247 protein-coding genes, 2 tRNA genes, 1 pseudogene and 1 riboswitch (2 of these 251 running past the window's edge) are annotated in these 217,026 nt (G+C 64.4%); of the genes and pseudogenes, 133 read left to right on the top strand and 117 right to left on the bottom strand.

Translation table 11 applies throughout. The features are described 5' to 3' along the window. The 4 genes from ACR64R_RS03145 to ACR64R_RS03160 all read right to left on the bottom strand — a co-directional run. Positions 1-709 carry the 5' portion of a hypothetical protein gene (locus ACR64R_RS03145; RefSeq protein ID WP_487360236.1) on the bottom strand. It extends 71 nt beyond the left edge of the window, so 709 of the gene's 780 nt are visible here — the first part of the coding sequence; its start codon is at positions 707-709; the stop codon falls past the left edge of the window. Between the two features lie 146 nt (positions 710-855). Continuing rightward, positions 856-1,113, bottom strand: a complete 258-nt coding sequence (locus ACR64R_RS03150; RefSeq protein ID WP_487360237.1) for a hypothetical protein — start codon at positions 1,111-1,113, stop codon at positions 856-858. 357 nt (positions 1,114-1,470) lie between these two features. Continuing rightward, positions 1,471-1,848, bottom strand: coding sequence for a TIGR02301 family protein (locus ACR64R_RS03155; protein ID WP_487360238.1), 378 nt, complete (start codon positions 1,846-1,848; stop codon positions 1,471-1,473). A gap of 72 nt (positions 1,849-1,920) precedes the next feature. Next, complete coding sequence (locus ACR64R_RS03160) at positions 1,921-2,346, bottom strand: NUDIX domain-containing protein (RefSeq protein WP_487360239.1); 426 nt, start codon at positions 2,344-2,346, stop codon at positions 1,921-1,923. A 117-nt stretch (positions 2,347-2,463) separates the two neighbouring features. Here ACR64R_RS03160 and ACR64R_RS03165 point away from each other — a divergent pair, with 117 nt between their 5' ends. After that, positions 2,464-3,225 carry an SOS response-associated peptidase gene (locus ACR64R_RS03165; protein ID WP_487360240.1) on the top strand — a complete coding sequence of 254 codons (762 nt, stop codon included), beginning with the start codon at positions 2,464-2,466 and terminating at the stop codon, positions 3,223-3,225. 109 nt (positions 3,226-3,334) lie between these two features. Here ACR64R_RS03165 and ACR64R_RS03170 read toward each other — a convergent pair whose 3' ends face one another. Further along, positions 3,335-3,490, bottom strand: a complete 156-nt coding sequence (locus ACR64R_RS03170) for a hypothetical protein (RefSeq protein ID WP_487360241.1) — start codon at positions 3,488-3,490, stop codon at positions 3,335-3,337. A gap of 392 nt (positions 3,491-3,882) precedes the next feature. On the opposite strand from ACR64R_RS03170, the gene cysS reads away from it, so the two are divergent. The 9 genes and pseudogenes from cysS to ACR64R_RS03215 all read left to right on the top strand — a co-directional run bounded on the left by cysS (position 3,883) and on the right by ACR64R_RS03215 (position 11,363). Further along, positions 3,883-5,325: a cysteine--tRNA ligase gene (cysS, locus tag ACR64R_RS03175; RefSeq protein ID WP_487360242.1), complete on the top strand. Its 1,443-nt coding sequence runs from the start codon at positions 3,883-3,885 to the stop codon at positions 5,323-5,325. After that, positions 5,313-5,519 (top strand): annotated as a pseudogene (locus ACR64R_RS03180) (DUF559 domain-containing protein); the annotation flags it as partial. The gene cysS and the pseudogene ACR64R_RS03180, both read left to right, overlap by 13 nt. Further along, entirely contained in the window at positions 5,516-5,902 is a 387-nt protein-coding gene (locus tag ACR64R_RS03185; protein ID WP_487360243.1) for a VOC family protein, read from the top strand. The pseudogene ACR64R_RS03180 and the gene ACR64R_RS03185, both read left to right, overlap by 4 nt. A gap of 33 nt (positions 5,903-5,935) precedes the next feature. Next, the gene (locus ACR64R_RS03190; RefSeq protein ID WP_487360244.1) at positions 5,936-6,427 is read left to right on the top strand and encodes a GFA family protein; all 492 of its coding nucleotides are present in this window, start codon (positions 5,936-5,938) and stop codon (positions 6,425-6,427) included. Then, positions 6,424-6,900 (top strand): GFA family protein, encoded by a 477-nt coding sequence (locus ACR64R_RS03195; protein WP_487360245.1) that lies wholly within the window; start codon positions 6,424-6,426, stop codon positions 6,898-6,900. The genes ACR64R_RS03190 and ACR64R_RS03195 overlap by 4 nt, the downstream gene beginning before the upstream one ends. Continuing rightward, the gene (gene pip, locus ACR64R_RS03200) at positions 6,897-7,862 is read left to right on the top strand and encodes a prolyl aminopeptidase (protein WP_487360246.1); all 966 of its coding nucleotides are present in this window, start codon (positions 6,897-6,899) and stop codon (positions 7,860-7,862) included. Before ACR64R_RS03195 ends, pip begins: the two co-directional genes overlap by 4 nt. Before the next feature lie 107 nt (positions 7,863-7,969). Beyond that, complete coding sequence (cimA, locus tag ACR64R_RS03205) at positions 7,970-9,586, top strand: citramalate synthase (RefSeq protein ID WP_487360247.1); 1,617 nt, start codon at positions 7,970-7,972, stop codon at positions 9,584-9,586. A 137-nt stretch (positions 9,587-9,723) separates the two neighbouring features. After that, positions 9,724-10,653, top strand: coding sequence for an EamA family transporter RarD (gene rarD / locus ACR64R_RS03210; protein WP_487360248.1), 930 nt, complete (start codon positions 9,724-9,726; stop codon positions 10,651-10,653). Between the two features lie 23 nt (positions 10,654-10,676). Beyond that, entirely contained in the window at positions 10,677-11,363 is a 687-nt protein-coding gene (locus ACR64R_RS03215; RefSeq protein ID WP_487360249.1) for a glutathione S-transferase, read from the top strand. A 3-nt stretch (positions 11,364-11,366) separates the two neighbouring features. On the opposite strand, the gene ACR64R_RS03220 is transcribed toward ACR64R_RS03215, so the two are convergent. Beyond that, a complete protein-coding gene (locus ACR64R_RS03220) occupies positions 11,367-12,362 on the bottom strand; it encodes a transporter (RefSeq protein ID WP_487360250.1) in 996 nt (331 codons plus the stop codon). 212 nt (positions 12,363-12,574) lie between these two features. After that, positions 12,575-15,202, bottom strand: a complete 2,628-nt coding sequence (locus ACR64R_RS03225) for a bifunctional diguanylate cyclase/phosphodiesterase (protein ID WP_487360251.1) — start codon at positions 15,200-15,202, stop codon at positions 12,575-12,577. A gap of 310 nt (positions 15,203-15,512) precedes the next feature. Between ACR64R_RS03225 and ACR64R_RS03230 the strand changes: the two genes are divergently transcribed. The 4 genes from ACR64R_RS03230 to ACR64R_RS03245 all read left to right on the top strand — a co-directional run bounded on the left by ACR64R_RS03230 (position 15,513) and on the right by ACR64R_RS03245 (position 18,140). After that, positions 15,513-15,734 (top strand): DUF680 domain-containing protein, encoded by a 222-nt coding sequence (locus ACR64R_RS03230; protein ID WP_487360252.1) that lies wholly within the window; start codon positions 15,513-15,515, stop codon positions 15,732-15,734. A 281-nt stretch (positions 15,735-16,015) separates the two neighbouring features. Further along, positions 16,016-16,987, top strand: coding sequence for an MBL fold metallo-hydrolase (locus ACR64R_RS03235; RefSeq protein ID WP_487360253.1), 972 nt, complete (start codon positions 16,016-16,018; stop codon positions 16,985-16,987). 31 nt (positions 16,988-17,018) lie between these two features. Next, positions 17,019-17,480, top strand: a complete 462-nt coding sequence (locus ACR64R_RS03240; protein ID WP_487360254.1) for a tetratricopeptide repeat protein — start codon at positions 17,019-17,021, stop codon at positions 17,478-17,480. 177 nt (positions 17,481-17,657) lie between these two features. Then, complete coding sequence (locus ACR64R_RS03245) at positions 17,658-18,140, top strand: DoxX family protein (RefSeq protein ID WP_487360255.1); 483 nt, start codon at positions 17,658-17,660, stop codon at positions 18,138-18,140. An 18-nt stretch (positions 18,141-18,158) separates the two neighbouring features. Here ACR64R_RS03245 and ACR64R_RS03250 read toward each other — a convergent pair whose 3' ends face one another. Further along, a complete protein-coding gene (locus ACR64R_RS03250; protein ID WP_487360256.1) occupies positions 18,159-18,941 on the bottom strand; it encodes a glucose 1-dehydrogenase in 783 nt (260 codons plus the stop codon). A 322-nt stretch (positions 18,942-19,263) separates the two neighbouring features. On the opposite strand from ACR64R_RS03250, the gene ACR64R_RS03255 reads away from it, so the two are divergent. Both ACR64R_RS03255 and ACR64R_RS03260 read left to right on the top strand, forming a co-directional pair. Next, entirely contained in the window at positions 19,264-19,980 is a 717-nt protein-coding gene (locus ACR64R_RS03255; protein WP_487360257.1) for a FadR/GntR family transcriptional regulator, read from the top strand. 230 nt (positions 19,981-20,210) lie between these two features. Continuing rightward, entirely contained in the window at positions 20,211-20,393 is a 183-nt protein-coding gene (locus ACR64R_RS03260) for a hypothetical protein (protein WP_487360258.1), read from the top strand. Between the two features lie 254 nt (positions 20,394-20,647). Here ACR64R_RS03260 and ACR64R_RS03265 read toward each other — a convergent pair whose 3' ends face one another. Then, positions 20,648-20,938, bottom strand: a complete 291-nt coding sequence (locus tag ACR64R_RS03265) for a muconolactone Delta-isomerase family protein (protein ID WP_487360259.1) — start codon at positions 20,936-20,938, stop codon at positions 20,648-20,650. Positions 20,939-21,052: 114 nt separating this feature from the next. Here ACR64R_RS03265 and ACR64R_RS03270 point away from each other — a divergent pair, with 114 nt between their 5' ends. After that, positions 21,053-21,943, top strand: coding sequence for a LysR substrate-binding domain-containing protein (locus ACR64R_RS03270; protein ID WP_487360260.1), 891 nt, complete (start codon positions 21,053-21,055; stop codon positions 21,941-21,943). 23 nt (positions 21,944-21,966) lie between these two features. Here the strand turns inward: ACR64R_RS03270 and ACR64R_RS03275 are convergent, their stop codons facing one another. Continuing rightward, positions 21,967-22,578, bottom strand: a complete 612-nt coding sequence (locus ACR64R_RS03275; protein ID WP_487360261.1) for an LOG family protein — start codon at positions 22,576-22,578, stop codon at positions 21,967-21,969. 119 nt (positions 22,579-22,697) lie between these two features. On the opposite strand from ACR64R_RS03275, the gene ACR64R_RS03280 reads away from it, so the two are divergent. From ACR64R_RS03280 to ACR64R_RS03295, 4 genes are all read left to right on the top strand, one after another. Next, on the top strand, positions 22,698-24,206 hold the full coding sequence (locus tag ACR64R_RS03280; protein ID WP_487360262.1) for a LysM peptidoglycan-binding domain-containing protein: 1,509 nt from the start codon (positions 22,698-22,700) through the stop codon (positions 24,204-24,206). A gap of 136 nt (positions 24,207-24,342) precedes the next feature. After that, the gene (locus ACR64R_RS03285; RefSeq protein WP_487360263.1) at positions 24,343-24,678 is read left to right on the top strand and encodes an ArsR/SmtB family transcription factor; all 336 of its coding nucleotides are present in this window, start codon (positions 24,343-24,345) and stop codon (positions 24,676-24,678) included. Beyond that, entirely contained in the window at positions 24,678-26,561 is a 1,884-nt protein-coding gene (locus ACR64R_RS03290) for an ABCB family ABC transporter ATP-binding protein/permease (protein WP_487360264.1), read from the top strand. The genes ACR64R_RS03285 and ACR64R_RS03290 overlap by 1 nt, the downstream gene beginning before the upstream one ends. Positions 26,562-26,682: 121 nt before the next feature. After that, positions 26,683-27,033 carry an antibiotic biosynthesis monooxygenase gene (locus tag ACR64R_RS03295; protein WP_487362366.1) on the top strand — a complete coding sequence of 117 codons (351 nt, stop codon included), beginning with the start codon at positions 26,683-26,685 and terminating at the stop codon, positions 27,031-27,033. Here the strand turns inward: ACR64R_RS03295 and ACR64R_RS03300 are convergent. Beyond that, complete coding sequence (locus ACR64R_RS03300; protein WP_487360265.1) at positions 27,009-27,902, bottom strand: SMP-30/gluconolactonase/LRE family protein; 894 nt, start codon at positions 27,900-27,902, stop codon at positions 27,009-27,011. The two genes, ACR64R_RS03295 and ACR64R_RS03300, sit on opposite strands and share 25 nt — an antisense overlap. Positions 27,903-28,090: 188 nt before the next feature. Here ACR64R_RS03300 and ACR64R_RS03305 point away from each other — a divergent pair, with 188 nt between their 5' ends. Together ACR64R_RS03305 and ACR64R_RS03310 are read left to right on the top strand one after the other, a co-directional pair. Then, entirely contained in the window at positions 28,091-28,789 is a 699-nt protein-coding gene (locus ACR64R_RS03305) for a phosphatidylserine decarboxylase (RefSeq protein WP_487360266.1), read from the top strand. A 3-nt stretch (positions 28,790-28,792) separates the two neighbouring features. After that, positions 28,793-29,608: a CDP-alcohol phosphatidyltransferase family protein gene (locus tag ACR64R_RS03310; RefSeq protein ID WP_487360267.1), complete on the top strand. Its 816-nt coding sequence runs from the start codon at positions 28,793-28,795 to the stop codon at positions 29,606-29,608. Here ACR64R_RS03310 and ACR64R_RS03315 read toward each other — a convergent pair. From ACR64R_RS03315 to ACR64R_RS03330, 4 genes are all read right to left on the bottom strand, one after another. Next, the gene (locus ACR64R_RS03315; RefSeq protein WP_487360268.1) at positions 29,605-30,198 is read right to left on the bottom strand and encodes a TetR/AcrR family transcriptional regulator; all 594 of its coding nucleotides are present in this window, start codon (positions 30,196-30,198) and stop codon (positions 29,605-29,607) included. The genes ACR64R_RS03310 and ACR64R_RS03315 overlap by 4 nt on opposite strands. Positions 30,199-30,403: 205 nt before the next feature. Then, on the bottom strand, positions 30,404-31,219 hold the full coding sequence (locus tag ACR64R_RS03320) for an SDR family oxidoreductase (protein WP_487360269.1): 816 nt from the start codon (positions 31,217-31,219) through the stop codon (positions 30,404-30,406). Between the two features lie 142 nt (positions 31,220-31,361). Further along, positions 31,362-33,581: an AMP-binding protein gene (locus ACR64R_RS03325; RefSeq protein ID WP_487360270.1), complete on the bottom strand. Its 2,220-nt coding sequence runs from the start codon at positions 33,579-33,581 to the stop codon at positions 31,362-31,364. Positions 33,582-33,722: 141 nt separating this feature from the next. Continuing rightward, entirely contained in the window at positions 33,723-34,130 is a 408-nt protein-coding gene (locus ACR64R_RS03330) for a tautomerase family protein (RefSeq protein ID WP_487360271.1), read from the bottom strand. Positions 34,131-34,241: 111 nt separating this feature from the next. Between ACR64R_RS03330 and ACR64R_RS03335 the strand changes: the two genes are divergently transcribed. After that, positions 34,242-35,093, top strand: coding sequence for a LysR substrate-binding domain-containing protein (locus ACR64R_RS03335; RefSeq protein ID WP_487360272.1), 852 nt, complete (start codon positions 34,242-34,244; stop codon positions 35,091-35,093). A gap of 132 nt (positions 35,094-35,225) precedes the next feature. Here the strand turns inward: ACR64R_RS03335 and ACR64R_RS03340 are convergent, their stop codons facing one another. From ACR64R_RS03340 to ACR64R_RS03350, 3 genes are all read right to left on the bottom strand, one after another. Then, positions 35,226-36,140 carry a DMT family transporter gene (locus tag ACR64R_RS03340; RefSeq protein WP_487360273.1) on the bottom strand — a complete coding sequence of 305 codons (915 nt, stop codon included), beginning with the start codon at positions 36,138-36,140 and terminating at the stop codon, positions 35,226-35,228. A 40-nt stretch (positions 36,141-36,180) separates the two neighbouring features. Then, positions 36,181-37,074 (bottom strand): DMT family transporter, encoded by an 894-nt coding sequence (locus tag ACR64R_RS03345; RefSeq protein WP_487360274.1) that lies wholly within the window; start codon positions 37,072-37,074, stop codon positions 36,181-36,183. Positions 37,075-37,214: 140 nt separating this feature from the next. Next, on the bottom strand, positions 37,215-38,714 hold the full coding sequence (locus ACR64R_RS03350; protein ID WP_487360275.1) for a S10 family peptidase: 1,500 nt from the start codon (positions 38,712-38,714) through the stop codon (positions 37,215-37,217). Positions 38,715-38,979: 265 nt separating this feature from the next. Between ACR64R_RS03350 and ACR64R_RS03355 the strand changes: the two genes are divergently transcribed. After that, a complete protein-coding gene (locus ACR64R_RS03355; RefSeq protein WP_487360276.1) occupies positions 38,980-39,486 on the top strand; it encodes an OsmC family protein in 507 nt (168 codons plus the stop codon). Positions 39,487-39,535: 49 nt separating this feature from the next. On the opposite strand, the gene ACR64R_RS03360 is transcribed toward ACR64R_RS03355, so the two are convergent. The 14 genes from ACR64R_RS03360 to ACR64R_RS03425 form a co-directional block, all read right to left on the bottom strand. Further along, positions 39,536-39,760, bottom strand: a complete 225-nt coding sequence (locus ACR64R_RS03360) for a hypothetical protein (RefSeq protein ID WP_041008353.1) — start codon at positions 39,758-39,760, stop codon at positions 39,536-39,538. Between the two features lie 135 nt (positions 39,761-39,895). Beyond that, positions 39,896-40,537, bottom strand: coding sequence for a hypothetical protein (locus tag ACR64R_RS03365; RefSeq protein ID WP_487360277.1), 642 nt, complete (start codon positions 40,535-40,537; stop codon positions 39,896-39,898). Between the two features lie 87 nt (positions 40,538-40,624). Further along, the gene (locus tag ACR64R_RS03370; RefSeq protein WP_487360278.1) at positions 40,625-41,380 is read right to left on the bottom strand and encodes an SDR family NAD(P)-dependent oxidoreductase; all 756 of its coding nucleotides are present in this window, start codon (positions 41,378-41,380) and stop codon (positions 40,625-40,627) included. Between the two features lie 21 nt (positions 41,381-41,401). Continuing rightward, complete coding sequence (purF, locus tag ACR64R_RS03375) at positions 41,402-42,883, bottom strand: amidophosphoribosyltransferase (RefSeq protein WP_487360279.1); 1,482 nt, start codon at positions 42,881-42,883, stop codon at positions 41,402-41,404. Positions 42,884-42,997: 114 nt separating this feature from the next. Beyond that, on the bottom strand, positions 42,998-43,687 hold the full coding sequence (locus tag ACR64R_RS03380; protein WP_487360280.1) for a CvpA family protein: 690 nt from the start codon (positions 43,685-43,687) through the stop codon (positions 42,998-43,000). A gap of 42 nt (positions 43,688-43,729) precedes the next feature. Continuing rightward, positions 43,730-45,133, bottom strand: a complete 1,404-nt coding sequence (gene radA / locus ACR64R_RS03385) for a DNA repair protein RadA (protein WP_487360281.1) — start codon at positions 45,131-45,133, stop codon at positions 43,730-43,732. A gap of 65 nt (positions 45,134-45,198) precedes the next feature. After that, positions 45,199-46,689, bottom strand: coding sequence for a replicative DNA helicase (locus ACR64R_RS03390; RefSeq protein WP_487360282.1), 1,491 nt, complete (start codon positions 46,687-46,689; stop codon positions 45,199-45,201). Positions 46,690-46,979: 290 nt separating this feature from the next. Then, positions 46,980-47,945, bottom strand: coding sequence for a small ribosomal subunit Rsm22 family protein (locus tag ACR64R_RS03395; RefSeq protein ID WP_487360283.1), 966 nt, complete (start codon positions 47,943-47,945; stop codon positions 46,980-46,982). A 71-nt stretch (positions 47,946-48,016) separates the two neighbouring features. Further along, the gene (locus ACR64R_RS03400; RefSeq protein WP_487360284.1) at positions 48,017-48,337 is read right to left on the bottom strand and encodes a YnfA family protein; all 321 of its coding nucleotides are present in this window, start codon (positions 48,335-48,337) and stop codon (positions 48,017-48,019) included. Between the two features lie 67 nt (positions 48,338-48,404). Next, a complete protein-coding gene (locus ACR64R_RS03405) occupies positions 48,405-49,697 on the bottom strand; it encodes a cyclopropane fatty acid synthase (RefSeq protein ID WP_487360285.1) in 1,293 nt (430 codons plus the stop codon). A 238-nt stretch (positions 49,698-49,935) separates the two neighbouring features. After that, positions 49,936-50,520 (bottom strand): 50S ribosomal protein L9, encoded by a 585-nt coding sequence (gene rplI, locus ACR64R_RS03410; protein WP_487360286.1) that lies wholly within the window; start codon positions 50,518-50,520, stop codon positions 49,936-49,938. Positions 50,521-50,737: 217 nt separating this feature from the next. Next, positions 50,738-50,986, bottom strand: a complete 249-nt coding sequence (gene rpsR, locus ACR64R_RS03415; RefSeq protein WP_006203718.1) for a 30S ribosomal protein S18 — start codon at positions 50,984-50,986, stop codon at positions 50,738-50,740. Next, complete coding sequence (gene rpsF, locus ACR64R_RS03420; protein WP_487360287.1) at positions 50,986-51,480, bottom strand: 30S ribosomal protein S6; 495 nt, start codon at positions 51,478-51,480, stop codon at positions 50,986-50,988. The genes rpsR and rpsF overlap by 1 nt, the downstream gene beginning before the upstream one ends. Positions 51,481-51,755: 275 nt before the next feature. Further along, on the bottom strand, positions 51,756-53,684 hold the full coding sequence (locus ACR64R_RS03425) for an LTA synthase family protein (RefSeq protein WP_487360288.1): 1,929 nt from the start codon (positions 53,682-53,684) through the stop codon (positions 51,756-51,758). 274 nt (positions 53,685-53,958) lie between these two features. Here ACR64R_RS03425 and fabD point away from each other — a divergent pair, with 274 nt between their 5' ends. The 7 genes from fabD (at position 53,959) to gmk (ending at position 60,666) form a co-directional block, all read left to right on the top strand. Then, positions 53,959-54,900 carry an ACP S-malonyltransferase gene (gene fabD / locus ACR64R_RS03430; RefSeq protein ID WP_487360289.1) on the top strand — a complete coding sequence of 314 codons (942 nt, stop codon included), beginning with the start codon at positions 53,959-53,961 and terminating at the stop codon, positions 54,898-54,900. Positions 54,901-54,959: 59 nt separating this feature from the next. After that, positions 54,960-55,697: a 3-oxoacyl-[acyl-carrier-protein] reductase gene (gene fabG / locus ACR64R_RS03435; protein ID WP_487360290.1), complete on the top strand. Its 738-nt coding sequence runs from the start codon at positions 54,960-54,962 to the stop codon at positions 55,695-55,697. Positions 55,698-55,912: 215 nt separating this feature from the next. Next, positions 55,913-56,149 (top strand): acyl carrier protein, encoded by a 237-nt coding sequence (locus ACR64R_RS03440; RefSeq protein WP_006203723.1) that lies wholly within the window; start codon positions 55,913-55,915, stop codon positions 56,147-56,149. Between the two features lie 34 nt (positions 56,150-56,183). Continuing rightward, the gene (gene fabF / locus ACR64R_RS03445; protein WP_487360291.1) at positions 56,184-57,446 is read left to right on the top strand and encodes a beta-ketoacyl-ACP synthase II; all 1,263 of its coding nucleotides are present in this window, start codon (positions 56,184-56,186) and stop codon (positions 57,444-57,446) included. A gap of 166 nt (positions 57,447-57,612) precedes the next feature. Then, positions 57,613-58,860, top strand: a complete 1,248-nt coding sequence (mltG, locus tag ACR64R_RS03450; RefSeq protein WP_487360292.1) for an endolytic transglycosylase MltG — start codon at positions 57,613-57,615, stop codon at positions 58,858-58,860. A gap of 235 nt (positions 58,861-59,095) precedes the next feature. Further along, positions 59,096-59,986, top strand: coding sequence for a YicC/YloC family endoribonuclease (locus ACR64R_RS03455; protein ID WP_487360293.1), 891 nt, complete (start codon positions 59,096-59,098; stop codon positions 59,984-59,986). Positions 59,987-59,991: 5 nt separating this feature from the next. Further along, the gene (gmk, locus tag ACR64R_RS03460; RefSeq protein WP_487360294.1) at positions 59,992-60,666 is read left to right on the top strand and encodes a guanylate kinase; all 675 of its coding nucleotides are present in this window, start codon (positions 59,992-59,994) and stop codon (positions 60,664-60,666) included. 40 nt (positions 60,667-60,706) lie between these two features. On the opposite strand, the gene ACR64R_RS03465 is transcribed toward gmk, so the two are convergent. The 9 genes from ACR64R_RS03465 to lptF form a co-directional block, all read right to left on the bottom strand. Beyond that, complete coding sequence (locus tag ACR64R_RS03465) at positions 60,707-61,000, bottom strand: type II toxin-antitoxin system RelE/ParE family toxin (protein ID WP_487360295.1); 294 nt, start codon at positions 60,998-61,000, stop codon at positions 60,707-60,709. Next, positions 60,997-61,305 (bottom strand): type II toxin-antitoxin system RelB/DinJ family antitoxin, encoded by a 309-nt coding sequence (locus ACR64R_RS03470; protein WP_487360296.1) that lies wholly within the window; start codon positions 61,303-61,305, stop codon positions 60,997-60,999. Before ACR64R_RS03470 ends, ACR64R_RS03465 begins: the two co-directional genes overlap by 4 nt. Positions 61,306-61,355: 50 nt before the next feature. Then, positions 61,356-61,664, bottom strand: coding sequence for a DUF1330 domain-containing protein (locus ACR64R_RS03475; RefSeq protein ID WP_487360297.1), 309 nt, complete (start codon positions 61,662-61,664; stop codon positions 61,356-61,358). Positions 61,665-61,735: 71 nt separating this feature from the next. Next, positions 61,736-62,581: a 16S rRNA (adenine(1518)-N(6)/adenine(1519)-N(6))-dimethyltransferase RsmA gene (gene rsmA, locus ACR64R_RS03480; RefSeq protein WP_487360298.1), complete on the bottom strand. Its 846-nt coding sequence runs from the start codon at positions 62,579-62,581 to the stop codon at positions 61,736-61,738. Between the two features lie 7 nt (positions 62,582-62,588). Continuing rightward, positions 62,589-63,617, bottom strand: coding sequence for a 4-hydroxythreonine-4-phosphate dehydrogenase PdxA (pdxA, locus tag ACR64R_RS03485; protein WP_487362367.1), 1,029 nt, complete (start codon positions 63,615-63,617; stop codon positions 62,589-62,591). Between the two features lie 200 nt (positions 63,618-63,817). Beyond that, entirely contained in the window at positions 63,818-64,741 is a 924-nt protein-coding gene (locus tag ACR64R_RS03490) for a SurA N-terminal domain-containing protein (RefSeq protein WP_487360299.1), read from the bottom strand. Between the two features lie 222 nt (positions 64,742-64,963). Beyond that, the gene (locus ACR64R_RS03495; protein WP_487360300.1) at positions 64,964-67,369 is read right to left on the bottom strand and encodes an LPS-assembly protein LptD; all 2,406 of its coding nucleotides are present in this window, start codon (positions 67,367-67,369) and stop codon (positions 64,964-64,966) included. Beyond that, positions 67,369-68,451 (bottom strand): LPS export ABC transporter permease LptG, encoded by a 1,083-nt coding sequence (gene lptG / locus ACR64R_RS03500; RefSeq protein ID WP_487360301.1) that lies wholly within the window; start codon positions 68,449-68,451, stop codon positions 67,369-67,371. The genes ACR64R_RS03495 and lptG overlap by 1 nt, the downstream gene beginning before the upstream one ends. Before the next feature lie 2 nt (positions 68,452-68,453). After that, entirely contained in the window at positions 68,454-69,653 is a 1,200-nt protein-coding gene (gene lptF / locus ACR64R_RS03505) for an LPS export ABC transporter permease LptF (protein WP_487360302.1), read from the bottom strand. 377 nt (positions 69,654-70,030) lie between these two features. Between lptF and ACR64R_RS03510 the strand changes: the two genes are divergently transcribed. Further along, on the top strand, positions 70,031-71,557 hold the full coding sequence (locus ACR64R_RS03510; RefSeq protein ID WP_487360303.1) for a leucyl aminopeptidase: 1,527 nt from the start codon (positions 70,031-70,033) through the stop codon (positions 71,555-71,557). A 3-nt stretch (positions 71,558-71,560) separates the two neighbouring features. Beyond that, positions 71,561-72,010: a DNA polymerase III subunit chi gene (locus ACR64R_RS03515; protein ID WP_487360304.1), complete on the top strand. Its 450-nt coding sequence runs from the start codon at positions 71,561-71,563 to the stop codon at positions 72,008-72,010. 68 nt (positions 72,011-72,078) lie between these two features. Here the strand turns inward: ACR64R_RS03515 and ACR64R_RS03520 are convergent, their stop codons facing one another. The 3 genes from ACR64R_RS03520 to ACR64R_RS03530 all read right to left on the bottom strand — a co-directional run bounded on the left by ACR64R_RS03520 (position 72,079) and on the right by ACR64R_RS03530 (position 74,722). Continuing rightward, entirely contained in the window at positions 72,079-73,155 is a 1,077-nt protein-coding gene (locus tag ACR64R_RS03520) for a glycosyltransferase family 2 protein (RefSeq protein ID WP_487360305.1), read from the bottom strand. A 5-nt stretch (positions 73,156-73,160) separates the two neighbouring features. Next, positions 73,161-74,078, bottom strand: a complete 918-nt coding sequence (locus ACR64R_RS03525; protein WP_487360306.1) for a lysylphosphatidylglycerol synthase domain-containing protein — start codon at positions 74,076-74,078, stop codon at positions 73,161-73,163. Between the two features lie 170 nt (positions 74,079-74,248). Beyond that, positions 74,249-74,722 carry a carboxymuconolactone decarboxylase family protein gene (locus ACR64R_RS03530; RefSeq protein ID WP_487360307.1) on the bottom strand — a complete coding sequence of 158 codons (474 nt, stop codon included), beginning with the start codon at positions 74,720-74,722 and terminating at the stop codon, positions 74,249-74,251. Between the two features lie 84 nt (positions 74,723-74,806). On the opposite strand from ACR64R_RS03530, the gene ACR64R_RS03535 reads away from it, so the two are divergent. From ACR64R_RS03535 to ACR64R_RS03545, 3 genes are read left to right on the top strand one after another with little or no spacing between them, the layout of a single operon-like run. Next, a complete protein-coding gene (locus ACR64R_RS03535) occupies positions 74,807-75,478 on the top strand; it encodes a TetR/AcrR family transcriptional regulator (protein WP_487360308.1) in 672 nt (223 codons plus the stop codon). A gap of 32 nt (positions 75,479-75,510) precedes the next feature. Continuing rightward, entirely contained in the window at positions 75,511-76,140 is a 630-nt protein-coding gene (locus tag ACR64R_RS03540; RefSeq protein WP_487360309.1) for a hypothetical protein, read from the top strand. 58 nt (positions 76,141-76,198) lie between these two features. Next, positions 76,199-77,047 carry a 23S rRNA (adenine(2030)-N(6))-methyltransferase RlmJ gene (locus ACR64R_RS03545; protein ID WP_487360310.1) on the top strand — a complete coding sequence of 283 codons (849 nt, stop codon included), beginning with the start codon at positions 76,199-76,201 and terminating at the stop codon, positions 77,045-77,047. A gap of 15 nt (positions 77,048-77,062) precedes the next feature. Here the strand turns inward: ACR64R_RS03545 and ACR64R_RS03550 are convergent, their stop codons facing one another. Beyond that, positions 77,063-77,896 carry a helix-turn-helix domain-containing protein gene (locus tag ACR64R_RS03550; RefSeq protein WP_487360311.1) on the bottom strand — a complete coding sequence of 278 codons (834 nt, stop codon included), beginning with the start codon at positions 77,894-77,896 and terminating at the stop codon, positions 77,063-77,065. A gap of 90 nt (positions 77,897-77,986) precedes the next feature. On the opposite strand from ACR64R_RS03550, the gene ACR64R_RS03555 reads away from it, so the two are divergent. The 3 genes from ACR64R_RS03555 to ACR64R_RS03565 all read left to right on the top strand — a co-directional run bounded on the left by ACR64R_RS03555 (position 77,987) and on the right by ACR64R_RS03565 (position 79,372). Then, positions 77,987-78,409, top strand: coding sequence for a VOC family protein (locus tag ACR64R_RS03555; protein WP_487360312.1), 423 nt, complete (start codon positions 77,987-77,989; stop codon positions 78,407-78,409). A 36-nt stretch (positions 78,410-78,445) separates the two neighbouring features. Then, positions 78,446-78,808, top strand: a complete 363-nt coding sequence (locus ACR64R_RS03560) for a DoxX family protein (RefSeq protein WP_487360313.1) — start codon at positions 78,446-78,448, stop codon at positions 78,806-78,808. 111 nt (positions 78,809-78,919) lie between these two features. Next, on the top strand, positions 78,920-79,372 hold the full coding sequence (locus tag ACR64R_RS03565) for a hypothetical protein (protein WP_487360314.1): 453 nt from the start codon (positions 78,920-78,922) through the stop codon (positions 79,370-79,372). A gap of 99 nt (positions 79,373-79,471) precedes the next feature. Here the strand turns inward: ACR64R_RS03565 and ACR64R_RS03570 are convergent, their stop codons facing one another. From ACR64R_RS03570 to ACR64R_RS03580, 3 genes are all read right to left on the bottom strand, one after another. Next, positions 79,472-80,719, bottom strand: a complete 1,248-nt coding sequence (locus tag ACR64R_RS03570) for an RNA polymerase sigma factor (RefSeq protein ID WP_487360315.1) — start codon at positions 80,717-80,719, stop codon at positions 79,472-79,474. A 3-nt stretch (positions 80,720-80,722) separates the two neighbouring features. Beyond that, positions 80,723-81,121, bottom strand: coding sequence for a YciI family protein (locus ACR64R_RS03575; RefSeq protein ID WP_487360316.1), 399 nt, complete (start codon positions 81,119-81,121; stop codon positions 80,723-80,725). Between the two features lie 162 nt (positions 81,122-81,283). Next, complete coding sequence (locus tag ACR64R_RS03580; RefSeq protein WP_487362368.1) at positions 81,284-81,874, bottom strand: TetR/AcrR family transcriptional regulator; 591 nt, start codon at positions 81,872-81,874, stop codon at positions 81,284-81,286. Positions 81,875-82,502: 628 nt separating this feature from the next. Here ACR64R_RS03580 and ACR64R_RS03585 point away from each other — a divergent pair. From ACR64R_RS03585 to ACR64R_RS03600, 4 genes are all read left to right on the top strand, one after another. Further along, the gene (locus ACR64R_RS03585) at positions 82,503-82,886 is read left to right on the top strand and encodes a hypothetical protein (RefSeq protein ID WP_487360317.1); all 384 of its coding nucleotides are present in this window, start codon (positions 82,503-82,505) and stop codon (positions 82,884-82,886) included. A gap of 269 nt (positions 82,887-83,155) precedes the next feature. Beyond that, the gene (locus ACR64R_RS03590) at positions 83,156-83,752 is read left to right on the top strand and encodes a glutathione S-transferase (protein ID WP_487360318.1); all 597 of its coding nucleotides are present in this window, start codon (positions 83,156-83,158) and stop codon (positions 83,750-83,752) included. 109 nt (positions 83,753-83,861) lie between these two features. Beyond that, positions 83,862-84,245 (top strand): TfoX/Sxy family protein, encoded by a 384-nt coding sequence (locus ACR64R_RS03595; protein ID WP_487360319.1) that lies wholly within the window; start codon positions 83,862-83,864, stop codon positions 84,243-84,245. An 85-nt stretch (positions 84,246-84,330) separates the two neighbouring features. Further along, a complete protein-coding gene (locus tag ACR64R_RS03600; RefSeq protein ID WP_487360320.1) occupies positions 84,331-84,747 on the top strand; it encodes a GFA family protein in 417 nt (138 codons plus the stop codon). A gap of 71 nt (positions 84,748-84,818) precedes the next feature. Here the strand turns inward: ACR64R_RS03600 and ACR64R_RS03605 are convergent, their stop codons facing one another. After that, entirely contained in the window at positions 84,819-85,472 is a 654-nt protein-coding gene (locus ACR64R_RS03605) for an outer membrane protein (protein WP_487360321.1), read from the bottom strand. A gap of 411 nt (positions 85,473-85,883) precedes the next feature. Here ACR64R_RS03605 and ACR64R_RS03610 point away from each other — a divergent pair, with 411 nt between their 5' ends. The 6 genes from ACR64R_RS03610 (at position 85,884) to ACR64R_RS03635 (ending at position 90,722) form a co-directional block, all read left to right on the top strand. Continuing rightward, entirely contained in the window at positions 85,884-86,648 is a 765-nt protein-coding gene (locus ACR64R_RS03610; RefSeq protein ID WP_487360322.1) for an SDR family oxidoreductase, read from the top strand. Continuing rightward, positions 86,645-88,744, top strand: a complete 2,100-nt coding sequence (gene uvrC, locus ACR64R_RS03615; protein ID WP_487360323.1) for an excinuclease ABC subunit UvrC — start codon at positions 86,645-86,647, stop codon at positions 88,742-88,744. The genes ACR64R_RS03610 and uvrC overlap by 4 nt, the downstream gene beginning before the upstream one ends. 145 nt (positions 88,745-88,889) lie before the next feature. Next, positions 88,890-89,486, top strand: a complete 597-nt coding sequence (pgsA, locus tag ACR64R_RS03620; protein ID WP_487360324.1) for a CDP-diacylglycerol--glycerol-3-phosphate 3-phosphatidyltransferase — start codon at positions 88,890-88,892, stop codon at positions 89,484-89,486. Positions 89,487-89,491: 5 nt separating this feature from the next. Further along, positions 89,492-89,749: a molybdopterin converting factor subunit 1 gene (gene moaD, locus ACR64R_RS03625; protein ID WP_476113149.1), complete on the top strand. Its 258-nt coding sequence runs from the start codon at positions 89,492-89,494 to the stop codon at positions 89,747-89,749. Between the two features lies 1 nt (position 89,750). Then, positions 89,751-90,230, top strand: a complete 480-nt coding sequence (locus ACR64R_RS03630) for a molybdenum cofactor biosynthesis protein MoaE (RefSeq protein ID WP_487360325.1) — start codon at positions 89,751-89,753, stop codon at positions 90,228-90,230. Between the two features lie 78 nt (positions 90,231-90,308). Then, positions 90,309-90,722 carry a YbaY family lipoprotein gene (locus ACR64R_RS03635; protein ID WP_487360326.1) on the top strand — a complete coding sequence of 138 codons (414 nt, stop codon included), beginning with the start codon at positions 90,309-90,311 and terminating at the stop codon, positions 90,720-90,722. 34 nt (positions 90,723-90,756) lie between these two features. Here ACR64R_RS03635 and ACR64R_RS03640 read toward each other — a convergent pair whose 3' ends face one another. Then, positions 90,757-91,239: a cupin domain-containing protein gene (locus tag ACR64R_RS03640; protein WP_487360327.1), complete on the bottom strand. Its 483-nt coding sequence runs from the start codon at positions 91,237-91,239 to the stop codon at positions 90,757-90,759. 64 nt (positions 91,240-91,303) lie between these two features. Here ACR64R_RS03640 and ACR64R_RS03645 point away from each other — a divergent pair, with 64 nt between their 5' ends. From ACR64R_RS03645 to ACR64R_RS03690, 10 genes are all read left to right on the top strand, one after another. Further along, positions 91,304-91,759, top strand: coding sequence for a MarR family winged helix-turn-helix transcriptional regulator (locus ACR64R_RS03645; RefSeq protein ID WP_487360328.1), 456 nt, complete (start codon positions 91,304-91,306; stop codon positions 91,757-91,759). Between the two features lie 99 nt (positions 91,760-91,858). Further along, the gene (locus ACR64R_RS03650) at positions 91,859-92,731 is read left to right on the top strand and encodes an amino acid ABC transporter permease (RefSeq protein WP_487360329.1); all 873 of its coding nucleotides are present in this window, start codon (positions 91,859-91,861) and stop codon (positions 92,729-92,731) included. Continuing rightward, a complete protein-coding gene (locus tag ACR64R_RS03655; RefSeq protein ID WP_487360330.1) occupies positions 92,728-93,531 on the top strand; it encodes an amino acid ABC transporter ATP-binding protein in 804 nt (267 codons plus the stop codon). Before ACR64R_RS03650 ends, ACR64R_RS03655 begins: the two co-directional genes overlap by 4 nt. A 31-nt stretch (positions 93,532-93,562) precedes the next feature. Beyond that, complete coding sequence (gene solA / locus ACR64R_RS03660; RefSeq protein WP_487360331.1) at positions 93,563-94,705, top strand: N-methyl-L-tryptophan oxidase; 1,143 nt, start codon at positions 93,563-93,565, stop codon at positions 94,703-94,705. A gap of 71 nt (positions 94,706-94,776) precedes the next feature. Continuing rightward, on the top strand, positions 94,777-95,697 hold the full coding sequence (locus tag ACR64R_RS03665; protein ID WP_487360332.1) for an ABC transporter substrate-binding protein: 921 nt from the start codon (positions 94,777-94,779) through the stop codon (positions 95,695-95,697). A gap of 32 nt (positions 95,698-95,729) precedes the next feature. Then, entirely contained in the window at positions 95,730-96,491 is a 762-nt protein-coding gene (locus tag ACR64R_RS03670; RefSeq protein ID WP_487360333.1) for a glutamine amidotransferase, read from the top strand. A gap of 164 nt (positions 96,492-96,655) precedes the next feature. After that, positions 96,656-97,672: a LacI family DNA-binding transcriptional regulator gene (locus ACR64R_RS03675; RefSeq protein WP_487360334.1), complete on the top strand. Its 1,017-nt coding sequence runs from the start codon at positions 96,656-96,658 to the stop codon at positions 97,670-97,672. 46 nt (positions 97,673-97,718) lie between these two features. Next, positions 97,719-97,781: riboswitch (Fluoride riboswitch) on the top strand. Positions 97,782-97,881: 100 nt separating this feature from the next. Beyond that, on the top strand, positions 97,882-98,274 hold the full coding sequence (gene crcB, locus ACR64R_RS03680) for a fluoride efflux transporter CrcB (protein WP_487360335.1): 393 nt from the start codon (positions 97,882-97,884) through the stop codon (positions 98,272-98,274). A gap of 3 nt (positions 98,275-98,277) precedes the next feature. Continuing rightward, the gene (gene crcB / locus ACR64R_RS03685; protein WP_487360336.1) at positions 98,278-98,700 is read left to right on the top strand and encodes a fluoride efflux transporter CrcB; all 423 of its coding nucleotides are present in this window, start codon (positions 98,278-98,280) and stop codon (positions 98,698-98,700) included. A gap of 14 nt (positions 98,701-98,714) precedes the next feature. After that, positions 98,715-99,059, top strand: coding sequence for a DUF190 domain-containing protein (locus ACR64R_RS03690; RefSeq protein WP_487360337.1), 345 nt, complete (start codon positions 98,715-98,717; stop codon positions 99,057-99,059). 57 nt (positions 99,060-99,116) lie between these two features. Here the strand turns inward: ACR64R_RS03690 and ndk are convergent, their stop codons facing one another. Continuing rightward, positions 99,117-99,539, bottom strand: a complete 423-nt coding sequence (gene ndk, locus ACR64R_RS03695) for a nucleoside-diphosphate kinase (RefSeq protein ID WP_487360338.1) — start codon at positions 99,537-99,539, stop codon at positions 99,117-99,119. Positions 99,540-99,715: 176 nt separating this feature from the next. On the opposite strand from ndk, the gene ACR64R_RS03700 reads away from it, so the two are divergent. Next, the gene (locus tag ACR64R_RS03700; protein ID WP_487360339.1) at positions 99,716-99,949 is read left to right on the top strand and encodes a hypothetical protein; all 234 of its coding nucleotides are present in this window, start codon (positions 99,716-99,718) and stop codon (positions 99,947-99,949) included. 3 nt (positions 99,950-99,952) lie between these two features. On the opposite strand, the gene ACR64R_RS03705 is transcribed toward ACR64R_RS03700, so the two are convergent. Next, complete coding sequence (locus tag ACR64R_RS03705; protein WP_487360340.1) at positions 99,953-100,273, bottom strand: DUF1905 domain-containing protein; 321 nt, start codon at positions 100,271-100,273, stop codon at positions 99,953-99,955. Beyond that, a complete protein-coding gene (locus ACR64R_RS03710; RefSeq protein WP_487360341.1) occupies positions 100,273-100,965 on the bottom strand; it encodes a glutathione S-transferase family protein in 693 nt (230 codons plus the stop codon). Before ACR64R_RS03710 ends, ACR64R_RS03705 begins: the two co-directional genes overlap by 1 nt. Positions 100,966-101,026: 61 nt before the next feature. Here ACR64R_RS03710 and ACR64R_RS03715 point away from each other — a divergent pair, with 61 nt between their 5' ends. The 3 genes from ACR64R_RS03715 to ACR64R_RS03725 all read left to right on the top strand — a co-directional run bounded on the left by ACR64R_RS03715 (position 101,027) and on the right by ACR64R_RS03725 (position 103,519). After that, a complete protein-coding gene (locus ACR64R_RS03715; protein WP_487360342.1) occupies positions 101,027-101,536 on the top strand; it encodes a DinB family protein in 510 nt (169 codons plus the stop codon). Positions 101,537-101,858: 322 nt separating this feature from the next. Beyond that, positions 101,859-102,443, top strand: coding sequence for a hypothetical protein (locus ACR64R_RS03720; protein WP_487360343.1), 585 nt, complete (start codon positions 101,859-101,861; stop codon positions 102,441-102,443). Between the two features lie 290 nt (positions 102,444-102,733). Further along, a complete protein-coding gene (locus ACR64R_RS03725) occupies positions 102,734-103,519 on the top strand; it encodes a GGDEF domain-containing protein (protein ID WP_487360344.1) in 786 nt (261 codons plus the stop codon). Between the two features lie 172 nt (positions 103,520-103,691). Here ACR64R_RS03725 and ACR64R_RS03730 read toward each other — a convergent pair whose 3' ends face one another. From ACR64R_RS03730 to ACR64R_RS03750, 5 genes are all read right to left on the bottom strand, one after another. Beyond that, positions 103,692-103,994 carry a DUF982 domain-containing protein gene (locus ACR64R_RS03730; protein WP_487360345.1) on the bottom strand — a complete coding sequence of 101 codons (303 nt, stop codon included), beginning with the start codon at positions 103,992-103,994 and terminating at the stop codon, positions 103,692-103,694. A gap of 239 nt (positions 103,995-104,233) precedes the next feature. Continuing rightward, the gene (locus ACR64R_RS03735) at positions 104,234-104,506 is read right to left on the bottom strand and encodes a hypothetical protein (RefSeq protein WP_487360346.1); all 273 of its coding nucleotides are present in this window, start codon (positions 104,504-104,506) and stop codon (positions 104,234-104,236) included. A gap of 149 nt (positions 104,507-104,655) precedes the next feature. Next, on the bottom strand, positions 104,656-104,940 hold the full coding sequence (locus ACR64R_RS03740) for a hypothetical protein (RefSeq protein ID WP_487360347.1): 285 nt from the start codon (positions 104,938-104,940) through the stop codon (positions 104,656-104,658). Between the two features lie 98 nt (positions 104,941-105,038). Next, on the bottom strand, positions 105,039-107,120 hold the full coding sequence (locus tag ACR64R_RS03745) for an ATP-dependent helicase (RefSeq protein ID WP_487360348.1): 2,082 nt from the start codon (positions 107,118-107,120) through the stop codon (positions 105,039-105,041). 107 nt (positions 107,121-107,227) lie between these two features. Then, positions 107,228-107,395 (bottom strand): hypothetical protein, encoded by a 168-nt coding sequence (locus tag ACR64R_RS03750; RefSeq protein WP_487360349.1) that lies wholly within the window; start codon positions 107,393-107,395, stop codon positions 107,228-107,230. 127 nt (positions 107,396-107,522) lie between these two features. Between ACR64R_RS03750 and ACR64R_RS03755 the strand changes: the two genes are divergently transcribed. After that, entirely contained in the window at positions 107,523-107,699 is a 177-nt protein-coding gene (locus tag ACR64R_RS03755; protein ID WP_487360350.1) for a hypothetical protein, read from the top strand. A 242-nt stretch (positions 107,700-107,941) separates the two neighbouring features. Here the strand turns inward: ACR64R_RS03755 and ACR64R_RS03760 are convergent, their stop codons facing one another. Further along, positions 107,942-108,910: a LysR substrate-binding domain-containing protein gene (locus ACR64R_RS03760; RefSeq protein WP_487360351.1), complete on the bottom strand. Its 969-nt coding sequence runs from the start codon at positions 108,908-108,910 to the stop codon at positions 107,942-107,944. A 110-nt stretch (positions 108,911-109,020) separates the two neighbouring features. Here ACR64R_RS03760 and ACR64R_RS03765 point away from each other — a divergent pair, with 110 nt between their 5' ends. The 4 genes from ACR64R_RS03765 to ACR64R_RS03780 all read left to right on the top strand — a co-directional run bounded on the left by ACR64R_RS03765 (position 109,021) and on the right by ACR64R_RS03780 (position 111,831). After that, positions 109,021-109,854, top strand: coding sequence for a hypothetical protein (locus ACR64R_RS03765; protein ID WP_487360352.1), 834 nt, complete (start codon positions 109,021-109,023; stop codon positions 109,852-109,854). 86 nt (positions 109,855-109,940) lie between these two features. Beyond that, complete coding sequence (locus ACR64R_RS03770) at positions 109,941-110,822, top strand: DMT family transporter (protein ID WP_487362369.1); 882 nt, start codon at positions 109,941-109,943, stop codon at positions 110,820-110,822. Between the two features lies 1 nt (position 110,823). Continuing rightward, positions 110,824-111,036 (top strand): hypothetical protein, encoded by a 213-nt coding sequence (locus ACR64R_RS03775; RefSeq protein ID WP_487360353.1) that lies wholly within the window; start codon positions 110,824-110,826, stop codon positions 111,034-111,036. Between the two features lie 354 nt (positions 111,037-111,390). Beyond that, complete coding sequence (locus tag ACR64R_RS03780) at positions 111,391-111,831, top strand: Ros/MucR family transcriptional regulator (RefSeq protein WP_487360354.1); 441 nt, start codon at positions 111,391-111,393, stop codon at positions 111,829-111,831. A gap of 464 nt (positions 111,832-112,295) precedes the next feature. Here ACR64R_RS03780 and ACR64R_RS03785 read toward each other — a convergent pair whose 3' ends face one another. Then, positions 112,296-112,445: a hypothetical protein gene (locus ACR64R_RS03785; protein WP_487360355.1), complete on the bottom strand. Its 150-nt coding sequence runs from the start codon at positions 112,443-112,445 to the stop codon at positions 112,296-112,298. Positions 112,446-112,533: 88 nt separating this feature from the next. Between ACR64R_RS03785 and ACR64R_RS03790 the strand changes: the two genes are divergently transcribed. The 6 genes from ACR64R_RS03790 to ACR64R_RS03815 all read left to right on the top strand — a co-directional run bounded on the left by ACR64R_RS03790 (position 112,534) and on the right by ACR64R_RS03815 (position 120,537). Then, complete coding sequence (locus ACR64R_RS03790; RefSeq protein ID WP_487360356.1) at positions 112,534-114,411, top strand: ABC-F family ATP-binding cassette domain-containing protein; 1,878 nt, start codon at positions 112,534-112,536, stop codon at positions 114,409-114,411. 90 nt (positions 114,412-114,501) lie between these two features. Next, positions 114,502-116,610, top strand: coding sequence for a molybdopterin oxidoreductase family protein (locus tag ACR64R_RS03795; protein WP_487360357.1), 2,109 nt, complete (start codon positions 114,502-114,504; stop codon positions 116,608-116,610). 186 nt (positions 116,611-116,796) lie between these two features. Next, positions 116,797-117,573, top strand: coding sequence for a 4-hydroxy-tetrahydrodipicolinate reductase (dapB, locus tag ACR64R_RS03800; protein ID WP_487360358.1), 777 nt, complete (start codon positions 116,797-116,799; stop codon positions 117,571-117,573). Between the two features lie 190 nt (positions 117,574-117,763). Beyond that, on the top strand, positions 117,764-118,723 hold the full coding sequence (locus ACR64R_RS03805; protein ID WP_487362370.1) for an ABC transporter substrate-binding protein: 960 nt from the start codon (positions 117,764-117,766) through the stop codon (positions 118,721-118,723). A 112-nt stretch (positions 118,724-118,835) separates the two neighbouring features. Then, positions 118,836-119,645, top strand: coding sequence for an ABC transporter ATP-binding protein (locus ACR64R_RS03810; protein ID WP_487360359.1), 810 nt, complete (start codon positions 118,836-118,838; stop codon positions 119,643-119,645). Between the two features lie 13 nt (positions 119,646-119,658). Continuing rightward, the gene (locus ACR64R_RS03815; RefSeq protein WP_487360360.1) at positions 119,659-120,537 is read left to right on the top strand and encodes an ABC transporter permease; all 879 of its coding nucleotides are present in this window, start codon (positions 119,659-119,661) and stop codon (positions 120,535-120,537) included. Between the two features lie 28 nt (positions 120,538-120,565). On the opposite strand, the gene ACR64R_RS03820 is transcribed toward ACR64R_RS03815, so the two are convergent. Both ACR64R_RS03820 and ACR64R_RS03825 read right to left on the bottom strand, forming a co-directional pair. Then, positions 120,566-121,939, bottom strand: coding sequence for a sensor histidine kinase (locus tag ACR64R_RS03820; RefSeq protein WP_487360361.1), 1,374 nt, complete (start codon positions 121,937-121,939; stop codon positions 120,566-120,568). After that, a complete protein-coding gene (locus tag ACR64R_RS03825; protein ID WP_126061760.1) occupies positions 121,936-122,613 on the bottom strand; it encodes a response regulator in 678 nt (225 codons plus the stop codon). Before ACR64R_RS03825 ends, ACR64R_RS03820 begins: the two co-directional genes overlap by 4 nt. Before the next feature lie 228 nt (positions 122,614-122,841). Between ACR64R_RS03825 and ACR64R_RS03830 the strand changes: the two genes are divergently transcribed. The 5 genes from ACR64R_RS03830 (at position 122,842) to ACR64R_RS03850 (ending at position 124,419) form a co-directional block, all read left to right on the top strand. Next, the gene (locus ACR64R_RS03830; RefSeq protein WP_487360362.1) at positions 122,842-123,099 is read left to right on the top strand and encodes a hypothetical protein; all 258 of its coding nucleotides are present in this window, start codon (positions 122,842-122,844) and stop codon (positions 123,097-123,099) included. Next, complete coding sequence (locus tag ACR64R_RS03835; RefSeq protein ID WP_487360363.1) at positions 123,096-123,335, top strand: DUF680 domain-containing protein; 240 nt, start codon at positions 123,096-123,098, stop codon at positions 123,333-123,335. The genes ACR64R_RS03830 and ACR64R_RS03835 overlap by 4 nt, the downstream gene beginning before the upstream one ends. A 56-nt stretch (positions 123,336-123,391) precedes the next feature. Next, positions 123,392-123,631, top strand: a complete 240-nt coding sequence (locus tag ACR64R_RS03840) for a DUF680 domain-containing protein (RefSeq protein WP_487360364.1) — start codon at positions 123,392-123,394, stop codon at positions 123,629-123,631. A 56-nt stretch (positions 123,632-123,687) separates the two neighbouring features. Beyond that, positions 123,688-123,894 (top strand): DUF680 domain-containing protein, encoded by a 207-nt coding sequence (locus tag ACR64R_RS03845; protein WP_487360365.1) that lies wholly within the window; start codon positions 123,688-123,690, stop codon positions 123,892-123,894. A 279-nt stretch (positions 123,895-124,173) separates the two neighbouring features. Next, entirely contained in the window at positions 124,174-124,419 is a 246-nt protein-coding gene (locus tag ACR64R_RS03850; RefSeq protein WP_487360366.1) for a DUF680 domain-containing protein, read from the top strand. A 73-nt stretch (positions 124,420-124,492) separates the two neighbouring features. Here the strand turns inward: ACR64R_RS03850 and ACR64R_RS03855 are convergent, their stop codons facing one another. The 3 genes from ACR64R_RS03855 to purM are packed head-to-tail and all read right to left on the bottom strand — an operon-like array spanning position 124,493 to position 126,800. Further along, positions 124,493-125,008: a SixA phosphatase family protein gene (locus tag ACR64R_RS03855; RefSeq protein WP_487360367.1), complete on the bottom strand. Its 516-nt coding sequence runs from the start codon at positions 125,006-125,008 to the stop codon at positions 124,493-124,495. Between the two features lie 8 nt (positions 125,009-125,016). Continuing rightward, a complete protein-coding gene (purN, locus tag ACR64R_RS03860) occupies positions 125,017-125,724 on the bottom strand; it encodes a phosphoribosylglycinamide formyltransferase (RefSeq protein ID WP_487360368.1) in 708 nt (235 codons plus the stop codon). Then, entirely contained in the window at positions 125,721-126,800 is a 1,080-nt protein-coding gene (gene purM, locus ACR64R_RS03865; RefSeq protein WP_487362371.1) for a phosphoribosylformylglycinamidine cyclo-ligase, read from the bottom strand. Before purM ends, purN begins: the two co-directional genes overlap by 4 nt. Before the next feature lie 215 nt (positions 126,801-127,015). Here purM and ACR64R_RS03870 point away from each other — a divergent pair, with 215 nt between their 5' ends. Genes ACR64R_RS03870 through hdaA form a run of 3 tightly spaced genes read left to right on the top strand, consistent with a single transcriptional unit; the run spans position 127,016 to position 129,516 of the window. Continuing rightward, positions 127,016-127,648: a CDP-alcohol phosphatidyltransferase family protein gene (locus tag ACR64R_RS03870; protein ID WP_487360369.1), complete on the top strand. Its 633-nt coding sequence runs from the start codon at positions 127,016-127,018 to the stop codon at positions 127,646-127,648. A 22-nt stretch (positions 127,649-127,670) separates the two neighbouring features. After that, entirely contained in the window at positions 127,671-128,810 is a 1,140-nt protein-coding gene (locus tag ACR64R_RS03875) for an AI-2E family transporter (protein ID WP_487360370.1), read from the top strand. 1 nt (position 128,811) lies between these two features. Then, the gene (hdaA, locus tag ACR64R_RS03880; protein WP_487360371.1) at positions 128,812-129,516 is read left to right on the top strand and encodes a DnaA regulatory inactivator HdaA; all 705 of its coding nucleotides are present in this window, start codon (positions 128,812-128,814) and stop codon (positions 129,514-129,516) included. Positions 129,517-129,804: 288 nt separating this feature from the next. Here the strand turns inward: hdaA and ACR64R_RS03885 are convergent, their stop codons facing one another. The 3 genes from ACR64R_RS03885 to ACR64R_RS03895 form a co-directional block, all read right to left on the bottom strand. Next, positions 129,805-130,527 carry an LCP family protein gene (locus ACR64R_RS03885; RefSeq protein ID WP_487360372.1) on the bottom strand — a complete coding sequence of 241 codons (723 nt, stop codon included), beginning with the start codon at positions 130,525-130,527 and terminating at the stop codon, positions 129,805-129,807. Positions 130,528-130,593: 66 nt separating this feature from the next. Then, positions 130,594-130,670, bottom strand: a tRNA-Pro gene (locus ACR64R_RS03890). A 575-nt stretch (positions 130,671-131,245) separates the two neighbouring features. After that, complete coding sequence (locus ACR64R_RS03895; RefSeq protein ID WP_487360373.1) at positions 131,246-131,944, bottom strand: outer membrane protein; 699 nt, start codon at positions 131,942-131,944, stop codon at positions 131,246-131,248. Positions 131,945-132,299: 355 nt separating this feature from the next. Between ACR64R_RS03895 and ACR64R_RS03900 the strand changes: the two genes are divergently transcribed. Beyond that, positions 132,300-132,803, top strand: coding sequence for a YbjN domain-containing protein (locus ACR64R_RS03900; protein WP_487360374.1), 504 nt, complete (start codon positions 132,300-132,302; stop codon positions 132,801-132,803). Positions 132,804-132,827: 24 nt separating this feature from the next. Here the strand turns inward: ACR64R_RS03900 and ACR64R_RS03905 are convergent, their stop codons facing one another. The 3 genes from ACR64R_RS03905 to ACR64R_RS03915 all read right to left on the bottom strand — a co-directional run bounded on the left by ACR64R_RS03905 (position 132,828) and on the right by ACR64R_RS03915 (position 135,664). Further along, a complete protein-coding gene (locus ACR64R_RS03905; protein ID WP_487360375.1) occupies positions 132,828-133,325 on the bottom strand; it encodes a pyridoxamine 5'-phosphate oxidase family protein in 498 nt (165 codons plus the stop codon). A 53-nt stretch (positions 133,326-133,378) separates the two neighbouring features. Continuing rightward, a complete protein-coding gene (locus ACR64R_RS03910) occupies positions 133,379-134,560 on the bottom strand; it encodes a flavin-containing monooxygenase (RefSeq protein ID WP_487362372.1) in 1,182 nt (393 codons plus the stop codon). Positions 134,561-134,695: 135 nt separating this feature from the next. Then, entirely contained in the window at positions 134,696-135,664 is a 969-nt protein-coding gene (locus ACR64R_RS03915) for an NAD(P)H-dependent oxidoreductase (RefSeq protein ID WP_487360376.1), read from the bottom strand. Positions 135,665-135,897: 233 nt separating this feature from the next. Here ACR64R_RS03915 and ACR64R_RS03920 point away from each other — a divergent pair, with 233 nt between their 5' ends. Together ACR64R_RS03920 and ACR64R_RS03925 are read left to right on the top strand one after the other, a co-directional pair. Continuing rightward, positions 135,898-136,203 (top strand): ETC complex I subunit, encoded by a 306-nt coding sequence (locus ACR64R_RS03920; protein ID WP_112101520.1) that lies wholly within the window; start codon positions 135,898-135,900, stop codon positions 136,201-136,203. A gap of 49 nt (positions 136,204-136,252) precedes the next feature. Next, positions 136,253-136,329 (top strand) — tRNA-Arg (locus ACR64R_RS03925). 234 nt (positions 136,330-136,563) lie between these two features. On the opposite strand, the gene ACR64R_RS03930 is transcribed toward ACR64R_RS03925, so the two are convergent. Together ACR64R_RS03930 and ACR64R_RS03935 are read right to left on the bottom strand one after the other, a co-directional pair. Further along, positions 136,564-137,085, bottom strand: coding sequence for a DUF1036 domain-containing protein (locus tag ACR64R_RS03930; RefSeq protein ID WP_487360377.1), 522 nt, complete (start codon positions 137,083-137,085; stop codon positions 136,564-136,566). Between the two features lie 79 nt (positions 137,086-137,164). After that, on the bottom strand, positions 137,165-138,034 hold the full coding sequence (locus ACR64R_RS03935; RefSeq protein WP_487360378.1) for a hypothetical protein: 870 nt from the start codon (positions 138,032-138,034) through the stop codon (positions 137,165-137,167). Positions 138,035-138,150: 116 nt separating this feature from the next. Between ACR64R_RS03935 and ACR64R_RS03940 the strand changes: the two genes are divergently transcribed. After that, complete coding sequence (locus tag ACR64R_RS03940; RefSeq protein ID WP_487360379.1) at positions 138,151-138,756, top strand: CatB-related O-acetyltransferase; 606 nt, start codon at positions 138,151-138,153, stop codon at positions 138,754-138,756. After that, positions 138,753-139,718, top strand: coding sequence for a glycosyltransferase family 8 protein (locus tag ACR64R_RS03945; RefSeq protein ID WP_487360380.1), 966 nt, complete (start codon positions 138,753-138,755; stop codon positions 139,716-139,718). The genes ACR64R_RS03940 and ACR64R_RS03945 overlap by 4 nt, the downstream gene beginning before the upstream one ends. A 285-nt stretch (positions 139,719-140,003) precedes the next feature. Here the strand turns inward: ACR64R_RS03945 and ACR64R_RS03950 are convergent, their stop codons facing one another. The 4 genes from ACR64R_RS03950 to ACR64R_RS03965 all read right to left on the bottom strand — a co-directional run bounded on the left by ACR64R_RS03950 (position 140,004) and on the right by ACR64R_RS03965 (position 144,267). Continuing rightward, positions 140,004-140,246: a DUF982 domain-containing protein gene (locus ACR64R_RS03950; protein WP_487360381.1), complete on the bottom strand. Its 243-nt coding sequence runs from the start codon at positions 140,244-140,246 to the stop codon at positions 140,004-140,006. A gap of 332 nt (positions 140,247-140,578) precedes the next feature. Further along, on the bottom strand, positions 140,579-140,824 hold the full coding sequence (locus ACR64R_RS03955; RefSeq protein ID WP_487360382.1) for a DUF982 domain-containing protein: 246 nt from the start codon (positions 140,822-140,824) through the stop codon (positions 140,579-140,581). Between the two features lie 106 nt (positions 140,825-140,930). Continuing rightward, the gene (locus ACR64R_RS03960) at positions 140,931-141,134 is read right to left on the bottom strand and encodes a hypothetical protein (protein ID WP_487360383.1); all 204 of its coding nucleotides are present in this window, start codon (positions 141,132-141,134) and stop codon (positions 140,931-140,933) included. A gap of 94 nt (positions 141,135-141,228) precedes the next feature. After that, positions 141,229-144,267 (bottom strand): PAS domain-containing hybrid sensor histidine kinase/response regulator, encoded by a 3,039-nt coding sequence (locus ACR64R_RS03965; protein ID WP_487360384.1) that lies wholly within the window; start codon positions 144,265-144,267, stop codon positions 141,229-141,231. Positions 144,268-144,676: 409 nt separating this feature from the next. Here ACR64R_RS03965 and ACR64R_RS03970 point away from each other — a divergent pair, with 409 nt between their 5' ends. Next, positions 144,677-145,036, top strand: coding sequence for an ArsR/SmtB family transcription factor (locus ACR64R_RS03970; protein WP_487360385.1), 360 nt, complete (start codon positions 144,677-144,679; stop codon positions 145,034-145,036). Between the two features lie 476 nt (positions 145,037-145,512). Here the strand turns inward: ACR64R_RS03970 and ACR64R_RS03975 are convergent, their stop codons facing one another. From ACR64R_RS03975 to ACR64R_RS03995, 5 genes are all read right to left on the bottom strand, one after another. Beyond that, positions 145,513-146,319 (bottom strand): ABC transporter permease, encoded by an 807-nt coding sequence (locus ACR64R_RS03975; RefSeq protein WP_487360386.1) that lies wholly within the window; start codon positions 146,317-146,319, stop codon positions 145,513-145,515. 5 nt (positions 146,320-146,324) lie between these two features. After that, the gene (locus ACR64R_RS03980; RefSeq protein ID WP_487360387.1) at positions 146,325-147,158 is read right to left on the bottom strand and encodes an ABC transporter permease; all 834 of its coding nucleotides are present in this window, start codon (positions 147,156-147,158) and stop codon (positions 146,325-146,327) included. Positions 147,159-147,180: 22 nt separating this feature from the next. After that, a complete protein-coding gene (locus ACR64R_RS03985; protein ID WP_487360388.1) occupies positions 147,181-148,293 on the bottom strand; it encodes an ABC transporter substrate-binding protein in 1,113 nt (370 codons plus the stop codon). A 71-nt stretch (positions 148,294-148,364) separates the two neighbouring features. Next, positions 148,365-149,459 carry an ABC transporter ATP-binding protein gene (locus ACR64R_RS03990; RefSeq protein WP_487360389.1) on the bottom strand — a complete coding sequence of 365 codons (1,095 nt, stop codon included), beginning with the start codon at positions 149,457-149,459 and terminating at the stop codon, positions 148,365-148,367. 166 nt (positions 149,460-149,625) lie between these two features. Further along, positions 149,626-150,522: a LysR substrate-binding domain-containing protein gene (locus tag ACR64R_RS03995; protein ID WP_487360390.1), complete on the bottom strand. Its 897-nt coding sequence runs from the start codon at positions 150,520-150,522 to the stop codon at positions 149,626-149,628. A gap of 83 nt (positions 150,523-150,605) precedes the next feature. On the opposite strand from ACR64R_RS03995, the gene ACR64R_RS04000 reads away from it, so the two are divergent. The 3 genes from ACR64R_RS04000 (at position 150,606) to ACR64R_RS04010 (ending at position 154,059) form a co-directional block, all read left to right on the top strand. Further along, positions 150,606-152,201 (top strand): zinc-binding metallopeptidase family protein, encoded by a 1,596-nt coding sequence (locus ACR64R_RS04000; protein ID WP_487360391.1) that lies wholly within the window; start codon positions 150,606-150,608, stop codon positions 152,199-152,201. Between the two features lie 33 nt (positions 152,202-152,234). Beyond that, complete coding sequence (locus ACR64R_RS04005; protein WP_487360392.1) at positions 152,235-153,167, top strand: dimethylarginine dimethylaminohydrolase family protein; 933 nt, start codon at positions 152,235-152,237, stop codon at positions 153,165-153,167. A gap of 169 nt (positions 153,168-153,336) precedes the next feature. Next, complete coding sequence (locus tag ACR64R_RS04010) at positions 153,337-154,059, top strand: 3-keto-5-aminohexanoate cleavage protein (RefSeq protein ID WP_487360393.1); 723 nt, start codon at positions 153,337-153,339, stop codon at positions 154,057-154,059. A 40-nt stretch (positions 154,060-154,099) separates the two neighbouring features. Here the strand turns inward: ACR64R_RS04010 and ACR64R_RS04015 are convergent, their stop codons facing one another. From ACR64R_RS04015 to ACR64R_RS04025, 3 genes are all read right to left on the bottom strand, one after another. Continuing rightward, entirely contained in the window at positions 154,100-154,504 is a 405-nt protein-coding gene (locus ACR64R_RS04015; RefSeq protein WP_487360394.1) for a GFA family protein, read from the bottom strand. A 23-nt stretch (positions 154,505-154,527) separates the two neighbouring features. Further along, positions 154,528-155,586, bottom strand: a complete 1,059-nt coding sequence (locus ACR64R_RS04020; RefSeq protein WP_487360395.1) for a Gfo/Idh/MocA family protein — start codon at positions 155,584-155,586, stop codon at positions 154,528-154,530. A 103-nt stretch (positions 155,587-155,689) separates the two neighbouring features. Further along, positions 155,690-156,475: a ThuA domain-containing protein gene (locus ACR64R_RS04025; RefSeq protein WP_487360396.1), complete on the bottom strand. Its 786-nt coding sequence runs from the start codon at positions 156,473-156,475 to the stop codon at positions 155,690-155,692. A 142-nt stretch (positions 156,476-156,617) separates the two neighbouring features. Here ACR64R_RS04025 and ACR64R_RS04030 point away from each other — a divergent pair, with 142 nt between their 5' ends. After that, the gene (locus ACR64R_RS04030; RefSeq protein WP_487360397.1) at positions 156,618-157,373 is read left to right on the top strand and encodes a bestrophin-like domain; all 756 of its coding nucleotides are present in this window, start codon (positions 156,618-156,620) and stop codon (positions 157,371-157,373) included. A 2-nt stretch (positions 157,374-157,375) separates the two neighbouring features. On the opposite strand, the gene ACR64R_RS04035 is transcribed toward ACR64R_RS04030, so the two are convergent. Then, positions 157,376-158,617, bottom strand: coding sequence for a glycosyltransferase (locus ACR64R_RS04035; protein ID WP_487360398.1), 1,242 nt, complete (start codon positions 158,615-158,617; stop codon positions 157,376-157,378). Positions 158,618-158,852: 235 nt separating this feature from the next. Further along, the gene (locus ACR64R_RS04040; protein WP_487360399.1) at positions 158,853-160,379 is read right to left on the bottom strand and encodes a DUF2778 domain-containing protein; all 1,527 of its coding nucleotides are present in this window, start codon (positions 160,377-160,379) and stop codon (positions 158,853-158,855) included. Between the two features lie 577 nt (positions 160,380-160,956). Between ACR64R_RS04040 and ACR64R_RS04045 the strand changes: the two genes are divergently transcribed. Further along, positions 160,957-162,477: a multicopper oxidase family protein gene (locus ACR64R_RS04045; RefSeq protein ID WP_487360400.1), complete on the top strand. Its 1,521-nt coding sequence runs from the start codon at positions 160,957-160,959 to the stop codon at positions 162,475-162,477. Between the two features lie 81 nt (positions 162,478-162,558). On the opposite strand, the gene ACR64R_RS04050 is transcribed toward ACR64R_RS04045, so the two are convergent. Both ACR64R_RS04050 and ACR64R_RS04055 read right to left on the bottom strand, forming a co-directional pair. Beyond that, a complete protein-coding gene (locus ACR64R_RS04050; RefSeq protein WP_487360401.1) occupies positions 162,559-163,059 on the bottom strand; it encodes a hypothetical protein in 501 nt (166 codons plus the stop codon). Between the two features lie 269 nt (positions 163,060-163,328). Then, positions 163,329-163,811, bottom strand: coding sequence for a DUF2127 domain-containing protein (locus tag ACR64R_RS04055; protein WP_487360402.1), 483 nt, complete (start codon positions 163,809-163,811; stop codon positions 163,329-163,331). A 38-nt stretch (positions 163,812-163,849) separates the two neighbouring features. Here ACR64R_RS04055 and ACR64R_RS04060 point away from each other — a divergent pair, with 38 nt between their 5' ends. Continuing rightward, positions 163,850-164,392 (top strand): phosphatase PAP2 family protein, encoded by a 543-nt coding sequence (locus ACR64R_RS04060; protein ID WP_487360403.1) that lies wholly within the window; start codon positions 163,850-163,852, stop codon positions 164,390-164,392. Here ACR64R_RS04060 and ACR64R_RS04065 read toward each other — a convergent pair. Continuing rightward, positions 164,389-164,826, bottom strand: coding sequence for a YqaA family protein (locus ACR64R_RS04065; RefSeq protein ID WP_487360404.1), 438 nt, complete (start codon positions 164,824-164,826; stop codon positions 164,389-164,391). The genes ACR64R_RS04060 and ACR64R_RS04065 overlap by 4 nt on opposite strands. A 182-nt stretch (positions 164,827-165,008) precedes the next feature. On the opposite strand from ACR64R_RS04065, the gene ACR64R_RS04070 reads away from it, so the two are divergent. The 3 genes from ACR64R_RS04070 (at position 165,009) to ACR64R_RS04080 (ending at position 166,134) form a co-directional block, all read left to right on the top strand. Further along, positions 165,009-165,227 (top strand): hypothetical protein, encoded by a 219-nt coding sequence (locus tag ACR64R_RS04070; protein WP_487360405.1) that lies wholly within the window; start codon positions 165,009-165,011, stop codon positions 165,225-165,227. A gap of 98 nt (positions 165,228-165,325) precedes the next feature. Continuing rightward, positions 165,326-165,472 (top strand): hypothetical protein, encoded by a 147-nt coding sequence (locus ACR64R_RS04075; protein WP_487360406.1) that lies wholly within the window; start codon positions 165,326-165,328, stop codon positions 165,470-165,472. A 443-nt stretch (positions 165,473-165,915) separates the two neighbouring features. Next, on the top strand, positions 165,916-166,134 hold the full coding sequence (locus ACR64R_RS04080) for a hypothetical protein (protein ID WP_487360407.1): 219 nt from the start codon (positions 165,916-165,918) through the stop codon (positions 166,132-166,134). 110 nt (positions 166,135-166,244) lie between these two features. Here ACR64R_RS04080 and ACR64R_RS04085 read toward each other — a convergent pair whose 3' ends face one another. Continuing rightward, on the bottom strand, positions 166,245-166,661 hold the full coding sequence (locus tag ACR64R_RS04085; RefSeq protein WP_487360408.1) for a winged helix-turn-helix transcriptional regulator: 417 nt from the start codon (positions 166,659-166,661) through the stop codon (positions 166,245-166,247). A gap of 99 nt (positions 166,662-166,760) precedes the next feature. On the opposite strand from ACR64R_RS04085, the gene ACR64R_RS04090 reads away from it, so the two are divergent. The 7 genes from ACR64R_RS04090 (at position 166,761) to ACR64R_RS04120 (ending at position 172,148) form a co-directional block, all read left to right on the top strand. Then, on the top strand, positions 166,761-167,624 hold the full coding sequence (locus ACR64R_RS04090; RefSeq protein ID WP_487360409.1) for an NmrA family NAD(P)-binding protein: 864 nt from the start codon (positions 166,761-166,763) through the stop codon (positions 167,622-167,624). Positions 167,625-167,647: 23 nt separating this feature from the next. Beyond that, complete coding sequence (locus ACR64R_RS04095) at positions 167,648-168,235, top strand: dihydrofolate reductase family protein (RefSeq protein ID WP_487362373.1); 588 nt, start codon at positions 167,648-167,650, stop codon at positions 168,233-168,235. 26 nt (positions 168,236-168,261) lie between these two features. Next, positions 168,262-168,411 carry a hypothetical protein gene (locus tag ACR64R_RS04100; protein ID WP_487362593.1) on the top strand — a complete coding sequence of 50 codons (150 nt, stop codon included), beginning with the start codon at positions 168,262-168,264 and terminating at the stop codon, positions 168,409-168,411. 147 nt (positions 168,412-168,558) lie between these two features. Next, positions 168,559-170,091 (top strand): acid phosphatase, encoded by a 1,533-nt coding sequence (locus ACR64R_RS04105; protein ID WP_487360410.1) that lies wholly within the window; start codon positions 168,559-168,561, stop codon positions 170,089-170,091. Positions 170,092-170,316: 225 nt separating this feature from the next. Further along, positions 170,317-170,739 carry an OsmC family protein gene (locus ACR64R_RS04110; protein ID WP_487360411.1) on the top strand — a complete coding sequence of 141 codons (423 nt, stop codon included), beginning with the start codon at positions 170,317-170,319 and terminating at the stop codon, positions 170,737-170,739. A gap of 5 nt (positions 170,740-170,744) precedes the next feature. After that, the gene (locus ACR64R_RS04115; protein ID WP_487360412.1) at positions 170,745-171,278 is read left to right on the top strand and encodes a carboxymuconolactone decarboxylase family protein; all 534 of its coding nucleotides are present in this window, start codon (positions 170,745-170,747) and stop codon (positions 171,276-171,278) included. A 126-nt stretch (positions 171,279-171,404) separates the two neighbouring features. Continuing rightward, positions 171,405-172,148: a 2OG-Fe(II) oxygenase gene (locus tag ACR64R_RS04120; protein WP_487360413.1), complete on the top strand. Its 744-nt coding sequence runs from the start codon at positions 171,405-171,407 to the stop codon at positions 172,146-172,148. A 57-nt stretch (positions 172,149-172,205) separates the two neighbouring features. Here the strand turns inward: ACR64R_RS04120 and ACR64R_RS04125 are convergent, their stop codons facing one another. Next, complete coding sequence (locus ACR64R_RS04125; RefSeq protein ID WP_487360414.1) at positions 172,206-172,520, bottom strand: EthD family reductase; 315 nt, start codon at positions 172,518-172,520, stop codon at positions 172,206-172,208. Positions 172,521-172,749: 229 nt separating this feature from the next. Here ACR64R_RS04125 and ACR64R_RS04130 point away from each other — a divergent pair, with 229 nt between their 5' ends. Then, positions 172,750-174,372 (top strand): ABC-F family ATP-binding cassette domain-containing protein, encoded by a 1,623-nt coding sequence (locus ACR64R_RS04130; RefSeq protein WP_487360415.1) that lies wholly within the window; start codon positions 172,750-172,752, stop codon positions 174,370-174,372. Between the two features lie 6 nt (positions 174,373-174,378). On the opposite strand, the gene ACR64R_RS04135 is transcribed toward ACR64R_RS04130, so the two are convergent. The 7 genes from ACR64R_RS04135 to groES all read right to left on the bottom strand — a co-directional run bounded on the left by ACR64R_RS04135 (position 174,379) and on the right by groES (position 181,252). Then, a complete protein-coding gene (locus ACR64R_RS04135) occupies positions 174,379-175,506 on the bottom strand; it encodes a serine hydrolase domain-containing protein (protein WP_487360416.1) in 1,128 nt (375 codons plus the stop codon). 24 nt (positions 175,507-175,530) lie between these two features. Further along, a complete protein-coding gene (locus tag ACR64R_RS04140; RefSeq protein WP_487360417.1) occupies positions 175,531-176,211 on the bottom strand; it encodes a type 1 glutamine amidotransferase in 681 nt (226 codons plus the stop codon). A gap of 121 nt (positions 176,212-176,332) precedes the next feature. Further along, positions 176,333-178,225: a molecular chaperone HtpG gene (htpG, locus tag ACR64R_RS04145; RefSeq protein ID WP_487360418.1), complete on the bottom strand. Its 1,893-nt coding sequence runs from the start codon at positions 178,223-178,225 to the stop codon at positions 176,333-176,335. 272 nt (positions 178,226-178,497) lie between these two features. Further along, the gene (locus tag ACR64R_RS04150) at positions 178,498-178,887 is read right to left on the bottom strand and encodes a hypothetical protein (protein ID WP_487360419.1); all 390 of its coding nucleotides are present in this window, start codon (positions 178,885-178,887) and stop codon (positions 178,498-178,500) included. Positions 178,888-178,967: 80 nt separating this feature from the next. Next, positions 178,968-179,177, bottom strand: a complete 210-nt coding sequence (locus ACR64R_RS04155; RefSeq protein ID WP_487360420.1) for a hypothetical protein — start codon at positions 179,175-179,177, stop codon at positions 178,968-178,970. A 70-nt stretch (positions 179,178-179,247) separates the two neighbouring features. Next, positions 179,248-180,876 carry a chaperonin GroEL gene (gene groL / locus ACR64R_RS04160; protein ID WP_487360421.1) on the bottom strand — a complete coding sequence of 543 codons (1,629 nt, stop codon included), beginning with the start codon at positions 180,874-180,876 and terminating at the stop codon, positions 179,248-179,250. A 61-nt stretch (positions 180,877-180,937) separates the two neighbouring features. Beyond that, a complete protein-coding gene (groES, locus tag ACR64R_RS04165) occupies positions 180,938-181,252 on the bottom strand; it encodes a co-chaperone GroES (RefSeq protein ID WP_487360422.1) in 315 nt (104 codons plus the stop codon). A gap of 328 nt (positions 181,253-181,580) precedes the next feature. Here groES and ACR64R_RS04170 point away from each other — a divergent pair, with 328 nt between their 5' ends. The 5 genes from ACR64R_RS04170 to ACR64R_RS04190 all read left to right on the top strand — a co-directional run bounded on the left by ACR64R_RS04170 (position 181,581) and on the right by ACR64R_RS04190 (position 185,289). Further along, positions 181,581-181,925 (top strand): hypothetical protein, encoded by a 345-nt coding sequence (locus tag ACR64R_RS04170; protein ID WP_487360423.1) that lies wholly within the window; start codon positions 181,581-181,583, stop codon positions 181,923-181,925. Between the two features lie 11 nt (positions 181,926-181,936). Continuing rightward, positions 181,937-182,215 (top strand): usg protein, encoded by a 279-nt coding sequence (locus ACR64R_RS04175; protein WP_487360424.1) that lies wholly within the window; start codon positions 181,937-181,939, stop codon positions 182,213-182,215. Between the two features lie 175 nt (positions 182,216-182,390). Further along, entirely contained in the window at positions 182,391-182,861 is a 471-nt protein-coding gene (locus ACR64R_RS04180) for an Hsp20 family protein (RefSeq protein WP_487360425.1), read from the top strand. 92 nt (positions 182,862-182,953) lie between these two features. Then, positions 182,954-183,463, top strand: a complete 510-nt coding sequence (locus tag ACR64R_RS04185; protein WP_487360426.1) for an Hsp20/alpha crystallin family protein — start codon at positions 182,954-182,956, stop codon at positions 183,461-183,463. A 404-nt stretch (positions 183,464-183,867) separates the two neighbouring features. Further along, positions 183,868-185,289: a coiled-coil domain-containing protein gene (locus ACR64R_RS04190; RefSeq protein ID WP_487360427.1), complete on the top strand. Its 1,422-nt coding sequence runs from the start codon at positions 183,868-183,870 to the stop codon at positions 185,287-185,289. A 36-nt stretch (positions 185,290-185,325) separates the two neighbouring features. Here the strand turns inward: ACR64R_RS04190 and ACR64R_RS04195 are convergent, their stop codons facing one another. The 3 genes from ACR64R_RS04195 to ACR64R_RS04205 form a co-directional block, all read right to left on the bottom strand. Next, entirely contained in the window at positions 185,326-186,219 is an 894-nt protein-coding gene (locus ACR64R_RS04195) for a hypothetical protein (protein ID WP_487360428.1), read from the bottom strand. 93 nt (positions 186,220-186,312) lie between these two features. Continuing rightward, entirely contained in the window at positions 186,313-187,974 is a 1,662-nt protein-coding gene (locus tag ACR64R_RS04200) for an acyl-CoA synthetase (RefSeq protein WP_487360429.1), read from the bottom strand. A gap of 197 nt (positions 187,975-188,171) precedes the next feature. Then, on the bottom strand, positions 188,172-188,978 hold the full coding sequence (locus ACR64R_RS04205; RefSeq protein ID WP_487360430.1) for a helix-turn-helix transcriptional regulator: 807 nt from the start codon (positions 188,976-188,978) through the stop codon (positions 188,172-188,174). Positions 188,979-189,114: 136 nt separating this feature from the next. Between ACR64R_RS04205 and ACR64R_RS04210 the strand changes: the two genes are divergently transcribed. After that, complete coding sequence (locus ACR64R_RS04210; protein WP_487360431.1) at positions 189,115-189,504, top strand: VOC family protein; 390 nt, start codon at positions 189,115-189,117, stop codon at positions 189,502-189,504. Here the strand turns inward: ACR64R_RS04210 and ACR64R_RS04215 are convergent. Beyond that, positions 189,501-190,205 (bottom strand): helix-turn-helix transcriptional regulator, encoded by a 705-nt coding sequence (locus tag ACR64R_RS04215; protein WP_487360432.1) that lies wholly within the window; start codon positions 190,203-190,205, stop codon positions 189,501-189,503. The genes ACR64R_RS04210 and ACR64R_RS04215 overlap by 4 nt on opposite strands. A gap of 122 nt (positions 190,206-190,327) precedes the next feature. On the opposite strand from ACR64R_RS04215, the gene ACR64R_RS04220 reads away from it, so the two are divergent. The 4 genes from ACR64R_RS04220 to ACR64R_RS04235 all read left to right on the top strand — a co-directional run bounded on the left by ACR64R_RS04220 (position 190,328) and on the right by ACR64R_RS04235 (position 193,478). Next, positions 190,328-190,732: a VOC family protein gene (locus ACR64R_RS04220; RefSeq protein WP_487360433.1), complete on the top strand. Its 405-nt coding sequence runs from the start codon at positions 190,328-190,330 to the stop codon at positions 190,730-190,732. A 99-nt stretch (positions 190,733-190,831) separates the two neighbouring features. After that, positions 190,832-191,944, top strand: a complete 1,113-nt coding sequence (locus ACR64R_RS04225; RefSeq protein WP_487360434.1) for a KamA family radical SAM protein — start codon at positions 190,832-190,834, stop codon at positions 191,942-191,944. A gap of 63 nt (positions 191,945-192,007) precedes the next feature. Then, positions 192,008-192,820 (top strand): BA14K family protein, encoded by an 813-nt coding sequence (locus ACR64R_RS04230; protein WP_487360435.1) that lies wholly within the window; start codon positions 192,008-192,010, stop codon positions 192,818-192,820. Positions 192,821-193,052: 232 nt separating this feature from the next. Next, complete coding sequence (locus ACR64R_RS04235; RefSeq protein WP_487360436.1) at positions 193,053-193,478, top strand: globin family protein; 426 nt, start codon at positions 193,053-193,055, stop codon at positions 193,476-193,478. Between the two features lie 31 nt (positions 193,479-193,509). Here the strand turns inward: ACR64R_RS04235 and ACR64R_RS04240 are convergent, their stop codons facing one another. Further along, positions 193,510-194,256, bottom strand: coding sequence for a hypothetical protein (locus tag ACR64R_RS04240; RefSeq protein WP_487360437.1), 747 nt, complete (start codon positions 194,254-194,256; stop codon positions 193,510-193,512). Here ACR64R_RS04240 and ACR64R_RS04245 point away from each other — a divergent pair. Continuing rightward, positions 194,237-195,145 carry a helix-turn-helix transcriptional regulator gene (locus ACR64R_RS04245; protein WP_487360438.1) on the top strand — a complete coding sequence of 303 codons (909 nt, stop codon included), beginning with the start codon at positions 194,237-194,239 and terminating at the stop codon, positions 195,143-195,145. The two genes, ACR64R_RS04240 and ACR64R_RS04245, sit on opposite strands and share 20 nt — an antisense overlap. A gap of 58 nt (positions 195,146-195,203) precedes the next feature. Here ACR64R_RS04245 and ACR64R_RS04250 read toward each other — a convergent pair whose 3' ends face one another. From ACR64R_RS04250 to ACR64R_RS04260, 3 genes are all read right to left on the bottom strand, one after another. Continuing rightward, entirely contained in the window at positions 195,204-196,595 is a 1,392-nt protein-coding gene (locus tag ACR64R_RS04250; RefSeq protein WP_487360439.1) for an FAD-binding oxidoreductase, read from the bottom strand. Positions 196,596-196,769: 174 nt separating this feature from the next. Beyond that, positions 196,770-196,961, bottom strand: coding sequence for a hypothetical protein (locus tag ACR64R_RS04255; protein ID WP_487360440.1), 192 nt, complete (start codon positions 196,959-196,961; stop codon positions 196,770-196,772). Between the two features lie 45 nt (positions 196,962-197,006). Next, positions 197,007-197,219: a hypothetical protein gene (locus ACR64R_RS04260; protein WP_487360441.1), complete on the bottom strand. Its 213-nt coding sequence runs from the start codon at positions 197,217-197,219 to the stop codon at positions 197,007-197,009. A gap of 548 nt (positions 197,220-197,767) precedes the next feature. On the opposite strand from ACR64R_RS04260, the gene ACR64R_RS04265 reads away from it, so the two are divergent. The 7 genes from ACR64R_RS04265 to ACR64R_RS04295 all read left to right on the top strand — a co-directional run bounded on the left by ACR64R_RS04265 (position 197,768) and on the right by ACR64R_RS04295 (position 199,815). Continuing rightward, entirely contained in the window at positions 197,768-198,031 is a 264-nt protein-coding gene (locus tag ACR64R_RS04265; RefSeq protein ID WP_487360442.1) for a hypothetical protein, read from the top strand. 285 nt (positions 198,032-198,316) lie between these two features. Beyond that, entirely contained in the window at positions 198,317-198,451 is a 135-nt protein-coding gene (locus ACR64R_RS04270; RefSeq protein ID WP_487360443.1) for a hypothetical protein, read from the top strand. Positions 198,452-198,470: 19 nt separating this feature from the next. Continuing rightward, the gene (locus tag ACR64R_RS04275; protein ID WP_487360444.1) at positions 198,471-198,707 is read left to right on the top strand and encodes a hypothetical protein; all 237 of its coding nucleotides are present in this window, start codon (positions 198,471-198,473) and stop codon (positions 198,705-198,707) included. Next, complete coding sequence (locus tag ACR64R_RS04280; protein WP_487360445.1) at positions 198,704-199,030, top strand: hypothetical protein; 327 nt, start codon at positions 198,704-198,706, stop codon at positions 199,028-199,030. Before ACR64R_RS04275 ends, ACR64R_RS04280 begins: the two co-directional genes overlap by 4 nt. Next, the gene (locus tag ACR64R_RS04285; protein ID WP_487360446.1) at positions 199,027-199,302 is read left to right on the top strand and encodes a DUF1488 family protein; all 276 of its coding nucleotides are present in this window, start codon (positions 199,027-199,029) and stop codon (positions 199,300-199,302) included. The genes ACR64R_RS04280 and ACR64R_RS04285 overlap by 4 nt, the downstream gene beginning before the upstream one ends. Positions 199,303-199,388: 86 nt before the next feature. Next, a complete protein-coding gene (locus ACR64R_RS04290) occupies positions 199,389-199,571 on the top strand; it encodes a hypothetical protein (protein WP_487360447.1) in 183 nt (60 codons plus the stop codon). Between the two features lie 94 nt (positions 199,572-199,665). Further along, positions 199,666-199,815, top strand: a complete 150-nt coding sequence (locus tag ACR64R_RS04295; RefSeq protein ID WP_487360448.1) for a hypothetical protein — start codon at positions 199,666-199,668, stop codon at positions 199,813-199,815. Positions 199,816-200,015: 200 nt separating this feature from the next. On the opposite strand, the gene ACR64R_RS04300 is transcribed toward ACR64R_RS04295, so the two are convergent. Beyond that, the gene (locus ACR64R_RS04300) at positions 200,016-200,264 is read right to left on the bottom strand and encodes a DUF982 domain-containing protein (RefSeq protein ID WP_487360449.1); all 249 of its coding nucleotides are present in this window, start codon (positions 200,262-200,264) and stop codon (positions 200,016-200,018) included. Positions 200,265-200,599: 335 nt separating this feature from the next. Here ACR64R_RS04300 and minC point away from each other — a divergent pair, with 335 nt between their 5' ends. From minC to minE, 3 genes are all read left to right on the top strand, one after another. After that, positions 200,600-201,523 (top strand): septum site-determining protein MinC, encoded by a 924-nt coding sequence (minC, locus tag ACR64R_RS04305; RefSeq protein ID WP_487360450.1) that lies wholly within the window; start codon positions 200,600-200,602, stop codon positions 201,521-201,523. Positions 201,524-201,640: 117 nt separating this feature from the next. Further along, positions 201,641-202,456 (top strand): septum site-determining protein MinD, encoded by an 816-nt coding sequence (minD, locus tag ACR64R_RS04310; protein ID WP_487362374.1) that lies wholly within the window; start codon positions 201,641-201,643, stop codon positions 202,454-202,456. After that, the gene (minE, locus tag ACR64R_RS04315; RefSeq protein ID WP_140644955.1) at positions 202,453-202,725 is read left to right on the top strand and encodes a cell division topological specificity factor MinE; all 273 of its coding nucleotides are present in this window, start codon (positions 202,453-202,455) and stop codon (positions 202,723-202,725) included. The genes minD and minE overlap by 4 nt, the downstream gene beginning before the upstream one ends. 166 nt (positions 202,726-202,891) lie before the next feature. Here minE and ACR64R_RS04320 read toward each other — a convergent pair whose 3' ends face one another. From ACR64R_RS04320 to ACR64R_RS04335, 4 genes are read right to left on the bottom strand one after another with little or no spacing between them, the layout of a single operon-like run. Next, positions 202,892-204,664, bottom strand: coding sequence for an ABC transporter ATP-binding protein (locus ACR64R_RS04320; RefSeq protein ID WP_487360451.1), 1,773 nt, complete (start codon positions 204,662-204,664; stop codon positions 202,892-202,894). After that, entirely contained in the window at positions 204,661-205,692 is a 1,032-nt protein-coding gene (locus ACR64R_RS04325) for a glycosyltransferase family 2 protein (protein WP_487360452.1), read from the bottom strand. Before ACR64R_RS04325 ends, ACR64R_RS04320 begins: the two co-directional genes overlap by 4 nt. After that, positions 205,689-206,798 (bottom strand): glycosyltransferase family 2 protein, encoded by a 1,110-nt coding sequence (locus ACR64R_RS04330; protein WP_487360453.1) that lies wholly within the window; start codon positions 206,796-206,798, stop codon positions 205,689-205,691. The genes ACR64R_RS04325 and ACR64R_RS04330 overlap by 4 nt, the downstream gene beginning before the upstream one ends. Next, the gene (locus tag ACR64R_RS04335; protein WP_487360454.1) at positions 206,795-207,937 is read right to left on the bottom strand and encodes an acyltransferase family protein; all 1,143 of its coding nucleotides are present in this window, start codon (positions 207,935-207,937) and stop codon (positions 206,795-206,797) included. Before ACR64R_RS04335 ends, ACR64R_RS04330 begins: the two co-directional genes overlap by 4 nt. Before the next feature lie 595 nt (positions 207,938-208,532). On the opposite strand from ACR64R_RS04335, the gene ACR64R_RS04340 reads away from it, so the two are divergent. From ACR64R_RS04340 to ACR64R_RS04350, 3 genes are all read left to right on the top strand, one after another. Then, a complete protein-coding gene (locus ACR64R_RS04340; protein WP_487360455.1) occupies positions 208,533-209,420 on the top strand; it encodes an EamA family transporter in 888 nt (295 codons plus the stop codon). 210 nt (positions 209,421-209,630) lie between these two features. Further along, complete coding sequence (locus tag ACR64R_RS04345; protein WP_487360456.1) at positions 209,631-210,221, top strand: hypothetical protein; 591 nt, start codon at positions 209,631-209,633, stop codon at positions 210,219-210,221. Between the two features lie 374 nt (positions 210,222-210,595). After that, complete coding sequence (locus tag ACR64R_RS04350; RefSeq protein WP_487360457.1) at positions 210,596-211,126, top strand: hypothetical protein; 531 nt, start codon at positions 210,596-210,598, stop codon at positions 211,124-211,126. 131 nt (positions 211,127-211,257) lie between these two features. On the opposite strand, the gene ACR64R_RS04355 is transcribed toward ACR64R_RS04350, so the two are convergent. From ACR64R_RS04355 to ACR64R_RS04375, 5 genes are all read right to left on the bottom strand, one after another. Further along, positions 211,258-211,902, bottom strand: a complete 645-nt coding sequence (locus ACR64R_RS04355) for a response regulator (protein WP_487360458.1) — start codon at positions 211,900-211,902, stop codon at positions 211,258-211,260. Beyond that, on the bottom strand, positions 211,899-213,296 hold the full coding sequence (locus ACR64R_RS04360; protein ID WP_487360459.1) for a sensor histidine kinase: 1,398 nt from the start codon (positions 213,294-213,296) through the stop codon (positions 211,899-211,901). The genes ACR64R_RS04355 and ACR64R_RS04360 overlap by 4 nt, the downstream gene beginning before the upstream one ends. Positions 213,297-214,337: 1,041 nt before the next feature. Then, on the bottom strand, positions 214,338-214,571 hold the full coding sequence (locus ACR64R_RS04365; RefSeq protein WP_487360460.1) for a hypothetical protein: 234 nt from the start codon (positions 214,569-214,571) through the stop codon (positions 214,338-214,340). Positions 214,572-214,633: 62 nt separating this feature from the next. Further along, positions 214,634-215,014, bottom strand: coding sequence for a YkvA family protein (locus ACR64R_RS04370; RefSeq protein ID WP_487360461.1), 381 nt, complete (start codon positions 215,012-215,014; stop codon positions 214,634-214,636). A gap of 60 nt (positions 215,015-215,074) precedes the next feature. Then, positions 215,075-215,257: a hypothetical protein gene (locus tag ACR64R_RS04375; RefSeq protein ID WP_176480002.1), complete on the bottom strand. Its 183-nt coding sequence runs from the start codon at positions 215,255-215,257 to the stop codon at positions 215,075-215,077. Positions 215,258-215,499: 242 nt separating this feature from the next. On the opposite strand from ACR64R_RS04375, the gene ACR64R_RS04380 reads away from it, so the two are divergent. From ACR64R_RS04380 to ACR64R_RS04390, 3 genes are all read left to right on the top strand, one after another. After that, positions 215,500-215,649: a hypothetical protein gene (locus ACR64R_RS04380; RefSeq protein ID WP_095816402.1), complete on the top strand. Its 150-nt coding sequence runs from the start codon at positions 215,500-215,502 to the stop codon at positions 215,647-215,649. Positions 215,650-215,823: 174 nt separating this feature from the next. Beyond that, entirely contained in the window at positions 215,824-216,081 is a 258-nt protein-coding gene (locus tag ACR64R_RS04385; RefSeq protein ID WP_487362375.1) for a metal-sensing transcriptional repressor, read from the top strand. Between the two features lie 8 nt (positions 216,082-216,089). Continuing rightward, positions 216,090-217,026: the 5' portion of a cation diffusion facilitator family transporter gene (locus ACR64R_RS04390; RefSeq protein WP_487360462.1), read on the top strand. 407 nt of this gene lie beyond the right edge of the window; the window shows 937 of its 1,344 coding nt (coding positions 1-937); its start codon is at positions 216,090-216,092; the stop codon falls past the right edge of the window.

Raw genomic sequence — 217,026 nt, forward strand, 5'->3', positions numbered from 1 at the left:
CGAACCGCTTCATGTCGTCATAGTCGCTTGCGGTGACCAACTTAAACAGTTCGACACGTTGCCTGGGATCGAGCTTGTCGAGCGGCAGCGCGAAGAAATAGGGCCAGACATAGAGTTCCTGCGGCGTGCCGGTGTCGACATGGACGTAGCCCGCCGACAGCACCTCTTCGAGGATGGCAAGGATTTCCTGGCCGTCGCTGTCGCCTGAAAGGCCCTTGAGGAAGGTGATCGGGTCGCCGTCTATATCGCCCAGCGACAATTGCGTCATGGAATCGCCCTTGCCGATAAGCGACCTCAGCTTCTCGATGTCGCCGGTCCGACAGGCCTCGATGATCAGCCCGTGCATGCGCCTGACCGGTTCGGGAAGCGTGTTGAGGTCGTAGACCACCGCCGGCGGCGGCGCGTCCGGATCGGCGCGCGGGCTGGTGACGCCGCCATTGGCGGGAGGCGTTTGCGGCTTCGACTTGTCCGTGTCGTCGGCCGGCTGGCCGCTGTCCGGGGGCTTGGAGCCGGGCGTCTCCGGCATCGGCACGACACTGCCGGGCAGGGCGCTGTCGCCATTGGCGGGCGGGGCGACAGGGGAAGGCAGATCCTCGCGCTGGATCTCGCTCAGCGCGAGTGAAGGCGTACTGGCGAGGCACAGAGGCAGCGCCAGGCAGGAGGCGGCGACCAGGATGTTGAGGGTCAGCCCGCGTGGCCGGCCTGACATCGAAAATCTCACCGCTTGCCTCTCCGTTGTTCCCGGGGGTCGCCCGTCGGCCGGCGCTCAACATGTGCGAGCGCTTGGGCATTTTGCCCAAATGGCGTGTCGCCGTCAAAAAATCGTGGTCGAAAATTCGCTGTCGAAATGGGCGGCTAGTGCTTCAGCCGTTCCGGCTCGAAGGCGCCGGCTACCACCTTTTCCCGCATGCGGTCGAGGAGGGCCAGCGCGGAGGTTTCGCCATTGGCGCGCAACATTTCGCCGAAGGCGGTCTCCAGCGCCGCCTCAGCGATGATTTCCGGCTCTATGCCAGCCGACAGGCCCTCCGCCCAGGCTTCGCTGTGGCTCTCGACCGCAGTCAGGCGCTTTTCTTCCCTGACCAACGCATCGATGTCGCTGACACCATGTTCCATTGCGATGTCCACCTTACTGCAAGCGGCGATCCGATGACGGATCCGGCTTGGCTCTCAGTTTGTCCGCAGTCTCAAATAAGTCTTTGTAAATACGACATTTTTAGGGTCGAAATCTACTTTGCCGGCAAGACTGCGCTCAATCGATGTCAAGCTTAGCCGATTAGACCGGCTTGCGGGATCAAAACCTTCAGTTTGAGTTAATTCCACAATTATGCGCTAACGTTTCGTTAGTACTGTTGCGAAACTGCAACACATGATTGCACCAGAGCGGGACAGGAGACAAGAAGGCAGCTCACATTGGCGCCGATTGGGGCAGGAAAAACCGCCAAAAAACGCGAAGCAGCCGCTGATCCGACCTCAATTGCCGTAGCGGGAAGCGATGTCGCGCGACAACGTCTCGCCTTCTTTCATGTAGCGGGCGATGGCCTCGGTCGCGGAAGGCGTGCATCGTGTATAGGTGCCGCTGAAGGAGCGGTAGCCGCGGTTGAAGGATGCGATGAAGCGGGCGCGCCGTTCAGGATCGGGATTTTCCGATTCGAGCAGCTTCTCCATCTCGACTCGCCACTGGTCGCCCTTCTCGCCGCACAGATTGCGCAAGAAATGCAGCGATCCCAGCACCTCGGCGAGCCGAATCAACCCGGGCTCGAAAGGCGCTTCCACGGCGCGCGCCGGAGACGCCGCGACGGCGATGCCGATGGCGAGGCAAGCGGCGAGGACGAGAGAGGCGCGCATCATCAGGGCCTTGGCGAGAGAGAGCCAAGGCTTTTTGGCGAAACATTTTGTCGCCTGCAAGGCCATTCTGGATGCTTACCGCTCGGCCTCTGGAGTGCACCCGAGCAATTCCTCGGCGACGGAAAGAACGTCGCCGGCAAGCGGCATATCGGCCATCTCTGCCAGCGAGTAGAACGCCGCGGTCTCGGCGTCGTCGCTGGCCACCGGTTCGCCGCCGGCATAGGCGGCGCCGAACACCGTCAGCAGGTAGTCGACCGCGTGGTTTTCACCGCTCCCGTCGATATGGATGTCGCGCAGCGGGCGGTAGCCCGTCGCCTCGAGCCCGGTCTCTTCCAGCAATTCGCGCGCCGCAGCGGCGGCGAGCGCTTCGCCCGGCTCGACCTTGCCGCCGGGATAGGCATACAGCCCTTGCGATGGCGCCCGCCCGCGCTTGACCAGAAGCACGGTGCCGCCGCGCACGACGGCGACGGAGACGGCCGGTATGATCTTGCGCTGTTCCATGGATCGCCGTTTTCCCGCAGCCTGTTGTGGACCGATCGGCCCGACCGGTTATTACCCGTTGCGGCGCAGCGGTTCCACCGCCACTTTCCATAGCTATCGATTGACGAGCCCAGATCCATGTGCGGACGCTTTGCCCTGACCGCCACGCCGGACAAGACCGCGGCCTTTCTCGGCCTTGCCGAACTGGAGGACTTTCCGGCGCGCTACAACATCGCGCCGACGCAGCCGGTGCTCATGGCGCTCGCCGGCCCGCAGCGGGAACACGGCTCGAACCTGCCGGACCGCCAGGCGATGCTGGTGCGCTGGGGCCTGATTCCAGCCTGGGTGAAGGACACCAGTGAATTCCCGCTGCTGATCAACGCGCGCTCGGAAGGGGTGTTGGAAAAGGCGTCGTTCAAGACCGCGATGCGCCATCGCCGCGCATTGGTGCCGGCATCTGGCTTCTACGAGTGGCGGCAGTCGGGCGGAGCCAAGGGCCAGCCTTACTGGATCCGGCCGAAGCAAGGCGGGTTGATCGCCTTCGCAGGGCTGATCGAGACCTATGCCGAGCCGGGCGGCTCCGAGATGGACACCGGCGCCATCCTGACGACGCGGGCCAATGCCGCCATCGCCAACATCCATGACCGCATGCCGGTGGTGATCGAGGAACGCGATTTCAGCCGCTGGCTCGATTGCCGCACGCAGGAGCCGCGTGACGTGCTCGATCTGCTCGAGCCAGCCGAGCCCGACTTCTTCGAGGCGATTCCGGTTTCCGACCTTGTCAACAAGGTCGCCAACATCGGGCCGGAAATCCAGGAGCGCGGCATCGTTTCGCCACAGGCTGAAAGGCCCAGGCGACAGAAGCCTGGCGCGGACGAAAACCAGCTGACTTTACTTTAGCGAAGGCTGCTTGCCTCGAAAGGCAGCTTTGGGACCTTCATCTCCAGGACGCCATGGCGTCCTCTTCGCCGGTGTCCCCATCGCCGGGGGCCCTGCCGGTTGCGCCGTTTCAGGCAGCGCGCGGCGAAACGATCTTCTGCGCCGGCTTCTTCTTCTTCGCGGTATGAAGGAGGGCCGCGACAATTGCGGCCGGGCCGATCGCGCGGTATTGGCTGGCCAGCGCGGGCTGCGTTTGTCGGTTCTGTTCCTGCTTGCTGCGAGCCATGGTTCTCTTCCCTGGTAACGGTTTCGTGTTCGGCGTTTGCCGGTTGATTCGGACCAAATCGTGACGTTCGATGCGTCTAGCCGGCGAATGTTTCATCACTGTGCCGACATGTTTAATAAAATGTTTCGGGTCCCATTTACCTGTGATGCAGCGACATCTTTCCTGAGTGGAGCGACTTGACGGCAACAGCTGCCAGCGCGATAAAGCCGCCCATGAAAACGTCTTTCGCCATTTGTGGCATTTGCATTATTGGCTAGCCTCGCGCTGGTCCGGACGTTTTCGCCTCATCTTCCCCCAGATTGGACAAACGCCCCGGCCAGCAGGCTGGAGCCCGATTGCGCCCCGGCGCAAGGAAGGTTCCATCCAAGTTCTAAGGGATCGGAAGGGCACGCATGTCTGACGCATCGAAGGGCCTCAGCCTCTACAACACGCTGACGCGGACGAAGGAAGCTTTCCTTCCGATCGATCCGCGAAACGTGCGCATGTATGTCTGCGGCCCGACGGTCTACGACTTTGCCCATATCGGCAATGCGCGTCCGGCGATCGTCTTCGACGTGCTTTTCCGTCTGCTGCGCCATCTCTACGGCGAAACGCACGTCACGTATGTGCGCAACATCACGGATGTCGACGACAAGATCAACGCGCGCGCGCTTCGCGATTTCGGCGGCGAGATCGCGGCCGGAACGCTCTCGCTCAACGACGCGATCCGCAAGGTCACCGAGAAGACCGCCGACCAGTACCACAAGGATGTGGCTGCGCTCGGGTGCCTGCCGCCGACCTACGAGCCGCGCGCGACCGAGTTCGTCGCGCCCCGCGCCGACGGCAAGGCCGACATGCTGTCGCTGATCGGGCAGCTGATCTCGCGCGGCCACGCCTATGTCGCTGGCGGCGAGGTGCTGTTCGACACCGCTTCGATGCCGGATTACGGCGAATTGTCGAAGCGCAATCTCGACGAACAGCAGGCGGGCGCCCGCATCGCGGTCGACGCGCACAAGAAGAATCCTGGCGATTTCGTGCTGTGGAAATTGTCGAGCCCCGAAGAGCCGGGCTGGGAGAGCCCGTGGGGCAGGGGCCGGCCCGGCTGGCACATCGAGTGCTCGGCCATGTCGGCCGCCTATCTCGGCGAGGTCTTCGACATCCATGGCGGCGGGCTGGACCTGATCTTCCCGCATCATGAGAACGAGATAGCCCAGTCGCGCTGCGCCCATGGCACCAAGGTCATGGCCAATGTGTGGATGCACAACGGCTTCCTGCAGGTCGAAGGCCAGAAGATGTCGAAGAGCCTCGGCAATTTCTTCTCCATCCGTGAACTGCTGGAGACGGACACCTTTGGCGGCAGGAAATGGCCGGGCGAGGTGCTCAGGCTGGCGATGCTGATGACGCATTATCGCGAGCCGATCGACTTCTCCGTGCGCAAGCTGGAAGAAGCGGAAAACACGCTGCGCAAGTGGAAGCGCGCCGCCGACCTGGCGCCCATGGCCGCGAAGGAACTGCCGGCCGAGGTGGTGGAAGCGCTTTCGGACGATCTCGCCACCTACACCGCCTTCCAGCGGCTGACGCAGCTTGCCGGCGAGTTGAACGATGCCGGCGGCGAGAAAGCCGCCGCTTCCTTGAAGGCGGCGCTGGCCTTCCTCGGCTTCGACGTCGGCGCCGCCAAGGTGGATGAAGCGGCGATCGCGAAGGCGATCGCGGATCGGCTCGCGCTGATCGCTGCCAGGAACTGGGCTGACGCCGATCGCGTGCGTGACGAACTGCTGGCGCAGGGCGTGCAATTGAAGGACGGTAAGGACCCCGCCACCGGCCAACGCGTGACGACCTGGGAGATCAAACGGTGAGGGTGGATGCCGGCAACGTTAAAATAGAGAGATTGGCGCGAGGCGCGCCCCTCTTGGAGGCGCTGGGCTGGACCAGCTTGCGCTTCTGGAACGACGACGTGATCCGCGATATCGACAATGTCTGCCGGCACATCGTCATCGTGGCCGGCCTGGCCGTCGCGCCCGCGACACCAACGGAGGAGCTCGTCATATGATCGATCATCTCGGCATAAACATTGCCGATTTCGACGCTTCCAAGACCTTCTACGACAAGGCGATGGCGCCGCTGGGCGCCTCGCTGCTTTACATGGTGCCGCAGGAATATACCGGCGGCGCCAAAGTCGGCGGTTATGGCCGCGACCGGCCGGTGTTCTGGCTGAGCGACAGCACGGACAAGCCCAGATCAACCCAGCATGTCGCCTTCACCGCGCGCAGCCGTGCCGAGGTCGATGCCTTCCATGCGGCGGCACTTGCCGCCGGCGGCAGGGATAATGGCGGTCCGGGCCTGCGCCCGCACTATCACCCCAACTATTACGGCGCCTTCGTCCTCGATCCCGATGGTAACAACGTCGAGGCGGTCTGCCATGACCCGGAATGAGCCCCAGAAGCAGTCCATGATCGGGAGCGCGCCATGAGCCTCGACAACCGGCCGATCTACACCGGCGGCTGCCAGTGCGGCGCCGTGCGTTTCCGCGTCGAGGGGGCGCTGGGCGACGCCTCGGTATGCCATTGTCGCATGTGCCAGAAGGCGAGCGGCAATTTCTATATGCCATTGGTCTCGGTACGCGGCGCCACGCTGGACTGGACGCGCGGCGAACCGAAACGCTTCCGCTCGTCGAACGCCGCCTTGCGCGGCTTCTGCCCCGAATGCGGCACGCCGCTTACCTTTGAGGCGTCCGACGGCGTGGCGCTGGCGATCGCCGCCTTTGACGATCCGAGTGGCATCGCGCCGACGATCCAGTGGGGCGTCGAGGCAAAACTTCCTTATGTCGACGGCATCCCAACACTGCCGTCAGAGGACACGATGGCCGATATCACCTCGGCCCCTTATCTCGCCGAGCTCGTCTCCTATCAGCATCCCGATCACGACACCGACCAATGGCCGCCGGAGGAAAGACCATGACCGATGAAGTTCGAACCGGCGGCTGCCAGTGCGGTGCCGTGCGCTTCCGCGTGCACGGCAAGCTCGGACGCCCGTCCATCTGCCATTGCCGCATGTGCCAGAAGCAGTTCGGCTCCTTCTTCGGCGCGCTGGTGACGGTGCCCAGGGACGGCGTCGAATGGACCCACGAGGAGCCGAGCTACTTCCAATCCTCGGTCAATATCGATCGCGGCTTCTGCGCCCGCTGCGGCACGCCGCTGACTTATCGCCAGCCCGGCGGGCTGGAGATCGCCATCGGCGCCTTCGACGACCGCTCCGACCTCGCGCCGCAGATCCAGGTGAACTATGCCGCGCGGCTGCCTTGGGTGGAGAAGATCTTCGACGCGCCGGTGCATGACGACCCCGACTATTATCGACGGCAGGAGCAGATCATCTCCTTCCAGCATCCCGACCACGAGACGGCCAACTGGCCGCAGCAGGGCTTGAAACTATGACCATCCAGGGCAGTTCCTTGCGCACGCTCTACCCGGAGATCGAGCCGTTCGATTCCGGCATGCTCGACGTCGGCGACGGCCACACCGTCTACTGGGAGCGCTGCGGCACCCGGGGCGCCAAGCCCGCCGTGTTCCTGCATGGCGGTCCGGGCGGCACAATCTCGCCAAAACACCGGCGCCTGTTCGACCCGAAGCTCTACGACGTCATCCTGTTCGACCAGCGCGGCTGCGGCAAGTCGACGCCGAACGCCTCGCTCGAAGCCAACACCACCTGGCACCTTGTCGCCGACATCGAGCGCCTGCGTGAGATGGCGGGCTTCGACAAGTGGCTTGTCTTCGGCGGCTCCTGGGGCTCGACGCTGGCGCTCGCCTATTCCGAGACGCATCCGGAACGGGTCAGCGAACTGGTCGTGCGCGGCATCTACACGCTGACCCGCGCCGAGCTCGAATGGTATTATCAGTTCGGCGTCTCCGAGATGTTCCCCGACAAGTGGGAGCGCTTCCTGGCGCCGATCCCTGAGGCAGAGCGCGGCGACATGATGGCGGCTTACCGCAAGCGGCTTGTCGGTTCCGACCGCGCGCGCCAGGTGGAGGCGGCCCGCGCGTGGAGCATCTGGGAAGGCGAGACGATCACGCTGCTGCCCGAGCCCGAGACCAGCGACCCGTTTGGCCAGGACGATTACGCCGTCGCCTTCGCGCGCATCGAGAACCACTATTTCGTCCATGCCGGCTGGCTGGAGGAAGGTCAGCTTTTGCGCGATGCCTGGAAGCTCAAGGACATTCCCGGCACCATCGTCCATGGTCGCTATGACATGCCTTGTCCGGCAAGATACGCCTGGGCGCTGCACAAGGCCTGGCCGAAGGCGGATTTCCACCTCATCGAGGGCGCCGGCCACGCTTATTCGGAGCCGGGGATTCTGGATCGGCTGATCCGGGCGACGGATCGGTTCGCGGGGAAATAAACCATGCAGCTTTGTGCTCTACGGCGCCCCCCTCTGGCCTGGCGGCCATCTGCCCCACAAGGGGGGAGATTGGCGCGCGAAGGATCGCGGCCTTTCGAGCTACAGCCATGACAAAGCAACGCCTCTATCTCTTCGACACGACGCTGCGCGACGGCCAGCAGACGCCGGGCATCGACTTTTCCGTCGAGGACAAGATCGCGATCGCAAAACTCCTCGACAAGTTCGGCATCGATTATGTCGAGGGCGGCTATCCTGGCGCCAACCCGACCGATACGGCCTTCTTCCAGAAGAAGCGGACCGAAAGCGCGAAGTTCGTCGCCTTCGGCATGACCAAGCGGGCAGGGGTGTCGGCTTCGAACGATCCAGGGCTGGCCGCGCTTGTGCAGTCGAAATCGGACGCCATCTGCTTCGTTGCCAAGAGCTGGGACTACCATGTGCGCGTGGCGCTCGGCTGCACCAACGAGGAGAACCTGGAGTCGATCAAGACCTCGGTGGAAGCCGCGGTCGCGGCCGGCAAGGAGGCGATGGTCGACTGCGAGCATTTCTTCGACGGCTTCAAGGCCAATCCGGACTACGCATTGGCCTGTGCCAAGACCGCTTACGATGCCGGCGCGCGCTGGGTGGTGCTGTGCGACACCAATGGCGGGACGCAGCCTTCCGAAGTGCGCGCCATCATCGAGAAGGTGGTCGCAGCCGGCATCCCGGGCAGCCACCTCGGCATCCATGCCCATGACGACACCGGCCAGGCTGTGGCGAATTCCCTCGCCGCGGTCGAAGCCGGCGTGCGCCAGATCCAGGGCACGCTGAACGGCATCGGCGAACGCTGCGGCAACGCCAACCTGATCACCATCGTCCCGACGCTTTCGCTGAAGCCGGCCTTCTCCGACCGTTTCGAAACAGGCGTATCGGCTGAGGATCTGGCTGGAATATCCAGGCTCTCCCGCGCCTTCGACGAGTTGCTCAACCGCGCCCCGGAAGCGCAGGCGCCCTATGTCGGCTCCTCCGCCTTCGCCACCAAGGCCGGCATCCATGCCTCCGCTTTGGCCAAGGAGCCGGCGACCTATGAGCACGTCCCTCCCGAGGCCGTCGGCAACCGCCGCCGCGTCATGGTTTCCGACCAGGGCGGCAAGGCCAATTTTCTGGCCGAGCTCAATCGGCGCGGCATCGAGGTGCCGAAGGACGATCACCGGCTCGACTCCCTGATCGCCGTGGTCAAGGAGCGCGAGGCCGAAGGTTATGCCTATGAAGGCGCCGACGCCTCGTTCGAGCTGCTGGCGCGCAAGATGCTGCACGGCCTGCCCGAATTCTTCAACGTCACCTCCTTCCGCTGCATGGTCGAGCGCCGCTTCGACGCCAACGGCAACCTGAAGACCGTCTCCGAGGCGATCGTGAAGGTCGAGGTCGACGGCGAGGAGAAGATGTCGGTGGCTGAAGGCCATGGCCCGGTCAACGCGCTCGACATCGCGCTGCGCAAGGACCTGGGCAAATATCAGAGCGAGATCGTCGACCTGGAGCTCGCCGACTTCAAGGTGCGTATCCTCAACGGCGGCACCGAGGCCATCACCCGCGTCCTGATCGAATCGCACGATTCCACCGGCGCCCGCTGGTGGACGGTCGGCGTCTCGGAAAATATCATCGACGCGTCCTTCCAAGCGCTAATGGACTCGATCGTCTACAAGCTGATGAAGAACCGCGAGATGGCCGGGCTGGTGGCGGCGGAGTGAGCTATGGGCAGCTTTCCTCCCCCCTGCGTGGGGCGAGGAAAGGGCGCCCGACTGGCTTGAACCATCACAAAAAGTCCATTGATCCATCATAATTTTGTGATGGTCTTGGACGGTCCGCTGGGCCATAGCGTTGGGCCATGGTCACCGCAACAGCCGATCTCGATCAAGACGCCAAGGGTCGCCGCGGCTTCCTTCTGGCGCTTGGCGCCTACTTCCTCTGGGGATTGCTCCCCTTCTACATGAAGGCGGTGGCGCATTTGCCGCTTGCCGAGGTGATCGCCAACCGCGTCGTCTGGTCGGTGCCGATCGCGGCGGCGGTGCTCGTCTGGGCCGGCCGCACCGCCGATTTCAAGGCGGCGATCCGTTCGCCCAAAAGCCTCGCCATGGCGGCGCTGACGGCGGTGCTGATCTCGGTCAACTGGGGCATCTATGTCTGGGCGATCGCGGTCGACCGCACCGTCGAGACCGCTCTCGGCTATTACATCAACCCGTTGGTCAACGTCGTCGTGGGCGCCGTGCTGCTCGGCGAGAAGCTCGACCGGCTGCAGATCGCCGCGGTTGCGCTGGCTGCGGTCGCGGTCACGGTGCTCACAGTCGAGGCCGGCATGCTGCCCTGGGTGTCGCTGGCGCTCGCCTTCTCCTTCGCCGCCTACGGATTCTTCCGCAAGACGCTGCCGATCGGCCCGAGCCAGGGTTTCCTGCTCGAAGTGCTGCTGCTGTCGGTGCCGGCGCTCTGCTACATCCTTTACCTGATCGCTACCGGCCAGGATCATCTGATCTCCAGCACCGGCACCGACACCGTGTTGCTCATCGGCTGCGGCCCGATCACCGCTGTGCCGCTGTTGCTGTTTGCCTTCGGCGCCCGGCTGCTGCGCCTCTCCACCATCGGCATCATGCAATATATCGCGCCGACCATGGTGTTCCTGATCGCGGTGCTCGTCTTCCACGAGCCGTTCGGAACCACACAGGCCATCGCCTTCGCGCTCATCTGGATCGCGCTCGCGATGTACAGCTGGTCGATGTTCAGGGGCCGTGAAGCGCGCACGGCGACGCCTGCGACGAGGTAAGCAACTCCAGGAAGAGACTCCCCATGTACGTGCTGCATATCGGCAACAAGAACTACTCGTCCTGGTCGCTGCGGCCATGGGTGCTGATGCGAACGCTCGGCATTCCTTTCGAGGAGGTGCTGACGCCATTCCCGGCCGGACCGAGCTTCAGCCTCTTCCGCTCGTTTTCGCCCAACGGCCGCGTGCCGTGCCTGGTCGACGAAGGCTGGGCGGTCTGGGATTCGCTGGCCATCGTCGAATACCTGGCCGAGCGTCATCAGGCCGTCTGGCCCGCGGATGCAAAGGCGCGGGCCTGGGCGCGTTCGGCCGCGGCCGAGATGCATTCCAGCTTCACCGCCCTGCGCAATGACTGCCCCATGAGCTGCGGCATGCGCGTCGAGCCGGCACCGATGTCCGATGCGCTGAAGCACGATCTTTTCCGTATGGGAGACTTGTGGAACGACGGGCTTGCGCGCTTCGGAGGCCCGTTCCTTGCCGACGACCATTTCACCGCGGTCGATGCCTTCTTCGCTCCGATCGCCTTCCGGGCGCAGTCTTATGGCCTGAAGTTCGAAGGTGTAGCGGGCAAGTATCCGCAGCGGCTGCTGGACCTGCCGGCCATGCGTGAATGGTACGCGGCCGGCCTCGCCGAAACCTGGCGCGAACCCGGCCATGAAGCCGAGGTCCAGGCCGCCGGCACCATCGTCGATGATCTGCGGGCCAAAGCCTGAAGGTTAGACCTTTCCCAACCGCCGCACGAACATATAGACGATGCCGGCGATGACGATCGAGATCGCCGTCACCACCCAGAAGCCGAAAGGTGTGTCGACCAACGGCAACCCGCCGACATTCATGCCGAACAGGCCGGAGATGATCGTCATCGGCAACAGCACCGCCGTCATGACGGACAGGATGTAGAGCAACTGGTTCGACCGCTCGGTCAGCTTGGCCATCAGCTCGTCCTGCAGCAGCCTTGTGCGCGCCTGCAATTGCTCGCCGTCGTGATGCAGCGTTTGCGCCCGGTGCGACAGCCGAGCGGCCATCTCGTTGATCGGGTCCGGCAGGTCGTCGCGATGCGAGTGGTCGAGGTGGCGAAAGAGGCTGGTGAGCGTCGCCATCTGCCGGTGGATGATTACCAGCTGCCGGCGTGCGTCGACCAACGCCTGCCGCTCGCTATGCCATGCGTCGACGACGATGCGGTCCTCGATGCCGTCCAGTGTGTCGCCCATCTTGTTGAGCTCGGCCGCCATGCCGTCTAGCGAATGGCCTATCACTGCTTCGATCAGTTCTGCGGGCGTGCGGAATTTTCGCGAGCCGTTCTCCACCAGCTTGCGGATCTTGTCGATCGATTCCAGCGGCTGCTTGCGCGCGCCGACCAGCATCGTGTCGTTGAAGGCGAAGCGGAAATGGGTAAGCCCGCGCGCCTCGGCGAAGTCGTGCCTGAGGTCGGGCAGGTCGCCATAGAGGAAGTCGTCCTCGAAATCGATCTGGCAGCCATGGCTGGGCGACAGGAAAGCCTCACGCACCGGCGCCGGCAGGGCATGATCGGCGCCGATCTCCTGGCGGGCGCGGATGTCGGTGATCTGGTAGCTGCGCCAGGTCCAGTACGCCTCGGCCGGGTCCCTGGTGCGGGAGCCGTCGGCCTTGAAATGATAGATGAAGAACAGCCCGTGCTCGTCCGGCATGTAGGGCGAAAGGTCGGTGCCTTCGGAGGGGAGGGCAATGTTCATGGCGGCTTCGCCGGCTCTTGATTCGGTCGTGGCCGCAGAGGAGGCCGTGGCAACCTACCATGGCGATTGCCGCCTGGTGTGACAGTTCGGTGACCGTGTTTCCGGTGGCTGTTCTCTCGGCACCGCCGACCTATTCTTGCCCGCTTGCCGAACAGGCGCAGTCGGCTGCGGCGCGGTCACCGGCTGTTCGTACGGCGGCATCGCCCGTCTGGCTATCCGGCTGCCAGCCATTTGCGCGACTGCGCAAAGGTCCTGAACGATTTCTCGTCCATCGGGCGTCCGAATGCGTAACCCTGCAGGATGTCGCATCCGAGCTCTTTCAGGATGCTGGCGTGTTCCATGGTCTCGACGCCTTCGGCCACGACGCCGATGCCGAGGGATTTGCCGATCTCGATGATGGACGATACCAGCCGCCGCTGCGACGCCGAGCCGGTTATCGGAGTGACGAGCTGCCGGTCGATCTTGAGACGGCGCGGCTGCAGCTTGAGCAGGCTGACGACGGACGCGTGGCCCGTGCCGAAATCGTCGATCTCGATATCGATTCCAAGTTCCTTGATGTGCTCGATGTTCCAGGTGACGAGGTCGTCATTCTCATCCAGGAAAATGGACTCAACGAGCTCGAACGAGACGGTTCCCTTTTCGATCGCCAGCTTGCGCAAGCCGTTGATCAGATCCTTGTCCTCCAGCCTTCTTGCCGAGACATTGACCGAAACTCGCGGGATGTTCATCCCACTGAGCGACCAGCGCCGGAAATTCTCGAGCGTCTGTTCGAGGATCGCGCGGTCGATCAGCGAGACCACATTCAATTCCTCGGCCACTTTGAGGAAGACATCGGGGGCGAGGATGCCGCGCCGTGGATGACGCCAGCGCGACAGCGCCTCGACCCCGACGATCTCAAGCGTCTTGGCATCGAACTGGGGCTGGTAGTAGGCGATGAACTCGTTACGCTCCAGTCCGCCGAGGATTTCGTCCGCGGTCTGCTTGGTCTTGACGATCTCGCTTTGCAGCTCTTCGTTGAAGAACTCAAAACGGTTGCGGCCGCGGCTCTTGGCCCGATAGAGGGCAAGATCGGCGTTGACCAGCAACTGCTTCGCATCGATGCCGCCGAGGGCTGCAATCCCGATGCTGACCCCAAACCGGCATTGGTGGCCCCTGTAGTCGACAGGCTGGCGCATTTCCTCGATGATCCGGTCCGCCAGGGCGGCAAGTTCCTTGTTGTCGCGTCCCTGGCACACCACAACGAACTCGTCGCCGCCGATGCGCGCCACGAAGTCGTCCGCGCGGGCGTTTGCCTTGATGATCCTCGAGGCATGCATGAGCATGGCGTCGCCCGCCGCATGGCCGAGCGTGTCGTTGATGTCCTTGAAGCGGTCGAGATCGAGATGCAGCAGCGCAGTGTGATCCTCTGGCGAACTGGCCAGCATCTCGTCCAGGTAACGGCGATTGGGCAGGCCGGTCAGCGAATCGTGTAGCGCAACATGCTCGATGCGCGCCTTGGCGGCCTCGAGTTCCGCATTCTTCGATTCCGACAATTGCCGTTCACGCATCAGATTCTCGTTGAGCAGAACGTCCCCGGTCACATCCCATTCGGCGCCTATCAACTTGGGTGTGTCGCCGGCGTCCTGGAGGAAGTTTGCCCTCGTGCGTACGTGGCGAACGGTGCCGTCAGGCAAGACAAGACGGTACTGCGAGGAATATCGGCCTCGGCTAGCCACCGCCGCGTCGAAATCCTCCTTTGCGCGCTGCAGATCGTCGGGATGGATAGCCAGGGCCCAGTCGTCGTATCCGCGAGGCTTGCCGTCCGCTACCCGACCGTAGATCTCGTTGACGCGTTCGTCCCACAGGAGCTGCGAGGTGGCGAGGTCATGCTCCCATACGCCGATGCCCGAGGCGTCGAGTGCAAGCTCCAGCCGCTGCGACAGTCTTCGCAACTCCGCGTAGTTCTTCTGTCGCTCGCCGAATAGCCAACCGGCTACGAGGATAGGCAGTACCACCAGTGCGCCAGCCAACGCCATCGTGGCGCGTAGGGCAGTCTCGTTCTTCGGCGTAGCCGGCCAGCCGTGCTTCGGCGTCGCTGACAGTTGCCAGGATCCCAACGGTAGCTCCACCTCGGTCGTCACCGGGTTGCCATTGATTACGCTCTCGCTCCCGAAGAAACGTTGGCCACCGCCACCCAACGCGTCCTTGCCCGTCAGAGCGACGTCGATGTCGAGGCCCGGATCGGTCAGGCCGCTTGCGGCGTAGAGCCTGTCGACATCGATTACAGCGGAAAGGATGCCCCAAAACCGATCACCGCCGCCCACTGTCGGTACGAAGATCGGAATCCTGCCGATGAAGCCTCTGCCGCCCTGGGCAAGGTCTACGGGGCCGGCGAGGACGAGGGCGCGTTGGTCGCGCGCGCGAAGCGCCGCCATGCGCTGCCCTTCGTTCTTGCGGTAGTCGAGCCCGAGCGCCTTTTCGTTGCCCTTCATCGGATACATCAAGGAGATCACGAGATCAGGCGCGCCGGCGATATTGCGCAGCTGCGACTTCTCCTTGAACAGGTTCGCGGCAAGCGATGCGAACCTCTGCTGTCCCATATACGGCTCGGTCACCACCGCCGATGCAAGACCCTGCACCAGCTGCAAATTGCCATTTATGTTGCCTTCGAGCTTGGCGCGGATGATGTTGACCTTGGCGAGCACATCGGCGCGCGCCAGTTGGTCGGACACTCTTCTATTCTGCTCATCGACAAAGATAGCGCAGATCGCAAGCACAAAAACAGCGATCGCCGCCGGCAGATTGGCGGTAGAAAAGACGGCCTGCCTGATGCGGCCGATATTGAAGCGCGTCCCGGTCATTCAACCCGAATAGCTGTTCGGACCGAGGTCCATCGACTGAATATAGAAGAAACTGCTTAAGCTAAAACTTCCGTTTCGGTCTCAAGTTGCGTCATCGGCGGCCTGGAAGCTTGTTTTCTGGCTGCAAGCGTAAGCCATGATTAATGCGGGCTAACTGACCGCGGATTCCGAATTGTCCAAAAATCTCGATTCTCGCTTTCCCAAAAGATTCTTCCGCGTCCCGGGAATAAAGCCCGGGCCTTCCGGGTCTTGGCTGTAGCGAGGCCATCCTCCCAAGGCACGCATCAACCAACCCGGAAGGAATACGCATATGAACAAGCTCATCTTCGCCTCAGTCGCCATTCTCGTCGCCAGCGGAAGCGCCTTTGCCGGCAGCGACCACTTCTCCGCATCGACCCCCGGCCAGCAGGCTGTCGTCGTAGACACGGCTACCACCGCTTCGATCGCGAAGCCCGACATGGACCGCCACGAGATGCGGCCGGCGGCCAGGATTGCTGCGGAAGAGCCCGGCCAGGGCATCTGGGGTCGCTGAGCAGGAGTCGGGACCAGGAGTCCCGAACCTGGGCAAGGAAGGCACGCCTCGTCCCGGCTCGGCGACCCGAATCCCGATTTCCCCGGAGCCGGTCGGTCCTTCAGTCGGATCGGCCGGCCCCGGTTACCGCAGCCGGCGGAGGGCAGCACCGGCCCTCCGCCATTCTCTCTGCATGTCGCCCAAAAGTGCGCAGCGGCTTTGAGACGACGACATGCGGCAAAACCAACTGACTACCGCCTGAAACTGAAGCAAACGCGCAAGCCATCAAGAGGAGATTTCCGATGTTCAATATGACACGCCGCATGGTGCTTGGATCCGCCGCGGCGGCGGCCGCCTTCGGCATCGCCGGCAAGCTGGAATTCGCGCCGGCGGCTTACGCCGAAACGCCGGTCGAGCCGTCGGTCGGCTTCTACAAATACAAGGTGGGCTCGCTCGAGGTCACCGCCGTCTATGACGGCATCTGGCGCAAGCCGCACGACCCTGCCTTTATCAAGGGCGTGTCGGTCGAAGACACCAAGGCGGCGCTCGCCAAGGCGGGGCTGACTACCGAGTTCATGCCGATCCCGCTCACCGTCGTCGTTCTCAAGATGAACGGCCGCACCATAATGATGGACGCCGGCTCCGGCGTCGGCCAATGGCAGGCCAACGCCACGCATCTGCCGGCCAACATGAAGGCCGCCGGGATCGACTACAAGGCGATCGACACCATCATGATCTCGCATTTCCACCCCGACCATGTGTGGGGCCTGATGGAGAAGGGCACCAACGATCCGGTGTTCCCGAATGCCGAGCTGATCGTCAACGCCACCGAGTACAACTGGTGGACGGATCCGAGCCGGCTCGCCAAGCTGCCCGAGGGCCGCAAGCCGGCGGGCAAGCGCATCGCCGAGAACTTCCCGAAATGGAAGAACTGGAAACTGGTCGACGACGGCGCGGAAGTGGTGCCCGGCATCCGCCTCATGGCGGCGCCCGGTCACACGCCCGGCCATTCCGTCTACCATGTCGATGCCGGCTCAGAGCAGTTCCTGGTCTCGGCAGACACCATGTACGTGCCGGCGCTGCTCGCCCCGCATCCCGAATGGCAGGGCAGCTACGACCAGGACGGACCGATGGCGATCACCACGCGCCACAAGATCATCGACCAGGTGATTGCCGACAATGTCCGCATCTGCGGCTCGCACTTCCCGTTCCCGGGCACAGGCAGCTTCGTCAAGGACGGCAACGCCTACGCCTTCACCCCAACGCAGATCTGAATCGGATCCTGAACAGAAAGCGACAACTCCCATGAAACACGCACTTTTCGCGGTGCTCGGCGCCATTGCGGTGCTGACCGCGGCGCCGATCGCCATCGCCGTTCCTGCCTATGCGGTGGACGACATCGAAGGCGCCGATGCGCCCGACCTGACGGCGGTTAAGGCCAAGATCGAGGCCAAGGACTACAAGGGCGCGCTTGCCGCCCTGCGCGACCTCGCGCAGGATAACCAGCAAGCCGATGTCTACAATCTGCTCGGCTTCACGCTGCGTAAGACCGGCGACTACCAGACCTCGCTGACTTACTACACCAAGGCGCTGGAGCTTCAGCCCGACCATAAGGCCGCGCATGAATATCTGGGCGAACTCTATGTCGAGACCGGCGACATGGCCAAGGCCAACGAACAGCTCGCCTCGCTGCAGAAGCTTTGCCCGGCGGGCTGCGAGGAGCTTTCCGACCTCAAGCAGGCGATCGACACCAAGGTGACGAAGTAGGGACCCGCAAGGGCCAGCCATCCTTTTGGGCGCCACGGCGGTAGCGCCCGAAAACCGGAGCCGGCGTCCTCTCCCTCGCGCCGGCTCCGACCCTTCAACCTCGAGCGCGCGGGCGCGTGTCCAAACGGACGCATGGCGCCCCGGCTCATTCGCAGATACCAAAGATTGGAGCCGACGATGACACCGATCGAACTTGCCGAAAAACTTCACGCCAGGGATGTCGTCCTGCTTGCCGGCCGACTGCTCCTGTCCCTGCTCTTCGTGCACGAGGGACTGGAACTTGCGACCCATTTCGAAGGAGCCCAGAAGGCGATGGCGGCGCTCGGCGTCGGCACGCCCCTGCTTGTCGCCACCATCGCGCTGCAGCTCGGTGCTGGCCTGTCGGTGGCGCTCGGTATCCTGGCGCGTCTGGGCGCCCTCGGTCTCGGCCTGTTCTGCCTGATGACGGCCAGCCTCTTCCACACCAATTTCGCCAGCCAGAACGAGTTGCTGCATTTCGAGAAGGACCTCGCCATTGCCGGCGGCATGTTCATCCTGGCGCTGAGCGGGGCGGGGAGGCTGTCGGTAGATCGGTTGCTGGCGGGTGTCGCCAAGGGTGACAGGATTGATCCGGCCGTCGAGCGACATCTGTCGGTGGGTGAGACGAGCTTGCCGGTTTGACGATACGTCGGCCGCGCGTCACAACACGCTCGTGATCCCGCCATCCACCAGCAGTGTCTGCCCGGTGACAAAACTCGCGGCGTCCGAGGCCAGGAACACCGCCGCGCCGGCCAGTTCCTCAACATCGCCCCAGCGCCGCATCGGCGTGCGGCCGGTGAGCCAGGTGGAGAATGTCTCGTCGGCGACGAGCGCCGCGTTGAGCTCGGTCTTGAAATAGCCGGGCGCGATGGCGTTGACGCGTATGCCGTGCTGGCCCCATTCGCCGGCCATCGACTTCGTCAGCATGGTGATGGCGCCCTTGCTCGCCGCGTAGGGTGCGATCGAGGGACGGGCGAGCACGCTCTGCACCGACGAGACGTTGATGATCGAGCCCCTGCGGCGCGAGATCATGCCTTGCACCGCGGCGCGGCTCACCTTGAAAACACCGTCGAGATTGGTCGCCATCAGCGCATCCCAGTCGGCGTCGGAAAAAGTCTCAAGCGGCGCGCGGCGCTGGATGCCGGCATTGTTGACGAGTATGTGGATCGGTCCGGTGCCGGCTTCCGCCGTCGCGATCGCCGCGTCGACCGATTGCGTGTCGGTGACGTCGATCACCGCTTCCGCCACCGTGTAGCCATTGCCGCGCAAACGGTCGCCGGCAGCCTTGAGCTCGTCGGCCTTGCGGCCGCCTATGGTGACGCGCGCTCCGGCGGCGGCCAGCGCTTCGGCGAAGGCGAGGCCCAGCCCGCGGCTGGCGCCGGTGACGAAGGCATGCCTGCCTTCGAGGCCGAAGAGACGGCCGAGATAATCAGTCGAACGCAATTTTGAACCTTCATCGATTGCGATTTGTTGCTGGCCAGCCTGAAGGCCTTTCGGCAGCACCGCTGCTTCGCCTGGATTCGGATCCCGTGCCTAGAGCATGATCGCGAAAAGCGAAAGCCTGCTTTCGGGAAAGATCATGTTCCAACAAAGAGTTAGCTTAGAACGACAACGCAACGAAGCATCATTATACGACTAGCAGGAAAACAGTGACGGCTTCAACCATTTATCTGACAAATCAGATGATATGGACAGCCGCGGGTTCGGTGCGGTATCAACCTGACCGTTCATCACTTGGCTGGCAGACTCGAATGGGCCGGGACAAATGGCAGGCGACCAGACCTCGTCGGTGACCGACGAGATAACCAATAGTCTTGGCCGCGAGATTCTCGGCGGGCTGTTTCCGCCCGGCTCGACCTTGCTTGGCGAGGAGGAGATTTGCGCTCGCTTCGGCGCCAGCCGCAGCGCCGCCCGCGAAGCGGTGAAGATCCTGTGGGCCAAGGGCCTGCTGGTCACCCGCCCACGACGTGGATCGCGCATTCGTCCGCTGAAGGACTGGAATTTTCTCGACCCGTCGGTGCTGGGCTGGCTGCGCGAGAGCGCCACGCCGCGCCACTTCATCGCCGAACTCCTGGAGGTGCGGCTGGCTTTCGAATGCGAGGCGGCGGCGCTGGCCGCAAGCCGCAACGACACAGACGAAATCGCCGCCATCCGAGAGGCTTTCGAGGCCATGCGTGCGGCATCCTTGGGCCAGGGTGATCCGGTACTATCGGATGCCGCTTTCCATGAAGCGGTGCTTGCCGCCACCGGCAACCGCTTCTTCCTGCCGCTCACGGCGCTGATCCACACCGCCCTGCAATACAGCGTGCCGACCACCAATGCGCTGTTCGGCCATCCGGTAGGAGACCTAGACGCGCATGGAAAGGTGCTGAAAGCGATCGAGGCTGGCGACTCCGCCGGGGCGCGCAAGGCGATGCACGAGATGCTCAGCGAAGTGCTAGCCCGCGTGCGCACCGCTGTCGAATTGACCGGCGCGGCCTGAGCCTGCAAAGGCCGGAATAACCACCCCGGTCTGCCTCGTCGTGCTAGTGCAGGTAGCCGAGCAGCCAGAGAACAAGGATGACGGGCAAAGGAATCCCGATAAGCCAAAGCAATCCGCCTCGCAGCATGACGATCTCCAAAGATTGTTGTCGTGTCTGACGCAACGCTAATGCAGTAGCTTGGTTCCGATGCGGGAATCTGTTGAAGTTGCTGCAGCGGACGGAGGGGCCGATGCTTAAGTGGGGTGGCATTCTGGGTGCGTTCGGCTTTCTCGCCGGCTTCGTCGGCCCGGTCATCTTCACCCCGGAGGCAAATCAAGGTCCGTTGCTTGGCATCTTCATCACCGGCCCGCTCGGCTTCATGCTCGGGCTGGTCGTCGGTTTTGTCCTGCGGATCTTGCCGGAGCGCCGCTAGCCGCTTCGCGGCCCTTCTCGGCGCGCTGCCGCTGGCGATCGAGACCGGCCCCGTCGCGGAACTCCTTCAGCTGCTCGGCGCGGCGATCGTCTGCGGCTTTGTCGGCTCGCAGTTTTGACGCTCTACACCGCGCCGATCATCTATCTCTATTTCGACCCTTTGAGCGCAAGACGGTCAGCGCTGGGGGTCGCTCCGGCCGGCGAGAGAACGCGGGTCTTGAGACTGCCGTCTGGGAGCCTCAAGACCAAGCTTGCTCACCGCTTCGGCCCGAAGCCGGGATAGGGATTGAGCGGCACGATCGCCGTGACGTCCATCATGCCGGCCTCCACCAGCGGCAGCGTGCCGAGATAGCTGCGGACTTCCTTTTCGTCGGCCGCCTCGAACATCATGCCGCTGCCGGGGATGTCGCCCCGATTCCAGATCTGGCGCACGGCGCCTTGGGCATAAAGCATCTTCCGCTGCTCGGATTCGGGCGGCAGCAGCGGCGCGAAATCCGCGTCGCTGAATTTTTCGGTGTTGCGGGTGAGCAAGGCAAAGAACTGCATGGCGGCCTCCTTCGTGGCTGGTTGACGGGGGAGATATCGCGCCGGTTGCCCAGACTGTCCAAGACTGATTAGGATAAAGTTCAGACCTGTAAGGACTGAATTTGGAGCGAAAGAATGCTCGACCTGCGCCAGGTAAGATATTTCGTCGCCGTCGCCGAGGCCGGCAATGTCGGTCGCGCCGCCGAGCAATTGCATATCTCGCAATCGCCCTTGAGCCGGCAGATCATGCAACTCGAGGAGCAGCTGGGCGTCGCCTTGTTCGAGCGGGCGAAGCAGCGCGTCCACCTCAACGCCGAGGGCAGGGCCTTCCTTGCCGAGGCCCGCGCATTGCTGGCCAATGCGGCGCGGCTGGAGGAGTTCGGCCGTAACCTCGGCAGCGGCGCCACGGGCAGCCTGGCCATCGGCTATGTCGAGGGCGCCGTGCATGCCGGGCTGGTCGCCGCGATGCTGAAGGATTTCCGCCGCAACCGTCCGGATTTCCATGTTCAACTGCGCAGCCGGCGATCGGCCGCGCAGTTAGAGGACCTGAGGCAGCGCGTGCTCGACCTCGGTTTCGTCTATTCGCCCGCGCCGGATGGCGACCCCGATCTTGAAAGCATGCTTGTGCGGCGCGAGCCGCTGGTGCTCGCGATGGCGGAGAGCGATCCGCTCGCCGAGGTCGCCGCCATCGCGCCCGGCCATCTCGACGGGCGCGTCTGGATCACCGTGGTGCGCCAGCCTGGCGACACCAACCGCGCGCAGTTCCTGGCGGCCTGTGTCGAATCCGGCTTCGTGCCCGACATCGCCTATGAGACGGCCGATCCCTTGACCTCGCTCGGCCTGGTCAGTGCCGGCCTTGGCCTCGCCACGGTCCAGGAAAGTCTGCGAAGCGCGGCACCCCCTGGCGTCGTCTTTCGCGATCTGCCGTGGTTCAAACGCACCGTGTCGATCTACCTTGCCTGGCGGCGGCAGGATCTAAGGGCGGTGATCGGGGATTTGAGGAACGCAGTAAGAAGTACGCAGTAAGTGTAATGCCCAGTCCCTGCTGCCTACATTTTATCTATCACCGACTGCACTCCTTCCGTCGGTGCGTCGACGGACGAGCCCGCCACCATGATGGCGGCGACGATCGCGTCCGGGTCATTGACCACCAGCGGCTTGACCCTGTGCGCGGTGTGGATGAAGCCTTCTTCCGACATGTGCTCGATCAGCGCCAGCATCGGGTCCCAGAAACCCTTGACGTTGGCGAAGACGATCGGCTTGCGGTGGTGGCCGAGCTGCGCCCAGGTCATGATCTCGACGATTTCCTCCACCGTGCCGATCCCGCCCGGCAGCGCCACAAACGCGTCGGATTTTTCGAACATGCTGTGCTTGCGCTCGTGCATGTTGTCGGTGATCAGAAGCTCGTCGAGCTTGTCGAGGGCGGTTTCGGTCGCCTCCTTGTTGATCAGGAAGCGCGGGATGATGCCGGTGACCTTGCCGCCGGCCTTGAGCGCGCCGTCGGCGACAGCGCCCATGATGCCCTTGGTGCCGCCGCCATAGATGAGGCGCAACCCGGATCTGGCAAGCGAGCGGCCAAGCGTGTGGCCGGCCTTGATATAGGCCTCGTCGCGGCCCGGAGACGAGCCGCAATAGACGCAGACGGATCGAATCGTGTTCATGGCGATGATTGGTGATGGGGACGGTTGGCGCGGTCAAGCCCGCGGACGGGCTTTTTCTTGTGAGCTTGGAGAAAACACGCTAGACCGGCGTTAGGTGGCTAAGGGGGCAGTATAAAGTTATGGCTATCAATCCTTCTAAGGCGTTTTTGTTCGCGGCGGGTGGCGTGGCCGTCGTCGCGGCGGTCGCCTACGGGTCGGGTGCGCTCGATCCCTACATCAAAAGTCAGAAACCGGCGCAGGTCGCGGCGCTTCCGCAGACCGAGGCAAAGCCGGCTGAATCCTCAAGCACGACAACCGAGGGGCGCGTGCCCCAGGCTCCGGCGAACACGATGGCTCCGGCCAACACGATGGCCCCGGCCAACAAGATGGCGCCGGCGAACAACGCCATGGCGCCGGCCGACAAGAACAACGCGACGGCGCCTGCCGCGCAGGCTCCCGCCGCCGCGACCGGCCCGACACTGCCGACTTTCGACGTCGTGCGCGTTGAAAGCAATGGCTCGATCGTCGTGGCCGGCAGCGCCGCGCCCAACGCCAAAATCGAGATACTCAATGGCGGCACGGTGCTCGGCTCGACCAACTCCGGCCCAGACGGCGCCTTCGCCATCGTGCTCGACGACCCGCTGAAGCCGGGCGACTATACGATCACGCTGCGTCAGACGGTCGGCGGCACTGCCGTCGCGTCGGCCCAGACCGCCGTCGTCTCGGTGCCGCAGAGCCCGACCGGCCAGGTGCTTGCGATGGTCGAGGAGCCCGGCAAGGCCTCGCAACTGATCACCGTTCCGCAGGCCGAGACCAAGGCGGGGCCGGCGGCCCAAGCTCCAGCAACGACAGCCCCGGCAACGACCGCTCCGGCCGCGTCCAGCGAGACCCCGGCACCCGCGGCGACCGGGCCCGCCGCTACGGCGCCGGCTGCCCCGGCGCCCTCCGCGACCGAGCCCAAGATCGCCGTCGAAGCGGTCGAGATCGACGGCAGCAAAATTTTCGTAGCCGGCACCGCCGATCCCGGCCGCAAGGTGCGCGCCTATGCCGACGCCATGCTGCTCGGCGACGCACAGACCTCCGCCGACGGCCATTTCCTGATCGAAGCCAAGCGCGACATTCCGGTCGGCAACTACACCATCCATGTCGATGGCCTGGATAGCGACGGCGTCAAGGTCGTCGCGCGCGCCGCAGTGCCGTTCGAGCGCGAGCCCGGCGAGTCGGTCGCCGCTGTCGCGCCAAGCGAGACGAAGGATGGTGGGACAAAGACCGGCGAGGCCAAGCCGGCCGAAACCTCCACCCCTGCCGCGACGACCGCAGATGCGGCAAAGCCGACGGCGCCCGCAGCCGCCAAGGTTGCCGAGGCGACGCCTTCGACCGATGTCCCCGAGACCATGGCGCCGAAGCTCGAACATGCCGACGGCGCCGTCATCATCCGCCGCAACGACACGCTCTGGCGCATCTCGCGCCGTGTCTATGGCCATGGCGTGCGCTATTCCACCATCTATCTCGCCAACCAGGACCAGATCCGCGATCCCGACCGCATCTGGCCGGGCCAGGTGTTCAAGGTGCCATCCAAGTCCAAGGAAGGCGAGGATGCCGACATGAAGGCGATGGGCGAGCAGATGACCACGCCGAAGACGGAATGATGCCGGCGATCGGCTGATCTTTCCCTTGCGGGGGAGATGCCCGGGAGAACAGCGCCGGCGCTGTCCCGCCGGCGTCTCAATCTGCCCATCCGCCTAGCTTGCCCTCTTGCCGGTCATCGTCTATCGCCGATGAACGATGACCGAATCCTCCGAAAGCCGCTGCGCTGACAGCCGCGCCATCGCGCTGCGCCTGGCGGCGCTGTCGCATCCGGCGCGCATCGAGATACTGAAACATCTCTCGGTCAGTTCCTGCTGCTCCTGCCGCGAGGTGGTCAACCATCTCAATCTCGCCCAATCGACCGTTTCGCAGCACCTGAAGGTCCTGGTCGAGGCCGGGCTCGTCCGCTTCGAGACAGACCGCCAGCGCTCGCGCTACGCGGTCGATCACAAAGCGCTCGCTTGCGTCTGCGCCTCGCTCGCCGAACTCGTCGACTCCTGCTGCTCCAGCTTCTCACCCAAAAGGCAAGACTAGTGGCCGAAAAGACCGTATCCGCCGAAGCCGGCACCCTCACGACCCTGCGCAACCTTTGGCCCTATATGTGGCCGGCCGAGCGCGCCGATCTCAGAGCCCGCGTCACCTGGGCGACGCTGCTCCTGGTCGTGGCCAAGGTAACCCTGGTCGCCGGTCCGTATTTCTTCAAATGGGCGACGGACGCGCTGGCCCACGCCGCGAAGACGCCGCCGCCGCTGCCGGCTTTCCTGCTCGCGCCGGTCATGCTGGTCATCGCCTACAACGTGCTGCGCCTGATCCAGCTCGGCTTCAACCAGTTGCGCGATGCACTGTTCGCCCGCGTCGGCCAGTACGCGGTTCGCCAGCTCGCCTTCCGCACTTTCGTCCACATGCATCAGCTGTCGCTGCGGTTCCATCTCGAGCGCCGCACCGGCGGCCTGTCGCGCATCATCGAGCGCGGCACCAAGGGCATCGAAACGATCGTGCGCTTCATCATGTTGAACACGGCGCCGACCATGCTCGAATTCGCGCTGACGGCCGGCATTTTCGCCTTCACCTATGGCTGGAAATACGTCGCCGTGGTCGCCGTCACCGTCTGTCTCTATGTCTGGTTCACGGTCAAGGCGAGCGACTGGCGCATCTCGATCCGCCGCGACATGAACGACAGCGACACCGACGCCAACACCAAGGCGATCGACTCGCTGCTCAATTTCGAGACGGTCAAATATTTCACCAATGAGCGCATGGAGGCCGAGCGCTTCGACCGCTCGATGGCGCGCTACGAGATCGCCGCGACCAAGACCTGGACATCGCTCGGCTGGCTGAATTTCGGCCAGGGCCTCATCTTTGGCCTGGGCACCGTCATCGTCATGTGCATGTCGGCGCTGGAGGTGCAGGCGGGCACCCAGACGGTCGGCGACTTCGTCTTCATCAACGCCATGCTGATCCAGCTCTCCGTGCCGCTCAACTTCATCGGTTTCATTTACCGCGAAATAAGGCAGGGGCTGACCGACATCGAGCATATGTTCGACCTGCTCGACGTGCCGCAGGAGATCGTCGACAAGCCCGATGCGAAGCCTTTGAAGGTCGGCGCCGGCAAGGTCGAGTTCCGCGACGTACACTTCTCCTACGATCCGAACCGCAAGATCCTGAAGGGCGTCTCCTTCGAAGTGCCGGCCGGCAAGACGGTGGCGATCGTCGGCCCCTCCGGCGCCGGCAAGTCGACCATCTCCAGGCTTCTGTTTCGTTTCTACGACGTGCAGGGCGGCCAGGTGCTGATCGACGGCCAGGATATACGCGACGTCACCCAGGAGAGCCTGCGCGCCGTGCTCGGCATGGTGCCGCAGGATACCGTGCTGTTCAACGACACCATTGCCTACAACATCCGCTACGGCCGCGTCGGCGCCAGCGAGGAGGAGGTGCGCAAAGCGGCCGAGCTTGCCCAGATCGGCCCGTTCATCGAAAAGCTGCCCGAAGGCTACAAGTCGATGGTCGGCGAGCGCGGGCTGAAGCTTTCCGGCGGCGAGAAGCAGCGCGTGGCGATCGCCCGCACCATCCTCAAGGCGCCGCCGATCCTGATGCTCGACGAGGCGACCTCGGCGCTGGACAGCCACACCGAGCAGGAAATCCAGGCAGCGCTCGATCAGGTAAGCAAAGGCCGCACCACCATCGTCATCGCCCACCGGCTGTCGACTGTGGTCTCGGCCGACGAGATCATCGTTTTGAAGGACGGCCAGATCGCCGAGCGCGGCACCCACGCCGCGCTGCTCGCCAAACACGGCCTCTACGCCTCGATGTGGGACCGCCAGCGCGAGGCGACCGAAGCCGAGGAGCGCCTGCGCATCGCCCGCGAAAGCGACGAACTTGGGGTGATCGTGCGCAGGAGAACCTCGGAGGTCAGCTAGCGCCTCTTCGGCGCCTGGCGCCGAGACGGAAAATCGGCGCGAAAATTCCCCTTGACCTCAACATAGCTTGAGCTTGCAAACCCGTCTCCGAGCCTCCTGCCAAGCAAACTTCCAGATGGAGATGAACAAAGTGAGCACCAAGAATCATCACAATGGCAGCGTGTTCCGGGTCGACAAGTTCGTCGTCCCGGCGGAAGCCCGGGACGAAATTCTGGGCAAGGTCCGCATGACGCACGAACTGCTTCGTCAGCAGGAGGGCTTTGTGCAGGATTTCCTGCTGGAGCAGTTCTCCGGCCCGGGCGAATTCAACATCGTCACCATGGTCGAATGGGAAAGCCAGGCGGCCGTCGACAAGGTGGTGCCGATCGTCAAGGCGGCGCACGAGCGCATCGCCTTCAGCGCGCAGGAAACGATCGAGCGCCTGGGCGTCAAGGCCGACATCGCCAACTACCAGCGCGTGCCGGAATTGTAGGAAGGCCATCCGGCTCCGGGCACGGAAACAGCGGCGCTCAGCACCTGGCCGGTGCGGGCGTCGCTCACCATGTTTTCGAAACCGCGCCATTCGGCCGCGAGAATGAACAGCGTCTCGCCGTCGGCTCCGCCCAGCATGCAGGCAAAGCAGCCGCGATCGACTTGAACCCGGTCGATTTTCGCGCCGCCTTCGCGCACTCGGACACAGTGCCGGTTCGGAACGTCGGCATACCAGACGCAGCCTTCGTCATCGATGCAGATGCCGTCGGGATAGTCGTTGCCGAGATCGGCCCAGACGCGCCGGTTGGAAAGGCCACCGTCTGCGCCGATGTCGAAGGCTGTGAGCCGCCTGGCATGGGACTCGGCGACGATCAGCGTCCGGCTGTCCGGCATCACCGCCATGCCGTTGGCGAAGGCAATGTTGTCGGCCACTTGCCGCACCGCGCCGTCCGGTGTGATCAGCACGATGGTGCCCGGTCCGAAATGCTCGCCTGGCGCCGGTGCCGGCCCGCCGCCATTGACGTAGATATTGCCGCGCCCATCGACGACGATTTCGTTCCAGGGGTTTTTCGAGAGCTCGCGCAGATCGGCGTGGCTGACGAGCGTTCCGTCCGGTTCACGCCGCAGCAAAAGACCTTCCCGGCCGGAAACGACAAGCAATCGTCCATCCGGCAGCCAATCGATCGAATAGGGCAGGAGGGCCGGCACCGTGAGCACGACCTCGCTTTTGCCGTCCTCGGCCAGGGCGACGATCTCGCCCGTGCCCCAGTTGCAGAGCCAGAGCCGGACGTCATGCCAGCGCGGTGACTCGCCGAAGGCGAGACCCTCGGTGATGATATTGGCTTTCCTTGCGCTATTCGACGACGACATTGGCTGGTTCCCCGGGCGCGTTATCCAGCCTAGGACGGATGAGATAGCCAGGTTCCTACAGTCGACGCTTGAAGTCATGACCATTGGCGACGACACCCGCCTTGCCCATCCTTCCATTGTTGCGTTGCGGGCAGGGGGGCTTTCCGCTATTGAGGCGCAACCTGAAACAGGGACCGCCCCCAAGCCCTATGACGCTTCTCGACTCGGTCAAGAATACGTTCGTTCCGATCCATCGTGAAGGTTATCCCTTCATCGCGGCCTTCGCCGCGGCAACGCTGTTTCTCGGCTATTTCTCCTCGATCCTGTTCTGGATCGGGCTGATTCTCACCGCATGGTGCGTCTATTTCTACCGCGACCCGGAGCGCGTCACGCCGGTCGACGACCGGCTGGTGGTGAGCCCGGCCGATGGCGTGATTTCGGCGGTCGGACCGGCCGTGCCGCCGGGCGAGCTTGGCTTGGGCTCTGGCGAGATGACCCGGATCTCGGTGTTCATGAATGTGTTTTCCTGCCACATCAACCGCGCTCCGGTGCGCGGCCGGATCACGCGCATCGAGCATAAGCCCGGAAAATTCCTCAATGCCGAACTTGACAAGGCGAGCGCCGAGAACGAGCGCAACGGCCTGGTCATCGACAGCCCGAACGGCACGATCGCTGCCGTCCAGATCGCCGGCCTGGTGGCGCGGCGCATCGTGTGCTGGGCCGAGGCAGGCGGGTCGATCGCGATCGGCGAACGCTTCGGCCTGATCCGCTTCGGCTCGCGCGTCGATGTCTTCCTGCCGCCGAATGCCGTGCCGCGCGTCGCCGTCGGCCAGACGGCGGTGGGTGGCGAGACCGTGCTTGCCGAGTTCGGCGGCGCAGCGGCAACGCCCCTGGTCAGGATTTCCTGAGCGTTGGGCGCGCCGTTCAAAAAATTCGAAGCCCATGCCAGCGGCGGTCCGCGCATCCGCGAGATCCCGATGCGCATGGTGCTGCCCAACCTGGTTACGGTGCTTGCGATCTGCGCCGGACTATCGGGCATCCGCTTCGCCTTCGAGAACCGTTTCGAGATCGCGGTGGTCATGGTGCTGCTTGCGGCCTTCCTCGACGGCATCGACGGGCGGCTGGCGCGCATGCTGAAAGCCACATCGAAATTCGGCGCGCAGATGGATTCGCTGGCCGACATCGTCAATTTCGGCGTGGCGCCGGCCCTGGTGCTCTACGCCTTCCTGCTCGACCGCGCCGGCTCGCCGGGCTGGATAGCAGCACTTCTCTTCACCATCGCTTGCGGTATGCGGCTTGCCCGTTTCAACGTGCTTGCCGAAGACCACGACCAGCCGGCATGGCAGACCGAGTATTTCGTCGGTGTGCCGGCCCCGGCCGGAGCGGTGCTGGTCATGCTGCCGCTCTATCTCTATTTCCTGCGGCTCGGGCTGGAGCCATCCCGCGCGGCCGCCTTCATAGCCACCGGGTTCACGGTGCTCGTAGCCTTCCTGCTGGTCAGCCGCCTGCCGGTCTATTCGGGAAAAAGCGTCAAGGTGCCGGGCGACAGGGTGCTGCCGGTCATTCTGGGCGTGGTGCTCTACATCCTGCTCCTGATGACCTACCCCTGGTACACGCTGACTGCCTCGGTCGCGGGCTACCTGCTCTTCCTGCCGTTCTCGGTGCGCGCCTATTCGAAGCGGGCCAGGCTTGAAGGGGAAAAGGTGCCGCCTTCTGATATCGGCTAGATCTGAAGGCCACGGATAAGTAAATCGCTCCATGCCGACACGAAGCGTTCATCGCTTACATCGATCGCGCGCTCGCCCCAGATCGCTTCGAAGACGCGGAACATGGCGACGCTGCCGACGATGACGGCGGCCACCGCCTCGCTGTCGTGCTGACGGAGTTCGCCGCGTCGCTGGTGCTCCCGCAGCCATTCGGCCACTGCGAGATATGTCTTTCTCATGATCTCGTCGCATGCTGTAGCCTTCAGATCCGGAAAATGCTCGAGATCGCGCCACAGAATTCTCAGCACCTCGCGGTTGGCGGCTAGCCTCTCGAGCATGCCTTCAGCGAGGTGCCGGGCTTTCTGGTCGATAGGATGCGTTGTCTCGGCAAGCTCCGAGCGACCCTCTCGCGCGGTTTCGACGAACTTGTCGATCGCCGCGCCCAGCAGCGCTTCCTTCGAGGCGAAGTGCTTGTAGAGGGCGCCGGAACCGCGTGACAGGCCAGCGGCGGCTTGAATTTCAGGGATGCTCGTACGGTCGTAGCCACGATCGGCGAACAGGCGGATGGCTTCACGCAGAATGCGCTCTCGTCCGGTTGATGGCGATTTCATCGTGGTTCCTGTTTCGCTCGGCTTTGTCTCGGGATTCGAGAGGGAGGATAACATCGCTGGGTGATATCCAAGACTGTCCAACTAAAGCATGTCTCCCGAAGGTGGGCCCGGTTTCGGGACAAAGGCATGCTTAAAATCAAAAACTGAAAGCAGGCCGCGTGATCCTTTTTCACGCAACCTGCTTTAAGCGACGCAGCGGTCGCCATCAGGGAGCAATCTGCGCGGAGTGCGCCGGGTGCCTACGTTCCGAAAGCCAGTCCGTCCAGCTTCTCTGGCCAAGCCGTTCGGTTGTTTCGACCAGCCCCATGGCGCGGCTCATCTTCCTGCTGAACGGCAGCGGTATGACGAGGCGCCGGAACCCGGCTGCATCGTGGTATTGCCGGGCGAAGGTCGAAAACGGCATCACTTCGGGACCACCGATCTCCGGCCGCATGCCGCGTTGGCCATCACTGACCGCTTCGGCGAGATAGGTGGCGACATCGCGTGTATCGACAGGGTTTGACGGCGACGCGGGCAGCAGCCAGACCGGCAACCATTTCAGCCCGGCAAGCATCTGCGCCAGAAGGTAGTAGAACGGTGTCGCGCGGACGACAGACCACGAAAGCGGCGACTCTCGCACTAGGCGCTCGGCTGCCAGCTTTACGCGGCTATACGGAAGGGCACAGCCTTCGAGGCCGACAATCGACACGAAGATGAAATGCGAAACACCGGCGCGCTGCGAGGCCGCCAGCAGCCTTCGCGTGCCGTCTATATCGACATCGGACGGGCTGGAAACGAAGTCGATCGGCCTCATTCCTCGCTTGGCGATCGGCGACAGAGTCGCGGCATGGATGACCGTGTCGACGCCGCTCAACGCGTCGTCCAGTCCGGCTCCGGTTGCAAGATCGCCGAGCGCCCATTCCACGGGGCTGTCAGGGCGTTTGCGGGTCAACAGTTTGACATCGTGACCCGACACAATCAGGGCCGGCACCAGATCGCGGCCAAGATGTCCGGTACCGCCGGTGACAAGGATCTTTGCCATTACAATTCTCCCTTGTTTCAAGCCAAAGGTGAGTAAATACTCACTCACCAATGATTGTCCACCCGAGAGAGTGCGGCATACGGCGCGGCCGGGGCCGCGTCGCGGACGGAATTTATTCAGAGTATCGCCGGTGGAGGCGCAACTAGGCCGCCGCGCTCAGTCCAAGCCTGTCGATCGCCAGCTTGCGGGCCGAGTTGTAATCCGTCTTGCCCGAGCCCAGCACCGGGATTTCTTCCACCTTGATGATGTCGTGCGGCACCATCAATTCGGCCGCGCCCGCCTTCTTGCCGAACTGGCGCAGTTCTTCGGCATTGGCGTCGGCGGTGGTGACCAGTACGATCCGCTCGCCGCGCCGTTTGTCGGGCACGGCCACCGCCGCGTGGCGCTCTTCCGGCCAAAGCGACTGCACCAGCATCTCGACCGCGCCCAGCGACACCATCTCGCCGGCGATCTTGGCGAAGCGCTTTGCCCTCCCGCGGATGGTGATGAAGCCGTCGCGGTCGATCGAAACGATGTCGCCGGTGTCGTGCCAGCCTTCCAGCGGCTGCAATTCGCCGGGGCGGTCGGCGCTGATGTAGCCCATCATCATGTTGGGTCCGTCGAGCCAAAGCCGGCCGCCCTCGGTGATGCCTTCGACGGGCTCCAACTTCATGCGGATGGCCGGCAGCGGTCGCCCGACCGTGCCCTCGCGGCCATGGATGGCCGTGTTCACCGCCACCACGGGCGCGGCCTCGGTCAGGCCGTAGCCTTCGACGATCGAGGCCTGGAAGCGGTCGCGGTAGGTGCGCCGCGTTTCCGCCTTCACCGCCTCGGCGCCGGCCACGACGAAGCGCAGGCTGGAGAAGTCGCCGTCCTTGGCGGTGCGGGCATAATTGGCGAGGAAGGTGTCGGTGCCGAACATGACGGTCGGCTTCACCTTGCGGGCGATCTCGGGGATGATCTTGTAGTGCAGCGGCGAGGGGTAGAGGAACAGCTTTATGCCGAGCACCAGCGGCAGAATGGTGCCTCCGGTAAGCCCGAAGGAATGGAAAGCCGGCAGCACGTTGAGCAGGGTGTCGGCCGGCGAGACCGAGACGCGCGCCTCGGCCTGCATGATATTGGCAAGCAGGTTGCGGTTCGACAGCACCACCGCCTTGGGCATGCCTTCCGAGCCGGAGGTGAACAGGATAACCGCGGGTTTGCCCGCCTGCTGCCGCTGCAAAGGCCGGCGCCAAAGAAGCGCGGCGGCGAGCTTGTCCAGGGTCGTCACGCCGGCGCGCACATCCTCCAGCCAAAGCATCCTCGCTCCGCCCGCCTCGACCGCGGCGACGATGTCGTCGATGCCGGCCTTCTCGATGAAGGCGCGGGAGGAAACCACGGTGCGGATGACGGCGGTGCGGATCGCAGCGGTCACGCTCGCCGGGCCGGCGGTGTAGTTGATCATCGCCGCCACGCGCCCTGCCGAGATCAGGCCGACGAAGGTGAGCGCCATGCCATTGGCGTTGGGCAAGAGCACGCCGACCGCCTCGCCGGGCGCCGTCACCGCCTCGAAACGGCGGCCGAGCACGCGCGCGCCGATGAACACCCTGCGATAGGAAAGCGAGCCCGAGATCACGTCCTCGACGATCGGGCGCGAAGGGCCGATGCGGTCGGCGGCGTCGCGCATGGCAAGGAACAGGCCGCGATCGAGATTGGTGCCGTAGAGCCGCGCTTCGGCGAAACGGTCGAACAGCGCGTTGGTGTTCGAGGCCATGTCGGGATTGCGCGCCACGAGTTCGGCGATGGTCATCGGCTCCAGCACGCTCATCGAAAGCCGCGGGAACCAGTGCCTGGGCGCTTTCTCCTTCGGCGTCAGCGACACCGGCAAGTCGCGCGCTCCGGCGACGAAGATCGGCACGATGCGGGCGTCGGCCTGCATGGCGATGCGGGTGATGGCGCGAAACAGCCGGAAGGATTTGACATCCGGCTCGACATAGTCCGGCAAATAGACGGCGAGCCTCCCATTGCCCTTCAGCACGCGCACCAGCCGGCGGCTGACGAAGACATGCTCGGCGTTGAAGGCGATCGTGCGGGCAAGCTCGCGCCACGGCTCGAGCCAGGGCGAGCGCGCCGAAGCCTCATCCAGGATATGCAGCGTGTCGTCGGGAAGCAGAGACAGCATCAGCGCCGGCTCGATGCGCGACTGGTGGGAGATCACATAGATGACCGGCGTCTTGGCGGCGCGGGCAATGCGGATGCGGTTGTCGGCGATACGGTAGGCGAGCTTGAACGGCACATAGAGCAGCGCCTGGGTGAAGCGCAGGTCGAGCCGGAACCTTTCGATCATCGCGATCAGCAGCCAGGCCACAACAAGGCCCGCCAGCAGCGCCAGGGTCAGGATCATGCCGCTCTCTCCCCGCTGTCTCCTCGGCGCGGCTCTTGAGCGGCCGCTTGCGGGGGCAGAGGGTAGCGGAAGTCGGGGGAAGGTCAATGCGGGAAGGTGCGGTCGTCCTCGTCTCTGACAAGAGAGAAGGGGACGACCGCGTCACGCTGCCTTCAGCCTGCCGCTGATGAAGCGGAATTCTTGCGTCTTGCCGCCATAGCCATAGGCCGCGGCCGGCACCTCATGCACGAAGGCGTAGCTTTCCTCATGCACGCCGCCGAGCAGCCGGCCGAAAGCCTCGAAGATGGCCCTGAGATAGGCTTCCAGCTCAAGCTTGGTGTTGGTGCCGTCGACCACCTTGATGTCCAGCCAGAACGTGTGGCTGCCCTGCTCGGCCAGCGACTTGCCGCCGGCGAACCAGTGCCGCGGATCGACATAGGTGACGGCGACCGCGGTGATTGTCGGGTCCTTGCGCAGCTCCTTGGCGGTAATGTCGGTGGCCTCCCTGGCAATGGCGGCGGACAGTTCGGCGTCGGGCTTGCCGGTGACGCTGATATTGATGATGGGCATTTGTCTCTCCTCGGGTTGAGCGCCTGGCGGCTTCGATGAGAGAACCATGTCACTACGCTGGAATCAAAAAAATCGAATTGTTTTTGATAAACACTTCGATAATTTCGAAGTATGGAAACGCTCGATCCCGACCTGCTGAAAACCTTCCTCGCCTTCGTCGACGGCGGTTCGCTTGCCAAGGCTGCGTCCACTGTCGGCCGAACACCGTCGGCGGTGACCGCGCAGATGCAGCGGCTGGAAGAGATCGTCGGCGAGCCGCTGCTGATCCCGCAGGGCAGGGGGCGCGGGCTGAGCCCGGCCGGCGAGGACCTTGTCGGCCACGCGCGGCGCATCCTCGCCGTCCACACCGAGGCATGGCTGGCCCTGAAAGGCGCGCGCGCCGGCGGCCGCATCGCCATCGGCACGACGCAGGATTTCGCCGATCAGGGCCTGCCGGACCTGTTGCGCGCCTTCGCCGCCAGCCATCCGCGCGTCAGGATCGAGCTGCGGGTCGGCCGCTCACTGGAACTCGGATCGGCCCTGCAGGCTGGCCAGCTCGACCTCGCTATCACCATGCGCCATGCCCCGTCGCCGGACGAAGCAGCGGTGATCAGCGAATCGATGCTGTGGCTTTGCTCGGAAAAGGGGCTGGCGGCGCGGCAGGAAGCGGTGCCTCTGGCGCTGCTCGACCCTTACTGCGGTTTCCGCGAAGCAGCGCTCAACGCGCTAGATGCTGCCGGCCGCCGCTATCGCATCGCCGCAGGCAGCGCCAGCCTCGCCGGTTTGCGCGCCGCGGTCGATGCCGGCATCGCACTGACGCCGCGCACACGACGTTTCGCCCATTCGGGCATAATCGAAGCGCCTGCCGATTTCGATCTGCCGACCCTGCCCGCTGCCGATTTCGCCATCCGGCTCGGCCGTGAGGCTCCACGACCGGCTCTGGATCTGGCTGAGCTTCTCGGCAATGGCCTCGCCTTGCCTTGAAAAGAAAAAGCCGACCTTTTGCGGGTCGGCTTCTAGTCGGACGGGTCGAGGGGTTTGGGGGGACTTGGGGGGTGACCCGTCGCACCGATAATGCCTGGATCGCGCGATGGTTCCGTGAACGGAGAAGATTTTTTATCGAGCGGCCGATCTCGCCTTCAGCCAGTCTCGTCCGGCATGGGCGAAAACCGCGCAAAGCACGATGACGCCGCCGATGACGCTGGCCAGCGGTGGGACTTCGCCGAGGAAGACGAGGGCAAACAGGATGGCGAACGGCACTTCGGCGGAACCCAGCAGCCCGGCTTCCGCCGACGGGATCAGCCGCGAGCCTTCCGTCCACAGGATCGAGGCCAGCGCGAAAGAGCAGCCGAAGGCGGCAAGCAGCACCATGTCGCGGGCGGAAACCGCCAGCGGCTCGGTGACGAACCAGCCGAGCACGAAAAGCAGGAAAGCGGAGACCGCTCCGGCCCACACGACCGGTGAGTCGCGGAAAGTGCGAACCATGATCATGTAGAGAGCGCTGCCGGCGGTCATCAAAAGCGCCAGGGCGTCGCCGAACAGATGCCCCTTGCCGAGGCCGGCGCCCACCATGATGGCGACGCCGCAGAGCGATACGGACGCCGCAACCATCGTCTGCAACCGGATTTTCTCCCGCACCAGAAGGAAGGCAAGGAGTGCCGCGATGAAGGGCGATGTCGCGTAGATCACCGCGACATTGGCGACATAGGTGAATTTGAACGCAGAGATGAAGGCGATGCTGGCCGCGGCGCCCTCCAGCGCCAGCAGCCAGCCGCGCCAACCCAATCTCAGGCTTTCGCGCCCGCCCGAGCGCCGGCGGCGCCACAGCACATAGAACGCGATCAGGATCGAGCCGAAAAAACCGCGCCAGCAGGTGATGGTCAGCGGGTCGGCATGGATAGACTTGGTCAGCACGCCGGTTAGCGCGAAGGCTACGGCCGATGCGGACACCAGGATGATGCCGAGCGTTCGCTCGGTCGCTACGTCGGCGGCGGGCGCGAGTTTTTCCGGCATGTCGAGCGCATCCGTCATGGCGTCAGCCTACCTGGCTGCTGCTGACAGCCCTCTGTCATCAGGCCTCCTCCCGCTTGCGGAAATGCTCGTTGCCTACGATCAGCAGGCCGGCGCCGACGATAAGCGCCGCCCCCATGAACACTTCCGTGCGCGGCAGGTCGCCCCAGATGGCGTAGCCCAGCGCGAAGGCCCAGACCAGAGAAGTGTATTCGAAGGGAGCAACGATCGAAACCGGCGCGCGCTTCATGCCTTCGAACAGCACGTACTGCGCCACCCCGCCGAGCGCCCCGACGCTGATGAGAAGAAGGAGCTGCCGCCAGTCGGGCATGTGCCACCAGATGAGCGCAGGTACGGCCGAAAAGAGCAGGAAGTAGAAATTGTTGAGCACGAGTTGGATGATCGTGCGCTCCTGCAGCGCCGTCTTGCGCAAAAGCACCACGGCGATGCCCCAAAGCACGGCCGCCGCCAGCACCAGAAGCACCGGCACGGAGAGGCCGAGCCGCGTCGGATCGCAGGCGATGAAGACGCCGACGAAACCGATGAACACGGCCAGCCAGCGCAGCAGCGGCACCTTCTCGCCAAGGAGCAGCACTGACAGCACGGTGACGATGATGGGTGCTGCGTAATAGATGGTGGTGAGCTCGGCGAGCTGCAGCGATCGCGCGGCGTTGTAGTAGCAAAGCCAGGCGGCAAGCGTGAAGGCGCTGCGCACCAGCATCGGCCTGACGATCGGCGAGTCGAGCGTGTCGGCGAACAGGCGCTTGCCACCGATCGCGGCGCAGGCGACGAGCACACTGATCGAGCGGGCGAACATGATCTGCCACACCGTCATGCCGGCCACGAGGAGCTTGATCGAGGCATCCTGCGCCGAAAACAGGAAATAGGCGGCGGCCGTGAACAGGATGCCGGCCAGCACCCTTTCGCGGCTTTCGAGGACGACGACATCGGCCATTTGGGTTCAGCGTGCTTGCGTGAGGCGGTTCCGCCCCAGTCGGAGCCGTTGCTCCAGCTATACGGGCGAAAGCCTGCAAGGCGCTGCTCCAGCCGGGCGCTTGCGTTGGCGCAGGGCGTTCGTCGCGGGCCGGTCGGGGACTACTGCGTCGCCTGATAGAGCTCCGAGGCAGCGTCCTTCAGCGCGCGCCGTCCATCCGGCCGCAGATACATCATGTGGCCTCCCTCGACGACATCGAGCCGGATCGGCTTGGCGTCGGCCAGCGAGGGAACCTGGTTCACCAGATAGCGCGAGGCGAGATAGGGCGTGACGAGGTCGGTATAGCCGTTGACGATCAAGACGCTCAGCGCCGGGTTGAGCGAGCGGGCGCGCTGCAGGTCGTTCATCACGCCGGCATAGCCCTGGCCTGACGTGCCGTAGTCCCAGTTGCGGCTGATCTCGCCATTGAGCAGCCGGTAGCTGACGTCGGTGCGGTAGTTGAGTTCGTCGCGGGCATAGGCCACGAAGGCGGAGGTCAGCACCGGGACGCTGCGGTCGAGCACCGGATCGGGGGTCCCGTCGCGGGCGCTTTGCGGCGCGATGTCGGCGGTGCCGATGGTGGCGTCGTAAGGGCTGAGCACCTTGCCGGTGGCGCGCTGGAATTCCTTGGCGAAAAGCCCGGTGGGGATGCGGGCGAAATTGCGCTGGACAAGGTCGAGCGGGAGGCCGGTGATTTCCGAAACGCGAGTGCTGGCGAGCTTTCCGCCTTGTTCCAGCCCGCTGTTCAACGCCGTCAGGTAGTCGCCGAGCGCGTAATGCTCGACCTCGGCCAGCCTGTCGCGCAGGGCGTCGCCGGTCACTCCGTCGCCTTTCAGCCGCGTCGCCGCCAGGGAAGGAAGTTCGAGCGCCCAGTGCAACTGATCGAATTGGTCGGGGCGCACCAGCATGAACTCCAGGGCCGGCGAGATCAGCACGACGCCGCTGGGGCTCAGGCCGACGTCTTCCTGCAGCGTTCGAGCGAGCAGGGCCGCGCGAAAACCGCCGTAGCTCTCGCCGGCGAGGAACAGCGGCGATCCCGTGCGGCCGTTCTGCGCCAGGTAGAGCCGGATGAAGGCGCCGACCGAGCTTGCATCCGCGTCGACGCTCCAGAATTCCTTTGGCTCGTGGCCCGGCGCCTCGCGGCTGTAGCCGGTACCGACCGGGTCGACGAAGACGAGATCGCTCATGTCGAGCCAGCTGTCGGGATTGTCGATGAGCTTCTGCGGCGGCCGCAGGAACTCTCCATCCGCGGCCGTCTCGACGATGCGCGGCCCGATCGCGCCGAGATGCAGATAGGCCGAGGCAGCACCGGGCCCACCATTGAAGATGAAGGTGACCGGCCGATCCTTCGCTGGCGCCGGCGATTGCTGCGTATAGGCGACGTAGAAGATCTCGGCCGTGACCTCGCCCTTGGCCGACAGCAGCGACAGCGTGCCGGCCTTGGCCTGGTAATCAAGCTTGCGCCCGCCAAGCGTGATCGAATGCTCGGTCACTTGCGGCGCCGGCAACAGCGACAGCACGCCGCCGGATGGGGCCTGGCGTTCGGGTGTCTCGGCGGCGAGGACTGGCTGGGCGAGGGCGGCGAGCGCCAGTATCGCGAGGGAGATGAGCTTGGATCGCATGAAGGCTCCGATGGAACGAACTCCGCAAACCTATGGCCGGAGCGGGCGAAGTCAAAGGGGCGTCTCAAGACTTGGGTTGCTTGCTCTCCCCAGGGGCGGGGCAGAGATGTCCGGGGCGCGGACGGAGAGAGGTCTTCGCAGGGGGCTACCCTTCTCGTTTTCGTCTTCGGCGAGCCACTTCTGCCGCACCTTCCGTAGGGGCGTGGAACCCACGCCGGAATTATGTGCTATCAACTTCCAACACCCGTTGAAAGGAAAGTGACCTATGGACGCAACCGCGCTCAAAGCCATGCAGGCGCCGCTGAAGGACGCTTATCGCGAGGATGCGGCCAAGGCATTGATCACACTCAGAGCCCGCGGCACGCTCGACGACCAGTCGATCGCCTGCAAGGTGGAGACTGGCCGGGCTCTTGCCGTTGCCGGGCTTCATCCGGCCACCGGCGGTTCGGGCCTCGAACTATGCTCGGGCGATATGTTGCTCGAGGCGCTGGTCGCCTGCGCCGGCGTGACGCTGAAAGCGGTGGCGACGGCGCTGGAGTTCAAGCTCGGCAACGCCGCTGTCGAGGCCGAGGGCGACCTCGATTTTCGCGGCACGCTTGGAGTCGCCCGGGACGCGCCGGTCGGTTTTCGCGAGATAAGGCTGAAGTTCAACCTCGACACAGACGAGCCGCAGGAACGCATCGATTCGCTGATGAAGCTCACCGAGCGCTACTGCGTGGTGTTCCAGACGATCAATAACAAGCCGGCGCTGACGGTGAGCGCACAGCGTTGAAGCTGCCGATCCCCCGAGGGGTAGGATTGGCCGTTTTCAGCGCCTGGCGCTACTGCGCTGACGGCGTCTCCGCATCACCTTCATCCGTGAACGGCGAGGCACTCGGCACGCATTGCACGGCCCAGCCCTGCGGCGTCGGCTGCTTCTGATATTCGGTGATGGCGTTGGTGCACTGTTCGCGGGTGTCGAAGGTGCTGGGCAGCACCACCATCCCGCCTTGCGGGCCGGCGATCACCAGATACCAGACCAACGCTACGCTGGGAGTAGCAGCCATGGGAATTCCTCGCTTTGCTGAAATGTGGGAGTCGAACCGATCCTAGCAACTCCCTTGGTGCGGCGAAAGCGGGGCGGCGACACACGCTTTCGCCGCCCGTTCACAGACCCGTGAACGGGCGGTCGGGTTTCAGGCTCACTCGACCGCGAAGCAGTAGAACAGGCCGCCGCCGCCGGTGCCCCTGAGGGCTTCCTGGCTGCAGCCGCCGCGCGAGGCATGCGAGGAATTCCAGGACTTCGCGGCCGCCGAATCATCGAGCCCGGTGCGGTCGTGATGGCCCATCATGGCGGCGCCCTCGGCGCCGCTCATCGTCCAGTCGCCGCAGGTCTGATCGGCGATCCTGGTGCCGTCGGCCTTGGAGCCGGTCAGCATGTCGTGGCGGTTCGGCTTGTCGCCGCGGCCGTTGATCATCTCGCCCTTCTCGGTCAGTGCGGTCTGCTTTGTGATGCCGTTGGCGTCGCTGTGCAGCGAGGCCACGTCATCGGCGATCTTCTCGCCCTTGGCGTTGAACCAGGGACCTTTGCCGATGCGGTCGCGCGCGTCTTCGGTGCTGGAAGAGAGATAGGCGTGCCAGGTCTTGCCGGTGACGCCGGCCGCTTCCGCCAGCGAGGCGCAATGGGCATCGGCGCCTTTCAGGCCGCCGAGATCAGCGCCCTTGCCGGAGCCGACGCTTGTGACGAAGAAACTCATGGTCTTGCCTTGCGAAAGAGCAACGCCGGCCGTGGCCGCCAGTGCGGCGGCAATGACGGCGGCGGCAAGAAGAGTGGGTCTGCGCATGTCGGTCCTCCGGTTTCGAATGTTCTACATTCGAACAACGTTGCCGGCGGCCTGTTTCATCCGCGTCGCGCTCAGTTTTGTTCGAGACTATTCCGGCTGCCGGTAGGCGACGAAGCGGTTGTGCTTGGCCTGGAAGATCAGGCCCGTCTCCTTCAACTCCGGACTGGCCAGAGGCACGATGCGCTTGGCGATCTCGGACGGATGCGGCAGCGTCTCCGGGTCTTCACCGGGCATGGCCTGGGCACGCAACGCCGTGCGGGTCGCGCCCGGATCGGCGGCGTTGACCCTTAGCGCCAGGCTTTCGGTCTCATGCGCCCAGGAGCGCATCATCGTCTCGACCGCCGCCTTGGAAGCCGCGTAGGGCCCCCAGAAGGCGCGCGCCGAATGCGCCACGTTGGACGACATGATGATGGCCCGGCCGGCATCGGAGAGCCTCAGCAGCGGGTCGACCGAACGGATCAGCCGCCAGGTCGAGGTGACGTTGATGGTCATCACCTTCTCGAATGTCTTGGCCTCGACATGGCCGATCGGCGAGATCACGCCGAGCACGCTTGCATTGGCAACCAGGATATCGAGCTTGCCCCAGCGCTCATGGATCGCGCCGCCGAGCCTGTCGATGCCCGCCATGTCGGTGAGGTCTAGCGGCACCAGCGTCGCCTGGCCGCGCCCGGTCCTGGCGGCTTCGGCCTTGATCTGGTCGTCCAGCTCTTCCAGTCCGCCGACCGTGCGCGCCACCGCGATCACATGCGCGCCGGCCGCCGCCAACTCCCTGGCGATGAAATAGCCGATGCCGCGCGAGGCGCCGGTAACGACCGCCACGCGGCCGGAAAGGTCGAGGGTCATGCCGAAGCTTCCGTGAAGTGCCTAAGACCCGTTCGACGCCAGCAGCGACAGCGTGCGCACATTGTCGTGGCCTTCGAAGTCGAGCAGGCGGGTTGGGTACTGTCCGGTGAAGCAGGCGTCGCAGAATTGCGGCTGGTCGTTGTCGCGCCTCGCCTCGCCGACGGCGCGGTAAAGCCCGTCGATCGACAGGAAGCCCAGCGAATCCACACGGATGAATTCCGCCATCTCCTCGACCGACATGCGCGATGCCAGCAGCTTCGACTTCTCCGGGGTGTCGACGCCGTAGAAGCACGACGCGCTGGTCGGCGGCGAGGCGATGCGCATATGCACTTCCCTCGCGCCGGCGTCGCGCACCATCTGCACGATCTTCTGGCTGGTGGTGCCGCGCACGATCGAATCGTCGACCAGCACCACGCGCTTGCCCTCGATCATGCGGCGGTTGGCGTTGTGCTTGAGCTTCACGCCCATGTGGCGGATCGAATCGCCCGGCTGGATGAAGGTGCGCCCGACATAGTGGTTGCGGATGATGCCGAGTTCGAAGGGGATGCCGGCGGCCTGGGAAAAGCCGATGGCGGCCGGCGTGCCGGAATCCGGCACGGGCACGACGATGTCGGCCTCGACCGGGTTCTCCTGCGCCAGCTCGGCGCCAATCCGCTTGCGCACCTCATAGACGTTGCGGCCTTCGACAGAGGAATCCGGCCGCGCGAAATAGACATATTCGAAGACGCAGAAGCGGGTCTTCTGCGGCTCGAACGGGAAGAGGCTCTCGATGCCCTTGGAGGTGACGACCACCATCTCGCCAGGCTTGATGTCGCGCACGAAGCGGGCGCCGATGATGTCGAGCGCGCAGGTCTCGGAAGCGAGGATCCAGGCGCCGTCGAGGTCGCCCAGCACCAGCGGCCGGATGCCCAGCGGGTCGCGGCAGCCGATCATCTTCTTGGCAGTCATCGCCACCAGCGAGAAGGCGCCTTCGACCTGGCGCACCGCGTCGATGAAGCGCGAGTTCAAATCGCGCTCCTTGCTGGTCGCGACAAGGTGCAGCAGCGTCTCGGTGTCGGACGTCGAGGAGAAGATCGAGCCCTGCTTCTGCAGCGCGCGCTGCACGGTGAGCGCGTTGGTGAGGTTGCCGTTGTGGGCGACGGCGAGGCCGCCTTCGGCGAGCTCGGCGAAGAAGGGCTGGATGTTGCGCAGGCCGGCGCCGCCGGTCGTGGCGTAGCGCGTATGACCGATGGCGCGATTGCCCTGCAGGCTGTCGATGACACGCTGCTTGGTGAAGGTGTCGCCGATCAGGCCGACATGGCGTTCGACATGGAATTGGGTGCCGTCATAGGAGACGATGCCGGCGGCTTCCTGGCCGCGATGCTGCAAGGCATGCAGGCCGAGCGTGACGATGGCCGCCGCGTCCTGCCGGCCGAAAATGCCGAACACGCCGCATTCGTCGTGGAAATGGTCGTCGGCCTCGGCGGAAAGGACACTGCCTGCATCTGCCGTTGAGTTTGCCATCTGGTGCTCAAGCTCCGCTAAAGCCGCCATATAGGGCGATCGCTCGCCGAACGCAACGCACCTTGTCAGGCATTGGCAAATTGCCTCAGGCCAGCACCATGGCTGGCCCGGATTTCAGTTTGCCGGCGCTGGGGCGGGAGCCGGAGCAGGCGCCGGGGTGGGCGCCGGAGCCGGCTCGTTGTCGGCAGGCGCCTCGCCCTCGCTGTCGTCGGGTGCCGTCGCGTTGTTGTCGTCGCCCGCCGGCGGCTCGGCCGCGGGCTGGTCGGTGGTGGCCGGCGCCCCGGCCTGCGGGGTGCCCTTATGCGTGTATTTGTTGACCAGTTCCTCGGTGTTTTCCGGCAGCACGCTTTCCAGCTTGGCGCCGATCGTCTCGAGCAAGGGCCGCGACTTGGCGTTCGCGATCCAGGCAGGCGCCTTGGCGCCGGCCAGCCAGTTGAAGAACAGCAGCGCCACCGCTACCACCAGGACGCCGCGCGCGGCGCCGTAGAGGAAACCGAGCGTACGGTCGAGCGCGCCGATGCGCGAATCGATGATCCAGTCGGCCAGCTTCATGGTGATGACGGAAACAACGATCAGCGCGATGAGGAAAACCACGCCCGCGGAAGCCGCCATCGCGATCTTGTCGTTCTCGATATAGGGCTGAACATAGGGCAGGACCGGCTTGTAGAAGAAGAATGCCGCCGCCGCCGCTGCTGCCCAGGAAACCACCGACAGGACTTCGCGGGAGAAGCCGCGCACCATCGCGAGCATCGCCGAGACCAGTGTGAAGCCAACGAGGATTCCGTCAAGCAGCGTAATCGGCATGGTTCTCGCCCCACTTCCTGTCTTACGGCCCGACGAGCCGTGTCACTCCTCGTCGTCGGCGCGGCCGCGCCGTGAGCCGGCTATGCGCGCCACAAGGTCGGCAAGCTCGGTGGGCTGGAAAGCGCCGGCCCCGATCCCTCCGGCAAGTTCCTCGCTGCCGAGCGGCAGCACCGCGCTTCCAAAACCCAGCTTTTCGGCTTCCTTGAGGCGCTGCTGCGCATGCGCGACCGGCCTCACGGCACCCGATAGGCTGATTTCGCCGAAATAGACGCAATCGGCGGGAAGGGCAATACCGGTGAGCGACGAAACCAGCGCCGCCGCGACCGCGAGATCTGCCGCGGGTTCCGAGATCCGGTAACCGCCAGCGACGTTGAGATAGACGTCTTGCTGGCCGAAGCGCACGCCGCAATGGGCTTCGAGCACAGCGAGCACCATGGAAAGCCGCGCGCCGTCCCAGCCGACGACGGCGCGGCGCGGCGTGCCGAGCGAGGAGGGCGCGACGAGCGCCTGGATCTCGACCAGGACCGGCCTTGTGCCTTCCATGCCCGCGAAAACCGCGGCGCCCGGCGACTTGGCGTGGCGTTCGCCGAGGAAAAGCTCGGATGGATTGGAGACCTCGCGCAGGCCCTTGTCCGACATTTCGAACACGCCGATCTCGTCGGTCGGCCCGAAGCGGTTCTTCACCGTGCGCAGGATGCGGAAGTGGTGATTGCCTTCGCCTTCGAAGTAGAGCACGCCGTCGACCATGTGCTCGACCACGCGCGGGCCCGCGATCTGGCCCTCCTTGGTGACATGGCCGACGAGCACGATCGCGGCGCCTGTGGATTTCGCGTAGCGGATCATCGCCTGTGCGGCTGCGCGCACCTGGGTGACGGTGCCCGGCGCCGAATCGGCAAGGTCGGTCCAGAGCGTCTGGATGGAATCGAGGATGACGAGGTCCGGCCGCTTGCCGTCGGCGATGGTCGCCAGAATGTCCTCGACATTGGTCTCGGCGGCAAGCTCGACCGGTGTGTTCGCGACGCCGAGCCGCTGCGCCCGCAACCTGATCTGCGCGACGGCCTCTTCGCCCGAGACATAGACGATGCGATGGCCCTTCGAGGCGAGCGCGGCCGCGGCCTGTGTCAGCAGCGTCGACTTGCCGATGCCGGGATCGCCGCCGACCAGAAGTGCGGACCCGCGCACGAAACCACCGCCGGTGGCGCGGTCGAGTTCCCCGATTCCGGAAACGATGCGCGGCGCGTCCTCGATGTCGCCGGCGAGACTGGTGAGCACAACGGCGCGGCCCTTGCGGGCGTTGCGCGTATTCGCCGGCCCCGAGCCGATGCCGCCTGACGTGCCTTCCTCGACCAGCGTGTTCCACTCGCCGCACGCATCGCATTTGCCGGCCCAGCGCTGGTGCACCGAGCCGCAATTCTGGCAGATGAACTGAACACGCGATTTCGCCATCAGGCGCGGCCCGACACTGGATAGGCTGGCGGGACAGCGTGAGAGAACGAGGCCTTTGCCAAGAGCTACTCGAATCTCTCAGGCAGATGGTGCTCTTCCGCCAGGTCCGAGAACCGCGTGAATTCGCCGTGGAAGGCGAGGCTGACGGAGCCGGTCGGTCCGTGACGTTGCTTGGCCACGATCACCTCGGCCTTGCCGCGCGCCTCGTTCATTTCGTTTTCCCACTTGACGTATTCCTCGGTGCCGAGCTTCGGCTCGCGGTTCTTGAGGTAATACTCCTCGCGATAGACGAACAGCACCACGTCGGCGTCCTGCTCGATCGAGCCGGATTCGCGCAGGTCCGAGAGCTGCGGGCGCTTGTCGTCGCGGCTTTCCACCTGGCGCGACAGCTGCGACAGCGCGATGATCGGCACGCCGAGCTCCTTGGCCAGCGCTTTCAGGCCCGTGGTGATCTCGGTGATTTCCTGCACGCGGTTCTGCGAGGCGCGCGCGCTCGATCCCTGCATCAGCTGGATATAGTCGATGACGATGAGGTCGAGGCCGCGTTGGCGCTTCAGGCGCCGCGCCCGGGCGGAGAGCTGCGCGATCGAGATGCCGCCGGTCTGGTCGATGAACAGCGGAATCTTCTGCATCGTCTGCGAGCAGGCGACCAGCTTCTCGAAATCCATCTCGGTGATCTCGCCGCGGCGGATCTTCGACGACGAGATCTCGGTCTGCTCGGAGATGATGCGGGTGGCGAGCTGCTCCGACGACATTTCCAGCGAGAAGAACCCGACGACGCCGCCATTGGCGGCCTTGAAGCTGCCGTCGGCCTGCTGCGCAGGGACGTAAGCCTCGGCGATGTTGAAGGCGATGTTTGTGGCCAAGGAGGTCTTGCCCATGCCTGGGCGTCCGGCGAGCACGATCAGGTCGGAAGGCTGCAGGCCGCCCATGCGGCGGTCGAGGTCGCGCAAGCCGGTCGCGATGCCTGACAGGTGGCCGTCGCGCATATAGGCGGCATTGGCCATGTCGACGGCGGTCTTCACGGCGTCGTTGAAGCTCTCGAAGCCGCCGTCATAACGCCCGGTTTCCGCCAGCTCGAACAGCCGCCGCTCGGCGTCCTCGATCTGGTCGGAGGGCGACATGTCCACCGGCGCGTCATAGGCGATGTTGACCATGTCCTCGCCGACGGTGATCAGCGCGCGGCGCGTCGCCAGGTCGTATATGGCGCGGCCATAGTCGGTCGCATTGACGATGGTGACGGCTTCGACGGCAAGCCGCACGACATATTGCGCCACTGTCATGTCGCCGACCTTTTCGTCGGCCGGCAGGAAGGTCTTCAGCGTGATCGGAGTCGCGATCTTGCCCATGCGGATGAGCTCGGCCGCGACCTCGAAGATGCGGCGGTGCAGCGGCTCGTAGAAATGCCCCGGCTTGAGGAAATCAGAAACGCGGTAGAAGGCGTCGTTGTTGACGAGGATGGCGCCGAGCAGCGCCTGCTCGGCCTCGATGTTGTTCGGAGCCTCGCGATAAAGCGGCGTTTCCGCCACGCCGAATTTCAGTGCCGCCTCTGCCATGATGTCCCCGATCTCGATCCCGCTTCCTCGATACCAGAACGGTGAGATTCGATGCTGACCTTTCTGCAACAGTACGTGTCGCCGAGGGCGTGATTCCCGTTGTTCACAGGATTCGCAAAGCCATCCACAGGACAGTATTCCGGTGGCCCGATTCCAGTTGACTCGGCAAGGGGTGATTCTTACGCGCGGGTTCGGAACGAAGCAAGAACAATTTTAGCGGCTGATTGCGCCTGGGCCGCTCGCGACCGGCGTGCTACCGCGGCTTCTCCCCATGTCATGAAGCCCACAGGTCAATCCAGTGTGTCGCCCCAATCGGCGCGCCGCGCCACCTTGAAGACATCCCCGTCGCGCTTGCTGAACAGGCGATCGCCGGCGCTGCCGTCCGGCCGGCAGAGTTTCAGCACCACCTTGCCGGAGCCGCCTTTCGGCGGCGCGATCACCCGCTCCCCGCGTGCCGGCGCGGGCTGCCTGGAAGCCGCGAGATACATGAACTTCTCGTCTTCCCACGGCACCTCGGCTTCCTTGACCAGGCGATGCAGGCGCGAACGGGCGACGCGGCGCGCAAAATGGCACCAGTCGGGCGGCGTGAGAGGGCAGGGCGCCTCGTGCGGGCAGGGCGCCAGGACATGCGCTCCAGCTCCGATCAATTGTTGCCGGGCGGCAAGGATGCGCTGCCAGCCGGCGGGCGTGCCGGGCTCGACGAGGAGCAGCGTGTCGGCCGTGAGTCGCCAGAGGCGGTCGATGAGCTTCGCCAGTGAGGCGGGCGCGATCTCGTCCAGGACATAGGCGGCGCTGACCAGGTCGGCGCGCTCGATGCCGTCGAGGTCGACGGTTGCGTCGCCGGCGATCCAGTCGGCGCGGGCCGCGAGTGCCCCTTCAGCAAGGGACTGCCCGGCCTTGCGCACCGCGGCGCTCGCCTCGACCAGAACCGCCCGTTCGAGCTTGGGCCATGCGTCGGTCGTGGCCCAGAGCATGGTGCCAGGTCCGGCGCCGATGTCGAGCAGGCTTGCCGGTTGGAAGTCGGGGCGGGCCTCGCTCAGCGCTTCGAGGTTTGCACGTATGGCGGCATAGGTGGCGGGCAGCCGCGTCGCCAGATAGGCCTTGACCGCCACGTCCTCGCCCATATGCAGGCGACCGTCGCGCAGCTCGGCGCGGTAGCGCTCGGAGAGCGTCTTGGCGGCCTGCTTCAGCGTCGGCAGGGGCACCTTCTCCAGGAGGATGTCGACGCCTTGCCGCAACCGGGCGGGAAGCTCCATCGCTCAGGCCCCCTTGGAAACGCAATGATCAGACATCATGTCGTCCGCAAGCAGATCCACGCTCTCCGGCATCATGCCCTCGGCGCAAGCAGGATGACGGAAGCGCCGACGATGCAGAGCGCCGCGCCGGCCAGATCCCAGCGGTCGGGGCGAACGCCTTCGACCAGCCAAAGCCCGGCGAGCGAGGCGGCGATATAGATGCCTCCATAGGTGGCGTACGCTCGGCCCGCCGCGTCCGTGTCGACCAGCGACAGCAGGAAGGCGAACAGCGCCAGCGAGACAAGACCGGGGAGTAGCCACAGCGGCGACTTCTCAAGCCGCCACCAGGCCCAGAACGAGAAGCAGCCGGCGATCTCGGCAAGCGCTGCGGCGATGTAGATGAGATAGGTCATTAAAAAGGTCTCGCGAACGAGACCTTTTTCGTAGCGTCAGGCCGCAATGGCAAGCGGCAATGCGTCTCTACTCCACCGCCTTGCGGCGGCGGGTCGGCTTGGGCGCGGAGGCGGGCGCCGCCGGCTCCCGGTGGCCTCCGTCGCGCAGCTCCAGCGCCTTCTCGCATTTGGCCATGTAGTCGCGCGTCATCGGCAGCGTGTCGTTCTTCTTGGCGATCTGGAACTGGAAGATCACCAGGTCCTGCCAGCGGAAGGCGGCCTCCGAAGCGGCGAGGTAGAACTCCCACATCCGGCAGAAGCGCTCGTCATAGATCGCTTTCGCCTTGTCGCGGTTGGCAGCGAAGCGTTGGCCCCAATGCTTGAGCGTGTCGGCGTAGTGCAGCCGCAGGATTTCGATGTCGGTGACGACGAGGCCGGATTTTTCGATCGCCGGCATCACCTCCGAAAGAGCCGGGATGTAGCCGCCCGGGAAGATGTATTTGCGGATGAAGGCGCTGGTCGCCCACGGCACGCCGGAACGACCGATCGTGTGGAGCAGCATCACGCCGTCCGGCTTGAGCAGTGTCGCCGCCTTGTCGAAGAATGTGCGGAAATGGTTGAGGCCGACATGCTCGAACATGCCGACCGAGACGATGCGGTCGAAGCGCTCGTTGAGCGCCCGGTAGTCCTTGAGATCGAAATGCACGCGGTCCTGCAACCCCTGCGCATGCGCGCGGTCGGTTGCGACGCCATGCTGCTCGGTCGACAGCGTGACGCCCTGCACGTCGACGTCGAAGGCCTTGGCGAGATAGAGGCCCAACCCGCCCCAGCCGGAGCCGATGTCGAGCACCGTCTGGCCGGCCTTGAGCCGCAGCTTGGCGGCGATGTGCCGCTTCTTGGCAAGCTGCGCTTCGTCCAGCGTCATGTCAGGCTGCTCGAAATAGGCGCAGGAATACTGCATGTCGTCGTCGAGGAAGAGCTTGTAGAGCTCGCCTGACAGGTCGTAGTGGCGCTGAACGTTGCGGCGCGAGCGCGAGGCGGTGTTGATCTGCTGCAGGCGCCGGAAGGCATGGCGCAGCCCCTCGATCGCCTTCGACCAGGTCACGTCGATGCCGCTCGCGCCCATGTTCTGGAACGCGATGCGCATCAGCCCCAGAACGCCGCCCTCGAGCACGTCGAGCTCGCCGTCCATGTAGGCTTCGGGCACCGCCAGCATCGGATCGAAGGTGATGGCGCGCTCGGCATGCGTTGTCTTGATATGGATATGCACCGGCTCGCCGCCGCCGTCGCCGAACTTGTGCGTCGTGCCCTTCGGCCCGGTCACCTTGAGGTCGCCGACCCGCACCAGGCGTTCGAGAACGTGTTTCAACAGGATGTTCATGACCAAATGTCCCCTCAGTCGGATCACCCGGTAATCGGACTGGAATGCCAGATCGAAGATGCCACGGCGCGACGCCCGCGTCCAATCGACGCGCCACGCTGTAATGTGCACAAGATATGGGGTGTCGGAAAGTTCCGTTTGGCACAAAAAAGCCCGGGTCTGAGACCCGGGCGTTGGTCCAGAATCCTGGACGTATAAGAGCTGAAGTGGTGCTTCGGGAGCCTGCTGGGCCCTTGGATCAGGCGCTCTCTTCGCCGTCTTCGAACTCGGCGTTCGGGTCGAAGAAGTTGTCCGGCCGGGCGTTGTCGTTGATGTCGTCGCCATAGATGGCTTCAGCGGTGGTCAGCGTCTCGCCCTTGGCCTGGCGCTCCGCCTCTTCGGCCGAACGGGCGACGTTGAGCGTCACCGTGACCTCGACTTCCGGGTGCAGCGCGATCACCACATTGGACAGGCCGATGGTCTTGATCGGCTGGTTGAGCTCGATCTGGTTCCGGTTGACGGTGAAGCCTTCGGCGATGATCAGCTCGGCGATGTCGCGGGTCGACACCGAGCCGTAGAGCTGGCCGGTCTCGCCGGCCGAGCGCACCACGATGAAGCTCTTGCCGTCGAGCTTCTCGGCGACCTGCGTGGCTTCCGACTTGCGCTCGAGGTTACGGGCTTCGAGCTGGGCGCGCTGGCCTTCGAACTTCTTCTTGTTGGCTTCGTTGGCGCGCAGCGCCTTGCCCTGCGGCAGCAGGAAATTGCGGGCGAACCCGTCCTTGACCTTCACGGTCTCGCCCATCTGGCCGAGGCGGGAAATACGCTCGAGGAGAATGACTTCCATGGTTTCGTTCCTTTCGTCTGCGCGTCGATCGACGATCGATGCTGAATTGGAACAGGTCAGGAAGCTTGGCGCGGTGCTGCCGCCTTGTCGCTGTCCTGCCTGTCTGGGCAGTTAGAGGCAATTGGCCTCAACTCGGGATTTGACTTCAGACCGTCGCGGCGCCCGTCGCCGTGAGGGGAGGCGGGCGGCGAACCGCCCGCTTGAACTTCATCGGGCCTCAGCGGACGACGTAGGGCAGCAGGCCGAGGAAGCGGGCGCGCTTGATCGCCTTGGCGAGTTCGCGCTGCTTCTTCTGGCTGACGGCGGTGATGCGCGAGGGCACGATCTTGCCGCGCTCGGAGATGTAGCGCTGCAAGAGGCGCACGTCCTTGTAGTCGATCTTCGGAGCGTTGGCGCCCGAGAACGGGCAGGTCTTGCGGCGGCGATGGAAAGGACGCCGGGTCGGGATCTGATTGATGTCGACCATTATTCTGCACCCCCTTCAAAGCCTTCGCGCGGACGGCGCGGGCCACGATCGCCGCCTTCGCGGTCGCCGAACGAACGCGGACCACGGTCGCCGCGGTCGCGGTCGCCGAAGGAACGCGGGCCGCGATCGCCACGATCGCGGTCGCCGAAGCTGCCGCGCTCGGAGCGCTCTTCGCGCTTCTGCATCATCGCCGAGGCGCCTTCCTCATGCGCGTCGACCTTGACGGTGAGGAAGCGAAGGACGTCTTCCGACAGGCCCATCTGGCGCTCCATTTCGTTGAGCGCGGCCGGCGGGCAGGTGATGTCCATCAGCGTGTAGTAAGCCTTCCGGTTCTTCTTGACCCGGTAGGTGAGAGACTTCAGTCCCCAGTTCTCGATCCGGCCGACGGAGCCGCCATTCGCGGTGATGACGCCCTTGTACTGTTCGACAAGCGCGTCAACCTGCTGCTGCGACAGGTCCTGCCGGGCAAGAAACACATGTTCGTAAAGAGCCATTATGTCTTTCTGCCTTTCTTCGTTTCTCTGGACCGGCCCTCGCGGCTAAGCCTCTGCAACTTGTCTGACCCGAAAGCACGGGGAAGAAAGGAGCATCGCGAGACGGTCGAGAGCGGAGACACGGGAGGCTGGAAGCGCTTCTGGCTTCGTGTCGTGGCGCCTTTGACGGCCACGGCCCTCCGTTCAGCCCCCAGCAAGGACCGGCAGATTGCGTGCGTCTATACAGCAATTTCGAGGGAAGGCAAGGCCGGAAGACACCGCCTCCTCGCAAGAGCCTAGCTCGTGTGCGCGACGAGCTTGTCCACCGTTTCGGGGAAGAAGTCCGGCGCCGAGCGCCGCTTGCCGAACATCATGTCGTACTGGATCAGCCGGAAATCGTTGATCTTCGGATCGATCTGCTTCTGCCGCGACCAATCCGGCGTCGCGTCGCCCGAAGGCGACAGGAGCAGGTTGCGGTCGACAACGCGGTAGTGTTCGCGCAGCGCGCCGAGGAAGCCTGTGTAATACGGGTGGGTGATGCCCGCCTTGGTCAGGATATGGTAGGGCAGAAAGGCCGGGCTCACCGCGCCGAGATTCTCCACCGGGCCGGAGCGGTTCGACCAGATGACCAAAGGCGTGTTGTGGTGCTCGAGCGCGGCGTCGGCGCTAGGCTCCTTGCGCGGCGCGACATTGTCCTTGAGGAAGCCAGTCTCGACATAGACCGGTCCGAGCGGCGGCAGGTGGTCGCCGAAGAAGGCGACGATGGTCGGCCGCTGGCGGGCCTTCGCCCAGTCGATCAGCCGCTGCAGGCCGCGGTCGGCGTCGGCCGAGCCCTCGGCATAGGAAAGCAGCGATTCCCGCGCCCAGGAACTGATCGGCGCGTCGACCGAATGCGTCGGATTATAGTAGCGGTAGGGCTCGTAGGGTCCATGGTTCTGCAGGCTGACGGCGAACAGGAACACCGGGTCGTCGCTGGCGTCGGCCTCGCGGATGATCTCGTCGGTCATCGCCGCGTCGGAAGCCAGCGGCCCGCGCTTTTCCATCGGCGGCAGCGTTTCCTCGGACCGGAAGTCGCTGAAGCCGAAATCGGCATAGACGGCGCCGCGGTTCCAGAACCAGTTGGTGCCGGGATGGATGGCGCGCGCCCGGTACCCCTCGCTCTTCAGGAAGGTCGCCAGCGACGGAGTGGGGGAGCGCACATATTGCTGGTAGGGAATGGAGCCGGCCGGCAGGAAGGCGTTGGAAAAGCCGGTCAGCGCCTCGAACTCGATATTGGCGGTCATGCCGCCGAATTCGGGCGAGAACATCGAGCCGGAGCGCAAGGCGCGCACCGTCGGGATCGGGTCGGGCTTTATCGTCACCCCCGGCAATCGAGTCGGATCCCAGAAGGATTCGCTCATCACCACCACGATGTCCGGCTTCTCGTCGGGCACCGAAGCGGCGACGTCGGGACGCTGGATCGCGTCCATCGTCTTGTCCGTATAGCCGGGCGGCGCCGAGACATGTGCCATCGGCACATTCATCGCGAAGGCCAGGGCGAAGCCGTTGGAGGCGTAGTTTTCCTTCTGGTCCCACATGATCGGGATGATCTGCAGCCGGTCGCGCGTCCACGAGAAGGTGGCGTAGTCCATGATCGAGACGAAGAAGGCGAGCAACGGCACGGCAAGCGCCAGCCGCGCCAGCCGGCCCTTGCGGCTGAGGATCGGCACCCGCCGGCGCCAGGTCCGCCACCCATGGACCAGCAGCGCCAGGCCGCCGACGATGCCTACAGCCAGCATGACGGCTGTCCATGGGCGCTCGCGCACCAGAAGCGGCAACAGCGCCACGATCTGGCGGGCAAACAGGAAGTCCGTCGGATAGAGCGGATCGCCGAGATAATGCGATTTCTGGTGACCGACGAAGGCGAGCGCCAGCGTCAGCGGCGCCACGATCATCAGGCTCTGGTGACTGCGCCCGAGCACCGCGTCGAGCCCGACCAGCATCAAGGCGAAGACAATGATGGTTGTCCAGCCCGGCTTGAACGGCTGCAAGAAGAAATCGACCGTGCCGAACAAATCGCCGCGCACGATCCATTCGATCGAGAATACCAGAAGAGCGGAGACGAGAAGCGTGGTCAGGCCGTAGCGTATAGTCGGCCAGGCGCGTCCCGGCAGGTAGCCGGTGGACGGGTCGTCTTCTAAAAACTGCGGCACGCGCTTAGCCGCGCGGTTCCTGATCCTTGCCACGTTACATCCCCCGGCCCACGCGACACGCCTTCCACGCCCGTCACGCTTCTGTCATCGAACTGTCACGCGAAGCTAGCGCCTGTGGCGGAAATAAGAAGAGCCAGCAAACTAAACGTGAGCGGTTTTCATCAGGTGTGATCGCCAAAAAGCCTTTTGGAACAGGGAGGCAGCCGGTTTTTCCAGCTGAAATGAGGATCGTGGGGGCGCCCGCGGGCTTGACTTGGCCGTCCGCCTTGCGCCAGAGGCAGACAAAACCAGCGCTGGAGAGACCAAAATGGCCGTCGCATTCACCTTTCCGGGGCAAGGCAGCCAGGCCGTCGGCATGGGCAAGGACCTTGCCGATGCCTTCCCGGAAGCGCGCCGCGTCTTCGAGGAAGTCGATGCCGCGCTCGGCGAAAAACTGTCGAAACTCATCTGGGAAGGGCCGGAAGAGACGCTGACGCTGACCGCCAACGCCCAGCCGGCGCTGATGGCGGTGTCGCTGGCGGCCATGCGGGCGCTGGAGGCGCGCGGTTTTTCTCTGACGGACAAGGTAGCCTATGTGGCGGGTCATTCGCTGGGCGAATATTCCGCGCTTGCCGCGGCGGGCTTCGTTTCTGTCGGCGACGCGGCGCGGCTGCTCAGGACCCGCGGTAACGCCATGCAGGCGGCGGTCCCCGCGGGCGAGGGCGCCATGGCGGCGATCATCGGACTGGAGCAGGCCGATGTCGAAGCGGCCTGCGCGGAAGCGTCCAGCGGCTCCGTCTGCCAGGTCGCCAACGACAATGGCGGCGGCCAGCTGGTGATTTCGGGCGCCAAGGCTGCGGTCGAGCTGGCGGCGAAGCTCTGCACCGAAAAAGGCGCCAAGCGGGCGCTGATGCTGCAGGTTTCCGCCCCCTTCCATTCGGCGCTGATGGCGCCGGCGGCCGACATCATGCGCGAGGCGCTGGCGGGTGTTGCGAAATCCTCGCCGGCAGTGCCGGTCGTCTCCAACGTGACGGTGACGCCGACCAGCGATCCGGATGAAATCGCCCGCCGCCTGGTCCAGCAGGTGACCGGCCGCGTGCGCTGGCGCGAGACGGTGGAATGGTTCGGCGCCAACGGCGTCGCGACGCTCTACGAGGTCGGCGCCGGCAAGGTGCTGTCGGGTCTGGCGCGCCGCATCAACCGCGACATCGCCACCGGCGCCATCGGCACGGCGGCGGAAGTCGAGGCTGCGCTGGCCGCGCTCGCCTGACAGGCTGGCGATTTGACCGCACCTGTGCCAAGGGTGCGCCCTTAGATCAGGAGACAACAATGTTCGAACTGACCGGCCGTAAGGCGCTCGTCACCGGAGCATCGGGAGGCATCGGCGAAGCGATCGCCAGGGTGCTGCATAGCCAGGGCGCGATCGTCGGCCTGCACGGCACCCGGGTTGAGAAGCTGGAGGCTTTGGCGGGCGAATTGGGCGAGCGCGTAAAACTGTTTCCGGCCGACCTGACGAACCGCGACGCGGTCAAGGCGCTGGGACAGAAGGCGGAAGCCGATCTCGAGGGCGTCGATATCCTGGTCAACAATGCCGGCATCACCAAGGACGGCCTGTTCGTGCGCATGTCGGACGCCGACTGGGACAGTGTGATCGAGGTGAACCTGACCGCCGTGTTCAGGCTGACCCGCGAGCTGACCCATCCGATGATGCGCCGCCGCCACGGCCGCATCATCAACATTACCTCGGTGGTCGGCGTCACCGGCAATCCCGGCCAGACCAATTACTGCGCCTCCAAGGCCGGCATGATCGGCTTTTCCAAATCGCTGGCGCAGGAGATCGCAACCCGCAACATCACCGTCAATTGCGTCGCCCCGGGCTTCATCGAATCGGCCATGACCGACAAGCTCAACGACAAGCAGAAAGAGACGATCATGGCCGCGATCCCGACAAGGCGCATGGGCACCAGCGCCGAGGTTGCCTCGGCTGTCGCCTATCTCGCTTCCAACGAGGCGGCTTACGTCACCGGCCAGACCATTCATGTGAATGGCGGCATGGCGATGATCTGACGGGGACGATGATTGGAAGGGGCGTCAGACGGCTGTGAAAACAGCCATTTCGGCTTGGACGCTCGCCATTTTTCGTGTAATGCGGCCCGCAACCCGGCGGTTCGGGCAAAAACCGGTCCTGCGCTTTGCGTAGCCCGCAAGACCATCTTTCAGCTTGATTAGCGGCATTCCGCCCGCTAACGAAGACAGACAACATAAGACGAGGATTGCCCCAAATGAGTGACACCGCAGAGCGCGTCAAGAAGATCGTCATCGAGCATCTGGGCGTCGATGCCGACAAGGTGACGGAGCAGGCCAGCTTCATCGACGATCTGGGCGCGGACAGCCTCGACACGGTCGAACTCGTCATGGCGTTCGAAGAAGAGTTCGGCGTCGAGATTCCGGACGATGCCGCTGAGACCATCCTCACCGTCGGCGATGCCGTGAAGTATATCGACAAGGCCTCGGCCTGAGTTCTTTCGCAGGCATCACCGGGGAGGACCTGCGATGAGGCGTGTCGTCGTCACGGGCCTTGGCCTGCTTTCGCCGTTTGGCATGGGCTTCGAGCACAGCTGGCGGGAATTGCTCTCCGGCCGCAGCGCTTGCCGCAGCGTCACCGAGTTCGAGGTGGACGATCTTGCCTGCAAGATCGCCCACATCATCCCGCGCGGCGACGGCTCGAACGGCACCTTCAATCCGGAGGCCGTGCTCGAGCCCAAGGAACTGCGCAAGATCGGCGAGTTCATTCTTTACGGCATCGCGGCCGCCGACGAGGCGCTGGCCGATTCCGGCTGGAAGCCCGAGACATATAAGGACCAGTGTGCCACCGGTGTCCTGATCGGCTCGGGCATCGGCGGCATCGACGGCATTGCCGAAAACGCGATGATCCTGAAGGAACGCGGCCCACGCCGCATCAGCCCGTTCTTCATCCCTGGACAGATCATCAACCTGGTCTCGGGTCAGGTCTCCATCCGCCACGGCCTGAAGGGGCCGAACCATGCGGTTGTCACCGCCTGCTCGACCGGCGCGCACGCCATTGGCGACGCTGCCCGGCTGATCATGTGGGGCGATGCCGACGTGATGCTGGCCGGCGGCGCCGAGGCGCCGATCACCAGGCTGTCGATTGCCGGCTTCGCCGCCTGTCGCGCGCTGTCCACCGAGCGCAATGACAGCCCCGAAACGGCTTCACGCCCGTATGACCGCGACCGCGATGGCTTCGTCATGGGTGAGGGCGCGGGCGTGGTCGTGCTGGAAGAGCTGGAGCATGCCAAGGCGCGCGGCGCCAAGATCTACGCCGAGGTCACCGGCTATGGCTTGACCGGCGATGCCCACCATATCACCGCGCCGGCCGAAGACGGCGATGGCGCATACCGTTGCATGACGGCGGCGCTGAACCGGGCGAGGCTTTCGCCGGCCGACGTCGATTACATCAATGCCCACGGTACCTCGACCATGGCCGACACGATCGAGCTCGGCGCGGTCGAGCGGCTGGTCGGCAACGCCGCCTCGAAGATTTCGATGTCGTCGACAAAGTCGTCGATCGGCCATCTGCTGGGAGCCGCCGGCGCCGCGGAAGCGATCTTCTCGATCCTTGCCATCCGCGACAACGTCGCCCCCGCAACCATCAATCTCGACAATCCCGAACGCGAGACGGCCATCGATCTCGTGCCGAACAAGCCGCGCCAGCGCCAGATCGACGTAGCGCTGTCGAACTCGTTCGGTTTCGGCGGCACCAACGCCTCGCTCGTGTTCCAGCGGTATGGTGGCTGAAAAGCCGGCCGGAGCGATTCCAGGAAAGTGCGCATCGATTTTCCGTCCAGGATTGCTCAGAGACAGACAGCATAATCGGCAGTCCCGCCACCTGCCGTCATTTTTGCCAAATTCTCCCCTAGCCTTCGGCCGGGGGATTCGTTGCGAGATGAGACGGTAGGGCGCTATGAATACAAATCCGGGCGGCGGGGAATTCGGACAGCGTCAGACGCAAGGACCGATCGTGCCCAAGACAGCCGCCGAAGCCCTGCGACCCGAAGCGGGGACACCGCCGCCGTCGAAGCGTTCGCGCGCCTCGCGCAGCCAGGTCGTGGTGTTCCTGAATTTCTTCCTCTCCGTGGCGATCCTTGTCGTGCTCGCCTCGGGCGCTGCGCTCTATTTCGGCATGCAGGCCTTCGTCGAGCCCGGCCCGTCCGCCAATGGCGATACCTTCATGATCAAGCCGAACACCGGCGTGCAAGAGATCGCCGATCAGCTGGAGCGGCGCAGCCTGATCAGCGACGCCCGCATCTTCCGGCTCGGCGTGCGCGCCACCGGCAATGAATCGGCCCTGAAGGCGGGTGAATACGCAATCAAGCCGCGCGCTTCGATGCGCGACATCATGGAGCTCTTCAAGAGCGGCAAATCGGTGATGTACTCGCTCACCATTCCCGAAGGGCTGACGGTAGAGCAGGCGCTCCAGCGCGTTGCCGACCAGGAGGCGCTGACCGGCGACATGCCGAAGACCTTGCCGCCGGAGGGCAGCATTGCCACCGACACGCTGCGTTTCACCCGCGGCGCCACCCGCCAGCAGATGGTCGACAAGCTTGTCGCCGACCAGAAGAAGCTGGTCGAGGACGTCTGGTCGCATCGCGCGCCCGACCTGCCGATCGCCAACATCGATGATTTCATCACGCTGGCCTCGATCGTCGAGAAGGAAACGGGCAGGAGTGACGAGCGCTCGCGCGTTGCCGCCGTCTTCCTGAACCGCCTGGCCAAGGGCATGCGGCTGCAGTCCGATCCGACCATCATCTACGGCCTGTTCGGCGGCAAGGGGAAGCCGGCAGACCGGCCGATCTACCAGTCCGACCTCGACAAGCAGACGCCTTACAACACCTACCTGATCAAGGGCTTGCCGCCGACGCCGATCGCCAATCCGGGGCGCGCGGCGCTCGAAGCGGTCGCCAATCCGTCGAAGACCGACGATCTCTATTTCGTCGCCGACGGCAATGGCGGACACGTCTTTGCCGCGACGCTGGAGGAGCACAACCAGAACGTCGCCCGCTATCGGGCGCTGCAGAAGAAGCAGGCCGACGCCGCCGCCAAGGCTTCCGGCCAGACGACGGCGCCGGCCATCCCCGACAGCAGCGCCGACGGCAATGCCGCCGCTGATGGCGGCGAGAACGGCGATGCCGGAGGCGACGCCGCGCAGTAGGCTCGAACAATGCCGCACCGTAAGCGCGGCGGTGTCGGGACAATGACATTCCTTGGATAAGGCCATGCAGCGCCTCGCCTGGATCCGTTCGGCGGGATGCGTTGGTCTCGCCGCGTGCGTCCTTTGACGCGACGCCATATTCATGTTTTGAGGGGGCACCGGCTTCGACCGGCTTTTTGAGGCGCATAGCGCCGGGCCATGTACGCTGGCCCGCCACAGGGGGATGACAGGCACGATGAACCTGCAAAGCATGACCGGTTTCGCGCGGTCCACCGCCGAAAGCGACGGCACCTCGATTGCCTGGGAGGTGAAATCGGTGAACGGCAAGAGCGCCGAGGTGAGGCTGAGGCTGCCGCAAGGTTTCGACCGGCTGGAGACTGCCGTTCGGCAGACCGTTCAGAAGCGTTTCGCGCGCGGCAACTTCCAGGCGACGCTGACCGTCGGCCGCGCCGCGGCCAGGCAGGCCCAGCCGGTGGTCAACGAGGCATTCCTCAAGGACCTGGCAGGGTTGGCGAAACGCTTGCAGGAACAGTTCGGCACCGAACCCGCGACGGCAGACGGCCTGCTCTCCCTGCGCGGCGTGCTCGACATCCCCGAAGCAGTCGAGACCGAGGAGGAGCGCGCCGTTCTCGATGCATCGATCCTGTCGGCGCTCGAGGCGGCGCTTGCCGGCCTTGAACAGGCCCGCCACAGCGAAGGCGTGGCGCTGGGCGCGCTGCTTTCAGCGCATATCGACGCCATCGAGACGCTGACGCTGAAAGCCGAAGCCGACCCGTCGCGCGAGCCCGCCGCAATCCGCGAGCGCATCGCAGAGCAGGTGCGTGTCCTGATGGATGCCTCGGCCAATCTCGATGCTGTCCGCCTGCATCAGGAGGCAGCCTTCCTCGCCACCAAGGCCGACATACGCGAGGAGATCGACCGGCTGAAGACGCATGTCGCTTCAGCGCGATCGCTGCTCAAAAGCGGTGGCGCCATTGGCCGCAAGCTCGATTTTCTTGCTCAGGAATTCAACCGCGAATCGAATACCTTATGCTCCAAGTCGAACGCCGCCGCGGTCACCGCGATCGGGCTGGAGCTCAAGGCGGTGGTCGACCAGTTTCGCGAACAGGTCCAGAATCTGGAGTGACGGGTATGGTTGCCAAGGAGCCGACGGCTGCCAGGGATCTGGGGTCCCGCATCCGCCGCCGCGGATTGATGCTGGTGCTGTCGTCGCCGTCGGGCGCCGGCAAGTCGACGATCGCGCGCAATCTTCTGGAAAGCGATCCAAGCCTCGAGCTTTCGGTGTCCGTCACCACGAGGCCGCGACGCGGTTCGGAGATCGAAGGCGTCCACTATCATTTCCGCACCATGCGAGAATTCGAGCGGTTGCGCGATTCCGACGCGCTGCTCGAATGGGCGGAGGTTCACGGCAATTGCTATGCGACGCCGCGCGAACCGGCGGAGGTCGCGCTGGCCGAAGGCCGCGACATGCTGTTCGACATCGACTGGCAGGGCGCCCAGCAGCTCAAGGAGAAGATGCGCGCCGACATCGTCTCGATCTTCATCCTGCCGCCGTCGATGAAGGAATTGAAGGCGCGCCTGAAGCGTCGCGCCGAGGACCAGGAATCCGTCATCGAGACGAGGCTGAAGAACGCCCGCCTCGAAATCGAGCATTGGAAGGAATACGACTTCGTCATCGTCAACGATGATCTCGATCGCGCCTTCGCCGAGGTCCGGGCCATCGTCGCCGCCGAGCGCCTGCGCCGCGACAGGCGGCCCGGGCTGTTCGATTTCATTTCCGCGTTGCTGGACGAGAAGACGGGGTGAGGCAGGCGCCGCTGCGTTGCCAAGCCGATAAGAAATCGGATCAACTGGCCGGCAGATCGTCTGGCCACTGCTGTGCCCCGTGAAGCACACGCAGGATTCGAACCCTGCCCTGGGTCAGTTGATAGGCTGCGACATATGGCGTGCCAACGATGACAAGCTCTCGTGTGCCTGGAAGTCTGCCGGTCCGGCCACTCTCGGGAAAGTCTTGAAGGTGGCTGACGGCGGTGACAATCCGCTCATCGACCGCGATCGCGGCGACAGGGTTGTCAGCCTCGATATGTGTGAATATCTCATCGCGATCGGAAAGCGCGAAGGCCGACCATACGATCTTCAAGACTTGGGCTCGTCGGCCTTGTGACGCGCCGCAGCGCGTCTTTCAGCGAAATGCGCCTCGACCTGATCATCAGGAATGTCAGGCCGGGTGTCGCCAAGTGCCTCGCGCACTTTGGCGCGAAACCACGCATCGTAAGCCTCGCTGTTTGCGACGAGATCAATCGGCAGCGCACCTTCGTTGGCGGTTCGGGTGAGCAGTATCCGTACCGCATCCGAGACTGTCAGCCCCATGTTTTCGAGCACTGCGGAAGCCCGATCCCGAATATCGGCGTCGATACGCGTCTGAACAAGTGCGTTCGCTGGCATGGCAATCTCCTTTGCCATGAATGTAATGCGTTTGAATGACGAGCGCTACCCTACCTATCATGCGCGTCACAACCCAACCCATCGACCAGGATGAGGTTGCGGCTGAGCGCGGCATCGCGAACCTCCAGCGCCGCCGCATACTCGTCGGAGCGATACCAGCGGCGCGCGGTCTCGATGTCGGGAAATTCAACGACGATCAGTGGTCTGGGTTGCCAGTCGCCTTCCAGCGTCTCCACGTCGCCGCCCCGGGCCAGATAGCGGCCGCCATGCGTGGCGATGGAGGCTGCGGCGCGGGTTCGATAGGCTTCGAACGCTTCCCGGTCGCGGATCGTAACGTCGGAAATGATATAGGCAGGCATTGCAGGCTCCAGGCGGTTTCGCCCGGCTATCTATGGCGCCGTTTTGTGGGTTCCAGTGGTGGCGCCGGCGGTCAAACCGCGTTGGTCAGCCGGACAAACTCTTCTACGCTGAGAGTTTCCGCCCGCCGCGTCGGGTCGATGCCGGCGCGTGTCAGCAACGCCTCGCCGCCCAGGCTCTTCACGCTTTGCCTGAGCATCTTCCGGCGCTGGCCGAAGGCCGCCTCGGTGACGCGGCCGAGCTTTCTGCCGTCGACGGGCAGGGGAGACGGGCGCGGCACCAGATGCACCACTGAGGAGGTGACCTTCGGCGGCGGCGTGAAAGCCTGTGGCGGCACGTCGAAAGCGATCCTCGCCTCGGTCCGCCAGCCGGCCAGAACGCCGAGCCGGCCATAGGCGTCGCTGCCCGGATCCGCCGTGATGCGCTCCGCCACCTCGCGCTGGAACATCAGCGTCATCGACCGGTAGAAGGGCGGCCAGTCAGCCACCGTCAGCCAGCGGATCAGAAGCTCGGTGCCGATATTGTAGGGCAGATTGGCGACGATCTTCACCGCCCCGCCATTCGCCTTGCCGGCAAGTGCTGCAAAATCGGTCTTGAGCGCGTCGCCGGCAATGACCTCCAGACGGTCGGGATAATGGTTGGAAACCTCGGCCAACGCTTCAAGGCAGCGCTCGTCGCGCTCGATGGCGATCACGCGTCGCGCCCCGTTGAACAGCAACGCCCGCGTCAGCCCGCCAGGGCCAGGGCCGACCTCGATCACCGTCGCTTCGCCAAGATCGCCGGCCGCGCGGGCGATCTTGCCAGTCAGGTTGAGGTCGAGCAGGAAATTCTGCCCGAGCGCCTTCTTGGCCTGCAGCCCATGCCGCTCGATCACCTCGCGTAGCGGCGGCAATCCGTCGATCGTGACGCGCCCGTTCAACGGAGCCTCACGCGGCCGCGGCTTGGCGGTCGCTATCGGCCAGCCGGCGCGCCAGCTTCAGCGCCGCGATCAGGCTGTCGGCGCGCGCGATGCCCTTTCCGGCTATGTCGAAGGCGGTACCGTGGTCGGGAGAGGTGCGCACGAAGGGCAGCCCCAGCGTCACGTTGACCGCTTCGTCGAAAGCGAGCGTCTTTGCCGGGATCAGCGCCTGGTCGTGATACATGCACAGCGCCGCGTCATAGGAGGCGCGGGCGCGCGGATGGAACATCGTATCGGCCGGCAGCGGTCCGACCGCGTCGATGCCCTCGGCCTGGAGCGCCTTCACGGCCGGGAGAACGATCGACAGATCCTCCAGACCGATCGCGCCGCCTTCGCCGGCATGCGGGTTGAGCCCGGCGATGGCGAGCCTCGGCCGCGCGATGCCGAAGCGGCACTTGAGATCATTGGCGGTGACGCGCGCCGTGGCGACGATCAGTTCCGTGGTGAGCACCTTCGGCACTTCGGCCAGGGGAATGTGGATGGTGACCGGCACGGCGCGCAATTCGGGTCCGGCCAGCAGCATCACCGGCGTCACCGCCCTGCCGGTGTGGCGCGAGGCCAGGTGCGCCAGATACTCGGTGTGGCCCGGAAAGCCGAAGCCCGCGTCGTAGAGCGGCTTCTTGGCGATCGGGCAGGTGACCACAGCGGCGGCGCGGCCGGCGAGACAGTCGTCGACAGCGCGGTCGATGGCTTCGATGGTGCCGGCGGCATTGGCCGGGTCCGGCTTTCCAGGGAGGTCGACATGGCGCGCATGGAGCGGCACGATGGGAAGCGCGCGGGCAAAACGATGCGCCGCCTGCTCCGGCAACGTCTCGGCAATCGTCACGTTTGCGCCGATACGGCGGGCGCGGGATTCGACCAGGGCGGGGTCGGCGATGAGATAGAAAGGCGGCACGCCGGCGCTGTCGCCCGCCTGCCAGGCGGCGATGGCTATCTCGGGTCCGATGCCCGAAGGGTCGCCGACACTGAGCGCCAGCGGCGCGTCGGGCTTCTTCATACTCATGCGAGTCCGCGGACCAGGCGGTTCATGCCGCGACGGAAGGCGGACTTTCTGCGGTGTCGAGGCACGCGTCGGACCCTGCCGCTCCATCCTTTGTTCTGACGCAATCCCGGAGGGAAAGAACCGCGCCACTCCTTTCCGGAATTGCTCATCAGCGTGATGCCGAAAGGCTCTATCCGACCGGAAGTCACCCGGCTCTAGCGTTCGACGATCTTGGCCTTCTGGCGCAGCTCGTCGACATATTTCTTGCTGAGCGCGTCGGCGTCCTTGTCGTTGCCGCCCTCGGCCTGGAACACCATCTGCGCGGCTTTGTCGTCGGAAACCTCGCGCGACGAGCAGATGCCGATGAATTCCACGCCGCGCTCGGTCTCGCGGGTCGGCGTCGCGCCGCCGACCTTGGTCGCCTTGATCTGCTCGGCCCAGTCCGACGGCAATTGCGGTGCCAGCACGCGGCCAAGATCGCGCACCGTGACGTCGAGCAGGCCCTTGGCGAATTCGCGCGTGGTGGTGCAGCCGCTGAAGCGGGCGCGCATTGCGTCGGCCTCGCGCTTGCGCTTGGCGAGCGTGGCGGCGCGCTCCGATGCCGGCACCACGAAGATCACCTGTTGCAACATGTATTCGGTGGCGGTCGGCTTGGCGCCGCCCTTGTCGAGCATGCGCCGCACGGCGTCCTGCTCGGTCACCGAGCCGCCTTCGCCGGAGCGGTAGCGCGCGCCGAGCGCCTGGTTCCAGGCCATCTGGGCGCGGATGAATTCCTTGAAATGCTCCTTGGTGACGCCCGACTGCGTCATGATCGCGTCGAGCTTCGCCAGCGGCATCTTGTTGCCCGAGGCGAAGCGCTGGTAGGCGGCTTCGACCTGCTGGTCGGTGATGCGGATGCCGAGCCGCTTGGCCTCGGCCAGCCGCAGCGTCTGGTCGATCATCTCTTGCTTGGCGTCGCCCTTCTTGTGCTGCAGCTTGAAGAAGGCCGCACGGTGGGCGATGTCGCCGGAGGTGATCGGAATGCCATTGACGACGTACTTGATCTCCGCGGCGAAAGCAGGCTGCACGACAGCCGAGACCGAAACCGAAGCCGCCGCCACCAGAAGCGCCAATCCTGCCGAAAACAGGTATTTCCTCATCTTATCTTCCCAGTTTTTCCGCCCCAATTTCGTCGGCGCGACATCGCCGCACATCCTCCAAACGCCTGCGCGATGCAGTCGCCCCCCATGCCCATCCTATGCGGCGAAACGATGTCGCCAGCGCATGGCCCCGAGAATCCAGTGCATTTTCGGGGGCTCACGCTCCAAATCAAGTCCAAGGCACCATCGGCGCCCGGCTCGCAGGCCACGCGCCGGCCTCGGTTACTGGATGGTATCGACCGCGCTGGTCGACGAGCCGAAATCGCCCAGCGTGCGGAACGACAGGTTGAAGCCGATATTCTGCGACACTTCCTTGGTGATGGTATCGCGTGTCTGCGAATAGGTCATGATGTAGGTGAAGCAGGAATCGTTGTATGCGAAGCCTACCCCGTCCTTGACCAGCACGTTGCTCCGGATGTCGTAGGTCCCGGTGCCGAAGAGCCGCCAATTCTGCGCCAGATGCGTCGAGGCGCCAAGCGTGACTTCATGGCGGTCGGTGGTGAAGCCGTAAAGAGGCTGCGCCTCGATGAAGGCGTATTTGGCGCTGAGCGATATCGGCAGGCTGGAATAGGCCGCCTTCACTTCGGCGCGCCTGACCTCGAAGGTCTGTTCGTCGAAACGCCCACTCAGCGAGCCGGAGAAACCGCTCGGGCTGTTGAAGCCGACCAGGCCGACATAGTCCGAGGTCTGCTTGTCCAGGCCGGATTGGGCTCCGACATTGACGAGATCGGGAGCGGCGAAAGAGTTCAGGCCCGCGAGCTGATAGGATTGGCCGAAGATGGCGTTGGTGGCCCAGCCATTGTCATAGGCACCCGAATAGCGGAAGCCGACATTGGCGCGCGTGCCGCCTTCTATACGATCATAGCCCGAGAATTTGTCGCGCTCGAACAGCGTGGTGGCGTCGAAGACGAAGCTCTGCGCGTCCTCGTTGGGGACGGCCAGCCCGCCGACATATTGTTCGTTCGGACGCACGAAGACCTGCGCGGTCGGCTCCAATATATGGCTGGAGCTCGGCATCGAGAACAGCAGCGGCCAACGCGCCTCGAGGCCGAGAGTGGCCATGTAGCGGGCAAGCGAGGAACGCATGTCGACGTTTTCGCCGAGATTCGCGCCCATCTGGTTCACCGCGGCGAGCGAAGCCGAATTGGCGTTGACGTAGCCGGCGTCGCCACGGAAGGCGAGCAGCGGCGTCAGTTGCAGGCCGCCGTCGGTGGTGAAGGTGCGTTTCCATTCGGCCTCGGCGGTGAACCGGCTGGATTGGCCTTCGAGGCCCGGAACACGCAAAACTTTCGAGTTTTCGTCAAATGTTTCATCCAACCGGTCGCGGCTGATGACGCGCGTATTGACGTTGAACGACAACTGGCCGCCCGCCACCGGCATATCGGGGATGTAGGCGTAGTCGAGCGACGGCAGCACCCAAGGCTGCTTGGCCGCGCGCGCCGTCGGATCGCTGGAGAGCGTGTCCTCCTGAACCTCGAATCGCATGGCGCGAACGTCGAAATAGTTGCGGTCGCTCAAGCCCGTCAAATAGATCGACGACTGATGGGCGAGGTCGTTGTACCCGTCGATGTTATAGGTGCGCGAGAAATTCTTGTCGGTCTGCAGCAGCACGTCCCAGCCGAAGTTCCAGCGCTCGTTGATGGCGAACTGGCCCTTGGTGCCCATCATGCCGCGGAATTTGTTCGGGTCGCCGGGCTCGCCCGAATCGACGACGTACCGGTTGCCGGTGCCGATGAACGCGTTCGGATCCTGCTGGTTGATGCCGGCGATCTTCAGCGAGTACTCGCCGTTGTTGAAGCGCTGGCGCCACTCGGCCTCGCCGAGGAAGCCCTGCTTGGTATAGCCGCTGCCGGTGACGGTGAGGTCATAGGTCGGCGAAAGGGCAAAATAATAGGGGACTTTGATGCCGACGCCGAGATGGTTGTTGTAGACGACGCCGGGGATCAGGAAGCCGCTCTTGCGCTTCACGGTCGGGTCGGCGATCTCGAAGGCCGGCAAATAAGCGAGCGGGAAGCCGAAGAACTCGAAATTGGAGTTTTCGAAGCGGACCGTCTTCTTCTCTCCGTTCCAGATGATCTTCCGCGCCTTGATGCGCCAGGTCGGCGCTTTGTCCGGCTTGTCCTCGCAAGGCTCGCAGGCGGTGTAAACGCCATTGTGGAACGTGGTCAGAACGCCGCCCATGCGCTCGGCGCTCTCGGCGGCGAAATAGGCCTTGTCGGTCGTCTCGACGCGCAGAGCGTTGGTGAAGCCGTCGGCGAAGTCGTCGGTGATGTCGATATGTTCGGAATTGACCTTGGTGCCGTCGCTGTTGATCAGCTCGACGGCGCCGCTGGCCACGAGGCGCTTGGTGTCGCGGTTGTACACCACGCGCTGTGCCACGAGCTTGTTTCCGCCATAGTCGATCTGCACACCGCCAACGGCTGTCACCGTATGCTTGTCGTTGTCATAGACAAGCGTATCGGCGGCCAGCAGCATCTGCGTGCCGGAAGGGACCGGCTTGGCAGTCACAGTCTGCGCCAGCGCGGGTGCCAGCGGCACCGCACAGGCGAACAGACATGCCAAGGCGGTCGCCCCATAGAGGCGTGCCAAACCGGCCTGCCTATGGCTGCGCAAAACCGCCTCCCTCACTAGCCGTCTTCCTTGTATAGCAGAAATGTCACCCCAAAGAACATAGCCACGACGACCGGAACCCATGCTGCCACTACCGTAGGCACGAATCCAGCCACACCGAATGCCTTGACCAGTACCGAAACGACATAAAGCAGAAAGCCGGCCACGACGCCACCCAGAATCATCGTTGCCGACTGCCCCATTCGCGCAAATCGCATTGAAACCGTTGCAGCAATCAGCGTCATGGCGACGAGCAGGAAAGGCAGCGCCACCAGCGAATCAAACTGCATGGCGAAGGCATTTGCCTTCAGCCCGAAGGAGCGGGCAACCTCGATCTTGCGCGGCAGCTCGTAGAAGGGGATGGTTTCCGGGCGCGCCAGCCGCTCCTGCACGAATTCCGGCTTGAGGTTGGTCGCCACCTTGTCGGTCGCCAGCGCCTGGATATTGCCCCCCTTGAAGACCTTGACGTCCTGCAGTTCCCAGTAACCGTCGCGCAGGAAGGCCTTGGCCGCATCCTTGCGCTCGGTGATGTTGCCCTGCTGGTCGAGGATGAAGAACACTGCGTCCGCCATCTCCAGGCCCTGATTGAGGATGGCGCGGGCGCCGATGATGGTGTCGCCTGATTCGGTCTTCTGCCTGAGCCACGGCGTGACGTTGGTGGTCACGGCGTTGGACTTGCCGGCCCGCAGGTCGTTCTCCATCTGCTCGGACCAGGAAAAGCCATGCGCGGCGATCGGGTTCATCACTGCCACCGACAACACGCCGAACATCAGCGCGCCGACGCAGCACGGGAACAGGAACTGCCAGGCCGAAACGCCGGCCGAGCGCGCGATCACCAGCTCGTAGCGGCGGTTGAGCGACACCAGCGTCGCCATTGCCGAGAACAGCCCGACGAACGGCACCGTCTGCAGCATGATCATCGGCATCCTGAGCGCCGAAATGGCGAAGGCCGTGCCGTAGGTGAAGCCCGGCAGCCCGGTCGTGCGGCCGGAAAGCTCGGTAAAGTCGATCAGGAACACCAGGGCCAGCAGGCCGAGGAAGAACCAGACGGTGATGGTGACATAGCGGAAGAAGAAATAGCGGCCCAGCGTCCAGCCCATCGTCAGGCTCCCTGGCCGGAAGTGCTGCGCCGGGCAAGCCAGAGCTTCAACGCCGCCCAGCTTTCGCTGACGCGGCTGCCGAGATTTGTCAGCCAGTCGGCCCAGGCGGCGGGCAGTTCCATGCTGCGCGAGGAAACGATGAACCAGATGGAAATCGCCGAGGCGACGATCGGAATGCCATAGAGCAGATAGACATAATACCAGACCTTGTCGGCCTTGCCGGCGGCGAAGAAGCCCAGCCAGCGCACGAATAGCGCAATCGCGATTGCCGTGATCAGCGGATGGATGCGCGCCTCGCGATGCGAGCGGGCATCGCCCGCGACGGCAAGCGCGATCAGCGCGAACACCAGCGAATAGCTCCATTCCGCAAAACGCTGGTTCAACTCGGCCCGGTAGCTGCCCGGCTCGCGCTGGAAGAGCCTGTCGTTGGAATCCGGATTGAGGAGATACGTCGTCGTGCGGTCCTTGGGCAAAAGCGTGATGTCGTTCGCCGCCGACATGAAAGCCGACAGGTCGAAGGCGTAGGACGTGAAGCGGATGACCGAGAGGTCGCCAGTCACCGATTTACGGTTGATGACGCCGTCGTTCATCATCAGCACCTTCTCGTCGCCCTTTTCGACGACGCTGCCGGTCTTGGCGTAATAGGTAAGGCTTGCCCCTTCCTCGCGCGAATCGGCCACGAATATGCCGCCCAGCCGGTTGCCGGGAAGCCGTTCGCCAACCTGCAGGTAGAGGCCCTCGTCGATCTTGCGGAACGTGCCTTCCTGGATGATCAGCGACACGAGGTCGGCGCGCGAGGCCGCGACCAACTGGCGGTTCTTCTGCCTGGCATAGGGGTCGATGGCGTTGTCGACGATGAAGGAAAAGGCGCAGGCAAAAGCCGCGAGCAACAGGATCGGCCTGGCGATCGTCCAGCGCGAGGCGCCGGCGGCGCTTAGCACGGCCAGTTCCGAATCGGTGTTCATCGCGCTCAGCGTCTGCGCCACCGCCACCACCAGGGCGAACGGCACCACGATCGGGATGATCGAGGGGATGATGAGTGCGGCGACTTCGAAGAAGGTCAGTGCCGACTGGCCGTTGTCGGTGACGAGGTCGATCTTGGCCAGCACCTGCGTCGTCCACACGATCGCAAGCGTCCAGATCAGGGCCGCCAGGAACATTCCCACGGCGCGGCGCATGATGTAGCGTTCAACGACCTTCATGAAGGCTTTTCTCGATTTTGCCGAACGGCATCATGCCCGCCGACAAGGTAATCATCCGGCGTCGCGCGCACAACTGGGTCATGGGGCGGCTTGCTCCGGTTTGTCGCCCACACCGCGTTCCCAGGCGCGGCGGAGTGTCCGCGTCAATGGATAAGAAATGCAAAACATCTATGGTTAACAGCAGGTTGCGGCAGCAAGCTAAGATAGTGCCGAGGCGAATCCCTCGTCCATGGTAGCGCTGATATAGACAGCGATTTCGGCCAAAGTCTTGCTAAATGGCTGAAAACGACCAAATGTCGCGCACGCTTGCCGAACCTATCGCTCGCTGAAAATAATCTTTGCCGGCACCTAGCGGCCACCTCCGAAAGCAGGACCTGATGACGTCGAGACCATCCATTTCTTTCGCCAAATTCGCTGCTCCGAAAAAGGGCAGCGTCTTCGTGTTCGCGGCCGACGGCGGCGGACTTGGCGAGGCGGCGAAGGCCTGCGATCCGGCCGGCGCGCTTGCCCGTGCCTTTCCGGTCGCCGATTTCTCCGGCAAATTTGCAAGTTCGGCCGAGGTGCTGGCGCCGGAAGGAACGTCGGTCGATCGGCTGGTGGCGGTCGGCGCCGGCAAGGTTTCAGCCCTCGACGACAATGCCTGGCTGAAGCTCGGTGGCGCGGTTGCCGCATCGCTGCGCAAGGCGACCGAGGTGGCCGTCATCCTCGATCTGCCGGAACTGCAGGCCGATGGCCGCCAGGCGGCGGGCCTTGCCGCCGGCATCCTGCTGCGGAGCTACGCCTTCGACAAATACAAGACCAGGAAAGACAAGGAGGACGGCCAATTTGATCCAAAGGGGGCCGACGCCAGGAAGGCCGAGGCCGCGAAGCCGGCCAGGATAACCATCCATTGCGCCGACCCCGCGGCTGCGAAGAAGGCATTCGTCGGTGAGGAGGCTGTGGTCGACGGCGTCCTGCTTGCGCGCGATCTCGTCAACGAGCCGGCGAACGTGCTGGGGCCGGTCGATTTCGCCGAACGGGTCAAGGAGCTGGAGCAACTCGGCGTCGAGGTCGAGATCCTCGCTGAAAAAGAGATGAGGAAGCTCAGCATGGGCTCGCTGCTCGGCGTCGCGCAAGGCTCGCCGCGCGGCGCCCGCCTTGTGGTGATGCGCTGGAACGGCGGCAAGGCCAAGGAGGCGCCGCTTGCCTTCATCGGCAAGGGTGTCACCTTCGACACCGGCGGTAATTCGATGAAGCCGGCCTCCGGCATGGAAGACATGAAGGGCGACATGGGCGGTGCGGCCGCCGTCACCGGGCTGATGCATGCGCTTGCCGCGCGCAAGGCCAAGGCCAATGTGGTCGGCGTCATCGGCCTGGTCGAGAACGCCGTCGACGGCCACGCGCAGCGCCCGGGCGACATCGTCACCTCGATGTCTGGCCAGACCATCGAGGTGCTCAACACCGATGCCGAAGGCCGCCTCGTGCTCGCCGACGCGCTCTGGTATACGAACGACCGTTTCAAGCCGAAATTCATGGTCAATCTGGCGACGCTCACCGGCGCCATCATGGTGGCGCTCGGCCAGCACTATGCCGGCCTGTTCTCCAACAATGACGAGCTTGCCGGCCGGCTTTTCGGCGCCGGCCAGGCCAGCCAGGAGCGATTGTGGCGTATGCCGCTCGGACCCGAATATGACAAGCTGATCGATTCCAAGAACGCCGATATGAAGAACATCGGCGGCCGCTATGGCGGCGCCATCATCGCCGCGCAGTTCCTGCAGCGCTTCGTCAAGGACACGCCCTGGGCGCATCTCGACATCGCCGGCACCGCGATGGGCGCGCCGTCGAGCGAGATCAACCAGTCATGGGGCTCGGGCTTCGGCGTCAGGCTTCTCGATAGGCTGGTGCGCGATCACTACGAAGGGTAGGGGATGGCCGACATCCTGTTCTACCATTTGACGGAATCGACGCTGGAGGAGGCGCTGCCGGGCCTGCTCGAGCGCAGCGTCGAACGTGGCTGGCGCGCCGTGGTGCAGACCGGAACCGAGGAGCGGCGCGACGCGCTAGACCAGCATCTGTGGGTTTTTCGCGACGATTCCTTCCTCGCGCATGCCACCGACCGCGAGGCCTATCCGGCCGAGCAGCCGATCCTGCTCACCACGGACGAGGGCAACCCGAACGCCGCGCAGATCCGCTTCCTTGTCGACGGCGCCAGCCCACCCGAGCTTTCCGGCTACGAGCGCGCCGTCTTTTTGTTCGACGGCCATGACGCCGCGCAGCTCGAAGCCGCCCGTGGCCATTGGAAGACAATGAAGGAAGCCGGCCACGCCGTGACCTACTGGCAGCAAACGCCCGACCGGCGCTGGGAGCGCAAGGCGTGAACGTCAGTGCCGTACGGTTTGAGGCAGACTCTTATCGAGTTCATCGCCGATGCAGCTGAGCGACAGAATCACCTGCGTCGCGGCTTCGCCTTTTCAATCGCCGGCTTGCTCGGCCATTGCCATCCGTCGCCTTCGCCATGCGCGGGCTGCGGCCGCGCCACATAGGCCAGCGCGCCATTGGCCTCGAGATAGATGCGCGACAGCATCTCGGCCAGCACGCCCGATGTCACCGCCTGCAGCCCGGCGATCACCAGGAAGAAGCCGGTGATGAGCATCGGCCTTGTGCCGATGTCCTGGCCCCAGAAAACCTTGATCGCGAACAGATAGGCCAGGATCAGCGAGCCGATGACGCCGAGCACGATGCCGATGCCGCCGAAGAAGTGGCCGGGACGGGTGCGATAGCGCATGAAGAAGAACATGAAGACGAGGTCGAGCACGACGCGGAAGGTGCGCGAGATGCCGTATTTCGAGTGGCCGTGGATGCGCGCGTGGTGCGTCACCACCTCCTCGGCGATGCGGCGCGGCGTCGTCACCGTCGCCAGCCATGCCGGGATGAAGCGGTGCATCTCGCCATAGAGGCGCACGCTGCGGATCACGCTGCCGCGGAACACTTTCAGGCTGCAGCCATAATCGTTCAGCCGCACGCCGGTGACGCGCGCGATCAGCCTGTTGGCTATGCGCGAGGGCAGGCGCCGCATCCAGAAACCTTCCTGGCGGTTCTTGCGCCAGCCGGCGACGAGGTCGAGATCCTCGGTCAAAAGACGGTAGACCATGCGCGGAATGTCGAAGGGGTCGTTCTGCAGGTCGCCGTCGAGCGTCGCTATGACGTCGCCGCGCGCGGCGTCGAGGCCGGCCTGCATGGCGGCGGTCTGCTTGTAGTTGCGCACCAGCTCCACGCCGTGCACATGCGGCCCGTAATGAGCCGCCAGCCGCCGGATTTCGGCGGGCGTGGCATCGGTGCTGCCGTCGTCGACCAGCACCACTTCCCAGGGCTGGCTGTAATTTTCCATCGCCTGGTGGATGCGCGCGAGCAGCGGCTCGACGTTGTCGGCCTCGTTATACATCGGGATGACGATGGAGAGCTTGTGTTCGGGCATGACGGCGCCCTCGGGCAACCCGGATGCCGGAATGGGAAGCACGTTCATGGCGGTCATTTCCTTGCCGGTCCCGCCGCCGGGGTCTCCGGCAGGGTCGATTTCGAGGGGAACAGCCAGGCGATCGCACCGGTTGCGACCGCCGAGCAGAGGATGAAGAGATGCAGCGCCAGCGCTGCCTGCAGCCCGTCCTTCATGGCGATGCCGGAATAGAGCAATGCCGCGGCGGCGCCCGCCTCATAGGTGCCGAAGCCGGCCACGCCCTGCACCGGCAGGATGGCAGCTGCCTCAGCGCCGACTGCGCCGGGAAAGGCGGCCTGGAACGTGGTGCCAAGCAGCATGGCGAGCAGCCAGCCCTGCACGCCGAGCTTCAACGCCCAGTTCGCGATGGTCCACCACCAGCCATAGCGCGAACGCCCGGTCGCTTCGGTGAAGATGTCTCGCAATTTGCCGAGCTTCGAGACGATCCTCCCTCCCGTCGCCCAGTTGTGCGGCGCGCGCGCCCAGCGCGGCAGGTACCAGGCGGCGGCGATCAGCGCCGCGATGCCGGCAGCCCTGAGCGCCGGGTGCAGGCCCGGCCAGACCAGGCAGGCCAGCACGCCGACGACGAAAGCGTCCTGCAGCCTGAACCACAGCAGCGAAGCGCTGGCGCGCACGATCGAGACGCCGAACACCCGGCGCAGGAGGATCGGGAAGGCCGTCTCGCCGCCGCGAAATGGCACGACGTTGATCATCGCATTGTGGATCAGGATGATGCGCAGCGTGGCGCCGAATCGGCCGTTCACGTCGTCGCGGAACTCGTCGCAGACACGCAGCGCCCGAAGCACATAGGTGACGAACAGCGCCGCCGCCACCGCCACGAAGGCGCCGGGCGTGATGGAGGCGAACGCATCGCCCACCATCTTCCAGCGCTGGTCGCTGGCAAGCCATGCCAGCAGCGCCAGGGTGACGACTATCGATATCGCTCGCTTCAACCAGATCTCCAAAGGCTTCGCCCGCTCGGCGAAGGCTGTTCCTATAGAGCAGCGGCCCCGGCGAATCCACCTGCTCCGTTGAAGCGTCGGCCGGCAGGGAAGACCCCAATGGCTGCAATGAATGGGCGGGCCAACCGCCCGCCCATTCATCGGGCAATAAGCTTTGGGCCTCACTGTCCGCCCATCTCTTTCTTGAACTGGTCGAGATCGACCTGCATGCCGTTGAAGATGGTGCTCCAATGACGCGTCAGCGCCGCCATGGCGACCGCTTCCTGGATCTCCTCGTCGGTGGCGCCGGCATGCCTGGCGTTCTCTGTGTCCGACCAGATGCAGTAGCTGCAGGGGATCTGCGCCGCGACCGCCAGCGAGATCAGCGACTTCTCCTTCGGCGTCAGCGCCGTCTTGTCGCTGAGCTCGATGGCCTTGACCTCGGCCCAGGCGCCGGGCAGACCGGCTTTCGGGAATTGTTTGACGAAGCTCGGCACGCCGCCCATCGTCGCCTGGATGTCCTTGAGGGCGGCGTCGTAGTCGTCGGCCCGGGCAGACGCGGAAGCGAGCGCTGCGGCAAAGGCGACCGCGGCGGCGATGAGCGAGGCGGAACGAAGGCAGGAATGCACGCATGACACGATGCGAATGACTGACATGATGTTCTCCTCTGGTTTTTGCTAGCCTTACGATGTAAGGTATGCGGAAGATGAACCTTACAGTGTAAGTTGTCAAGCACGGACATGGACGCATCGAGCAAGAAAAAGCGAACCCGCGGCAAACTCTCCCGCGAGATGATCGAGGCTGCCGCATTCGAGGTGATCGAGAAGGAAGGGCTGTCCGGTTTTTCGATGCGCAAGCTCGCCGCCAGGCTCGGCTGCGAGGCGATGAGCATCTATCACCACTTTCCCTCGCAGGCGCATCTTTACGAGGCGCTGGTCGACCGGCAGATGAGCGGGCTCGTCATTCCCGACGACAGCCTGCCCTGGCGCGAGCGGGCGCGCATCGGCATGCAGGAGTTCCGTCGTGTCGCCACCGAGCACCCGGCCTTCGCGCCGTTCATCGTCGTCTATCGCATGAACTCGCCGCCCTGCCTGGCAAAGCTCAACGCTATCATCGGCATGTTCGAGGATGGCGGCTTCGGCCCCGAGCTAAGCGCCCGCCTGTTCCGCGCCGCCGGCTACTATCTGATGGGCGCGATCCTCGACGAGACCGCCGGCTACGCCAAGGGGCCTTCGGCGGTCACCACCGTCAGCAGCGAGGAACTGGCGCGCGACTATCCGAGCGTCATGGCGGCCGGCGCCTATTTCGGCGCCGGCAGCTTCGACAAGACGTTCGATCTTGGCCTGGAAATGTTCCTGGACGAGATGGAGCGGCTCCGCGAAGCTGCCCGAAACGAAACCGCCAGAAAGTAGCGGCGATCCCGCCCGAAACGCCAAGGCTTTGAATGCGCTTTCTCTGTATCCTTCTCCTCGTCGCCGGCGCCGCCATCGGCATCTTCTATCCGTGGGCGATGGGCAATTTTTCCGGCCATGCGATCGGCACCTACCGCGTCTATGAGGGCGGTCGCTTCCGGCCGGTTACCGTGCAACTCGCTGCAAGCGATGCGCCGGTGAGGGTACTGGTGGATTTGACCGCGCGGGCCGAGCGGGTCGCCGGCCAGCAGCGCACGGTGCTCACGCTGACCGCGGCGAGCGGCGGCCGCACGGCGCTGGCGTCGGCGCTCTCCTTCAACCACACCGACAATCCGCGCCAGGCGAGCCCGCAACTGCCCGACAAGATCTTCCGCGACGAGGCCGGCGTCATCGAGGCCGTCACGCCCGGAGCATACGTTTTCACCGTCGGCCCGGGCGATGCCGACGGCATCGACATGCGTGCGGTCGATCTCATCCTGCGCGCCGGCACAGGCTCGATAGACGAGCGTGCGCGGCCGGCCGGCTATACGCTGATGGGCGTGGGCCTCGCCGGATTGGTGCTGTCGCTGATCTTCGGCCGCCGCGGCGGAGGCCATCCGCAGAACCCCAATTCGCAGCCGCCTCCGCCGCGGTGGGGCCGCAACGGTTCGCCACCAGCATGATGCCGAAAAATGGGACGCGGTTTTCGGTCGACATCATGGCCTCTGGAGGTAGGAACGCATGAACTATCGTCACGCCTACCACGCCGGCAACTTCGCCGATGTCGTCAAGCATGCCGTGCTCGCGCGCCTCGTGGAATATCTCAAGCAGAAGGATAAGGCCTTCCGCGTCATCGACACCCATGCCGGCATCGGCCGCTATGACCTCGCTTCGGTCGAGGCCGGCAAGACCGGTGAGTGGCAGGGCGGCATCGGCCGGCTGGCCGGGGCCGTGCTCGAGCCAGAAGCGGCGGCGCTTCTGCACCCTTATCTCGAGGCGGTGCGCGCGCAAAATCCCGACGGCGGCCTCAAGCACTATCCCGGTTCGCCGCTGATCGTCCGCCATCTGCTGCGACATCAGGATCGGCTGACCGCGATCGAACTGCATCCGAAAGATGCCGCGCGGCTGAAATCCGTCTTCGCAGGGGACTTTCAGACAAGGGTAATCGAACTCGATGGCTGGCTGGCTCTGGGGGCGCAGCTGCCGCCGAAGGAAAAGCGCGGCCTCGTCCTCATCGATCCGCCCTTCGAGGAGGAGGGCGAGTTCTCCCGCCTCGTCGAAGGGCTGCTGAAGGCGCATCGGCGCTGGCCGGGCGGGATATACGCGCTCTGGTATCCGATCAAGGATCGCAAGGCGGTGACCGCTTTCCGCACCGCGCTGAAAGAGGCCGGCATTCAGAAGCTGCTCGACATTGCCTTCGAGGTCCGGCCCGCCTCGGACGAGCCCAGTCTCGACGGCAGCGGGCTGGTGGTGGTCAATCCGCCCTACACGCTGGAAGGTGAATTGAAGATCCTCTTGCCCGCCCTCCACAAGGCGCTCGCCGTCCGGCAGCCGTCGCGCTGGACGCTCGACTGGCTGGCGGGCGAGTAGGGCGCCGGCGTTGCCTTACGCCAGCGCCGAGGGCGTCACGCCGGTCAGCCGCCGGCTTTCGCGGATCAGATGCGCCTGGTCGGCATAGCCGGCCTCGATGGCGAGCTGCGCGGCCGAGGCATCGCGCTGTTGGCGCCGCAGGCGGCGGAAGCGTTGGAAACGCAGGATGCGGTCGAGCGTTTTGGGGCCGTAGCCGAAAGCGTCCTCGAAACGCCGGCGCAGCGTCCGTTCGCTCATATGCAGGTGACGCTGCAGGAACGGAACCAGCGGCGTTTCCGGCGGCGGGCCGTCATCGACGATCTCGAAGGCCCGGCTCATCTGCCAATCGAGCGCGTCGCGCCCTTCCGTATGCTTGCCGACCGTTTCCTCCAGTTGCCGCACCAGGTCGTCAAGGTCAGGCGCGGCCTTGAGGCGATCGGTCAGCGCACGGACACAGGTGCCCCACAATTCGTCGATATCCAGCCGCGCGCCGACGATTTCGCTGGCCGGCACGCCGAGCCAGCCGGCGGCCGCACCCGGCCGGAAGCGGAAGCCGACGATCACCGCGCCGGGGGACAGCGTCTCGATCTGAGGCTCCTTGTCCGGCCCGGCTACGCGGAAGCGGCCGTCGATCCATTGCAGGTCGATTGTCGCGTCCGGCGTGATGACGATGGGTGGAACGGCGCGTTCGTCCAAGCGGTGGACCCAGACGGCGCAGAATGCATCGGCCAGACCGCCAGCGGCGGGCCGCTCGCGAAAGAAGCCGGTTGTCTGCGCCAGGACCGGTCCCATTCCATCTCCGATCTGCTCCAGCCGGTTGCCGGGTTGGCGCGACGGCTGTTTATGGCCGGAATCTTCAAGGCCGGCCATGTCTTCCATGGCAAAACGGGTGGAGCTTCACGCGCACCCGACGGCATTCGTTTGCGACCGTGGTCAGGAATATAGAAAGGAGTGAGAGAAATGAAAGCTCGCATCACCGTATTGACGCTCGGCGTCGATGATCTGGAGGCCTCGCTCAAATTCTATCGCGACGGTCTCGGCCTGCCGACCGAAGGCATCATCGGCCGCGAATTCGAGCATGGCGCGGTCGCCTTCTTCGATCTCGCCGGCGGCCTGAAATTCGCCATCTACGAGCGTGCCAACATCGCCTGGGACGCCACGGTGCCGCGGAGCGGCCGCAGCCCGACCGAGTTCACCATCGGCCACAATGTCGGCAGCGAGGCCGAGGTCGACGCCGTGATGGCCGAGGCCGTCAAGGCCGGCGCTCGCGTGGTCAAGCCGGCGCAGACAACGTTCTGGGGCGGCTATGCGGGCTACTTCCAGGATCCCGACGATCACCTGTGGGAGGTCGTCCACAACCCGGCCTTCGTTCCCGCGGACTGAACGCAGCGACGCACGTCGTCGACAGAGGAGGCCGCCATGTCTGTTCAAACCGTTCAAGCGCTTGGCACTCTCCTCATCGGCGGCGTGTTCGTCTTTGCCGGCATCGAGCATTTCCTGAAATTCGGGGCGATGCGCGACTATCTGGCAGCGCGGAAATTTCCGGCGCCGGCCTTCATGCTGGCGGCCGGTTCGGCGGTGCAGATCGTTGCGGGCTTTCTGCTTGCTGTCGGGATTGCCTGGTCCGTCGCCGCCGGCGCGCTGATCGTCTTCACGCTGGCGACGAACCTCATTCTGCTGCGTTTCTGGGCGAGCGTGGAGCCAGAGCGCCAGGTGCAGCGCAACGCATTCCTGATCAACATCGCGGTCATCGGCGGGCTGCTGCTTGCCGGCAGCCGCTGATTGGCGGCCGACTTTCGGAACGAAGTCTTGCGGAAACCATTGTTTCGCCACCCGCTTGACCGCCGCCGAGCGAATCCGCACAGTGCGCGCAACCGAGATTAAGAGGCTGTCATGACTCGCTTCGCCCGTTCCGCCCTTGCCGCGCTGGTTGCGCTGTCCACTCCGTTCGCCGCTCCGCTGGGCTTCAGCCAGGCGGCGCACGCCGCCGACCTGTCCACATACACCGAGGATGACGGAAGCGTCTGCGGGGAGGCATGGGTGCTGAACAGGATCACCGACCGCTTTTCCTATCAGGTGCATCATGTGCCGCATCTGCCGGACGTGGCGATCACCGATTTCCGCAACATTCGCCAGCACCGCTATGAGCCGGCAAGTGAACAATGGCCGATCGGCCGCCACTATTGCCGCGCCACCGTCAACCTGTCGGACGGCCGCGACCGCTCGATCTTCTACCTGATCGAGGAGGGCCAGGGCTTCGCCTCGATCGGCGACAATGTCGAGTTCTGCGTCTCGGGCTTCGACCGGTGGATGGTCTATAACGGCCGTTGCCGCGTGCTGCGATAAGAGAGACGCGGCCGCCAGGGATCGGCGATCGTTCATATCCGCTCTTTGTCCTGTGGGACGCCTCCTCGCAAGGCTGGAGATAGGATAATCGTGCTGGTCTCAGCCAAGCGTGCCAGCCCGCGCCAGCAACAGCGCTCGTTCCCGCTCGTTTCCGGTTAGCTCGGCGGCGCGGCGGAACTCTGCTGCGGCTTCCTGCATCCGTCCGAGTTTTGCCAGAAGGTCGCCGCGCACCGTGGGCAACAGATGCGTATCCTTCAGGCGCGGTTCGTCCCTGAGCGCATCGGCAATCGCCAGCCCTTGCGCCGGTCCGAACGCCATGCCGGCGGCAACGGCCCGGTTTACCTCGACGATGGGCGAAGGCGCTGCCAGCGCGAGCGCCTGGTAATAGGCGGCGATGGCGATCCAGTCGGTATCGGCCACGCTCACCGCACGGGCATGACAGGCGGCTATCATCGCCTGCAACTGGTAGGGGCCGGGTGTCGGCGTGAGCGCCATCGCGCGGTTCAGCCTGTCGAGGCCGCGCCGGATCAGCGACCAGTCCCAGCGGCCTCGGTCCTGGTCGAGAAGCAGGATCGGGTTGCCTGCGCCGTCGGTGCGCGCGCCAAAGCGCGAGGCGCTGAGTTCCATCAGCGACAGCAGAGCGATCGCCTCTGGCTGCTCCGGCATCAGCGTCGCGAGCAGGCGGCCCAGACGCATAGCCTCGTTGCCGAGATCGGCGCGCAACCAGTCCGGTCCGGAGGAAGCGACATAGCCTTCGTTGAAGATCAGATAGATCACCTCCAGCACGGCGCCCAGGCGTTCGCGCCGCTCTTGCCCGCGCGGCGTCTCGAAGGCGATGTCGGCATCGCGCAATGTCCGTTTGGCGCGAACGATGCGTTGGGCGACGGCGGCTTCCGCCACCAGGAAGGCGCGCGCGATTTCCGTCGTCGAAAGTCCACCGAGCATGCGCAGCGCAAGCGCCGCGCGCTGCTCGGCCGGCAGCACCGGATGGCAAGAGATGAAGATCAGCCGCAGCAGATCGTCGTCGATATCCTCGTCGAGCGCGGCCTCGATATCGGGCATCGCGCGCTCCAGCGCGGCGAGATCGACAGCCAACTGGCGATGCTTGCCGTCGATCAGCACGGTGCGGCGCAGCCGGTCGAGCGCCCGGTTGGTGGCGACCCTGGTCAGCCAGGCGGCCGGATTGTGCGGAATGCCGTCGCGGGGCCAGCGCTCCAGCGCCTCCACGAAGGCATCCTGCACCACCTCCTCGGCCAGCCCCACATCGCGCAGGGTGCGGGTGAGCCTGGCGGCGAGCGTCGGCTGCTCGATCCGCCAGACTGCTTCGACGGTCCCGATCGCGGCCAAACCCTACAGCCCGCTGAAACCTTCCGTCGCCTTCTGGACGTCTTCCGGAAAATCGCTGAGTTCCTGGACGCGGCGGACCTCGATCACGTCGTTGCCTGACGCGGGACAGCGGCGCGCCCATTCGATGGCCTCGTCGCGCGAGCGCACATCGATCATCCAATAGCCGCCCAGCACTTCCTTGACCTCCGGGAAGGGACCGTCGATGACCGTCGGCTTGCCGCCCTTGAAGCTGACGCGCGCGCCCGTTGACGGCGGGTGCAGCCCGTCGAGTGCCAGGAGCACGCCGGCCCGCTTCAGTTCTTCATTGTATTTCATCATCGCTTCTACAGCCTCGGCGCTAGGCATGGCGTCGGGCGCCGCGTTCTCGTAGCCCCCGGGGATCATCAGCATCATGAACCGCATGGTATCTTCCTCTGGTTGGGTTGTTTGCGATGATACGACGAATGGGGATGGGCGGAATCGACAAAGGCGCAGAAAAAGAGTCAGCGCCCGATGCCCGGAGCCTTTCTTCTCAAGAATGGAAGCAGAAGCGCTGACCCGGCGCGATCCCGGCCCTCCGGGAAGTCATGCGGGCTTGCCGCCCGACAGGTAGGCCGAGATCAGCTCGACGAGCTGCTTCTGCAACTCCGGCGCTTCGAGCATGTTGCGGCGCGCAGCATTATGGATCACGCCTTCGATCGCCGAGGACAGCACGCGCGCCATCGTCTCGGTGTCCTTGCGGCGTTTGCGGTACTGCGCGACAGCCGCCGTATAATATTCCAGGTAGCGCGCCTGGAACGAGGCATGCGCGGCGCGCGAGCCGCGATCGCCGGGCGCCTCGTCGAGCAGCACCTGGTGCAGCGTCGGATGGATCGAGTGCGCGCCGATCATGCCGCGCACCAGCTCGCGCGCGAACTGCCTCAACGGCTTCTCGTCGGCCGACGCTTCACGAATCACCGACAGCACATGGTCGAAGTGGCGGCGGCGTATTGCTTCGACCAGAACGAGCTTGTCGGGGAAATACTGGTACAGCGAACCGATGCTGACGCCAGCGGCCTCCGCCACCTTGTTGGTGGAGAAGCCCGCCCAGCCGAGCTCGCTCAGAACATGAGCACCGGCTTCGATGATCGCCTCGACGGTGGCGATCGAACGCGCCTGGCGCGGCTGCTTGCGCATGCGCGCGGCCGGCTTTGCAATGCGAGTAGACATGCTGGCCCGTCTCCCGAGAATATAAACAGGATACTCACATTCATTTCACCAACGCAAATGAACCCCGCCGCATGCCGGTTCGGTTCGCGGTCTCGCTGCTCTGGGACACCTTAACCGTCTGTGCATCGGCCGGAGCCGGAGCGTCGCCGGCAAGGCAACCGCTCGTCAGCGGGGGTCTGATGAAGGTTGGCGAGCGAATATGAGCTAGAAGCTCGCATTTCGAGGCGCAAGCTTTGGCCGGTGGGTGCGATCCGATCATCTGTAGATTTTTCTCCTGGACAAGATGAAACCCTGGTTCCGGGCCTCGTTCTTTATTGTGAGCGCATTACTCACATTCCTATGTAGTGCATTGCTTCGGGTGGATGGATGATCCGGCGATAGAAAGCGCTCGAACGTCTGTGCGGCGGGGCGTCATTTGGAAAGTGACAGATTCGCTCACAATTTCTCGCTGAGACGCATCTTCGCGCGCTTCGCGTAACCAAAATTCAATAACTGAAAATCATTGTGTTGCTTCGCTGGCTAGACAGTCGCGAGTCAGATATGCATGAGCACGCCGGGTCACTCACGACCTTAGGCAAAACGCAAGGGGCATCGCATGGCAAAGACCACAACCAAGGCGCCGGCCGCGAAAGCGCCGGCAAAGAAGCCGGCAGCTAAGGCTGCCGCGAAACCTGCAGCAGTGAAGAAGGCAGCGGCACCGAAGGCAGCCGCCAAGGCTCCGGCCAAGGCAGCAGCGAAGCCGGCCGCGAAGGCAGCGGCCAAGCCGGCGGCGAAGGCCGCGGCAAAGCCCGCAGCGAAGCCTGCAGCCAAGGCCGCGGCAAAGCCCGCCGCCAAGGCAGCAGCCAAGCCGGCGGCAAAGCCCGCCGCCAAGGCAGCGGCCAAGCCCGCCGCCAAGGCTCCGATGAAAGCCGCCGCCGCCAAGGCTCCGGCAGCCGTGAAGAAGGCAGCTCCGGCGAAGAAGCCGGCCGCCAAGAAGTAATCGCGTAGCTTCGCTCAGCGAACAGCGGCAGGTGAGGGCGGGTGCCACCCATGCACCCCTCTCGCCAATTCGGTGCGGGAGCTGAGCGGAGTCGGAGCGGACGCTCCTCTTAAGGCTCCCGGAAGTTTTGCTGCCAGCAAAACTTCCGGGAGCTTTTTTGTTGCCGCATCCGGGCCGGCACGACTTGGCTAATCCGGATAGGCTTTGCTGGGCCGTTGCCTGAACGTCTCATTCGGTCAACAGTGCGGCGAACAACCGGGAAATCGATCATGCCGAAATTGCTCTATGCTTCCACGTCCCCCTACAGTTCCAAAGTCCGCATGGCGGCCGCCTACGCCGGCATCGCCATCGACCTCGTGCCGGTCAAGACGGAGGACAAGCCCGCCGAACTGATCTCGGCCAATCCGCTCGGCAAGATCCCCGTTCTGGTGCTGGATGACGGCCGCTCGGTCTATGACAGCCGCGCCATCACTCAGCATCTCAATCGGCTGTCGAAGAACGCGCTCTTCCCGCGTAATCCCGACAAGCGGCTCGATGCGGAAGTTCTCGAGGCGCTGGCCGACGGCATTTGCGACTGCGCGCTGTCGATGGTCTATGAGCGGCGCACGCGCCCGGAAGCGATGGTCTACCAGCCTTGGCTCGACCGCCAGTGGAGCAAGATCGCCGCCGCGCTCGATCTCATCAACGCCAACCCCCCGAAGCTTCCGAAGAAGATCACCGCCGGCCACCTGGCGCTGCGCTCCACCCTTGGATATCTGGCGCTGCGTTTTTCCGGCCAGTGGGAGAAGGGCCGTGGCAGGCTTGTCCGCTGGGCCGCGCGCTTCGACGAGAAGTTCCCGCAATTGAAGGGATGTGTGCCCGCGTGAATACAGCCAAACTCCAATTTGCGGGAGAGTGGAAGTTCGCGCGCTCCACCTTGAATCTTCTCTTGCTTCCATGCTTGCCTGACGTCATCCAGATCGCGGAGTGGTGAACATGGCAAAGTCCGGCACCCAGACCAGCGTCGCGCCGGACCCGATGGTTCCACGCCTGCGCGCCGCCCTTGGCCGGCACGCCTTCACCGAGCGTAAGATGTTCGGCGGCACCTGTTTCATGATCGACGGCAACTTGTTGATCGGCACCTCGAAGCGCGGGCTTCTGGTGCGCGTCGGCAAGGACGCGCACGCGGTGGCCGCCGCCCGTCCCCATGCGCGGCCGATGGAAATGGGCGGGCGCTCGATGGAAGGTTACCTCCACGTTGCGCCGGAGGGCACGGCGAGCGAAGCCGATCTGGCTTTCTGGCTGGGTCTCGCCTTGGCCTTCGTCGGGACGTTGCCGCCGAAATCGAAGGCGGCCAAGGTCGCGAAGAAGCGCGCGTAAGCCGCTGACCCGCCACTTTGCGACCGGAGGTGTGTCAATATCGGCTGCGCTCGCGCGGACGAACATATCGGTCAGGGAGGAAGCGATGGCACTCAGTGGACATTGCATGTGTGGGGCGGTCACCTGGAAATATTCCGGCGACATCATCCGCAATCTGGTCTGTCACTGCGCCGATTGCCAGCGCGCCACCTCGTCTCCCTTCACGGCCTTCGTGGGGCTGAGGCTCGATGACCTGAACTGGGCCGGCGACATCAGGCACTATGAAAGCAGCCCGGGCACGTTTCGCGGCTTCTGCCCGTCCTGCGGCACGAGGCTCTATTTCCGCTCGGACCGATGGCCTCGCGAGATTCATGTTCACGCCGGCACCATGACCAATCCCGAGGACTACCGGCCTGATGCGCAGGTCCTCATACGTTCGCGCTTGAAATGGCTGGATCTGCTGCCGTCGACCCCTGTGCACGACGGTTTCCAGCGCCAGCCGGCGCATCGATCGGGCGCCTGAAGCCTTCGTGGGGATCAACAAAAAAAGCCGGGCGCAAGGCCCGGCTTTTTCGTGTCGTGGCTTTCGACGACTTAGAACTTCATACCGACGCCGAAGGTGACGCGGTTGTCCTTCGACTTGACGTTGCCGAGGGCGCCGAAGTCCTTGTTGCCGTAGTCGGTATAGCGATACTCGACACGGCCGAACACGTTGTCCGTGATCTTGATGTCGGTGCCGACGCCGGCCGTCCAGCCGAGCATTCCCTTGCTCTCGTCGGTGGCGGTGACGCTATCCGTGATCTTCTGGTTCTTGGCGGCGAGACCGCCGGTGCCATAGAGCAGGATTTCCGGGGTCACGGCATAGCCAAGGCGAGCGCGCAGCGAGCCTTCGAGGCCGCCCTTGGCGCTGATGCCAGAGCTGTCGCCCTTGACGCCGTTGTAGCCGAGATCGGCTTCAGCGCCGTAGACGAAGTTCTCCTGCTGCCACTGGTAGCCGCCGAAGACGCCCCCGATGAAGCCCTTGGTCTTCACGTTGACGCCGGCGTCACGAGCATCGGCATGGCCGCTGAAGCCGTAGCCGAGATTGATGCCGGCATAGGGGCCGGCCCAGGAAGCGACCGGAAGCTCGGCGACCGGGGCGGGAGCCGGCGGCTCCTCGGAAACGACGTCAGCCGCAAAAGCGGTACCACCGAGGGCAAACAGCCCGAGCGCAGCGGCGAGCGGCGCGAATTTGAGATTGGTCTTCATTGTTATACTCCTTAAGCCACAAGACACTTAGGCTTGCTTGTTCATGAAACGCCCCAGCCCGTCCGGGGGGATAAACGAGCCTGGCGCTTAACGGTTCCAAATGTCGTGCTGAAATGCGGCTGAAGCGAACCTGAACTTGGGTCATTCCCGGGCGCGAATGAGGCCGAAAGTTGACGTTGCATCTTCGCAACAGCGAATGTCAGCATGCTAATCATGTTGCGCTGCACACCGCTTGGTTCAAGGGGTCCAGCGACCTATATTCGCGTGAACGGTGCCCCGAATCCGGCGGGGCGGACGCGCGCCCTGGCCTCTTCGCCACATTCCTGCCCCAGGTGGAAATGGCATTTAACACTTGGCCCGTCATATTGTGCCGGCTTCCCGGAATCGTGAAGCCGATTGAGGATTGACAGCATGAGACAAGCCGCGGCCGTCGCGCTGGTGACGGGTGGAGCAAGGCGGATAGGCAAGGCGATCGTCGAGGATCTGGCCGCCAACGGCTTCGCCGTCGCCATCCACGCCAACCGCTCGGGTGACGAGGCCGAGGCGCTGGCCCGCGGGATCACAGGCGAGGGCGGCCGTGCCGCCGTAGTCGCCGCCGACCTCACCGACATGGCTGCGGTGGGCGACCTCGTCGGGCGCGCGCAAGCGGCACTTGGGCCTGTGACGCTCTTGGTCAACAACGCTTCCCTGTTCGTCGACGATCGTGTCGAGGATTTCGACTGGCAGGCCTGGGACCGCCATTTCGCCATCCATGTGAAGACGCCGGCGCTTCTGGCACGGGAGTTCGCCCGCGCCTTGCCAGAAGGCGAGGAGGGGATGATCGTCAACATCATCGACCAGCGCGTCTGGCGGCCGACGCCGCGCTATTTCTCCTATGCGCTGTCGAAATCAGCGCTGTGGACGCAGACGCAGATGCTGGCGCAGGCGCTCGGGCCGCGCATCCGCGTCAACGCCATCGGCCCTGGCCCGACGCTGAAGAACAAGCGGCAGGACGACGAGGATTTCGCAAGCCAAGTCGACGGCCTGATCCTGAAGCGCGGCCCGCAATTGCCCGAATTCGGCGCCACGATCCGCTATCTGTGGCAAGCACGCTCGGTGACCGGCCAGATGATCGCGCTCGACGGCGGCCAGCATCTTGCATGGCAGACGCCCGATGTGACAGGCATGGTGGAATGAGTCCGGCACAAACACACAAACGAAACGGCGGCGCCGACGACCTGCCGCCCGACATCGACACCGATGTCGACATCGAGGACGAGGCGGTGGAGGAGATCGTCGAGCCGGAGACCGTGCCGACCGGCCCCGACGTCGCCTTTACCGCGATAGACTGGACGCCGCATGCCGGCGACGCCGACGGCATGGTCGGCGCCGAGGTGATCCAGACCTTGGTCAAGCGGCTGCCCAACCAGCCCGGCGTCTACCGCATGATGAACGCCGCCGGCGACGTGCTCTATGTCGGCAAGGCGCGCAGCCTGAAGAAGCGCGTCACCAATTATGCGCAGGGGCGTTTCCACACCGCCCGCATCGGCCGCATGGTGCGCGAGACGGCGACGATGGAGTTCGTCGTCACCCGCACCGAGATCGAGGCGCTGCTGCTGGAGGCGAACCTCATCAAGCGGTTGCGCCCCCGCTTCAACGTGCTGATGCGGGACGACAAGTCGTTCCCCTACATCCTCTTGACCGGCGACCATGTCTCGCCCGGCATCTACAAGCATCGCGGCGCGCGCTCGCGAAAAGGAGACTATTTCGGCCCCTTCGCCTCTGCCGGCGCGGTCGGCCGCACCATCAATTCGCTGCAGCGCGCCTTCCTGCTTCGAAGCTGCACCAATTCGTTCTACGAAAACCGCACAAGGCCGTGCCTGCTCTATCAGATCAAGCGCTGCGCCGGCCCCTGCACCGGCGAGATCTCGCATGAGGGCTATGCCGAACTGGTCGCCGAGGCCAAGGATTTCCTCTCCGGCCGCAGCCAGAAGGTGAAGACCGAGATCTCGGCCGCCATGCAGCAGGCTTCCGAGGAGCTCGATTTCGAGCGCGCCGCCATCTATCGCGATCGCCTCGCCGCGCTCTCGCATGTGCAGGCGCATCAGGGCATCAACCCGCAGACGGTCGAGGAGGCCGACGTCTTCGCCATCCACCAGGAAGGCGGCCAGACCTGCATCCAGGTGTTCTTCTTCCGCACCGGCCAGAACTGGGGCAACCGCGCCTATTTCCCCAAGGCCGATCCGGCGCTGGAACCGGCCGAAGTGCTGGGTTCGTTCCTGGCGCAATTCTATGACGACAAGCTGCCGGCGCGCACGCTGCTTCTATCGCAGGCCGCGCAGGAACAGGAACTGCTCGCCGAGGCGCTGTCGACCCATGCCGGCCGAAAGATAACGATCTCGGTGCCGCAGCGCGGCGAGAAGAAGGATCTGACCGACCACGCGCTGCAGAACGCGCGCGAGGCGCTCGGCCGCAGGCTGGCCGAGACCTCGACACAGGCGCGGCTGCTCAAGGGCTTTGCCGAGACCTTCGGCCTGGGAAAACCGCCGGTGCGCATCGAGGTCTACGACAACTCGCACATCATGGGCACGAACGCGGTCGGCGCCATGGTGGTCGCCGGACCGGAAGGTTTCGTGAAGAACCAGTACCGGAAATTCAACATCCGCTCGACCGAGATCACGCCGGGCGACGATTTCGGCATGATGCGCGAGGTGATGCAGCGGCGTTTCTCGCGGCTGCTAAAGGAGCATGGCGACGAGAGATCGTCGGTGTCCGAAGGCCCGGCCGGCGAGGATGACGCCGGCGAGGAGGATCTGGTCGCCGGCAATGGCGGTTTCCCCGCCTGGCCCGACGTCATCCTGATCGACGGCGGCCAGGGCCAGATGACGGCGGTGCGCCAGATCCTTGCCGACCTCGGCATCGAGGACCGTGTGGTGGCCATCGGCATCGCCAAGGGCCAGGACCGCGATGCCGGCCGCGAACGCTTCTTCGTCAAGGGCAGGGACTCCTTCATGCTGCCCGTGCGCGATCCCGTGCTTTATTTCGTTCAGCGCCTGCGCGACGAGGTGCATCGCTTCGCCATCGGCTCGCACCGCGCCCGCCGCAAGAAGGAAATGGTCAAGAGCCCGCTCGATGAGATCGCCGGCATCGGCCCCGGCCGCAAGCGCGCCCTGCTTCACGCGTTCGGCACCGCCAAGGCCGTCAGCCGCGCCGCGGTCGAGGACCTGGTCAAGGTCGACGGCATTTCGGAGCATGTGGCAAAGCTGGTCTACAATCACTTCCACGAGAACTGAGGCGGTCGCGTGCAGGGTTGGCCCGAGGGGGTACTTCAAGATGCCCCGCACGCCATTTTTCGCTGTCCAATCGAATCTCGGCTGTTGACCCCCTACATTGGCTTCTGATTTGAGTACGTCTGGCGAGGAGATTACCCGAGACGACATGGCACAGCGCGCGTTCAACCTCCCGAACATCCTCACCTATGCCCGCATCGTCGCGGTGCCGCTGGTCGTGCTGTGCTTTTTCCTCGAGGGCCATCTGAAATCGTCCGACTTCGCGCGCTGGTCCGCGCTGGTCATTTTCCTGCTCGCCTCGATCACCGATTACTTTGACGGCTATCTGGCGCGCGCCTGGCAGCAGACCTCCAACATCGGCAAGATGCTGGATCCGATCGCCGACAAATTGCTGGTCGCCACTTGTTTGCTGCTGCTTGCGGCGGACACCGACCGCCATGCCGGCATCGCCGGCTGGTCGCTCTGGGCGGCAATCATCATCCTGTGCCGCGAGATCCTGGTGTCCGGCCTGCGCGAATATCTGGCCGCCTTGAAAGTCTCGGTGCCGGTGACCCAGCTCGCCAAATGGAAGACCACCATCCAGATGGTCGCCATCGCCTTTCTGCTGGTCGGCCCGGCCGGCGACAAGATCTTTCCGCTGACCACACAGATCGGGCTAGTGCTTTTGTGGGTCGCGGCGCTCGTCACGCTCTACACCGGCTATGATTACTTCCGAGCCGGCCTCAAGCATATCATGGACGAGTGAAGACAATGTCCACGAAGCTCATCTATTTCGCCTGGGTTCGCGAGCGGATCGGCAAGCCGGAAGAAGACGTCGAACTGCCTTCCGGCATCGAGACGGTCGCCGATCTGCTGCGCTGGCTGAAGTCGCGCGGCGAGGAGTATGAGAACGCGCTGCAATATCCCGAAGTCATCCGCGTCGCCATCAACCAAGAACATGTCGGGCACCGCGAGAAGATCGCGGGCGCGCGCGAGATCGCGCTGTTTCCGCCGATGACCGGGGGCTGAGATGGCCGGCGCGGTCGTGCCCGCCATCCGCATCCAGCGCGAGGATTTCGACGTCGCCGCCGAGATCGCCGCGCTGACCAGGGGCCGGGCCGACATCGGCGCCGTCGTCACCTTCTCCGGCCTTTGCCGCGACGAGCAGGGCGCGCTGTCGGCGCTCGAGCTCGAACATTATCCCGGCATGGCCCAAGCCGAGATCGGCCGCATCGCCGCGGAGGCCCTCGCGCGCTGGCCGCTGCAGGGGCTCACCGTCATCCATCGCCATGGCAAGATCGCGCCGGGCGAGAACATCGTTCTGGTCGCCGCGGCCTCGTCGCATCGCCAGGCGGCCTTCGAGGCGGCGAATTTCCTGATGGATTACCTGAAGTCGCGCGCGCCCTTCTGGAAGAAGGAACATCACGCCGACGGTTCGCAGGGCGGCTGGGTCGAAGCCAGGGAAGCCGACGATCGCGCCGCGGACCGCTGGACGAAACCGGGCGGATAAAATCCCCTTGCCATCGAACGACCGCAATCCTTCCCGAGCCTGCCAGCCGGTTTGATTTGCTTTGTGCGGAGCAGGGCCATGCTGGACCGCGTCGCGGAATTCTTCGTCTTCGGGCTGGTGCCGCTGGTCGTCGGCGTGCTCGCCGTGCCGGAAATGACCAGTGCTGCCGAAAGGACGGTGGCGGGCGAAGTGGTCTATCGCGAGCGCATCGCCTTTCCGCTGGATGCCTTGCTGGTGGTCGAACTCGCCGACGTCTCGCTTGTCGACGCCCCGATCGTAATCGCCAAGCGCCGGATAGCGCCTGCCGGCAATGTGCCGATCAAATTCGAGATCGGCTTCGACCCGAAGGCGATCCAGCAGGGTCGGACCTACGCGCTGCAGGCGCGCATCACGGTCGGCGAACGGCTGATGTTCACCACCGACACAAGCCACCGGCTCGATCCGCTGGCCGGCAAGCCACAGACGGTCGTGCTGAAGACAGCGGCCAGCTGAGTTTCACTATGGGAACTCAGGCATGCGCGGAAAATCAGGCCTGCGGTGGCGGCGCTGCCGGCGTCAGGCCGTGGCGGAGCATGATCTCCATCATCTTGGCGCGATCGGGCATTCCTCCTGTGGCCGCGTTCAGCAACGCAAAGGCCTCGCGGAAATATTCAGGGCCGATCGCCGCCGGCGTCACAACGCACAGCACTTTGGCGGTCTCGCTGCCATAATTGTCGAAGCGATGGACTGCCCCGCGCGGGATGCACAACGCCTGTCCCGGGCCGACGTCGTGCCGCTGACCGTCAACGGTCCAGGTCAGAGTCCCCTCGACCCCGTAGATGCTCTCCTCGTAATGGTCGTGGCTGTGGGCCGGGGCCAGGAGGCGCTTGGAACCGGTCACGGTCACCTCGAAGGCCGCGATGCTGCCATTAGACTGTTCGCCGCTAATCAGGAAATGCACGGTGACGCCGTCGTGGCTGAATGCCTCGTCCGCCGGATTAATGTGAATCTGGTTTAGTTGGTCTAGCATTGCATCCTCCCTGCATGGTAAATTGAATTTACTATTCGAGTAAACTCAATTTACTGATCTGTCAATGTCCCAATCCCCAGATGAAACGCCCGAGAAGCCGCCACTGATCGGCGCGCTGCTGCGCGTGCCGGCCATGGCCATCCACCGCAAGCTGATCCGCGAGCTCAGGGCTTCCGGATTTGAAGATCTCAGCCCGCCGCATATGGCGGTGATCCAGTACCCAGGCCCGGATGGGATGCGGCCGAGCGCGCTTGCCGAGCGCGCAGCCATGAGCAAGCAGGCGATGAACCAGCTTTTGAAGACGATGGAGGGGATGGGCTACATTACGCGTGCCGCTGCCTCCGATGAGCGTGGCGGAACGGTCGTGAACTTCACTGATCGCGGCCGTGCGGCGTATCAGAAAATGACTGATGTGCTCATGGATGTGGAGCACGAATGGGCCAAGGAACTCGGCGAGAAGCGCTTTCAGGAATTGAAAACGCTGCTGGGTGATTTGTGGGACACGCCGCTGATCCGGTAAAGCGCACGCACTGCAGTTGGCGCGGGGAAGAAACTCGAAACCCGGTTGACAAGATATCGATTTCTAATACTCTGAAATCGATATCTGAGCGAGGTTGGCGTGAAAAGCACGATTTCACAGGGTATTCGCGACCAGGCTTTTCTCTCGGGCAAGCCGAAGCCTCTGGGGCGCGGCAAACGCGCCATCGTGACCGCAATCGTGGTCGCGCTCGTGTCGGCCCTGGCGCTGCGCGTCATCGCCAGCGGAGCCATCAACTGGTCGATCACCTTCGGATTTTTCTTGCATCCGGCGATCCTCGACGGCCTGGTCATGACGCTCGAATTGACGGCGCTCGCGATGATCGTCGGCGTGCTGCTCGGCATCGCGCTGGCCGTGATGGCGATCTCGCGCTATCCGGCGGTGTCCGCCGCGTCGGCGCTTTACGTCTGGCTCTTCCGGGGCACGCCGCTGCTCGTGCAGCTGATCTTCTGGTTCAACATCGCGCTGGTGTTCCCGGTGGTCGGCATCGGCCCCTGGCAGGTCTCGATCAACAGCCTCGTCACGCCGTTCGCGGCGGCCTTGCTGGGATTGGGCCTCAACGAGGCCGCCTACATGGCCGAGATCGTGCGCGCCGGCATCAAATCGGTCGATAGCGGGCAAAGCGAGGCCGCCGTCAGCGTGGGTCTCAACAGGCGCCAGGTCATGAACAGCGTTATCCTGCCGCAGGCGCTCAAGGTCATCATTCCGCCGACGGCCAACCAGACGATCGGCATGCTGAAGAACACCTCGCTGGTTTCGGTCATCGGCGCGCAGGAACTGCTCACCAAGACCGAGGACATCTATGCCCGCAACTTCCAGGTCATCGAGCTCCTGATCGTGGCTTCGCTCTGGTATCTCGTGCTGACGACGGTCGCCTCCGCCTTCCAGTTCTGGCTTGAGCGCCGCTTTGGCGACAGCCGCGCCATCGAGGTCATCGCGGGTGTCCAGCCATGACCGTCCCCATGCCGATGCGTTCGAAGGAAACCGGCGTGCCGAGGCCCACGCTCAGCGCGCGCCACATCGGCAAGGCCTTCGGCTCCCATGTCGTGCTCAAGGACGTTTCGCTCGATGTCGAGCGCGGCGAGGTCGTGTGCATCATCGGTCCTTCGGGTTCGGGCAAGAGCACATTCCTGCGCTGCATCAATTTCCTCGAAGTGCCCGATGCCGGCGGCGTCTGGGTCGATGGCGAGCGCGTCGGCTGCCAGGAGGTGGACGGCGCGCTGTGGGAGGTTCCGTCGGCGGTCCTTGCCCGCCAGCGCGCTGCCATGGGCATGGTCTTCCAGCGCTTCAACCTCTTCGGCCACCTGACGGCGGTGGACAACGTCGCGCTCGCGCTGCGGCTGGTCAAGCGCATGTCGCGGCCAGCGGCGCGCCAAAGGGCCCTCTCCGTGCTCGCCTCCGTTGGGATGGAGCGCTTCGCCGGCCACCGTCCGGCCCAGCTTTCCGGCGGCCAGCAGCAGCGCGTGGCCATCGCGCGGGCCGTGGCGATGGACCCCAAGGTGCTTCTGTTCGACGAGCCGACCTCCGCCCTCGATCCGGAACTGGTCCACGAGGTGCTCTCGGTTATGGGCAGCCTGGCCGGGCAGGGGATGACGATGATCGTCGTCACCCACGAGATCGGCTTCGCCCGGGAGGTCAGCAACCGCACCGTCTTCATGGATGGCGGCGCGATCGTCGAGCAGGGGCCGTCAGCTGACGTTCTGGGCCAGCCGTCGGAACCGCGCACCAGGGCATTTCTGTCGAAGATCAAATGAGGAGCAGCCTGCGTCGTGGGCTGAGCAGGGAATGAAGGCCAGGAAGAAGATCGCGGTTGTCGGTGTCGGCGCCATGGGGAGCATGGCGCTGTGGCAACTGGCCAGGCGAGGGCACGAGGTCGTCGGCTTCGACCGCATGGGAGTGCCGCACGACACCAGTGCGCACGGCGCCGAATCACGCATCTTTCGGCTCGCCTATCGCGAGGGCAAGGAATACATCCCCCTGCTCAAGCGCTCGCTGGAACTCTGGCGGGAATTGCAATCGACCTCCGCCCGCAAGTTCCACTATCCGATAGGCTGCCTCTATATCGGCGAGCGCGGCGCGGACTGGCTCACCGGCACCATCGAAGGTGCGCGCGAGCACGATGTCCGCCACGAGGTGCTCGACGATCAGGCGCTTCGCCGTCGCTTTCCCCAGCACCGGCTTGACGGCGGCGAGTTCGCCCTTCTCGACACCGACGGCGCGCTTCTGCGCCCCGAACTCGGCGTGAGGGCCGCGGTCAAGGCGGGGCAGGCGGCGGGCGCCGCCTTGCACCAGGGCTGCGCGGTCGAGCGCATCGTCCCCGAGGCCGGTGGCGTGGCGATCACCATCGGCGGCAATACCCAGCATTTCGACGCCGCGGTCGTCACCTGCGGCGCCTGGGGCACGCGGGCGATCGAAGGACCGTCGCCACAATTCATCGCCCGGCGCCTCGTCGGCACCTGGTTCGGCGTCGACGATGTTGCTGCCTATCTCCCGGAACGCTTCCCGGTCTGTATCCGGCGCACATCAGAAATCGATTACTCGGGCTTCCCGTCCATGGATGGCTGGACGATCAAAATCATGCCGCCGGTCAATTTCCTCAGCAACATCGATCCCTCCCGCGTCGAGCGGACGGTCTCCTACGAAGATACCGCGATCATGCGCCGCGTGGCGCAAACCCTGCTCGAAGGGGTCGATCCCGAGCCGGTGCGCTCCGGCGTCTATCTCGATGGCTTCACCACCGACAATCATCCGATCATCGACCACCACCCCGCAAGCGAGCGGATCGTGATCGCGGCCGGATTTTCGGGCCATGGCTACAAGATGGCGCCCGCGGTCGGCGTCGCCGTGGCCGACCTCATCGACAGCGGCGGCGACAACTACATCCGCCACCATTTCTCGGCCCGCCGGCCAAGCCTCCAGGTGGCTTGAACAGGCATTTCAAAACCGGCCGCTAGGCCGGGCAACCGACCGCGTCAAGCGGCAAACAGAGGAGAACGGAAATGAGCATTCTTACAACGGCCGGCCGAGCGATCGCCCTTGCCTCCGCGCTTCTGGGCGGCACCTATGCGGCAGTTGCCGCGGACCTGAAGATCGGTCCCAACGGCACGCCGCTTTCCATCAGCGCCTCGACCGATCTCGCGGGCAAGGTTCCGGACGTCTTCAAAGGCGGCACGCTGAAGATCGCAACGGATCCGAGCTCACCGCCCTACACATACTATCAGGCGGACGGCCAGACGCTCGTCGGCGCCGATATCGATCTCGGCAATGCCGTGGCCGCCAATCTCGGCCTCAAGGCCGAATGGTCGGCTGTGAAATTCCCCGGCATCATCGCCGCCATCGAGGCCAAGCGCTTCGACACCGCGCTCACCGGCATGGGCGACACGCCCGCCCGCGAGCAGAAGCTGGACTTCGTCGATTACTCCACCGACGGCAACGCCATCGTCGTCCTGAAGGGCAATCCGTTGGCCATCAAGACCATCGCCGACCTGTGCGGCAAGCATGTCGCCGTGCTGCAGGGCTCGGTCATGCAGGGGCTCGTCGAGAAGCAGGACGGCAAATGCGCCGACAAGAAGATCGACATCCAGGTCTTCCAGGACATCAACCAGGCGCTGCTCCAGGTCCGCACCAAGCGCGCCGACGCCACGATGTACCAGTATGGCGTCGCGGCCTACGTGATCCAGACCTCGCCGGATGCCGCCGGTCTCGAGGTGCTCGCCTTCGAGCAGTACGGCACCGGCTACAACGCCATGCCCTTCCGCAAATCCGACAGCGCCTTGCGTGACGCCGTGCAGGCCGCGCTGAGCGAGATGAAGGCGGACGGCAGCTACGAAAAGATCCTCACCGCATGGGGCATGCAGGCCAACGGCCTCGAGAAGATCACCGTCAATGACGGGCTGCGCTTCAACCAGCCGAGCAATTGAAGGCTCGCCGAGTACCGCAAGGAGAAAGTAAAATGGCAGTTCGAGTTCTATATTGTGGGGACACCCAGGCCGAAACGCTGATCACGGCGAAAGGCATGGACACGTTCATCCACAATTACTACCGGGATTCGGCGCGCGTGCTACGGGAGGCGCTGAGCCCACGGCCCGGCATCGAACTCACCCATATGCCCGCTGACAAGATACGCGCCGAGTTTCCAATGACGCCCGAGCAGTTCGCCCAGTGGGACGTCATCATCCTCAGCGACGTAGGCTACAACAACTTCGCGCTGCTGCCGGGCAATCGCGAGCGCCTCGTGCCGATGGGGCCGGACCGTATCGGCAATTTCCGCAAATGGGTGGAGGGCGGTGGCGGCCTCATCATGGCCGGTGGCTACACCACTTTCTCCGGCATCGAAGGCAAGGGCATCTGGGGCGGCACGCCGATCGAGGCGGTGCTTCCGGTCAACATCATGCGCGGCATCGATGACCGCATCGAGGTTCCGGAGGGCGCCACCCTGGATGTGGCGGTGGCGGATCATCCGATCCTGAAGGGCGTCGCGTTCGACAAGGATCGCATCATCCTCGGTTACAATCAGGTGACCGCCAAGTCCGATGCCAAGGTGCTGATGAAAGTGCGCGGCGACGTCTTCATGGCGGTGGCCGAAGTCGGCAAGGGGCGTTCGATTGCTTACACGACGGACCCTGTATATCACTGGTGCGGCAATCTTCACGAATGGGAAGCTTATGGCTTGATGTGGGAGCGCATGGCCAAGTGGGCGGCACGCGAAATCTAGGATTTGACTTGTCGGCGCAATCGCATTGCCGCTGTTTCGAGCTTTGTTGCAAGCACGGCAGCAACAATCGAACTACATTTTGTGCCGTGAAGGTTTCATAATTATGCCTCGGCCGGCTATTGCCGGTCGGCCGAGGCTCAACATCACCGACTTTGGAAAACGAGTTGACCGCAACGATCTACGATGTAGCCCGTCACGCCGGGGTTTCGGCAGCCACGGTCTCGCGCGTCGTCAACGGCCTCAAAGTGCGCGAGGACCTCGCGGAGCGGGTGAAGGCGTCGGTGGCGCAACTGGGATACAGGCCGAGCCGCACAGCGCAGCGCATGCGCACCTCGGCTTCGCATCTGTGGGCGTTGATCGTTCCCGACTTCGAGAACACGTTTTTCACGCGCCTGGCGCGTGGCCTCGAGCAGGTTTGTCGGCCGCGCGATACCTGCGTTTTTATCGGCAGCTCTGATGACGATCCTCAGAAGGAGAGGCACTACCTCGATGTCGCCCTCGCCGAGAGGGTAGGCGGTGTCGTGATCGCGCCGTCGTCGGACGCGACCGACTTGACAAAGGTGGCCGAGGCTGGAATTCCGCTGGTCATCGTCGACCGCGCCCTGCCGGGCAACGCTTACGACACAATCTTGACCAACAATCTATCGGGCGGCGCGCTCGCGGCCGGGCATCTCGACGGGCTGGGCTTCCGCAAGGCCGTTTGCATTGCCGGCCCTCTGAATCCCACCAGCGACGCGCGCCTGCAAGGCTTTGTCGAGGCGGCGACGCAGAAGCGGGACCTGGATATCGTCCGCATCGAGCACGCGAACAACCGCATCGACGGCGGCTACCTCGCGATGCGGCGCATCCTGGAGGAGCGGACCGCCTTCGATTCCCTTTTCGTCACCAACAATTTGATGGCCGTCGGCTCGATCAAGGCGCTCGAGGACGCCGCCCCTGGGCGCAAGGACGACATCGGCATCATCGGCTTCGATCTCAAGGAGATTCCGCTGCTAAGCGGCAGGCACATAGCCTCGATCGATCAGGATCCGCACGAGATAGGCCGCATCGCCGGCGAGCGGATCCTGAAGCAGAGGCAGGATGGACCGGGTCCCGGCTGCTGGATCGAGCTGCCGCCGACGCTCGCGACATTCGATGCCAATCCGCCCCTGGTCATGCCCCGATATTCCTCCGGCGCATGAACGCTCCGTACCAATTGACGCCATCGCGACAACCGCCTAGGCTCGCACGAAAAATGGGGATGGGGTTCCCCCAAAACCGCCCTTCCGGGCTGATGACTCCTGCCAGGCGTGCTCTCTCGCGCGGCAGGATTTGTTTTTCCCGCTCGCATCATGCCTGATCTCGCGAAGTGATTCCGGTGCGGAATCGCGTTAGGAAAGGCATTGAAGCGATGACCCTTGCGGCTTGCGCCCTGGTCCTGATCGGCGGTTTCCTCGGCGGCGTCTCCCGCTTCTTCCTCTCCGGCGTGGTCGGCCGTGGCGTCGGCGAGACCTTTCCCTGGGGCACGCTGGCGGTCAACGTTTCCGGCGCCCTTGCCATCGGTGCCTTCGCGGGCGCGGCGCGGTCGGTCGGCGGCGTCTTCGCCAGCGATCTCGTGCGCGACCTGGTCGTCGTCGGCCTGTTCGGCGGCTACACCACGGTGTCGTCCTTCTGCCTGCAGACGCTCAACCTGGCGCTTGACGGCGAGGGGCGGCTCGCCGCCTTCAACGTCGTCGCCTCGTCGGTCTTGTGTGTGTTGTTCGTTGCTCTCGGCTTCCGTTGGGCCGTCTGGGTGGCGGGCTGAGCGATGACGGACAGGCAGGCGGCAACGCGGCTTTATCTGGCGGTCGGCTGCGGCGCGGCGATCGGCTCGCTTGCCCGCTTCCTGTCGGGCTATGTCATCGTCTCGCTGCTCGGCCTGGACGCGCTCTATTCGACCGCGTTCGTCAATGTCGTCGGCTCTTGGATCATCACGGCCTTCGCCACGCTGACCGGACCGGACGGGCGCATGATGATCGGTCCGGCCAGCCGCAATTTCGTCATGGCGGGCTTCTGCGGCGGACTCACCACGTTTTCGGCGATGAGCCTCGATACGTTCATCCTGCTGTTCGAGGGCGACTTGCCGCTGGCCGCGACCTATCTCGTCAGTGTGGTCGGGCTTTCGCTCGCCGCCGCCTGGCTGGGCTATCTCATGGCGTCCAGGCTCAACCGCTTGCCGGCCGGCAGGTAACAAGGGAGGAAAACATGGAACTTCCCGCGCAATGCGCGCTGCTCAGGATCTTCTTCGGCGAGGACGACAGGGCAGCCGACGGCAAGCCCTTGCACGAAGCTATCGTCATCAAGGCGCGCGAGACCGGCATGGCCGGCGCCACGGTGCTGAGGGGCCCGCTCGGCTTCGGCCGATCGAGCGTGCTGCACACCGCCAAGATCCTGCGCCTGTCGCAGGACCTCCCCATCGTGGTCGAGATCGTCGACGCCCCGGAGAAGATCGACGCGCTGATCCCCGAGATCAAGGCGTTGACCAAGGCGAAGAGCTGCCTGATAACCCGGGAGAAGGTCGAGGTCATCCGCTACGGCGACGGCGACTGAGTTCAAAAAACAAAGGGCCGGCAAAGCGCCGGCCCTTTTTGGTTCCGACCGATTGGCTCAGCCGACGATCTCGGTATCCGAGAACCAGTACTTGATTTCCTGCGCGGCGGTTTCCGGAGCATCCGAGCCGTGCACCGAGTTCTCGCCGATCGACAGCGCGTGCACCTTGCGGATGGTGCCCTCGGCGGCATTGGCCGGGTTGGTGGCGCCCATCACTTCGCGGTTCCTGGCGATGGCGTTCTCGCCTTCCAGCACCTGCACGACGGTCGGCGCCGACGACATGAATTCCACCAGTTCGCCGAAGAACGGGCGATCCTTGTGAACGGCGTAGAAACCCTCGGCCTCGCGGCGGCTCATCCACACGCGGCGCGATGCGACGACGCGCAGGCCGGCGTCTTCCAGCATCTTGGTGATGGCGCCGGTCAGGTTGCGCCTGGTCGCGTCCGGCTTGATCATGGAGAAGGTGCGTTCGATCGCCATAGGGTCGTCCTTGTTCTGGGAATGGAAATTGGAGTGGCGGGCTCTATACAAGCCGCCCAGCGGCTTGCCAAGGGGAGGCGCCTTCTGGTCAAGACGAGGCCTTTGCGGGATAATTGGGCGCTGCGAACGCGCTTCGCATCGAACCCAGGCGCGTTGCGGCAGCGGAGCCTGAGGCGATGAACCGGCGCTATTTCACGCGCGGCGACATGGCCGGTCTTCTTGTCGTGGCCGTGTTTTGCGCCGCAGTCGTTCTTGCCCTGCTTTTCTTTGAGCAGCGCGCCGACCAGAACTTCGGCTTCGGGCCGGAGTGGCAATGCGCGCGCATGGGGCAAGGCGATCCGATCTGCGTCAGGCTGGCCATCCGCAATGCGCCGAATGGGGAGGCGCGTGACAAGGGCGCCCCGAAGTAGACGCTATAGCGCGATCTCGATGGTCAGCGTCGGCGCGTCGCCGGCCTTGAGGCCCTCTCGCTGGCGCACCGAGGCCTTGATCGGCAGCAGCAGGCCGCAGGACGCCTTGTCGGGAAAGAGCGACGTTTGCCATCTGGTCTTGCCGATCACCGCCGTGATGCCGAGCGAGCCCCATGGGCGCGCAAGTCCCGCCATCGCGGCCTTGATCGGTGCCGCGACTTCGGTCGGCACCGTTATGAAATGCCAGCCGCCCTTGCCGGGATAGACCCAGATCTCGGCCTGCGTCTCGTATCGCAAAATGGCGGTCCCGACGCTCGCGCCCATCACGCCGCCGCCGGGACCTGCCGCCCGATCCCGCCATGCAGGTCGAGGCAGCGCTCGAACCATTGCCCGACACTGTCGGTGTCGTCGAGCAACCGGTAGGGCGAGGCGATGCGCGCCCACTGCAGCGCTCCGAACACGATGTAGTCGGCAAAAAGCGGCGATGCCCCGCCGATGAAGGGTTGGTAGGTCAGCATCGAGCGCAGCGGCTCCAGCGAGGCGCGGAAGCCCGCGAGCCCGGCGTCGCGGCCGGCCACCACCTCTTCCAGCCGCTTGCCCAGCCGCTGCTCGCGGTTCTCGCGGAAATAGGCGGCGTTCGGTCCGTCCTGCATGCCGTGCAGGTCAAGAAGCGCCACGCTGGTGATATAGGGGTGAATGGTGAGTTGCGACCAGCGCTCGATGAAGCGCGCCATCGCCTTGCCGCCCTCGCCGGAAAACAGCGTCGGCAGCTCCGGATAGGCCTCGTCGAGATAGAGCGCGATCGCGAAGGAATCGGCCACCACGCGCTCGCCGTCGCGGATCACCGGCACCGTCTTCGACGCGCCACCCTCGACTGCAGGCACTTCGAGGAAGCGCGTCGGCACCTTGGTGACGGCGAGCCCCTTATGCGCCAATGCCATCCTGATCTTCCAGCAATGCGGGCTGAACGGGCGGGCGGCGTCGCGGCCGACGAGGTCGTAGAGCAGAATGGTCATTGGCGGGTCCGTCGCTGCGGGTTACGAAGAGCCCGGATTCGCGATGAGCCGGGTGGGAAGAATGAAGCAGCATTTCATGATGTTTGCGGCCTACAATCAATGGGCCAACGGACGCCTCTACGATGCCGCCGCCGATCTTGACGAGGACCAGCTCGGTCGTAACGTCGGCGCCGTCTTCGGCTCGCTGCTTGGCACGCTCAATCATTTGCTTGCCGTCGATCGCGTCTGGATGAAGCGCTTCACCGGTGAGGGCGACGCGCCATCCAGCACCGCCGCTATCCTCTACGGCGCCTTGCCGGCCCTGAGATTGGCGCGCGAGGCCGAGGACAGGAGGATTGTCGACTGGATGCGCGGCATGAGCGACAAGGCGCTTGCCGGCCGTTTCTCCTACATGACGGTCGACATGCGCACCGTCTCGCAGCGGCTTCCGCCCGCGCTCAGCCACTTCTTCAATCATCAGACCCATCATCGCGGCCAGGCGCATATGGTGCTGACGGTGCTCGGCCGGCCTTCGGTGCCGCTCGACCTGATGCTGTTCCAGCGCTCCGAGGAAGGCCGCGCTTACGCCTGAGGTTGTCACGGCAAACTCTTGCATCCGTGGAAGCGGTTTCAATCGAGCGTTGAGCCGAATGCCAATGGCTTAGCCGGTATTCCTGTTCCGTAACGCCGTCTGAAGCCGGCTTATTGGCAGGATTCAGAAGGTAAGATTTGAACTAAATTATCGTATATTTTTAGCTCTGATATATATCATCGGAAAACTACAACCTATTCTTGCAATAAGGCGGTGAAACCTTGAGGGGGGTTCAACGTAGGTATTTATGCTCGGGGCCGCGCCGGTGCTCAAGCCGGTGCAGTCCAATGCAGCAGGTAGTGAGATCAATGAGGAGACTGTCATGTCAAGTATTGTAATGACTATCGCCAGAACCCTTTCCTACGGTTCGATTGTCGCTATTTTGGCCATGCCCGCGAACGCGGCTGGTCTCGGCGTGGGCGCCTCGGTCGGCGGTGCCGGCGGCGTCAATGCCGGCGTTGGCGCCTCTGTCGGAGGCTCGGGCGGCGTCAATGCCGGCGTTGGCGCCTCGGTAGGCGGCTCGGGAGGAATCAATGCCGGCGCCGGTGCATCCATAGGCGGTTCGGGTGGCGTCAATGCAGGCCTCGGCGCCTCTGTCGGCGGCTCGCAAGGCGTAAACGCCGGCCTCGGCGCCAATATCGGGAACGGCGTCAATGCCGGCGTCGGCGCCAGTGTCGGCAATGGGGTCGATGTCGGCCTGGGCGTTGGCATCGGCAATGACCCGACCAACCCAAGCAACCCGTCCAATCCCAGCAATCCAACCAAACCGGGGCTGCCTGGGGCCATCGCCAATATGTCGGGCACTCAGCTCGCGCGCATGAAGAAGCGCTGCGCCGACGTGCTTTCCAGCGAAGGCACGTATGACAGCGACCTCAGGGCTCTCTGCCTGATGATCGCGCGCCGATGATGAATGGTCCGAGCCGAAGTTCGGCGGGATTTTGCGTCAGGTCCAGGCGCCATACACTGTCCTGATGCGCCGCCGGCCGCGGTCCGCGACGCTGACGAAAACCTCCGGCCGGAAGCCCGCCGCATCCGTGGCGGGCTCCTGCTTGTGCATCGGGTGCGGAGCCGGTCTGCGTGGCCGCTCCGCATGGCGCCGCTGGATGAGAATTAACCAAGTTCGCAGTCAGGCGCATATGTTAGCAGTTCGTTTGCCTTGCTCGCTGCATCATGGCCTGACGTTACGGGAGCAACGGCATGCGCATCGATTTGTCCCCGACAAGCTGGGGCAGGGTACTGGTGGCCACCGCCGCCGGCACCGCGTTTTTCATTGCCGTCGCCTTCTTCGTCGATTCCTTCAATTTTCCCTCGCTATCACCGCAGGCCCTGCTCTGGGCGCAACTCACGGATCTCTTCCTGCCGCTCTTGCTCGGCGGTTCGTTTTTGTTCTTCCTGATGTGGAAGATGCGCCAGCTGGCGATCACGCAGAAAGAGCTCGGCGTCATCGCAGCGACCGACAGCCTGACCGCCGTCTTCAACCGTGGCGCCTTCTCGATGCTGGTCGAGGCTTATCTCGAGCAGGCGCGCAGCCAGGCCGTCGCCGATACCGGTGCGCTGCTGATCGTCGATGCCGACCACTTCAAGTCGATCAACGACCGACTGGGTCACGATTGCGGCGACCAGGCGCTGAGATTGATCGCCCAGACCATCAAGGGGCAATTGCACGGCGCCGACATTGTCGGGCGCATCGGCGGTGAGGAATTCGCGGTCTTTCTGCCCGGCGCCGACGCCACGCGCTCCTTCCTCGTCGCCGAATCGATCAGGCGTCGCATCCGCGAGGCCGAGTTTGCGCCCGAGGGTCGGCCGTGGCCGCTTTCCGTCAGCATCGGCGGCATCGCGTTCAGCGGTCCAACCACCTATCACGATATGTTCCAGGTGGCCGACCGCCATCTCTACAAGGCCAAGTCCAACGGTCGTGACCAGGTGAGCTTCGAAAGCCAGCGCGGCGTGCTTGCCGGCGATGGCGGCGGCACTATGCACTAGCACCTGCCGGTTTCGCAAAGATTGGCGGTGGGCCGAAGCGCCCATCGCATTTCGCGGCAGCCAACTGCCGGAGCGCTGTCACTCACCGGCAGTCGGTCTACATCAAGTCCAGCACGCGCATGGAAGGCACGCCGTTTGCCGGCGGGTTGTCGCGGAAGTCCTTGCCGTAGGTTCAGGCGGCAAAACCGCCATAGCCCCGCGCCACGGGCTTGACCGAGACAGCAGGCTGCTCCGAAGGCCACAATATGCCGGCGGTCGCCCCGAAGGTGATCAGCGCGTCGCGCGCGGCTTCGACCGGGATCTCTCCGTTCCGCGCAGCCTCGCAAGCCTTCACCGCGATGCCGTAGCTGAGGCGCCGGCGCGACGGTGGGAACTCGGTGAGGAAGTCATGCATGTCGAACAACGAGGCGATCATGCGCTTGTGGCCGGCGCCCACGCTGACGGCGACCGGGGTGAAGAACATCCTGTCGTACATTCGGACCTCACGAAATGGCGCGGAAGGCGGCGGGCATCTTCCGATCTTGGGGTAGGACGGCTCGACAACGCGCCTCGTGCTACAAGGTTCCGCTACGCCGAATGCAAAGGCCATCTGTTCATTGCAGCGTCCGCGCCGGACTGACTATCCCGACAGGATGGCGTCCCTCTCATAAAGCAGCGCGCGGGCCGCCGTCATGGCATCGGGAGCCCGCACGCGCCCGCCCTTGTCGGGCGGCACTACCAGTTGTTACGGGTCTTGCAGACCGTCACTTTGCGGACGACCATTTGGCCGTGGCGCCAGTGCCGCTCAACCTTCACGCGGCACTTGCGGGCATTCTTCCAATGACGCCAGTGCTCGCGGTCGCGGTGATGGTGCCGCCAATCGCGGTGACGCATATTGTCGTTATCCGTCTTGATGACCACGCTGGCCGCCTGTGACGGCACCGAGGTTACGGCAAGGGTGGAAAACGAAATCGCAGCCGCCATCGCGGCCAGTATAAGTGTCTTCATAATGAGCTCCTCGAATAAGATTTGCGTATAGAAATGACAAGGACGGCTTAATGTTCCGAAATGTCATGTGTTGACGCAAAATTATTGTAAGGAGATACGGGGATTACAGATCTATTGAAAGTTAGATTTAAATACCGCAACATATAGGGCTAATGGCTGCCGGCCTCATCGAGGCGTTGCACCAGATAGTCGGACGACACTGTGCGCGAGCCGCTCCCTCTGACGACGCGCACCAAGGCAACCCCGTTGCCCGGGGCAACCCCCGCCACCGGCTGGCATCTGCCGACCATCCCCGTGCCTTCGAGGCGGACGGAAAGAGCTGCGGCGCACTGCTCCATGCCCGCATAGATTGCCGGGCGCGTATCGGCCACATGGCAGGTCTGCATTCCGGTGCCGCAGGAAAGCAGGATCATAGCCACAGCGGTCGGGTCCATCGTCAAGTTCCGTTTGGTGCCAGCACAATAGCGGCCACTCAGGCCGGTCGCCTTGAAGAACGCCGATCCTGACCTTTGGTTGCCGCTCAGCCGGCGTCCTATTTCCACATGCCGCGCATGCGGGCGCCGAGGTCGACCTTGACGCCCGGCTTCTGGCGCGGATCGTCCTTGAGCGCAGCGCTTGCCCAGGACGATTGCTCGAAGGCCGAGAGCATCGAGGCCGGGATGAAGCGGGTGCGCGAGGCATAGACATGGCGGTCCCCGCGCGCCGGCTGGTTGTGCGGATAGAAGCGTTGCGGCACGACGAGATGCAGGCTGTCCTTGGCCCTCGTCATCGCCACATAGAGCAGGCGCCGCTCCTCCTCGATGTCCTCCTTGGTGCCGACGCCGAGATCGGCCGGGATGCAGCCGTCGACCGTGTTGAGCACGAACACGTTCTTCCACTCCTGGCCCTTGGCCGAATGGATGGTCGACAGGATGAGATAATCCTCGTCGCGATGGGGCGGCCCGGCCTGGTCGCTGGTGGCGTCGGGCGGGTCGAGGGTGAGCTCGGTCAGGAAGCGTTCGCGCGACGGATAGGTCGAGGCGATCTGTTCGAGCTGGAGGAGATCGGCCCGACGCGTGATCGCGTCCTCATGGATGCGCTCCAGATGCGGCTCGTACCAGAGCCTGATCCGTTCGAGGTCGGCGGGCCAGTTGGCGCCGGCGCGCAGCCCGCCATAGATGTCGAGGAACGCCGGCCAGGCTTCAGCGGCGCGCTGCGGCGGCCGGAAGCGGGCGAGGCCCAGCGTCTCGTCGAGCGACGTCGCCATGGTGTCCACGATCTGCGAGGCGGCGGACGGCCCGATGCCCGGCATCAGCTGCAGCACCCGAAAACCGGCGACGCGGTCGCGCGGGTTCTCGGCGAAGCGCAGCATCGCCAGCATGTCCTTCACATGGGCGGCGTCGAGGAATTTCAGCCCGCCGAATTTGACGAAGGGGATGTTGCGTCGCGTCAGCTCCACCTCCAGCGGCCCGCTATGGCTCGATGTGCGAAACAGCACCGCCTGCGCCTTCAGCGCCGTGCCTGCCTCGCGTTCGGCCAGGATCGCCTGGCAGACATAGTTCGCCTGTTCGACCTCGTCGCGCACGCTTACCAGTTGCGGCTTGTGCGACGACCGGCGCTCGGTCCACAGATTCTTGGTGAAGCGCTCGCTTGCCTCGCCGATGACCTTGTTGGCGGCGGCCAGGATCGTCTCGGTCGAGCGGTAGTTGCGCTCGAGCATGACGATCTCCGCGCCTTGCGCGAACTGCTTCGGGAAATCGAGGATGTTGCGCACTTCCGCCGCGCGGAAGGAATAGATCGACTGCGCGTCGTCGCCCACCACGGTCAGGCCCGCGCCGTCCGGCTTCAGCGCCAGGAGGATCGAGGCCTGCAGCCGGTTGGTGTCCTGGTACTCGTCGACCAGCACGTGGTCGAAGCGGGAACCGAGGTGAGCGGCGATCTCCGGCTCGGCCGCCATCTGCGCCCAGTAGAGCAGGAGGTCGTCGTAGTCGAGCACGTTCTGCGCCTGCTTGGCCTCGACATAGGCAGCGAAAAGCTCCTTCAGTTGATCCGCCCACGCCGCGCACCATGGGAAGGCCGAGCCCAGCACTTCGCCGAGCGGCGCCTGCGCGTTCACCGCCCGCGAATAGATCTGCAGGCAGGTGCCTTTGGTCGGAAAGCGGCTTTCGGTTTTCGACAATCCCAGCTCGTGCCGGGCAAGGTTCATCAGGTCGGCGGAATCCTCGCGGTCATGGATGGTGAAGGCCGGGTCGAGGCCGATCTGCTCGGCATAGTCGCGCAAGAGCCTTGCACCGATGCCGTGGAAGGTGCCGGCCCAGGCGAGGGCGTCGGCGATGATCGCGGCATCGCGCCCCAGCACTTCGCCGGCGATGCGCTCGACGCGCTTGGCCATCTCGGCGGCTGCCCGGCGGGAAAATGTCATCAGCAGGATGCGGCGCGGATCGGCGCCCTTGACAATGAGATGGGCGACGCGATGCGCCAGTGTGTTGGTCTTGCCGGAGCCGGCGCCCGCGATCACCAGCAGCGGCGCGGCCACCTTGCCGTCGCCATGCACCACCGCCACCCGCTGCTCGTCATTCAGCCGGGCAAGATAGGCGGGCGTCTCGAAGGACGAATCATGGGCGGCGATGTTCATCGCCCATCAAGCATCGTTTCTGCTTTGTTCGCAATATAGCTGATCTCGCCTCTGGCGCTCGTGACCGGTAAGAGCCGGCGAGACAGGTAACCTGCCCGCGGCTAAAACTACCGCCTCGGCGCCACTCCCATCGCTGCCGACTGCCGCCTCAGATTGCGCCTCTCGTCGCCTGGCATGTCCAGCGGCGCGACATTGCCGGGCACCTCATCAATCATCCTCACGGCAACGCGATAAGCGGTATAGGCGAAAAGGCCGGTAAGCAGCAGGCGGATCATCATCGTCTCCTCGTGCGGTTAGTTTGGCTTTCAACCGGGGGCGGGCCGGTTGGTTCCCCCCACGCGCAACCAATCCGCCACCGCCTCGTTTGCCAATCATGCAAGGGGCGAAGGAGAGGAGGTCGTCATGACGAAGGTTCCTGTGCTGCTGGCTCTTGCGGCAGGGCTCGCGCTCGCCGCCTGCGACAACAGCGTGCAGCCCACCAAGGCGCCCGGCGATGAAGTCAACCAGAACCCTCAGGTGGACAAGAACCCGGTGCCGAAATCCACCACGGGCGGCGACCAGCAGGGTACGAAGCAATAGGGCAGGGCGGGTTGATTTGTCGGCCTTGAACGAAGAAGGCCGGCGCTGCTTGGGAGGAAGCTCGATAGCGCCGGCCAAGCGGGAAATCAGGCCCGCCGCGCAAATCAAGATAGCTGAGTCTCGACCTTGCGTCATGGTGCGATCGCGGTAGCGCTACGCACCTGCGAGGAAATCACCGGGAAATCCTTAAATTCCGGCGCGGTCCGTCTTCTCGGGCCCTCGGCGGCCAGCGATGTCGGGCTTCACCCCATCGCCGATCGTCCCGGCTGTCCGCCTGCGATCTCCATGTCCAACTGGCGCTGCGTCAGCGCCGCTTCGGCCATGATCCAATGCTTGAAGAGTTCCACCTTGCGCGCGCCAAGCGCCTTGATGGGGCTTACGAAATACCATCCGGCCGTGTTGGGATGATGGACCGCGAAGGGGGCCACCAGCCTTTCGGCTCGGATGTCGCTTGCCATATAGGCGCGGTTGGCGACGGCGAACCCCATGCCGGCATTGGCCGCCTCGTAGGACATCATGCAGGAATCGAAATAGACGCTCCTGGTCTCGCCAAGCACGAAGCTGGCGCCGGCAAACCCCAGCCACGACTGCCAGTTCTGGGTGCAGGTGTCGGAGTGAAGCAGCGTGAAAAAGCGCAGATCTTCCGGCGTCACCTTGGACAGCGGCTTGTCGCCTAGAACCTGGTGAAACAGTTTGCGGCTGCAAACCGGCGTCAGGTCTTCCTTGAAAAGCAAGTCCGAGATGAGGCCAGGGAAATTGCCGTCGCCATAGCGGATCTCGAGATCGTATTCCGAGGTCGAGAATTCGTGCGTGGCGTAGGAAGTCGACACCCGCATCTCGATTTCGGGATGTTGTTGCTGGAAGGTGGACAGCCTTGGAAACAGCCAGCGCGCCGCGAAGGTCGGCAGCACGCAGATGCGAAGCACATGCGCCTGCGACTGGCCGGTGGCCTCCATGCTGGCCGCAACGATCCGCTCGAGCGCCTCGCGCACGCGCGCCACATATGTCTCGCCCTCCGGCGTCAGCGACACCGCGTTGCCGCCGCGCTCGAAGATCTTGAAGCGCAGTTGATCCTCCAGGCTCTTCACGCGCTGGCTCACGGCGGACGCGGTGATGAACTGCTCCTCGCCGGCGCGCGTGAAATTCCTGTGCCTCGCGGCGCTTTCCACGATTTTCAGCGAGTTGAGATTGACCTGACTGAGCAGACGCACGTGGCTCGGACCTTAAGCTGGGCTTACGCTAGCACCAGCATTCCTAATTTTACAGGGTGGGCGTTTAAATGACTGTTTACCAAGTGTTGCCCCCATCTTGGAGAAACAGAATGAACGCCCACACAATTCCCGAACTGCGTTGTGCAATGAGCCGCGAGGCCATCATTGGTCATGAGACCGCTTGGAAAGTGTCGACTTTCGGTGTTGCCCAGTATCGTCACGGCTATGATCTCGATTTGCTTGCCGCCATTGAGGAGGCTGCTTTGAAACTGAAGGCCAGCCATGCCGTGCACAAGCATCTCGACCTGACCTTCATAACCGGTGCCGACCGCTACATTCCGGAGATCAGGGAGCTATTGCACGACAAGCTGCGCCTGGAAAGGCTGTCTGACATGATGGGCACCAAGCTCGAGCCGTATCCGCTGTCGATCGTCGGTTCGACCGTCACCTTCATGAACCCCAGGGATGGCGCGGTCGAATGGCATTGTGACGGTGTTCCTGTGACGGAGCTCATACCGCTGTCGATCAGCGAGCCGCTCATTGGCGGCCATCTTGAAATCTATTGTGACGATTCCGAGACCGGCCGCTCGATCCTGGAATCCGGCCATGACCTGCCACGCAACAAGATCATGCGCATTGACCACAGGATGAACTACGCCACGCTCGGCCAGTTCCTGGGCGTGCTCCACCGCACCGCGCCGATCCAACTCGGCGAACGCGTCACCCTGGTGCTCAACCAGCGCTCGGCGACCAAACCCTATGTCGACGACAACCGCATGTTCTACCTTGCCGCCGACAACGACCATGACCGTGCCTGGGTGGACGAGCTGGCCGAGGATGTCTGGACCAACCAGCTGCCCGCCTATCGGCGCTTTGCCGAGGAGCATCCGGCGCCGAAGCCTGCCAGCGAAACCATTTCAGGCGGGGCGAGGGAGTCGTGGTAGCGAACCATGATTCAACCGGGGGGCGGCCTCAGGCGTCGCTCGGCCCGGTCGAGCAGGAACGTCGAAGCTGCTCCGCCGCTCGCTGGGTGGGGCTTGCCTTCGCCCTCGGTGCCGTGGCGCTGTGGGCGACCAACGCCCTGGTCGGCAAGGCACTGCTTGCCTTCTATCCGGTGCCGCAAGTGCAGTTCCTGCAGTTTTGCGGCGCAGCCCTGGTCTTCGCACTGATAAGGCTGAAAAGAACTTCTCCTTCTCCCCTTCTGGCACAACAAAAGGAGAAGGGGAGAGCCGCGCTCGCCTACGTCGTCGGCTTCATCGGTCTCGTCGGCACGATGATCCTGCAATACATCGCCTTTGCCTCGATGCCGGTTATCGAGGCGAACCTCGTAGCATACACATGGCCGCTGATGACCGCCGCGGCGGTCATCCTGCTCGGCCGGCCGCGCCGGCCGCTGCTGCTCGCTCTGGCCGCGGCCCTTGGCTTCGTCGGCGTGGCGCTGGTGATTTCCGGAGGGCGGGCGCAGGCCTGGTTCGAAGGCGGCAGCGCCGCCGGCTATCTCGCCGCTTCCGGCTCGGCGCTCTGCATGGCCTTCTACTCGCTCACCGTCGGCCATCTTGACGTGCCGCCGGAGCGCCTGCTTTTGCCTTCGGCGCTGATCGGCGTCGCGCTCGCATTTGCATGGTGTCTGCACGCTGGCATTGTGCGCCTGACCGGCGCGCACTGTCTGCTTGGCCTCTGTCTCGGCGCCGGCCCGATGGGGCTCGGATACTATTTCTGGTCGCGTGCGGCAAAGCTCGATCAGGGTGGCAGGATAGCGGTCCTGTCCTATCTGACGCCGATCGCCTCCACGTTTCTGCTGACGCTCTCGGGCGAACGCCTGTCGATGGAGGCGGTTGTCGGCGCTGTCCTCGTCATTGGCAGCGGCCTTGCGGTCGGCATCGAAGGTATGGAGACCAGGCACGATGTCTAGAATGCCCGATGACGATGACGAACGCCGAGCCAGGCAGGAAGCCCATTGGCTGGTCAGGGAATTCGGCGCGGAAGCGCCGCTCTATGCCGCCATGAAGGCGGAAAAGGCCATCGAACAAAAGGATTTCGCCCGCTGTGCGCGCTGGAAACGGGTGTTGGATATCCTTGCGGACAGGCCGCCGGCGGATGTCAGGCGCGGCGTCGCCGGCAAATGAGCGGTTTGCCACGCCGCCGCCGATTCGCGCACTCTCGACTGTTCGGCGTGCCGATTAGCCTTGCCGTGCCGGAACTTGGGTTGAACTTCGATTATCCAGCAACCCCAGGTAAAATCGAAATGCTATAGCGCATTTTGCGCGTGCAAGCTGACCGCTGGTGCTATAAAATGCCAGCTATAGCTATTAGAATTCCTAACTTGCGCGTTTGCAGGTCGCGTAGAAACCTCACCTGGTATTGAGTCTAGTAGCTTTACTGACTGTGGACGGTCCGTTGGGGGACAGGTCCATTTCGATACACCGACCAAAGTCTTAAAGAACGCCTGGCGATTTGAAGGCCAGCAGAAGGTGAAAAAATTGTCCAATATCGACGACAAGACTGCAATTGAACTGACCGCCGACATTGTCTCGGCCTATGTGGGCAACAATCCGCTCCCGGCCTCTGGCCTGCCTGACCTGATCGCCAGCGTCAGCGCCTCGGTGCGCAAGCTCGCCAGCGGCAGCGTCGTCAAGGAGGCTGTGACGCTGACGCCGGCCGTCAACCCGAAGCGCTCGGTCTTCCCCGATCACATCGTCTGCCTGGAGGATGGAAAGAAATTCAAGTCGTTGAAGCGCCACCTTGCAACCGACCACGGCCTGACGCCGGATGAATACCGCGCCAAATGGAGCCTGCCGGCCGACTATCCGATGGTGGCGCCAAGCTATTCGGCCACCCGCTCGGCGCTGGCCAAATCGTCCGGCCTCGGCCGCAAGCCCGCCGGCGATGCACCGAAGGGCAAGCGCAAAGGCAAGGGCTGAGGCCGGACCGAAGTACTGCCCTGGGCAGCGGGTCGCCGCGCCATCGTCATGGCGCGGCTATCGGAACTCCCTCGACCCGTTGCGAAGGCTGAACGCCACGCCATCCTGAACCGCAGGGGCGACCCCAGGAAAAGGGCGCCTGACGCAGCCGCCCGCTGGCGATTTTCTCACCCCTTGTAGGCGGAACAGAAGGCCGGCGGATTGTCCTTGCCGATCATGGCGCAGCCGCGCTTGATCTCATCGATCATCATGCTGCAGGCATTTTGGCCGTTGCAGGCCGGCAAAACCCGGACGCATTGCGAGACATGTTTGAATCGGCTCCGCAAACTTGCGCCTGCATAGGTTGAGAAGATGACGGCATCAAAGCCAGATCCGCGATGCAACGAGGCAAGTCCGACCAGCGACGATCGGGTAGGGGAATGATCTTGCCTCGCTAAGAGGAGGTCGGCAATGGCCGCGCGTCCTCAGTTGGGAAGCACGTCGACCGCCCCGCTCTCGAACAAAACCACTTGCGTCGCCAGCGCGGCCGTCGTGGCGACCTGGAAGAAAATGAAGGCGAGGGCGAGATAGCGGATCACGGGCGTAAAAACGCTCTGGCCGTCAACTGGTTCCAATCCGGCGGGCTTTTCCCGGCCGGTTCGCGCGGGGCTGATCCGGTTGCTGGCTCTTGCGAAGCGCCGATCTCCCGTGCAAAAGCCGCTTATGCTTATCATCAACGACCTTACGCTGCGCATGGCGGGGCGGCTGCTTCTCGATCATGCCTCACTGACCCTGCCGGCCGGCACCAAGGCCGGTCTCGTCGGCCGCAACGGCACCGGCAAGACCACGCTGTTCAAGGCGATCACCGGCGATTTCCCGTCCGAGACCGGCTCGATCAGCCTGCCGAAGAACACCCGCATCGGCCAGGTGGCGCAAGAAGCGCCCGGCACCGAGGAGCCCCTGATCGAGATCGTGCTCAAGGCCGATGTCGAGCGCCAGGCGCTGCTCGAGGAGGAGAAGACCGCCACCGATCCGCACCGCATCGCGGAGATCCACACGCGGCTGGCCGACATCGACGCCCATTCGGCCGAATCCCGCGCCGCAACCATCCTGGCCGGCCTCGGCTTCGACGATGCAGCGCAAAGACGTCCGGCTTCGTCCTTCTCCGGCGGTTGGCGCATGCGCGTGGCTTTGGCCGCCGTGCTCTTCTCCCAGCCCGACCTGCTGTTGCTCGACGAGCCGACGAACTATCTCGATCTCGAAGGTACGCTTTGGCTGGAGAACTACGTCTCCAGATATCCGCACACGGTCCTGCTGATCTCGCACGACCGCGACCTGCTCAACCGCGCCGTCAACTCGATCGTCCATCTCGACCAGAAGAAGCTCACCTTCTGGCGCGGCGGCTATGACCAGTTCGAGCGGCAACTGACCGAGCAGCGCGAACTGCAGGAGAAGAGCCGCGTGAAGCAGGAAGCCCAGCGCAAGCACATGGAGTCCTTCGTCGAGCGTTTCCGCGCCAAGGCTTCGAAGGCAAGGCAGGCGCAGTCGCGCCTGAAGGCGCTGGAGAAGCTCAAGCCGATCGCCGCGGTGGTGAATGACACGGTGCGCCCGTTCTCCTTCCCCGAGCCGGTCAAGACGGTGGCCTCGCCGATCGTGGCGCTGAACGGCGTCGATGTCGGCTACGCGCCCGGCCATCCGATCCTGAGGAAGATGACGCTGCGCATCGATGCCGACGACCGCATCGCTCTGCTCGGCGCCAACGGCAACGGCAAGTCGACCTTCGCTAAGCTGCTCGCCGGCCGCCTCAAGCCGGAGACCGGCTCGATGACGATCGCGCCGGGCCTGAAGGTGGCGATCTTCGCCCAGCATCAGCTCGACGATCTACGCCCTGAGGAAAATGCCTATGAGCATGTGCGCCGGCTGATGCCGGACGCGCCCGAGGCCAAGGTGCGCGCCCGCGTCGCCCAGTTCGGCCTGGCGACCGAAAAGATGAACACCGCCGCCAAGGACCTGTCCGGCGGCGAGAAGGCGCGCCTGTTGATGGGCCTGTCGGCCTTCGAGGGTCCGAACCTCTTCATCCTCGACGAACCGACCAATCACCTCGACATCGACAGCCGTGAATCGCTGATCCATGCGTTGAACGAGTTTCCGGGCGCCGTGATCCTGATCTCGCACGACCGCCATCTGCTCGAAGCGACGGCCGACCGCCTGTGGCTGGTCAAGGACGGCGCGGTCAGTCCCTATGACGGCGATCTCGAGGACTACAAAACCCTGGTGACAGGGGTCTCGTCCAACCGCCGCGAGCAGAAGGAGGCGGACAAGGCCTCCAAGGCCGACCGGCGCCGCGAGGCGGCCCAGCGCCGCGCGGCACTTGAGCCCTTGGCCAAGGAAATCCGCGCCACCGAGGCGCTGATGGACCGGCTCCGCAAGCGCATCGACCTGATCGAGGACGAGCTCGCCAACCCGGCCGTCTATGAGAAGGATCCCTCGACCGCGACACGGCTGGCCAAGGAGCGCTCGCAGCTGGCGCAGACGCTGGCGTTGAACGAGGACAAGTGGCTGACAATGTCGGCGGAGTATGAGGAAGGGATCGCGGAGTAGGGCGTTGTCCACCTTCTTCCGCAAAAAGAGGAGAGGGATGGCGCCTACCTGGCCCTACACCTCTCCGCCAAAACCCGCTAAACACCCCGCATGAACCAGCACGCCAAGCTCCGGATTGGCCATTCTGCCTGTCCGCATGATTGCCCCTCCACCTGCGCTCTCGAAGTCGAGTTGCTGGACGACAACCGCATCGGCCGCGTCCATGGCGCCAAGGCGAACAGCTATACGGCGGGCGTCGTCTGCGCGAAGGTCGCGCGCTATGCCGACCGCATCCACCATCCCGACCGTCTGCTGAAGCCTCTGGTGCGCGCCGGCGCCAAGGGCGAAGGCGCCTGGAAGGAAGCGAGCTGGGAAGCAGCGCTCGATCTCGTGGCGGAGAAATTCATCGCAGCCGAAGCGAAATACGGCTCGGAAACCGTCTGGCCTTATTTCTATGCCGGCACGATGGGGCTGGTGCAGCGCGACGGCATCGAGCGGCTGCGGCACGCCAAGAGATATTCGGGCTTCTTCGGCTCGATCTGCACCAATCTCGCCTGGACCGGCTGGATGATGGGTGCGGGGGCGCTGCGCGGCCCCGATCCGCGCGAAATGGCGAAGGCCGATTGCGTGGTGATCTGGGGCACCAACGCCGTGGTCACACAGGTCAATGTCATGACCCATGCGATGCGGGCGCGCAAGGAACGCGGCGCGAAGGTCGTCGTCATCGACATCTACGACAACGCCACGATGAAGCAGGCCGATCTCGGCCTTGTGCTGAGGCCCGGCACCGACGGCGCGCTCGCCTGCGCGGTCATGCATGTGCTGTTTCGCGATGGCATGGCCGATCGCGCCTATCTCGAAAAATACACCGACGACCCGCGCGGGCTGGAACAGCACCTGCGCACCCGCACGCCCGAATGGGCGGCCGCCATTACGGGCTTGAGCGTCACCGAGATCGAGGCTTTGGCGCATCTCGTCGGGACTACCAAGAAGACCTATTTCCGTCTTGGCTACGGCTTTGCGCGCCAGCGCAACGGCTCGGTCAACATGCACGCCGCTTCCTCCATCGCCGCCGTCACCGGCGCCTGGCAATATGAGGGCGGCGGCGCCTTCCATTCCAACTCTGGGATCTTCAAGCTGAACCTGGATGTGCTGGAAGGCACCGCGATGCGCGACCCAAAGGTGCGATATCTCGACCATTCGCGCATCGGCCCGGTGCTCACCGGAGCCGAAGACGCGCTCTATGGCGGCCCACCGGTCACCGCCATGCTGATCCAGAACACCAATCCGGCGAATGTCGCGCCCGAGCAGCGGCTTGTGAAACAGGGCTTTCTGCGCGAGGACCTGTTCACCTGCGTGCACGAGCAGTTCATGACCGATACCGCCAGGCTCGCCGACGTCGTGCTGCCGGCGACGATGTTCCTGGAGCATGACGATATCTACAAGGGCGGCGGCAACCAGCACATCACGCTCGGCCCCAAGCTGATCGAGCCGCCGGAAGGCCCGCGCACCAACCACTATGTCAATGAAGAACTCGGCAAGCGCCTTGGCGTCGGCGACCGTCCGGGCTTCGGCCTGACCGAGCGCGAGCATATCGACATCATTCTAGGCAAGCGCGGGCTTGGCAGCTTCGACAGCCTGAAGGAACGGAAGTGGGTCGACCTGCAGCCAGGCTTCGACGACGCGCATTTCATCAACGGCTTCGGCCATGCCGACAAGAAATTCCACTTCCGGCCCAACTGGACAGGGCAGTCGGCGCCCAACCGGCCGCCGAAAAGCATGGGCCTGTTCGGCCCGGTCGAGCGGCTGCCGGAATTCCCCGACCACGTCGAGCTCATCGAGGAAGCGGATGAGGAGCATCCGTTCCGGCTGGCGACCTCGCCGGCACGCAACTTCCTCAATTCCAGCTTCGCCGAGACGCCGGTGTCGAAGGCCAAGGAAGGCAGGCCCGAGTTGCTCATCCACCGCGAAGATGCGGCTGCGCTCGGCATCGAGGATGGCAGCCGGGTCGAAGTCGGCAACCGGCGCGGCGACCTGGTGCTGCATGCCAGGTTCTTCGACGGCGTGAAGCGCGGCGTGGTGATCGCGGAAGGCATCTGGCCGAACAGCGCGCACGAGCGCGGCGAGGGCATCAATGTGCTGACCGGCGCCGATGCCCCGGCACCCTATGGCGGCGCCGCGGTCCACGACAACAAGGTGTGGCTCAGGGCGCTTGATTAGTCAGTCCGAAGTAGCGGCTGGCTTTCGTGCGCATCGCCCATCTTGCCGAAGCCGTCATTGTCAGGGACGATAGGGTCAGGTTGTCGAAACTGTCGCCTTCACCCTTGGCTGGCATCGGCTTTGAATCAATTTGGCAGGGCGGCGTGCTAGGGCTTTGTTCCGACTCGCCTTTCGACAGGAATCGCCATGCTGCAACCGCTCAGGATAGCCATCGCCGGTGCGCTCGGCCGCATGGGGCGGCAGATGGCGCAGGCCGTCCTTGCCGATCCGCGACTGGAGCTCGTCGCCCGCTTTCATCGGCCCGGCGGAGCAGGCGAGGGCCTTGTCGAGCGCGACGCGGCGCTTTCGCTTGCAGATGTGGTCATCGACTTCACCACGCCGTCGGCGTCCGCCGAATTGGCGAGGGCCTGCGCCGCGCGCGGCGGTCCGCCGCTGGTGATAGGCTCAACTGGTTTCGAAGGCGCTGAACTGGAAGCGATTGCCGAGGCGGCGAAGAAGATCGCCATCGTGCGCTCGGGCAGCTATTCGCTCGGGCTCAACATGCTGACCGGCCTGGTCGAGCAGGCGGCGCGGGCGCTGGGCGCAGGCGACTGCGACATCGAAATCCTCGAAGCGCATCACCGCATGAAGGTCGACGCGCCGTCCGGTACCGCGCTGATGCTGGGCGAGGCGGCCGCGCGCGGACGCGGCGTCGAACTCGACGATGTGGCGAAGCGCGCCCGCGACGGCCTCGTCGGCCCGCGCCCCGCTGGCGAAATCGGTCTTGCCGTGCTGCGCGGCGGCGGCATCGTCGGCGAGCATAGTGTGAGCTTGCTTGCCGAAGGCGAGACGCTCACGCTCTCGCATGCCGCCGGCGACCGTTCGATGTTCGCGCGCGGCGCCATTGCGGCCGCGCTTTGGGTCGCCGGACGGCGGCCGGGCGAATACGACATGCATGATGTGCTGGGTCTTCAATGTTGCTAGAAAGGCTGAAAGCCAGCTGAAAGCTTGGCCATGTCATGACAACCTGGCGGCGCTTGCCGTGACCGGTCCAGGAGGGGCCGGCAAGGAGGAACGCGGCGCAGCCTGCACGGCGCGTCGCCCACGTGGAGGAAGTTACGTGACCGGTTTAATCTCTAAACGCACCCTGCGTTCGGCGGCGTTGACGCTTGGCATGGTTGCCGCGGGCGTCACGACGGCATCGGCTGCCGACAAGATCTCAATCATGGTAGGCGGCTACGAGAAGCAGATTTACCTCCCCGCCAAGCTCGCCGAGGCGCTCGGTTATTTCAAGGACGAGGGCCTCGACGTCGAACTGCTCAACGAGCCGGCCGGTGTCGACGCCGAAAACGAGATGCTGGCGGGCGCCGTCCAGGGCGTGGTGGGATTCTACGACCACTGCATCGACCTGCAGGCCAAGGGCAAGTTCGTCGAATCCGTCGTGCAGTTCAGCCAGGCGCCCGGCGAGGTCGAGCTCGTCTCGTCCAAGCATCCCGAGATCAAGTCGCCTGCCGATTTCAAGGGCATGAGCCTCGGCGTGACCGGCCTAGGCTCCTCGACCAACTTCCTGACCGAATATCTGGCGGTCAAAAATGGCCTTAAGCTCGGCGAATTCACCTCGGTTCCGGTCGGCGCCGGCAATACCTTCATCGCCGCCATGCAGCAGGACAAGATCCAGGCAGGCATGACGACCGAACCGACGATCACCCGGCTGCTCAAGACCGGCGAGGCGAAGGTTCTCATCGACATGCGTACGATGGAAGGCACCAAGGCCGCGCTCGGCGGCACCTATCCGGCAGCTTCCCTCTACATGCAGACCGAATGGGCCGACGCGCACAAGGACACTGTGCAAAAGCTCGCCAACGCCTTCGTCAAGACGTTGAAATTCATCAACACGCATAGCGGCGCGGAGATCGCCGCAAAGATGCCGAAGGACTACTATGTCGGCGACGAGCAAGGCTACGTGAAGGCGCTCGACGCCGGCAAGGCCATGTTCACCGCCGACGGCGTGATGCCGGAAGGCGGTCCGGAAACGGTGCTGACCGTTCTCTCGGCCTTCAAGAAGGAACTGCAGGGCAAGCAGATCGACCTGTCGAAGACCTACACCACGGAATTCGTCAAGAACGTGAAATAGCCGATACCGCCGGCGCGATGTCCAAGCCGGACATCGCGCCCCGTATCCTCACTGTCTCTGTGTCCGGCGATGCGCCTGCGTGGCGATCGCGCGGCCCTTGGAGTATTTCACCATGCCAGTCGAAAGACCCGCTCCGGCGATCGAGCTGATCAATGTCAGCCGCCGCTTCCTCTCCCCCACCGGCAAGTCGCTGACGGCGATCCGCGATTTCACCATGACGGTGCAGCGCGGCGAATTCGTCGCCGTTGTCGGCCCGACCGGTTGCGGCAAGTCGACGACGCTCAACCTCGTCACCGGGCTCGCCAGCCCGAGCGCCGGAGAGGTCCGCGTCATGGGCGCTCCGGTCAAGGGCATTGACCCGCGCATCGGTTTCGTGTTCCAGACCGACGCGCTGTTTCCTTGGCGTACCGTGATCGAGAACGTCATGGCCGGGCCGCTGTTTCGCGGCAGGTCGAAGGCTGCGGCACAGGCTTCGGCTCGCGACTGGCTGGCTCGGGTCGGCCTCGCGCGCTTCGAGCACCACTATCCGCACCAGCTCTCCGGCGGCATGCGCAAGCGCGTGGCGCTTGCGCAGACCTTCATCAACGGCCCCGAGATCCTGCTGATGGACGAGCCGTTCTCGGCGCTCGACGTGCAGACCCGCGTGCTCATGCATGAGGAACTGCTGCGGCTTTGGTCCGAGGCGAAGGCGTCAGTGGTCTTCGTCACCCACGATCTCGAGGAAGCGATCGCGCTGGCCGACAAGGTCTATGTGCTGACGGCCGGGCCGGCGACGGTGAAGTCCGTCTATACGATCGACCTGCCGCGCCCGCGCGTCGTCGCCGACATCCGCTACGAGCAGAGCTTCATCGACTATTCGCGAACCATCTGGGCCGACCTCAAGGAAGAGGTCGAGACCAGCTACGCCCGCGCGGCCGCGTGAGGGGGAGGCTGAGATGACCGACGCCACTATCAACATCGCGAACGCCAGCTTCAGGCCCGGGACCTCCGACGCAGAGATCGAGGCAGCCGCCGCCCGGGCGGCCACGCACCGCCGCCGCACCGTCATCTTCTGGCGCTTCGCCATCCTCATCGCCTTCCTCGGCTTGTGGGAGATTGCCGCTCGCATGGCCTGGATCGATCCCTTCTTCTACGCCATGCCGAGCTCGATCGCCGGGCGGCTCTATGAATGGATCACGGAGGGAACGTCGGAAGGGCCGCTCTGGTACCACCTCTATGTCACCATGGAGGAATCGGTGCTCGGCTTCGTCACCGGTTCGGTTGCCGGCATCGTCATCGGCGTCGCGCTCGGCCGCAACCGCATGGCCGCCGACATCTTCTCCATCTACATCAAGGTGATCAATTCCATTCCGCGCGTCGTGCTGGCGCCGATCTTCATCATGATCCTCGGCCTCGGCCTTGCCTCCAAGGTGGCGCTTGCTTTCGTGATGGTGTTCTTCGTCGTCTTCCACAACGCCTTCCAGGGCGTGCGCGAGGCCGACAGGGCGATGATCGCCAATGCCCGCATCCTTGGCGCTTCCGACTGGCAATTGACCCGTTCGGTGATCGTGCCCTCGGCGATGAGCTGGATCTTCGCCAGCCTGCATGTCAGCTTCGGCTTCGCCATCATCGGGGCCATCGTCGGTGAGTTCGTCGGCTCGCGCTTCGGCATCGGCCTTTTGATCAACATCGCCAAGGGCTCGTTCGACGCGGCCGGCATGTATGCGGCGATCGTCATCGTCATGGTGGTGGCGCTCGGCGCAGAGTATCTGATGACGCTGGTCGAAAGCAGGCTTGCGAAATGGAGGCCGCAGCCGTTGCACGAGACACAGTGACGGCCGCCACGCTTCGCTCGGAGTTATTCTAAACGTCGGCCAGCGGCAGCCGCACGTCGACGATCAGCCCGCCGGTCGCGCCATCCCCAAGGGAGACGCGGCCGCCGGCATTTTCGACGACCTCGCGCACGATTGCGAGCCCCAGCCCGCTGCCTTCCTCGGTCGTTCCGGCAACGCGGTAGAAGCGCTCGAACACATGCTCGCGCTCGTCCAGGGGAATGCCGGGTCCATCGTCGGCGACCGTCAGCCGTGCCTCGCCGTCGATGACCGCCAGCTTCACCGTGACGCTGCCCCCGGACGCCGAGAACCGCAGCGCATTGTCGACGAGGTTGACGATCATCTCGCGCAGCATGGTGCCGTCGCCGATGACCGGCACAGGCCCCGTCTCCTCCAGGCCGAGATCGATGTTGCGGCCAACGGCGATCGGCGCGTGGGTTTCGAGCACCTGCCGCGCCGCTTCGGTCAGGTCGATGCGGTCGGAACGCGGCCGTCTGCTCCCCGGCTCCGCTCTCGACAGGGTGAGCAGCTGTTCGGCCAGACGCGCCAGGCGGCCGGAACTTGCCTGCAGGGCCACAAGCGCTTCATGGCGGGCATCGGAAGCAGTCTCCCGCAACGCGTAGCTGGCCTGCGTCGACAAGAGCGCCAGCGGGGTGCGCAACTGATGCGCGGCGTTGGCGATGAAGCGCCGCTGCGCCGCCATCTGTGCCCGCACGCGCGCCATATAGGCGTTGAGCGCGTCGATCAGGGGCCGGATTTCACTTTGCGCGTCGGGAACTTCCACGGGCTCGAGTTCGCTGCGGTTCGGCGAACGCACCGCGTCGCGCAGCCGGAGCAGCGGCGCCAGTCCGCGGCGCAGCCCAAGCAGCACGAACAGGCCCGCAATCGCCACCAGTGCCAACTGTTGCGCGAAGGCGCTGAACCAGAGCCGCCGCACCATTGCGTCGTGCCCGCCAAGCGTTACGCCGACGGTAACCGTTATCGGCGAGTCATCGCCGGCGCCGACCACCGATTGGCCGAAAGTCAGCAGCCGCAGCCGGCGGCCCCGATAGGTCACCTCGGTGCCCGGCGGCCTGGATGTCTCCGGGAGATCGGGATAGCCGGTCAGCAGCCGCCCTCTGGCGGTCTTGACCTGATAGTAGACGCTGTCGCGGTCGCCGGTGTCGAACATCTCGATCGCCGCCGGGGGAATCGTGGCCACGAGCACGCCTTCGGTCATGGCAGCCTGCTCCGCAATTGTTCTTGCCGAGCCAACCAGCATGCGGTCGGTGACGAGGTCCGCGGTGGCGAGTGCATTGCGCTGGCTCGTCCACAAATTGATGGCAGACAAACCTGCGAGCGGCAGCACAACCCAGGCCAGCAATTGCAGGCGAAGGCTGCCTATCCGAAGGCTGCGGATCCTCATGGCGCCGGATCGTCATGGCGCAAGAGGTAACCCAGGCCGCGCAAGGTCGCTATCTGGACGCGCGACCCCTCGAGCTTCTTGCGAAGGCGATGGACGTAGATCTCGATGGCGCTGGGGTCGGCGTCGGTGTCGAAGTCGTAGATCGCCGCCGAGAGCGCCGCCTTGCTCACCGTGCGCCCGGCCTTGACGACCAGTTGTTCCAGAACCGCGTGTTCGCGCGGCGTCAGCGACAGCGTCGCGCCGGCAAGCGAGAAAAGCCGGGTGTTGGTGTCGAAGACCAGGTCACCGCAGGAAATGACGGGGGCGGTGCGGTCATTGGCGCGGCGCAGTTGCACCCGGATGCGCGCCTCCAGCTCCTCGATCTGGAAGGGTTTCGCCAGATAGTCGTCGGCGCCTTCGTTGAGCCCCTTGACCCGGCCGTCCAGGCTGGCATTGGCCGTGAGCACGATAACCGGCACGGGGTTGCCGCGCGCCCGCAGCCTTTTCAGCACCTCCATGCCGCCCATGCGGGGCAGGGCAAGGTCGAGGATGATCAAGGCATGATCGCCGGCGGCCAAAGCATGCTCGACATCCTCGCCGTCATGCACGACGTCGACGACATAACTGGCCTGGCGCAGCGTCTTGCTCAGCCAATCCGCCAATTCGCGATTGTCCTCGACAAGCAGCAGCCGCATCGTTCGTCGCTATTTCCTCCCAACGGCGCCGACCTTCGCCAGAAGGGGCAGGCGGCGTCCGGACTGGTCCGTGAGGCCAACCGATAGTATCGATCCGCGCGCAAGGCAACGCCGGCCTCCGGGCGGTCACGACCGCGGCCCGGCGCTTCTCGAGCCTCCTCATCGGCCGGACAAGGGATAAAACCGAACCGTTCGGTTCAATTTATGTTGACGGTTCGTGTAGTCACGGTGAACGCCGAAACGCCGAACCAGCGCGCCGCACCCTGCAACGATCGCTATAACTACCTGATATTAAACGATAAAAATGTTGACCTGCCATCGCTCACAAAATTTCAAGATCGAACCGAACGGTTCGGTTCACAACTTTTCGTGATTGGAAATGGCAGCAAGGCCGACCCATTTCGGGGTGGTCCGAGCGACGCGAATTTCCATCAAGGCACGCCACTAGACGGACACGACTTTGAAAATCCGGAGTACTTAAAATGACCAAGATTGCTCTCGCCGCTGCTGCCCTCCTCGTCGCCACGAGCGGCGCTTTTGCCGGCAGCGACCATTATGGTTCCGACAACGTCAATCAGCCGGCCGTCACCGCTCCCGCGGGCAACGTCGACAACACCATCACCGGATCGATCCGCAAGCTCGACAAGCTCGAACAGCGCGACCTCCATGTCACGCCTGATCAGAACCAGCCGCAGTCGGGCCAGGGAATCTGGGGCCGCTAAGCGGCTCCTGTCCCCCGCCGGTCCCAACCTCAATTCTTGAAACTGGAGTAACTCAAATGACCAAGATCGCTCTTACCGCCGCTGCCCTTCTGGTTGCCACCGGGGCCGCTTTCGCCGGCTCTGACAATTACGGCTCGGCCAACGCCAACCAGCCGGCCGTCACCGCTCCCGCGGGCCAGGTCGACAACACCATCACCGGATCGATCCGCAAGCTCGACAAGCTCGAACAGCGCGACCTCCACGTCTCGCCGGATCAGAACCAGCCGCAGTCGGGACAGGGGATCTGGGGCCGCTAAGCGGCTCCTGTCCCCCGCCCATGCCAACCTCAATTCTTGAAACTGGAGTAACTCAAATGACCAAGATCGCTCTTACCGCCGCCGCCCTTCTGGTTGCCACCGGGGCCGCTTTCGCCAGCTCTGACAATTACGGCTCGGCCAACGCCAACCAGCCGGCCGCTTCGGTCGACACTTCGTATACCGCTTCGATCAAGAAGTCGGATGCCGACGTCCAGAAGCCGGTCGTCCAGGGCGCCAACCACGACCTGTTCGGCAACCACTAACGGTTCTGTCGTCGACAGATCTCAAAGCGGCGGGCTTGTCCCGCCGCTCTGCATTTGTGAAGCCGGGCGTCGGCAATCTGAACCCGCTTCACAAGTTATTGTATCACAAGCATTTGTAATCGTTTGTCTTTTTCTGAGCGAAGTCCGGATCGACGCTGTTGCGGTCGCTGAAAGGCGAACGCGCCGGGAATAAATCCCGGCCGCCGAGGGTCTTGTCGGCAGCGGGGGCATCCTCCCAAGGCCGCCGCCGATAGAACCACAGGAACAAGGAAATTGAACATGACCAGGATAGCTCTCACCACCGCCGCAATGCTTCTCGCGATGGGCTCCGCCTTCGCCGGCAGCGACCACTTCGACGCCAGTAATGCCAACCAGCCGGCCGTCGGCGTCGACAGCACCTACACCGGCGCGGTCCGCAAGCACGACGTTGCCAAGCCGGCCCCCAAGGTCGATACCGGGATGAAGACGGGAGCGAGCGGCGCCGCGAATTGGCCGGGTCCGCCCGCGGACAATTGGGGCAATTGATCCACCTCTTTGAGAATACCGAAGGCGGCGGGCAAACCCGCCGCCAGTTCATCGGACCGGCAAGCTCCGGGCGCTAGCCCAAATCCTTTGGCCGCAGGTAGTGGGTCAGCCGCGCGCCGCCAAAATCGAGATTTGCCCAATCACCGTCCAGGGTGAACCGGGCGAGCGCCGCCGTCGCAAACTTCGCTTCGATCTTCGTGAACACGCTCTCGTCCGACCCGGCGCCGGCCAGCCGCAAAACAAAATGCTGCAGGCCGGGATTGTGGCCGATCACCAGCAGGTTCGTCACCTTGGCCTGTCGCACGCGCGCCAGGATGACGCCGGCTGCCGCCTCGTAGAGCTCCTCGGCAAATTGCGCCGGCACATGCTTGGGAAGTTCCTGCGCGACCAGCCGCCAAGTGTCGCGGGCGCGCAGCGCCGGCGAGACCAGGGCGAGGTCGGGCAGCCAGCCGCGCCGCGCAAGCTCCCGTCCCATCAGCGGCGCGGTCTTCAAGCCACGTGGGGCCAGCGGCCGATCGAAATCGGCCAGGGAGGAATCGTCCCAGCTCGATTTGGCGTGGCGCAGGACGAACAGCTGTTTCCGTGGCATTGCAGCCTCTAGGGCGTGATCCGCGCCAGCTGTTCGAGATCGGTCTCCTCGCGCAACGGGTCCGGCGCCATCACCATTGAGGCGGCGTTGTCGGCGTCGTCGGCGAAATGGGAAAGCACGGTATGCCCGTTTTCCATGCGCGCCTTGCCTTCAGCGACAAGCCCCAGCGCCAGCGGGTAGATCCGGTGCTCGGCCTTCAGCACCCGCGCCGCGAGCGTGTCCTCATTGTCGCCGACCATCACCGGAACGGCGGCCTGCGCGATGATCGGGCCGTCATCCATCTCGGGCGTGACGAAATGCACCGAGCAGCCGTGGACGCGAACGCCGGCTCGGATCGCCCGCGCATGCGTGTCCAGCCCCTTGAAGGCCGGCAGCAGGGCAGGGTGGATGTTGACCATGCGCCCCTGCCATTTCTCGACGAGGCCGCGACCGAGGATGCGCATATAGCCGGCCAGGGCCACGATGTCGGCGCCGAAGCCGGCGAGCGCGGCGTCGATCGCGGCGTCGAAGGCGTCCTTGCTCGCATGGTCGGCGCGCTGGATGACCTTGGTGGCGATACCGCGCGAGTGCGCGATGCCGAGGCCGGCCGCGTTGGCGCGATCGGAAATGACGCCGACGATCTCGGCCGGATAGCTGGGGTCGGCGGCCGCCGCGATCAGCGCCGTCATGTTGGAGCCGCGTCCCGAGATCAGGACGACCGTGCGTTTCCTGCTCATAGGCCGATCGAGCCCCGATAGATCACGCCGGCGTCGCGGCGCGGCACGATGCGGCCGATCGGCGTCACTGTCTCGCCGGCCTCCTGCAGCACCGCAGCGACCTGAGCCGCCTGGCCGGAGGCGACGGCGAGGATCATGCCGATGCCGCAGTTGAATGTGCGCATCATCTCTTCCGGCGCGACGCCGCCGGTCCTCGCCAGCCACGAGAACACGGGCGGCACCTCGATAGCCTCGAGGTCGAGCTCGGCCGAAAAATCCTTCGGCAGAACGCGCGGGATGTTCTCGGGGAAACCGCCGCCGGTGATATGGGCGAGCGCCTTGATGCCATGCGTGTTGCGGATCGCCTTCAGGATCGCCTTCACATAGATCCGTGTCGGCTCCAGCAGCGCCTCGGCAAGGCTGAGCTCGTCGTTGAACGGCGCCGGATCGCTCCAGCCAAGGCCGCTCGCGGCCACGACGCGGCGCACCAGCGAAAAGCCGTTGGAATGCAGGCCGGACGAGGCAAGGCCGAGCAGCACGTCGCCTTCCACGATGTCGTCCGTCGGCAGCAACTGGCCGCGTTCCGCCGCGCCCACGGCAAAGCCGGCAAGGTCGTAGTCCTTGCCGTGATACATGCCGGGCATTTCCGCCGTCTCGCCGCCGATCAGCGCGCAGCCGGCCTGCCGGCAGCCCTCGGCAATGCCGCCGACGATCGAGGCGCCCTGGCCGGGGTCGAGCTTGCCGGTGGCGAAATAGTCGAGGAAGAACAGCGGCTCGGCGCCCTGCACGACGATGTCGTTGACGCACATGGCGACGAGGTCGATCCCGATCGTGTCGTGCTTGCCGGCGTCGATGGCGATCTTGAGCTTGGTGCCGACGCCGTCATTGGCCGCGACCAGCACCGGATCGGTGAAGCCGGCCGCCTTGAGGTCGAACAGGCCGCCGAAGCCGCCGATCTCGCCATCCGCGCCCGGCCGGCGCGTGGCGCGCACCAGCGGCTTGATCTTCTCGACCATCAGGTTGCCGGCATCGATATCGACGCCCGCCTCGGCATAGGTGAGCCCGTTCTTGCGCTTGGCCTGGTCGCCCTTGCTCATCGTCGGCTCGTCCCTGTTTGTCATTGCGGGCTCTTCGCATGAATGGTTTCGGGGAGCAAGGATGACGCGCGGGCGAGCGGGCCTTGCCCCAAGGGAAAAAGCGGAAATACCGGTGGGTGGAGGGGGATACTTCGCGGGGACCTTCACCGTTCCTCCTTGCGCCCATCCTCCATCTCCCTCATCTATTTCCCAACAAGATCACGACGGGACATCATGTGACCATACCCAACATGATCACGATCATGCGGCTGCTGCTCGTGCCCGCCGTGGTGTTGGCTATGCTGCAGTCGCTTTGGGGCTGGGCTTTCGCCGGATTCCTCGTTGCCGGTGTCTCCGACGGCGTCGACGGTTTCATCGCGCGTCGCTGGAACCAGTCGTCGCGCCTTGGCGCCTATCTCGATCCGATCGCCGACAAGCTCTTGCTGGTGTCGGTCTTCGTCGTCATGGGCTTTGCGGGCGAACTGCCGCTCTGGCTGGTGGTGACCATGGTCTCGCGTGACGGGCTGATCGTCTGCGCGGTGCTCTTGTCCAGCGTGATGAGCAATCCGGTCGAGGTGAAGCCGCTCTTCGTTTCGAAGGCCAACACGGTCGCGCAGATCGCGCTGGCGGCGCTCGTGCTGGGCGAACTGGCCTTCTCCGCGCATCCGGACCCGCTGCGGACCGCGCTCATATTGCTGACCGGGGTCTTGACCGTTGCTTCGGCCGCGGCCTATCTCGTGGCTTGGCTAAGGCATATGAGCGGCTATGGCGAAGGCTCCCGGACGAGCAACTCCCAGAACGGCGACCTCAAGACCGGCGACACCAAGCCGGGTATCGGCAAGCCAGGCGGCTCCAACACCGGCGCCTGACGTTGACGGCGCGGTGATCGCCATGGACGATGCCTCGGGCGGGCTGCGCCGCCAGGTCTTCTTCTGGCTGGCTACGGCCGTCCTGATGGCGCTCTTCCTTTATATCTTCTCGGGCATCCTGTTGCCCTTCGTCGCCGGCATGGTGCTCGCCTATTTCCTCGATCCTGTGGCGGATTGGCTGCAGCGGCTCGGCCTGTCGCGCCTGATGGCGACGGTGGTGATCCTCATTGCCTTCATCGTCGTCGTGGTGCTGGCCTTCGTCATCCTGGTGCCGGTGCTGGCGACCCAGATGGCCGATTTCGGCCGCAAGCTGCCGGACTATCTCACCCGCCTGCAGTCGCTTCTCACCAGCTTCGACCCGAAATGGCTGGAGCAGCGCTTCGGCGTCAACGCCGCCGGCCTGCGCGACGGGCTGAACTCGCTGCTGACCTCCGGCTTCAGCCTGCTCACCACCGTCTTCACCTCGATCTGGAGCTCCGGCGTGGCGCTGGTCTCGGTGGTCAGCCTTTTCGTGGTCACCCCGGTGGTCGCCTTCTACATGCTGCTCGACTGGGACCGCATGGTGGCCGAGGTCGACGGCTGGGTGCCGCGCGACCATGTCGAGACGGTGCGCGCGCTAGCACGCGACATCAACACCGCCACCGCCGGCTTCGTGCGCGGGCAGGGCACGCTCTGCCTGGTGCTCGGCGCCATGTACGCCACGGGGCTGACGCTGACCGGCTTGAACTTCGCCATCCTGATCGGGTTGTTCGCCGGGCTGATCTCCTTCATCCCCTATGTCGGCTCGCTGACGGGGCTGGTGCTTGCCGTCGGCGTCGCCTTCGTCCAGTTCTGGCCGGACTGGGCCATGGTGGTGCTGGTGGCTTGCGTGTTCTTCGTCGGCCAATTCATCGAGGGCAACATCCTGCAGCCCAGGCTGGTCGGAAAGAGCGTGGGCCTGCACCCGGTGTGGTTGATGTTCTCGCTGTTCGCCTTCGGCGCGCTGTTCGGCTTCGTCGGTCTTTTGATCGCCGTGCCGGCCTCCGCCGCGATTGCCGTGCTGGTGCGCTTCGCCATTTCCCGCTATCTGGAATCGCCGCTTTACAAGGGCCATGCCACCGAGCCCGCGCCGCCTTTGCCGGCCGATCGCGGCGGCGGCCATCGCGCGAAGCCGCGGAGCTGACGTGTCCTCACAGGGATTCTATCCGCCGCGCCAATTGCCGCTCGATCTCGGCCACGGCACCGGCTATTCGCGTGACGAGCTCGTGGTCTCGGGCACCAATGCGCAGGCGGCATCGCTGGTCGACCGCTGGCCGGACTGGCCGTCGCCGGTCGTGGTGCTGGCCGGACCGGCGGGCTCGGGCAAGACGCATCTCGCCCGCATCTGGCAGGAGCGGGCGCATGCCATCGCCATCGACCCCGGCCGGATCGGCGAACACATTGCCGGGCTCGGCATCAGGCCGGCGCTCGTCGATGATATCGACAAGGCGGCGATCGACGAGCAGGGCCTGTTCCATTTGATCAACGAAGTGCGCGGCGCTGGCTCGACGCTGCTTTTGACGGCGCGGCGCTTCCCCTCGGCCTGGCGCGTCGCGCTGCCTGACCTCGTCTCGCGGCTGAAGGCGGCAGCGACGGTCGAGATCCACGAGCCGGATGACCTTTTGCTTGCCGGCGTCATCACCAAGCTCTTCGCCGACCGCCAGATCGAGGTCGAACCGCATGTGGTGCAATATCTGGTGCGCCGCATCGAACGTTCGCTCGGCACCGCCATGCGCGTCGTCGAGCGCCTCGACCGAGCCGCGCTCGAGCGCAAGACGCCGATCACCCGCGCCTTGGCCGCCGAGACCGTCGGCGCCATGGACGAAGGGCAGGGCGAGTTCGACATCTAGCACGTCTGTCCCATTTCGGATCATCCGGTAAGGCATCTATCTTGCAAGTCGACACTGCCGGCTGATCCCGGTCCCGATCGCGTTCCAGATCGGGTGTAGGCTCGCCGGGCTCGAGGGTGTTGGGGTTCTCGCCCGGCGGGTTTACCGTTGCTTCTCGATACGGACCATCGAGTAGTCTATTTTATTGGACCTGGTCCATGAGAAGCCGCCATGCGGATATCGGTGACCGACGCCAAGGGACAATTGACCGAGCTGGCAAGGCGCGCCGCCAGAGCTGTTCCAGGAAAGCTAGCTGCTCTTGGCCTTCACCCGATCACGCAACCGACGCAATTGCCGCCGCCACCATGACTTCGGCTTGCGCGGGACCAGGACCATCTTGCCGTCGATGACGGCGTCATCCACCCAGTCATGCACCCGCATGCGCCAACGCGCCGTCACGCGGGCAAGCAGCGGCAAGGGATCCTCGCCGGTAATCCGCGCCAGCTCCGGATCCTTGAGCGCGAGGCGGAAATCGCAACCCTGGGCGATGAGAGCGCGCAGGAATACGATCTGGCGCCGCATGCGGTGGAAGTCGGTACCCTGGCTATTGACCATGGTGCGGGCGCCGATCCACTGATGCAGCCGCTCGCCAGACAGCGTTTCGCCCGGCGGGTGGAAGGACACACGCCGCCGCCCGTCCTCCAGGCGGCTTGTCGGCGTCAGCGGATACCAGAAATCGAGCGGCTCGCTGATCGGCACCCTGACGCTGGCCCCGGCAAGCGCGGCCTCTGTCGCGCCGCGCCTGAGGCAGATCGCGCTTCCGGCCATGAATCCCAGTCCTGCCAGCGCTTCAAGCAGCAATGCGCCGCCGCCCTTGGCGAAGGCCGCGTTTACGCGGTCGCGGACGAGGGGAGACCACAGGTCGCGCGGCACCCATGTCAGCCGCCGCCTGGAAACGTCCACAACGACGATGATATCGGTGTTGGCGTCCCAATTGTCCCTGTCGAGGATCGCTACAACCACGGCTGCCAAGATACGAGCCCTTCTGGTCAGGATCGCCGGGCCGTGAGGCCGCCCTGGTTGTTTCTGGAGAAGCAATGGTCGGAGTGGCGTGATTCGAACACGCGACCCCCTGATCCCAAATCAGGTGCGCTACCAGGCTGCGCTACACTCCGAGGCCGGCTTCCAATAGGGTCCCACGCGGTTCAGGGCAAGCACTAAAATAGAAAATTGGAACGAACGGCATACAACTGCAGGATCCGGCGTAAAAAGTCCCGCGGATATTGGCCGGGTGTTTCCCGTTAAGTTGGGATCGGCCAAGAGCACGAAACCCGCGGCAAGGATGCCGGTGGGGATTTGTCAAAGCAGAACGGCCCGCTGCACTGGTTATGCTGGGAGCACTGCAGCGAAGCGGAGGCCTTTCTGCGATCACTCAGTCGCGCCGCACAGCGATTATGCAGACCGAGAGATCGACTGCCAGCAGGCGATGGGGCCTGGCATCCAGGCTATTCTCGATCGCATGATTGAAGCCGACTGGACGCGCGATGAGGCCAAGCGATCGATCCGCCGCCTGATCGCTGCTGACTACATGACGCATAAGGAAACGCCAGGGCCGAAACAGAGCTCGCGGTGGCGCTTGCCATGATCCGGGCGAACCACCAGCTGCGCCGGTGGATCGACCGACCCTGGCTAACCTCGCAAAATCAAGAAGTGCGAGAGTCAGCGCCTCCTGTGGCCGTTCGGAAACTGCTCAGAACCTGTAGCTAACGCCAAGCCGAATGGAATTATCACGGACCTTCATAGTCTCGACGACGGATGAGTAAGCGGGCGCCAGATTTCCGTGGGCAGTCCCGAAGTCGGTATAGCGGTACTCAAGGCGCGCAGTCCATCTTTCAGCAAATGCGTATTCCACGCCCGCGCCGATCGTCCATCCGGTCATCGTCTTTCTCCACGACTCCAGAGCCGGCGTAAAGGGAGACCCCAGGCCGGGGCCGCCCTCAAAGCGGAAGTCGCCGACAGCTACGCCACCAGCGACGTAAGGCAGGAAACGGTCGAAGGCGTAGCCGACCTTGACTCGCGCGGCGCCCTGCCACCGCAATCTAGCGCTGCCTCCGCTGAATCCGCCGAAGGGATTGTCGAAGCTGCCCTTAACGTTGGAGTAGCTGAGATCGCCTTCCACGCCGACGACAAGTGGCGTAGCGAACTGATAGTTGTATCCAACGTACAATCCCCCGACAAAGCCGTTAGGGGTAAAGCTCCCAGTTGGAACGGGGTTGGTGAAACTGTAGCTCGTCCTCGCCCAATCGTAACCAGCTTGAGCGCCTAAATATACACCTGTCCAATTGTACGCAGATGCAACGGGCGCGGGCTCCGACGCAACGACATCCGCGGCGAATGCACCGCTCGTTGCAGCAACGAGAGTCGCGGTAGCGAGTAGGAGCGATTTCATGGGAAGCCTCTGCGTGAAACTGTCAAATGAGGTATATAACCAATTGCTAAATAAGATACTCCGATATCGCGGTCCCCAACCGATTTGGGCCCGTTGTTGCCACACGGCCACAATTGAGAGGGCGCGCTTGCCACCTGTGAGCAGCGCAGAGCTAGGCTTCTTAGGAGTTCGTTAGCGAGGCGTCCCGCAGCATCTTCTCGCCCCTTAGTTCGCCGTCCGGCGTGTCACCTAAACACGAAACGGCAGGTCCCGATCCGGATTCTATGCCGCAGTATTGAAGAGCGCCGGCCCTCGGTTTCGTTGACAAGCAACAGCGCCTGATGTTGACTTTCCCTAGGGTCAATTGGGGTTGGACATGGCACGCTTCGCACGCGTCTTGGCTTTCGCACTTCCATTGGTTCTTTCTGGTCTGCCCGCGCATGCGGAAGACGCGAACAAACCTGGCGACAAGCCGGAAGTTCTTACGACGGTCACGCTGGAAGATATCCGGGACGCGTTGCAGAACGCCGGCTATCGCGGTCAGATCAAGCACGACAGCACCGGCGACTATGTGTCGAGCGCCTCGGGTGGGCAGAATTTTTTCGTCAGTCTCGGCGGTTGCGATGACCAGAAGCTCTGCAAGACTCTGTTGGCGGAGACGGGTGGCTGGACGCCCAAAACCCCTTTGACGGTGGATGGGCTCGACGCATTCAACTGGGATAATGCCGGCTGGCTCACGATCGTGAAATACAAGGACGGCAAATACTACGCCAACTATCGGGTCACGCTAATAGGCGGAGTGACAAAAGCCTGGCTGCAGTCAAACCTGGAGACCTTTGCCACATCGACCGAAAATTTCGCGGCGTTCATGCAAAAATAGCGCCCGGCAAATCGCCAAGGACGATCACAGATCGACCTTGGCGACATTGTCCTTGTATTCTTCCTTCGGGTCGTAGCCGAGCAGCATCTTGATACCGGATACCACGCTGGACGCGTCGAGCCAGATCTCGGCTTGCCCGGGATCAAAGCGCAGCAGCGTCAGTTTCGGATCATCCTTGCCGCCCTCGAACCAGGCTTCAACGAAGCGGTTCCACAAGCGATCGATGACGGCCCGATCGTTGTCGACGCGCAGCTTGCCTTGAACCGTGGCGAAAAGGTCGTGACCCTTGGAGACAAAAGTCGCGGTGGCCTTGGTCGCGGTGGCCTTGCCGGCGGAGGAAAGGCCAAGCACCAGTTCGGTGTCCTTGGCGGTGAAGAACCAGATCGGCCCCTCAGCATCGCCTTCCAATTGCGCCGTCATTGGGCGCGGGATGACGGTCGAGCCGTCGAGCCCGATCATCATCGTCATATCCGATTTCAGGGCTTTCCAGAACTTCGCTTCGATCTCGGCGGGTGTCGGCATCTCGCTTCCTTTCATTGAGAGAAAGGCAAACGGCCAATCGTCCTGTCTGTTCCCTACGACCGGCGCTTCTGGCCGACGATCTTTTTGGCGATCGCCGCGCCCTGGATTATCGCGTTGGAAAAGCAGCCGCGAATGCTCGGCCGCATGCCGGTGAACCAGAGCCCTGGCAGCTTCGGGTCGCTCGCCGCGCCGTTGAACAGCGGCACGCCCTTGGCGTCCAGCACGCCGAGCCGGCCCAGCATCGTCTCCAGTCCGGTCCGGTAACCGGTGGCGGCAATGACGATGTCGGGCGCGATAGACTGGCCATTGTCGAGAACGACGCCGTCGCGCCTGAATTCACGCAGTTGCGGCACGACGATGATGCGCCCGGCCTTGATGGCCTCGACCGCGCCGTCGTCGGCGGCGATTGCCGTATAGTCTGAGCCGAGCCGGCTGGCGCCGCCCGATGGGGCAGGCGGCAGGCCGTATTTGGTCAGATCGCCGAACACCAGGCGCTGCGTTGCCGCCATGGCCGCGTCCGCGAGCCGTGCCGGCAGCCGCGCCATGAGCGGCGAGATGCGGTGAACGGCGATCTTGCCGATGCGCTTGGGCAGCAGCGAAGGTCCATTGCGCGCCGAGAGCCAGACCTGGCCCGTCTCGACGCGGGAAAGATGGTTGAGCGCATCGAAGCCGGAATTGCCCGCGCCGACCACCAGCACCTTTTTGCCGCTATAGTCGCTCGCTTTGCCGAATTCGGCCGAATGTATGATCGGCCCCGAAAAATCCTCCATGCCTTTCCAGTGCGGGATGAAAGGCTGTCGGTCGCGGCCGGTGGCGATCACCACATGCCGCGCTGCCTTCAGGCCCTCGCTCGTCCGCAACAGCCAGTGGTCGCCGCGAAATGCGATCTCATCGACCTCGACATCGAAGGCGACCGGCAGCCGGTGCATCTCGGCGAACTCGTTGAGGTGGCGGATGACGGCGCCGCGGTGCGGGAAGGCAGGCGTTCCTGGCGGATAGGATACGCCCGGCAAGCGGGAGAGCTCGCGATGCGTGTTGAGGTGGAGATTGTCATGGCGGCGATGCCATGGCTCGGCCAGCCGCTGCTCGCGTTCCAGGATCTGCGTCGTCACGCCGGCCTTGGCCAGCGCATGCGCGGCGGCAAGCCCGGCGGCGCCTGCGCCGATGACGATTGCGCCGTCCAAAATCGCCGGCTCGCCGGCCCCCAACGGCGAGACTTCCGGTTGCGCGCCCATTCGTGTCTTTATCGTCGTCATCATGCCTTCACGTGGCACGACCTTGTATCTGATGTATGCCGCGCACGAGCCAAAAGGAATAGGCGCGTCTTGCAAAGCGCTCCGGCATTGTGTCGCGGATTTTGCAAGCGCCGGCTAATGAAGCGGGTCGGCATGGCGATGCACCAGCTTGAACGAGCCGTTCTCCAGACGGAACACTTCCGTCACGCGCAAGGTCATCTCGGTTGCCTCGCCGTTCTTGCCTATGCGCGCCTTGGCATGCTGGAGCCCGGTCCAGAATGCCAGGTCACCGCTTGCGGAGGCCTGCAGCACCTCGAGGTCGGTGCTGCCGCCCTCGCGGAAGCTGGCCGCGTCGCGTTCGTAACGGCCGGCAACGGCCTCGGCGCCTTCCAGATGGTCGCCGCGCGGCGAAAAGAACGTCGCCGGTCCGGCATGGGTGACGATCGCCTTCAGCGAGGCAGCGTCGCCATTTACATAGTCCTCGGCGATCTTCTCGCGCTGTTTCATGAAGGCATCGAAGGACGATCCGCTCGGATGCACGGCCCTGACCCAAGTTTCCAGGCTGGCCATGAACTTTTCGAGGAAGGCAGCGGTATCGCCGTTGGTCACGGCGCCCTTGTCGTCCAGCAGTTCTGCGACGTTGCCGATATAGGCCTCCGGCTGCTGCATCACCGGCATGTCGAGGAACGTGAAGGTTTGCCTGAGCGCGTGATTGGCGCCGAAAGCGCCGAGCTGGTACGGCGTGACGCTGACCACGCCGGCCGGCAGGCCCTTGAACACGTTCTTGCCTGTCGGGCGCGAGCCGACATCGAGCGCGTTCTTCAGGCAGCCGGGGATCGAGCGATTGTATTCCGGGGTGACGAACAGCACCGCGTCGCACTCGCGTATCGCCGCGCGGAACGCCGACCACGCGGGTGGCGGGCCGTCGCCGTCCAGGTCCTCATTGTAGAGCGGCAGGTCGCCGATCTGGATGAAGCGGCAGCGCACGGAATCGGACGCGCGCGCCGCGAGCGCCTTGGCGATCTTGCGGGTGAAGGATTGGGCACGCAGGCTGCCGACAAGCACGGCGAGCTGCAGGACGGGGTGTTCGGTTGCATCGGTCATGGCGAAACGTCCGTTTCGGTGGCGGCTTACGGCAAGAGGCGGCCCGGGATCGGCCCGCCGACATTTCGATAATGTCGTCAGCACGGCGAGGTTCCCTGCGCCTTGGGCCCGGCAGTGCTTGCGGACTTGCCGCCGCGGCCGTTGCACAGTAATGACGGGTTGGCGCGAGATCGGGGTTTCCGAATACGGCGCTGAAAGAGATGCCCGGATCGTCGGGCGGCAAAGAGGTGGTCATGTCCGCGCGCATTTTCAGTCCAGCCAAAACCGCGATGCAGTCCGGCAAGGCCAAGACAGGACATTGGGTGTTGGAGTTCGATCCCGCCCAGCGCAAGAAGATCGACCCGCTGATGGGCTACACAACCTCGGGCGACATGCTGAGCCAGGTGAAGCTCACCTTCGACACGAAGGAAGAGGCTGTGGCTTACGCCGAAAAGGAAAAGATCGCCTATCGCGTCGAGGAGCCGAAGGAAGCCAAGCGCCGGCAGATTTCCTATTCGGACAATTTCCGCTATGACCGCAGGACGCCCTGGACGCACTGACTTCGAGTCTCGCGTCACTCGGCATGACCAGCCGGCTTTGCCGGCCGACGGTCCCGTAGCTCAGCTGGATAGAGCACCGGCCTTCTAAGCCGATGGTCGCAGGTTCGAATCCTGCCGGGATCGCCATTCTTGTCTGGAATTTCCTGGCCCATGCGGGGGACGACGCCGAAGGCAATCCGGCCCGACTTCCGGCCTCGCCAATATGCGCACCGCAAGACTGGCCCGATGTCGCTGCCTCCAGGACAGCGAGCTTAGGTGCGCGGCAAGGCCGCACAGCTGGAATCTCAAGACTCATGGGCATCTCCGGTGAGTACCGACAGGCGGGCTTTGTGGCATCAGGAGACACCAGGTGTGGTGTCGCTATTTGCTGTTGGCGTTGACGTCGCTGCTGAAACTCTGCGATACGTTTATCCCATCGGCCTCGATGGTCAGAGTCTCGTCCAACTCCGAATCCTTCGATTCAACGGAGCGCGTAAAGCCAACCAGTTTTGCACCAGGATCGCTCGGGCGCGACTGGTTGTCGTTCAGATTGTTAATGAAATTGAAGGAGTTCGTGGCGATCCAGAATTGTTTGTCCGCCCGAACACTTCCCCACATGTTCTTATTCCTAGTGTTCTTGCTGACCTTGTATTCGTTGGTTTCGGCATAGTACCAGAATACAGACAAATGAAGCGCGCTATCGAATTGGTCGCAGCCGCCATTCGGGTTTAGCACCAGCCAGCCCCGGGAAATATACGACTCGTCGTATCCCGGCTGCGCGTATGCCATTGCGAAATAGACCGTCTGGGAGAAGTTGTTGCATATCTTGATGGCCGCGTCGGCTCGTTGAGCGCAGGTTGCCAAGAAACAGGCGAGCACGACCGATTTCAGCAAGGCGGACATTGCGACACCCCCCGTCGGGCATAATTACATAAGGTCCTGCTGTATTAGCCAAAAGTCAACATAAGGCGTCGGGGCATACCTAAAACGACCACCTGTCGCGCTGGCGCCACAGGTCCATGGGGGCTCGCCAAAGGCGATACCAGCCGGCTCTCCATATCTGTTCGGCAATCGGGGCGTCGCCGTGGGCTTTGAAGAATTGCAGCACGCGGGGGCTGGCGAAAGCCTTCTTTCCTCGCGTGTTGTAGTCGCCGACCGGTAGGCGGTGTCGTCCAAGAGTCAGGCCGCTTTGGGAAAGCGCAACGCCGATGCAGAACTGTTCGGGCGCGTCCGTCTTGGTCAATTCGCGCACGGCCAGCATCGCGGAATAAGCCTCGGCCAACGCTCCGGCATTTGCCCGATGAATGCCAAGGATTCCGCTTTGCCACATCGGTTCGTGGCCCGTCAGGGTGTAGCCTCCGATCTTGACGTTATTTCCCGAGAGAACCGGGTAAAGCCGGTGCTGGCCCTCGCACTTGCGCATGAAGGAGCGGGTCGGGGAAATCCGCCGAAAACCCCTGGATGGATCGGCATAAGGGTAGTGGTCGCAGTCCATGAAGATGAGGCGGTCCGCTCGCTTCAGGATCTCGATCAGGCATGCGGCCTTGATGCCGAAATGATAGCGCCGGCCGAAGGACATCGACTCCTTCTGGTCGGCGGTTATGGTCGTCGTCTCGACGGGATACCGGCGAAAAAGTTCAGGCCTGTCGGTTGCGACGACTATTTTGGCGCGGGGGCAATTGTGCAGAAGCTTGAGCGCGCTGAGCAGCGCTCCAAGGTGATAAACCTCGTTGTCGCCATAAGCGATATAACCAAAAACGTCGTTCATTTGATCATCGGGAGAAGTGTCCGAGATCCGCCCTCTACCAACTAACAACGCGCGCACCTGCAATCCAATCAAAAGTTCCACCATCCCGCGCGGCGGCTGGCGAATGCTCGGTCGATCGGTCCCTTGCCTCGTCCGAAGTTCCTGGTTGATGGCTCGGCCGATCCGGGGCTATGTCGGCGGGAGCGGCCGGAGGTAACTCGATGTCAGCGTTTTCCAAATGGCTGAAGGATATTCGCTCCAAATTGCCGGAGCATGTGACGGTCGGACGTCACACCTACGGCGTGACATGGCGAAAAGTGTTGTTCCCGACCAAGGATGCACCTCTGCGGGTTGGAGCCTTCTGCTCGGTCGCCGGTCAGGTGCTTTTCATGTGCTCGGGCCAGCATTCGACCGACGGCGCGACGTCGTTCCCTATATACAGCCGGTTGCTGAAGCAGCCCGAGCCAATCGCAAATGGCGGCAGGCCGGGCGGCATCATTGTCGGCAATGATGTCTGGATAGGCCATGGCGCAATTATTTTGCCGGGCGTTCAAATCGGCGATGGCGCAGTCGTCGGGGCAGGAGCTGTGGTCACCAGGAACGTGCCGCCCTACGCGATCGTGGGTGGCTCCCCGGCAAGGTTGATCAGGTACCGTTTCTCAGAGGAGATCATTTCGAAGCTGCTGACAATCCAGTGGTGGCATTGGAACGACGACAAGATCAAAGACGAGGCGGCCGTGCTTTCCGGTCCCATTGAAACGTTCGTAGCTCGGCATTTTGTGGCAGGCACAGCCAGCAAATCCGTCGGGGTAGATGACGCCGAATGACGAAATCATGTTTTTTCGTAGCGGCTGACGCCAGGTACTTTCCTTATGCCTGTCTTGCCGCGCGCCGGATACTGGATGTTTCACAAGAACCGACGGACGGCTTCATTCTTCATCTCGGAGCGAGCGATGCCGACAGGAGCGTCGCCGGTCGTCTGTTGAAAGATCGCATTCAGGTGGTTGATGTTGCGGAATTCATGGCCGCGTCAGGTTTCCGCTTTCGTCCCGGCAGCGTCGCGACGTTCATCCGGCTCTTTGTCGATCAGCTTGCGGAATTCGCGCCTTACGACCGCATTGCGCATATCGACTGCGACGTTCTCTTCAACCGGGACATAGCCGACCTGGTGGGACAACCCATTCATGCGCCTTTGCTCGCTGCGCATGATGACTACATGTATTTCCGGCCAGCCTATCGGGAAAAAATGTCCATGCAGCCGGGCGCCCCCTACTTCAACGCCGGCATCATCGTGTTCAACATGGCGCCGGTGCGCGAACAACAGCTTATGAAGGAAGCCCGCAAGCTTGCTGCCGAAGGTCAGATGAACGATCAAAACGCCCTGAACGTGGCCTTCGAGGGCAAATGGCAGACGATGCATCCGAACTGGAACCTGCAGTCGCTTGGAACGCGGGAGTTTCGGTTCTCGCAAGCCTGGGCCAGGCATTTCGCGGGAGGCAAGCCGTGGGGCAATCAAGTCGGGGTCGAACTCGATGCGCTCAGGATCTGGCGGGACCTGGCGAAGGACACGCCCTGGGGTAAGCCGTTCGAGCAGCGCATCCCCTTCGAACGCGGCGTCATGAAGCGCTTCTTCCGGCGCTTCGACGCCGTTGCCGGCCTGTTCGGCAAGGATGTGCAGCGCCGCCGGGCCAGATATGACGGTATGAAGATGCATCGGATCTATGCCAGGCACGCGGACGAAGGTGCGATGGCAGTCCAGTTTCCGGAAGTGCTTGGCGGTTTCGCCTGATCGACCATGCGCTGTGGATAGTAACCCTGCGTTTACCACGCTGAGGCGCCGGTGTTGCGGCGTGGGGCCCGACTCGCCGAAATGAACTGGCCTGAACCCGTCAGGCAACCCCTAAGCCCAGCGGCCGGCGTTTTCATGTAACCCACGGGATGCGTGCTCGAACGCATTCTTGAGTATGCGTCGGCCGTCGCTTTCGCCTGTCTGGAAAAACCGAAGCCCGCCGCGGCAATGGGAAACCGCGACGGGCTCGGCGGCGTCCGGTGGGACGCCCTGGGAAAAACGGCGCTAGGCCAGCAGGCCGGCGACCTTGGCCGCCTTGCGCAGCGTCTTGCGCGCTTCCACCGGGCTGCGCAGGCCGTCAAGCGCGTCACGGCAGACGCGGCTCGCCGAGCGCCAGGCGCCGTCGCGCGCCTGCCCCGGCCAACCTTGGTCGAGGCATTCCATCGCCTCGAAGCAGCTCGACACCTTGCGCTGGCCGTTCGGCTGGAAATCGATCACGACTGGTTCGGAAAACCAGACATCGTTCATCACTTCCTCCATTCTTATGATCGTCTTTTGAGCAAGCAATCGGCGCCCAATGCGCCCGATGCGACTCCACGACTGCGGATTGCGCATTAACCAATCATCAGGCGTAAGGTTCCGAAGAATTTTCTGGCCGGAACGGACCCGTTCGAACGACCTCATGAGCTGGCCGATACACGGTTTGTATGGCTGAAATCCCATGGCCAAAGTCATTGGGCTCACCCGCACTGGCGAGCTATCGAAGGTGCCAGGCTGACGACACGCGGCAAGACCCCTTAGGCCTATTCTATGGCTTCCTCAGCGATGGCCAGGCTCGTGGGACACGCCGACGCCACGCCTTATTCGACCAGTACGTGCGCCTCGCGTGCGGCGACGACGAAGGCCTCCCTGGCGCTGTCCGCCGCGACGTCGCCGCGGATCGCCCTGCGGCACGCCCGCAATGCCTCGCCATGCAGCGCACTGCCGGCGTCGCGCCATTGGCCGGTCAGCAGTTCAGCGGCCTGTTCGGCGTTGGATATATGGCGGATCGAGCCGGCAAGGCCGACAGCGACTTCAACTGGCCTGGAAAACCATCCCTGCATCATCGCGACACCTCCCGAAATTATCTCGGAACACGATTTATTGCTCTGGAGTTCCCCGCTGGAACGTCAACTTACCGTGAAGGCCTGTCGGGCCGGTGAAGCACGTGGCTCATCTCCCAAGGGGCCTGCGCGAAAGCGCGACCAATTCAGCCTCGTCTTTGATTCCGGCCATGTAATTGGCGATGATGCGCGAGGCGCGCGCCTCCTTCTGTTCAGCGGTCTCGCCCTCGAAATTGCCCCTGTCGTAGACGCGGCCGAGCATGGCCGTTTCGGCGGGGGTGAAGGTATTTCGGGCAATCGACGCAATGGACATGGTTCCTCCTCGAACGCCAACGTCCCCTTTTGTGATACGGCTAAGATTAGCACCGCTTCAAGCAAGGCGTGAGTCCTCGCGCGGTGGCTGCAATTCACTCGTCCAGGATTTTGCGTACTTTCACCGCAAGTTCATCGATGCTGAACGGCTTGGTCAACAGGCTGGTGCCGGCATCCAATACGCCGTTGTGAACGATGGCGTTGCGCGTATATCCGGTCGTGTAGAGAACCTTGAGGTCGGGCTGGTGCTTGCGCGCCAGATCGGCGAGATCCCGTCCCGACATTTGCGGCATGACGACGTCGGTGAACAGCAGCGAAAACGTTTTGCCGGACTCGAACAGCCGCAGTGCCTCGACCGGCGACGCGACTTCGATGACGCTGTAACCGAGGTGCTTGAGCGCCTCCACCGAGACAGCCCGCACTCTCTCTTCGTCCTCGACAACCATCACCTGCTCGGTCGGCAGCCCGCGATGGGTCGTGCCGACAACGGAAACCTTCACGGGCGCCGGGACGTCGCCATAGAAGCGCGGCAAATAGATCTTCACGCTGGTGCCGACACCGAGCTCCGAATAGATCTTCACGTGACCGCCGGACTGGCGCACGAAGCCGTACACCTGGCTCAGTCCAAGCCCCGTGCCCTTGCCGGTTTCCTTGGTGGTGAAGAACGGGTCGAAGGCTCGGCCCATGACCTCGTCGGACATGCCGACCCCGGTGTCGGCCACCGCGATCAATACATACTGACCGGAAGGTATCGCGAATTCCCGTGCGAACGCGTCATCGACGAAGGCATTGGAGGTCTCGATGGTCAGCCTGCCGCCGTCGGGCATCGCATCGCGCGCGTTGACGCAGAGGTTGAGAACGGCGCTCTCGAGTTGAGCCGGATCGACTTTGACCTGCCACAGGCCCGCGCCGAGCACCGTCTCGACGGTGATCGGCTCGCCGAGCGTGCGGGCCACCAGCTCGGTCATGTTGGACACCATGCGGTTGGGATTGACCGGCTCTGGGGCCAGAGGCTGCTGCCGGGAAAAGGCAAGCAGCCTTTTGGTCAGGTCGGCGGCGCGGCGCGCACCGTCGATGGCGCCCTCGACAAAGCGTCCGACGTCGGTCTCGCCCTTCGAAAGCTTGCGCTGGACCAGATTGAGACCACCGATGATGACGGCCAGCATGTTGTTGAAGTCGTGCGCGATGCCGCCCGTCAACTGACCCACGGCTTCCATCTTCTGCACCTGGCGCAGCTGCTCCTCGGCCTTGGCACGCTCGAGCACCTCTTCCACGACTCGTTCCTCGAGCGTGGCATTCAGCGTCTGCAACGCTTCTTCGGCGCGGCGGCGCTCCCTTATCTCGCGCTCGGCCGCCTGGTAAAGCCTGGCATTGTCGATTGCGGTCGCCGCTTGGCCGGCGATGCCCTCAAGCAGCTCTTCATGTTCCGGGACGAAGCGTGCCGGTTTGGAGTGGCCGAAGAAGAGCCCGCCAATCACCTCGCCGCTGCGCGAGGCAACCGGCACGGCCAGGTAGCTGCACACCGGCAAGTGTCCTTTCGGCATGCCGAAATGCGGGTCGTTCCGGCCGTAGCGCGGATCCTTGGTGATGTCGTCGGAGCGCACGACGCCTTCGCCGGTGAAGGTCGGCGCGAAGACTTTCGTGTTGCGCGGCATGGGGAATTGCGCGAACGCCTCGCGTGGCACGCCCGACAAGGCGTAGAGCATGTAAGACTCGCCGTTGTCGTCGATGACATTGTAGAAGAACGATCCGAATTCGGCGCCGACCAGCTCTGTGCAGGCGTCGGTGACGATCTGTACGACCTTGTCGACCTCGAGCTCGGCCGCAACATCGGCAGCCGAGCGATTCAGCACTTGCAGCTTGCGTGTTTCGGCGCGGATCGCGGCTTCGGTCTCGCGTTCCACCGTCACGTCGACATTGACGCCGATCATGCCGACGAATTCACCACGCGGGCCGATGCGGGGGCGGGCGTTGGTGACGATGGTGCGGTAGGCGCCGTCATGGCGTCGCAACCTCAATTCGACACCGAAGCTCTCGTGGTCGAGCATGCCTTTTCGGAATGGCTCCAGCGCGTCGCCATCGTCGGGGTGGATGGTTCCCAACCAGTCGAACTGCGCGACGGCTTCCTCGCTGACGCCCCAGAACTCGCGCTGGGCCCGGTTGAGGTAGACGCATTTTCCGGCGTTATCGCTCATCCACAGCATGACCGGTGCAGTCTCAGCCACCAAGCGGAAACGCTCTTCGCTTTCGCGCAACGCCATTTCGTTGCGCTTGACGTCTGTGACATCGTGCCCTTGCACGAATACGCCGGTTACCTTGCCGGCGTCGACGACCGGCTGGTAGACGAAGTCGAGATAGCGGGCATCTTCGTCCGCATCATAGAGGAGCGTCACCTTCTGGCCACGGCCGATAAAGGGTTCGCCGGTCGCGTACACCGTGTCGAGAAGCTGTATGAAGCCCTGTGAGGCGATCTCGGGCAGCGCTTCGGCAGCCGGCTTGCCCAGAATGTCGCGGTGATCGACCAGCGTCAGATAGGCTTCGTTGGCCATGGTGAAGCGATGCTCCGGGCCGCTTAGCATGGCGATGAAGCCGGGTGCCTGGTCGAACATGCGGCGCAGGCTCTCTCGCTCGGCTTTGAGTTCCTGCTGCAGATTGACCTTGCCGGTCGTTTCCACCACGACGGCGATGACGCCGACCGGTTTGCCCTTGTCATCCAGCATGGGCGAATAGTCGAGGTCGAGCCAAAGCTCCTCAGCCTTGCCGTTGCGATAGAGCGTCATCGCCTGTTCGCGGTAGGCGAGGGTTCCTCCGGCCAGGCCGACCTTCATGACATTGTCGTTGAAGTCGGCAACCTCGGGCCAGCCTTCCCGCACCTTCGAGCCGAACAACGCCGGATGGCGCCCACCGGAGAAGCGGGAATAGGCGTCGTTGTAGATCATCACGCCGTCTTCGTTCCACAGTGTGACGATGGCTACGGGAGAGCGCAGGATGAATGAAATATAGGCTCTGAGATATTCGGGCCATTGATCGATATCCCCTAACGACGTCGAAGCCCAATCGAACGACGCGATGATCTTGGCCGCCTCTCCGCCGCCTGAGAGAAACGGATACTTCTCCGCTGAATCGACTGGCAAATTCTCCCCCTGAGCGCCCTGACCACGCGAAACGGGAGAAGGAGCGTAAGGTTCCTTCACCGTTCGAAAAGTTCGTTGAGAGAGGCGCTTGGCCGCCAGCAGCGGCACAGCCTGGAAGCAAGCGTATTTTGCCGGCCTCGTTATATTCTTGCCGAATGAGCGACACGCTGGTACGCATTAGCAGCGTGGAATTTTTCCGAGTCTGCATTGGCTTGCGCTGGGAAAAAGCTTTGCGCGTATCCGAGACCAACGACTCCGACGTGGTGGCAACCGGGTTGCGAAGGGGTTCTGGTCGAAAAAGAAGCAGGGCAGGTCCCGTCTCTAATTTGGGACATGCTCACCAACGCTCTGGAACTCTGAAGCCATTTGCCCCCATGGCCTCGGAAGAGCATGAACCATGGGGAAATCGATGGTCACCAAGAAACTTACCGCCAACGCAGAAAGCGCGGCAGCCTTTCTTGCGGTGATGGGCAACGAGAAGCGTCTGCTCATCATGAACTACCTGGCCGAAGGCGAACTCTCTGTCGGCGTGCTTGCCGACAAGGTCGAACTCAGCCAATCGGCGCTGTCGCAACACCTGGCCAAACTGCGTAGGTTTGGCCTGGTCGAGACCCGCCGCGATCGTCAGATGGTCTATTATTCCTGCAAGTCTTCAGCGGCGCGCGAACTTCTGGCGCTGCTCGACGGCCTGCTGGCCAAGGACAAGCCGCTGGCGGGACCGGCAAGGCAGGCGTTTGTCGAGAGGATGCGGCGGCCGCAGGCCGCCTGAGCCACCCGCCACGCATGGACGAGGCCCCCGGGGGCCTTCGTCCGGCGCGGCGCCTCCATGTCGCGGCGCCTGGGCGGAAGGACCGCATGGCGGCGACGCCGTTGTTTTTCAATACCTCGAAGCTGCCGCGCCATTCGCCGGCGGGGCCCTCAATCACGTTTCTTTGACAGGCCGATAGTTCAAGCCCGGATGTTTCCTGTAAAGCACTGATATGGCAGGATTTCCCGCGCAGCGAAGCGGCCGGTCTGCCGAAGTATACGGATTTGTAAGTCGCACTGCCGAACTCTGTTGGCTAGATTTCGACTCGATCCACACCCCCGGATCATGACGGAGCCGGGCTTCCACTTCGGCTCCGTAAGAGGTCCGCCGCTTGCGGCGGGCCTCTTTCGTTTTTCGGCGAGAGAAATTCCAGGGAAAGCGAAGGCGGTCTCCGCCTGGAGATCGACGGCTGTCGTTTCCAGGGAAAAGGGACGTCTCTATGGCGACGCCTTCCGTCCGGTGACCACGCTGCGCACCGCCAGCACCAGCACGGTGATGACGATCAGGATCACCGAGAGTGCCGCGATCGCTGGGTCGATGTTGTCTCGCAGGCCCATCCACATCAGGCGCGGCAGCGTGATGGCGTTCACCGAGGTGATGAACAGCGTCACGCCGATCTCTTCCCAGGAGAGCACGAAGGAGAGCAGGGCGGCTGTGACGATGCCGAACTTGATGTTCGGCATTATGACGCGCGTCGCGCGCTCCCACACGCTGGCACCAAGACCGCGCGCGGCAAGGTCGATGCGCCGGTCCAACTGGCTGAGCGACACCAGGATAAGCACCGTGGCGAAGGGCACCGTCATTACCGAATGCGCCATTGCGACGCCAAGCCAGGTGTCGTAGCCGAAAAACGAGGTGACGCCGGAGACCGAGGTGAGCAGGAAATAGAGCGTCACCGCCGAGACCACCGGCGGAACCACCATGGGCAGCAGCACGAAGCCGACGAGGGTGGCGGTGAAACGCGGCTGGAACATCCACACGCCCAGGCTGAAGGCGAGGGCGAGCGCGGTGGAAAGGATGCTGCTGACGACGCCGATCCGCAGTGACAGCAGGATCGAATCCAGCCATCGGGGATCTTCGATCAGCGAGCGGTAGTGGCGCAGCGACAGTTCCCCCGTCGGCATGGTCAGCATGCGGCTCGGCGTCAGCGACACCGGAATGACGGCAAGCAGCGGCATCAAAAGGAACAACGCGACCAGCACGGCGAGCACAAGCGAAACGGGGCCGGGACGGTAGGTCGGCATCTTTGCTAAACCAATTGCTTCGGCTTGACGTAGCGGAACATAAGCGCCATCAGCGCGCCGACGAACACCACCAGCACGACGCTGATTGCCGCCCCCAGCCCCCAGTCCGGGCTCTGGAAGATGCGCAGGTAGATCAGCTCGGCGATCATCACGCTGCGGCCGCCGCCGAGGATCGCCGGCGTGACGAAGAAGCCCAGCGAGAAGACGAAGACGATCAGCGCCGAGCCGATGATGCCGGAGCGCGTCATCGGCACGAACACGGTCCAGAAAGTGCGCATGCGGCTGGAGCCCAGGCCGCGCGCCGCGAGCAGCACGCGCTCGTCCAGGCTGCGCATGGCCGATGCCAGCGGAAACACCGCGAAGGGGATGAGGAAATGCGACATGCCGACGATGACGCCGAATTCGTTGCGCACCAGCGTCAGTGGCTCGGAGATGAAACCGATCGACTGCAGCCAGGTGTTGATCAGGCCGCGATTGGAGAGCAGCGCCACCCAGCCGAAGGCGCGCGTCAGCACCGAGATCCAGAACGGCACCAGGATGCAGAACTCGGCCAGCACGCGCTGCGCCGGGCTGCCGCGCACCCACACCACCGTGATGGCGTAAGCCGCCGTGACCGAGACGATGGTGACGATCGCCGCGATGCGCAGCGTGCGGATGAACACCGATTGAACCAGCTCGTCGGTGAGCAAGGCGTGGTACTGGCCGAGCCCGGGCGTCGGGAGCGTGAAACTCCACTTCACCACGCCCAGGAACGGCCAGGCATAGGCAAAAACGAGGAACAGGAGCAGCGGCGCCATCAACAGCGCCGCGCCCATCCTGTCGGAGAGGGTGCCTCTCATGTCAGCTTGGCGTCCCGGCCGATCAGGCCGAGATGATCTTGGTGTATTCGTCGAGAGCGGCGCCGTAATTCTTGGCGTACCATTCCATGTCGAGCGGGATCTGCTTCGCCATGTTCGCCGGATCGACCGGATTGATGCGCTTCTTGTCGGCTGGGATCAGCGCGTCCGTCGCCGGATTGGCCGGTCCCTGTCCGAGCTTTTCGAACATCACCAGTTCCTTCTGCGGGTCCTGCGTGCTGGCGATGAACTTCATCGCCGCTTCCTTGCCGCCGGGGTTGTTCTTCAGCACCGCGAGCGCGCCGGGCGAGATCAGGCCCTGGTCCCAGATGAACTTGATCTGGCCGCCGGAGTCCTGCTCGATCAGCGAGGCGCGGGTCGACCACACGATCGCCATCGAAGCCTCGCCGTTGAGCAGCACGCTCTGGCTCTCGGCGCCGCCGCCCCAATAGGAGACGACGTTTTCCTTGAATGCGGCGATCTTGTCATGGGCGCGCTTGAGGTCGAGCGGGTAGAGCGAGGCGGGCGCCACGCCGTCGGCCAGAAGTGCCGCTTCCCAGCTCGACACGCCCCATTTGTAGAGCGAACGCTTGCCGGGGAATTTCTTGACGTCGAAGAAGTCGGCCATGCCGGTCGGCGCGTTGGAGCCGAACTTCTTCGAGTCGTAGGCGATCACATAGGAGAAGAAATAGGTGGACGCCGCATATTCCCAGCCGAAGCCGGGCCGCATCTTGCTCTTGTCGACGATCTTGTAGTCGATCGGCTCGAGCATGCCCTGGGCGCCCAGCGTGATCGCCGAGAACGGGTCGACGTCGACCAGGTCCCAGGTCGGCGCGCCGCTCTTGTACTGCGCCGCGATCGCGCCTTCGGTCGGGCCCGAGCCGTCCATCTTGACCGGGATGCCGGTATCCTTGGTGAAGGCCTGACCATAGGCGGCGTCATAAGCTGTGATGGCGTCGCCGCCCCAGTTGACCAGCACCAGCCCCTTGGTCTCGGCGTGGGCGCCGGTCGAGCGCAAAAGCAGCGGCGTGCCGGCGAGCACGAGGCCCGCAAGCTGCGCGAATTGCCGGCGCGAGATCTCGCCGCGCTTGGTCCGCTCGGCGAGGGATTCGATGGTCTGTTTCTTGGTATCGCTCATGTCAGTTCCCCTTGTTGTCGTTGATTTGAACCGGAAGCCGATGCGGCAATTTCAGGCCGCGGCGGCGCTCGCTACTGTCCTCCGTCCGGAAGGAGGAAACCCTTCTCCGCCGGCCAGGTAAGCCAGACGGAATTGCCTTTGCTGAGAGCCGCCGCCGCGACCTCGTTCGGCACCGAGACGGTGACCTTGGCGCCCTGGCGCGTGGTGAGGTCGAGCTTGGTGGCGGCGCCCATATAGGTCGAGGCGACAGCCGTCGCCGCAATGCCATTCTCGTCGACCGACGCTTCCGGCGCGATCGACATGTCCTCGGGCCGGATGGCGAGGATAGCGTCGCCCTTGATCGCCTCGGCCTTGCAGCGCATGTTGATCGCGCGGTCTTCGCAAAGGCCCGTCGCGCCGTTGTCTGCCGGGCGCACGCCCTTCACCGGCAGCATGTTGATCTCGCCCAGGAATTCGGCGACGAAGCGGTTGGCGGGCCGGTCGTAGACCTCATCCGGCTTGCCCACCTGCAACAGTTTGCCATGGTTGAAGATGGCGACGCGCGACGACAGCGCCAAAGCCTCGCTCTGGTCGTGGGTGACGAAGACGAAGGTGGTGCCGGTTTCCTGGTGCAGCCGCTTCATCTCGGCCTGCATCTGGCCGCGCAGGCTCTTGTCCAACGCCGAGAACGGTTCGTCGAGGAGCAGCACGCCCGGCTCGAATACCAGCGCGCGGGCCAGCGCCACGCGCTGCTGCTGGCCGCCGGAAAGCTGCGCCGGCAATTTCTTCTCGTGACCTTTGAGGCCGACGCGCTCGACCATCTCGCCGACGCGGCTCTTGATCTCGGCGCTGGATTTCTTGCGCACCTTGAGCGGGAAGGCGATGTTTTGCTCGACGCTCATATGCGGAAACAGCGCATAGCCCTGGAACACCATGCCGGCGGCTCGCTGCTCGGCCGGCCGGTTGGTGATGTCGACGCCGTCGCTGAAAAGCTTGCCTTCGCTCGGCTGCACGAAGCCGGCCAGGATCATCAGGAAGGTTGTCTTGCCGGAACCGGAAGGCCCAAGCAGCGTCAGGAACTCGCCGCGACCGATATCGAGCGTGAGATTATCCAGCGCACGGAACGAGCCGAAGCTCTTGCCGATCCCGTTCGCCTTGATCTCTGCGGCCCGGCCAGGTTGCTGCATCCTCGCTCTTTCCTCAGTTCCCGATGAAATCGTAGGCATGGCGTGCGTTCACCGCAACCGAATAGTTTTCGCCTGATCGGCAAATTTGATTCACGGGTGGTGCGATAGGGCCGGCACCGAAGCTGCCAATGCCCCGCAAAGGAGAGAATGGCGCTCGATCGCCATCTCAATACTTAGCCAAGCTGCTCTCCGACAACTTCGCCCTCAGCCAGTCGCTGAATGCGTTGAGCACCGGGTGCCCTGCCTTGGCGTGCTCGAATACGAGGAAATAGGCCCGCGGCGAGGGGACCGTCGCCTCGAACGGCTTGACCAGCCGGCCCTCGCTCAGCGCGCGGCGGCCAGTCAGTTCGTCGCCCAGCGCGATGCCCTGGCCGGCGATCGCCGCCGAGAAGACGAGGTTCATGTCGGAAAAGAAGATGCCGCCCTCGGTATCGGGATTCTCCACCTTGGACAGCGCCAGCCATCGCGCCCAGTCCTCGGTGTCGGAAAGATGCAGGAGATTGGCGCGCAACACGTCCGCGGGCTTGGAAAAGCCGCCGACCTTGTTGAGCAGCGTCGGGCTGCAGAGGGGAGTGAAGGAGACCTCGCAAAGCAGTTCCACTGCCCGGTTCGGCCAGTTGCCGACACCGAAGGCGATGAAGGCGTCGGCCTCGGGATTGGAAACGTCGTCGAGGCGTCGCGGCGTCAGCACGGAGAGTGCCACATCCGGATACATCAGCTGGAATTCACCGATATGGGTGCAAAGGAACATCGAGGCGAATCCCGGCGGGCAGGAGATGCCGAATGAACCGCCGACGCCATCGCCGTTGTTCTGCGCTCCCGCGTCGCCGAGCACCGTAAGCGCCTTTCTGACATCGGCCGCGTAGCGCTGGCCGCGCGGCGTCAGTGCCACGCCCTTGCCGATGCGCTGCAAGAGGTCGAAGCCGAGGTCGCGTTCAAGCAGCCGAAGCTGATGTGAGACAGCGCTGCGGGTGAGGTGGAGCTCGTCGGCGGCGCGCCAGACGCTGCCGTGGCGGGCAAAACTGTCGAGGGCGCGCAACGCCTGTGTGGACGGTATTCGCAAGGGGGCCTCAGGTGAACCGAATTTGCACGAACCGGGAAAACATATCACTTTTTGATGAGCCGCTTCACTGCTTTCTTTGAGCCATGGAGAAACCGGCGACGACCTCGGCGCAAGAAACCGCGCTTGCCTGCATCGACAGCATCCAGCCGCTGCTGTCGGCCTGGACGCGCACCATCTTCGATTTCGGCGAGACTGCCTGGCGCGAGTACCAGTCGGCCGCCTGGTATGTCGACCGGCTGAAGCGCGAGGGCTTTTCGGTCGAGGAAGGCTCCGGCGGCATGCCGACGGCCTTCTGCGCCCATTGGACAAATGGCGACGGCCCGGTGATCGGCATGTATGGCGAGTACGACGCCGTGCCCGGCAACTGCCAGGACGCCGCGACGGTGAAAAGGCCGCGCGAGGGCCTGGGCGTGGAAGCCGGCGGCCATACCGATCCGCATTCGGGCCTCGGCATCGGCAGCCTCGGCGGGCTTCTGGCCACCAAGGCGGCGATGCTGGAGCATGGCATCAAGGGCACGCTGCGCTTCACGGGTGAGCCGGCGGAGAAGGTGAGGGGCTCCAAGCCGATCCATGCGGCGAGAGGTTATTATGACGGCCTTGCCGGCATGATCTCCTTCCATCCCTTCTACATGCTGCCGCTCTGCAACACCGCGCGCTGGGAAACGCATTGCGGCGCGGCCTACGCGATGATTTACCGCTTCATCTGCGACGAGCCCGAGAATTGGGGCCGCGCGGCAAGCGATGGCGCGCCGATCCCGCAGGCGCACTCGGCGGTCAGGGCGCCCGGCGCCAACGACGCGCTGATGATGATGTACATGGCCTCCAAGGCGTTGCGCGATTCCATGCTGACGCATCAGGGCGGCTGGTCGATCAGCGAGGCGATCCTCACGGCCGGCCAGGCGACCGCGGATAACCTGCCGGCGGGTCTGGCCGAGATCCAGTACATGATCCGCGTGCCGACCATTGCTATGGCCGAGCAGGTGACCGCCGTGCTCGACCGCAACGCGGAAGCGGCCGCCATGATGAGCGGCTGCCGCCACGAGCGGCACTGGGTGTCGAAGTCGCGGCCCGGGCTCGCCAACCACGCCATGGCCGACATCACCTATCAGGCGCTGTCCACAGTCGGGGCGCCTCGTTGGGACGAGGCGGCGAGAGCAGTCGCCCGGGAGGTCCAGGTCAATGCCGGCGGCGAGGCGACAGACAATCCCTTCATCGACGAACTGGAGCGGTTGATCGCGCCGCGGGAGGCCGAAGCGATCCTGCGGCGCGACCTGCCGCCGTCGCAGGTGAACTCCACCTCCGACGACTACACCGACATGAGCTGGCACGCGCCCACATCGCGCTTCTATATTGCCCGCCCCGCGCTGCGAGCAGCCAAGGGCCACGTCTATCCATCCTGGGCTACGAACGCGCTAGGCGGGATCCCCGCCACCATCGACCCGATGGTCACCTGCGCCGCCAAAACGGTCGCGCTGACCGCGCTGCGCCTGCTGGAAGACAAGGCCGCGCGCGACGCCGCCATGGACGAGTTCGTCAGGAGAACCGGGGGCGGCGTCGGCGGATCGAACTGGATCGCGCCGCTCTGCGACTATGATCCGCCGATCAACTTCCGCTGGCCGGAATATGTCACCACGCCGCGTGGACGCGACTGGTGGATCCCGGCCGGCTCCATGGCATGACCCGATAAACACAACAGTCCAGAGGAGAACTCCATGACCGTCCATGACCGCATTGTCGCCGAGCCGTTCTCGCTGCAGCGCCGCAATCCCAATGGAGGCACCAAGCCGCTGACCGCCTGGGGCTTCGCCAACGAGACCGATGTGCTGACCGACGTGTTGCTCGGCTCGCCGAACTTCCTGCGCCATCTGTCGACCAGCTCGCTGTCAAGAAAACATCTTCGCGAGGCGCCCTGCAACGTCCAGATCGCGCAGGCGCAGCACAAGGACCTCGTCGCCGCCTACGAGCATTTCGGCGTCAACATCCACTGGCACGAGCCGACGCCGGAACTGCCGATGCAGGTCTATTCGCGCGATTCCAGCGTGATGACGCCTTACGGCGCCTTCATCACCGCCATGGCCAACTGGTGGCGGCGCGGCGAGAACTACGCCGCAATCCGTACCTATGAGAAGCTCGGGATCCCGATCTACGACATGGTCACGGCCGGCACGTTCGAGGGCGGCGACTTCAACGTCATCGAGGAGGGCGTGGTGCTGATCGGCTGCGGCGGCGCCCGCACGCAGGAAGAGGGCGCCCGCCAGGTGAAGGAATGGTTCGACAAGGAAGGATGGGAGACGCGTCTCGCCTTCATCGACGAATACTATGTCCACATCGACCTGATGGTTGTGCCGATCGCCGAGAAACTGACGGCCGTCTGCCTTGCCTGCACCGAGCCCGGCATCGTCGACTGGCTGAAGGGCAAGGGCCACGAGATCATCGACGTGCCCTTCCAGGACACCATGGCGCTCGGCTGCAACTTCATGTCGCTCGGCAAGGACAGGGTGATCGCGCCGACCTCCAGCAAGAGCCTCATCGGTCAGTTGAAGGCGCGCGGCTTCGAGGTCGCAGCGGTCGACATGAGCGAAATCTCCAAGACCGGCGGCGGCATCCACTGCATGGCGCAGGCCCTGAAGCGCGTGCCTGCCTGACGCACTTCCAAAGCCCGGCAATCGCTGGGCGGCCGTGGCCCCTGGTCAGTTCACCAGGGGACATCGCTTCTTGTTTGTCGCTGTCTGTCAGGAGATTTAATCGGGCCGGTTTCCGGCCGGCTCGGCCTTGCGCTAGGCTTGCGGCAGCCGAAACAGGATTGCCGCAGCGATGATCGTCCAGGCCTGCATCAACGGCGCCCGCCCCGCCGATTTCCATCCTGCGTTGCCGCTCGACCCTGAGGCCATGGAGCGCGACGCCGCGGCCTCGATCGCGGCGGGGGCGGCCGAGTTGCATGTCCATGCGCGCGGCGCCGACGGCCGCGAGAGCCTGGCGCCGGAGGCGATGGACAAGATGGTCGCAGCGCTCCGCCGCGCCTGCCCGGGCACCCTGATCGGTGTCTCAACCGGCGCCTGGATCGAGAGGGACGACCTTCGCACCCTGGTCGCCATCTCAGGCTGGCGCGAGCTGCCAGACTATGCCTCGGTCAATCTCAGCGAGACGGCGGCGCCGATCGTCATGGAAAGCCTGCGCCAGCGCGGCATCGGCATCGAGGCCGGGCTCGCTTCCATCGCCGACGCCGAACGGTTGGTCGGCCTCGACCATGGCGGGCGCGTGTTGCGCGTGCTGATCGAGATTTCGGAGCAGATGCTGGACGAAGCCTTTGCCGTGGCGGACGGCATCGAACAAGTGCTGCAACGTGCCGGCATCCGCCGCTCCATCCTGCTGCATGGCGAGAACGCTACCGTGTGGCCCTTTGTCGAAAGGGCTGCGGCGCGGAAGCTTTCGACGCGGGTCGGCCTGGAGGATGGCAAGGAATTGCCGGACGGCAGCGTGGCGGATGGCAATGCGGCGCTGGTTGCGGCAGCGGTGAGGATCTATCGCGGAAATTGATCCTGGGTCCTCTCTTCGCCGTTCGGGCCAAGGAAGGGAATCAGCGAGCGAATTTCGTCAGAGGCTGGGCGGTTATCTCAACCCATTCGCAGCGCCGGCTGTCGTGATAGAAGGACTGGAAGGGTGGGGGGAAGGACGGATCGGCGAAGGCGCCGACCGGGATGGCAACCAGGCCGGGCTGTGTGTCTATCTGGTAGTGGACGGTGGTGCCGCAATCCGGGCAGAAACCGTAGGTCACGCGGCCGCCGAGCTCGCCGACACGCGTGAACTGCGCCGATCGTCCCTCTATGGAAACGTCCGCCTCGCTAAAGCGGACATTGTAGCTGAAGGCGCTGCCGGTGCGCCGCTTGCAATCGAGGCAGTGACACACCGAGATGCGAACCGGCTCGCCCGAACAGGTGGCTGACAGCTGGCCGCAGGAACATTCGGCGCGACGCGTGACCATTTGAGGTTCCTCCCACCGGAACCTTACTGCGTATCCGCGTTGGCCCTCAACTCCCTGCGCCTATCGTTGGAGAGCACGGCAAGGTCCAGCACCTTTTGCAGGCCCGCCGCATGGCGGAAGCTCGGTTCGGTCTGCACGCCGCTCTTCACCGCCTCGACGAAGCGCTGGTAGTTGGTCGGCACCTCGCCGGCATCGAGCTCTTCCCATTTGCCGTTCTCCACATTGGCGCCGATACAGGCCTTCAGAGCCGAACCGTCGAGATTATGCACGACCTCCACGGCGCCCTTGTCGCCATAAATGCGCAGGCGCAGTTCGTTGATGTGGCCGGTGGCCCAACGGCTGGCATGCACCACGCCGAAGGCGCCGTTGGCGAAGTCGAGCGTCATGGCGAAACTGTCATTGGCATCGAGCTGGTACTCGCCAATGCGGTTGCCCGGCGTCTTGTCGTAGGCGCGCAGCCGGCAGAACACATGGTCGATGTCCAGCGCCGCGCCATAGCTCGCAAAATCTAGGATGTGGATGCCGACATCGCCGAGCACGCCGTTGGAGCCGTGGCCGCGTGACAGCCGCCACAGCCATTTCGGATCGGTGCGCCAGTCGCCCCAGAATTTCGAGACAAGCCAGCTCTGCAGGTAGGATGCCTCGACATGGCGCACGGTGCCGATCTCGCCGGTCTGCACCATCTGCCGCGCCTTCTGCAGCGCGGCCACGTTGCGATAGGTGAGGTTGACCATGTTGACGATGCCGGCGGCTTCCGCCGCATCGGCCATCTCGTTTGCCTTGGCGAAATCTTCCGCCAGCGGCTTCTCGCACAGCACCGGCTTGCCGGCGGCGACGAGCGCCATGGTGGTCGGGTGGTGGATGCGGTCGGGCGTGACATTGGCGACCGCGTCGAAATCGCCCCAGTCGAGCGCCGCCTCCAGCGAGGTGAAGCGCTTCGGGATATTGAAGCCATCGGCGAATCCGCCCACGCGCTTTTCATCGACATCGACGGCCGCCGCCAGTTCGACGTCCTCGATCGCGCCGAAGCGGCGGGCGTGTTCCTGCGCCATCCACCCGGTACCCAGGATCAAAAGCCTCATTGTCTGCTCCTTCGGGCGATTTGGTTCGATTCAATCATATGAGGCGAATGTGACCCAGGCGCTGTGTACGCGCAATCCCAGGTGAAGCAGGGAAGGGTCTTTTTCAGCGGAAGCCGGCCTCGCCATGCCCGTGAAGCTTGGGCCCGCGCTCCTCGATCGGCTCCAGCGCCTTCTCGACCGGCACGTTCGGCGCATTGAGGATGGCCGGCTTCGCCCCTTGCGGGTTGTGCGCCCACTTCACCGCGTTGCGCAGCACTTTCTGGACCGTCGCATCGTGATAAGTCGGATAGGTCTCGTGTCCCGGGCGGAAGTAGAACACATTGCCGGCGCCGCGCCGGTAGGTCAGTCCCGAGCGGAACACCTCGCCACCCTGGAACCAGGAGATGAATACGGTTTCCAGCGGCTCCGGCACGGCGAACTGCTCGCCATACATCTCCTCGTTCTCCAGCTCGAAGAATTCGCCCACGCCTTCCGCGATCGGATGGCTGGGGCTCGTCACCCACAGCCGCTCGCGTTCGCCCGCCTCGCGCCATTTCAGCGTGCATGGCGTGCCCATCAGTCGCTTGAAGATCTTCGAGAAATGGCCGGAGTGCAACACGATCAGCCCCATGCCCTCGAAGACCCTGCGCGCCACGCGCTCGACCACCTCATCGGCCACAGCGCCATGGTCCTTGTGACCCCACCAGATCAGCACGTCGGTTTCCGCTAGACGGGATTCCGGCAGGCCGTGCTCGGGCTGCTCCAGCGTCGCGGTCGAGGCCGAGATCGACTTGTCGGCGTTCAGCGCCCTGGCGATGGTTGTGTGCATGCCCTCGGGGTAAATGCCGGCGACCACCTCGTTGGTCCGCTCATGGATGTTCTCGCCCCAGACGACAGCGCGGATTGTCATGGATAGCCTCGTGATTGATAGGGAGCCGCCGCCCGCGTCATAGATAGCGCCTTCGCTCGGTATTGAAAGCGGTTTTCGACATCGCGCTGCCAGGCCTTCGTACCCGATTGGCAAGCGTCCCTTCCCGTGTGCAATATGAGCGATGGGCGAAGTGCTTGTGGGGGTGGCGATCTTTGCATGTCTGGCCGGGGCAGCGCTGGCCAGCCTGATGGTCTACCCGCGCTTTCCCGAGCATCATCGCCAGGACGACACCAGCGCGGTGGTCCGGCTTGCCGCAAACCTATTCGTGGTGATGTCGTCGCTGGTGCTCGGCCTGATGATCAACTCGGCCAAGAACACGTTCGAGTCGATCGATCGTAACGTCCACACCTTTTCGACAGACCTGATCCTGCTCGACCGCGCGCTTCGACTATATGGCCCCGAGGCGAATGGCGCCCGTGAGTTGCTTGGCGCCTATGCCCAACGCGTGGTCGACACTACCGCCAACGACGGCAGCACGACCGTCGTCCCGAACAAGCTCTCCGAACTGCTGCTCAACCAAATCGGCGACAGGCTGGAGGCGCTCGCGCCTGCGGACGCGAAGCGGTTGGCCGCGCAACAGAACGCAACGCAGCAACTCCAGAAGGTGATCGAAATGCGCTGGGTGCTGGCTGAGCAGTCAGAAGGCGTGCTCCCCGTGCCGCTGATCTGCCTGCTCGTCGCATGGCTGACGCTGATCTTCGCCAGCTTCAGCTTCCGCGCGCCGCGCAACGCGACCATTGTCGGCACCTTCATCGTCTCAAGCGCGCTGGCGGCCGCGGCGCTTTATCTGATCATGGACATGGATACGCCGTTCTCCGGCCCGATCCAGGTCTCGCCAGCGCCGCTGCAACGGGCGCTGGCGGAACTGAAGCAGTGAGATCACTGCCGGGCCAAGGCACCCACCAGCCACTCCGCCGCAGCCTTGGCGCCGTCGGCGCGGACCGCTCCGGCCAGCTCGCGGGCGCGAACCCGAACGTCCGGCGCCAGGGCGATATCCAATGCCGCCGACAACGAGGCCGCCGTCGGCGCCGGCCCGTCATGCGCCGCGCCGATGCCGAGCTCGGCCACCTGCTTCGCCCAATAGGGCTGGTCGCCGATCTGCGGCACGATCACCTGCGGCGCTCCTGCCCGCGCGGCGGCGACGGTGGTGCCGGCGCCGCCGTGATGGATGACGGCGGCGACGCGGCCGTATAGCGCCTGCTGGTTGACCTCGCCGATGGCGAGGCAGTCGCCTCCGTTGTCGATGGGGCCAAGCCCGGCCCAGCCACGCGCGAGCACCGTGCGAAAGCCCTTGGCGCGGATTGCCTCGATGGCCGCCTGCCCGGCGTCCTTGGCGACCGATATCGAGCCGAAGCCGACATAGACAGGCGGCGGGCCGGCATCGAGGAACGCTTTGAGCCCGTCGGGGAGGGGCCGTTCGTCCGGCAGGATGAGGGCGCCGGTCTGCGCGGCATCGATCAGGTCGGAGGGCAGCCATGGCCCGAGCGTCGGGTCGCAGGCGAGCAGCACCGTATCGCCATAGACGTAGTCCCGGACATTCTGCACCGGGGGCAAACCAAGCGACGCACGGTGGCCGTTGATCGCCTCGCCGAAAAGGGCGTTCTTGGTGCGGATGTCCATCTCCCACAGCAGCCGGTTGTCGGTCACGCCGGACGGCAGTGGATGGCTCGGATATTCGTGAGGCCGGTTGTGCGGCGACGGCAGCCAAATCGGGCAGAAGGTGCCGAGCATGTAGCGCATGCCGCGTTGATCCGCGACCAGCCGCGCGGCGGCGCAGGACGGGAAAAGGCCGAACGCCACCACCATGTCGCAGCCTTCGGCAGCGGCGCTCAGCGCCTCATATTGCCTGGCGACGATCTCGACCGCCTGGCCGGAAATGAGCCTGGCCCGGTCCCCGGGCGATGCCGATCGCGACCGGTTGATCATTTCCTTCGCCCATTCGCGCACCGGCGCGAAGGCCGGCGCCAGCGGCACGCCTGCACGGGCCAGAAGGGCGGCAAACTCCTCGTCGCCGGGCGCGCTCACCCTGGCCTCGACGCCTAGCACCTGCAAAGCCGCGCCCAGCGCTGCGAGCGGCTCGACATCGCCGCGCGAGCCGTAGGTCGATAACAAAATCCGCATTTGATGCTCCGTTGTGGTTTTCGGAGCAGGGTTGATACGCCATGGCGGGGGCCTTGCCGCAAGCCCGGGCTGCGCCATATCTACATCCTGGGAAGGTCGTTGTTGCTTCCCGGATTGTGACTATCGCCAGCCTCGAAGCGACCGCACGTCCGGGCGCGTCTTGGCGCCAGGCCTTTTGGATGGGCAAGTGGGGATCGACAGCAGCCGGCGACCAGCGCGCCGGCTCAGGCATGACTTAACCCTGGCGGCCTTCCTGGGCGACCTGAGTAGGGGACCTTGTCAGGCGCGGGACCACGACAAGGCGCTTGATCTTGCCGCTCTTGTAGGCGGCAAGGAAGCGGTGATAGTCCTTGAAGACGACGCAGCCATTGGATTCCGCACGCCCGCCGCGCAGCATGTAGGTGTGGGCAAGCAGGCCGTTGCGGCCATATTTGTTGCTGCCGCTGGCCGGCGTCAGCCGGATTGCCTCGACGCCGTGGAAACGCGATTCCCGCAGCGACAGATTGTAGGTGTCCGGCGGCGTCGGGCCGACATTCTTCCGGTCGACGAAACGCGGCTGGTCGACCATCGAGCCCAGTCCCGAATGGGCCTCGAGCCTGGAGCCGTCCGGCATGTAAACGGTCCTCGCCGAAATATCGTAGACGGCGACGCCATTGCCCATCGAAGGACCGTTGAACAGGTTACGGAAGGCGTTGCCGAGCCCGCCGCGCTCCGGCGTGTCCGGCCTGGCGTAGGCGAGCATCTCGGATGCCTGCGCCTTGCGCTTGCCAGGTTTGGAATCCGCCACCATCGGCTTCGAATCCGGTACGCCCGGCAGTGCCTGGTTGCCGCTTCTCGGCGAGGCCGCAGTCGGCGTGCTTTGCGCGGTGTCGGGCGCGACCGGCTGCGGCTTGGCCGCCTGAGGCTTCACCGCCTCCGGCTTCCTCGGCCTGGCCGCGTTCTGTTCTGGCGTCTCGGTGGCGCGTTCAAGTGTTGTGCGGGGGCGAAGCCCGGGCACGGCAATGGTGTCGGGCAAATCGTCCTGCGGCGGCAGTGAGGCGACCTGATACTCGCCGTCCTGGCCATTCTGCGCATTGCCGGCGACATCGGGCGTATCGCCGTTTTGCAGCGCGACGGCGGTCGGAACGTCGGCCGTGTCCTCGGGCGCGATGTTGGCGAGCGCCAGCGCCAGTTCGGAAGCGCCGGCGATTTCGGCCGGCGGCGAACCGAAGCGGGCCTCGATCGGGGCGTCCGGTTGGGCGCCGCCGAAGCGGCTCGCCGAAGGCAGGCTGGCAAGCAGGAAGGGCGCCTTCTCGGCGCGGGCAAAGGCATCGGCAAGCTTCTGCGGCGAAAGCGCCGCGCGCTTCACCACGCCATCGAAGCGGTCTGCGGCTCCAGCGGCCGAAGCCACCACCACGACCTTTTCCTGCGCCACGCTGTCGGGCGCCGGCAGCTTGAGGCGCGCCGTCTTGCCGCCGTGGTCTTCATTTCTCGGCTTTTCAGAAGCTTGGCTGTCATGCCTGAAGCTTGCCGCGAGGCTGAAGCAGCCGGCATCGCAGCCGCCTGTGAGCGAGCCAGCCTTGTAGCCGCCGGCGACGGCAAGGTGCGGCGCCCAGGCATTGGCGATCTGCCGGCGCTGGTCGCCAAGCGCTATGGTGCGCAGCGAAAGCAGGCCTTGCGGCAATCCGTTGGAGGCGGCGGTCAGCGAGGTGCTCACCGAATAGAGCCCCGCCAGGGTGGCGGCCGACCATAAGGCGAGGGCGGCGCCGACAGCAGGCACCACGACCCAACGAGAACCGAACTTCTTCGAAGCTACCTCCCCATAAGGAGCGTCACCCCGGTTTTTCAAACGCAAAAACGCCATACGACCACTCTCAATCGGCATGCCGGTTTGCTGACCTGGCACCCGTCACGATCACAGTTCGCCGGTGCCCCCTGCACCTACTCGCGTCTGTTGCCGATTGATTCAAAAGATGGACAAAGATGGTTAACCAATCCCTCCACCAATCGCCGATTTGGCGACGGTCCACACGAAAAAAGAGCCTTCCATGGTCTTCGCCACGGTAAAAATGCTCTCCCTCACCCGCTTTGCTGCCCGTTTTTCCAGCCTCTGTCAAGAAACCGTGAACACCGGAACCGCAGCATCTTCAGCCGGCTAGAGGGCGATTGGGGTTAAAAAACGGCAGCGGAAGCAAGTCGCGCGGCTGTCCTGGCATTTGTTTTTGGGCCAGGCGGAACCCGGCGTAACCCTGTCCAACCCTGTTCGATTTGCGCTTGACCTTCCAGTTGCTGGAACCCGTAGCGTGTGTTGGAGGGTCGTCCTGGCGGCGCCATCCCAGACACGATCGAGGAGACGGAAAATGCACCGACGCGGCTTTCTGGTGGCGGGCCTGGCAGCGACCCTGTCGGGATCTCGCGCGCTGGCGCAGATGAAGATGGACGGCATGCCCGGCATGGATATGGGAGACCATGCGGGCCATGACATGGGCGCCATGGGGGGCGCCGTGGGCGGGGCCTCCGCCGCGCTGCCGGAGGGCGAGGCGCTGCGCGAATTGCCGCTGCTTGCCAATGAGGCCGGGTCGCCTGGGCTGTTCAAGGCAAGGTTGACAGCCGAGCCAGCCACGGCGCGCTTCATCGACGGTCAGGACACGCCGATCCTCGCCTATAACGGCACGAGCCCGGGGCCGCTGATCGACGCCCATGAAGGCGACCGCGTCGAGATCACCTTCGCCAACCGGATCGAGGGCGAGCAAAGCACCATCCACTGGCACGGCATGCCGGTGCCGGCCGATCAGGACGGCAATCCGATGGATCCGGTGGCGGCTGGCGCCGACCGCGTCTACGCTTTCGAGCTGCCCGTGGGCTCAGCCGGCTCCTACTGGTATCATCCGCATCCGCATGGCCGGACGGCCGAGCAGGTCTATCGCGGCCTCGCCGGCGCCTTCGTCGTCAAGGCGAAGGCCGATCCGGTCCCGGCCGCCTATGGCGACACCGCGCTCATGTTTACCGACCTTCGCCTTGCCGCCGATGGCACAATGCCCGACAACACCATGATCGACATGATGAACGGCCGGGTCGGGGACCATGTGCTGGTCAATGGCCAGAAGAACCCGAAACTGGCAGTGGCGTTGGGTGCCAAACGGCGCTTGCGGCTCTACAACGCCACCAATGCGCGCTTCCTCAGGCTCGCCTTCGCCAACGCCTCGATGACCGTCATCGGCAGCGATGGCGGCCTCCTGGAGGCGCCGGTCGCTGTCGACGAGCTCCTGCTCGGCCCGGCCGAGCGCGCCGAGTTGGTCGTCGCCTTCGACCGGCCGGGCGCCGCCACGCTCGCCACACTCGACTATGACCGCGGCTGGATGGGGCCGGGCCGGCCGTCGGACGCGGGGCTGACGCTGCTTACGGTCGATGTTTCCGAATCGCCATCGGCAGCGATGCCGCCGCTGCCGGAACGGCTGAGGCCCATCGCACCGCTCGGGGCTCCCACCGTTAGCCGACGCCTCGTCCTCACCGAGGCCATGACGATGAATGCCGCGGGCATGGGAATGGACTTCCTGATCAACGGCAAGGCATTCGACATGGGGCGCATCGACTTCGTTGCCCGGGCTGGCGACGTCGAGCTCTGGGAAATCGTCAACCAGAGCGACATGGACCATCCGTTCCATCTCCACGGCACGCAGTTCCAGGTGGTCGAGCGGGAGCGCGACGGCCACGTGTCCAGGCCGCCCTATCTGGCGTGGAAGGACACGGTCAACGTGGCGCGCCGCGAGACGGTGCGGATTCTCACGCGCCAGGAGCAACCGGGACCGCGAATGTATCACTGCCACATTCTGGAGCATGAGCAGCTCGGCATGATGGGCATCGTCGACGTGCGGGCGTGAGGTTCGGCGCTCGCCCTGAAGAAGTCGCCCCGCCCGACGGCGGGGCGATCCCGGTGCCGCTTTGTTGCGGGAGGCCTGATCTCAGAGGCCTTGCAGCCTTGCCACATCTTCCGGTGTCGCCGGGCGCTCGACGATCGTTTGGCCGGTGGCGTCCTTCTGTTCGAAGCGGCCGTTCTCGATCTCTTCCCTGGTGCCGTCGGGATGAGTGACTTCGATGTTGTTGCCGGCCACCTCGACCTTGTCGCCCGTCAACTGGTCGGCATGCTCCTGGTTGTGATCACCGACGCTGTCTGCGCCATGGTCGTCGCCCGGACCGTCGTCGCTGCCGCTGCCGGAGCTGCCGCCGTCATCGCCGCCACTGCCGCCGTCGTCGCCGCCACTCCCGGAGCTGCCGCCGTCGTCACCACCGCCAGGGCCGGAATTGCCGCCTGAGCCGGAGCCGCCGCTCGACCCGGAACCGCCGGAGGAGCCTGAACTGCCGCCATGGCCTTCGCCGCCACCGCCACCATCGCCGCCGCCGCCGCCACCATCGCCTCCGTTCGCGTAGGCGGCCGCTGGCCCGATCTTGGCGGCAGTGTCCAAGGCTAGATGGTACGGTGCAACCGCAAATGCGAGCGCGGTTGACGCGCGCATTGCCAGCCAGAAGAATCGAGATGAAATCAATTTCGGCATAATGAACCTCCGTTGCTAACCTGAAGGCAACGTCGGCCTTTGGACGATTATTCCTGATTGATGTCAGAAAATCTGAATCGAAGGCCCTTAAGGCGGAGATAAGACCTTATACCGACAAGATTACAGACCAAAGTCCATGATCTACGCGGAGCGGCCATACTTGCCTTGATTTCGCCCCGTCAGGCGGATCGATGGCGTCGCACCACGCGCCACTCATGCCAGATCAGCCACATGACGGCCACGTCGAAGACGGTCAGCACGAGCAGGCCGGGGGAATGCGTGTAGGAGTAGCGGTACATCTGGTAGGCCATGAAGGCGCCGAGCGCCAACAGCGAGGCCGGATAGGACCACAGCTTGCCGCGAAGCAGGCCGATGACCAGCAGGAGCTTGATCAGCCCGTGGCTGAGCAGGTAGAAGGCATAGAACTCCTTGCTCGCGATCGAGAATCCGGCGGCCATCCGCGACAAATGGCTGGCAATGAAGTCGTTGGGATCCTCGATCAATTCCTCCTGGGTGAGCATGTTGACCCATGAGGCGATAGTTTGGGTGGTGACGAGGTAGAGCAGGATGCCGCCGGCGCACTCGATCAAGGCATGGGCGCCTTTCAGCCATACGCCGACCTCAAAGAGCTGGTGAATGCGATGCTCGCCGGCGGGCTTCAACGATCTACCTCACGATAGGCCAGGGAAATCAGACAGGAATGGACGGTTTTCTCACACACTGGATCAACTCGGCTGCCGGCGTCAGTCCGTTCCTTGATAGGACAATGATCGCCATCTCACAAATCGGAGTGCCGCTGATGGTGGTTGCGGTCGCCCTGCAATGGTGGTCGAGGACCGACCGCGCCCATGTACGCCATGCCTGCCTGTCCGCCGGACTTGCCTTCCTGCTCGGGTTGGCGATCAACCAGGTCATCCTCTTGTTCGTCCACCGGATCAGGCCTTACGACGCCGGTGTCACGCATCTTTTGATTGCTCCAAGCGCCGACTGGTCGTTCCCGTCCGATCACGCGACCGCCAGCATGGCCATCGTCGCCGCCTTCGCCATGCAGGCGCTGCCGCGCCGCACGCTTGCCTTGCTCGTCATGGCCATCCTGATCTGCTGGTCGCGGCTCCATATCGGTATCCACTATGCTGGCGACGTCGTTGGAGGCGCGGCCACCGGGATCGCGGCCGCCCTGGCGGTGCGGCTTTGCTATCGCGAGAATTCACGGCTGGATGCCTTCGCCACGAAGATCTTTTAGAGGCCAAGGGTTGCGGCTGCCACCGCCAAGTATCGGCCGGCCTTGGCGACGGTGACGATGGCGAGAAAGCTCCATAGGGGTTCGCGCAGCACGCCGGCAATCACCGTCAGCGGATCGCCGATGACCGGAACCCAGCTGAGCAGCAGGCTCCATCTTCCATAACGGTGGTAGCGCGCCGCCGCGCGGTCGAGCGCGGCGGGCTTTGCCGGAAACCATTTGCGGTCGCGGAAGCGGTCGATACCGCGGCCCAGCAGCCAGTTGACCGTCGAACCCAGCACGTTCCCGATTGTCGCGACCAGAACCAGCGCCATGGGCGAATGAGTGCCGGCCAGGAGCAGGCCAACCAGCACCGCTTCCGATTGCAGCGGCAGAATGGTCGCGGCGACGAAGGCGGTCAGGAAAAGTCCGCCGAACGCGGCAAGATCACCAAGCATTGCGGCCCGTCAGTTCGCCTTTGGCCATTTCGGCTACCGATCATCCTCGACTCGGGTCATGGAGGCCATCGCCCGGCTTCGATTTTAGCCGGCGGGTATCACAAAAGCGACGCGCACGCCCCCCGCAATTTGATAGGCTCATAAATGCAAAACAGGGCCTAGTCGCTATGGATGCCAGCCAATTGCAGGCCATAGGCGATACGCTGATGCGCCTCGTCAACCCCGGCATGACGCCGAAGGAACTGGTCAGAGCGGTGCGCAAGGAGCACCCCGGCGTCAAGAAGAAGGACATCGCCCGCGCTGCCTTCCACGCCATTATCTCCAATGCCGACCAGGACCCCGGCAAGGCGCGTAACCTCCAGGCCTTCGCGCTTGCCGAGCGCACTCGGCAATCGGAATAAATTGCCGACAATTGTAGCGTTGGCCTTGCCGGAAACTTAATAAGCGATTGCTAATTTAATGACTCAACCGGCAGTCAGCCCAAAGCGGCAATGAGTTCATGACCAAGAACCTCGGCAATGCCAGGCCTAGCGCTCCCGCGAAGGAGATAAGCTCCTCGCTGTTCAGCAAGGCGGCGCCGGCGCTGTTTCCGCTGGTGGTCGCGGCGCTCGGCTATCTGGTCGGCCGGCATTATTTTGGTTTCTGACGCGGCCGGCTTTCGCATCCATTCGGTCCACGCGCTGCCGGTCGATCCGCCTCCTCGCGGCCCGTCTCGGCCAGGCTCCTTGCTGCTTTGGTCCTAGGGCCTAGGTCGTTCTTGCCCTCGGCCGGGCGCAAGCGCATCCTTGCGGCAGCCGGCGGCCTCGCAAACTCCGGTCAGGCCCGGCCGCCGAACCCAATCACCCCCCAAAGGCAGCCGGGCCGTCGCCGTGCCGCCGCTATGCGTCTTCTCACGCAGGTTGCCGCGGGTCATCCGAATTGCCCTAATCGCTTTTATCCCCCGGATGCCCCAAACATATCGAATGTGGCGAGTCCTTTGCACTAAAGTCCAATCAGATCAGCTTTCCGGCAACTTTTGGCGCTCCAGATCGTATTGTGTCGGCTACCAATAGTTCGACCCAAGGGGCAGGAGCTGTACAGGAGCTGTATATGGTAACGGCCGAGCCAGATGGTGTCCGCGTAAAAGCCGTCAATGGCCAATGGATCGTGCGCGTCGTCGACGGCGGCAGGCTGACGCAACAATTGTTCGATATTCAATCCCAGGCCGAGAGCTTCGCCGAGGAGGAGCGGCTGAGGCTGGGATTGCCCGGAGAGCCGCCCGCCGCGGAGCCGCTTGAGCCGGTCTTGCATGGAGCACGGGCTCGCTAGCGGGCGAGGGCGCATTAAACGCGCCATGCAAGGTGGCCTGTTGACCCCAGGTGTTTGGGCACAACCGCCGATCGCACACGTCGCCGGCGGAGTGCGATATTCCGCCTTCGCTACCCCAGATGTTCCGCCTTGAGCGTCTCCTTTGTTCGCTCAAGTGCGAACTGGCCGCCTGCGGCCAGGTCATTGGCGATCTGCGCGAGCTTATCGTCGGCCCTTCGATGCTTGCTGCCCCAGGCGCCCAGCGCTGCCAGCACCGGCAAAAGGTCGATGCCGGCCTCGGTCAGTCGGTAGATCGCTTTCAGCCCGTGGCTGGGGTCGTCGCTACGGGTGAGGATGCCTTCGTCGACCAGAGTCTGCAGGCGTTCGGCCAGCGTACGTGACGAGATGCCTTCGTCCGATTGCAGAAACTCGCGAAAATGCCTTTTCCCAGCGAAGACGAGGTCGCGGATGATGAGCAGCGTCCAGCGGTCGCCGAGCAGTTCCAGCGAGAGATTGATCGGACAGCCGGACCGTCCCTTGGTCGACATTCTCTATGCTTCCGTTTTTAAATCACTTTACTATTGACATCATTCTTGCCTATGCGTCAAATGATTGCAAAAGTAAAGCATTTGAGAGAGGGGGCCGTCATGGACCAGCAAGCCAACCCCACCACCGTCGTCGTGGGCGCAACCAGTGAAGTCGGTGCCGAGGTCTCGGCGCGGCTGGCCAGGGTAGGGCACAAAGTGCGCGGCGTGGCTCGCAGCCTTGGCGTCGCGCTCGACGACCAGGCGGCGCTCGACGCCGCCTTCGCGGGCGCCGACCGCGCCTACGTGATGGTTCCCTTCGATGTCACCGCGCCCGATCTGCATCGCTTCGAGGACGAGGCCGGCGCCCGGCTGGCGTCTTCCATCGCCAAGGCGGGCCTGCGTCGCGTCGTGCTGCTCAGCGGCCTCAACGCCCATCTCAAGATGGGCACCTCGCTCGGCGCCGCGCTGATGGAAGAGCGCCTCGCTGCGCTGGGCCTGGAGGAGCTCGTATTTATGCGCGCCTCTTTCTTCATGGAGAATTTCGTCAAGGGCATGGGCTTCGTCGAGCAGGCGGCGTCCGGCACCTTCGCTTCGCCCTTCCGCGGCGACCTGCCGATGCCGTTGATTGCCGCAAAAGACGTCGGCGAGCGCGCTGCCGCGCTGCTCGACGCCGAAGACGCCTTCGGCCAACGCGTCATCGAACTGCATGGCGGCGGCTACTACACGCTGGAACAGGCGACCGCGATTCTCGGCCGGGCGATCGGCAAGGAGGTGACCTACCATGCCGCGCGCTTCGCCGATGCCCGTGCCGGCATGATAGCCAACGGCCTGTCGGCCAGCTTTGCCGATGCGCTCGGCGAGACGGCGGCGAGCTTCAACAAGGCTGAGCGCTGGGCCTTAGAAGCGCCTTCGGCCGCAAACGCCACGCCGACAAGCTTCGAGTCCTGGGCCGAGAACTTCGCCCGCTCTGGCAAACCCGCCTGAAATCGAAAACGAGGAGAACGATCCTGAAAAGGCTCATCCTTCAGATGCAGATCTCGGTCGACGGTTTCGTCGGCGCCGACGAGGACCGTCGCTGGCAGCTCTGGCAATGGAGCGACGACAGCGCTTGGGACGAGGAACTGAGGCAGGACTTCAACAGCGTCTTCGAGACCGTCGACACCATCCTCTTGAGCCGCAAGATGGCCGAAGAGGGATATCTGACCCATTGGGGCAACGCGGCGAGGAAATATCCGAAGGACCCGTTCTATGCCTTCGCGCAACGCATCGTGGAGGCGCAGAAGGTGGTGGCGAGCGACAAGCTCGAAACATCGCGCTGGGAGCGCACGCGGGTCGTCAGCGGCGACTTGCCCCGAGAGGTCGCTGCGCTGAAGCAAGACGATGGCGGCGACATCGCCGTGTTCGGCGGCGCGAGCTTCGGGTCGGCGATGATCGCCGCCGGCCTGGTCGACGAGTTCCAGCTCTTCATCAATCCTGCGGTTCTGGGCAGCGGCCGCCGCATCTTCGACCAGGGCGGCTTTTCCAGGTTGAAGCTCCTCGGCTCGAAGCCCTATGCCAGCGGAATGGTGGTGAGCCGCTACGCCCCGGCGCGATGAGAGGGAAAAATCGAGATCGCATCGCCTTGAATCAATCCGGCAGCTCGTCCTGCCACGATCCCGACCACGCCTTCGGATCGGCCCCGGCCTCGCCGGTCGAGATGGGCGGGCCTAGGCTCGACCAGCCCGACGTTCTCGCCGTGCCGTCGCTGCGCTACCTGCAGGCGGCGCTTTGATGGCTGGGTTTCCCGCTCACGAAACCGTGTTCGGCCGGGGCGCAACTGTCACAAAGGTGACAAGGCGCCGAAGTAGCCGGTCATCGATGCGGTTGCTTTGCTGCATTGCTGTCCTCCAGCCATTCCCCAGCCACGAGGCACCCCAACATGACCAGGTCCTTTCTTTCCGTTTGCCTCGCTTCCACGGCGCTGGCATCGCTCTGCGCCGCCGCTCACGCGGCTCCTCCCGGCTACGACAAGATCGATACAGTCGTCGTCATCTACGCCGAGAACCGCAGCTTCGATAATCTTTATGGCGGCTTCCCCGGCGCCAACGGCCTGGCCAACGTTTCTCCCGAGCAGGCGCGCCAACTCGACCGCGACGGCAAGCCGCTTGCCGAATTGCCGCCGGCCTGGGGCGGACTGACCGGCAAGGGCGTCACGCCGGCGGTGACGGAAGGGCAGAGCGCGCATCTTCCCAATGCCGTCTTCGCCATCGACGATGCAAAGGGTTTCAACGAGGGCACCAAGGTCGTCACGCACGACCTTTGGCACCGCTTCTATCAGGAGCAGATGCAGATCGACGGCGGCCGGAACGACAAGTTCGTCGCCTGGGCCGATTCCGGCTCGCTCGTCATGGGCCACTATGACGGCTCCAACTTGCCGGTGTGGAACATCGCCAAGAAATACGTGCTGGCCGACAATTTCTTCCAGGGCGCCTTCGGCGGTTCCTTCCTCAACCATTTCATGCTCGCCTGCGCCTGCGCGCCTTACTATCCGCATGCCGACACCAGCCCGGCGAAGGGGCAGATCGCCATCGTCGAGCAGGACGGCGTGACGCTGAAATCGGCCGACAATTCGCCGCCTTCGGCGCTGGGCGGCGTGCCGAAATTCGCCAATGACGGCGCCATCACCCCCGACTTCTACGCCGTCAACACCATGCAGCCTCCCTATCAGCCGAGCGCCAACAAGCCGGCCGAGGGCGGCGACAAGGCGTTTGCCGACCCGGCTCAGCCGACCACGCTGCCGCCGCAGCATGAGATCACCATCGGCGACCTGCTGTCGCTGAAGGGCGTTTCCTGGGCCTGGTATTCAGGCGCCTGGCAGGCGGCGCTCGACGGCAAGAACGCCACACCCGTTCCGAACTTCCAGTTCCATCACCAGCCCTTCAACTATTTCGCCGCCTATGCGCCGGGCACGGCCGCGCGCGCCGAGCACCTCAAGGACGGCGGCCTCGGCGGCGTCGAGTTCATCAAGGCCATCGACGACGGCAAGCTGCCCGCGGTCGCCTTCTACAAGCCGCAGGGGAACCTCAACGAACATGCCGGCTATGCCGAAGTGATCTCGGGCGACCAGCACCTGGCCGACCTCGTCGCGCATCTGGAGAAGAGCCCGCAATGGCCGCATATGCTCGTCGTCATCACCTATGACGAGAATGGTGGCTTCTGGGATCACGTCGCGCCGCCCAAGGCGGATCGCTGGGGCCCAGGCAACCGCGTCCCGGCCTTGATCATCTCGCCCTATGCGAAGTTGGGCACGGTCGACCACACGCAGTACGACACCACCTCGATCCTGCGCTTCATCACCAACCGCTACGACCTGCCGGTGCTGCCGGGCATCGTCGCCCGTGACAAGGCGCTGCGCGACAACGACCAGCCGCCGATGGGCGACCTGACGGCGGCGATCGATCTGACGAAGTAGCGTTTCAGGACTTGGGTTCCTCGCCCCCGGAGACGGGGGGAGGCGTCCGAAAAGCGGACGGAGAGGGGCTAGTAGTGCGCTCCCCCTCTCCGTCTTGGCTTCGCCAAGCTACTTCTCCCCACTTTCATGGGGGGCGAGTAAACGCCAACCGCCTGCGGCCCGCCTCGGCGATTGCCCCAGTGAATTCCCGTCCGCTATCAATGGGCTCCAAATTGGAGACATTCGATGGCTGAGCTCAAAATCCGCACCAGAACCACCGGCGCCTCCGCCGTCCTGCCGCAGGGCGGCCTGCCGGCGGTAACGACGCCGACCGGTGGCATCGTGGACGTGGTGACGGCGGTGAGCGCGCCGGGCTTCAACCCGCTCGACCTGCTCTATGCCTCGCTCGCCGCCTGCATGGTGCTTAGCGCCCGCATCGCCGCCACGCGTCTTGGCGTGGCCGACCGGCTTGGCGAGGTGAGGGCGCAGGTCACCGGCGAGAAAGCGAAGGACGAACCGTCGCGGGTCGAGACCTTTACCGTCAAACTGGAAATCACGGGAGATCTCGACGCCGCGACGAAAGAGCGGATCCTGGCGGACGCCGAGGACATCTGCACCGTCTCCAACACGCTGCGCGGCGCGCCGGCGCTGCACGCGACGCTGGGGTGAGCGCGATGGCGCATCTTTCGCCGATCGACTACGCGACCGCCTCCGAGGACATCCGCGCCGAACATGACCGCGAGTTGGCGTTACGTGGCCGCATGACCAACATGAAGCGCATCCTGCTGCATTCGCCGGCCGCGCACCGCATCTACGCCGAATGGTTCACGCTGCGCGACCTGCTCAAGCCCATCGTGGACGACCGCGCCATCTGGCTGTTCTCGAAGGCGATCGCCGAGACGATGCGCGCGGAGATCCCCGTGACCTTCTTCCGACGCGCGCTGATCGGCGGCGGACTCGACCCCGAGGCGATCGACCCGACCCCCGACGAGGCGCTGCTGATCGATTTCGGCAAGGCGGTCGCCGCCGACGCCAATGCGGTTCCCGACGCAACCTGGGCCGCGCTCAAGGCCCGCTACGACGAAACGCTGCTGGTCAACCTCGTCGCCTTCGCCGGCATCATGGTGGCGACCTGCGTGTTCACCAACGCGGTGAAGGTGGATCTCGATCCGGAGTTGGAGGGGTATCGGCCCAAGGACAAGACATAGGCCGCGATCCTTCGCGCCCCCGCTGTCCCGCCGGCCTCTCCGACAATCTCGCCCGCCTCCGCAGGAATCGGGTGGTCCCCAAATCGCCTCCGCTCCACTTTGGCACCAGGCAAAGGAGGCACCCCAATGACCGTCCATTCATTGAGCACCAAGCGTGCCAGCCGCTCAGCCGAATCCCGCGTCGCCGCACAGGATTGGCGCGCGCTCGTGTCAGACCTCAACGTGCACGGCTGCGCTGTCATGGAAAAGCTGCTCTCCCCGGACGAATGCGCCGAGATCGCCGCGCTCTATCCGCGCGAGGAACATTTCCGCAGCCATGTGGTGATGGCGCGCCACGGTTTCGGCAAGGGCGAGTACCGTTACTTCCGTTATCCGCTCCCCGATATGATCGAGGGCCTGCGCACCGCGCTTTATCCAAGTCTCGCCGCTGTCGCCAATGACTGGAACGAGAAGATGGGCGTTGCGCAGCGCTATCCCGCCGACCATGCGGCCTTCCTGGAGCGGTGCCACGGCGCCGGACAGCCACGACCGACGCCGCTTCTCCTGCAGTACGGTCCAGGCGACTTCAACTGCCTGCACCAGGACCTCTACGGCGCGCTCGCCTTTCCCCTGCAGGTGGTGATCCTGCTTTCCGAGCCCGGCGAGGATTTCACCGGCGGCGAGTTCGTGCTCACCGAGCAGCGCCCGCGCATGCAGAGCCGCGCCGAGGTCGTGTCGCTGAGGAAAGGCGATGCGGTGATCTTCGCCGTTCACAACCGGCCGGTGCGGGGCACCAAGGGATATTATCGCGTGAACCTGCGCCACGGTGTCAGCCGCCTGCGTTCCGGGCGTCGGCACACCGTGGGCATCATCTTCCACGACGCGGCATAGCGTCTTGGAGTCCAGCGAGGCACTTCGTTTCGCTGGCCGTTCGGTCCCGGTGAAGGTTCACACTTCGTCGACGTCGAACAGCAACATCGTCAGGTCGTCGTCGCCCGGCGCGAGTATCCGCCGGTCGGCGGCGCAGGCAATGCCGATTTCGGAGGCGAACGCGCTCTGCATGTCGGCGAGGCTGTCGAAGTACAGCGTCCCCACCAGATACGGCATCTCGCCCGCAGACCGCTTGATGATGGGCCGCCGGCTGATGTCGTAGCGCCTCAGGCCCGGAAGCTGCTTGGCGAGCGGCACATGAACCTCGAAATAATGCCGGTCGAATGCGGCCGGATCGGCCGGCGTTTTGTAGATCACGAGCATCTTGGCCATCGTCGTATTCCTGTGCTGTTGGTGTCGCTGGTCGGGGCCATGCGGGCCGCCACGCCATTGTCGTCCCGGGAGGGCGGATTTCGACAATCACCGCATTCTTGTTTTCGCACGTGCAGACGCGGGCATCGTCGCGATCTGCGGCGCTTCTGCCTCTTCCCCTGCCGCGCCCATTCGCGTACACGCCCGGGCAAATCCCGCCACTCCCGCACCAGCCTCCCCGGACCGCCCCATGATCCGTCTTGAAAACATCGGCAAGCAGAACGGCCGACAGATCGTCTTCATCGAAGCCTCGGCCGCCTTGCAGAAGGGCGAGAAGGTCGGGCTGGTCGGCCCCAACGGCGCCGGCAAGACGACCTTGTTCCGCATGATCATCGGTCAGGAGCAGCCCGACGAAGGCCAGGTCTCGGTCGATCGCGGCGTCACCATCGGCTATTTCAGCCAGGATGTGGGCGACATGGGCGGTTTGAGCGCCGTCGCCGAGGTCATGGAAGGCGCCGGGCCGGTGAGCGCGGTGGCCGCCGAGATGCGCGAGCTCGAGCACGCCATGGGCGATCCAGAACGCGCCGACGAGATGGATCAGATCATTGAGCGCTACGGCGAATTGCAGCACCGCTTCGAGGAGCTCGACGGCTATGCGCTGGACGGCCGCGCCCGCGAAGTGCTGGACGGTCTAGGCTTCTCGCAGGAGATGATGGACGGTGATGTCTCCAAACTCTCGGGCGGCTGGAAGATGCGCGTCGCGCTGGCCCGCATCCTTCTGATGCGGCCCGACGTCATGCTGCTCGACGAGCCGTCGAACCATCTCGACCTCGAAAGCCTGATCTGGCTGGAAAAATTCCTGAAGGACTATGACGGCGCGCTGCTGATGACGTCGCACGACCGCGAGTTCATGAACCGCATCGTCAACAAGATCATCGAGATCGACGCGGGTGCGCTCACCTCCTATTCCGGCAACTATGAATTCTACCAGGAGCAGCGGGCGCTGGCCGACAAGCAGCTTCAGGCGCAGTTCGAGCGCCAGCAGGCGATGCTGGCCAAGGAGATCGCCTTCATCGAACGATTCAAGGCACGCGCCTCCCATGCCGCCCAGGTGCAGAGCCGGGTGAAGAAGCTTGACAAGATCGACCGCGTCGAGCCGCCGAAGCGCCGCCAGACGGTGGCCTTCGAGTTCCAGCCGGCGCCGCGCTGCGGCGAGGACGTGGCGACGCTGAAGGGCATCCACAAATCCTTCGGCAGCCGCTCCATCTATTCGGGCCTGGACTTCCAGATCCGCCGCCGCGAGCGCTGGTGCGTGATGGGCGTCAACGGCGCCGGCAAGTCGACGCTGCTGAAGCTGGTCGCCGGCGCTTCCGAACCGGACCAGGGCTCGGTCGCGCGTGGCCCGAGCGTCAAGATGGGCTATTTCGCCCAGCACGCCATGGAGCTGCTCGACGGCGAGCGCACCGTCTTCCAGACGCTGGAGGATAATTTCCCGCAGGCCGGCCAGGCGCCGCTCAGGGCTCTGGCGGGCTGCTTCGGCTTTTCAGGCGACGAGATCGAGAAGAAGTGCCGCGTGCTGTCAGGCGGCGAGAAGGCGCGGCTGGTGATGGCGCTGATGCTGTTCGATCCGCCCAACCTTCTGGTGCTCGACGAGCCGACCAACCATCTCGACATCACGACCAAGCAGATGCTGATCGAGGCGCTGTCGCAATATGAAGGCACGATGCTGTTCGTCTCGCACGACCGGCATTTCCTGGCGGCCCTGTCGAACCGCGTGTTGGAACTGACGCCCGAAGGCGTCCACACCTATGGCGGCGGCTATACGGAATATGTCGCCCGCACCGGCCAGGAAGCACCGGGGCTGAGAAGTTAGCGTGGCTTAGAGCGCGTCGTAGACGGCGTCGATCAGCGCCTTGCGGCGTGGATCCAAGTCGTCGAACCCAACCATGCGATTGGTGACATAGCCGAATCCGAGGCCGGCTTCCGGGTCCGCAAAGCCGATGGCGCCGCCCCAGCCGGTATGGCCGAAGCTCCGCGGGGAGGCGCGGCCGGCATAGACAGGATCCTCGATCTGAAAGCCGGCGGCAAAGGCGGCCGGCAGCGCGAAGCTGTCGTCCATGCCGCGAAAGCGCGGCCTCGTGGCCTCTTCGATCGCGGCGCGACCGATCAGGGGCTTGCCTTCCCAGGTTCCACCTGCTGCCATCATCCCGTAGATAAGCGCCAGCGCATGGGCCGTTGACTGGCCGTTGCCACCCGGCACCTCGGCGGCGCGCCAGGCCCGGTCGTTGGGCGCCAGGGCGCGGGGCGTGGGATTGTCGCATGCGTGGGGAAAGGGCGAGGCGCGCACGAACTCCACCCATTCGGAAGCCTTCGGGCCCTCGATCATCTCGGCGGTGCGGTAATCCTCGCTTTGCGGCAGGCCGACATGGAAATCGGCCCCGATCGGACCAGCGATCTCTTGCGCGATGAAGCGGCCGATGCTGCGCCCGTCGACGCGCCGCAGCACCTCCCCGGCAAGATGGCCATAGCTCAGGGCGTGGTAGACGCAGCGGCTGCCGGGCTCCCACAGCGGCGACATGGAGCCAAGCGCGTCGACATAGGGCACCCAGGCGAGCATGCCCGCCTCGTCCATTGGCACGGCGAGACCGTTCAGCCCGGACCGGTGCGACATCACTTGATCGAGCGTGATGCGCTCCTTGCCGCCGGCCGCGAATTGGGGCCAATAGCGCGCGACCGGCGCGGCGTAATCCAGCTTGCCACGATCCACCAGTATTGCGAGCGCCAGCGCCACGACGCCCTTGGTGGAGGACCATACATTGACCAGCGTGCCGCGCTGCCATGGGCGGGTGCGCGCGGCGTCCGCATGGCCGCCCCAAAGATCGACGACGGTCCTGGCGCCCGCCACCACCGAGACGCCGCCGCCATGCTCGAGGCCTTGAGCGAAACACCAGGCGAACGCATCGCGCACACCCTCAAAACGCGGATCGCAGAAGCCTTCCATGGTCATGCGCGAACTCCCGTCGAAAGCGCCTCAGCCGAAAAGCCTGGTCACAAACCCGCTGAACCAGGCAAGCTGCGCCGCGTGGTGCTCTGCCATCAGCCGATCCTGTTCGTCCCGGTCCTGCGCGCCGAGCGTTCCGTAGGGCGCGCCAAGCCGCTCCTGCCAGCGCCGGAAGCCGACCGGGCCCTGCTCGGCATGGAACTGCAAGCCGTAGGTCTTGTCGCCGATCCGGAACGCCTGGTTCGGGAAAATCTCGCTCGAGGCGAGGTGCACGGCGCCCGCCGGCAGGGCGAAGGTATGAAAATGGTTCTGCGGCAGGAAGAGCGGCCGGTCGAGGAAATCGCCGGCTTCGGGCGTCGGCGTGATCTCGAAATAGCCGAACTCCCTGATGCCGCTTTCCACCGGCCCGACATCGGCGCCGAGGTGCCAGGCGATCTGCTGCGCGCCCTGGCAGATGCCGAGCAGCGGCAGGTCGTTGGCCAGGCAATGCTCGATCAGCGCGGCCTCGTCGTTTAGGAACGGATGTTCGTCGGTGTCGAAGACATTGAACGGGCCGCCATAGATGACGGCCCCTTCGACGGCGTCGAGATCGATCCGCTCGCCCTTGAACGGCATCGCGGTTTTGATCGCATGGCCGTTGGCTTCCAGCGTCGTCTGGACATGGTCGTCGCCCGGTTCTTCCGAGTGCCTGACGAGAACGATGCGCTTCATCGGGGCTCCTGCCGCTTACTCAACCGGCGAATAGCCGATACAGCTTAGCGGCCTGTCCGAAATGTGCCAGCGCCCAGTTGCCGCTGGACGCCGGCAAGCCGATCAAGCGCGGCGCGGCCCATCACCCCTTCGCCAGGCCGCGATCGATCAGCCGCGCAAGGCGCGCCGAGAAGGCCTTGGCATCGGCCGGCTTGTCGCCGTCGAGCACGCGCGCTTCGTCGTACAGGAGATGCGCTGCGTCTTCCTTGAACGCCTTCTCATCGTCGCCGAGCTTTGCCAGCGCCGCCACGCGCTCATGGCGCGGGTTGATCTCGAGGATCGGCTTGGCGGCCTTGTCGAGCCGGCCGGCGGCGTTGAGCAGGCGCTCGAACTGGCGGTCCGGGCCATGCTCGGGCGCGACGAGGCAGACGGCGCTTTCGGTCAGCCGGTCGGAGGCCTTCACGTCCGACACCTCCTCGCCAAGCGTCGTCTTCACGAAAGCCAGGAACGCCGCGATGTTTGACGACGTCTCGGTGTCCGGCTTCGCCGCGTCGTCGGGCAGCGCGATGTCGGCAAGGTCGGCCGCGCCCTGCGTCACCGACTTGAACGGCTTGCCGTCGAATTCCGGCGCCATCGTCACCCAGAAACTGTCGACCGGGTCGGTGAGCAGCAGCACCTCAATGCCGCGCGCGCGAAAACCTTCGAGCTGCGGCGAGGCTTCGAGCCGGGCGCGGTCGTCGCCGGCCATGAAGAAGATCGCCTTCTGGCCTTCCTTCATCGCTCCAGCGTAGTCGGCGAGGCTGCGCCAGCTTTCGCCCGAAGCGGTCGAGCGGAAACGGGCAAGCTTCAGCAACTGCTCGCGCCGCTCGTAATCCTCATACAGCCCTTCCTTCAGGACGACGCCGAAGTTCTCCCAGATTTTCGCATAAGTCTCGGCATCGTTTTCGGCGGTCTTGGCAAGGTCGCCGAGCACGCGGTTGGTCACGCCCTTGCGGATCGCGGCGAGCAGGGGGCTTTCCTGGATCATCTCGCGCGAGACGTTGAGCGGCAGGTCGGCTGAGTCGACCAGGCCGCGCACGAAGCGCAGGTAGCGCGGCAGGAGATCGGCATCGTCGGTGATGAATACGCGCCGCACATAGAGCTTCATGCGGCCCTTGCGGTCCTGGTCGAAGAGGTCGAACGGCCGCGATCCGGGCACGAAGGCAAGCACGCTGTATTCCTGCCGCCCCTCGGCGCGGAAGTGGATCGTAGAGGCCGGCTCGTCATACTGGCCGGCGATGCTGCGGTAGAAGTCGGTATATTCCTCCGGCTTGATCTCGCTCTTCTGTCGCACCCACAGTGCCGTGCCGTCGGCGATATCGCGCGGCTCGGCGCCGGGCTTCTCGACCAGCGTGATCGGCACCGGCACATGGCCCGACTGCGACTTCGCCAGCCCTTCGAGCCGATAGGGCGTGGTGTAGGAGGTGGCGTCTTCCATCAGGTGCAGCACCACGCGCGTGCCGCGCCCGGGCGCCGCCTCGAGCGGCGCCGGCGCGATCTCATAGGTGCCCTTGCCGTCGGACGACCAGCGGAAGGCCTCGTCGCTGCCGGCCTGGCGGCTGATGACGTCGACGCGGTCGGCGACCATGAAGGCCGAGTAGAAGCCGACGCCGAACTGGCCGATGAGCTGCGTGTCTTCGGCCGCCTTGCCGGCCTCCACGCGTTCCATGAAGGCGCGCGTGCCGGAGCGCGCGATGGTGCCCAGCGCCTCGGCCATCTCGTCACGGCTCATGCCGATGCCGTTGTCCTCGACGGAGAGTTGCTTGTTGTCCGCATCCGCGGAGATCGTGATGCGCGGCTTGGCATCGTCGCCCAGAAGCTCGGGCCGGCTCACCGCTTCGAAGCGCAGCTTCTCGCAGGCGTCGGCCGCATTGGAGATCAGCTCGCGCAGGAACACATCCCGGTCCGAATAGACCGAATGCACCATCATGTGCAGCAGCCGCGAGACGTCCGCCTCGAATGTTCTGGTTTCAGTTTGCTTGGTATCCGTCGTCATTCACAATTCCCGCGTTGGTATTTCGTCCGCCACGCCGGCAAATGCCGGGTGTCGATTTCTTCGTTGCTTTTGCTTGAGGCCCCGCTCGCTGGACGACGCCAGCGAAATGTCCGTCACCAGAATATCGGCGCTTCCCGCGATGGCAACCCGCGTTGTTCCAAGTTCCGCGCGTGCGCGTTGCCCTCGTTCTCCGCCAATCCGACCTGGATCCGGCGACCGTCCCTGGTCCGGCTTCGAACCACCAGACTCAAGGTGGCGGCACGGTGGGTTCTTCAATGTGGCCCTGGTTCAGGTGCGGAAGCTCCCTTCGGATGCGCGGCCATCGCCGCGGATCGATGGACGGCGGCGAGCGTGTTGCGGCGCGGGTAGGGGGATTGCAGGACGATCCCTTGCGGCTGCTGATAGCCAATCTCTCCAGTGAAGGCTTTGACGACTACGGGCTCCGCCGGCGTCCCTGAAATCGGCTGGTTCAGGCGAGGCCGCGGCAGTGCCCCATGGGCCTTGACCAGGGCCTCGATCCAGGCGGCGACCGCCAGAGGAACCGGCGAACGCCCTTCAAGCCAGCGCGCCACATCGTCCCTGGGGCAGGCCAGTTCCTGCGCCAGGTCGGCGGCATCCCATCGCAAGATTCTCAGGCATTCCCGCAGTCGTCCCGCAATCATGGCAACCAGGTTTCCTGTGCAATCGTCAAATCCGTTCGATAAAGTCGGTGGACCTCAGGCCGGCCCGGTTTCGCGCAGCTTCAAGAAGATGCCTCGGTGGCCGACACCTGCTTCGCGGCAAGGAACATCAGCGTCGAGGCGGCGGTCCGCCGGTTCCATCCGGCGGATTCGGCCGCGTCGAGCAGACCTGCCAACAGTGGCTTCAACACGCTTCGGCATTCGGCTTCATGGGCGAGGAATTCAGTTGCCGGATGCGTCGGCGCCGGGACCGTTTCGCCCTTCATCATCATGTCCATCGTGGCCTCCCATCGTCATGAGATGCCCGCCCCCGTTGCCGGGAGCGGGCTGTCTATCGATGTCTTAGAAGTCCATTCCGGCGCCGGCCGGCATGGCCGGCGCGGCCTCCTTCTTCGGCTTCTCTGCCACCATCGCCTCGGTGGTGACGAGCAGGCCTGCGACCGAGGCCGCGTCCTGGAGAGCGGTGCGCACCACCTTTGCGGGATCGATCACGCCCTGCTTGTAGAGGTCGCCATATTCACCGGTCTGGGCGTTCCAGCCGAAGGCGAAGTCGGTCTTCTCGCGCAGCTTGCCGACGACGATCGAACCTTCCGCCCCGGCATTCTCGGCGATCTGACGCGCCGGCGCCTCGATCGCGCGACGCACGATGTCGACGCCGTATCTCTGGTCGGGATTGTCGACGGCAACCGCATCGAGCGCCTTTGCCGCCCTGAGCAGGGCAACGCCGCCGCCCGGCAGAATGCCTTCCTCGACCGCGGCACGCGTCGCATGCAGCGCATCGTCGACGCGGTCCTTCTTCTCCTTGACCTCGACTTCCGTGGCGCCGCCGACGCGGATCACCGCGACGCCGCCCGCGAGCTTGGCCAGCCGCTCCTGAAGCTTCTCGCGATCGTAGTCGGAGGTGGTTTCCTCGATCTGCGCCTTGATCTGCGTGACGCGGCCCTGGATCTCCTCCTTTTTGCCGGCGCCGTCGACGATGGTGGTGTTCTCCTTCTCGATCGCCACCTTCTTGGCGCGGCCGAGCATCTCCAGGGTGACGTTTTCCAGCTTGATGCCGAGATCCTCGCTGATGGCCGTGCCGCCGGTAAGGATCGCGATGTCCTCCAGCATGGCCTTGCGGCGGTCGCCGAAGCCCGGGGCCTTGACGGCGGCGACCTTCAGTCCGCCGCGCAGCTTGTTGACCACCAGGGTTGCCAGAGCCTCGCCTTCGACATCCTCAGCAATGATCAGCAGCGGCTTGCCCGACTGCACGACGGCTTCGAGCACGGGAAGCAGGGCCTGCAGATTGCCGAGCTTCTTCTCATGGATCAGCACATAGGGCTCGTCGAGTTCGACGCGCATCTTGTCCTGGTTGGTGATGAAGTAGGGCGAAAGATAGCCGCGGTCGAACTGCATGCCTTCCACGACTTCCAGCTCGGTGTCGGCGGTCTTGGCTTCCTCGACGGTGATGACGCCTTCGTTGCCGACCTTTTCCATCGCTTCGGCCAGGAAGCGGCCGATCTCGGCATCCCCATTGGCCGAGATGGTGCCGACCTGGGCGATCTCGTCGTTCTTGGTGATCTTGCGGGCGTTGGCCTTGAGTTCGGCGACGACGGCATCCACCGCCTTGTCGATGCCGCGCTTCAGATCCATCGGGTTCATGCCCGAGGCGACGGCCTTGGCGCCTTCGCGAACGATCGCCTGGGCGAGCACGGTGGCAGTTGTGGTGCCGTCGCCGGCGAGGTCATTGGTCTTGGATGCGACTTCGCGCACCATCTGGGCGCCCATGTTCTCGAACTTGTCCTCGAGCTCGATCTCCTTGGCGACGGTGACGCCGTCCTTGGTGATGCGCGGCGCGCCGAACGACTTGTCGATGACGACGTTGCGGCCCTTCGGGCCGAGGGTGACCTTCACCGCGTCGGCGAGGATGTTGACGCCGCGCAGCATGCGCTCGCGGGCGTCGGAATGGAATTTTACTTCCTTGGCAGCCATGGGATCACTCCTTGCTTAGGCAGTTTTCATTGACTGGGTAGTGGTTGGATAGAAGCCCCGGTCAGGCGGCTCTCTTCAGCGTCGCGGCCTGCTCGATCACGCCCATCACGTCGCTTTCCTTCATGATGAGCAGGTCCTTGCCGTCGAGCTTGATCTCGGTGCCGGACCACTTGCCGAACAGGATGCGGTCGCCGACCTTTACGTCGAGGGGCACGAGCTTCCCACTCTCGTCACGAGCCCCCGGGCCGACGGCGATGACTTCGCCCTCCTGCGGCTTTTCCTTGGCTGTGTCGGGGATGATGATGCCGCCGGCCGTCTTTTCTTCGGCCTCGATGCGACGGACGAGTACTCGGTCGTGCAATGGACGGAACGTCATATCGTTCTCCTTCAGGACAAACAGATTGCGAGAGGTTCCTCCGCTCCGGACCGGCAGGACCGGAGCGGGGCTCGCGCGACCCTTTCGGCGTCGCGCGCATGTCGAGCTAATTTTGCCTTGTTCCACTTTCAAGAGGGGGTCGCAAATTTTTTGGCACTCTCCAGCCGTGAGTGCCAGGGCGCTGAAAACATGCGGTAATTTCCATCGCGCCGACAAAACGAGAGCTTGAATTCGCAATTGAGTTGAACAAGATTATCGGCCGCCGGCACCCCCGGACCCGCTAGGAATGTGAACCCGAACAAGGAGTTTTTGGAGACGGAGGACAGAAATGGACCGACAGACGATTTCGCCGATCATTCCTACCCTGGCTCCCGAAATATCGGACCTCTCGCTCGACCGGCTGCTGACGCCGGCCAGGCATTTTAAGCATCCGCAGGACGTGTTGGAGCAGGACTCGCTCGACATATGGGAAAAGCGGGCGATCCTTTCCTCTTGGGCGTCCGACGCTTGCGCCGTGGAATCGATGCCGGCGCTGCGCCATCCGCCGGGGGTCGAGCGCCCGGTCTCCTTCGACGACATCATGGATGCGCTGCGCCACCTCAACGCATCCGCGCCGACGCCTCCTGGGCCTGCTGATGAAGCCCGCCAGGTGGTCGACCGACTGAGCGCGTGAGGGAGGGAGGCATGGCGAGTGCCGTCAGCAGGCAATTCCGCGCGCAGATGAACGGCTATGGGCTGACCACTGCCGAGATCCATTACTATCTGCCCGACCACCCCAGTCTGCTCCAGCTTTACGTTTGGCAGGACTATGATCTCGCCCCGCATTTTCCCGAACTAAGGGGCTTCCTGGGCTTTTGGGAGCGCGAACTGGCGGGCGGCTTGCATTCCGTTCGTGTCGCCCATCACCGGCTCATCGGGCCGTCTGAATGGCGCTCGGTCGACGGGATCATCGCGATCCATTGAAGATGAGAGCCAAGGCTGTCGCGCTGGCGACAGCCTTCTGAATTGTGACGGGCCTTGACGTTCCGCTCACGAATTCCCAGATCGATTCCGTCGGTGCTTGAGAGACCGGCAAGGTCAAGGGGCGCCGCTTCCTTGGCGCCCCTCGTATCTATGTTGCTCAATGGAGGATGTAGCTATGAGAACCACTTTTGACTTCAGTCCCCTGTTCCGCTCGAGCGTCGGTTTCGACCGGATGCTGAGCGCGCTCGAAACGGCGAGCCGGGTCGAGACGGTCGACAACTGGCCACCCTACGACATCGCCAAGATCGGCCAAGACGACTACCGCATCACGATGGCCGTGGCCGGCTTCTCCCAGGACGAGCTCGACATTACCCAGGAGCAGAACATGCTCCTGATCTCGGGCCAGAAAGCCGGCGAGGATAAGGGCGAGTACCTGCATCGCGGCATTGCCGGACGCGCGTTCCAGCGCCGCTTCGAGGTTGCCGATCACGTCCGGGTCGTCGGCGCCAGCCTCGTCAATGGCCTGCTGACGATCGACCTGAAGCGTGAGATTCCGGAAGAGATGAAACCCCGGCGGATCGAGATCGCGGCGGACAAGGCGAAAGTCACGACAAAGAAGATCGAGGCCGAAAAGCAGGCCGCCTGAGCGGCCATCCCTGTCGCGCATACGAGCAACGCGCCGGGCATATCGCCCGGCGCGCAGGAAACGTTTCAGCCGACGACCAGATGGAGGAAAACATGAGTGTTCGTGATCTGCTTCCCTGGAGCCGTGGCAACGGCAACCAGGTTCCGAGCCTGTTCCGCGATGGCGAGCGCGACCCGTTCCTGTCTCTGCATCGCCAGGTGAACCGCCTGTTCGACGATGTTCTCCGTGGTTTCGACAGCCGATTGCCATCCTTGGGCGGTGTCTCCGCCCCCGGCGCCGCTTGGCCGAGCGTCGAGATCTCCAGCGGCGACAAGGAGATCAAGGTGACGGCCGAGTTGCCTGGCCTCGAACAGAAGGACATCGAGGTTCTCCTCGACGATGACGTGCTGACGCTGCGAGGCGAGAAGCGCTCCGAGACGGACGACAGGGACAGGCAGTTCTCCGAGCGCTACTACGGCCGGTTCGAACGCCATATCCCGGTCGGCTACGAGGTGAAGGAGGACGAGGTAGATGCGCGCTTCAGGAACGGCGTGCTGACCGTCACCCTGCCGAAGAGCGAGAAGGCGCAGTCGCAGGTCAAGCGTATCGACATCAAGACTTGATGCATCGACGCGGGAGGTCGCACATGCGCCTCCCACGTCCTTCCAGGGCTGCGGCCGTCGGTTGCCCGCGCAGCGCCTTTCTCAGGTCGCCCGCCAGAGAGAATCCATGCGCGGGGAGCTTCCGTCTTGCATTCTGAAGTCTTCGTATCGCTCATGTGAATGATGACAAGCACCTTGCTGTCTTGTCCCCTTGGAGGCGCGAGTTTTCAGCGTCCATCAAGAAATGAGAATAGCATATGTTATGGCCGGAACACCGCTCACCTACCGGTGCGTCCGCAGAACCCGGATCCCCTGATAACCTTAATTTCGGTTTCTTTCGGAGAGGCTTTGCCAACGCAAGCTAATGGAATAAATTAGTAATTCGTTAAGTACGACTTGGGCGCGAACTTAAGGGATGTGCCGTGATGAATTTCAAGTCTCTGATCAAGCGGGCCGAGGACGTCGATAAGGAATTTCAGGAACTCCAATCGGATCTGGCGGAGGCATTCGAGGACGTTCTCGCCGATGAAGAAAAGGCGCCGCCTGAAGGCGACGTCGCCGACCAGGACCTGGTGGCCCGAGACGACAATCCGCCATCCGATGAGCCGTCGGACGCGACGGCATCGCGGCTGACGCCGCATACCCAGACGCGGCTGGCCGCCCTGGAAGCCGTCGTCGGGCTTTTCCGGGATGGCCAGGGCCATCTGCAGGAGATCGAGGCGAAGCTGGCCGAGATCGCCAGCGCCCATCACATGACGCGTGAGGTCCTGAACGTCTTCCACCGCGACGTCTTGCGCTCCAACGAACTGGAGCTGGCAAACCTCGCTCTCACCACCGAGCACAGGACACTTACGGAACAACTGCTCGACGCCGCCCGCAGGCAGCGCGAGCGCGACGGCGCGGCAGAGGCCTGGCAACAGCGCGAGGCGAGCCTCGTCCAGGACCGCGAGCAGTTGCGGACGGCGCTTGCCGCTGCGCGGCTGGAACTCGTGGAGATGAGCAATGAGAGCGCCAGGCGCGAGACGGAGTTCGGCGAGATCGTCAAGGCTCTGACGGCAAAAACGGTGGAACTCGACAGACGCGCCGCCGAGAACAAGTTGCTGCGCGAAAAGCAGGTCGGCCTCTCGGTCGATCTGGAGCAGGCGCAAAAGCGCGAGGCGGAGGCCCGGCACAAATTCGACGAGTTTGCGGCGACCCACGCCAGCGAAACCGTCCATATTGCCGAGCTGATGGCTCAACTCGGTAACCACGAAAAGGAAGAAACCCGACTGCAGAAGATGCTGGAGGCGACGCAGGCCAGGCTCGCCGAAACGGCAGAAGCGGCGCGGATCGCCGAAAGCGACAGCGCCGCCGAATTGGCGCGCAGCCAAGCGGAAATGCGCGGTTTGCGTGCCGAGATCCAGGACCTTCAGTCGCGTCTGGACAAGGTTTCGAGCGACCATGTCGAAGCCACGGCCGAGGTCACCAGGCTCAAGGCGCAGTTGGGCGATGCGGTCACCGAACGCCAGATCGCCGAGGAAAGGCTCGCGGTCCTCAAGGAGGAAAGCGAAGCCGACAAGAAGAGCCTCTCGGTGGTCAGCACCAATCTCTCGCAACTTTCACTGCAGCAGGCATCCGAGCAGATCCAGCTCGATATCCAGAAGCAGGAATGCGAGGATCTGCGCGCCGAGATCGACGCGCTCAACGCCCGCATCCGGGAATTGCTGCCTTACGAGCGGCTGCACCGGGTGACCGACGCAAGGTCGCGCAAGGATGCCGCGCCTCAAGCCAATGGGCTGATCGCGGAAACGGCGCGCCCCGTCGCGCGGCGTGTTCCCCGCCGGAACCTGCGCGTCAACGCGAGCTGAGAAGACCGCCGCGCAAGCTGTAGTCGTGCTGGCAGGCTATTTGCCCGCCATGCCGTCGGCAAGGTCCTGGGCCTGCTTCAGCAGTGCCGGGAAGGAAGGATCGCCGGGCAGCCGCTGGGCCATGCAGGCGCGGTAGTCGGCATCGCCTTTCTCCCAGACGGCGTTGGCGGGGTCGGAAGCCTGCGGGCTGTCCTGGTCCGCGCCCTGATCGGTCTGCTGGGCTTTCTGCGCGGCCGCATCGGCTGCTGCCCAGATCGAATCGCACGCCGCGATCTTCGGCACGGCCGGCGAGGCGGGCGCCTCCGCGATCAACACGCGGTCGCCCTTGACGACCGCCACGACGACGTGTTGCTCGTAGATAGGCCCGACATCCTGCGTCCAGCCGCCGAGCCTGGCCACCACCATGTCGGCGCCGTCGGGCTTCTTCAGCGAGAAGTCGAGCGTGCCGGAGAAGGCGGCGTCGCTGCCTATCGCCTGGGTGTAGAAGGCGTCGAGCTTCAACGCCGCGTCGATGTCGGCGGGTAGCTTGAAATCGGCGTCCGTCTCGGCCGATTTGGACTTGAGCCAGCGTTCGGTCAGCCCGCGCGTCGAGACGACGATGCTGGGGCCATTGTCGCTCTGTGCATAGCGCAACCCGTCGAGCATGCCGTAGCCGATGTCGGAGGCGTTGAGGCTTTCGATATTGATCGTGCCTGTCGCGGGAAAACCCTTTACCGAAAGCGGGCCGAGGATGGCGGTGAGACGCTGCTGGAGATCGGCGAGCGCCTTCTCGTTCTGCGCGTCGATGGTTTCGATCGCCGTGTTGGCGCCTTCCTGCGCGGTGATATCGGCGATCGCCTTGTCGCGCGCCGCGATGTAATCGTCTTCCGGAGAGGCGGCGAACGCCGCGCTGCCCGCCAGTGCGAAGAGAAGCGTTAAGACCAGCCGCATTCTTTAACCCCAAATTGGCGATCGAGACCCGGCTACAGCCATCGTCTGACTTGGCGGCTTTTGCGTGGCGGAAAACAGGGCAGGGACAAATCTTTATTGCGCCCTGCGCTTCTCCACCTCCGCCTTGCGCAGCAGGAACCGCTGGATCTTGCCGCTCGGCGTCTTCGGCAGCTCGGCGACGAACTCGACCTCGCGCGGATAGGAATGCGCCGACAGCCGCTTCTTCACATGCAGGGCGAGTTCGTCGGCCAGCGCCTCGCTGCCCCTGAAGGCCGGCGCCAGCACAACGAAAGCCTTGACTATCTCGGTGCGCTGCGGGTCGGGCACGCCGACGACGGCCGCCTCGTTGACCGCCGGATGCTCGATCAGCGCGCTCTCGACATCGAATGGACCGATCCGATAGCCCGACGAGGTGATGACGTCGTCGGCGCGGCCGATGAAGGAGATCGAGCCGTCCGGCTCATATTCCACCGTGTCGCCGGTACGATAGTAGCCTCCCGCGATAGCAGGCGTCTCAGCCTGGTGGTAGCCGCCGAACCAGCGCAAGGGCGATCGAGCGATATCGACCGCGAGCACGCCCGGCTGGTTGGGACCGAGCTCGTTGCCTGCCTCATCCAGCACCACCATGCGGTAGCCCGGCATGGCGAAACCGGCCGAGCCCGGGCGCACGGAATGCCTGAGCCCGTGATGGTTGTTGACCATCATGCCGTTCTCGGTCTGGCCGTAATGGTCGTGGATCGGCGCGGCCAGGTTGGCCTCGAACCAGCGGATCACTTCCGGGTTGAGGGGCTCGCCGGCGCTGCTCACCACGCGCAGCCTGCCTTTGACGCGAGCCGCGGCCTCGGGCCCCTCCGCCATCAGCAGGCGATAGGCCGTCGGCGAGCCGGCAAGGCTGGTGACGCCCAGGCGTTCGATGATGTCGTAGGTCGATTGGGCGTTGAAGGCGCCCTCGTAGAAGGTGGTGGCGATGCCGAGCTGCAGCGGTCCGGTGATGGCGTAATAGAGCCCATAGGCCCAGCCGGGATCCGCGATGTTCCAGAAGACATCGTCGGCAGTCAGCCCGATTGCGTCGCGCATATAGGCGCCGAAGGCAATGAGCGCGCTGAGCGGCACCGGCACGCCTTTCGGGTGCCCGGTGGTGCCGGAGGTCGACATCATCATGAACAGGTCCGAGCCCTTGCGCATCACCGGCTCGCAGTCGGGGGAGGCGGCCGCGATCGCCGCGCGGAAGTCGATATCGCCTTCTGGAAGAGCATCGCCGGGGCCAAGGATGGTGGCGATGCGCGGACCGTTCTCCACCTCGTCCAGCTTGCCGCGGTTGGCGGGGTTGGTCACCAACAGCTTCGCCTTGCTGTAGCTCAGGCGATGCTCGACCGCCTTCGGCCCGAAGGCGGTGAACAGCGGCTGGTAGACCGCGCCGATCCGCCACGTGCCGAGGATCAGCGCCACCAGCTCGGGAATGCGCGGCAGCATGCCGGCAACGACGTCGCCGGGGCCGACGCCGAGCTCCTCGAGCAGAGTGCCGACGCGGCCCGACATGTCGGCGAGATCATCGAAGGAAAACTCGCGCAATTCTCCGCCGGCCGAAATCGCGCGCAGCGCCAGCCGGTTCTCGCCCGTGTAGCGGCCGCAGCATTCGACATAGGCGTTGATGCCGGTGGCCGGATTGCCGTGCAGGCGCGCGATCTCGTCCTCGATGCGGAAACGCTCTACGGCATCTTCGTAGCGCGGCGGCGCAGCTGGCGTGTCGGTCATGGCGATCCTCCCTTGGCGGCGGATCATCTCCCCATGATCGCCGCCAAGGGAGATTGCCCGAAAACACCGCGCGGGTCGATTGCTGCGAAAGTCGAGGGGCGTGGTAAGCGATCGAGGTCAGGCGCTACGGCACCACCCATCAAAAGCCTTTTCCGCCAGCAGGTTGGCACCCGTATCGGAATCATCGTGTGAACTGCCTACCCACGTTTCCGATAAAGGCTGATGGTCATTTCCTTGCCGACACCCGCCGGCGTCAACATGAAGTAATCATAGGTCACGACCTCGCCGCTCGGCCCGACCAGCCGCTTCGACCAGATCGGCGCTTCCTCCACCCGCATCTCTGCCCATAGCCGCGCGAACTCTGGGCTCAGCGCCTTGAGTGGATCGAGCACGGCGCGGATGTCGGCAGCCGACGCGTAGCCGACCGTGGCGGCACGGAACTGCGCGATCGCCGAGCGCGCCACGATCTCCCAATCGGCGAACAATGTCCGCCAGGCCGGATCGAGGAAAAGCCGTGCGAGCAGATTGCGCTTCGTCGACTCGGCCGGATCGAAACCACCGAACAGGGCCGCCGCCTGGTCGTTCCAAGCGATGAAATCCCAGGCACGGTTCAGCGCATAGGCCGGGTTGGGAGAAAGCGCGGCAAGCAGCTCGGCGATGCGCGGGTCGGCCGAGGCGTCGCCCGCCGACGCAGCATCGGGCAGCCTTTCCGGTCGTGCAAGCTTGAAGAGGTGCACCCGCTCCACCGGCAGCAGCTTTAGCACATCGGCCAGCGCATTGAGCACCGAGGCGGAGGGGTTGGCCTCGCGGCCCTGTTCCAGCCATGTGTACCAGGTGGCGCTGATGCCGGCGAGCAGTGCCACTTCTTCGCGCAGCAGCCCGCTTGCGCGCCGTCGCGTGCCGGCGCGGATGCCATGCCGCGACGGCTCGACGCGTTCGCGCATGGCGCGCAGGAAGCGGCCAAGTTCCTTGCGCCTGTCCATCTCCGCGCTTCGCTCCAGCATGGCTGCGCCTCGAAAGGGGTAGCGGCGCTACCAGCAGCGCCGCTCATCTTGTACCACCTTGCTACGAGTATAAATGACGCGGCGTATCGGACAACCATGCCGCGCCAAGTCCCGGCGCCAGACTGAGGTCTCGACCATGAACGCGCTGAAGAACATTAGGAATATCGATTACACCGTCGTGTTTGCCCGCGACATGAAGGCCATGCGCAGCTTCTATGAGGACGTCATGGGCTTTGCGGTCCATTCCCGCCTGGGCGAGAGTTGGACAGCTTACCAGGTCGGCTCGTGCCTTCTGGCGCTCACGGAGCGCGGCGTGATGTTCAATGACGCGCCGACACCGGCGAGCGCGCTTTCCGTACAATTGGCCTTCCGCGTGACGCCAGCCCAGGTCGATCAATGCGCCGAGACGTTGCGTGGGAAAGGCGTGGCGATCGAAAGCGAACCGACCGACCAGCCATGGGGCCATCGCACGCTGTTTTTTCGCGATCCCGATGGCAATGTGCTGGAGATCTACGCCGACATCTAGCCTTGCGGCAGTTGAATCCCCTGCGCCTGCATGTGCCGTCTCCATCGGTTGCGCAGTTCGCCCGTCCGGCAGCCGATGCGCTCGTCGAGGAAAGTCGCGGCCGATATACGGTCCGTGCGGAAATGCCGGAAATCCTGGCGCAGCTCGCACCAGGCGGCGAGCAGCCGCACGGTCTCGGCATAGCCGATCATCGTCGGCCAGATGACGCGCTCGCTCTCTTCGCCCTGTTCGTCGCGGTAGCGGATCCTGATCTTGTGGCCGTTGCGGATCGAGGCCCGCGCCCTCGCGATGTCGAGCCCGTCCGGACGGCTCGCGCGGCTGAGCGGCGCGCCGACGGTTGGATTGCTGACGAAGGGGCGCAGCCGCTCCGGCACGACGGTGGCGATCTTGGCGATCAGGTCGCGCGCGGCTCCCGCCAGCACCGCATCGCCTTTGTCGGCCACCCATTGCGCGCCGAGCACCGCCGCCTCCAATTCGTCCGGCGTCAGCATCAGCGGCGGCATGTCGTAATCGCGGTCGAGCACATAGCCGAGGCCGGCCTCGCCCCGGATCGGCACGCGCTGTCCAATGAGGTCGGCGATGTCGCGGTAGACCGAGCGGCGCGAGGTCTCGAGCTCCTCGGCGATCCGGCTGGCGGTGATCGGCCGGCTCGAGCGCCGCAGGATCTGGATGATCTGGAACAGTCGGTCGGCGCGGCGCAAGGCATGTCTCCTGTTGCCACTATGGTGGCAGCAGGCCTGGTCCACAAGCCCGTGCAGCGCGCCTCAACCGGCGCGTCCAGCCGCGAAGATGTCTTCGTCGGCCAGCCGACGGAGAAGACCAAATGAATTTCGTTTCGACCCGCATCATCACTGCGGACGTCAAGCGGCTCGTCGACTTCTACGAGACGGTAACCGGTGTCAAACTCACGCTCTATACCGAGGATTTCGCCGAGCTGATCACCGAGGTCGGTACGCTGGCGATCGGCAGCATGCGCACGCTTAGGCTCTTCGGCGGCGACCATGTGGCAAGCGCGGCGGCCAATCGCACCGCCATCGTCGAGTTCCGTGTCGCCGATGTCGACGAAGAATACCGCAGGCTCGCCGATAGCCTGGGCGAGGCGCTGGTGCAGGCGCCAGTGACGATGCCGTGGGGCAACCGCTCGCTGCTGTTTCGCGATCCCGATGGCAATCTGGTGAATTTCTTCACGCCGGTGACGGCGGAGGCGATCGCGAAGTTTGAAAGGTGACGGCTCACTTTCGATAACTCGGCGCTTGCGCGTCTGCGGCAGTTGACCCTGCCGGTCATCCAGCCGATATCCGCCCGGAAACTGCTGCCGAGACGCTGGATGACTTCACACATCACCCTCGAGGAAACGATCGCCGACGACCGCGCCGACGCCGCATGGCAGGCCGACATCCGCGCCGGCGTGCGCCATGTCCGCGACCTGGCCCAGCTGCCGCTCTCGCCGGCCGAGCGCGCCGCCGCGCAGGAGGCCGCCACCGCCCACAAGGTGCGCGTGCCCAAACCCTATCTCGACTTGATCGACTGGAACGACCCCGACGATCCGATCCGCGCCCAGGTGATCCCGTCGCCCGAAGAACTGGTAGCCGCCGAGGGCGAGCTCGACGACCCGATCGGCGACCACGCCTTCAGTCCAACGCCCCGCCTGACCCACCGCCATGCCGACCGTGTGCTTCTGTTCCCCACCTATCAGTGCGCCGTCTATTGCCGCTTCTGCTTTCGAAAAGAGTCGCTGACGTCGATCGGCCGCGGCTACACGGGCGAGGCTCTGGAACCGGCCCTGGCATACATCGCCGAGCATCCGGAAATCCGCGAGGTGATCCTGACCGGCGGCGATCCGCTGTCACTGCCCGACAAGGCACTGGCCGCGATCCGCGCCCGGCTGGAGGCGATCCCGCATCTCAGGCTTCTGCGCATCCACACCCGCGTGCCGGTGGCGCTGCCGGCGCGCATCACGCCCGGCTTGGTCCAGGCGCTGCAGGGCCGGCTGATGGTAACGGTTGTCACCCATTTCAACCACCCGCGCGAACTCACCCAAGCCGCCGAGGCGGCTTGCCGCGCCATGCGGCAGGCGGGTTTCGTGCTGCTCAACCAGAGCGTCCTCCTGAAAGGCATCAACGACAAGGTCGAGGTGTTGGAGGAGCTCTGCCGCGAGCTGATGTATCGTCTCGGCGTAAAACCCTATTACCTCCACCATGGCGATCTCGCGCGCGGCATGGCGCACCGACGCACCACGATTGCCGAAGGCCAGGCGCTGGTGGCGGAGCTGCGACGGCGTCTCTCCGGCATCTGCAACCCGACCTATGTCATCGACCTGCCCGACGGCGGCGGCAAGGTGCCGCTGGCGGCGAGCCATATCGAGGGGAGGGATGGAGACAAATGGCTTGTCCGCGGGCAGGACGGGAAGGCGCGGGCATATCGAGAGGTGGTTGATTAACAATTTGCGGGGAACCGGATTCAGCCCACGGCATTCTATCAGCGCAGGCTGAAGGAGCGTGGCGTGAAGGCTTTGTTGGGCATTGTCGGCGGCTTGGTACTGACCTTGGCTGTGTTCGCCAGCGGGTTGGCTTTCGCCACCTGGCTGCTGACCGCCAAGCCGGTGCGTCAGATCACGCCGGCGATCGGCGTCTCCGAACTCTGGACTGAGGACGCTCGCCCGGTCGATCCGTCCAAACAGGAGCTTGAGCGCATTCCGGCTGCCGGCGCGCCTGCCAAGCCGGATGAGACGGCCAAGGCAGACACCGGGACACGAGCCGCTTCCCTTGGAGCGCTGACCCAACCGAAGATGCAGCAAACTCCAACTCGGCAGACGCCCCAGACCGGCACAGCGCCAGGCCAACGGGCACCAGACGTCGCCTCGGCCGAACAGCCCGCGCAGCAAGCCTCGGCCGAGTTGCCTGCCGCCCATCTCGAATGGTGCGCAAACCGCTATCGCAGCTATCGGCCGGAGGAAAACAGCTATCGCTCCTACAGCGGCGAAATGCGCTCCTGCATCTCGCCTTACTTCGATCCCGACCGCCCGGCGTCGACGGGAGTACACCAAACTGACAAGGCCGGGATGGCCGACCAGGTCGCGACGGCGGATGACCAGACCGACGCGCAAGGCTTTTCCAGTTCCCTGGACGGCTACGCGACGACCTACGGCGGCCCGGAACAGCCCGAGGACCAGGCTCCCGCGGTACAGGCCGTGGGAGCGGTATCGCAGGCGTCGGCCGACCATATCGACTACTGTTTCAGCCGCTACCGCTCCTATGACCCGCAGGACAACACCTACCAGCCCTATGATGGCGGCCCGCGCCGCCAGTGCGAGTAGCGCCGACCCCAGCAGTTGGTGTTTCCCCACCCCGCAAAGCGGTGGCAGCGGTGGACGGCGAGGAGCTTCGCAGAGCGACTTCCCCTATCGAGCTTTGCACCACCCCGGCTGCGCCGAGCCACCCTTGATACGCACCGGAGACCAAGCCGAAACACAACTCTCCCACAACCGGCATGCCCGTGAAACGCCCGCGCCCGATGGTCGCGCATGCAAAACGCTGAGGAGAGCGCCTATGACACCCGATCAGATCAAACTAGTGCAGGAAAGTTTTCGCGAGGTTGTCCCGATCAAGGAAGCGGCCGCGGCCTTGTTCTACGAAAAGCTGTTCGCCCTCGACGGCAGCCTCAAGGCGCTGTTTCGCGAGACCGACATGAAGAAGCAGGGCGCCAAGCTGATGGCGGCGCTGGGCTTTGTCGTGCACGGCCTGTCGCGCGCCGAGACCATTCTGCCCACGGTCCAGGACCTCGCGCGGCGCCATGTCGGCTACGGTGTCGAGGAACGTCACTACGCGACCGTCGGCCAGGCATTGATCGAGACGCTCGAGGCGGGCCTTGGCGAGGCTTTCACGCAAGAGGCGCGCGCGGCCTGGACCGCGGCCTACGGCCTGCTGGCGGGTGTGATGATCGCCGCGGCCCGGGAAATGCAGCTGGCTGCGTAAGCCGCGCGGGCGCTCCCGCCGTGTTCGACTGTCAACTGTCCTGCCTCGGCGGCAGCGCCGCCAGCGAGCCCATCCAGGCCAGCCCAAGCACCCAGGACAGCACGATCGCAACCGATTGCGCGGAAGTGAAGCCCTGCGTGCCGGCCACCCAGCCCTGCGCCATATAAGCAAGCCCGCAGAGCCCGGCCAACCAGCCGATGGGACGCGCCAGCCATGCGACGCGCGCCAGCGCCGCGGCAAAGACGAGCAGCGCCAGGCCGAAGGTGAAATCCTGGTAGGCGCGCATGCCCCATTCCAGCCAGCGGACCGCTTCTGCGGTGGCGAAGCGGGTTGCCCTTTCGGCATCCGGCGCCGTCGTCCAGGCATTCACCGCCTGTTTCAGCGCCACGCCGTCGACCGCTTGCAATGCGCCGTAGAGCGCCAGCGCCGCCAAGGCGAAGGCGGCGCCGAGGCGGCTCAGCCACCGCGCCGCGCCGGCCTCGGTTTCGAGCGCCGCGGACAGCGCCACAAGGCCCCCGGTGAGGATCGCCATGGCGGCGAACTGCCCCAGGTGCACCGCCATCCAGATCGCGTTCGCGGCATAGGTGGCGAAAATGGCATGGTGATCGTTGGCTTCGCCGCCGGCGTGGAACTGCGTGACGGCGATGTACAGGATCTGCCCGGCAAGCAGCAGAGCGGAGGCGAGGGGCAGGCAACGCCGCTGGCTGGTGGATTGGGCAAGGGCGGTGCTGCGTTGGTCGGTGGCGGCGAGGCCATCGATGAAGGGGATGGTGGTCATCGTTCGGCTCCATTTTTTCTCGATGGCGCGCCAGATAGCCGCCCGCGCGCCTCCTGGATTGAACGTAGGGGCTGCCGGCTCGCGCGATTCGTGGCATACCGGGGCGATGGGGATCGCGGGCATCGGCAGGATCATTTTCTGGTCGGGCGGCAGCCTGTGGATCGGGCAGGCTCTGGGCCCGAGCGAAATGCATGCCCATCACGCCGTCCAACTCGCCATCGCCCTGTCCGACCGTGTCGAGTTCCGTACAGACAACGCCGCCCCATGGCAGGCCTATGCCGGCGCCGTCATCCCGCCCGACCTGCCGCACACCTTCCAGGCGCCCGGTCGCATGATCGCGCATCTGTTCTGCGCGCCGGAATCAGCGCTCGGCCAAGGCCTGATCGGCCGCTTCGGCGCAGGTGGCATCGTGGGCGTGCCGCCGGCCGAGATGGCGCCGCACGCGGCGGGCCTGCGCGCGAAATTCGATGCCGGCGACCCGGATGAGGAGCTGGAGGCAGCCGCGCTCGAAGTGCTTTACGCGCTCTCCGGAACGGCCCCGGTGGGCGCGGTCGACCCGCGCATCCTGCAGGCTGCCGCCTTCATCGACCGGCGGCTGGCCGAGCCGCTCGAACTGGAGACGGTGGCGCGGCATGTCGGCCTCTCGGCCGGCCGCTTCCGGCACCTTTTCGTGGCGGAGACCGGCATTTCCTTCCGCGCCTATCTCTTGTGGACGCGGCTCAACCGGGCGCTCGAACTCGGCTACTCCGGGACCTCCTGGACCGATGCCGCCCATGCCGCCAACTTCGCCGACGCCGCGCATTTGAGCCGCACCGCCCGCCGCACCTACGGCATCGCGCCGAGCTCCATGCGGCAGGTATCGCCTGGCGTTGCGAGGATGGCGGGGTAGGGAAGAACTGTTCCCCCGACGTCTCAGTGTTTTCTTTGCACGGGCGAGGAGCGGCCTCTCAGCCCACGACCTTCCCTGGATTCATCACATCACCCGGATCGATCATCTGCTTGATCATCCTGGCCAAATCCCGCTTCACCGGGTCGGCGTGGCGCTCATACGCCTCGCGCTTGTCGAGCCCCACGCCATGCTCCGCCGAGAACGAGCCGCCGGCCTGCGTGAGCCCTTCGTAAAGCACGTCCTCGATCGCCTCGTGCCGCTCATGCGCAACCGGCCCGTCGCAATTGACGGATATGTGCAAATTGCCGTCGGCAAGATGACCGTAGACATAGGGCGCGTAGGAAGGATCGAGCGCCTTCAGCCCCGCCTCGATGCGCGCCACATAGGCGTCCAGCCCGCCGCCCGGCACGGACACGTCGAAGGAGGGCGGCAGGTGGTGCGCGCGCTCGATCTCGACGGTCTCCTCGCGCAGCCGCCACATCTGGGCCGCCTGGGCCTCGGAACTCGCGACCAGCCCGTCGATGACGCCGGCCTCTTCCCAGATCGCCGCCAGCCCGTCCTCCAGCACAGCTTTGGCCGCCTCGATGCTGTCGGCGCCGAGCCCCAGCACCAGAAGGCATGGCGCGTCGAGCGGCAACTGCCCGGACGCGTAGCCCAGCCCCCGCTGCATGAGCTGGGCAAAGTTGCGCCACAGGATCTCTGCGGCGGTGAGCCGGGCGCTGGTCGAGCCCAAGAAATGCCGCACGATCCGCTGGGCGCTCGCCGCGTCCGGCAGGCCGACCAGCGCCGTGGCGCTGGCGCCTGCCACCGGGTCGAGCCGAACCGCGACCCGGGTGACGATGCCGAGCGTGCCCTCCGCGCCGATGAAGAGGTGCTTCAGGTCGTAGCCGGCGCTGGTCTTGAGCACGCGGGTAAGATCGGAGAACAGCCGACCGTCCGGCAGCACGGCCTCCAGCCCGAGCACGCGGTGGCGCATCGTGCCGTTGCGAAAGGCCATGATGCCGCCGGCATTGGTGGAAACCATGCCGCCGATGGTGGCGCTGCCGCGCGCGGCGAGGTCGATGCCTGGGTCGAGCCCATGCAGGGCGCAAGCCTCCTGCAACGCGCCCAGCGTCACGCCCGCCTGCACGATCGCCACCCGCGCGACCGGATCGATCTCCTCGATCTGGGCAAGCCCCCCGAGATCGCAGATGATCTGCCTCGCAACCGTCGCCGCACCGCCCGCCAGCCCCGTGCGCCCGCCTTGGGCGACCAGCCCGATGCCACGCTCCGCGCAGAATCGAACCAGCGCCGCGACGCCCGCGGTGTCGGACGGCCGCACCAGGGCGGCGGCGCTGAAATTGCGGGCATCGAAGCCGGGATCGCGGGCGGCGAGTTCGGGGGCGTCCCAGATGGTGGCGTTGGGGAGGATCGAGCGAAGGGAGGTGATGAGGGCTTGGTCGTCGCTCACGCTGGCTTTGCTCCGTCTAGCGTGTTGCGCAAAAGTGCGTGGCGGCTTTGCAGCAACGATATGCATAAGGATATAGAGATAGAGGATTTCGCCGTTTCCGTGAAACGGCGAAATGCTCCAGGAGTCCTTACTCTATAGATGCAGCGAAGCCTTGGAGCCACGCGCGTGGCGGGATCAGGGTGTCCTGTGAGCGTCTTCCCGCCGTTTGATGTCCTGGATGTTCAGTTCGACAACCAGCTTTTCGGCGCGACGTGTCTTGATGCCGACCATCACCTTCCGCTCGACCTCGGCAGGTTGGCCGGTGAAAATGTCGAAGACGGTCCAACTGTTTGGCCGCTCCATCCGAAGCGCGTAGCGGTTTGCCATGTTCATATTCCTTTTCATTTGCGCTTTGGGCGACGGCCGACCCTGTCAGGCCTTCAATATGACAAACACCGACGCTGCCAAAGCTGCGACCCACAGCATCACATAGAGCTTCAAGGCGAGCGGCCCGTGTGAAGAGAGCATCGCGAGCCCGCGCGTCGCCGCATTCTCGATGCGCTTCGATCTGGGTGGCTCCGCCACGGTAGCCGGCGCCTTGGCGCCGAACTTGCCGAAAGCAGGCGACGGCGTCGGTTCACGCATGGAAACGGCCTCGCGGCGCGCTGCACGGCGCTGCTGTGGAATGAGCGGATTTCAACGGCTGCTTCTTTCTGTGTCGGCAAGGGCGACGACGCCTGTCCTTATAGACGGCTTGGCGCACGATAGATAGGAGTGCCAAAATTAATGGCTGAACCCGGAAAAAATCGGGTGTAATAATTGCGAGAGTCGAAAAATATAGTCGGGAATGTGTAGAATTTCCGTTTATTTTTTCGAGCGCTGGTCTTGGATTTTTATTTAACCGGGAAAAATAAAAACTGGAAACCGCCTTGCTCGAAGCGCAATTGATGTGCATATATAAAACTCGTTGATTTGGTCGAGGTGGCTTTCGCATAGTGAAGCCTCGCCATCCACCTCCGAATTTTCGATAGCGAATGCATTGCGCCGCTCCCGGCGCGGCAGGTCGCTTCGTTCGAACCCTGAAATGATGCCGGCGCTGACCACGGATGTACTGGCAGTATCGGACATTGTTTCGGCGGTTCGTTTGGAACTGAAGCGGAAGGCGCAATGCGCGTTTCCGCGGAAAGCCGCAAGTGACCACTCGCACCACACCGACCGTCGTTCGCTTCAACGCGGCGTTCATGCTGGCGGGCTTCAATACGCCGCAGCCGCCCGGTGAGTATCGCGTCGATATCGACGAGGAGGCCCTGGAAGGGGCTTCGCGTATCGCATGGCGCCGCGTGGGCACCTTCATTCACCTGCCGGCGATATCCGCGAAGGGATATACGCGGCAAATAGTGCCTATCGAACCGGCAACGCTAGAGGCCGCGTTCGTTGAGGACCGGAGACAACCATGACAACTCTTTTGCAACGCAACGCACGTCCCATACGGCACGGGGCTCCCATCCGCCTTTTCGACATCGGACAAGCGGTCCGCATGAGGGGCGGGTTTGGCGCCGGTCGGAAGACTGACGAAATCTATCACGTCACCGGCACGCTGCCGACGAACGGAACCTCACCGCAATATCGCATCCGCAGCGACGGAGAACCGCATGAGCGCGTGGTGACCGAGGACAGTTTGGAACGCATCGGCAGGTCGGCATCGGACAACGGCATTGTGCTCATAGAAAGGACGTTCGGACATGGCCAAGGGACAGAGACGCTCGAACCGCGAGATCAGGAAGCCGAAGCAGGAAAAGGCCCCGGCCAAGCCTGAGATCCAGTTCGGCGGCCAGATCAAGGGCGCCGGCAATAGCCAGGCAAAGGGCAAAGGCTGACAGCGCGCGGCGGCCCCCGATGAAGGTCGTTATTGAATTCTATCGCACGCGAGTCACCGACGACGCGCATGCCCTGATCGGCCGCGAGACAGTGCTGGCAACCGATCTCGACGGTGCAATTGAGATCGCGCGGCTGCTGGCGAGGACGCTGAACATGCCGCAGCGGCCGGACGCGGTCACGATCTCCGAAGCTGACGGCGCAGCGCTCTATTCGGAGATTATTGCCGCACAGGAAAGCGAGGAAGGACAGGGATGAACAGCTCCATGGCCAATGGCGAAACCGGGAATGAACACAAGGGCAAATCCGGCTGTCCGCAGAACGATAGAGCCCTATCGACCCACGCCTTCAGGGATCGTCAATACGGCCGCCGTATCGAAGCCGATCATTCCTGGACCGTCTACCATGTCTTCACCGGAATTCCCGCGCATGTCGACGGCGCTGCGATGGTTGGGCTTACCCGCACGCACGCGACCAGGAACATGCTGGATCTCAATCGTCGCAATGTCGAGGCTCGATGGGAATGGAGCAGGACACGGCCGGCAATTGAATGTGCCGAAATAGGGGCGGGCTACCCGTGACGCTCGCCTTTCCAAATCCCAGCCGGAGCTTCGACCAGACACGCCGCGCCGTCAGCTTCATTGGCCATGACGGCATGTTCCAGGTCCGCTTCTTCGTCGAGGTCGAAGCCCTTGGGATATCCGCCGACAATGCTGGGGGTAAGGAAGCGGCCGAGATGGCATACCTCGCGGCCTTCGACGCCCTGCGAAGTTCCATCCAGGACGCCGCCAGCAAAGCATATGCGCGCCAGCGCCGAAACGCCTACACGCTCACTGCTTCCGGCTTCCGATAGGAAGTAAGCCGATTTCGCAGGAAAAGCACGCAGCCGCGAATAGCCTTAGCCTTGGCTGCCCGCTGCCACAAGAAAGGATAATGCCGATGCGTTCCATGAAAACCCCCGAGGCGCCGCCCCCCGCTGTGAAGCCTATCGTCAGGTCGTCAAGGATCATGTCGGCGCGGCTGACGATCAGGAAGGACGAGGCAGCAATGCGCAAGCTCGCCGACACCGACGGCACCGTGCGGCGGGCACGCCAGATCGCTGAACGCAATCGCCTGATTTGACTTACGGCCGCCTGCAAGTGTCGCGAGGGCTGGCTTTTCCGGTCCTGGGCATGTCCAATCCCAGCCGTTCACGCCCTGACTCGGGAGAAATACCATGGCGATAAAGCCCAACTATCGATACGAGCGCAGTCAACGCGACAAGGCGAAGGCGGCAAAGAAGGAGGCGAAGCTCGCGGCCAAAGTGGTGAAAGAGAAAGTAGCGGAGCAACAAGGCGAGCGCGAGGGGAGCGCTGATAACGGATGATGTCGCGTTAGGCCGGCCTTGGAACCGAAAATGACAAAACGAGAGTCCGACCACTTCGAAATAGATGTGGAATGTCCTCGGTGTCGGCACCACGCGAAAACGCGCGTGGGCTGGATTCGCGCTCACACCCAGATGGAGTGCGAAAATTGCGGCGAGATCATCGACATCGAAAGCAGGAACTTCAGAGTACGCGAACAGCCTTAAGGTGTCACAAGAATGGCCGCCTCGCGGGCGGCCGCGATGAATGCCTTGCGCGCGAATGAAGCCGGTCGGCGTCCGCTATTAGTATCCGTGCAGGCCTGGATGGCTGCACGGTGCTTGTCGCTTCGCTTGCCGCGCCATCTTCGCAGCAGGAAATCGAGACAGGCGGTCGCATCGCCGATTGTCTCCTGCCCGCCCGCCGGATCGGCGAGGACGGTTACCGACTGATCGAATTTTTCGTTTGCCATCACTGCGCTTAGGCCGGGGCGCGCAACATAGCAAGCACTGTTTGTTCGGGACCGTCGGATAGGCGAAAGGGGGGGCGGATTGAGCGACAAGATGTTGAGGCAGGCGCGGGGGAACCGGTACAGCTCCATTCGCATGAGCAAGCTCAAGACAAAGGCCGCTGGACAGCCCGACCTATCTGGCAAGATAGCTGCTTCTGTTGGTGTGCGGGCACTGTGATCGCGCTGCCACAGAACTTAGCCGCGCCACTTCCTTAACGGCTCCAATCCCTGAAATTAACCTTTTGTTAACCATTCGCCCGGCACCCTTTAACCATTGAGTAAGGATTCGCCCGGTCGTGACCTTCGCCGCCCCTTTGCACAACAAATCGATCCGCTTCCGCGCCCGTTCCTTCGTCGCTTTCACGCTGACGCCGGAGGCGCCGATCGCCGACTGGCTGGAGGGGCTGGATCGCTGGATCGCCAACTCGCCCGGCTATTTCGCCGGGCGCCCGGTGGTGCTGGATTTGAACCTGCTGCAACCGGGACCGGAGGAGATCGGCGCGCTGGTCGGCGTGCTCGGCTCGCGCGGCATCCGCGTCTATGCCATCGAGCTCGAAGGCGCCGAGCTCGGCCCTGAATTGCCGCCGCTGCTGGCCGGCGCCAAGGAGGCGACCGCCGAGGGATTGCTGGGCAGGGCCGCGCGCAAGGCGAGGGCGGAGGAACTGGAAGCCGCCGCCGGCGAGCGGGCGCAGGTGGCTCAGGAAATAATCCAGGCGGCGCCGGCCGAGGCTGCGCAGGCAGGGCAGGCCGAGTCGCCGCGGATCGAGATGTCCGAGGACGAGCCGGTCGACCCCGAGCTGGCGAGGCTCGAGGCGGTGCGGGTCGAGCCGGTTCAGGCTGAGCCAGGGCAAGTAGATTCGGGGCAGGGCGCCGCGCGGTCCGAACCTTCCGCCGGTACGCTGATGATCAAGGCGCCGATCCGTTCCGGGCAGTCGATCTTCCACCCGCATGGCGACGTCATCGTGCTGGGCTCTGTCGCGTCCGGCTCGGAAATCGTCGCCGGCGGCTCCATCCATGTCTACGGCACGCTGCGCGGCCGCGCCATCGCGGGTTCCGAAGGCAATATCTCGGCCCGCATCTTCTGCCGCAAGAACGAGGCCGAATTGCTCGCCGTCGACGGATGGTACACGACCGCCGAGGAGATGGAGGGCGTTTCGCGCGGCAAGGCCGTGCAGGCCTTCCTCGAAAACGATGCGTTGTGCGTGGTGCCGCTCGGCTGAGTTTGTTCGGGGCGGCAAGCTTCGGACCGGTTTCGCGTGCAATTGTTCCCGCAGAGTCCGTCCTGTCCAACACGGGCGGACCTGACAATAAAAAGCGCCAACGGAGGCTGGATGAATATGGGCAAGGTAGTCGTGGTCACATCGGGCAAGGGGGGCGTCGGCAAGACAACCTCGACGGCCGCGCTCGGCGCCGCCGTGGCCAAGACCGGCAAGAAGGTCGCGCTGGTCGATTTCGACGTCGGCCTCAGGAATCTCGACCTCATCATGGGCGCCGAGCGCCGCGTGGTGTTCGACTTGGTCAACGTCATCCAGGGCACCGCCAAGCTCTCGCAGGCGCTGATCCGCGACAAGCGGCTGGAGACGCTCTATCTGCTGCCGGCCTCGCAGACGCGGGACAAGGACGCGTTGACCGAGGAAGGCGTGGCCGAGGTCATCGCCAGGCTGCGCTCGGTGTTCGACTATGTGTTCTGCGACAGCCCGGCCGGCATCGAGCGCGGCGCGCAGCTCGCCATGCGCTTCGCCGACGAGGCGGTCATCGTCACCAACCCGGAAGTGTCCTCGGTGCGCGACTCCGACCGCATCATCGGCCTGCTCGACGCCCGCACCCTCAAGGCCGAGCAGGGCGAGCTGGTCCAGAAGCACGTGCTGGTCACCCGCTACGACGCGGCCCGCGCCTCGCGCGGCGAAATGCTGTCGATCGACGACGTGCTGGAGATACTCTCCACGCCGCTGCTCGGCATCATCCCGGAAAGCCAGGACGTGCTCAGGGCCTCGAACCTGGGCTCGCCCGTCACGCTTTCCGAACCGCTGAACGCCGCCGCCAAGGCCTATCTTGAAGCGGCAAGACGCCTGGAAGGCGAGGACCTGCCGGTGGTCGTCCCCTTCGAACGCAAGGGCTTCCTCGACCGGCTGCTCGGAAGGAGGGCCGCATGAGCATCCTCGATCTCTTCAAGCGGCGCACCAGCGCGCCGGTAGCGCGCGAGCGGCTGCAGCTGCTGCTCGCCTATGAGCGCCAGAGCCGCGGCCAGCCGGATCTCGTCTCCATCCTGCGCGAGGAGATCATGGCGGTCATTGCCAGGCATGTGCAGATCGACCAGGACTACCTCCAGGTCTCGATGGACCGCGGCGCCACAATGTCGACGCTGGAGATCGACATCCAGATCCCCAACAAGAGCGCAGCGCCGCTGGCCATGGCGGGGTGAGAAGTACTGGTTCCTCGCCCCCGCCAATGGCGGGGGAGAGGTTTGCCGCGCAGCGGGCGGAGCGGGCCTGCGCCAACGCCTCGTCACCCCCGGGGTCCGCGCGCGTCGCTTCGCTCCTTGCTCCGCCCTAGGATGACGATGGCGCGAGGCCGCCATCCCCAAGCCCTCACTCCGGCTGATACAGCTCATCCATGCTGCGTGCCGCGAGTTCCGCGAACGGCGCCTGCTTCCTCACCCTGCCATGCTCCAGGATCACCAAATCGTCGCAGAACGAGATCGTCGAGTGATGGTGACTGATGACGATCGTCGTGCGGCGGCCGGCACGCGACCTCAGCGTTTCCACGATCGCCGCTTCCGACAGCCCGTCCACCGCGTTGGTGGCCTCGTCGAGGATCAGGATGTCCGGGTCGCGCACAAGCGCGCGGGCTAACGCGATGCGCTGCCTCTGGCCGGCCGACAGGTTCACGCCGCGATAGCCGACGACGGTCTCGTAGCCCTGCGGTAGGCGTTCAATGAATTCATGCGCCTCTGCAAGCTCGGCCGCACGGCGCGCCCCTTCCGCGCTCGCCGCGTCCTTGCCGTAGGTGATGTTGTCGAGGATCGTGCCGTCCACCAGTTCCAGTTCCTGGCTGGCCAAGGCGATATGCGCCCGCCATGCGACCGGATCGATCTCGCCCAGCGGCGCGCCGTCGACGAGGATGCGGCCGCCGTCCGGCTCGACGAAGCGGCAGAGCAGGTTGACGATGGTCGTCTTGCCGGCGCCGGAGCGGCCGATCAGCGCCGTCGAGCGGCCGCTTCTTATGTCGAAGCTCGCGGCATGCAGCACCGCCGCGCGCTGCTCCTCATTGGAATAGCTGAAGCTCACGCCCTCGAAGGCGATTTTTTCGCTCAAAGACTCGAAAGGCCGGCTGCCTTGCGGCGGCGCCGGCTTGCCCGCTGGGTCGAGCAGCCAGGTCACCTCCTCCAGCGAGCCGGAAAGCCCCTGCAACTGGCTCCATGTCATCTGCAGCGCCCGCACATGCGGCTGCAGCCGGTAGAGCAGGATGAGAAAGGCAGCGACCAGCGGGAAGCTCAAGCCCGCGAGCCATGCGCCGATCACCACCGCAAGGAACAGCATGGCGTGCAGCACTTCGGTCACCGGGCCCAGAGCGCCCTGGCGGTTGGAGAGCTGAAAGGCCGCCCGGCGCACTCCGTCCGACGCCGCCTCGAACGCCGCCTTCTCGCGTGCCTCCTGGCCGAAGATGCGGATCAGCCGGCCGGCATGGACCAGGTGCAGCATCCGTGAGGCCAAGGCGCTGTTGCGCGCCGCAACACTGCGGCTGTGGCTCCTCAGATGCGCCGACAGCGTCATATGCGCGAGCTGGACCAGTGCCAGCCCGAGCATCACCAGCAGCGTCATCTGCCAGGAGAGCAGCAGCAGGAAGACAAGCAGGATGAGCGACGCCGAGGCACTGACGATCGAGCCCAGCATCGCCTGGATGGCGTCCGAGGCCCGCCAGGATTCACTGGAGATGATGTTGAGCAGCCGCCCGGGGCTCTCCTTCAGGAAAAAGGGATAGCCGATCGAAAGCAGCCGCTCGGCGAGCGCCCCGCGGATCGCCTGGCTGGCCTTGCCATAGATATGGGCGGTGAGCACCGAATTGGCGAAGCCGAGCAGGTTCTTCAGCAGAATCGAGCCGAGGATCGCGGCGGCGATGGCGATCAGCCGCTCGCGCTCGCCAAGCCCGGCGCCGACTTTCTGCAGCAGGGCCGAGAATCCCGCCATGCCGGCTGTGTCGCCATGCCCCATGATGATGCCGAGCAGCGGGATGATCAGGCCAATGCCGAAACCTTCGAGCGCGGCACCGGCTAGCCCGAGCGCGACGACGACCGGCAGCAGGCCGAGCTGCCGGCGGCTGAGCGCTTGGCGCAGCATCGGCAAGGTCGGGCGCGTGCTCATCGCGCGCCCACCTGCGCCCTGGCCTCGATGGTCCCGTTGCCCGCCTGCGGCTGCCGACCCGGCCGCCTGATAAGCACGAGAGCCATGAATTTCGCCGCGCCCGCGAGGTTCATCAGGACGACCGGCCAGTGCGACAGTTTGAGATCCTGGTCGAAGCGCGGCCCGCCGACGAGCTCGCGCATGGCCGCCCGCGTCGCCCAGTAGAAATGGCGAAGCAGCCAGGGCGCGCGGCGAAGATACTTCAGGCAGAGCGCGCCGTTGCCGAAATGATAGTCGCGGTGCAGGCGGTCGATCGCCATGCGGTCGCGCCGTCCGTGATGGTGGAAGATCGTCATGTCGGGCACATACTCCACCGCCATGCCGGCAAGCATCGCCCGCACCAGATAGTCCGTATCCTCGGCCGAGCGCAGCGCCCCGCCGGCGCCGAAGCGTTCGTCGAAGGGGCCGATGCGAGCGGCGACATCGCGGTGCATGGTCATGTTGCAGCCTAGGACGAACCCGCCCGGGTGGACCGCCGGCGTCAGTCGCTCGCGCTCGTCGCGGCGCTTTATCGTGAAGGGCAGATCGCGCGCGTCGCCGATCTCGACGCGGCCGCCGCGGATCAGCCATTTCTCGCCGCTCGCATAGTGCCGCTCGAGGTCGGCGAGATAGTTGCGGTCGAGCCTGCAGTCGTCGTCGACGAACACCAGCACCCGGCCGCGCGCTTGCGCCAGCCCCGCATTTCGCGCCGCCGCAAGCCCGGGGCGGGGCTCCGAGATGGCGGTCAGGGCGATGTCAGAGATAGCGGCGGTCGATGAAAGATAGCTGGCCGTGCCGTCGCGCGAGCCGTTGTCGACCACCACCAGCTCGGCCGCGAAGGCCGGATGCGCCCGGCACGCGGCGCGGATCGAGTCGATGCAGGCTTCGAGCACGTCCAGCCGGTCGCGCGTGCAGACGATAAAGGAGACCTCCGGGCGCTGCCTGGGCCGCGGAGGAGGGGGCAGGGCGGGGCGCAGCTGCCGCAGCAACGGATGGCGCTCGGCGTTCATGGCGCGGCCATCCTGTAGGGCGCGAGCGCCGACGTCGCCGGTGCGGATTTGAAGCGGTAGGCAAGCCAATCGGCGCGCTTGCCCGCCCACATCGAGGCCTGGCTCAGCCAGGGCGCCCAGGCGCTGGGGCCGAGCGCGTATTTCTCGCGGCGGCGGATCGCGTTCCATTTCCCGGTCAGCGTCAGCAATTCATGCGTCAGCGCCGGCCGCTCCTCGTCGTTGACCAACTGGTAGAGGAAATAGAACAGGTTGAGCGCGCCGGCCTCGAAGCTCGGCCGCGTCGGATCGGGCAATATCGCGATCCGCTCTTCAAGCGCGCGGATGAAAGCGGCCGCCTGGCGCACGGTGTCGAGGCAGACGCGATCACCGATGGCGCGCAGGTCCTCGCGGTCCTGCGCCAAACCCAGCCGCTCGAGGTTCTCGCCGACAATCTTGAGATGCGTGCGCCGCATCTCCTTGCCGTGCCGGCTGGTCACACTGCCGGGATGGACCCGGTAGACCAGCAGGCTCTCCGGCATAAGCGCGGCCGGATAGCGGTCGGCCAGCCGCCGGAAGAGGTCGAAATCCTCGGCATGCCGATAAGCGCCGTCGTAGTGGAGGTCGGCCTCGCCGATGACCTTGCGGTTATAGACCACCGTCGGGTGCAGAAAGATCGTGAAGAATTGTGCCAGCTCGGGGAGGCTGAGACGGAACACCGGGTCGAGCCGCCCCTTGAGGACGCGGCCGCGCAGCAGCGTGTCCACGAGCGCGCCGCAGAAGCCGAGCTCCGGCCGCGCGGCAAACAGCGCCACCTGGCGCGACAGCCGCCATGGATAGGCAAAATCGTCGGCGTCCATGCGCGCGACGAGTTCGCCCCGCGCCACCGCAAGACCCTCATTGAGACTGGCGACGAGGCCACGGTTTTCGCGCGATATGATCGATACGCGGCTGTCGTCCCGGCGGCAGCGTTCGAGGATCTCGAGCGACCTGTCGGTCGATCCGTCGTCGATGGCTATGATTTCGAGCCGGCCGTAGTCCTGCCGCAGGACCGACTGCATGGCGGCGGCCACGTAGGGCTCGGAATTGTAAACCGGCAACAGTACGGAGATCAGCGGCGCGGCGGTCATGGTCGGCTCCGGTCCGTCGGCCGCAGATCGAGCGCCGGGGCCGCCCCGAACCCGAGGGCCTCGCTCGCGCCACGCGGATGAGCGGGCGCGACATAGGGGAAATAGCGCTTGAGACCGTTGAGCGGCTTCTCGAAAAACACCCAGGAAAGCGATGCGACGACCACGGTGGCAGTGCCCGCGACGAGGAACCGCCCCGGTCCCTGGTCCGAGACGTTGACTGGGAGCCATGGCTGCGCCCTGACGGTCAAGGCGAGAAGGATCGAATGATAGAGGTATACGCCGTAGCTGATGCGGCCGAGCCACAGCAGCGGGGCGAGTTCGGCCATCCTGCCCAGCGTGCCGCGCAGCCCGTTTGAGCATGCGGCGACGATTGCCAGCATCGGCAACAGCGGCAGCACCTGGACCAGCGCCCAGCGCGGCCACTCCCAGGCCGAATTCGCCGGCCCGGGATCCGACCAGACCACGAATAGGAACACCACCGCCAGGGCCGGCCAGCAGAGCCGCATCCATTGCGGCGCATCCGCGCCCCTGGCGCGGCGGACGGCAAGCAGAGCGCCGCAGCCAAGCGCATCCATCGAGGCCGGCGGCAGCAGGTCGCGGGCGAGCGCCGGGTTGGCGGCGATCGGCCAATAGAACCGGTAGGCGAGCGAAAAGGCGATGACGCCGATGGCGATCGCCTCGATGTGCCGGCGCGGCGCCAGAAGCACGATCAGCGGCCAGGCGAGGTAGAACTGCTCCTCGATGCTGAGGCTCCAGAAATGGCAGAGCAGCCAGGGCGTCCAGTCGTTCTGCCGCGCGTACCAGAAATTTGAGAGGTAGAGCGCATGCCAGGCGAGCGAGGGCCTGGATTGTTCCGAGGCGAACCATGCGAGCGCCAGCACCGCGAAGTAAGGCGGGAATATCCGGATCATGCGCCTGGCATAGAAGGAACGCAGCGCGGTCCCGGTCTCGAATTTGGATGCGTCGCGCGCGTCCAGTAAAAGCCGGGTGATCAGGAAGCCGGAGAGCACGAAGAACAACCTGACGCCGAGATGGCCTACGAAGGACGAGCCGCCGGGAGCGAGTAAATGCGAGTAGAGCACCAGCGTTACCGCAATGGCCCGCAGCGCATCGAGCTGAATGTCGCGCGCGTTCGCCATCAGCGGCATTCTCCAGATCGGTCACGCAACGCGGCAGAGGGCGGGCAAATCGCGCCGCTCGGGGCCGACCACTCAGCGTCCGAGCCGGGGGCGCAATCCCTGCCGGCCGACCGAATGCCCATCCGAGTCACAATAATGGCATCCTCCAACAGGAATGCCCCCGCCCACGGTTGTCGCGGTGGATGTTGCGGTGCAACACAAAATGCTTACGTGCCTGAAATAAGATGTGATGCCGTTGTGGGACGTAAATAGTTGTGTTGAAAAAATATTCGCACCGGCCGTCCAATGGTCTTACGAAGTCATGGGCAATTGGTCTGATGCCGGAAAACTATCTATCGCCAGAGATGTCGTAGAGTCATCTCGACAACCGCAGCGGGCATGATGGAAATATTGGGAAACAGGCTTGGAGGCGATGCCAAATTCTACCGTAGAGTCCGTGAAAACATTTTGAATTTCAAGTTCTTGTGCGGTTCGGCAGGCCTGCTGCCCTAACGCAGTGGCCGCCTGTCCCAGCATCCGCCGCCCGCTGCCTCACGACGGCGCTGTCGCCAGGCCTTATCTCCGATTTCGACCAGGAGAGGGGGGCGGAGAGCACGTGACGTCGACGCCGATTGCAAAACCGCGGGCGCATGTCGGCGCCATGCCCGTCCTCGGCCTGCTCGGCGCCATGCTGTCGGTGCAGGTCGGCGCCGCTTTCGCCAAGGGCCTGTTCCCGTTGTTGGGACCGGAGGGCACGACCATGCTGAGGCTTGCCATCGGCGCTCTGATGCTGGCGGCGGTTCTCAGGCCCTGGAAGGTGCTGCCGTCGCGGAAGAATCTGCCCTGGCTGGCCGCCTATGGCGTCACCGTCTGCGCCATGAACATGCTGTTCTATGCCGCGCTCCAGCGCATACCGCTTGGCATCTGCGTGGCGCTGGAATTCACCGGGCCATTGTTCGTGGCGACTCTCGGCTCCAGGCGCCTGCTCGACTTTGTCTGGGTGGCGCTGGCGATAGTGGGCATCGCGCTGCTTTCGCCCTTTGCCGGTATCAGTCGCGGGCTCGATCCGCTGGGCGTGGTGCTGGCGCTAGCGGCCGGCGCCTGCTGGGGGCTCTACATCATCCTCGCGCAGAAGGCCGGCGCCGAGCTCGGCGTGCGCACCGCCGCCTATGGCATGGCGATCGCCGCGGTGCTGTCGCTGCCTTTCGGCTTTGGCGCCGCGCAGCCCTATCTCGCCGACCCGCGCATCATGGCGGGCGCGGCCGTGGTCGGCCTGTTCTCCAGCGCGCTGCCTTTCTACCTGGAAATGCTGGTGCTGGCCCGCATGCCAGCCAGGGTCTACGGCATGCTGGTGTGCCTGGAGCCGGCGGGCGGCGCCCTGACCGGCTTCCTGTTCCTGCATGAGAGGCTCAACCTATTGCAATGCGTCGGCATCGCCGCCGTCATTGCCGCCGCCTTTGGTACGGCGGTCGCCGCGCGGCGACCGGCACCTTCGCTCGCTTGAGGCTGGCTTTTAAATTCAAGCCGTATGACGAGCAATCTGCGGTTGAAATAAGACTTAGGTCCTATGAATGATTCGCAGCAAGTCCGAGTGGACAAGACAAGGGTCGTGGGCCACTTCCTTATGGAGAGCTGATTGAGGATGGTTACGTTGCGAAATTGCCGGTGGGGTAGTTCGGCCGACGGGCTGAAGAACTGGCGCGGGGAGAGCGGAATGCGCGCATCGCGCGTGGGCTGCGGGCTGGGCTTGCGGGCGCTGACTGCGTTGGCGCTCGTCGTCGCGCCTTTTAGTCTCTCCTTCGATGGTGTCGTTGTGACCAAGGCCTATGCCGGCAAAGGCGGCAATGGCGGTGGGAACAGCGGCGGCAATGGCGGCGGAAACAGCGGCGGCAATGGCGGCGGAAACAGCGGCGGCAATGCCGGTGGAAACAGCGGCGGCAACAGCGGGAACAGCGGCGGAAATGCCGGTGGAAACAGCGGCGGCAACAGCGGCAATAGCGGCAATAGCGGGAACAGCGGCAACAGCGGAAATAGCAACGGCAATAGCGGAAATAGCGCAAGCAGCAGCAGCGATAACGGGAACAGCAGCGCCGGCACGGCAAGCGCCGCCGATGTCGACAGTCATGTGAATGCGCTTACCGGGGACAAGGTCGAGGCCACTGCCGGCAGCATCCAGGTGACGCACCCCAACGGGATGAAGGAGAGGGTCGAGAACGGCAGGTTCAGGATGGAAGATAAATACGGACGCACCATCGTCGACCGCAAGGCCACCATGGCCGATCTCAACCGCCTGAAGAGTTTGTGAGAACAGAGTTTGTGAGAGCGAGGTTTCATCGGAGTTAGATCTTAAGGGACCGCAGGTCAGCGCTGCAAAATCAGGTTGCCACCTTTTGCTTCGTCTCTACGGTCCTGATCGTCTTGCGATAGACCTGGCTGCTCACCTTACCCCCGCCTCCGTGCGGGGGTAATTTTTTTGAACCCGGTGACGAGCGCTGGTTGCGACATTGGTCACCCGTGGCGGCGGAAATGGTCCGAACGGCCGGGGCATGGGTCGTGGGCCGCTTTCATCGCCGCGACGGAATGTGATCCTTGCCCGTCTGAGAGACACTGGTTCCGTCTCGCCCGTGCCGTGTGTGGACCTTCGGCCGTGCGGGGGTGGAGCCGCCGGAAAAGCACAGAATGCGCCACCCCGCCTGCAACAAGCTTGCCCACTTCACGCTCCGCGTCACGGCCGCGCTGGCGCTTGTCGTGGCGTCCTGCCTGCTGGTGCCGGGCAATGTGACGAAGATCGGTTCCACCGCGTACGCCAACAATGGCAATGGCAATGGAGGCGGCAACAGCAACGGCGGCAATGGCGGAAACAGCGCCGGCGGAAATTCATCGGGCAGCAGCAATGCCGGCGGCAATTCCGACAACAGCAACGCAAGCGGCAATTCCGACAACAGCAACGCAGGCGGCGGCAATCCCAATGCCGGCCCGGGAAACAACAGCGCGAAGAGTAACACCGATCCGGACGGCAAGAACAGCTACACCAATACGGTGACCGGCGACACGCTCTCGATCGAGGGCGACAAGATCACGGTCACCCATCGCAACGGCATGAAGGAGCAAGTCCAGAACGGCCGTTTCGAGATGACCGACGCGCTGGGCCGTACCATCATCGACCGCCTGGCGACGCAGGAGGACTTGTCGCGCCTGCTGAACCTGTGAGAGTCGCGGGGGAGCTACCCCCTTTCCCACGCTCCGCAAATCACCCCCGTTCCTATGGGCGGGGGTGATTTGCGTTGGGGCTGGAGAATTGAGGAACTGAGGAACTTTCTTCAATTCTCCAGTTACCCAGTTCAATTCCTTTCTCTCGCCTCATGCATCAGCAGCGCCGCCTCCGTGCGGTTGCGCACGTTCAGCTTGGCCAGCACCCTGGTCATGTGGTGCTTGACCGTCTTTTCCTGCAGCGACAGCCGGGCGGCGACCTCCTTGTTGCTCAACCCCTCCGCCACCAGGTTCAGGATCTCTGCCTCGCGGCCGGTGAGCTGGGCGAGCGGATCCGGTTTGCTGCCGGCCGGCTGCAGAAGGTCGGAAAGCAGCCTGGCCGAAAGGCTCGGCGATACATAGCTCTGGCCGTTGGCGACATCGCGCAGGATTTCGGCCAGCGCCTTGGAGCCGACGCCCTTCAACACATAGCCGCGCGCGCCGGCCTTCAGAGCCTGGGCGACGTCGGCGTTGGTCTCCGACACAGTCAGCATGACGATCTTCTGGTCGGGCACAGCCGAAAGGATGCCGGCGAGCGCGTTGAGGCCGCCGCCTGGCATGCTTATGTCGAGCAGAAGAATGTCGGGTGTGCTGGCGCGCACCAGCCTCTCGGCGTCCTCGGCGCTGGCGCCTTCGCCGACAAGCTCGAAGCCGCCTATCTCGCCGAGGCTGCGCGCCACGCCTTCGCGAAACAATGGGTGGTCGTCGACGATTGCGATGCGGATGGGTGTGCTCACGGTTGCTCCTCGACAGACAGTGTTATCACCAGTCTGGTTCCTCCGGGGCCGGTCAGCGTTTCAAACTGCCCGCCTATGCTTTCGATACGTTCCCTCAGGCCGGCAAGCCCGAGGCCTTCGCTTCTGGCCGGATCGAAGCCCGGGCCGGCATCCACGACCTCGACGAGGAGCTTGCCGCCCTTCGTCGTGGCCCTGACCTGCTGGCCCTTGCCCTTGCCGTGGCGGTAGGCGTTGTTCAGGCCTTCCTGCACGAACCGGTAGATGCTGATCTTTTCCGAGGTGCCGAGCTCCGGCAAACGCTCCGGTAGCGTCAGCAGCACCTTGGTGCTGGTGCGCCGCTCATGCTCGGCCACCGCCAGCCGCAATATGTCGACGACGGCCTGGGTCTCGATCTGCGGCAGCACCAGTCCGTTGCAGATGCCCCGTATCTCGCGCATCGCTTCGCCCAGCGTCTTGTGGATGCCGGCGATCTCGGCTTCGCGCAGCGCGCTCGACGTGGCCGGGTCGACCAGCACGGGGCTGTCCATCCTGAGCGCGGCGAGTGCCACCAGTTGCGCCGGCCCGTCATGCAGGTCGGCCCCGATGCGCCTCAGATAGCGCTCGTTGATGGCCGTGGCGCGTCGCGACGCGCGCTGGACGCGCTGTCGCAGCAACGAGTTCTGCGCCAGCGCCGCCTGCAATTCGGAAACCTTGGCCTCGAGCGTCGCCTGCTGCGAGACGATGGTGCGGCTGCCGCGGAAAACGATGCCCGACAGCAGGGCAAGCGCGGCCGCGGTGGCCGCGGCCACCACCAGCCAGCTCCACAACAGGGCCGAGCGCAGCGACTCCTCGAAGTCGCCGGACAACTCGTAGAACTCGGTGACGGCCACGACCTCGCCCGACCAGGGCTCGCGCACCGGGTTGTAGATTTCGAGCAGCGGCACGCCCAGCGACCGTTCCTTCTCGTCTTCCTCGTCCTCGAGCCTGTTGTATTTGACCATGACATTGCCGGCGAAAGCGGCGATGAGGTTGGCGTTGGGCTTGATCCGCCTGCCGATGAGGTCGGCGTCCTTCGAATAGAGCACCGTGCCATCGCGGCGCCAAAGCTTGAAAGACACCAGCCTCTTCCCAAGCGCGCCCTGGCCCAGCGTCTCGTCCAGCGCCCGCTTGACGGTGTCGTCGAGCTCCTGGCTCTTGCGCATGTCGGGCAGCAGCGGCGCGATCACGCTGTCGACATAGAGCGCGGTGGTGGCGGCGGAATTGTGCAGCACGCCGTCGCGGATCTGCGATGTCACCCACAGCCCGACCACGAGCATCACGGCCAGAAGGCCGATGCCACCGGCGATCACGAACTGCCAGGCGAGCGAAAGCCCGCCCCAGACTAGCGCAAGTCGTCTTGGATACGTCCCGAACATCGGCACCGTTCACCCACCCGTTCGCGAGAGTATAGGCAAGGGCAGGCAATTGCGACACCGACCTTGGTCCGTGCCGACGGGGACGGTTAACAACGACGGTTTGCCGGCTCCGATTGGCAAGCGGGAGGTCGCTCGCCCTGTTATTGGCAACGCAGTCGATGTCGGCAGAGTTTCACCAGCGGCCGTTGATTTTTGACGTCGAGGCCTTGCGCGAGGTTTCCGGCGGTCAGTTCAGGCGAACCCCGTCACGGGGGCGGACCAGGGGCGGCACGACGGGCATTCCGTCGACAATACGCACCAGAAGGCCAGGCAGGTTACGCGAAGCTGAGCGTTCGGGCGTCGGAAGCCGGTTGATTCGCCCTGGAATCGGCCTCGCATCTCAAGCAGTCGTCGAATCGAGGAGATAGAGCGTCACCCGTTCGAAAGCTGCTCACGCTTTTTCGCAAACAGCGTTTGCCGCTCGGACCATTGCGCTGGCGCATAGGACCTCAGCGACAATTGCGGGCTTGAGGGGAAACGGCCAGTCTGGCCGTGCGCCGGCTCCCCCCAAGGAAACCCAATGGCCGGCGCTTTAGCCCGGCTTGCCGGTCGAAGGGTCATACTCTTCCGCCACCAAGGCAAGCCGGGCTACCCCCACCACTGATCCCGGAAATCCCCCATCCTCGTCCGTCGCTCGGGCTGCGGCACCGGGGTCGCGCCCGGCGGCCGACACCGGAACGCTGTATGCGCGGAAGCCGCCGATCGTCCATTCCCAACGTAACGAAAGGCGGGTAAGCGCGTTTCGACCCCGATGCCGAGAAACCGTCACCCGCGCACGGTCGAAAGGCCTTTTCAGGCCTCAACCGATGAAGCGGAGCGTCTGGCGCGTGCGCAAAAGAATGCCCGGCTGAGGAAGCTTCGCCGCGCGCTTCGTGGCTGGCACTCGATCGGCGGGCGCATTTCCAGGAGGAGATCGACCGTTCGACCCAACTCGGCGGCCCGTCGATCCGAAAGGTCTGCCGCGACGGTTAGGGCAATTCCACGAACGCGGCTTTCCGCTCGTCAAGCGACCTGCATTCTGGCCGCGGCATCCTCTCTCGCCATCTCGACCAGCCGCGCGATCGCCATTGGAGCCATCAGCGCGAAGAAAGCCGTGACGTCCAGGAGAATCGACCGCGCCAGATCGAACCCGTCGTGGCCGTAGCAGACTGCAAACTCCATCACGCCTGACCCTTTTTGACCCGCGCGCCATGCATGCGATTTCGCACGCCCCACCAGCATGATCCTGATCTGCATCGAATACAAGAGGTCACTAATCGAACCGCATATGCGCCACTACGGTCGAGCCCGGGCAGGGGCTAGGCCGGCTTCGGCCAGAACAGCCAGGCGAGCGCCAGCGCCGCCAGCACCCAGACCGCGATCATGAAGACGAGGCCCGCCTTGCTGACCGGCTTCTCGCGCTGCATGGCTTCTTCACGGAATTCCCGCATCAGGTCGGTCGGGACCAGCCTGACCGCGAGCATGATGCCGAGGGGTACGATCAGCAGGTCGTCCAGATAGCCGATGATCGGGATGAAGTCCGGGATGAGATCGATCGGGCTCAACGCATATGCCGCGACGGCGCCCGCGGTGGCTTTCGCGTACCACGGCACGCGCGGATCACGGGCGGCGATCCACAGGGCCACCACATCGCGCTTGATGGCGCGCGCCCATTGCCTTGCCGAATCGAGAGCCGACATACGACCATCGTATACGGCTGTGCGGTCCTCGGGCCAGCGGACGGCCACCGGATTGGCCATTCAGGCGCAGTCTTTCAGTTCGACAACCTCGACGCCGAGGCGGAAGGCTTGGCCGTCGGCATAGGAGCGCGCATATTGCTCGGCTTCAAACGGGAAGATGAGCGTCGTGCCGTAGGCGGTGACCCGTACTGTCCACTTCTGGCCCCTGACGAGTTCCACGCCGTGAAGCTTCGCCGCCACCATCTCACCCTCCTCAGATCCAGCGTCCTCGCAACATCCGAATAACGTCGCGAAAGTCATTTGAATACAAATAATTCGACTTGGTCGTGTCGTTGCGATGTCGCTTCCGACATTGGGTCGTTCGAGTCCGTGAAATGGTTCACCGACAGAAGCGTTTATTGCCGCCTTCGGGGCGGAGGCTCGATGGTTATCGGAACCGCGACGGCCCCGGCGGGTTGGATTCAGGGTCCACACAGGAGGTTGCCATGATCCGCAAGCTGAAAACCGGCGAATACCGGCTCTATTCGCGCAAGGTCGATCCGAGGACAGGAAAGCGCCGCAACCTCGGCACTTTCAAGTCGCGCGAGGCGGCGGAGAAGCACGAACGCGAGGTGCAATATTTCAAGCGCCACTAAGATCGCCGCCCTGGTTTCCCGCGTGCGGTGTCGATTGCGCGCGCGGGCGAGGGTGGCCAGGCGCGTAGCCGATTGATCAAGGTCACGGCGCTGCGCGTGCCCGTCGACGCTTCGCTTTACGTCTATCACGCGCACGCATTGCAATATCCTACCCTGGAGGATAGGATATCAAGCATGACGATGCACAGTTCCCATCCAGACATCATCGCCCGACTCAAGCGCGCGCACGGCCATCTCGCAGCTGTGCTCGCCATGTTCGAGCACGGTCGCTCCTGCCTCGATCTCGCGCAGCAGCTCCATGCCGTCGAGAGCGCCGTCGGCAACGCCAAGCGCGAACTGATCCACGACCATATGGAGCATTGCCTTGTCGAGGGTGGCGAGCCGACCAGGGACACGCTGAAAGAGCTGAAGCAGCTCACCAAATATCTGTGAGGCCGCTCATGTTGGCGAAGATTCGCGACTGGTTCGGCTTTGGCCCGCACGGACCTGACCACGGCGGGCATGACCATGGCGGGCATGGTCACGACCATCACGGCCCGCACGGGCATACGCATGGCGTGATCGACGCGACGATCGCCACGACGGAGCGCGGCATCCGGGCGATCAAATGGTCATTCGTCATCCTGGCGGTGACGGCCGCGCTGCAGATCGCGGTTGTCGTCTTTTCAGGCAGCGTGGCACTGCTTGCCGACGCCATCCACAACGTCGCCGACGCCACCACGGCCATACCGTTGTGGATCGCCTTCGTGCTGGCGCGGCGCAAGCCGACCCGTATCTTCACCTACGGCCTCGGCCGCGTCGAGGACCTGGCCGGCATAGCCATCGTGCTTATCATCCTGGGTAGCGCGCTCGTCGCCGGATATGAAGCGCTGAACCGCCTGTTCAACCCGCATCCGATCCAGTTCCTGGGCTGGCTCGCCGCGGCAGGCGTCATCGGCTTCCTCGGCAACGAGGCGGTGGCAGTCTTCCGTATCCGCGTCGGCCGCCAGATCAACAGCGCGGCCCTGATTGCCGATGGCTACCACGCGCGCACGGATGGCCTAACCAGCCTTGCCGTCGTCGTCGGTGCGGTCGGCGTCTGGCTCGGCTACCCGCTCGCCGACCCGATCGTTGGCCTGCTCATCACCGTCACCATCCTCGGCATTGTCTGGCAGTCGGCGCGCTCCGTGCTGACGCGCATGCTGGATGGCGTCGAGCCGGGCCTCGTCGAAGAGATTCACCACGCCGCGGAGCATGTCGCCGGGATCGACAAGGTGGTCGACGCCAAGGCTCGCTGGCTCGGTCACAAGCTGTGGGTCGACGTGGAGATCGCGGTCAATGACGGGCTGCTGCTTGCCGCGGCGAACAACATCGCCGCATCGCTCAAGGCCGAGCTCT

The organism is Mesorhizobium sp. MC2-1-1 (assembly GCF_057597255.1).

Coding starts and splice junctions, on each gene's coding strand:
- ACR64R_RS03475 (WP_487360297.1), bottom strand. CDS start 61,664: ATGCCTGCCTATATCATTTCCGACGTTACGATCCGCGACCGGGAAGCG.
- ACR64R_RS03545 (WP_487360310.1), top strand. CDS start 76,199: ATGAACTATCGTCACGCCTACCACGCCGGCAACTTCGCCGATGTCGTC.
- radA (WP_487360281.1), bottom strand. CDS start 45,133: ATGGCGAAATCGCGTGTTCAGTTCATCTGCCAGAATTGCGGCTCGGTG.
- ACR64R_RS04235 (WP_487360436.1), top strand. CDS start 193,053: ATGACACCCGATCAGATCAAACTAGTGCAGGAAAGTTTTCGCGAGGTT.
- ACR64R_RS04125 (WP_487360414.1), bottom strand. CDS start 172,520: ATGGCCAAGATGCTCGTGATCTACAAAACGCCGGCCGATCCGGCCGCA.
- ACR64R_RS03515 (WP_487360304.1), top strand. CDS start 71,561: ATGGCCGACATCCTGTTCTACCATTTGACGGAATCGACGCTGGAGGAG.
- ACR64R_RS03330 (WP_487360271.1), bottom strand. CDS start 34,130: ATGCCCATCATCAATATCAGCGTCACCGGCAAGCCCGACGCCGAACTG.
- ACR64R_RS03915 (WP_487360376.1), bottom strand. CDS start 135,664: ATGACCGATGCAACCGAACACCCCGTCCTGCAGCTCGCCGTGCTTGTC.
- htpG (WP_487360418.1), bottom strand. CDS start 178,225: ATGACGACGGATACCAAGCAAACTGAAACCAGAACATTCGAGGCGGAC.
- minD (WP_487362374.1), top strand. CDS start 201,641: ATGGGCAAGGTAGTCGTGGTCACATCGGGCAAGGGGGGCGTCGGCAAG.
- ACR64R_RS03585 (WP_487360317.1), top strand. CDS start 82,503: ATGGCAAAGACCACAACCAAGGCGCCGGCCGCGAAAGCGCCGGCAAAG.
- ACR64R_RS03840 (WP_487360364.1), top strand. CDS start 123,392: ATGACCAAGATCGCTCTTACCGCCGCTGCCCTTCTGGTTGCCACCGGG.
- ACR64R_RS03655 (WP_487360330.1), top strand. CDS start 92,728: ATGACCGTCCCCATGCCGATGCGTTCGAAGGAAACCGGCGTGCCGAGG.
- ACR64R_RS03190 (WP_487360244.1), top strand. CDS start 5,936: ATGAGCCTCGACAACCGGCCGATCTACACCGGCGGCTGCCAGTGCGGC.
- ACR64R_RS03520 (WP_487360305.1), bottom strand. CDS start 73,155: ATGAACGTGCTTCCCATTCCGGCATCCGGGTTGCCCGAGGGCGCCGTC.
- purN (WP_487360368.1), bottom strand. CDS start 125,724: ATGAGCAGGAAACGCACGGTCGTCCTGATCTCGGGACGCGGCTCCAAC.
- ACR64R_RS03850 (WP_487360366.1), top strand. CDS start 124,174: ATGACCAGGATAGCTCTCACCACCGCCGCAATGCTTCTCGCGATGGGC.
- ACR64R_RS04190 (WP_487360427.1), top strand. CDS start 183,868: ATGAATTTCAAGTCTCTGATCAAGCGGGCCGAGGACGTCGATAAGGAA.
- rarD (WP_487360248.1), top strand. CDS start 9,724: ATGGTCACCGCAACAGCCGATCTCGATCAAGACGCCAAGGGTCGCCGC.
- ACR64R_RS04260 (WP_487360441.1), bottom strand. CDS start 197,219: ATGCGTGAACCGACGCCGTCGCCTGCTTTCGGCAAGTTCGGCGCCAAG.
- ACR64R_RS03600 (WP_487360320.1), top strand. CDS start 84,331: ATGGCACTCAGTGGACATTGCATGTGTGGGGCGGTCACCTGGAAATAT.
- ACR64R_RS04010 (WP_487360393.1), top strand. CDS start 153,337: ATGATCGTCCAGGCCTGCATCAACGGCGCCCGCCCCGCCGATTTCCAT.
- gmk (WP_487360294.1), top strand. CDS start 59,992: ATGGTTGCCAAGGAGCCGACGGCTGCCAGGGATCTGGGGTCCCGCATC.
- ACR64R_RS03975 (WP_487360386.1), bottom strand. CDS start 146,319: ATGCCGACCTACCGTCCCGGCCCCGTTTCGCTTGTGCTCGCCGTGCTG.
- ACR64R_RS03155 (WP_487360238.1), bottom strand. CDS start 1,848: ATGATGCGCGCCTCTCTCGTCCTCGCCGCTTGCCTCGCCATCGGCATC.
- ACR64R_RS03240 (WP_487360254.1), top strand. CDS start 17,019: ATGAAACACGCACTTTTCGCGGTGCTCGGCGCCATTGCGGTGCTGACC.
- ACR64R_RS04200 (WP_487360429.1), bottom strand. CDS start 187,974: ATGACCGACACGCCAGCTGCGCCGCCGCGCTACGAAGATGCCGTAGAG.
- ACR64R_RS03990 (WP_487360389.1), bottom strand. CDS start 149,459: ATGCAGCAACCTGGCCGGGCCGCAGAGATCAAGGCGAACGGGATCGGC.
- ACR64R_RS04135 (WP_487360416.1), bottom strand. CDS start 175,506: ATGACCATGGAAGGCTTCTGCGATCCGCGTTTTGAGGGTGTGCGCGAT.
- ACR64R_RS03365 (WP_487360277.1), bottom strand. CDS start 40,537: ATGCGCAGACCCACTCTTCTTGCCGCCGCCGTCATTGCCGCCGCACTG.
- purF (WP_487360279.1), bottom strand. CDS start 42,883: ATGGCAAACTCAACGGCAGATGCAGGCAGTGTCCTTTCCGCCGAGGCC.
- fabD (WP_487360289.1), top strand. CDS start 53,959: ATGGCCGTCGCATTCACCTTTCCGGGGCAAGGCAGCCAGGCCGTCGGC.
- ACR64R_RS04345 (WP_487360456.1), top strand. CDS start 209,631: ATGCGCGCATCGCGCGTGGGCTGCGGGCTGGGCTTGCGGGCGCTGACT.
- ACR64R_RS04330 (WP_487360453.1), bottom strand. CDS start 206,798: ATGACCGCCGCGCCGCTGATCTCCGTACTGTTGCCGGTTTACAATTCC.
- ACR64R_RS04090 (WP_487360409.1), top strand. CDS start 166,761: ATGGACCAGCAAGCCAACCCCACCACCGTCGTCGTGGGCGCAACCAGT.
- ACR64R_RS03345 (WP_487360274.1), bottom strand. CDS start 37,074: ATGGCCGATGTCGTCGTCCTCGAAAGCCGCGAAAGGGTGCTGGCCGGC.
- ACR64R_RS04240 (WP_487360437.1), bottom strand. CDS start 194,256: ATGACCACCATCCCCTTCATCGATGGCCTCGCCGCCACCGACCAACGC.
- ACR64R_RS04375 (WP_176480002.1), bottom strand. CDS start 215,257: ATGGTGGCGGCGAAGCTTCACGGCGTGGAACTCGTCAGGGGCCAGAAG.
- ACR64R_RS03735 (WP_487360346.1), bottom strand. CDS start 104,506: ATGAAGACACTTATACTGGCCGCGATGGCGGCTGCGATTTCGTTTTCC.
- ACR64R_RS03355 (WP_487360276.1), top strand. CDS start 38,980: ATGGACGCAACCGCGCTCAAAGCCATGCAGGCGCCGCTGAAGGACGCT.
- ACR64R_RS04115 (WP_487360412.1), top strand. CDS start 170,745: ATGGCGCATCTTTCGCCGATCGACTACGCGACCGCCTCCGAGGACATC.
- ACR64R_RS04175 (WP_487360424.1), top strand. CDS start 181,937: ATGGCGAGTGCCGTCAGCAGGCAATTCCGCGCGCAGATGAACGGCTAT.
- ACR64R_RS03605 (WP_487360321.1), bottom strand. CDS start 85,472: ATGAAGACCAATCTCAAATTCGCGCCGCTCGCCGCTGCGCTCGGGCTG.
- ACR64R_RS03635 (WP_487360326.1), top strand. CDS start 90,309: ATGCTGGACCGCGTCGCGGAATTCTTCGTCTTCGGGCTGGTGCCGCTG.
- crcB (WP_487360336.1), top strand. CDS start 98,278: ATGACGGACAGGCAGGCGGCAACGCGGCTTTATCTGGCGGTCGGCTGC.
- ACR64R_RS03535 (WP_487360308.1), top strand. CDS start 74,807: ATGGACGCATCGAGCAAGAAAAAGCGAACCCGCGGCAAACTCTCCCGC.
- ACR64R_RS03985 (WP_487360388.1), bottom strand. CDS start 148,293: ATGAGCGATACCAAGAAACAGACCATCGAATCCCTCGCCGAGCGGACC.
- ACR64R_RS04075 (WP_487360406.1), top strand. CDS start 165,326: ATGACCAAGAACCTCGGCAATGCCAGGCCTAGCGCTCCCGCGAAGGAG.
- ACR64R_RS03325 (WP_487360270.1), bottom strand. CDS start 33,581: ATGATCCTGACCCTGGCGCTGCTGGCGGGCCTTGTTGTGGCCTGGCTG.
- ACR64R_RS04140 (WP_487360417.1), bottom strand. CDS start 176,211: ATGAAGCGCATCGTTCTCGTCAGGCACTCGGAAGAACCGGGCGACGAC.
- ACR64R_RS03835 (WP_487360363.1), top strand. CDS start 123,096: ATGACCAAGATTGCTCTCGCCGCTGCTGCCCTCCTCGTCGCCACGAGC.
- lptG (WP_487360301.1), bottom strand. CDS start 68,451: ATGGGCTGGACGCTGGGCCGCTATTTCTTCTTCCGCTATGTCACCATC.
- ACR64R_RS03285 (WP_487360263.1), top strand. CDS start 24,343: ATGACCGAATCCTCCGAAAGCCGCTGCGCTGACAGCCGCGCCATCGCG.
- ACR64R_RS03225 (WP_487360251.1), bottom strand. CDS start 15,202: ATGACCGGGACGCGCTTCAATATCGGCCGCATCAGGCAGGCCGTCTTT.
- ACR64R_RS04220 (WP_487360433.1), top strand. CDS start 190,328: ATGAATTTCGTTTCGACCCGCATCATCACTGCGGACGTCAAGCGGCTC.
- mltG (WP_487360292.1), top strand. CDS start 57,613: ATGAATACAAATCCGGGCGGCGGGGAATTCGGACAGCGTCAGACGCAA.
- ACR64R_RS03970 (WP_487360385.1), top strand. CDS start 144,677: ATGGTCACCAAGAAACTTACCGCCAACGCAGAAAGCGCGGCAGCCTTT.
- ACR64R_RS04195 (WP_487360428.1), bottom strand. CDS start 186,219: ATGCGGCTGGTCTTAACGCTTCTCTTCGCACTGGCGGGCAGCGCGGCG.
- ACR64R_RS03510 (WP_487360303.1), top strand. CDS start 70,031: ATGACGTCGAGACCATCCATTTCTTTCGCCAAATTCGCTGCTCCGAAA.
- ACR64R_RS03775 (WP_487360353.1), top strand. CDS start 110,824: ATGCCCGATGACGATGACGAACGCCGAGCCAGGCAGGAAGCCCATTGG.
- ACR64R_RS03740 (WP_487360347.1), bottom strand. CDS start 104,940: ATGGACCCGACCGCTGTGGCTATGATCCTGCTTTCCTGCGGCACCGGA.
- ACR64R_RS03550 (WP_487360311.1), bottom strand. CDS start 77,896: ATGGCCGGCCTTGAAGATTCCGGCCATAAACAGCCGTCGCGCCAACCC.
- ACR64R_RS04225 (WP_487360434.1), top strand. CDS start 190,832: ATGACTTCACACATCACCCTCGAGGAAACGATCGCCGACGACCGCGCC.
- ACR64R_RS04270 (WP_487360443.1), top strand. CDS start 198,317: ATGGCCAAGGGACAGAGACGCTCGAACCGCGAGATCAGGAAGCCGAAG.
- ACR64R_RS03400 (WP_487360284.1), bottom strand. CDS start 48,337: ATGACCTATCTCATCTACATCGCCGCAGCGCTTGCCGAGATCGCCGGC.
- ACR64R_RS03295 (WP_487362366.1), top strand. CDS start 26,683: ATGAACAAAGTGAGCACCAAGAATCATCACAATGGCAGCGTGTTCCGG.
- ACR64R_RS03370 (WP_487360278.1), bottom strand. CDS start 41,380: ATGACCCTCGACCTTTCCGGCCGCGTGGCGGTCGTTACCGGCGCCTCG.
- crcB (WP_487360335.1), top strand. CDS start 97,882: ATGACCCTTGCGGCTTGCGCCCTGGTCCTGATCGGCGGTTTCCTCGGC.
- ACR64R_RS03220 (WP_487360250.1), bottom strand. CDS start 12,362: ATGAACATTGCCCTCCCCTCCGAAGGCACCGACCTTTCGCCCTACATG.
- ACR64R_RS03320 (WP_487360269.1), bottom strand. CDS start 31,219: ATGGCAAAGATCCTTGTCACCGGCGGTACCGGACATCTTGGCCGCGAT.
- ACR64R_RS03380 (WP_487360280.1), bottom strand. CDS start 43,687: ATGCCGATTACGCTGCTTGACGGAATCCTCGTTGGCTTCACACTGGTC.
- dapB (WP_487360358.1), top strand. CDS start 116,797: ATGCTGCAACCGCTCAGGATAGCCATCGCCGGTGCGCTCGGCCGCATG.
- ACR64R_RS03455 (WP_487360293.1), top strand. CDS start 59,096: ATGAACCTGCAAAGCATGACCGGTTTCGCGCGGTCCACCGCCGAAAGC.
- ACR64R_RS03765 (WP_487360352.1), top strand. CDS start 109,021: ATGAACGCCCACACAATTCCCGAACTGCGTTGTGCAATGAGCCGCGAG.
- ACR64R_RS04035 (WP_487360398.1), bottom strand. CDS start 158,617: ATGCGGATTTTGTTATCGACCTACGGCTCGCGCGGCGATGTCGAGCCG.
- ACR64R_RS03335 (WP_487360272.1), top strand. CDS start 34,242: ATGGAAACGCTCGATCCCGACCTGCTGAAAACCTTCCTCGCCTTCGTC.
- ACR64R_RS03270 (WP_487360260.1), top strand. CDS start 21,053: ATGCTCGACCTGCGCCAGGTAAGATATTTCGTCGCCGTCGCCGAGGCC.
- ACR64R_RS03350 (WP_487360275.1), bottom strand. CDS start 38,714: ATGCGATCCAAGCTCATCTCCCTCGCGATACTGGCGCTCGCCGCCCTC.
- ACR64R_RS03980 (WP_487360387.1), bottom strand. CDS start 147,158: ATGAGAGGCACCCTCTCCGACAGGATGGGCGCGGCGCTGTTGATGGCG.
- ACR64R_RS03905 (WP_487360375.1), bottom strand. CDS start 133,325: ATGCCGACACCCGCCGAGATCGAAGCGAAGTTCTGGAAAGCCCTGAAA.
- ACR64R_RS03580 (WP_487362368.1), bottom strand. CDS start 81,874: ATGCGCAAGCAGCCGCGCCAGGCGCGTTCGATCGCCACCGTCGAGGCG.
- ACR64R_RS03640 (WP_487360327.1), bottom strand. CDS start 91,239: ATGCTAGACCAACTAAACCAGATTCACATTAATCCGGCGGACGAGGCA.
- rplI (WP_487360286.1), bottom strand. CDS start 50,520: ATGGAAGTCATTCTCCTCGAGCGTATTTCCCGCCTCGGCCAGATGGGC.
- ACR64R_RS03940 (WP_487360379.1), top strand. CDS start 138,151: ATGTCAGCGTTTTCCAAATGGCTGAAGGATATTCGCTCCAAATTGCCG.
- ACR64R_RS03405 (WP_487360285.1), bottom strand. CDS start 49,697: ATGAACATCCTGTTGAAACACGTTCTCGAACGCCTGGTGCGGGTCGGC.
- ACR64R_RS03470 (WP_487360296.1), bottom strand. CDS start 61,305: ATGCCAGCGAACGCACTTGTTCAGACGCGTATCGACGCCGATATTCGG.
- ACR64R_RS04320 (WP_487360451.1), bottom strand. CDS start 204,664: ATGAGCACGCGCCCGACCTTGCCGATGCTGCGCCAAGCGCTCAGCCGC.
- ACR64R_RS04290 (WP_487360447.1), top strand. CDS start 199,389: ATGCGTTCCATGAAAACCCCCGAGGCGCCGCCCCCCGCTGTGAAGCCT.
- ACR64R_RS03360 (WP_041008353.1), bottom strand. CDS start 39,760: ATGGCTGCTACTCCCAGCGTAGCGTTGGTCTGGTATCTGGTGATCGCC.
- pdxA (WP_487362367.1), bottom strand. CDS start 63,617: ATGAAGAAGCCCGACGCGCCGCTGGCGCTCAGTGTCGGCGACCCTTCG.
- ACR64R_RS03710 (WP_487360341.1), bottom strand. CDS start 100,965: ATGACCATTCTGCTCTACGACCTCGTCGGCCGCGACGCCGCCCGCCCG.
- purM (WP_487362371.1), bottom strand. CDS start 126,800: ATGAGCAAGGGCGACCAGGCCAAGCGCAAGAACGGGCTCACCTATGCC.
- ACR64R_RS03745 (WP_487360348.1), bottom strand. CDS start 107,120: ATGAACATCGCCGCCCATGATTCGTCCTTCGAGACGCCCGCCTATCTT.
- ACR64R_RS04045 (WP_487360400.1), top strand. CDS start 160,957: ATGCACCGACGCGGCTTTCTGGTGGCGGGCCTGGCAGCGACCCTGTCG.
- ACR64R_RS03805 (WP_487362370.1), top strand. CDS start 117,764: ATGGTTGCCGCGGGCGTCACGACGGCATCGGCTGCCGACAAGATCTCA.
- cysS (WP_487360242.1), top strand. CDS start 3,883: ATGTCTGACGCATCGAAGGGCCTCAGCCTCTACAACACGCTGACGCGG.
- ACR64R_RS03730 (WP_487360345.1), bottom strand. CDS start 103,994: ATGTACGACAGGATGTTCTTCACCCCGGTCGCCGTCAGCGTGGGCGCC.
- ACR64R_RS03195 (WP_487360245.1), top strand. CDS start 6,424: ATGACCGATGAAGTTCGAACCGGCGGCTGCCAGTGCGGTGCCGTGCGC.
- groES (WP_487360422.1), bottom strand. CDS start 181,252: ATGACGTTCCGTCCATTGCACGACCGAGTACTCGTCCGTCGCATCGAG.
- rpsR (WP_006203718.1), bottom strand. CDS start 50,986: ATGGTCGACATCAATCAGATCCCGACCCGGCGTCCTTTCCATCGCCGC.
- ACR64R_RS03920 (WP_112101520.1), top strand. CDS start 135,898: ATGTCCGCGCGCATTTTCAGTCCAGCCAAAACCGCGATGCAGTCCGGC.
- ACR64R_RS03930 (WP_487360377.1), bottom strand. CDS start 137,085: ATGTCCGCCTTGCTGAAATCGGTCGTGCTCGCCTGTTTCTTGGCAACC.
- ACR64R_RS03700 (WP_487360339.1), top strand. CDS start 99,716: ATGAACCGGCGCTATTTCACGCGCGGCGACATGGCCGGTCTTCTTGTC.
- ACR64R_RS03595 (WP_487360319.1), top strand. CDS start 83,862: ATGGCAAAGTCCGGCACCCAGACCAGCGTCGCGCCGGACCCGATGGTT.
- ACR64R_RS03315 (WP_487360268.1), bottom strand. CDS start 30,198: ATGAAATCGCCATCAACCGGACGAGAGCGCATTCTGCGTGAAGCCATC.
- pip (WP_487360246.1), top strand. CDS start 6,897: ATGACCATCCAGGGCAGTTCCTTGCGCACGCTCTACCCGGAGATCGAG.
- ACR64R_RS04300 (WP_487360449.1), bottom strand. CDS start 200,264: ATGGCAAACGAAAAATTCGATCAGTCGGTAACCGTCCTCGCCGATCCG.
- moaD (WP_476113149.1), top strand. CDS start 89,492: ATGTCCACGAAGCTCATCTATTTCGCCTGGGTTCGCGAGCGGATCGGC.
- ndk (WP_487360338.1), bottom strand. CDS start 99,539: ATGGCGATCGAACGCACCTTCTCCATGATCAAGCCGGACGCGACCAGG.
- groL (WP_487360421.1), bottom strand. CDS start 180,876: ATGGCTGCCAAGGAAGTAAAATTCCATTCCGACGCCCGCGAGCGCATG.
- ACR64R_RS03665 (WP_487360332.1), top strand. CDS start 94,777: ATGAGCATTCTTACAACGGCCGGCCGAGCGATCGCCCTTGCCTCCGCG.
- ACR64R_RS04150 (WP_487360419.1), bottom strand. CDS start 178,887: ATGATTGCGGGACGACTGCGGGAATGCCTGAGAATCTTGCGATGGGAT.
- ACR64R_RS04015 (WP_487360394.1), bottom strand. CDS start 154,504: ATGGTCACGCGTCGCGCCGAATGTTCCTGCGGCCAGCTGTCAGCCACC.
- ACR64R_RS04275 (WP_487360444.1), top strand. CDS start 198,471: ATGAAGGTCGTTATTGAATTCTATCGCACGCGAGTCACCGACGACGCG.
- ACR64R_RS03560 (WP_487360313.1), top strand. CDS start 78,446: ATGTCTGTTCAAACCGTTCAAGCGCTTGGCACTCTCCTCATCGGCGGC.
- ACR64R_RS03815 (WP_487360360.1), top strand. CDS start 119,659: ATGACCGACGCCACTATCAACATCGCGAACGCCAGCTTCAGGCCCGGG.
- ACR64R_RS04020 (WP_487360395.1), bottom strand. CDS start 155,586: ATGAGGCTTTTGATCCTGGGTACCGGGTGGATGGCGCAGGAACACGCC.
- ACR64R_RS03260 (WP_487360258.1), top strand. CDS start 20,211: ATGCTTAAGTGGGGTGGCATTCTGGGTGCGTTCGGCTTTCTCGCCGGC.
- ACR64R_RS04370 (WP_487360461.1), bottom strand. CDS start 215,014: ATGTCGGCTCTCGATTCGGCAAGGCAATGGGCGCGCGCCATCAAGCGC.
- ACR64R_RS03810 (WP_487360359.1), top strand. CDS start 118,836: ATGCCAGTCGAAAGACCCGCTCCGGCGATCGAGCTGATCAATGTCAGC.
- ACR64R_RS04005 (WP_487360392.1), top strand. CDS start 152,235: ATGACCGTCCATGACCGCATTGTCGCCGAGCCGTTCTCGCTGCAGCGC.
- ACR64R_RS04205 (WP_487360430.1), bottom strand. CDS start 188,978: ATGCTGGAGCGAAGCGCGGAGATGGACAGGCGCAAGGAACTTGGCCGC.
- ACR64R_RS03165 (WP_487360240.1), top strand. CDS start 2,464: ATGTGCGGACGCTTTGCCCTGACCGCCACGCCGGACAAGACCGCGGCC.
- ACR64R_RS04000 (WP_487360391.1), top strand. CDS start 150,606: ATGGAGAAACCGGCGACGACCTCGGCGCAAGAAACCGCGCTTGCCTGC.
- ACR64R_RS04025 (WP_487360396.1), bottom strand. CDS start 156,475: ATGACAATCCGCGCTGTCGTCTGGGGCGAGAACATCCATGAGCGGACC.
- ACR64R_RS03390 (WP_487360282.1), bottom strand. CDS start 46,689: ATGGCAGAGGCGGCACTGAAATTCGGCGTGGCGGAAACGCCGCTTTAT.
- ACR64R_RS03955 (WP_487360382.1), bottom strand. CDS start 140,824: ATGATGCAGGGATGGTTTTCCAGGCCAGTTGAAGTCGCTGTCGGCCTT.
- ACR64R_RS03645 (WP_487360328.1), top strand. CDS start 91,304: ATGTCCCAATCCCCAGATGAAACGCCCGAGAAGCCGCCACTGATCGGC.
- ACR64R_RS03720 (WP_487360343.1), top strand. CDS start 101,859: ATGTCAAGTATTGTAATGACTATCGCCAGAACCCTTTCCTACGGTTCG.
- ACR64R_RS04110 (WP_487360411.1), top strand. CDS start 170,317: ATGGCTGAGCTCAAAATCCGCACCAGAACCACCGGCGCCTCCGCCGTC.
- ACR64R_RS04210 (WP_487360431.1), top strand. CDS start 189,115: ATGAACGCGCTGAAGAACATTAGGAATATCGATTACACCGTCGTGTTT.
- ACR64R_RS04385 (WP_487362375.1), top strand. CDS start 215,824: ATGACGATGCACAGTTCCCATCCAGACATCATCGCCCGACTCAAGCGC.
- ACR64R_RS04120 (WP_487360413.1), top strand. CDS start 171,405: ATGACCGTCCATTCATTGAGCACCAAGCGTGCCAGCCGCTCAGCCGAA.
- ACR64R_RS04060 (WP_487360403.1), top strand. CDS start 163,850: ATGGACGGTTTTCTCACACACTGGATCAACTCGGCTGCCGGCGTCAGT.
- ACR64R_RS03245 (WP_487360255.1), top strand. CDS start 17,658: ATGACACCGATCGAACTTGCCGAAAAACTTCACGCCAGGGATGTCGTC.
- rpsF (WP_487360287.1), bottom strand. CDS start 51,480: ATGGCTCTTTACGAACATGTGTTTCTTGCCCGGCAGGACCTGTCGCAG.
- ACR64R_RS03935 (WP_487360378.1), bottom strand. CDS start 138,034: ATGGTGGAACTTTTGATTGGATTGCAGGTGCGCGCGTTGTTAGTTGGT.
- ACR64R_RS03160 (WP_487360239.1), bottom strand. CDS start 2,346: ATGGAACAGCGCAAGATCATACCGGCCGTCTCCGTCGCCGTCGTGCGC.
- ACR64R_RS03875 (WP_487360370.1), top strand. CDS start 127,671: ATGGACGATGCCTCGGGCGGGCTGCGCCGCCAGGTCTTCTTCTGGCTG.
- ACR64R_RS03230 (WP_487360252.1), top strand. CDS start 15,513: ATGAACAAGCTCATCTTCGCCTCAGTCGCCATTCTCGTCGCCAGCGGA.
- ACR64R_RS04280 (WP_487360445.1), top strand. CDS start 198,704: ATGAACAGCTCCATGGCCAATGGCGAAACCGGGAATGAACACAAGGGC.
- ACR64R_RS04335 (WP_487360454.1), bottom strand. CDS start 207,937: ATGGCGAACGCGCGCGACATTCAGCTCGATGCGCTGCGGGCCATTGCG.
- ACR64R_RS03960 (WP_487360383.1), bottom strand. CDS start 141,134: ATGTCCATTGCGTCGATTGCCCGAAATACCTTCACCCCCGCCGAAACG.
- ACR64R_RS03790 (WP_487360356.1), top strand. CDS start 112,534: ATGCTTATCATCAACGACCTTACGCTGCGCATGGCGGGGCGGCTGCTT.
- ACR64R_RS04325 (WP_487360452.1), bottom strand. CDS start 205,692: ATGAACGCCGAGCGCCATCCGTTGCTGCGGCAGCTGCGCCCCGCCCTG.
- ACR64R_RS03895 (WP_487360373.1), bottom strand. CDS start 131,944: ATGAAATCGCTCCTACTCGCTACCGCGACTCTCGTTGCTGCAACGAGC.
- ACR64R_RS04130 (WP_487360415.1), top strand. CDS start 172,750: ATGATCCGTCTTGAAAACATCGGCAAGCAGAACGGCCGACAGATCGTC.
- ACR64R_RS03170 (WP_487360241.1), bottom strand. CDS start 3,490: ATGGCTCGCAGCAAGCAGGAACAGAACCGACAAACGCAGCCCGCGCTG.
- ACR64R_RS04080 (WP_487360407.1), top strand. CDS start 165,916: ATGGTAACGGCCGAGCCAGATGGTGTCCGCGTAAAAGCCGTCAATGGC.
- ACR64R_RS03725 (WP_487360344.1), top strand. CDS start 102,734: ATGCGCATCGATTTGTCCCCGACAAGCTGGGGCAGGGTACTGGTGGCC.
- ACR64R_RS03395 (WP_487360283.1), bottom strand. CDS start 47,945: ATGGAGCTTCCCGCCCGGTTGCGGCAAGGCGTCGACATCCTCCTGGAG.
- ACR64R_RS03755 (WP_487360350.1), top strand. CDS start 107,523: ATGACGAAGGTTCCTGTGCTGCTGGCTCTTGCGGCAGGGCTCGCGCTC.
- ACR64R_RS03845 (WP_487360365.1), top strand. CDS start 123,688: ATGACCAAGATCGCTCTTACCGCCGCCGCCCTTCTGGTTGCCACCGGG.
- ACR64R_RS03215 (WP_487360249.1), top strand. CDS start 10,677: ATGTACGTGCTGCATATCGGCAACAAGAACTACTCGTCCTGGTCGCTG.
- cimA (WP_487360247.1), top strand. CDS start 7,970: ATGACAAAGCAACGCCTCTATCTCTTCGACACGACGCTGCGCGACGGC.
- ACR64R_RS03715 (WP_487360342.1), top strand. CDS start 101,027: ATGAAGCAGCATTTCATGATGTTTGCGGCCTACAATCAATGGGCCAAC.
- ACR64R_RS03950 (WP_487360381.1), bottom strand. CDS start 140,246: ATGAACGATGTCTGGTTTTCCGAACCAGTCGTGATCGATTTCCAGCCG.
- ACR64R_RS03855 (WP_487360367.1), bottom strand. CDS start 125,008: ATGCCACGGAAACAGCTGTTCGTCCTGCGCCACGCCAAATCGAGCTGG.
- ACR64R_RS04180 (WP_487360425.1), top strand. CDS start 182,391: ATGAGAACCACTTTTGACTTCAGTCCCCTGTTCCGCTCGAGCGTCGGT.
- ACR64R_RS04365 (WP_487360460.1), bottom strand. CDS start 214,571: ATGCAGATCAGGATCATGCTGGTGGGGCGTGCGAAATCGCATGCATGG.
- pgsA (WP_487360324.1), top strand. CDS start 88,890: ATGGCACAGCGCGCGTTCAACCTCCCGAACATCCTCACCTATGCCCGC.
- ACR64R_RS03590 (WP_487360318.1), top strand. CDS start 83,156: ATGCCGAAATTGCTCTATGCTTCCACGTCCCCCTACAGTTCCAAAGTC.
- ACR64R_RS04170 (WP_487360423.1), top strand. CDS start 181,581: ATGGACCGACAGACGATTTCGCCGATCATTCCTACCCTGGCTCCCGAA.
- ACR64R_RS03530 (WP_487360307.1), bottom strand. CDS start 74,722: ATGTCAGTCATTCGCATCGTGTCATGCGTGCATTCCTGCCTTCGTTCC.
- ACR64R_RS03795 (WP_487360357.1), top strand. CDS start 114,502: ATGAACCAGCACGCCAAGCTCCGGATTGGCCATTCTGCCTGTCCGCAT.
- ACR64R_RS03610 (WP_487360322.1), top strand. CDS start 85,884: ATGAGACAAGCCGCGGCCGTCGCGCTGGTGACGGGTGGAGCAAGGCGG.
- ACR64R_RS04065 (WP_487360404.1), bottom strand. CDS start 164,826: ATGCTTGGTGATCTTGCCGCGTTCGGCGGACTTTTCCTGACCGCCTTC.
- ACR64R_RS04360 (WP_487360459.1), bottom strand. CDS start 213,296: ATGTTCGGGACGTATCCAAGACGACTTGCGCTAGTCTGGGGCGGGCTT.
- ACR64R_RS03185 (WP_487360243.1), top strand. CDS start 5,516: ATGATCGATCATCTCGGCATAAACATTGCCGATTTCGACGCTTCCAAG.
- ACR64R_RS03340 (WP_487360273.1), bottom strand. CDS start 36,140: ATGACGGATGCGCTCGACATGCCGGAAAAACTCGCGCCCGCCGCCGAC.
- ACR64R_RS03300 (WP_487360265.1), bottom strand. CDS start 27,902: ATGTCGTCGTCGAATAGCGCAAGGAAAGCCAATATCATCACCGAGGGT.
- ACR64R_RS03265 (WP_487360259.1), bottom strand. CDS start 20,938: ATGCAGTTCTTTGCCTTGCTCACCCGCAACACCGAAAAATTCAGCGAC.
- ACR64R_RS03255 (WP_487360257.1), top strand. CDS start 19,264: ATGGCAGGCGACCAGACCTCGTCGGTGACCGACGAGATAACCAATAGT.
- ACR64R_RS04105 (WP_487360410.1), top strand. CDS start 168,559: ATGACCAGGTCCTTTCTTTCCGTTTGCCTCGCTTCCACGGCGCTGGCA.
- ACR64R_RS04185 (WP_487360426.1), top strand. CDS start 182,954: ATGAGTGTTCGTGATCTGCTTCCCTGGAGCCGTGGCAACGGCAACCAG.
- ACR64R_RS03900 (WP_487360374.1), top strand. CDS start 132,300: ATGGCACGCTTCGCACGCGTCTTGGCTTTCGCACTTCCATTGGTTCTT.
- ACR64R_RS04295 (WP_487360448.1), top strand. CDS start 199,666: ATGGCGATAAAGCCCAACTATCGATACGAGCGCAGTCAACGCGACAAG.
- ACR64R_RS04380 (WP_095816402.1), top strand. CDS start 215,500: ATGATCCGCAAGCTGAAAACCGGCGAATACCGGCTCTATTCGCGCAAG.
- ACR64R_RS03825 (WP_126061760.1), bottom strand. CDS start 122,613: ATGCGGCTGCTGCTTGTCGAGGACAATCGCGAATTGGCGGATTGGCTG.
- ACR64R_RS03820 (WP_487360361.1), bottom strand. CDS start 121,939: ATGAGGATCCGCAGCCTTCGGATAGGCAGCCTTCGCCTGCAATTGCTG.
- ACR64R_RS04155 (WP_487360420.1), bottom strand. CDS start 179,177: ATGATGATGAAGGGCGAAACGGTCCCGGCGCCGACGCATCCGGCAACT.
- ACR64R_RS03440 (WP_006203723.1), top strand. CDS start 55,913: ATGAGTGACACCGCAGAGCGCGTCAAGAAGATCGTCATCGAGCATCTG.
- minE (WP_140644955.1), top strand. CDS start 202,453: ATGAGCATCCTCGATCTCTTCAAGCGGCGCACCAGCGCGCCGGTAGCG.
- ACR64R_RS03305 (WP_487360266.1), top strand. CDS start 28,091: ATGACGCTTCTCGACTCGGTCAAGAATACGTTCGTTCCGATCCATCGT.
- ACR64R_RS03235 (WP_487360253.1), top strand. CDS start 16,016: ATGTTCAATATGACACGCCGCATGGTGCTTGGATCCGCCGCGGCGGCG.
- ACR64R_RS03555 (WP_487360312.1), top strand. CDS start 77,987: ATGAAAGCTCGCATCACCGTATTGACGCTCGGCGTCGATGATCTGGAG.
- ACR64R_RS03690 (WP_487360337.1), top strand. CDS start 98,715: ATGGAACTTCCCGCGCAATGCGCGCTGCTCAGGATCTTCTTCGGCGAG.
- ACR64R_RS03910 (WP_487362372.1), bottom strand. CDS start 134,560: ATGGGCGCGCAACCGGAAGTCTCGCCGTTGGGGGCCGGCGAGCCGGCG.
- ACR64R_RS03565 (WP_487360314.1), top strand. CDS start 78,920: ATGACTCGCTTCGCCCGTTCCGCCCTTGCCGCGCTGGTTGCGCTGTCC.
- lptF (WP_487360302.1), bottom strand. CDS start 69,653: ATGAAGGTCGTTGAACGCTACATCATGCGCCGCGCCGTGGGAATGTTC.
- ACR64R_RS04255 (WP_487360440.1), bottom strand. CDS start 196,961: ATGGCAAACCGCTACGCGCTTCGGATGGAGCGGCCAAACAGTTGGACC.
- solA (WP_487360331.1), top strand. CDS start 93,563: ATGAAGGCCAGGAAGAAGATCGCGGTTGTCGGTGTCGGCGCCATGGGG.
- ACR64R_RS03275 (WP_487360261.1), bottom strand. CDS start 22,578: ATGAACACGATTCGATCCGTCTGCGTCTATTGCGGCTCGTCTCCGGGC.
- ACR64R_RS03670 (WP_487360333.1), top strand. CDS start 95,730: ATGGCAGTTCGAGTTCTATATTGTGGGGACACCCAGGCCGAAACGCTG.
- ACR64R_RS03705 (WP_487360340.1), bottom strand. CDS start 100,273: ATGGGCGCGAGCGTCGGGACCGCCATTTTGCGATACGAGACGCAGGCC.
- ACR64R_RS04030 (WP_487360397.1), top strand. CDS start 156,618: ATGGGCGAAGTGCTTGTGGGGGTGGCGATCTTTGCATGTCTGGCCGGG.
- ACR64R_RS03490 (WP_487360299.1), bottom strand. CDS start 64,741: ATGAGGAAATACCTGTTTTCGGCAGGATTGGCGCTTCTGGTGGCGGCG.
- ACR64R_RS04085 (WP_487360408.1), bottom strand. CDS start 166,661: ATGTCGACCAAGGGACGGTCCGGCTGTCCGATCAATCTCTCGCTGGAA.
- ACR64R_RS03750 (WP_487360349.1), bottom strand. CDS start 107,395: ATGATCCGCCTGCTGCTTACCGGCCTTTTCGCCTATACCGCTTATCGC.
- ACR64R_RS03630 (WP_487360325.1), top strand. CDS start 89,751: ATGGCCGGCGCGGTCGTGCCCGCCATCCGCATCCAGCGCGAGGATTTC.
- fabF (WP_487360291.1), top strand. CDS start 56,184: ATGAGGCGTGTCGTCGTCACGGGCCTTGGCCTGCTTTCGCCGTTTGGC.
- ACR64R_RS03280 (WP_487360262.1), top strand. CDS start 22,698: ATGGCTATCAATCCTTCTAAGGCGTTTTTGTTCGCGGCGGGTGGCGTG.
- fabG (WP_487360290.1), top strand. CDS start 54,960: ATGTTCGAACTGACCGGCCGTAAGGCGCTCGTCACCGGAGCATCGGGA.
- ACR64R_RS03945 (WP_487360380.1), top strand. CDS start 138,753: ATGACGAAATCATGTTTTTTCGTAGCGGCTGACGCCAGGTACTTTCCT.
- uvrC (WP_487360323.1), top strand. CDS start 86,645: ATGAGTCCGGCACAAACACACAAACGAAACGGCGGCGCCGACGACCTG.
- ACR64R_RS04350 (WP_487360457.1), top strand. CDS start 210,596: ATGCGCCACCCCGCCTGCAACAAGCTTGCCCACTTCACGCTCCGCGTC.
- ACR64R_RS03575 (WP_487360316.1), bottom strand. CDS start 81,121: ATGCGGTTCATGATGCTGATGATCCCCGGGGGCTACGAGAACGCGGCG.
- ACR64R_RS03540 (WP_487360309.1), top strand. CDS start 75,511: ATGCGCTTTCTCTGTATCCTTCTCCTCGTCGCCGGCGCCGCCATCGGC.
- ACR64R_RS04245 (WP_487360438.1), top strand. CDS start 194,237: ATGAAGGGGATGGTGGTCATCGTTCGGCTCCATTTTTTCTCGATGGCG.
- ACR64R_RS03150 (WP_487360237.1), bottom strand. CDS start 1,113: ATGGAACATGGTGTCAGCGACATCGATGCGTTGGTCAGGGAAGAAAAG.